We start from the raw sequence: 230,686 nt of genomic DNA, 5'->3' as shown, positions 1-230,686 counted from the left end.
CATGTGACGTTCGCTTCGAGGTTGCTGATGTCCTGAACGAAACCGAAGTTGTTATCGGTATACGCAAACTCGTCGCGATACTGATAGTTCACACGGGTCAGGATTTCGCTGTTGTCGAACAGGATTTCGTGAAGGAAACCAACGCCCCAGGTGACTTCCGGAACGCGCGGCAGACGCAGCGCGAGGTCGGTATCGTCGATGACGCCGTCACCCGAAATGTCGAACAGGATCTCGTCATACTCATCGTCGATCAGGCCGATATTGGCCGTCACGATCAGCGAGTCCGAAACGCGCATGGTCGCTTCAGCTTCAAGACCATAGATGCTGGCATCTGCGGTGTTGAAGATCGACTGAGCCACACCGGCGGTAGCCGATGACTGGTTCACTTCGCGCTGCATGTCGGCGATGTCGGTGTAGTAGGCCGCGACGTTGATGGTAAAGGCACCATCAGCGGTCTGGAATTTACCACCGATCTCGTAGTTATCGACCTGCTCTTCACCGAAGAAGAAGTTGCCGGTGGTCGCGACAACCTGCTCAAACGCGTTCGCGTTGGTGATGCGGAAGTTGTAACCGCCCGAACGGAAACCACGGGTCCAGTGCGCGTAGATCTGGCTATCGCCAAATTCGTACTGAAGGCCGAGTTTCGGCGAGAGGTTTTCAAACGTCACTTCGTCGGTGAAGCCGTTATTTTCGGTCGGGATGAACGGGTTGGTGCCGGTGGTCGGGCAAGTGCCGTCAACAACCGAACACAGCGGACGCGGGCGCACATAGGTGACGGCCGCGTTCTTCGTTTCCTGGCTCCAGCGCAGACCAGCGATCACAGAGAATGTGTCGGTGAGGTAGAACTGGCCATTGGCAAACAGGCCGAGCACTTCGTGATCCTGATCACCGCCACCATAGAAAGTCAGCGGGGTAGAGACCGGGATATCGCGCACTTCGGTGTAGCGAAGGTTCTGGTCGAAGTAGAAACCGCCAACGGTCAGGTCGAAATTGTCGCCCGACACCGCGTAACGGATTTCGTTCGAAATCTGTTCCTGCTCGGTTTCCGTGCTCGAGTGGAACAAGAAGAGCTGGGTCGCGTCGATGTCAGCATCGGTCTGGCCGCTATAGGTGCGGTAGCCGAAGATGTTTGTCAGCGTACCAGGGCCGATGTCGACATCTGCAGTCAGCGATGCGGTGACGATTTCGTTGCTGTAGCTGCCGCGATTGTCGATCGCGAAGTCAAAGCTGTCGCGCTCGAAGATGCCGCGGTTCTGTGCCGCTGGTCCGTCGCCTTCGCTTTCGAAGTAGTCGACTTTACCCAGAAGGGTCAGGCCGCCAAGACGCGCTTCGAGTGCGCCGCGAAGGATGTAGGTTTCTGCTGCACCGTGGTTCGAACCATCGAACAGGTTGGTGAAGTAGCCTTCATCGTTGTTGTAATACGCGCCGAGTTTGAACAGCAGCGTGTCTTCAACAATCGGGCCAGAGACCACACCGCTGACGGTGTAGTTGGCGCCGCCACGGCCAGAATCGATCGGGCCGTCCACGGCTGCGCGGAACTTGCCTTCGAAATCGTTGGTCGGGTTACCGGTGTTGATCAGAACAGCACCGCCGGTCACGTTACGACCGAACAGAACGCCCTGCGGACCGCGCAGAATTTCAACGCTTTCAAGGTCGAAAAGGTCGAACACGACGCCGGCATTGTTGCCGAGGTAAACGCCATCGACGAACACGCCGACGGTCGGGTCAATCGACGGGATCGAGGAGTTGATGCCCAGACCACGGATCGAGAAGTTTGCCGTACCACGGCTGGTGCCGATCTGGTCGAGCGAAACGTTTGGCGCCTGGAAGGTCAGGCCCTGAACATCGCGAACCTTGAAGGCTTCAAGCGTGTCAGAGTTGAAGGCGGTGACAGCAAGCGGAACGTCCTGAACGTTCTCGGGGTCCTGCGTCTTGGTGCCAGTGACGATGATGTTGCCGAATGTGTTGAGCGAGCCACGCTCTTCATCGGTGCCGTCTTCCGCGACAGTGTCATCAGCGTCTTGAGCGTAGGCCGCCATGGGGGTTGCGGCTACGGACGAAAGCAACAGAGCGCCGAGAATTCGGGGGGCGCGCTGCGTTGCATTACGAAGTTTCATTTAAGGTTCTCCCTAACGTAAGGGAGACGCCCATTACCGATTGGTTCACGAATTGCAACCTATTATGAAACAACTGTCGATGACCGTCATACAGCGGTCGATCAGGCGTCTTCGAGCTCTTCCTGACGTGCGTCACTGGCCGCGTCTAACAGTGCCGCTTCGATCTCTTTAAGGCGCTCGGGAGCGGTCACTTTGCCGCCCATTAGGTCCGTGACGTAGAACGTATCCGCCGCGCTTTCGCCATAGGCGGTGACATGCGCCGACTGCACAATCAGGTTGGCGCGGTAGAGTTCGTGGGCCAGCCGGTTGAGCAGCGCCGGACGGTCGCGCGCAGTCACTTCGATCACGGTGAAGTGGTTGGATGCGGTGTTGTCGAAGTTCACCGACTGCTCGACATCGAAGGTACGCGCGCGGGAATGCTGCAACGGGCGTGCGGCGAGCTTCGGCACCAACTGCGCCTGCCCCAATAGCGCGTCGCGAATGCCTTTCTTGAGCCGCTCAAGCTGGCGTTCTTCGCGGAACGGCTTGCCGAGCATGTCCTGCACCAGGAAGTTGTCGATGGCATATCCGTTGTGTGCGGTGTGGATGCGTGCATCGATGATGTTTGCACCGGCCAGATGGATCCCGCCAGCGATGCGATAGAACAGGCCGGGGTGATCCGATGCGATGATGCTGACCAGCGTTGCGCCGCGTTCTTCATCCACTTCACAATGGATCGAAAGGTGTTCTTCGATCCGCTGCGCTTCTTCGTATTGGATCAGGTTCTTGGCGATGATGTCTTCGGGCTCTGCGATCCAATAGGCATCGCTCATCATCTCGCCGACTTCATCGACCAGATAGGCTTTGTCGCCGAGCACGGTGCTGGTGGACTCTTTCTTGGCGGCTACCCGTTCCTTGCGCCCATGGCGCATATGGCCAAGGCGCAGGCGTTCCTGCGCGGCGTCATAAAGCTCGCCGATCAACTGCGCTTTCCAGCTATTCCATGTGCCAGGGCCGACCGCGCGAATATCGACAATGGTCAGAATAGCGAGACTGCGCAGGCGTTCGTTGGTTTTGACCTCGCCAACAAAATCCTCGATCGTCTTCGGATCGGTCAGATCGCGTTTCTGCGCCGTGGCGCTCATCAATAGGTGTTGCAAAACCAGCCATGCGACCAGCTCGGTTTCCTGCTGATCCAGTCCGAAACGGGGGCACAATTCATGCGCGACTTCGGCGCCCAGAACAGAGTGATCGCCGCCGCGCCCCTTGGCAATGTCATGCAACAGCACCGCGACATAGATTGCGCGGCGCGAGGAGACCTTATGGATCTGCTTCGTGGCGCGCGGGTGGTCTTCTTTCAGCAAGCCACGCTCGATCTGGCTGAGCAGGCCGATGGCGCGGATCGTGTGCTCATCGACAGTGTAATGGTGGTACATGTCGAACTGCATTTGCGCGTTCACCCGGCCAAAGTCGGGAACGAAGCGCCCGAACACGCCTGCTTCATTCATCCACCGCAGCACCATTTCCGGATCGTTGCGACCGGACAGCAGATCGACGAACAGAGCATTGGCGCGCTTGTCATTGCGCACATCTGCTTTGATCAGCTTCGCATCACGGTCTGCCTGCCGCATCGTTTCCGGGTGGATTTCCAACCCTTGGGCTTCGGCGATCTGGAATATCTCGATCAGGCGAACCGGGTCCTTCTCGAACCAGTCATCGCCGGGTGCCTTGATCCGCCCGCCTTCGACGACATAGCCTTTGAGATTGCGCGGTTTGGGGTTCCAGCCCGCGAAAAACCCGCCGCGGGTGCGTTTCTTGGCGAACTCATCGTCAAGGTGGGCGAGGAACACGCCAGTCAGATTGCCGACGCGTTTGGCTTGCAGGAAATAGAACTGCATGAACCGTTCGACCGCGCTTTTGCCAGGGCGGTCGGCGTAGTTCATACGCTCTGCGACTTCGCGCTGCAGGTCAAATGTCAGGCGGTCTTCCGCGCGATCGGTGATCGTGTGCATGTGGCAACGCACCGCCAGCAGGAACCCTTCGGCGCGGCGGAAGCTGCGATATTCGGTCGGGGTCAGCAGGCCAACGCCGACCAGTTCGGATGCTGTTTCTGCGCGGTGGATAAACTTGCCGATCCAGTAGAGCGTTTGAAGATCGCGCAGGCCGCCTTTGCCGTCCTTTATGTTGGGCTCGACGACATAGCGGCTGTCACCCATCCGTTTGTGCCGACCGTTACGCTCGTCTAGCTTCTGGGCGAGGAAATCACGCTCGTTGCCTTTGACCACTTCACTCCAGAATCGGCCGCGCAGCTCCTCGTATAGCTCCTGATCACCCCAGATCATCCGCGCCTCAAGCAGCGCGGTGCGGATGGTCAGGTCTTCCTTCGCCATCTTCATGGTGTCGGCGATGGTGCGGCTGGACTGCCCGACTTTGAGGCCCAGATCCCAAAGCAGATACAGCATCGCTTCGATCACCTGCTCGCACCAGGGCGCGCGTTTCATCGGGGTGATAAAGGCGATGTCGACATCGGAATGCGGCGCCATTTCCGCGCGGCCATATCCGCCCACTGCAAGCACGGCGAGGCGTTCGGCTGCTGTGCGGTTATGCGCGGGGTGGACGTGCTCGGTAACGTAATCATGGATCAGCCGGATCAGCTGATCCATCAGGAAGGCGTGGCCATGCACGCATTCATAGCCTCCGCCGGGCTTCTCGCTAAGTCGCCGGGCAAGCTCTTCGCGCCCTTCGTCCAGAGCGGTGCGCAGCGTTTCGAGCACATGGAGGCGCGCATTCGTGCCATGCTCTTCGACCAATTCGGCAATGGTCTCAGCCAGCGCACGGCGATTGATAATCGCCCGCTGGTTGGGGACGCGCGGCGCACTCATGGTTGGAGCCTTTCCTGCGCCGCGCGCGCCATCATGTGGCTGCGAGCTTCTCGGAGTATTCCTCGCGCAGCGATTTCTTGTCGATCTTCTGCGTGCCGAGGCGCGGCAGAACTTCGGTCACAACGATGATATGCTCTTCCAGCGGGACCTTGAACGGCGCAATCCGGCTCAGCAGGAACTCGCGCAGCTGCGCAGGTGCCATTGCATCGCGGCCATTCTTCACGCGGAACACAGCTGCAGGGACTTCGCCCATACGCTCGTCCGGAATGCCGAACACCGAACATTCGGCGATGTCGTCATGCGCGTATATCGCATCTTCAACCTCGATGCAGGTGATGTTCTCACCGCCGCGGATGATGATGTCCTTCTTACGATCGACGATGAAGAGATATTCGTCTTCGTCGAGATAGCCGAGGTCACCTGTGCGGAAATACTGGTCCTTGGTGAAGGCTGCTGAGGTTGCTTCGTCGTTGTTCCAGTAACCACGGAAGTTAGCGATAGAACGGATGCAAACTTCGCCGACCTTGCCTTGCTCCAGCTTGTTGCCGTCATCATCAAGGATGGCGAGATCGACCATCGGAACACTGGCCTTACCGGTCGAACCGGGCTTGGCGAGGTAGTTCTCGTTGAAGTTGCCACAGCCGACCGCGTTGGTTTCGGTGAGGCCATAACCGAGCAGCGGGAAGCCCTTAGGAAACGCTTCTTTGATCTTGGTGACGTGCTCCACAGGACGCGGTGCACCGCCAGCCGCAAAGCTGCGGCACTCGGAAATGTCATACTTTTCGCGCGCCGGGTGGTTGGCGATTTCATAGCTCATCAGCGGCACGCCGACGAAGTATGTCACTTTCTCTTCTGCCATCAGGCGTAGCGCCTCTTCGGCGTTCCATTTCGGCATAAGCACCAGCTTGCGCGCAATCGCATAGCTTTGCAGGAACAGCGGCACTTCGCCGGTCACGTGAAACAGCGGCACGGCGACCAGCGCACATGGCTGTGCCGACACGTCTTCGCCCTGACCTTCGAGCAGGATTTTCGCCATCGCGCTTTGGCTGACATAGCTCATGACGCCGTGAACGACGCCGCGATGATCAGACCATGCGCCTTTGGAGCGGCCGGTTGAGCCTGACGTGTAGAGGATGGTGGCGGTGTCTTCCGGACCAAGCTGGCCCAGCAATCCCATAGCGACACTGCTTTCAAGACCAGCAGGCGCCGCCCAGACATTGGCAAGACCTTGAGCCGGCGGAACATCATGTTCGAACATGACCAGTGTCGATTTGTGCGGGTTGCCTTCAAGGCGCTTCGCACGGCCTGCATCGGCCAGCACCAGCTTACATTCAGCAAGGTCGATGCCGTAGGCGAGCTCGTCACCCGACCAGAAGCCATTGAGCAGCGTTACGCAGCCGCCAGCCATTGCGATGCCCATATAGGCGACGATCCAGTTGGACGAGTTGCGCGCTGCGATCCCGACGCGATCGCCCTTTTCGATCCCGTGCTGGGTTGCGAGGCCTTCAGCTACGCAAACCGCTGCGGCATAGGCTTCGCCGAAGGTCATGCGGATGTCGCCATCCACCAGGAAAGGCACATCCTTATGCTCGTTACAGAAATGCGCGAAGTAATGTGCGAGCGTCGGCGGTGCGACGGCAAAGGCAGGCATGGAGACGCCTTCGCGCTCAAAAGGCACGGTCATGAAAGGCTGACCCTCTTTGGTCAGTTCGCCGATGATGTGCTCAAGCGCAGTGTCCAACTGTGTGGGCATGCGAATTCTCTCCTTCAATTGCTCTTGCGAGCGTGACCCAAATCTATGCAATGCGCCGCGTCCAAGTCGCGACGATTCGCTTTGGGGTAGCCAAGCCCTTTTTCAGAGTCCATTGGTGTTCCAAGAGCGTCACGGCAGAACAGCCGTTATTGCATTTCATTTGCTATTAAGAGGTTGTGTTAGTGCTGTCACTACTTGCTGCAAGCGGCGAGGCTGCCAATGTGATTTATTGGTCCGATCTGGGCCTAAAGCCGGGTATTCCGCTGTTTGGCGGATTTGTTCTTCGTTTCTACTCGCTGGCTTACCTGATCGGCGTGATCTTCGCTTATTGGCATCTGTCAAAGATGCTCAAGCAGCCCGGCGCTCCAATGGCGCAGCGGCATGCGGACGACCTTTTCTTCTATTGCACGCTGGGCGTGATCCTTGGCGGGCGACTCGGTTACGCGACGTTTTACGATCAAAGCCTGTTCACCAGCTTTGACGGTGATGGCTTCATATCGTGGAAGCTGCTGCGCCTTTGGGATGGCGGTATGAGCTTCCACGGCGGCCTGCTGGGCGTGCTGGCGGCAATCGGTTGGGTCTCCATGCGCGACAAGCTCAGCTTCATGCGGGTGTGCGACTACATAGCGGTCAATGTGCCAATGGGCATGATGCTGGGACGGTTTGCCAACTTCAACAATGGCGAACTGTATGGCCGGGCAACGGATGTTTCGTGGGCAATGATCTTCCCGACCGATGCGGACCAGCTGCCACGCCACCCAAGCCAACTGTATCAAGCAGGCTTGGAGGGGCTCGCACTGCTGGTTATCCTGATGGTGCTGTTCTGGAAGACGAAGGCGCGCTATCGACCCGGCCTGCTGGTGGGCGTCTTCACCCTTGGTATGGGCTTGGCTCGCTTTGTTAACGAATTCTTCCGTGAACCCGACGCACAACTGGCTCAGTTCGCGGCAGACACCGGACTATCGATGGGGCAATGGCTGACAATTCCGCTGATTCTGACTGGATTGATTGTAATCGCTTACGCAGCGACGCGGCAGCCCGTGGGGACGGGCAGCTCTCAGCCAGCCTAAGCAAGTTCGACAGCGGCGACGCGTCTAAAGACAGTGTTTGGCGCAGCCGCCTGAAGCTAATCGAGCCGGACGGCACCGAGACACTTGTCCTGTCTGAAGAGGAAGCGCGTGCGCAAGCAGCCGCCGCTGCCGCAGAAGAAGCAGAGGCCAAGCGAGTAGCCGCGGCCAAGGCCAAGAAAGCAGCTGAGGCAAAAGCGCGGAAGACTGCCGAAGAAAAGGCAAAGCGCGAAGAAGAAATGCGCCTGAAAGCCGAGGCAAAGGCAAAAGCTGACGCCGAGAAGAAGGCTAGGGCTGAGGCCGAGAAGAAGGCAAAAACCGCGGCGGCCGCCAAAGCAAAGGCTGAAGAAAAGGCCCGCGAAGAAGCGGAAGCCAAGGCCGCTGAAGAAGCGCGCAAGGCTGCCGAAGCACTCGCGGCCAAAGAGGCCAAAGCCAAAGCGGAGGCGAAGAAAAAAGCCGAAGCCCAAGCCAAGAAAGAAGCAGAAGCGAAAGCCAAGGCAGACGCCGAAGCCAAAGAGCGCGAAGCTGCCGAAGCCCGCGCAAAAGCGGAAAATCTGGGCGTGACATTCCGCCGTTTGATCCGTGAAACCGGCCCGATCAGCCTCGCGCAATATATGGGCGAGTCCAACGCGCGATATTATGCAAGCCGCGACCCTCTGGGCGATGAAGGCGATTTCATCACCGCGCCCGAAGTCAGCCAGATGTTCGGTGAGCTGATCGGCCTGTGGTTTGCCGATCTCTGGGTAAAGATGGGCTCACGCAAGCGCATCCATTTTGTGGAGCTCGGGCCGGGGCGGGGCACATTGAGCAGCGATGCCCTGCGCGCGGCCAAGCGCTATGGCTTCGAGCCGCAGGTACACTTTGTCGAAGGATCACCAGCCCTGCGCAAATTGCAGTCCGAGGCGGTCCCTGGCGTCACCCATCATGATGACATGTCGACCCTGCCCGAGGATGCGCCGCTTCTTATCGTCGCCAATGAATTCTTCGACGCGCTGCCGATCCACCAATTGATCCGCTCTGCCAGCGGCTGGCATGAACGCTTGGTCGGGCTGGATGATGACCGGTTGGTGTTTGTCGCAGGTGACAAGCCGATGGATGCGGTGGTGCCCAAAAGCTGGAAGAGCGCCTCGCAAGGCACGATGATCGAAACCAGCGCTGCCGCCTCGGCGCAAATAGCCGAGATCGCTTCGCGTCTAAAGAAGCAGGGCGGGGCTGCGCTTATCATCGATTATGGCCCGTTCGAATTGCGCGCCGGTTCAACCCTTCAGGCGCTGAAAGGCCACAAGAAGGTCGATCCGTTGAATCACCCGGGCGAGGCCGATTTGACCGCCCATGTTGATTTCGAGATGCTGGGTGATGTCGCCAAAGCAAACGGTGCCAATCTAATGGGGGTGCGGATGCAGGGGGAATGGCTGGAGAACATGGGTATCGCGCTGCGCCACGAGGCATTGCTGCGCAAGTCACCCGACAAGGCCGATCAGCTGAAGCGCCAATACAACCGCCTGACCGCCGATAATCAAATGGGCACTTTGTTCAAAGTGATGGGTCTTGGTGCTCCGCGTTGGCCGGATGGCGCCGGCTTTAGCTGAGGCGCTGTAACTATTGGCCTTTCCATGTCGAATACCTGGTCAGAGACATGTCACGGAGAGACCTTTTGCGAAGCCCCCGATTGTTTGCGGCGCTGGCCGCAGTCACCGCCGCCGCTGCAACGCCTGCCGCCGCAGCCCCTTCAATCGATGGGCGCTGGGTCACGCAGGATAAGGATGCGGTTGTTGTTATCTCCAAGTGCGGAGCAACGACTTGCGGCCGGATTGCGCGCTTTCTGGTTCCCCCGCCTGACGGCCCTGACCAACGTGACATTTATAATCCGAACGCTCGGCTGAAGAAACGCAAGCTGCGAGGTCTCGCTGTTCTCACCAACTTCAAGGAAGAGAAGACGCTGTGGCGGGGGCAAATTTATGACCCCAAGAGTGGCAAGACTTATCGGTCCGTGATCCGTCGCAAGAGCGCCAATGTGCTTGAAGTGAAGGGGTGTATTGGCCCGTTCTGTCAGACACAGCTCTGGCGCAAGGCTCGCTGATCGCGCGTTCTACAGCCCGATTTTGTCGGCAAGGTTGCGCGCCGCTTCTTCTGGGCTGACCTTGCGTTCGCCCTCGCGATCGACCGAGAAGTTTGCCTCACGCATCACCTTGACATTGATCGCGCCGATCAGTGGTTTGAGCGCGTCGACGACAGCATCGTCTTGCGACAGCCGAGGTGAGAGCATCAGCATCGCATCGTAGCTGGGCAGCGCCTCTTGCGGGTCTTCGAGGATCACCAGCTTGTCTGCGGCAATGCGCCCGTCTGACGTGTAGGCGCTGATCACATCGGCTTCGCCCGATTGCAGCGCGTTGTACATGAATGTCGGCGAGAAGTTGCGGGTTTCACCCACGCGCAATCCGTATGCGTCGCGCACCGAAATCCACTCGGGCCGTTCAAAGAACTCGGGATCCCCACCAATCGTGAGACTGGGCGCAACGGGCGCGAGATCGGTAAGCGATGTTACGCCCAATTCCGAAGCTCTGTCGGCGCGCATGGCGAAGCCGTATGCGTTCTCGAAACCAAGACGACCAAGCACCAACGTGCCCGAATTTTCGCGCTCCCACTCGACTATGGTGTTGAACATCGCCTCGCGCCCGGGATTGTCGGTGCGCTTCAACTCATTGGTCCATACTGTGCCAGTGTAGTCGACCGAGATGTCGATGCTCGACGATGCGACCGCACCGTGCAGCACCGCTGAACCAAGGCCGGTGCGGTATTCAACCGAATAGCCCGCTGCTTCGAGCCGCTGACCGATCAGGTTCGCAAGGATGATGCTTTCAGAGAACTGCTTGGAGCCTATGACGATGGTGTCTTCGTCGCTTCCCTTCATTTGCGAGAACAGCGCTCCGCCGAGCAACAGCGCGACCGCTGCCATCCCTGCGCCCCATTGCAAGCGCGAACGGTTGGCGAGACCCCTCTCCACCAGCCCCAGCAGCATATCGACTGTGAGAGCGAGCGCAGCGCTGGCAAAGCATCCGGCGAGTACCAGTGCCCAGTTCTGTGTTTGCAATCCGGCGAAGATCGGATCGCCAAGGCTTGGCTGACCAATTGTGGTTGAGAGCGTCGCCGCGCCAATCGTCCACACGCTCGCGGTGCGGATACCGGCCATGATGAAAGGCGCAGAGAGCGGTGCTTCGACCAGACGCAGCTTCTGCCAACCGGTCATGCCCACGCCATCAGCAGCCTCGAGCACGCCGGGATCGAGATTGGCCTGCGCTGTCACGGCGTTTCGCAGGATCGGAAGCAGCGCGTAGAGCGCGAGTGCGAGCAGGGCCGGCAAGAAGCCCAGCGTTGGCAATCCTTCGCCAAACACGGCGCGTAAACTGAGCAAGATCGGGAAGAACAGCGCAAGGAGCGCGAGCGCCGGAATGGTCTGCACAAGGCTGGCAAACCCGAGCGCAATGCGTGCGACGGTGGGCGAACGGCTGGCCCAAACGGCGAGGGGCAGCGCGACAAGAATCCCAAGCCCGATGGCGCTGGCTGCCAGCACGATATGGGCCGCGAGCTTATCGCCCAGCCCGAAGAGGATTTCCCAGAAACCCTCCATCAGGCTTTTCCTTCCATCGCCGCCAGCTTTTCTGCCTGCTGGCGCGGTACAGAAACGAGGCCCTGCGCAATTTCTCCGCCTTCGCCCGCGAGCAATTGCGCTGGCGTGCAGTCCGCAACAATCTGGCCTGCATCCATCACTAGGACACGGTCCGCAAGCAGCAGTGCCTCGGCCATGTCATGGGTGACCATCACAGTGGTGAGGCCCAGCTTGTCGTGCAATTCACGCACTTTTTCGCCCAGCGCATCGCGGGTGATCGGATCAAGCGCGCCAAACGGTTCGTCCATCAGCAGCAGCTCGGGTTTGTTCGCAAGCGCCCTCGCGACACCGACACGCTGACGCTGACCGCCCGAAAGCTCATCGGGCATGCGGCTGGCCATATCGGGTTCCAGCTCGACCAATTCGAGCAGTTCCGCGATCCGGCTTTCGGGGAGTGTTTCTCCGCCCAAGCGCGGGCCGATGGCGATGTTCTCTCCAACACGGAAATGAGGGAACAGACCGATGCCCTGAAAAACATATCCGATCCGCCGCCTCAGTTGCGCGGGGTCCTGTTCGGTCACATCCTCGCCGCCAAACATCACGCGCCCGCTGCTGGGCACGGAAAGCGTGTTGACCATTTTCAGGAGGGTTGATTTGCCCGAACCTGATGCGCCGACAAGCGCCACGAAGCTGCGCTCTGCAATCTGGCAATCGACACCGCCAAGCGCGACGACTTCGCCATAATGGCGGGTCACCGCCTCGAAATTGAGAATGGGGTCTGCGGCTGGCATTGATCCGGGGTCTATTGCGCGAGCCGCTCCGATGGAAGGGTGATTGTCACTCGAAGCCCGGCGCCACCCCAATCCTGCTCCATTGATCCGCCAAGCTGGTTGTTGATCGACATAGTCATCAACCGTGAACCGAAGCCTTCTTCGGTGGGCGCGACAGGCTTTGGTCCGCCGCTTTCAGACCATGAGACGACGACTTGTTCTCCGGCGTGTTCAACGGTGATTTCCACCTTGCCACCGGCATCGCTTAGCGCGCCGTATTTGGCCGAGTTGGTCGCAAGCTCATGGAAGACGAGCGCAAGAGGCGTTGCGGCTTTCTTGCCGACCGGAACTGTGTCGCCGGTGATCGCAATCGTGTCGGAATTGTTCGCGCCATAAGGCTGGGTAAGGGTCGCCAAGAGGCTCTTCAGATCCTCTATTGCGCCGCCATCCGCGCGCAATGCGAAGTCCTGCGCCCGCGAAAGCGCCATCACACTTTGGCTCAATTCGGTGGCGTACTCCTGCACGTCGGTCTTGTCGCGTGCATGCAGCGTGACGAGCCCGTTGATCACGGCGAAGACATTCTTGATCCGGTGCGCCAACTCACCGGTTAGCAACTCGCGTTCCTGCGCCAGACGGTATCTGTCATCAATATCAGTCAGGGTGCCGAACCAGCGCGCGGTTTCGGGATCATCGGTCGACGGCACAGCGCGGGAAAGCATCCAGATATAGCTGCCATCCTTGGTCCGGATGCGGACCGTATCCTCGAACATCTCGGCGCGCTGCAGCGCTGCGAGAAACCGTTCGAGCGAGGCGTCGTAATCGTCTGGATGGATGAAGTCGCGCCAATCGCTCACATGCCGGGGCGGCGATTTGCCGGTCACAACCCGCCAGCGTGCGTTGAACTGGTCAAAGATACCACCGGGAGCAGCAGACCATGCAATGTCCGGCACACTGTCGAGCATGAAACGCACGCGTTCAGCGCTGGCCGAGATGTCGGCGGTTGCGCGGCGTGAGGCGCGGTGCGTCTCGATCCGACGGCGAACCGATTCAGCCAGAACCTTCAGCCCTTCGATCTGGAGATCACTCAACCCGTCGGGATGCGGGACCGTATCGGTCACGCACAAAGCGCCCATCGGCGCGCCTTCGGATGAAACAAGCGGTGCACCGGCGTAGAAACGCAGATGCCGATCGCTGGTCACTGCTTTGAACGCGGCGAAGCGCTCGTCCTGCGCCGCATTCTTGACGACCAGCACTTCCGATCCGAGCATGGCGTGCGAGCAAATGCTGGTGGAGCGCGGCGTTTCGTCGACTGTGAGCCCCTCGCCTACAACGAACACCTGCCGTTCGGCTTCGACCAAGCTGACTGCTGCCGAGGGGGTGCCACACAAATGCGCCGCAAAGCGCGCGATCCGGGCCAACTCTTCATCTCCGCGCAGGGATTCTGAGCTCAAAACTCGCCATGACGGACAGCCGCTCTTCCTCCTCGCAAAAATCTTGCGAAGGGGCATCGCCGGTTGGCCAAATCTCTGGCTCGTTATACATCAGTTTAGGCCTCTTCAGGCTGGGATCGACTGCGGCCATACAGCATGGCAGCGCCCCGTCAAAACTCCGACAGCAATTGACAGACATTGGCCTTTGAAAGCCACATTGCTAAAGCAGCGCGCAATCAAAGAACAAACCGCAGGCCTCAGGTCGGCACTGCGACAATCAGCAGGATAATCACAGCATGCGTGCCACCCCCGACTTCGATTTCCAGCTTGGCGAAAGTGCCGAGATGATCCGCGACAGCGTCGCCCGCTTTGCCGACGAACAGATCGCGCCGATGGCGGAGAAGATCGACCGCGAGGACTATTTCCCGCAGGCGGAGCTTTGGGTGCAAATGGGCGAGCTGGGCCTGCATGGCATCACAGTTGGCGAAGAAGACGGCGGGCTGGGCCTCGGCTATCTCGAACATGTCATCGCGGTGGAGGAAGTGAGCCGCGCATCGGCCTCGCTCGGCCTGTCTTACGGCGCGCACTCCAACCTTTGCATCAACCAGATCCGCCGTTGGGGCAATGAAGAGCAGAAGGCGAAATATCTGCCCGGCCTGATCTCGGGCGAGCATGTCGGTTCGCTGGCCATGTCCGAAGCTTCGGCTGGCTCGGACGTGGTTTCGATGAAGCTGAAAGCCGAAGCGGTGCAGGGTGGTTACATCCTCAATGGTACCAAGTTTTGGATCACCAACGCGACCTATGCAGACACTCTGGTTGTTTATGCCAAGACCGACGGCAACGCCGGTTCGCGCGGGATTACGGCCTTCCTGATCGAGAAGGGCGATGCGGGCTTCTCTATCGGCCAGAAGATCGAGAAAGTCGGCATGCGCGGCTCGCCCACGGCGGAGCTAGTGTTCGATGATTGCCATATTCCCGAAGACCGCGTGATGGGCCCGGTCAATGGCGGTGTCGGCGTTCTCATGAGCGGTCTGGATTACGAGCGCGTGGTGCTGGCAGGCCTTCAACTCGGCATTATGCAGGCGTGCCTCGACACGGTCATTCCATATCTTCGCGAGCGTAAGCAGTTTGGAAAGCCTATCGGCAGCTTTCAGCTGATGCAGGCCAAAGTCGCCGACATGTATGTCGCGCTGCAATCGGCGCGGGCCTACACCTATGCGGTGGCGAAGGCGTGCGATGCGGACCAAACCACGCGCTTTGATGCGGCGGGCGTAATCCTGCTGGCGTCAGAGAATGCCTTTAAGGTCGCCGCCGAAAGCGTTCAGGCGCTGGGCGGTGCGGGCTACACGCTCGATTGGCCGGTCGAACGCTATATGCGCGATGCCAAGCTGCTCGATATCGGCGCGGGTACGAACGAAATTCGTCGGATGCTGATCGGGCGCGAACTCATTGGGGCGGCGGGATAATGCCAGTCGTTCCCGGAGAAGAAGAGCCCAAGAAGTCGAAGCGTTCGGTTCGCGACAGAGCGAACGCGATCAAACCGTTCATTTGTAAGAACCTCATCGCTGTGATCGAGGAGCCTGCCGACATCAAGAATATCGGGACGGTCATTCGCAACGTAAACGCGCTTGGCGTTGAGAAGGTTTATGTAGTCGACCCGAATCACTCATTGCCCGACGATTGGCAGGAAATGCGGGAGCGCAAGTCGCTTTCCAAGACATCTGTCTCGGCAGTAAAGTGGAGCTTCGTGAAGCGGTTTGACAGCACCGATGACTGCTTTGATCATCTGGAAAAGAACGGTTTTCGTTCGGTTGTGACTTCTCCGCACGTGAAGGGCCAAAAGAACGTCTATCTTCACGAGGAAGACTTCACTGAGCCAGTGAAGCTGGCCGTCTGGTTTGGCAGCGAAGGTCGTGGGATCAGCGATCGCGCCGTTGAGCGCAGCGAAGCGTGCATCGCCATCCCGATGTTCGGTATGATTGAGAGTCTCAATCTCGGCACCTCGTCTGGAATAGTTCTCTATGAGGTAACGAAGCAGAGGCGTGCCTATCAAAGCGCCTACAGCCGAGGAAAAAAGCGAGCCAAGCGGGCTGAGCCTTTACCGACCGTAATGATGAGGGATGATCCCTAGCAATGACTGCACCCGTTCTCACATCGAAACTCGACCGCGAAGCGCCTGATGCGAAAGCGCGTTTCGAGCACAACCGGACCTTGGCGCAAGAGCTTCGCTCGACCGTTGCTGAGGCTGCGCTTGGCGGGCCCGAGCGTTCACGTGAGCGGCATGTGTCGCGTGGCAAATTGTTGCCGCGTGAGCGGGTCGAGCGACTTCTTGATCCGGGATCGCCGTTTCTGGAAGTCGGCCAGCTGGCTGCGAATGGTATGTATGAAGGCGACATCAATGCCGCCTCGATCATTTGCGGTATCGGGCGCGTGTCGGGCCGCCAGGTGATGATCGTGTGCAACGATGCCACCGTGAAAGGCGGCACCTATTACCCGATGACGGTGAAGAAGCACCTGCGCGCTCAGGAAATCGCGCAGGAGAACCGGCTGCCGTGCATCTATCTGGTCGATAGCGGCGGCGCAAACCTGCCGCATCAGGCCGAGGTCTTTCCTGACCGCGATCACTTTGGCCGCATCTTCTTCAACCAAGCGAACATGTCCGCACTCGGCATCCCGCAGATTGCTTGCGTCATGGGCAGCTGCACGGCTGGCGGTGCCTATGTGCCTGCCATGTCGGACGAGACTGTGATCGTGCGCAACCAAGGCACGATCTTCCTGGCCGGACCTCCGCTGGTGAAGGCCGCGACGGGTGAAGAGATTTCAGCCGAGGACCTTGGCGGCGGTGATCTTCACGCCAAGAAATCGGGGGTGGTCGATCACCTTGCGGAGAATGACGAGCACGCGCTCACCATTGTGCGCGATATCGTCTCACAGCTTGGCGCAAACACCGGCGCGGCGACCGACATCGCGCTTAAAGACCCGCGCCCACCGAAGTTTGATGCCGATGATCTTTACTCGATCATCCCCGATGATGTGCGCGCGCCCTATGACGTCAAAGAGGTGATCGCGCGGCTGGTCGATGGCAGCGAGTTCCACGAGTTCAAGCAGCACTATGGCTCCACGTTGGTGTGCGGCTTTGCGCATATCTGGGGGATGCCGGTGGCGATCCTTGCCAACAATGGCGTGCTGTTCTCTGAGAGCGCGCAGAAGGGCGCGCATTTCATCGAGCTCGCTTGCCAACGGCGCATCCCGCTGCTGTTTCTGCAAAACATTTCCGGCTTTATGGTCGGCGGGAAGTACGAAGCGGAGGGCATCGCCAAGCACGGAGCAAAGCTTGTCACCGCTGTCGCGACCGCGACTGTGCCCAAGATCACCGTGGTGATCGGTGGCAGCTTCGGCGCGGGCAATTACGGAATGGCCGGCCGCGCCTACTCACCGCGCTTCCTGTTCACATGGCCCAATGCCCGCATCAGCGTGATGGGCGGTGAGCAAGCGGCTTCAGTGCTGGCAACCGTCCACCGCGACGCCGACACTTGGACGGAAGAAGAGGCCGAAGCGTTCAAGGCCCCGATCTCGCCAGAAATACGAGGACGAAGGCAACCCCTATTACGCTACCGCGCGGCTGTGGGACGATGGCGTGATCGACCCAGTGCAGACGCGCGATGTGCTGGGGCTGGCCTTTGCGGCCACGCTGGAGGCCCCGATTGCCGAGCGACCGCAGTTTGGTGTGTTCAGGATGTGACCGTGAACGGTTGGCTTAACGACATTAAGTCTGGTGCAATTTGGCTAGGTGGACTGGTTTCGGCTGCCGCTATACTCAGAACGCTTAATGGCTCGCTCAATCTTGGGTTTTCGGGGCTGATCCAATTCTGGGTTGAGGCCTATGAAAAACTGTTCCACGATACGATCATTGACAACACGATTGGCATCATTCTCGCATTCTTCGGTTTTGAGCTTTGGGATGTTTCAAAAGATGTGATTGTTTTTTATTCCGCATTTGCGGGCGCCTATATCAGAATGCTGTCCAAAGAGGGCTCGATAACGGGTGGTTTTGACTATCTTATCATGTTCCTATCTTGGCCTTTGATGCTGTTTACGAATTCCATCGCAGCTTGGCGCATCTCGAAGGGTGTCTATCCGGAATACCTCATGAACTTGCCAATTGGCAGTGGCTTCACGGCGAAGTCACAAAAGGCATCACAGCGTGTGCGCGGCTTTGTTGTTCAAGTATTTTTTGTGTCGGCGATTGTAATCGGAGCTTTGTGGGCCGACGCTTCTGGGCTTTTTGGGTAGCGCGGCCGTTACTAATCAGACGTGCCGTATCGCTTCTGCATTTGAGCAAATCCCCCTCGCATTCCGCTACGTAACTGCTAGTCAGTCATAAGGGCGCGAGAGAGGGACCACGCTTGAAACACAATGAAACCCGCAACGTGACGCTTCTGTCGCGGATCGTGAACCGCATCATCCTGTTCTTCTATTGGCTCAAGGGCTGGCGGATCGAAGAGCGCTTTCCAAAGGACGTAAAGAAGTGCGTCATCGCGGGCGCGCCGCATACATCCAACTGGGACTTCGTGTTCTTCGCCGGTGCGACAAAGCAGGAGCAGGTGCAGCCCAACTTCATGGGTAAGCACACGCTGTTTCAGGGGATCATGAAGAATTTCATGCTGGATATGGGCGGCATAGGCGTTGATCGCGGTGCGCCGGGCGGCGTGGTCGAGCAGATGAAAGCCGAATATGAAAGCCGCGAAGAACTGAACATCGTCATTGCCTGCGAAGGCACGCGTAAAAGCGATGGCAAATGGAAGTCCGGTTTCTATCGCATCGCACAGGCGGCGGGCGTGCCCATTGTTCTCGCTTATGCCGACAATGCCAAACGCACGATTGGCTTCAGCCAGCCGATGATGCCGACCGGCAATTACGGCGAAGACCTGCTCAAAATCGCCGAATGGTTCCGCTCCAAAATTCCCGATCTGGATCGTTACAAGGTGCTGGAGCAGCAGGCGAAAGACATCATTGCGGGCAAGAACGATATGTAATCTGCGCGGGCAAATTGCCGCGTCGCACAAAAAACCCGCGCTTTGGCCTTTAAGGTGCGCCTGACCTTCCCTATCTTGCCGTGAAGTCAGGAGGGTGTGCGCATAATGCCACTGAGCGAAGAGACACGCGAAGCCGAGCGCGAACGGATCGCCAAGCTGGTTCTCGACCTTGTGAAAGAGACCGGGGCCGAGGTGACCTATTCGCAGGCCTTGAACGAAAGCGGCGTGACCCGTGCTCGCTTTGAACAGCTCTTCGAAGACTATGACGATCTGTTTGACATGATCGCAAAGACTTGGCTTGCACCGCATTTTGTCGCGATGGAAGAGGTTTTGGCGAGCGATCTGCCACCTAATCGCCGACTCTATGAATTTGTCAGCCGACGCTTCCAGATTAACCGCGAGCGCTGGCGCGAGGACCCGGAGATATTCAAGATCATCTGCGAGATGGGTGCGGCCAATTTCGAACGGGTTCGTTCTTACGTTGACCTTGCCGATCACTATCTGTGCGAAGTGATTGTTCAGGCGCAGGCTGACGGGTTCTTTGCTGGTCTCGAGATCGATGAGACGCTGTCGCTGATCAACCAGATGATCTCGAACTACACGTTGCCTGACAGCCTGATCTATCTGGGTGACAAGCTGACAGAGCAGAAGCTGGCGCGGATTGTCGACACGATCTTTATCGGATTGTCTGCCGAGGCGGGCGATGATGCGGGCGGCGTGAACACTCTGCGCGTGGCTTCTTAGGGCTTCCTAAACTCTACTTCCGTTTGAATTGCAGCACATTCGCTGGCCGCTTTGGTCGGGGCGGACCCCTGCGCGCATCCGACAAAGCGTATTTCAAACTCGCTCCGATCATAATCGTTGAAACCAAAATGATCGCCGCGGCCCAGAACCAGTGCGGCAAGAAGAGGTTTGCCTCGATCTGACCGGTGTCAGACAGCATCGGTTGCCCGCCAACAAAGGCCTGCTCGCTGAACAGATAGTCCCAGTCTTGAAGCATGCTCATGGCGGCAAGAATGCCTAGAAATTGCAGGCTGAATCGGACGATGCCGTCGCTTGCGCGCCATGCGACAAGGACCATTAGTGCGCCCATAAGAGGCAGCACAGCCCAACCAATTGTACTGCGAACATAGATCGCGACCGAGACAACAATCGCGACGGCCAGTGCGAACAGCGTTGGACGCCAATACTTCTCATGCGCGCTGGCAAGGATCAGGAGCGAGCCGATGATGCTCGGGGCCAATGGTCCGCCAGCCGCGATGGACGCCCGAGTGAATGGCGATGCATCGGTATCGACATAGCTTTCGGCGACGCCCGAACCATCGGCATAGATCATCAATTGCCGGAAATCCTGCCCGACCAGTTCTGCTGTCATGCCGTGACCCATTTCATGGAACCACGTGGTGAGCAGGTAGAACGGATAGATGACGTAATTGCCGAACGGGAATGCGGGCAGGGCGATGACCAGAAATCCTGCGAGGATCAGACGACCGACTTGCTCCGCCTGACTACCCGGTTGCACGCCGTTCCACATCGGCTCAGCCTTCCGATGTCGTGTCGGCGTTCAGCCGCGCGACCATATCGGTGTCACGCGCCTTGCCGTCGATGTCGACTTTGGTGCGGTACTTCTCGGCAGCTTCTTCGTCCTCGGCGCGTTGTTCTTGCAGGATTGACCAACTGGCGAGGAACAGGCCGGCGACCAGCGGGCCGAGCACGATGCCAGAGAAACCGGCAAGGGCGATGCCGCCCAATGTCGTCACCAGAATGATCCAGTCGGGAATGCCGGTGTCGCGGCCGACCAGAATGGGGCGCAGTACATTGTCGACCGAGCTGATCACGATGAGACCGAAGGCGAGGACAAAGACTCCCGAACCAACCGAGCCCGAGACGATCAGCCAGATGCCGACCGGTGCCCAGACCAGCGCCGTGCCAACCGCCGGGATCAAAGCTAGGATTGCCATAAGCACTCCGAGCAGCAGCGCAGAAGGCACGCCAACAACGGCTAGTGTAATGCCGCCCAAGGTTCCCTGCACGAGACCCACGACGCCTGACCCTTTGATCACCGCGCGGACAATGCCGAGGAAACGCTCTGAAAGACGGTCAGCAATGTCGCGCTCAACCGGAGCCGAATGCAGAATGGTCTCTCCAATGCGCGAACCGTCCCGCAGTAAGAAGTAAAGGACATAGAGCCCAAGGCCGAAGCTCAGGAAGAAGCTGAGCGCGCCGCTGCCGATAGAGAAAGCCTGACTGGCGATGAGGCCGGAGCTTTCGCCCAGCAATTCTTGCAGTTTGGCCTGCGCTTCGGACATATCGGTCCAGCCGCTTTCGTCGATCATGTCCTGCAATGCAGAGGGCAGAGCAGCGTAAGTCTGGCTCGCCCAAGCCGCCAAATCGATGGGATTTTCCTGCAGCTCATTGAACAGTTGCAGCGCCTCTTGCACCACCAATGTCCCGATCCAGAGCGCCGGGATGATAACCGCCAGGAGGATGATTGTGAGTGTGAGGAATGCTGCCGGATTGCGCATCCCGCGACACATTCTAAGCGACCACTTATACAGCGGGTGGAACATGATTGCGGCAAGGACCGACCACAACAAGGCTGTCGCGAACGGCCATGCAATCCAGAAGAATGTCAGCGTGACGACTGCAAGGATGACCAGAAAGCTGATCTGGTGCAACTCGCTTGTATGATGTGGTTCGCTGCTCATGCCGCTCCCTTAACAGTCAGTCTGTCCCTATCAGGACAATGTTTGGGCGATCTCCCGCATAAATTCTAAACGTCGAGATTTGCGACGTTTAGAGCGTTATCCTGGATGAACTCCCGACGTGGCTCAACGATGTCGCCCATCAAGCGAGTGAAGATCTCGTCAGTGACGTCGGCGTCTTCGACTTTCACTTGGAGAAGAACGCGATGTTCGGGATCGAGCGTGGTCTCCCACAGCTGCTCCGCGTTCATTTCGCCTAGGCCCTTATAGCGGGCGATCGACAGGCCTTTGCGCCCAGCTGCGAGGACCGCATCGAGCAATTGGGTCGGACGCGAAATCGCATCTTCGCCAGCAATCGCCGTGTCTTCGCCATCCTCATCGCCCGTGGCCTCGTCCTCGGCGTCGCTCGCCTTCACGAGACGCACCGGTGAGGTGTAAGCATCGGCTTGTGGACCGGCGAGAGTGTGCAGTTTGTGCGCCTCCGCACTGGTGAGGAAGCGCGGCTCAATCGCGTGGACATCGGTGACGCCGCGCCACAGTCGTTCGAACCGCACACCGCCATCTTCGAGCATCAGCGCGGACCACTTGGCCTCCGGATCACCAAGTTGCATGCGCGCCGCCGTCTGCTCAAGAGCCTTGGCGCGGGCGTCGGTTGAAATCGAAGGATCGAGCGCGCCCGACAATGCCATCTGTTCGACAATTGCCGGATCATACCGGCGCGGGACGAAGGCGATGAGGTTCTTGAGGCGAAGCGCGTGATCGACAAGCGCACGCAAATCGTCGCCCGAACGCGCCCCGCCGGCAGTTTCAAGCACGCGTCCCTGAAGTCCGGCATCGACCAGATAGCGGTCCAGCGCAGCCTGGTCCTTCAGATAAACCTCGCTGCGGCCCTTGCTCACTTTGAACAAAGGCGGCTGCGCGATGAACAGGTGACCTGCTTTCACAATCTCCGGCATCTGGCGATGGAAGAATGTGAGCAGCAGCGTACGGATGTGCGCACCGTCGACGTCCGCGTCGGTCATGATCACAATCTTGTGATAGCGCAGTTTCTCGATATCGAATTCGTCGCGAATGCCGGTGCCCATCGCTTGGATCAGCGTGCCGACTTCCTTGGACGAGATGATGCGGTCAAACCGCGCGCGCTCGACATTGAGGATCTTGCCTTTGAGCGGCAGGATCGCTTGCGTTTTGCGATCGCGGCCCTGCTTGGCTGAACCACCTGCGGAATCACCCTCGACCAGGAAAAGTTCGGCCTTGGTTGCATCGCGTTCCTGACAATCGGCGAGCTTGCCTGGCAGCGAAGCCACGGACATCGCGCCCTTGCGGCTCATCTCGCGCGCACGGCGTGCGGCTTCGCGCGCAGCGGCAGCGTCGATGATCTTCTGGATGATCGCCTTGGCTTCGTTGGGGTTTTCTTCCAGCCATTCACCCATCTTCTCGCCCATAAGGCTTTCGAGCGGGGAGCGGACTTCGGATGAAACCAACTTGTCCTTGGTCTGCGAAGAGAATTTTGGATCGGGCAGTTTGACGCTGACGATGGCGGTCAGACCTTCGCGCATGTCTTCACCCGAAAGCGAGACCTTTTCCTTCTTTAGCAGTCCCTCACGGTCGGCATAAGCGTTCAGAGTGCGGGTCAGCGCCGCGCGGAACGCCGCCAAGTGCGTGCCGCCGTCGCGCTGAGGGATGTTGTTGGTGAAGGTGAGGACGTTCTCGTAATAGCTGTCGTTCCATTGCAGGGCGACGTCGATCCCGATGCCGTCCTTTTCCGCCGAAACGGCAATGGGCTCGCCAATCAGCGCCTGCTTGTTACGATCAAGCCACTTCACAAATGCTGCGATGCCGCCTTCGTAGAACAGGTCGTGTTCCACCACGTCCTCGTGGCGTTTGTCGCGGATCAGGATGCGCACACCCGAGTTGAGGAACGCAAGCTCACGATAGCGGTGTTCAAGCTTGTCGAAATCGAACTCGGTGACGTTCTTGAACGTCTCGGTCGAGGCTTTGAAAGTGACTCGCGTGCCCTTTTTGAAACCGTTTTCATCCGGGTTCCGGTCAACTCTCGGCGCATCGCCTTTGACTTCGAGGCTGTCCACTGCATCGCCGTGCTCGAAACGCATCCAGTGCTCTTTGCCGTCACGCCAAATGACCAGCTCGAGCCATTCGGACAGTGCGTTCACCACAGACACGCCCACGCCGTGCAGGCCGCCGGAGACCTTGTAAGCGTTGTCGTCAGAGGTGTTTTCGAACTTACCGCCCGCGTGCAGCTGGGTCATAATGACCTCCGCCGCTGACACGCCCTCTTCCTTGTGCATGCCCACCGGAATGCCGCGGCCGTTGTCTTCGACGCTGACACTGCCATCCGGGTTGAGTTCGATCAGAACAAGGTCGCAATGACCGGCCAACGCCTCGTCAATTGCGTTGTCCGATACCTCGAACACCATGTGATGCAGGCCCGATCCGTCATCGGTGTCGCCGATATACATGCCAGGGCGTTTTCGCACCGCATCAAGGCCTTTGAGAACCTTGATCGAATCCGCGCCATATTCGCCCTGCTGGGGCTGTTTTTCAGGGGTGTTCTGAGAGTTTTCGTCCATGCGGATTATATAGTCACGCCAAGCGTGATTCCCAAACACTGGCAGCTTCAAATCAGCTCTTTTTCACCAGCCGCTTGCGTCTTGGCTTCAATCAAGATAGTTAGCCAACTAATAAGATGATCGGAGGTAACGATGGTTGGCGTATCGAGGCGTGGGATCCTGGCTGCAGGAATGGGTGGAATGGCGCTTGTTGCAGTTGGCGGGACATGGCGGGTGACGCGCCGCCCTTCGACTGCGTGTGCGCCCTGGCAGCTCGACTCCACACCGCCCGAAGACGTGCGACTAGACGCATTTCGTCACGCCATTCTCGCGCCCAACCCCCACAATCGTCAGCCTTGGCAGATCGAACTGTCAGGCGACGATGAGGCTTTGATTACTTGCGATCCCGAAAGAAAACTCCCGATTACCGATCCCTTTGACCGGCAGATCGCCATCGGCTTTGGAACGTTTCTCGAAACAGCACGAATTGCCGCCGCAGAGCGCGGAGTGGTGATGGAGATCGACGCGTTTCCGGACGGTGAGGACGCCGAGACGATCGAACGCAAGCCCGTCGCCCGGCTGCGCTTCGTCCCGAACACTAGCACGCCGCGCGATCCGCTCTTCTCTCAGATCACCAAACGACGGTCCAACAAAGAGGAGTATGATCTTAGCCGCCGGGTCGAAAAAACGGATTTGGAAAAGGTCACTTCCTCAGGCGGCACCTTCACCGCTGACCCAGCCGAGGTTCGCGCGTTGCGCAAGGAAATTGTCTCCTCAATCGAGACAGAAATGTTGACGCATGTAGCGAACATGGAAAGCGTCGATCTGATGCGGATCGGCCATACGGAGGTGGATGCCAATCCCGACGGTATCGAACTGCACGGCACTATGATCGAAGCGGGCATCTTGGCCGGAATAATTAGCCGGGAAGACCTTGCCGACCCTACTAGCACGGGCTTTCAGCAGGGGCTGGAGATGATGCGTCAAACCTATGGATCTATCCCTGCGTTAGTCTGGATCACCACGCCCGGAAATTCTCGATCGGATCAGCTCGAAGCAGGGCGCCAATATGCACGAGCCAACCTTGAGGCGACGGCAATCGGGCTTGGAATGCACCCGATGAGCCAAAGTCTGCAGGAATATGACGAAGTTCAGCCGATGTTTTCTCGGGTCCACAAACTGCTTGGGGCGAGCGGCAATGAGCGGGTTCAGATGCTGGCGCGTATCGGCTATGGTCCTCCAGTAGGCCCCACACCGCGTTGGCCGCTGAAAACTCGGATTGTATGAACCCAGATGACCCGCTGATATTTAAGGTCTTTAACGAGATCGGAATAATCGATCAGTTGACGACTCATGCATTCACGCAGGTTTTGCCCCGCGGGATGAGTATCGCGCAGTTTTCAGTGCTCAACCACTTTGTCCGACTGGGTCATGACTTTCGATCACCAGCGCAACTTGCCGAAGCCTTCCAAGTGGCGCGTCCGACCATGTCCAACACGCTTGCTCGAATGGAGCGGGCCGGCCTGATTGCGATTGAACCAGATCCCGATGATGGCCGTGCGAAGAGAGTTAGCCTGACGGCACGCGGAAAGACTGTGCGTGAAGATTGCCTACAGAGGCTTCACGCTCCCTTGAAAGAGGTCGAGCAAAAGATCCCGGGTGAGCTCTTTAGTCAGCTTGATCCGCTGCTCACCAAAATGCGCGAAATCCTAGATCAGATGCGCGACAAACCGACTAACTAACGATTTGCCCTCAACATGTTTCAGTTCGGGACTTCGCTTTTGAAAGCTGGTTAACCGCATTGCGCTAAAGTCCCTCTTGATCGAATTCGCGAAGGACGAATTTGGCTCGGACGCTTCTTCGATCCGGCCAATGCATGACAACGTTTCAGCCATATTCGGCTCTGAGAGGTAATGAGGTATTTTATGCGCAAGGCATTAACGGCAGCAGCTCTGCCAGCGACTGCACTAATGTTGGCCGCGGCCCCCGCGTCAGCTTCGATCATCGAGTACGACGTAACCGATTTCAACGCTGGTAGCGGCGGCAGCTGTACTCACGGCCTTTGGACCAACACGCGCAACAGCGGGTGTGAGCGCTATTTCTCATTCCAGGATGGCTCTGTCTTCTCGATCGACACTGACAACGGCACCGGCACATTCACCGGTACCGCGATCAACAATATCGGTGAAGTCGCAACGCTCGATTTCTCACTCGGCGGATTTGCCGATGAACTGCCAGCCGGCAACACCTACAAAGCAGGCGGCCTTGGTTACGATCCGGCGCGTATCGACTTTTTCACCAGCGCAACCGGCTCAATCACCATTGACGGCACAGTTTACGATCTGGCTTCGGACCCGTTCGCTGGAAACACCCTGTTCCAGTTTGGCGAAGGCGCGAATGATAAGAACAGCGCGTTCGGTGGCTCTTCGTGGCTCAACCTGCTGAACCCGAACGGTTCGGACTATATTGATCGCACTCACTGGGACATCAACTTCAACCTGAACCGCCGTGTCGACGTGCCGGCGCCGGGTATGCTGGTCCTGTTCGGTCTGGGCGCACTGGCTGTGTTCGGTCGCCGCCGGCGTAGGGCTGCTGCTCTGGCCGCCTAATCCGTTAAGAGGATTTTTGCCGCTGTGCATTACGGTGCACAGCTATGGCTAACCGACTGAAATCATCGATTCTGGCAGCTTTGCTGCTGAGTGGCTGCAATGCGCTTGAAGGCGACCCGCGAGAGCAGGCCGATCAAGCGATTGCAGCCAATGATTTTCAGACTGCACGCGTGCATCTGGTTGCCGCCCTGCAGGAAGCACCGGGCGACGCTGCACTGCGTCTGAAATTGGCTCAGGTGCTTGCCGACATGGGTGACGGCGCGGGCGCGAGCGGCGCCATCGAGCAGCTGCCTGAAGCAGAACGCGCGAAGCCCGAAGCGCAGAGCCTCCTCGCTCACGCGATGCTCCTTACCGGCAAAACCGAAGATGCGCTCAAAATCGCAAGCAATGTGAGCGAGATATCGCCCCGCGCGGCTTGGGTCGAAGTGGGTGCTTTGCTCGCATCAGACCGTGCGGACGATGCCTATAAGGCTGCGGACAGCGCGCTGGAGCGCTTCAGCAAGGACTCGCGCCTGCTTGCCCTTCGCGGTGAGATGGCGCTTGGCCGTGGCCGTATCGCTGCTGCGCGTGACTATGCGGACCGCGCGATGAAGGCCGATGACAAGAGCCTTCACGGTATGCTCCTGCTGGGCCGTCTCGCGCTGCTGGACGAGGACCACGCCAAGGCCCGCGACCAGTTTGCTTCGGCTGCCAATGCCCATCCCACGGTCATCGGTCCGCTTCTTTATCTGGTCGCAACGCAAGCCGATCTGGGCGAACGCGATGCCGCGCTCAAGAACCTTGAGCAGCTTGATCTGCTTGCCCCTGATCACCCGATGGGCGTGTTCCTGCGCGCGAAGATCGCGTTCCATGACAGCGATCTGGATACCGCGAACAGCTTGATGCAGAGCGTCGAGACGCAGCTTCGCGGGATGGATCAGGCATCACTTCTGCTGGGCGAGATCGCTTATCTGCGCGGCAATCAGCAGACAGCGATTGGCCATCTGCGGCGCTTCATCGAAAACAACCCGGGCCATATGCACGCCTCGCTCGTACTGGCTCAGGCGCATATCGCCGAGGGCGCGGAGAATGATGCTTGGAATGTGATCAAGGGGCCGGCCAAACGCGCTGCGGCCTCTCCGCAATTGATCGAACTGGCAGCCCGTTTGGCCAAGAAGAACGGACAGACTGACACCTTCTCCGACCGATTGCCCAAGTCCGAACAGGCCAGCGACGCGCACGTCCAATTGCGCGCTGCAGACCGAGCCTTGGGCAAAGGTGAATGGGCCGAAGCCGCGAAAATCTATGCGGAACTGCGCAAGAGCGGCTTTGGCAACAATGCCTTGGTGCTCAACAATGCGGCGGTGGCCGAAATGCGTGCTGGCAAACCGGCTGAGGCTGTGAAACTGGCGCGGGCCGCCCATGCGCTCACGCCCGACGATCCGCAGGTGCAGGATACGCTCGCATCGACCTTGCTGCGCATCAATGGCGACAAGAGCGAAGCTTTGCGACTGACGACCAAGGCGCTGGCGGCGCGTCCGACCGATTTCACGATCCGCTGGAACCACGCGCAAGCCTTGGCTGCGACAGGTCGCAAGGCGGAGGCGAAGCGAGTGGCGTCGGCATTGCTACCCTTCGCACCGAAGGATCAAGCGCAGCAGGTTAGCGCGCTTCTGGATCGGCTGTAAGTCGACCCCCCTAAAATGCGGGGCGGAAGCTGACTTTGCCCCTCCAGACCAGGCTGTCGAACACCGGCACGATTTGCGCGCGCGTTGCGTCGTCAAACTGCGTTTTGTGGCACTGCGCCGCAGCGTTGGCTGCTGCAAGATCGTCCGCATTATAGCTGTACTCGACGCTCGCCAGATCGGGAGCGGTCAAAGTCCAGCCCTGTTTTGCGAGAGGCTCTGGCAATGGCCCATTGACCAGTGCGGGATAGAGCAATTGTGGGCGGTCTGCATAAGGCAGTGATTGCACATATTGCGTCACCACCGAGCTGACCATGCGGTGATCCGAATGGCCATAGCCACCCTCAGGGCCCCATGTGATCACGGTTCTTGCCCCATCGATATAATCGCCGATTTCGGCACGGAGCTGGTTGGCCGGACTGCCTTCCTTGCGCGCCTGCGTCCCGAGTGTTCCGTCACCGAGCCCCAGCCGATACATCTGTTTGGCATCGAGCGCTCTCATGGAGCAAAACGCCTCGACAATCCGGGCTGTCGCCACCGCGTCTCCCGGCTCCAATCCGGAAACGCCCGGACCTTGATCGCCATCTGTGACGAACAGCAGTGTGACGTTGTGTCCAGCATTGGCCAGACCATGTAGCGCCGGTGCGAAAACCAGCTCGTCATCGGGATGCGCCAGCACAACCACGATTGTGCGTGGCTTTTCTTCCTTGGGCGCGGAATGGCTGGGGTGTGCGGCCAAAGGGCCGGCCAGCATTGCAGAAGCGGCGAGGGTTAGAGCTAGGCGTGCGTTTGTCATCGCTCGCACTCTGCCAAATGCTCCGTGCTTACGCCACCACTTCCAACGCGCGCTCCATGACCGGGTCACGACCCGCCGCAATGTCGGCGGCACTCTGCGTGACAGTTTCGTCCGGCTCCAACCCGGCATCGGGTTTCTCACCCTCGGGATAAAAACCGATCAGCGGGATATCGAATTCGATCCCGCTTTCGGGCAGGCGCGTAAAGAAATAGGCGCCGCCATTGATCCCGCGCTGATTGCCGCCAGTGGTCTCTCCGATCAGCGTCGCGACACCGGCTGCGCGCAATTGCTCGGCAAAGAAGAACGTCGCGGAGGAATTGTCCGCATTGATCAAAACCGCGACCTTGCCTTTGAATGTCTGATCCATCGGCTTGAGTGTCTGCTCTTTCGCAGGATTGATCTCGATAAAGCCATCATCGATCGGCTTCCCGTCTTTCCCGATTGAGTAAAAGTTCTTGTCCCAGGTGTTGAAGATAGGCCGCAGGTTCTCGGGCGCTTCACGGAACCGCACGCGTTCTTGCGGGCGTGGGAAGGTTATCGGCTCGCGAATGAAGTAGGGCAGCATGCCTTCACCAATACTCTGCCCACCTTCATTGCCGCGCAGATCGAAGACCAGACCAGTCGTCCCGTCGCTGATCATCTCTTTCAATTGATCCTGAAGCCAGCCGAGCCAGTTCCACTTGGTCTTGTAGATCGCCCATGTGGGCATGGTGATGACCTTGGTTTTCTCTCCGTTGGCGCGCGAAGCTGACCAGATTGGCGCGGCGGGATCGGCTTTGACCGTTTTGTTGCCTGCCGCAAGACGCACTTCCTGTGAAATGGTCTGCAAGGTCAGGCGGCTGCGATAACCGCTTGGATCAGTGGCCTCGACCGCGACGCTCGGCCCCGGATTGAAAACAAGGTCGTAGTAGAGATCGAACATGGGCCAGCGATCGGTGCCGGTGACGTTCATCAGCGCGCGGCGCTTCCCATCATTGCCACCATCCGCACGGCCATAGGGCAGCAACGCGGAAATGATATCTGCCACCGGTCGTCCATCAATGGTCTCAATCCGTGTGCCAGCGGGCAGCGGGACGCCATAGGCGCTCTGGGTCAGCACCATGGAATTCCCGATCCACCGGAACAGAAATGGTAAGGCTCGGCGCGAGCCGTACATCTTGGCGCGCACGTCCTTTGTCTGGTTGGACGGGTTCACATAGGTGTGCCCGCATCGCACCGCGCACAGCAGTTTTTGCAGCGCGAGCACCTTCGTATCGAAGTCCCCGCGCGCATAGTCTTCGGCAAAAGCCTTGTGTCGCAGCACGAATTCGCCGGGTGTCTGGTAACGGTAAAGCCCCGGATGGATCGCTTCCAGCGCCATGCGCACGAAGTCCGTGTCGCGCGTTGTAGTCTGCGCGCTCAGGATCGAAGGCGCAGCAAAACTGGCGCCGACGGCAGCGGCAGCCTGGATCAAGGATCGGCGGGAGAGGTGTGGCATAGGTCAAGCATCCTGTTCTGGTCCCGATCCCATTCGGACCCAGTTACGGCGTTGATCCCACATCGGATGCCTAGGCGTGATTGCATGGGCAGGTCAATTCCCCGCTTGAGCAAGCCGCATTGACCGCTACACCTGATCAGCATGACACGTGATGACATGGCCGCCCGACTTGCCGAACCATACGGCTCCTTCACCGATATCCTGACCGATTGGTCCCGCATTCAGCCTGATGCAATTGCGCTGGTGGACGAGACCAAGGACATCGCCTGGGCCGAACTGATCGGCATGGTCGAGCGGCTGGCGGCGCGCATGATCGACACCGGATTGAAACGCGGGCAATCGGTCGCAATCCTGGGTTATTCGAGCGTCGAATATGCGTTGGTCTTCCTTGCGGCGGTGCGTGCTGGCGGGGTGGCCGCGCCGCTGACAACCAGCGCCAGCCCGGAACAACTTGCTGGCATGGCGACGGATTCGGGTGCTATCCACCTTTTCATCGATGCGGCCAAATCGGCGGAGCTGGGTCCCGATTTCATGGCCGAGATGCAGCGCATCCCGCTGGAAGAAATCGAGCAATGGATGGCGCCTCCGGGCTCTCGCGCACCTGTATTTACGCCGGAGCCGAAGGACTCGTTTAACATCATCTATTCCAGCGGCACGACTGGCATTCCCAAGGGCATTGTCCATTCGCACCAGATGCGCTGGCGACAATTTGCGGCGACCGCACTGTCATATCTGGGCAGTGGCTTGAAGGTGCGCTCGCTCGCTTCCACACCGCTCTATTCGAACACCACGATGGTTGCTTTCCTTGCGCCTCTGCTCGCGGGCGGGATGGTGCGGATCATGGGCAAGTTTGACTGCGCGCGCTGGCTCAAACATGCGCAATCCGACCGCACGACAATCACAATGCTGGTGCCGGTGCAATATCAGCGGCTGATGGATTTTGACGGGTTCGACAGCTTCGATCTGTCCAGCCTTGCGATGAAATATTGCACCTCGGCCCCGTTCTCTGCCGATCTCAAACGCGAGGTTCTTGGTCGGATGCCCGGCGGCTTGATCGAGATTTATTCGATGACCGAAGGCGGCGTGGTTTGTTTGCTCGCCTGCCACGAATTTCCGGACAAACTGCACACGGTCGGCCGGCCTGCGCCGGGCAGCGAAATGATGGTGCTTGATGATAACGACAAGCCTGTTCGCGCCGGTACGCCGGGCAATCTCATCGGACGCTCGCACACCATGATGAGCGGCTATAAGAACCGGCCCGACAAAACTTCCGAGGCGCAATATGTCGATCCCGAGGGCGGCGTGTGGATGCGCATGGGCGATATCGGGCGAGTGGATGAAGAAGGGTTCGTCGAACTGGTCGGCCGGGCCAAGGACATGATCATCTCGGGCGGCTTCAATATCTACCCCAGCGACCTTGAGGCCGAGTTGGAGCGTGAAGAGGACGTGGTGGAAGCCGCTGTGGTGGGCATCGCGTCCAAACAATGGGGTGAAACGCCAGTAGGGTTCGCAGTGCTGGGCGAAGGCGCGCGCGAACCAGACGCCATTATGGCCGCTGTTAATGCCCGCTTGGGTAAGACTCAGCGCCTATCGGCTCTCTATATCATCGATGAAATGCCGCGCAGCCATATCGGTAAGCTGCTCAAGACTGAGCTTCGCGAACAGGCCGAGGCATTAGCGAGCTAATCAGTCAGGATCGGTGAGATCCTCGATCGCATCGACGCCATCTGCGATAACGGCTACGCTCAGAATGGCCAACACGCCCACGCCGATTGCGACGGCGCCAAGCGTGCTGATACCGTCCTGCGTATCGGTTTCGGGAACGGGCTGACCGTTCAACATCAGTGTTTGTTTGCCATCGAGAGTGAGGCCCACGCGCCGCTCGTTCCAGCCAGCCTGAAAATCGCGCTCAAACGGCGTCAGACCAGCGTCCTCTTGGCGCGACCGTCCGATGATTTCGAGGCGTGGAGCGGTCCGGCTCCGATCGCGTGATTGGCCAAGGGGTATCGTTACAGCGGCAACGATCTGCGTTTCGCCTTGGGATTGGTCGAGCGCAGGGTTGATCGATTGCGCACTCGCGCCGCTAACCAGCGTGCCCGCCATGAGCAGAGACCCTGCGAATTTCAGCCCAATAGGTTTCATGTCTCGACCCTCTTCCACCTGAATTACAGGGGGAGGATGTGTCGACCCGACATGCAAGTCAATCAAGCGATTGAATAATTGCGAGGTGTCTGCCCGATAAATCGCCAGCCGCACCCTGTTCGGGCACGGCTGGCGCGATGATTGTCAGACGATAATCGTATTCAGCGTGGTGCTGCTGATCGCGACAGCCATAAAGAACGCGATCGTCTTTTCAGTGATGAGACGCATGATGCGGACCTCCTATATTCAGGCGCTGATTGCGCGCTGCCCGGACCGGGGAATGCCGCGGGCTTCTGACTATAGATACGAACGCATAAGCAATAATGTTACCATTCACTTTCGCGAAGTTTCACATCACAGCAATCGAAGAAGTCGATCAGTTTGGAGAGTGTGGGAGACGCGGCCACCATTTCAGAGGGGGAGGGGGAGAGTGGTGGCCGCGTCTCGCGCGTCGCTTGCCCCACAAAGCAGCCGCAGCAGGGGGTGCTGCAAAGGTTCGAGCCGGGTCAGAAAGCGCAGATCCCGATGCGCCGTGTCGGCTCGAATGGCTGCTTGCGGGGGCAAGCGTGGACGTCAGGCCAAAATGTTGAGGACCAGGCCTATCCGTCGCTGGGCATCATTTGGTATCCGAACGCGGCGAACACCAATGCCATTACCGTCACTAATGTTGATATTTTTGCAATCTACGCGTTGCATGATGTGCATCAAATCTGACCCGATGGTTTGGCGGGGCGTGAAAGCCGCTCAAAACACCTCAAAACAGACACCGATACGCTGGACAGCGTGCGAGGGCCTCCGTAACTCCCGGCCATGCAAGCAGATCACCTTCCTGATTCCATCCTCATTGTCGACTTTGGCAGCCAGGTAACCCAGCTGATTGCCCGCCGCGTGCGCGAAGCCGGGGTCTATTCTGAAATCGCGCCGTTCAGTCTTGCCCAAGAGGCGTTCCGGCGGATGCAGCCCAAGGGCATCATCCTTTCCGGCTCCCCTGCAAGTGTGCCAGACGAAGGTTCGCCCAGAGCCCCGCAAGCGTTCTTCGAAGCGGGCGTCCCGATCCTTGGCATTTGTTATGGTCAGCAGGTGATGAGCCAACAGTTGGGCGGCGAAGTGCGCCCCGGCCACGAAACGGGTGAGGGCGGCGAGTTTGGTCGCGCCTATCTGACCGTGACAAAGGATTGCGCGCTGTTCGAGGGCCTCTGGAAAGAAGGCGAACGGCATCAGGTCTGGATGAGCCACGGCGACAAGGTGACGCAATTTGCACCCGGCTTTGAAATCGTAGCCACCAGCGACGGTGCGCCCTTTGCTGTGATCGCCGATGAAGAGCGCAAGTTTTACGGCACGCAGTTCCACCCTGAAGTCGTCCACACTCCCGATGGCGGAAAGCTTCTCGCCAACTTCGTGCACAATGTCTGCGGGCTTGCCGGTGACTGGACCATGGCCGCCTATCGCGAAACGAAAGTGCGCGAGATCCGTGAGCAGGTGGGCGACGGCAAAGTCATTTGCGGGCTTTCCGGCGGGGTCGATAGTTCGGTCGCTGCCATCCTAATCCACGAAGCCATTGGCGATCAACTCACCTGTGTGTTCGTCGACCATGGCTTGCTGCGCCTAAATGAGCGCGAGCAGGTCGAGACGATGTTCCGCGACCACTACAACATCCCGCTGGTCGTGGTGGATGCCGAGGAACGCTTTATGGCGGGGCTTGCGGGCCAGACCGACCCCGAGAAAAAACGTAAATTCATCGGCGGCGAATTCATCAATGTGTTCGAGGCCGAGGCGGAGAAGATCGGGGGCGCGGATTTCCTCGCGCAGGGTACGCTTTATCCCGACGTGATCGAAAGTGTCAGCTTCACCGGCGGGCCCTCTGTCACGATCAAGAGCCACCACAATGTTGGCGGCTTGCCCGAGCGCATGAACATGGAGCTGGTCGAGCCGCTGCGTGAATTGTTCAAGGATGAAGTGCGCGAGCTGGGCCGGGAATTGGGCTTGCCCGACATGTTTGTTGGCCGCCATCCGTTCCCAGGCCCCGGCCTCGCGATCCGCATTCCCGGCGAAGTCACCAAGGAGCGCTGCGATGTATTGCGCAAGGCGGATGCGATCTATCTAGAAGAAATCCGCAATGCCGGATTGTACGATGCGATCTGGCAGGCCTTTGCCGTGCTGCTGCCGGTGAAAACCGTCGGCGTGATGGGGGACGGACGCACTTATGACAGCGTTTGCGGCCTGCGCGCCGTAACCAGCACCGACGGCATGACCGCCGATGTCTATCCATTTGACGCGGCGTTCCTGACCGGCGTCGCCACGCGCATCGTCAACGAAGTGCAAGGCATAAACCGCGTGGTCTATGACTACACCAGCAAGCCGCCCGGCACGATTGAGTGGGAGTAATTGGCGCTGATCGAAGCAACCAATTGCGCCGCGCGCGCGTATAACAGGAAAGCCAAACTCGTTTCGACTTGAGGTCTGACCCATGATCAAATTCGCCAGAACCGCCACAATCGCCGCCGCCACAATTGCGCTTGCCGCCTGCGGACCAACCGAACCCGCTCCAGTGGATGAAGGTGCATGGACGCTCGATGGCGACGCCTCACGGCTTTCGTACGTCAGCATCAAATCGGGCGAGATTGCTGAAACGAACGAATTCAAAGCGCTTACAGGCAGCGTATCGGCCGAGGGCGAAGCAAGCGTTGAAGTCGACCTTGCCTCGCTCGAAACCGGTGTCGACATTCGCAATGAACGCATGCGCGATATCTTCTTCGAAGTCGCCGATCACCCCAAGGCCACAATCAACGCAACGCTTGATCCGCGTGGATATGAGTTCCTGAAGGTTGGCGACAGCACAATCGAAGTGGTCAAAGGCACACTGAACGTCAAAGGCGTCGAGACCGCCGTTGAAGCTGAAGTGGATGTCACCCGCACAGGTCCAGATCGCATGATGGTTGTGACCACCAAGCCGGTGATCATCATGGCCGATGCGCTGGAACTGACCGAGGGACTTGGCAAACTTCAAGAGCTGGCCGGATTGCCTTCCATCACGCCCGCCGTTCCAGTGACCTTCACGCTCGAATTCCAGCGCCAGTAAGAGCGCCGCGCTTGCCCACTGTTTTCACCCATGCGGTGGTGCCGCTGGCAATAGCCGCTGCGGCTGGGCGGACGCGGATCTCGCCAAAACTCGCCATTGCGGGCGCGGTGTTCGCCGTTCTGCCTGATGCGGATGTGATCGGCTTCCGGTTCGGCGTCGAATACGCGGATGCGTGGGGACATCGCGGTGCGACCCATTCACTTGCTTTCGCCGCCTTGTGTGCGGCTGCAGCCTGCGCGGTGTGGAAAGAAGAGAGGCGGTTGGCGGCCTTCGCGTTTCTCACACTGGCGATGTTCAGTCATGGATTGCTCGACACGCTGACCAATGGCGGATTGGGCGCGGCCCTGTGGTGGCCGATTGATGACGCGCGCATTTTCGCTCCCGTCACCCCCGTGCGCGTGTCACCCATCGGCATGGGCTTTTTCTCGTCGCGGGGCCTCGCCACCATCGCCTCGGAATTGGTCTGGATCTGGCTGCCTTGCGCAGCCATTGCGCTAACGGGTTGGACCATGCGACGCGCGGGCCCTACTCCATCATAGACTGGTCACGGGAAGCACATGGACCAGAAGAGACTGGCAAATTGAACTGAGATGCGCCACAATTGACAACGATGACAACACGCATTCCATTCATAGCGATTTTCGCGACTCCGCTGTTTCTTGCCTCCTGTCAGAGCGCCCCGGAAGAATCCAGGCCCGAGGAAAAGCTGATATGTGACAGCGCATCGAAGATCGGCCGGTTTGATCCCAAGGTCGATCTGCTGGTCGCCAATTACGACAGCAAGCCCGACGTGGACGATCTGCATGCGGTCGCATCTCTCGGGACGATTTTGCGCGATCCGGCCTATGATTGCGTGGACTACATTGCGACGCACGGCGCTTACGGAAATCAGACCGGCAAAATGCTTCCGGCAAAGGATCTGTTCGACCTGGCCTTTCCGGAAAACTGGGTCGACGCGGATGCGGACCGCGAGGCTGCGGTAGCGAAACTGACCGATCGGGCCAAAGAGGCTCTGGCGCGGGGAGGGCAGATATGGGTCGCGGAAGCGGGGCAATCTGATGTCACCGCTGCAATTGTCGGCAACCTCCCCGAAAAGGATTGGCGGCGCGTCAATGTTGTCCAGCACAGCTACTGGAACGAAACGCAGACCAGCGAAGATGCGATGAACCTCCTTGTCTACAACACCCGCTATCACCGGGTTCAGGACGGCAATTTCTCAGGCAACAGTTCGCCGAACTTCAACACGAAAGAGGCCAAGCATTGGGACGTATTGCTCGCGGACTCCGTGATCGCGCCGATCTGGTCAGAGGCGAAAGCGCTCGGCGATAAGCACAATCCTGTCGCGGAATACGTCAATCCGGCAGTGGCTGAGGGTGGGTTAGACTTCTCTGACACAGCTGAGATTGCCTACATCCTAGGCTTTGAGGACATGGCGGATGTGGGCGAGTTTGCGGAGCGGTTTGCGCGCAAGCAGTGATCGTGCAATCGATCAGGGATGGAGCTTCCGCTTGGCCCTGACCCAAGAACCGCCATTCTTCGCCGCGCGCAACCTGCGTTGATCGAGGCTTTCGGACGCATCATCCGTCCGCCAGACAAGCGCCGCGATCCGGTATGGGTGCTGGTCCACGGCGTGATCGGCGCGCAGACCAAGACCGCTGCTTCCAATGCTTCGACCCATGCACTGCTTGCTGAATATGGATCGTGGGAAGCGGTCGCGGCGGTACCCACCGAAGCGCTTGAAGAGCGGTTGCAACGGCAGACTTTTCCGACTGTCGCGGCCAAGCGGCTCAAGGACTGCCTCAACTTTATCATCGCCGAACGGGGCGCAGTCGACCTGCGGCACCTGTCAAACTACGAAACGGCTGAAGCGATGGCCTGGTTGGAGACGCTACCGGGGGTTGCGCGCAAGAATTCTGCGGGCGTGATGAATGCCAGTACCTTCAACCGACAAGCCATGGTGATCGATGGACACCATCGCCGGATCATGCAGCGCATGGGCATAGTGGCTGCCAAGGCTGACACGGCAAAGACGTATGACGCGTTGATGCCAATCCTCCCGCCCGAATGGAGCGCAGAGGATATGGACGAACATCATCTGTTGCTGAAAAAGCTGGGCCAGACCCATTGTCGCCCGCGCAAGACATTGTGCGATGGCTGTCCCCTGCGCGCCGATTGCGAAACGGGTAAGCCGCCAGCGTAAGTGACGCGCCATTTAGAGAACCGGGTTCATCAAACAGCAAGACGCGTTCCTGTGTATCACCCAACTGACGATCAGGTGGGAGGATAACGTCGTGATATTCAAGCGCTCATTGGGGCTCGCATTCGGAGCATTGCTGGCCAGCCAATCCGCTCCTGCTTTGGCGCAAGAGCCCGCACCACAGCCAACCATCGACGTTGAACAGGCCGCTCCTGCCATTAGCCGGTTGATCGAGGTTTGGGGCTTTGTGAAATTCCATCACCCCGATGCGCAGGCAGGCCGTCTCGCAATGGATCAGGCATTCTTCGCGCTCTATCCCAAGATCGCTCAGGCGCGCTCAGCGAAGGAAGCGGACGGCATCCTTTTGGCGTGGCTGGACTCGATTGGCATCGGTGCGCCGTGCAATCCGTGCGGGTATGAAACCATGCCAGATGCCGACAGCATCGCGATCATTCAGCCGACTAACGGCTGGATCGCCAGCCTGCCTGAACCTCTTGCTCTCAGAATAAAGGCCATCTTCGAAAACCGCCCGGCTGCGTCAGCCACTTTTTACATCGAAGCGAACCGGAATACGGGCAATGCGGTCCATCTGAATGAGGCCGATTACACCGCCACCGGCCGCGATGATGCGGAGCTGAGAATGCTGGCTACCGCGCGGATTTGGAACACGCTGCGATACTGGTTTCCGTACCGCGATGTGATGGACGCCGACGTTGGGTCCATCTTAAAGCCAGCAGTTGCGGATACGCTCAGGGCCCGATCCCGCGCAGAGCACAAACGCGCAATCACACGCCTTGTGGTCAAAAGCGACGATGGCCACGGCAACATTCTGGCCTATCGCAACGCTGTCAGGCCGTCGGGCCAATGCTCGCTCCCTTATTCATGGCGGATGGTGGACGGGGCGTTGATTGTGGATGGCCTACAGGCTCATCCCGAAGGCAAGCTGAAGCGTGGTGACGTGATCCGTGCGATCAATGGCGAGAGCATCGCTGACCTTGATAAGAGATATTCTCCCATGATCTCGGCCTCGAACGAGCCGTACCGTGACAGCGTATTGGCGTTCTGGCTGAGCATGGGAGAATGCGGTGCGCACACACTCTCTTTGGAGCGGGGCGGGTCGACGATTGACGTGACGGTCGACTGGCTGAGCGAGAAGGAAGCTGGGCTTGACCGCACTCTTGGCCGCAATCGCAAGGGGCCAACGATCCAGTCGCTCGATAATGGCGTGACCTATGTCCGCTTCTCGCAGTTGAAGAAGGAGGACATGCCCGCACTGCTCGAAACGGCGAATGCGGGCAGCGGGGTGGTGATCGATATGCGCGGATATATGCGCGACTATCTGATCTATCATCTTGGGCCGCTGCTGGTGGACCAGCCGGTTGAGTTTGCGCGCTTCACGCAACCTTCGATCTCTACACCTGGACTGTTCACATGGGGAGCCGCTGTTTCCATTGCTCCTGATCCGGAGGGTCGGCGCATCACCGTTCCGGTCGTGGCTTTGATCGATGAGAGCGCGGCCAGCTCGCCGGAATATCATGCGATGGCCTGGCGGGCCGCAGGGGTGACCATGATCGGCAGCGCCACAGCCGGGGCCGACGGCAATGTTTCTACTCAGCCTTTGCCGCGCGATGGTGCGGGGATGCGCTATTCAGGGATCGGTGTGTTCTATCCCGATCGCAGCCCGACCCAGCGTATCGGCATCCAACCCGATATCGAGGTGAAGCCGACCATTGCGGGGATTACAGCTGGCCGCGACGAGGTTCTGGAACGCGCGCTCGAAGTGCTGCGTTCTAGAAAGGATGAGCCAATCACGAGGCCTTGAGCCGTCCCAAATGGAAGAAGTCTATCGACGCCTTTCAGAGGCGATGCCGGGACGAACAAAAAATGCGAAGGGGCCGAAGGGACAGCCCGACGCATTCCGCTCCTGCATCTCCTGCATGCTCTCCGCCCAGTCGCTCGATCGCAACACGGCGGCAGCGACGAGGGCTCTATTCAAGCTGGCGAAGACGCCTGAGGCTATGCTGGCGCTTGACGACGCCGAAATCGCCACCGCGATCAAGCCGTGCGGGCTCTACAACAACAAGACCAAGAACATCCGCAAGTTCTGCACCGCGCTGATCAAGGAGCATGGCGGGGTCGTGCCCGATACGCGTGAAGGGCTGATGAGCTTGCCCGGCATTGGCCGCAAATGCGCCGATATCGTGATGAGCTTCACTTTCGGGAAAGACGTGATCGCGGTCGATACGCACGTGCACCGTGTTTGCAATCGCATCGGTCTGACGGACGCAAAGACGGCGGAGAAAACCGCGCAGCAATTGGAGGAGCGTTCTCCGGATTGGGCGATGGCAGACGGTCACTTCTGGCTGATCCAGTTCGGCAAACGCGTATGCCGCGCGCGCGTGCCGAAATGCGAGATCTGTGTGGTGAGTGATCTTTGCCAGACGGGACCGATCGAGCGGGATCAAGACTGACGCTACGGCGAAGCGCTTCGCGCAATCGGGGCTTGCACCGCGCTGCGATCTCGGCTTGTTTCCTGCCCAAACAGATACCGAGAGAGGAACACTTGCCATGAAAACCGCCATCACCGAAATGTTCGGCATTCAGCATCCCATCATTCAGGGCGGCATGCACTATGTCGGTTTTGCCGAAATGGCAGCGGCGGTTTCCAATGCGGGGGGTCTGGGCATCATCACCGGCCTGACGCAGGGCACGCCGGAAAAGCTCGCGAACGAGATCGCGCGTTGCCACGACATGACCGACAAACCCTTCGGCGTGAACCTGACCATTCTGCCCACGCTGACGCCGCCCGATTATCCTGGTCTGGTGAAAGCTGTCATCGATGGCGGCGTGAAAGTGGTCGAGACAGCCGGGCGCAACCCGGTCGAGCTGCTTCCGCCGCTGAAGGACGCAGGCATCAAGGTGATCCACAAATGCACCAGTGTGCGGCACTCCTTGAAAGCGCAGGACATTGGCTGTGACGCAGTGTCTGTCGATGGCTTCGAGTGTGGCGGTCACCCGGGTGAAGATGACATTCCGAACTTCATTCTCCTGCCGCGTGCAGCCGATGAACTGGATATCCCGTTTGTTTCCAGCGGCGGCATGGCTGACGGGCGCAGCCTTGTCGCATCACTCGCGATGGGAGCGCAGGGCATGAATATGGGCACACGCTTCATCGCCACCAAAGAAGCGCCGGTGCACGAAAATGTGAAGCGTGCCATTGTCGAAGCCAGCGAGCTCGACACGCGCCTCGTTATGCGTCCGCTGTGCAACACCGAGCGGGTGATGAACAACGCCGCGGTTGAACGCCTGATCGAGAAGGAAAAAGAGCTCGGCGACGCGATTACGATTCAGGACATCCTGCCCGAAGTCGCCGGTGTCTATCCCAAGATCATGATGGAAGGTGCGATGGATGAAGGCGCATGGAGTTGCGGCATGGTGGCCGGCCTGATCAACGACATCCCGACCTGTCAGGAATTGATCGACGGTATCATGGGTGAGGCCGAAGCCATCCTTGCGCGCATGAACGGCATGGCCTCTGCGTAATCACTGGCGCTAAATTACTGCCAATTGCAGCTGATGCGCTCTTTTCGAAGCGCATCAGCCGATTGGATCAACCTTCGTCTTTCTTGACGCGGGTGTACGGCACAAAGTCGGTAAAGAAGACCGCTCCGGTGAACATGCCAATGAACGGATCGATCGTGTGCGTCACGTCCATCCGGCAGATCTGCGACGAGTTGAAACGGCGCGAGACAAGCGCGTCGGTGCGATCAATGTCTTCCGGATTGCGTGTTCGCTGAACGTAGATCGTATTGCCGCTGCCATAGACGTACGCGGTTTTGTCGATCGTTTGCATGCGGTCGTTTGGAAAAGAGCGGATGCAACGCTGCGGCTCACCGGCGACGCGGCCTTTCAGCAGCTTGGCAAGACGCTTTTCGCCCTTCGTCATTTCAGCAGCCGGCTCTTCGGCGTGATCCTCCGCAAATGCGGGCTGTGTAAAGGTGAGCGCGAGGCCTGCCGCAGCGGCCAGCGCGATCGGGCGAGCGATAATTGGTGCGCGTTTCATGGATTAAGACTCCTCAAACCGACGACCCCCCAAGGTCTTAAGAGATACAATATCTCTCTGAACCTGCGATGACCAGAGCCCGCGTTCGCCCTGTTGGGATGATAAAGTCATCGATACCGGGAAATGTTGAGATTCATGCGCAGCCGACCAGTATCTTTCGTTTGTGAAAGATTGAAACTGACGGTTACCTCGTTGCCGTTTTCTAGCTCGATGTCGGCACTGTGATCGCGAAGGCGTTGAGTGTTCTTGATATAATGGACAAAATCGGGACCGTATTTCTCGCCGAGTTCCGCCAGCTTCTCCTGCGAATAGGTCACTGGCTGATCTTGCTCCAGCGCTGCAGGCAGACACCGTTCCAGACGCCCCAGAAGCTGGTCGTAGCTACGCTCAGCCTCCTTCTGTTGTTCATTTTCGAAGCGCCAGTTGCAATCAAGGTCGAAGTCGGTAGCGGGAGAATCGATCTGGCAAGATTCGGCATCGCGGATGACGCCGGGCAGTCCGCCCTTCGTTACGCTCAACAACCCCTTATTATTGACTGCCACCGCGATCCCCTCGAGGCTCTTTGGATCGTCAGCGATAATGCTGCTGATGACCGGGCATTTCACCTGCGCTGTCGCAACACTTGGTACAATAAGCGCGGCTGATGCGAGAATAGCTCTCGCAGGCCAGCCAAAGGGTTCTGCCTTAGCGATGGCCGGGGTCCGCGCCTTCGGAAATGTCGGGCAGCGTCGTCTGGTCTACACCATCGGCTGGCCCACCGCGCAGAACAAAGCGCCGGTCGCAATAGCCGCAATCGACATAGCCGTGCTCGTCAATCTCAAGATAGATGCGCGGGTGGCCGAGCGCTGCAGGACGGTAATTGTCGCCGCCGCGAATGCCGCTGGCGCCGTCACAGCTCACGCGCTTGGTGTCGACAAGGAGGATTTCGGGTGGACCAATATTCATGACCGGTTCCATATTCTCCCCGCCATCCGATTTCAATTGCTGTTTGCGTGTACTCCTCCTGCGAATTAGGGACCTGACCCATGTCCAATGCACCCGCCATTCGCATCGATAATCTGGTCAAACGCTATGCCCCGTCCAAAGGGGAGGCCGGTGACGGCAAACTGGCGCTCAACGGTGTCAGCTTCGATGTCCCGCAGGGCTCTATCTTTGGGCTGCTTGGCCCCAATGGCGCGGGCAAATCGACGCTCATTAACACGCTCGCCGGTCTGGTGAACAAGACCAGCGGCTCGGTCGAAATCTGGGGCTTCGATATCGATCAACAGCGCCGCAATGCCAGCCGCGCGATTGGCATTGTCCCGCAGGAAATCGTGTTTGACCCGTTCTTCACCCCGTTCGAGGTGCTCGAGAATGTTGGCGGCTTTTACGGCATTCCCAAGGCGGAGCGCCGCAGCGAGGAATTGCTCGAAGCAGTGCGACTGGCTGACAAACGCAACGCCTACGCGCGGACACTGTCAGGCGGGATGAAGCGCCGCCTGCTGGTTGCAAAAGCCATGGTCCATTCGCCGCCCATTCTCGTGCTCGACGAGCCGACGGCGGGCGTTGATGTGGAGCTGCGCCGTCAACTGTGGGATTTGGTGACCGAACTCAACCGCGAAGGTGTGACGGTAGTGCTGACCACGCACTACCTTGAAGAGGCCGAGGAGCTTTGCGACGAAATCGCGATCATCAACCATGGCGAATTGATCGCACACAAGCCGACCCGTGAGCTGATCAATATGGCGCGCGAGAAGATCGTGGCGGTAACGGTGGCAAAAGACCTCACTTCAGCGCCGTCCCATGAGGCTTTCAGCAAGGTCGAGTTGTCTGGCGAGCGCGGTGTCGAAGTAACCTATGACAAGGACAAGATGAGCGCCGGGCAAGTTCTCGCCATATTGCAGGGGCAAGGTTTGACGGTCGAAGACGTCACCACGCGCGAAGCGGATCTGGAAGATGTCTTCGTGCAGCTTACGGGAACAGGCGCCTAGGGCTAATACGGGGAGACTGCGCGTGCGGTTAGTTGGTCAGATACTGGGGGCGACCGCCATTTTGGGCATTGCAGCGGCATGTTCTGATGCAGAGGTCCGCGCCAATGCAAGCGACCTTGCCGCTGATCTGCCCCGCGCCGAACAACCTGCCGAATGCCCGGCGGAAGGTCCTGCATTGCAAGTGCTCGGCAGCGGCGGGCCGATCGCAGAGGCTGATCGCGCGGGCACATCCTATCTGCTCTGGATCGATGGTGAGCCGCGTCTGCTGATCGATGCGGGGGCGGGCAGTTTCCTGCGCTTTGCGCAAGCAGGTGGAAAGATCGATACGCTTGATGCGATCCTGCTTACGCATCTGCATGCGGACCACGTGGGCGACTTGCCCGGCATCCTCAACACGGGCGGATTTGAAGGCCGCGAAGAGCCTTTGCCAGTGATTGGCCCTGACGAAGCGCCGCGCTTTCCTGGAACCGCCGAATTCCTGTCCCGCCTGCTGTCAAAGGAAGGAGGCGCGTTTGCCTACAATGGCGGGTATCTCGACGGCACCGAGAACAAGGCGAAGCTGGAGCCGCGCGATGTTGTTACGGCGCAAGGCACAGCTGGTCGGACAGGGTTGGATGTGTCGAATGACTATTCGGTGATGGCGCATCCGGTGCATCATGGCCCTGTTCCCGCGTTGGGCTATCATATCGAGGTGGACGGCAAGAGTTTTGTCATCACAGGAGACCAAAGTTTCCAGAGCGAGCGGTTCTTAAGCGATCTAACCGACAGCAAGCCCACCATCCTGTTCGCGCATCATGTGATCAACGGCGAAGCGGGGCAGCCTATCGGCCTGCACCGGACGCCATCGCAGATCGGCGAGTTGGCGCGCGCGCTGAAGCCACAGCGTCTGGTTCTCACTCACAACATGAACCGGTCTTTGAAGCCGCTGTCGAACAGCCTCGCAGCGATAAAGGCGGGCTATGATGGCGAAGTCAGCGTCGCGATGGATCTGGATTGCTACGCGCTGTGAGGTTCAGGCCTCCCGCTTTTTCCAGTTTTTGTGCGAGATCCGCTCAATATCCTTTTGGCAATGGCGGCATTTGGTGACGTAAGTCGAGCCGGTCCATTCGATATCGCGGCGGTGCGGGCGGTGACGCCCGAAAACACAAAGCATGGGTGAAAGCGCAGACACGGTAAGGCGGAGTCCTGTTGGTTGGCCAACGTTGCGGCCGGTTGTCGATTCCTGCGGACCCTAAAAGCTTCGCGTAAGCCACGTGCCTTCGTGCTATGTAACATGAGCTAACACACTCTGTTACATTTGCCCAACCATTTCTGCTGCAGTGCAACAAAATTCCAAGCGTCGCGCCTGCGGTGTAGCCCCTTGCCCCGCGCGCATTTGCGGGCCATGTCGCGAGCCATGGGTGAGACAGCGCATAACGCATACGCATATGATGTGATTATCATCGGCTCTGGCGCCGCGGGGCTTACAGCTGCGCTGGAGCTGGCCGAGTCGAAAAAGGTGCTGGTTCTGGCCAAGGGTTCGCTTACCGGTGGGTCGACCGCATGGGCGCAGGGCGGCATCGCGGCTGTGCTCGACGCTGGTGATACGTTTGAAAACCATGTCCGCGATACGATGGTCGCGGGCGCTGGATTGAACGATCGCGATGCGGTGGAGTTCGTGATTGAACGCGCGCCAGAGAGCATTGACCGGCTGATCGAACTGGGCGTGCCCTTCAATAAGGAGTCGGGCGACCTTCACCTCACTCGCGAGGGCGGGCACTCGCACCGCAGGATCGTGCATGTTGATGACGCGACCGGGTGGGCGGTGCAGAGCGCGCTGCTGAAAGCTGCCGAGGCGAGCCCGAACATCACCATGCTCGCCGGGCGCACCTGTATCGATTTTATCACCGATCGCCACCGCGAGAAGTTCTCTGCCGCTGGCCGAGTGTGGGGCGTTTATGCGCTCAATGAAGAAACCGGCCGTGTCGAGCGCCACGTTGCACGCGCCACTATCCTTGCGGCAGGCGGGGCGGGGCGTGTCTACCAATTCTCGACTGCCCCGCGCGGCGCGACGGGTGACGGGATTGCGATGGCTTGGCGGGCTGGTGCGCGTGTCTCCAATATGGAGATGATGCAGTTCCACCCGACCTGCCTCTACAATCTTGAAGTCAAAAACTTCCTCATCACAGAGGCCGTGCGCGGTGAGGGCGGGCGGCTGTATCACCCCGAAACCGGCCACCGTTTCATGGCGGATTATGACCCGGAGCGAATGGAATTGGCCCCGCGCGATGTCGTGGCGCGCGCCATCGATGACCAGATCAAACGCTTCGGTCTTGATTACGTGCATCTCGATATCAGTCACGAAAGCCCGGACTTCATTCGCAGCCACTTCCCTACGATCCACGAAAAGCTGACTGGCCTCGGCATCGATATGACAACAGGCCCGATTCCCGTCGTGCCTGCGCAGCATTACACTTGCGGCGGCGTGGTGGTGGACCTTCACGCGCGCACCGATCTACCCGGCCTATGGGCGGCGGGCGAATGCACCGAAAGCGGGCTCCACGGCGCCAACCGCTTGGCTTCGAACAGCCTGCTTGAGTGCTTTGTCTATGGCGAAGCGGCAGCGAGCGATATTCTGGAGCGCTGGGATGATTTGGAAGCCCCGCCAGAGGTCAAACGCTGGGACGGAAGCCGGGTTTCGGATTCGGACGAGCAGGTCGTGATCAAACAGAACTGGACCGAAATCCGCCGCTTCATGTGGAACTATGTCGGCATCGTCCGCACCACAAAGCGACTGGAGCGTGCCGCCAACCGCATCGCTCTACTGCGACAAGAGGTGGAGGAATATTACGGCAGCTTCGTTGTCACCACCGATCTCATCGAACTGCGCAACCTGCTGCAAGCGGCAGAGCTGATCGTGACGTCAGCGCTAAAGCGGCACGAAAGCCGCGGCCTTCACTACACGCTGGATTATCCGGAGACCTCGGACGCAGTGCAGGATACGGTGTTAGTCCCCTAAATCGAAGGCACGTTTGGGGCGCTTCAAGTTGGGTGCGTAGGCGCTCCAGCCGTGAAACTTCTCAAAAGTATCTTCGAGAGCGTCGTAGAATTTTGTTCCCTCGGGTGTCCAGCACTCCAAGCCATCGCGCGCCTCGACGGTGCGTCCTTCCGCTCGCAATGTAATTTGTTTGAGTCCTCCATTTGAGACAACAATGACCTCACGTTCATGCCGGGGCTTTGCAAGGCATTCTGGGTCATGCAGGCCAACCTTCGCTGCCTTCTCTGCCATCTCGCGCAGTTCCGTGAGTTGAGGATTATTCAGCGTTCCGAATTGGCGGCTTAATCGTGGCTCGCCTGCCGCATATCCGCTTGTACGAATGCCGGGAGTGATTGAATATCGTCCGGTGTTGAGATCCAATGACAGTCGATTGGCCGTCGCCCATTCGCTTCGATTGATTGTGGCGTTGACATGATGCGCCCCGGCGAGGTCTGCTGTCATGCAGGCTGAAAGCGACGCAAAGAGCGGTATGACCATCCAACGCATCATCATGTTTTGCCATGATGCGCATTCTTTGCAAAGAGTGCGGTCTGCCCTTTCGCGGTACTGACTATCAAAGGACAAACATGCCCACCATCACCACGCCCAACACCGGCCTTGAGCTGTTTTACGAATCCCATGGCGATCCGTCGAACGAGACGATGTTCCTTGTTATGGGGCTGGGTGCGCAGCTGACGCTTTGGCCGGACGAGTTTGTCGAGGCACTGGTGACGCGCGGCTATCATGTGATCCGATATGACAACCGCGATATTGGCCTAAGCCACAAGTTTGACGGCCAGACGGCGCCGGGCATCCGCTGGCAGCTGTTCCGCAAGATCATCGGCTGGCCCGCGGCCGTGCCTTATACGCTCAGCGATATGGCCGATGACGGTGCGGGCCTGATGGAGGCTTTGGGGATTGAGAAAGCCCACGTCGTCGGCGCGAGCATGGGCGGGATGATCGCGCAGCTGATGGCGGTGAACCATGCCGACAAGCTGCACTCGCTCACCAGCGTGATGTCCACCAGCGGCAACCCCCGCGTGCCTCAGGCAGACAAGAATGCGATTGAAGCGCTGACCGCGCCGATCACCTCGATGGAAGAGGAGAATCTGGTCGCCCACGGTATCAACATCGCGCGCAATATCGGCAGCCCCGATTACCAGCTTGAGGAAGATCGTCTGCGCGAGAAGGTTCTGCGCAGCGTGCGCCGCAGCGTCTACCCGCCCGGCCTTCCGCGTCAGCTCGCGGCGATTATCGACGATGGAGACCGCCGTGCGCGTCTCGGCCATGTGACGACGCCAACACTGGTGCTGCACGGTGAGGCTGATCCGCTGGTGAAGCTTGAAGGTGGCAAAGACACCGCCAAGCACATCCCCGGAGCGAAGCTTGTGACGCTGCCGGGCTGGGGCCATGACCTGCCCATGGAGCTAATCAACCCGCTTGCGGACCACATCCACGAACACGCACGCGGCGTGATGGGCACGAAGGAAAGCGTGGCGGCTTAGGGCTTCAATTTTCGATTAAGTGCACCACACTTTTCCGGAAAGAGGCTCCTGCGGTGGCGGTGGTTGGTTTGGCGACGTGTCGTCCGAAGGTGCGCTTCGGTTTTCGCAGAAGCCTGATTGCCGAGAATATCCGGGCTCGGCAGGTGATGGGGCCTCGCCTTCGCGGCACATCATCATGGCTCCGGATGGGTCGCGAAAGGCCACAATACGAATTTCATCACCGTATTCGTCGAACCTGACTGGCCTTGAAACAGCTCCTTTGAAAACGCGTACGGCCTCGTTGCGATCAAATCTGCAAATGCCCGCTGCCCCTAGGCTGGCGAGCGCATCGGCTGTTTCCGCCAAGGAGGCGTCAGGGTTCATTTGGACGTGGGTGTAGCCATAGAATTCCGGATACTCAGTCTCGGCACGCTCGCTTAAGTCTATCTTTGAGCCGTTTTTATCGCGCCAGACCTTTTCTTCCGGGTCGTACTTGATTGGGCTGCCAAAGCGCTCGACATACTCACCGCAGTCGCATGGCGGCGGTGTGGTGATCGACAGCAAGACCAGCAACTCCGGATCGACAAACGGCTCCTCAGCCGTTTCAGCGCAGCCCGAAGCGAGAATCGCCGCGCCCAACGCAAGCGACGCTCTCATCCGCTTCGCCGCATCTAAAATCGCGTTCATCAACAGGCTCCGTTTGCGATGGACGCAACAATCTTGCCGCATCTCATGCGAAAGATTCACAGATTGATTCACATGATTCAATCACCAAATTTTTCTTCACAGATTCAATTTGGGGGTTGCGCAACTCACGACTCAAGCTTTCTCCACGCGTCGCTGCGCTGCAACATAGAATTGTAACATGCGAAAGTGCGTTTTTATGGTTAATCATGTGTTGACCGGAGTCCGCTGCTGATTCATCATCTAGTGGTTCGGTCATGGCTGACACCCCAAAACCTAGACTTCTTGTCCCGAGCCCATCGGGGGCGCGGCAGGGGAAGGAGTCTCTTCGAAAAGGGTGCAATCGCGGCTGATTGTTGAGGAACTGCGGGATCAAATGGGCATATCTTGTGGCCATCCTGTGGAGATAGCGGTATAGAACAGAATCGGAACATCGGCTCTTGCGCGGCGTTGTGATTCCGGGGACTAAACGGGGCCAAAATGGAATTTAAAGCGAGTGAAGGCGTGCCACAGGACGTGCTGACCGAAGGTGATGCGAACGAGACCACAGAAGGTCAAAACGCAGCCTCGAAAAAAGAAAAGACAACGGCGATCATCATGGAAACGAAAGATAAGGGCAGCGAAGAGCTGATCGCGGAGAAAGCTGGCGAGGCGCTGGCTGGTGCCGTTGCCGAATCCATGAAGGCCGCTGCGCAACCGGACAGCAAGACGGTCAATCCGCGTCGCTTTGACGTGCAGATCGACGAATCACGCGATGCGAACCTGACCGAGTTCGGCAAAGAAACGCTGACCGATCGCTATCTCCTGCCCGGTGAGAAGTATCAGGATCTGTTTGCCCGCGTTGCTGATGCCTACGCGGATGATGCCGAGCATGCTCAGCGTCTTTACGATTACATCTCGAACCTGTGGTTCATGCCGGCAACGCCGGTCCTCTCCAACGGCGGCACGGGCCGTGGTCTGCCGATCTCTTGCTATCTCAACAGCGTGAATGACAGCCTTGATGGCATTGTTGGCACCTGGAACGAGAATGTCTGGCTTGCCTCCAAGGGTGGCGGCATCGGCACCTATTGGGGCAATGTTCGCGGCATTGGTGAGCCGGTGGGTCTCAACGGCAAAACCAGCGGCATCATTCCGTTCGTGCGGGTGATGGACTCGCTGACGCTGGCGATTTCGCAAGGCTCTCTGCGTCGCGGTTCGGCGGCGTGTTATCTCGACGTGTCGCACCCGGAGATCGAGGAGTTCCTTGAAATCCGTAAGCCGTCGGGTGACTTCAACCGCAAGGCATTAAACCTGCACCACGGCGTGCTGCTGACCGATGACTTTATGGAAGCGGTTCGTGATGGCGCCGAGTTCGAGTTGAAATCACCCAAGACCGGTGAAGTGCGCGGCTCTGTTGATGCCCGCTCGCTGTTCCAGAAGCTGGTCGAGACCCGTCTCGCCACCGGTGAGCCTTACATCGTGTTCGGCGACACCGTGAACCGCATGATGCCCAAGCACCACCGTGATCTGGGTCTCAAGGTTTCGACTTCGAATCTGTGCTCGGAAATTACACTGCCAACCGGCATTGACCACCTTGGCAATGATCGTACGGCGGTGTGCTGCCTGTCCTCGCTCAACCTAGAGAAGTGGGACGAATGGAACGGTGACAAGCAGTTTATCGAAGACGTCATGCGCTTCCTCGACAACGTCCTGCAAGACTATATCGATCGTGCACCCGACGAGATGGCGCGCGCCAAATACTCCGCCGATCGCGAGCGTTCGGTTGGTCTGGGCGTCATGGGCTTCCACTCCTTCCTTCAGCAGAAGGGTCTCGGTTTCGAGTCGGCGACGGCCAAGGCGATGAACCTGAAGATGTTCAAGCATATTCAGGCCAAGGCGTCCGAAGCTTCGATGCTGCTTGCTCAAGAGCGCGGCCCGTGTCCTGATGCGGCAGAAATGGGCGCGATGGAGCGTTTCAGCTGCAAAATGGCGATCGCGCCGACCGCATCGATCAGCATCATTTGCGGCGGCACCAGCGCGTGCATCGAGCCGATCCCGGCCAATATCTACACGCACAAGACGCTGTCGGGCTCGTTCATCGTCAAGAACCCGTATCTTGAGAAACTGCTCGATAAGAAGAGCAAAAACTCGAACAATGTCTGGAACTCGATCCTCGAGCGCGGTGGTTCGGTTCAGCATCTCGATTTCCTTACCGAAGAGGAAAAGGCGAGCTTCAAGACCAGCTTCGAAATCGATCAGCGCTGGCTGCTTGAATTCGCCGCCGACCGCGCGCCTTACATCGATCAGGCCCAGTCGCTGAACCTGTTCATCCCCGCTGACGTCGATAAGTGGGATCTGATGATGCTGCACTTCCAGGCATGGGAAAAAGGCATCAAGTCGCTTTACTATCTCCGCTCGAAATCGGTGCAGCGCGCAGGCTTTGCTGGGGGTGTTGAGGCCGACAATACAGCTGATGCTCCAGAGATCGCGCTGAAAGCCGAATTGGGCGAACAGCAAACAGATTACGAAGAATGCCTGAGCTGCCAGTAAGGATATGGAATAATCATACGATTTAGTTTAAGGCTAAACCATAAGGCGGGGCTGGAACCCAAAAAGGGCAACAGCGTATAAAATACAGTGAGGAATGCCTGAGCTGTCAGTATTCCCGCCAGAGCACTGACAGCCAATAGCCCCCGCAAGCCATGGCTTGGCGGGGGCCTTTTTTTGATCTCGCTGATTTTACCGCGTCTTAAGCTTGATGCGATTAGTCTTGATGCCATGCAGACGCGTCAAACGCCCCGTCGGAGAATCAACTTGCCCGGCCGTTTTTCCACCGGTCAGGGTGAACCAATAGCTGTGGTCCTCTCCGACGTTTCCGATGGCGGCTGCCGTTTTCCAGCTGGCCCCGTATCGCTCGAAATCGGATCGCAAATTCAGGTCTATGTCGGTCCATCAGGCCCGCATCGTGCTGCGGTCCGCTGGTTTCATGAAGGCGATTACGGCGTCACCTTCTTGCGCAAGCTTCCCAAAAGCACGGTTGAACAGTTTCAATCGAGCCACGTTCCTGATGGCGGCGTCGATGTTGCCGAACATGAATTCGAAGCCATGGCTGAGGGAAAACCGCGCCGATTCTGCTGACACTCGCGCCTGACGCTTGAATATGTCATAAATGCCTGTCGCTGCATTCCCACTCGGGTGCAGCAGGGAGGAATTGGCTATGTCACCACAACTCTGGATCGGGATTGTCGGCAGCGCTGTGCTGCTGGGCTTCATTTTGAACGCTGTGCGTAAGGCGCGCGGACCAAAAGGTCATACTTACAACGCCGCAATGCTGCAGGCCGGGATCAGCGTATTGATCCTGCCGGTTATGTGGATGATCGTATTCGTGGCTGCGTCATGACCATTTCTTATTCACGTATCGCCACCATTGCGGCTTGCACCCTGATCCTTTCCGCCTGCGCCAGCCAGATTGACGCCGGCGTCAGTCAAGAGGCTGGCGCACCGGGTTTCTGGTGGGGCCTGCTTCACGGCTTCATCTTCCCATGGGCTTGGATCGGCTCGTTGTTCGATCCCAACATCGCGGTTTACTCCGTCCCTAACTCGGGCGGATGGTACGATTTCGGCTTTTTCCTTGGGATCACCGTTCTGGGTGGGGGCAGCTTTTTCGGGTCAAAGAAGAAGGGATAGCGCGCTGGTCCGTCGGCTTATTCAGCCGCTTCCACCACCGTCTCTTCGCTGGTCTCGCCAATCTCGACCGCTCTGACCTGATCCCGCCCACTTCGTTTGGCTTCATAGAGCGCGGCGTCCGCATGGGCGATCAAGTCTTCGCGCGTCGCACACTCACCTGTTGGCGCAATAGCGGCACCGATTGATGCGGTGATGACCGATTTGCCCGAGGGCCAGACCGGCACCAGCAAAGCGCCAATTCCCGCTCTGATTTCTTCGGCAATGCGTTCGGCTTCTTCGCGCGATGGCACGCACACGGATGCGACGAATTCCTCTCCGCCAAAGCGCGCAGCAATGCCGTCTATCCTCTGCATCCGCGCAGCCAATTCATGCCCGACAATCCGCAATGCCTCATCACCTGTGACGTGACCGTGCGTGTCATTGAATGCCTTGAAGTGATCGATATCGATCATCAGCATCGCCGGACGATGCAAGGGCCCAACCCAGTCATCGGACGGGCAAGCCTGCTCCTCAAGCATTTCGGTAAAAAGGCGCTTGAAGAAACGGCGGTTGGGGAGTCCGGTCAGCGGATCGCGGTAAGACAAATCGCTAAGCTGGGAATTGGCTTCCATCAGCTCGAGCGACGTCGTGCGCGCCTGCAAAGTGAGGAGGAAGTTGTTCTGTCGAAGCCGCTCTAACCGGAAGGCCAGCAACATGGTCGCCCCTCCGATGATAGCCAGCAAAACGAGAAAGTCGAGCTTGTCGCCAAGCTGATGCTGACCGCCGACCAGAACTGTCAGATAGGCCGTGGTGGTGTAGGCAAAATTGAATAAAACCAATCCGCGGATGGAGAATGGCAATGTGATATTGGCAAAACCCATCAACAACGCCGCCGCCGCAAGATACCGCGCCGAGCTTTCCGGGGGCAGATGCAATGAAAGGTGCACCACAACCGCAGCAAAGGCGATAAGCGACGCGCCCACACAGAACGAAGCGACTTGGTTCCACTTCTTGCTGGATGCGATCAGGCCCAGAAATGTGATCGGCGCAACAGCTAAAACGCGCAGCAAGGCGCCTTCGTGAACCATGGCCGGATTAACAACCAAATCGATAAGCAAGGTCGCCAAACAGACCAGTAAGCCCAGCAACAACAAAAAGCCTTGTTCGCGTTCAGAGCGCTGGCTCACTTCAGCGCTGTAGCGTTCTTTGATCGCATCGGGCCAATCGCGCGGATGCCGATCTTCGCGCAACAGAGCATCGACCTGTGCAGCGTCGACCCGGGCGCCATCTTGCACAGGATCCACTGGCGCACCCGCAAGGGGCGCGGCACCTGCCGTTTCGGGAGCAATGGTCTCAACAATCCCCATCCAGCGACGTCTACACGCGGAAGCTTAAAGCCGTGTTATTGACGTCCCTCGGTCACCCCGCGCGAAAGATCGCCTTGCGCGTCAGGCGGGGCGCGCGGATAAGGTACTGAAATGTTTGATTGGCTCACCTACGATCTCGTACGGCTGATGGCGATTGGTGCCTTGCTGGGCGCCGCGATCAAGCTTGGTTTCTTCTGCGCACGTGATTGGAAGCACCAGATTCGCCGCTTCCAGAACTGCAACCGAATCGCGCGGGGGCAGGCCACATACGTCGAAGAGGAGCATCATCCGGAGGGCTATCGGCCCCATGCTGTTACACTAGAAGAGCGCGAAAGGCTGGCCAGTGACGTCGCGATCTTCGCGGGTCTTGGCGCCATCATGGGTGCCTCGTTCTATGCGCCGGAAGCCGAGCCCTATCACATTCTCTTCATCCTGATGGCGTTCGAAATGTGCCGCATCCTTTGGATATTGGTGATGAAGCCGCCGCTCGTTGTGCCGCATGACGGGGATCCGCCGCTCACACGATGGCAAGAGATCAAGCCGATCCTTTGGGATTTGGCGACCTTCGCAATCTTTGCCTTTCTGCTCGGCGACATCGCTGTGGAGGTGGTGCGCGCGAAGTGGTTTGGCGGGACGGTCTTCAACATCACGGTGCTGATCTTCGCTGTCTCTGTGACCGCGCTCTGCCTGTACCGGCTGCATCGCGGACCGCTCGATGATATCGATCCGATCGCGCTTTCGAAGTGGGAAGCCACCAACGGAATGATGGCCGCATGCGCCCCGCTCGCGATCATTTTCTTCGGCGCTTTGGTGTTGTTCTGAACCAGCTGTTGCAGGCCTTGCATTCAACCGCGTGAGTCACTTGCAAGTGTGATAAACTGCGACTCGGTTCGACTCAGAAAATGCACGGTTTATCCCCGCCGAATCATCGGTCCTTGCCTTCGATTCCGTACCATGATCACCTATATAGGTAAGCCAACACGAAAACAGGGAACCACAAGATGTCGTTGCTCGAAGCCCGTAACACCTACAAGCCGTTCGAATATCCATGGGCATACGACTTCTGGAAACGTCAGCAACAGATCCACTGGATGCCCGAAGAGGTGCCGCTGGGCGAGGATTGCCGCGACTGGGCGCAAAACCTCACCGAGAGCGAGCGCAATCTGCTCACCCAGATCTTCCGTTTCTTCACCCAGGCCGATGTCGAGGTGCAGGATTGCTACCACGACAAATATGGCCGCGTGTTCAAGCCGACCGAGATCAAGATGATGCTCGCCGCCTTCTCCAATATGGAGACGGTGCACATCGCGGCTTACTCCCACCTGCTCGACACGATCGGCATGCCTGAAAGCGAATACAGCGCCTTCCTCGATTACGAGGAAATGGCCGACAAGCACAATTACATGCACCAGTTCAGCGTCGACACCGACGAGGACATCGCCCGCACGCTCGCCATGTTCGGTGGCTTTACCGAAGGGCTGCAGCTGTTCGCGAGCTTTGCGATGCTGATGAACTTCCCGCGCCACAATAAGATGAAGGGCATGGGCCAGATCGTCAGCTGGTCGGTGCGCGACGAATCGCTCCACTGCGAAGGCATCATCAAGATGTTCCACACGTTCTGTGAAGAGCGTGACTGCCTGACCAAGGCGGTAAAGGAAGACATCATCGATATCTGTCAGAAGACGGTGCGCCTCGAAGATTCCTTCATCGACCTCGCATTCGAAATGGGCCCGGTCGAAGGGATGACGGCGAAGGATATCAAGAAATACATCCGCTACATCGCCGATTGGCGTCTGGGTCAGCTGAACCTTCAGCCGATCTACATGGTCGATGAGCACCCGCTGCCGTGGCTCACGCCGCTGCTCAACGGTGTCGAGCACGCCAACTTCTTCGAAACCCGCGCGACCGAATATTCAAAAGGCGCGACCAAGGGCAACTGGAACGACGTGTGGTCGAGCTTCGACAACCGCCAGAAAGCCAAAGCCGTCAACGAAGACGAAGGCGAGGCTGGCGAAGGCGCCGATATGTTCGGAGCTGTTGAAGCGGCGGAGTGATGTTAAGCTGCAATTTGATGCCAAGTTCGGTGCCAGGATAAGTATCTTGGATCGGGCTTGGCCCTCTCATCTTGAGGAAGATAAGCCATACCATGATCAGGAATCAGCTTTTTTAAGCTGTCCAAATCATTGACCTTCCTCGAGATCAGGATCTTTCCTTCGTCCGATAATGACAACAGTCCTCTGTCAAACATCCAATGCATTGTCCCTGAGAGGGCAATTCCGTTTGTGACGCGGTCATCACCTCCTTCGGCAACGCTCCATATGTGAGCAGCCTGAACCTCAGCACGGCCGCCGCCATTTATGAATTGTAGGCCTGTAAAAGCGCAACGACGATCGTAAGCGTCCAATACTCTCTTTCGAAACTGCCGGTCGCGGACCTTTCTCTCCGTCAGCATAGTTTGACGTTCAATCGGCCCAGTCCACGCCAATTGCCGCTCCTTAAACCTATCGTCGCTTTTGGGTGGATCATCGCGCGGCAATAAGCTCTCATCTCCAACAAGGCCGGCCTCGATAATCTGGTTGAAATCGACAAGACTGATTGGCCTAATTGATTGAATCGCTACCCCGCCATTCGTGCGCCCATCTGGAAGCGTCAGGCCGCTCTCAATTAGCTTTCCATTGACACGCAGGGGCACTCTTGAGCCAAACTCAAGGTAGGACTGTGGCTTCATTAGCGCGAGGTACATTTCAGGATCGACAGGATCGCGTACAATTTGTTCAACCTGCGCAACCGCGAAGTAGTCAGGGCCGCCTGCGCGCTTTGGTCGCAAATAGACAATCCATTCACCGACCGAACGCTGTGCAATTCTCAACCAGCGCCGTGGCAGGCGATAATATCGTTCAGGAACGTCGCCATAGATCGAATGATCACCGCTTTGGAAAACACATTTTGTTGGGAGGTCAGACGTAGGAGAGATTAGCTCCGAATTTACATTGTAAACGCCTCGCCCATCGAAGTTGAGGTAGCCTTCGTCGCGGAGGTCCTGCAGCACACGGCTCAGGGTCATGTCTGGAGTTTTTCCTCTCGACGCTGTTTCCTGAACGACTCGATCGAGCTCTTCATCGATGAGCAACGCTCGTGTGAAGGTAGTTGAACCCGTCCGGTGTACAAGCCTTTGCACTGCCAAGGAAACTGCTTCTGACCAAACCGCTTTGTTCATAGTGAGTTGCTACTTTGAACTTTGTTTGCTGCCAATGACTACTTATCGCTTGAATCTAATATTCTGAAGAGGGGAATTGGAGGTCCACCAATGCTCACCGCACTTGCCCTAACGCTCGCGCAAGCCGCTGAGGCTCCCGAACCTGCGCCTATTCCCACGCTCGAAAAAGCCACACAGCGCATCATCACGCGGGACCGCGATATGTTCTGGTACGCTTTTGAAGGGTGCGATGCAGACAAGGTGCGGGTGCATATCACGGATGATTTCCGCATGGTGCATGATCTGAACGGGATTGTGACCGAGAGCGGCGATGAATTTGCGGGGATGCTGAAAGAGCAATGCACCGCGCGGGCGGAGGGCGGCAATATGGCGGGTTACAAGAACCGCCGCCTGCTTGTGCCCGGATCGGACAGCGTCACGCCGCTGGGCAATTGGGGCGTGCTCCATCGCGGGTGGCACACGTTCTACGAGTGGCGCGGTGATGATTTAGGCTGGGTGCAAGTCGGAGGCGCCCGTTTCCTCAATCTGTGGCAATGGATGCCGGAAGAGGGCGTTTTCCGGATGCAGGAAACGCTTTCAATCGATCACGGCGCGGCGGCGGAACACCGCCCCTAAACCGAGCCCAGCAACAGCTTCGAATACCAGACATGGGCGTTCAACATGACGCGCCATCCGGAATCCTCGATCCCGCGCACCCATGAGCCGAAGTAGAGTCTTGTCTGTCCTACCGCTTCGCTGCTTGAGGACGAGCGGGTGCTATCTCCGCGCGGTTCGACCGCGAACCAGCTGGCGGTGTTGGTGCGGCCTGCCTCTAACAGCGCCTCGGTTTCACGCCGCTCGACCACTTTCCAAAGCGCGATGCCATCGGCTTCCCCGCGGGCGAGTGCCTTGGCGTCGGCGTTCGAGGCTCCGTGCCCGACCAAGCCCAGCGCCAATCGCTCGGGCCTAAACGCCGCGCTGCAATAAAAGCGTTCGAGATAATCGCTCAGCGACACCGCGCGACCGTCAATATTGGGCACGTCGCGATAGAAGCAGTCGCGGTAATCATCCGGCCCGCCAAATCCGGCGAGCAGGCTGCCTTCGGGCACATCGCAAGGCGTGACTTTGGCCATGCGGGCGCCATACACGAAGCGGCTCGCTCCTGCTACTGGCGTGCTATTCGCCTACCACTTGTCCCTATAGTAGACGTCCGCATCCCTTGTAGAGGTAGCCGTCATAAGTAACGCGCACGATGTCTTTCCCGTCGAAGTAGCCATCGCCGCATGGGCTTCCAGGTAAATGCTCAATCAGGACATGTATGTCTTTGCCAGCGCTCGTTTGTCCTTCGAACAGCCAACCGTGACCAATCAGCGCATCGAACTTTGTTTGCTTGCTTATCGTGCCGGTAACAGTGACCTGTCCGCCATTGCTGTCAGGGTGGCGCATGGTGAAGCCCGCACCGAGATTAGTTAGGCTGAACCCCCAAAACGGTCCGCCGCCGCCTGCTTCGTACTGAACGTAAGATGCTGCAGAAGCGGTTGCTGAGGCATTTTGTCCAGCCTGGCTAGCTGATGTAGAGAACGGCGTGTTGTGATGGCACCCGCTAAGGGCCAAAAAACCAATGCTCACGAAAGAAATATACTTCATATGCGTACCCCCGTTTTTGCACCTCTTATCGGTGCAAGAACAGGGTAACGACAAATGAAAAAAACTCCAAATTTAGGGACTTAGCTGTCCTTGGTGCCTTACGCCTGAGCTCACTCATGGCCCCAAGGCGCGGGTGGCGGGTCGATCGGTTTGGTAAGGTCGAACTCGACGCGGAAGAAGCGGTCTTCGGGTGCGCCGTTCTCCTTGGTGCGTTGCAGCTGGTATGCGAACTGCGCGTCATCGGTGCCCGCGCGGTCGATCTCGACGGTCCAGACATTGGTGATCGAAGCGTCGAGCCCCTCGCGTTTGAACATCGCGATGCTGAAGTTATCGACGGGGAAGGACTGCTTGTTGGCCCAGCCTTTGCCCTCGTCGCCCGGGATAGTGTCGCCGCCATACATGGTGACCGCGTCGGGCTCGCCATCCTTGTGGCGATGGTCATGCTTGAGACGCAGGCCGGTGTCTGTGCGGGTGATGAGCCATGTGCGGGAGCGGTCCCACTCCTCGCCCGTCTTCACATGGAACGGCACCGCGATGCGATCGGGCTCGCACTCGCGCACATGCATGACCATGTCGGCCCCCGCAAAGTCGGCATCGGCTTCGTCTTCGCTGACTAGCTCGCCCGCAAACGCCTTGCCGCAATGGCTCGCGAGCGCGCTCATAAACGAGTCCTGCGGGGCGGATGGATCGCCCGGATCGGGCTTGCAGGCGCAGGTCGGCTCGGCGCAGCTGGCGACCAGGGCGATGGGCAAAGCAAGCGCGGCGGCGCGGCGGATTGATTGGGTGGTGATCATGGGAGGAGCCTAGCGGTTGGTGTGCGGCGTGTCGCCCCCTGTTGGCGGTCTGGGCCCGGTTTGACTCACATCAAAGACCCGTGCCGCCCCGCGCTCTAGGCATGGGTTAACACAAGAGGAGATACGCATGTCCGCACACACGCCGCACGAACTGCACGATGAGTTCCCGCATGACGCCGAGACGCTGCATCGGCTGAAATTAGGCAACGCGCATTTCTGCAACCTCGCAGAGCGCTACCACGCGGTGAACCGCACGATCCACCGGATTGAGGCGGAGATCGAGCCGTGTTCGGATGCACATGCGGCACGGTTGAAACGGCAGCGTTTGAGCTTGCTAGATGAGATTTCGGCTATCCTCGAGAAAGCGGAAAGGACGGTGGTCCATGCGTAGAAGCATCCTCCTTCCCAAGCGCATGCCGCTTACCCCTTTCGCCCAGATGCGCCGTCGCCAGCGCCGCAGAAATTCCGCGCTGGCCATCCTCGGCGCGGCAGCAGCGGCCCGGCGCGCTGCCAGAATGGCGCAGACCGCAATGCGGTGACTTTTGCGATCCACCCTGCCGCCTCCATGCTGCAGGGGCTTGGTCCGCTCTGCTGGATGAGGGATTGGTGGCGCGGATCTATGAGAGTGGGGCAAGAGGCGATGCGCCACTCTCACCATGATGATCAAGGGCTCGCTCTTGAATAAGAGCCGTCGCCCCTTAGACTGCGGAGTTCGTGCAGGAGAAGGGGATCAGGATGCGGATCGTAATGGCTTTCGCGCTGGCATTGGGCAGCATGGGAAATGTCGTCATGGCGCAAGACGGCGCGGCTCAGGAAGGTGCAGCGCAAGCTTCATCGGACAGCGATGATCTGGATAAGGCGCTGGCGCTGATGATGGCCGGTCGCTCGCAAGTCGAAGGCGAAGCGCTGGAGAAGAAGCTGAAGGAAGCCTCCGCCTTCCCGCTGGGAACCAAAGAAAACCCCGTCCGCGCGCAGGGCCCTGCAGGTCAACGCGCTTACCTCGCCCGATTGCGGTGCGAGAACCTCAAACGCCCCGAGTTCTACCGCGCGGGCAGCGCAGGCGTTTCTCCCTATGGCAACATCGTCGATGTCTATGTCGTCACATGTGACGGCAGCGCGCCAGCCAAAAGCGATATCTACATCGATATGTACCACCGCGGTCATATCGAAGACGCGGCTGTGCCCGGCTTCGGTATAGTGGGTGGGCGCGCGGAATGACGCTGCCCGGCCGCGCGCGTTCGCTTGAAGAATACGGACCGATGATGGGGCTGGCTTTGGCGGGCGAGCGACCCAACCATCGTCCCTATGAACCACAAGCTGGGGATGTCTTCATCACCAGCTGGGCGAAGAGCGGGACTACGCTGATGCAGCAGATGTTCCACCAGCTGCGCATGGGCGCTGCTACAGGCGCGGGGCATATGGACTTTGACGATATCAGCCGCGTTGTTCCGTGGGATGACACCGCCTTCATGTGCGATTTCGACATGACCGCGCCTCAACCCGCCTCCCCGCGCGGCTTGAAGTCTCACCGCGAGTATGAGCGTCTCCCAGCGGGCATGCGTTATGTGGTTTCCTTGCGGGATCCGAAGGAGACCTTTGTCTCGTTCTATCGGTTCATGAATGGCTGGCATTTCGAGCGAGATGCCGTGCCGATGGAGCAGTTCCTCGACTTCTGGATGGGCGGCGGGCCGGGTGGTACGGACTACTTCACCCATCTGCTAAGCTGGTATGCGCGGCGCGACGAAGCAGACACGCTACTGCTCAATTATCGCAGCGTGGCCAAGGATCGCGCGACAGCTATCCGTCAGCTCGGTGCATTTCTCGGGATCGAAGTAACATCCAAAATTGAGGCGATGGTTTTGGAGTACACCAGCCGCGAGTTTATGGTCGAGCACAAGGATCGCTTTGACGACGCGATGGTCTGCGCCGTGCTGGAGGATCGCTGCGGCGTCCCGGCGGCGAGCGATTCCACCAAGGTGCAAGCCAGCGCAAGTTCGGTCGAGGTCATACCCGCATCCATTGCCGAGACGATCGACACAATGTGGGCGGAGCGGGTCGAGCCTGTTACCGGCCATGCCGACTATGCGGCGCTCGCAGCGAGTCTTTAGCCGCACCAGTCCTTTGGCACCGTGCCCCAACCGTTTTCGGAGGCAAGCCCGCGTGCGATCATCGCTTCGGCCAGAAACTCGCGCTCGCCATCGGACCCAACGCGGCTGACTTCGCGCAATTCGCGGCCATATTGGTCGAACGGTGGCGCATCGCCACCATCCCATTCGAACGGACCCATGGAAAGCCATGCCGCCAAAGCAGCGCGTGATTTGATGGCTGCCTCGCTCTCCGCTTCGCAGGCCCCTTCGAGCTCTGGCGCGTCATAACCGGTTAGCCGTATGCGGCGGCGGTCCTTGCCAAAGCCGACAATCAGCGTGTCACCGTCCACCACACATCCCGCGGAACGCCCGCTGCTCTTGCCGCACACGGCGAAGCTCTGGCTCACGTTGGTCCACGCGCGGTCCGCATATTGAGGACGGACGAAAAACCACCATGCCGACACCGCGACAAGCAGGACCATAGGCAGCCAGCGCCGGAAAGCTCCCGAGCTGCCGTGCTTCGGACGGCGGAAACGCGGTGTGTCGGTGGGTTTGCGGCGATTGAACATGCTGGTCGGTTCCATAGCAGGTCGCCCGCGCATCGCACCCTGCGCACACACGTTGCGCACAACAGAAAAGGGCCGCCGGAATTGTCCCGGCGGCCCTCTGGGGGTCATTCTGAAGAGCTTACGCCGCTTTCACGTCAGCGGTTTCTTCGAGCGAACCTTTGGTGCCGTCCGGACGCTCAATGGTTTCGCAGGTGCCTGCGTCGACATAGGACCAGGCGTTGCCCTGATAATCTGTGGTGCTGGTGCCGGCGCAGCTGGTGCCCGGGCCTGCCGCACAGCCGTTCTTACCGGCCAATGCAACGCCATAGCACTTCTCTTTTTCGCCGCCGCCTGCTGCTGCCAGCGCGTCTGCTTCGGTGCCGCCTTCTGGTGCGCCCGACGAACAAGCAGCTGCGAGACCTGCAAGAGCTGCCAGAGCGATCGAACCTTTAACGCGAGTAGTCATAATAAATTCCTCCTGAGTAAACTGTCATCTGGGGGCGCGTGCCTGGCGCCATCATCGGGTTTTTCGCGAGCACAATGCGAACGGTTACAGGGATTTCTGATTTTTTTCGATTTTCTTTTGAACCCAAGTGGAGCCTGCGCCTTTGCAGCGGCTCCCATTGCCGCTAACGCGCGAGGCCACACGCCTTTTGATTGGGGAAACACTGGCCATGGCCGACACCAACGATCAGACCATGCTCGCAAAAGCCGAAGTGCTGATCGAGGCGCTGCCCTATTTTCAGCGCTACGCCGGGCGCACCTTTGTGGTGAAGTATGGCGGGCACGCAATGGGTGATCCGCAGGCCGCGCGTGATTTCGCCGAAGACATCGTGCTGCTCAAAACCGTCGGCATCAATCCGGTGGTGGTGCATGGCGGCGGTCCGCAAATCGGCGCGATGCTGGAAAAGCTGGGCGTTGAAAGCACCTTTGTCGATGGCTTGCGCGTTACCGATGAAGCCACCGCTAAGGTCGCTGAAATGGTGCTGTCGGGTGCAATCAACAAAGAGATTGTCGGCTGGCTGGGCGCGGCAGGAGGCAAGGCGATTGGCCTGTCGGGCAAGGATGGCGGGCTGGTCACCGCGAAGAAGGTGGAGCGCACGACGCGTGACCCCGAAAGCCTGATCGAAAAGGCAATTGACCTGGGCTTTGTCGGGGAGCCTGCTCAGGTTGATACGACCGTGATCGACACCGCAGTGGCGGCTGGCATGATTCCGGTTATCGCGCCGATTGCGGGCGGCGCAGACGGCGCGACTTACAACATCAATGCAGACACAATGGCGGGCGCGATTGCCTCCGCCTTGGGCGCGGCTCGGCTGTTCCTTCTTACCGATGTGAAAGGCGTTCTGGATGGCAATGGAGAGCACCTGCCTGAGCTGACCCCTGCCGACATCGCCAAATTGCGCGAAGACGGCGTGATCAAGGGCGGCATGGTGCCCAAGCTGGAAACCTGCGTAGCGACTGTAGAATCGGGTTGCGAAGCCGCCGTTGTGCTCGATGGCCGAGTGGCGCACGCTATGCTGCTCGAATTCTTTACCGCTCGCGGCGCCGGTACGCTGGTGAGGGGTGGATAAAGCCGTATTAGTCGGGTAACACGGCTTCCAAGGGACTGTCACATGCCCCCGCCAACGAGCGGGTCGCACTGAAAAGAGAGAATACAAGCGATATGCAAGGATTGTTGGCCGTTTATGAGATCGTAGAGCTGCTGGTGCGGGTCTTCGTGATGCTCATCATCATCCAGTTCGTGATCGGTCTGTTGTTTGCGTTCAACGTGATCAGCCCCACGAACGATTTCCTGCGTCAGGTTTACGACTCGATCAACAAACTGGTTGAGCCGGTTTTGAGGCCGATCCGCAAGGTTATGCCGCAGACTGGGGCGCTTGATTTGTCACCTCTTGTGGTGATCATCGGAGCGCAGATCGTCCTCATTGTCCTCAAGAATATTATCCTAGCCACCGCATGACCGCGACACGGATTGACGGGAAAGCCTTTGCCGGACGCCTGCGGGAGCGGGTGGGCGAAAGCGCGCTGAAATTCACCGAGGCCTCTGGCCGAAAGCCGGGCTTGGCCGTGGTGCTTGTCGGCGATGATCCGGCGAGCCAGGTCTATGTCGGCTCCAAGGGCAAGGCGACGATTGCCGCCAATATGAACAGCTTCGAGCATCGCCTGCCAGACGATGCGAGCGAGGCGGAATTGCTCGCTCTGGTCGATCAGCTGAACAATGACGATGCGGTCGACGGTATTCTGGTTCAGCTGCCGCTGCCGGGTCACCTGGACGAGCAATCAATTATCGCTTCGATCAGCCCGGACAAGGATGTCGATGGCTTCCATGTCATCAATGCCGGTCGCCTGAGTGTGGGCCAATCCGGCTTCGTCCCATGCACTCCACTGGGTTGCATGATGCTGCTGGCGGATCGTTTGGGTGATCTCTCCGGCCTTGAAGCGGTCGTGATTGGCCGCTCGAACATCGTCGGCAAGCCGATGGCGCAGCTGCTGCTCGACGCCAACGCCACTGTCACCATCGCGCACAGCCGTACGAAGGATTTGCCCGGCGTGGTGAAGCGCGCAGATATTGTTGTCGCTGCGGTTGGTCGACCCGAAATGATCTCGCAGGGATTGGCTGAAAGACGGCGCAACCGTGATCGACGTTGGCATCAACCGCCTGCCTCCCGAACCGGGCAAGGACAAGGGCAAGCTCGTTGGCGATGTCGCTTTTGGTGAAGCCAGCGAGGTCGCCGCTGCGATCACCCCTGTGCCGGGCGGTGTGGGGCCGATGACCATTGCTGTCTTGCTACGCAACACTCTGGTCGCAGCCTATCGCAATGCGGGTTTGGATGTGCCGGAAGGGCTCTAGTCAGCCTGCGTAAATCTGCCGGAGTGAATGCGGAGAGATCATGAAAACGACTTCAAAACTCGTCGCAGCGGCTACTTTCGCATTGGTGCTGACTTCCTGCGCAGGCGGCCAGAGAGGGCCGCGTTTCAAGCCGGGCGTTATCAACCGTGTGCTGGCCACTGCGCCGGGCGAAGCGCAGCCAAGCGCTGTGGTGGCGACAGAGGTTGCCATGGCGCAGGCGGAGAAAGACGAAGGCGTCTGGAAAGCGCGTGCCCGTTTCGCAACGCCGACGGCTACTTCCCATCTGCAAAGCGGCCCGGTGCAGGCCATTCCAATTCTCTCAGGTCTGAAAGAACTGGACGGCACAGCAGAATGGTCCACACGGACTGTCGTTATGAGCTGCGACGGCGCGCTCGCCGTCGCTCAAGGCAGATTTCGCGATATCGAAGGCAAATTCGGCAGCTATGTCACGACATGGGCGCGGCAGGCTGATAATACCTACAAATGGACTTACAATGTCGATTGGATCGACAATCCGCAGCCGCCCCCACGCCGCCAGATCGAAGATGGCGAGATCGTTGTGACGTCTATCGACGCGGTTCGGGGCCTCGTTGCCAGCTGTCCGACGCCCGAAATCCCCGTCTCACCTCCGCCGCTTTCACTGACTGATAGCGATCCTGGTGCGACACAACTGTCCAAAGACCGCACCCTCCAATGGCGTTGGGAGCACCGGCCTGATGGGACCAAATTCGTCTCGGTCGATTATTTCTACGAAGGCGAATGGGTAAGGGCGCTCGAAGAAGGGCTTGCATCGCCGCCAGAAGAGTGATGAGGGGCCATTATGGTCTTCACCGAACTCTTCGTCTCTGCATTCATCACGCTGTTCGTGGTTATTGACCCGCCGGGCTGCGCGCCGATCTATGCAGGTCTGACCAAGCAGGCGAGCCCCGCGCAGGCGCGCAATATGGCGCTGCGCGCGGTGGCGATTGCTTCGGTCATTCTGGTCATCTTCGCCTTCTTTGGCGAAGACCTGCTTGGCGCGCTGCATATCGAGCTCGACAGTTTCCGCATCGCAGGCGGTTTGATGCTGTTCTGGATTGCGTTTGAGATGGTCTTTGAAAAGCGCACCCAACGCCGCACCGAACGCGCCGACAAGGTGAGCGCTGACCCCGAGATTGAAGATGTTTCGGTCTTCCCGATGGCTATGCCGATGCTCGCCGGCCCAGGCGCCATTGCAGCGATCATGCTGCTGATGAACGAGGCCGAAGGAACCGCTGAAACGATCGAAGTGTTCGCCGCGCTGGGCGCCGTGCTGCTCATCACCGCAGCTGCTCTGGTCGCCGCTGGTCCACTGATCCGTTTGCTCGGCGACAAGGTCGAAGCGGTGATCACGCGGTTGCTTGGTGTGCTGCTCGCCGCATTGGCGACCCAATATGTGATCGACGGAATTTCCGGCGCGTTCGATCTGAGCTGAATCGGCCGACAGGTTTCGGCTGTGTTCAGGCAGGATGCGGCAACAGCGCCACTCCGCATGAGGGAGAGCGCTTGGTGTCAATGGGTATTCGCGTAGCAGCTATCACCTGTCTGATGACCTTCGCCGCGCCGGTGATGGCGCAGCCGATACCCGATCTCACAATCGCCGAAGTCGAAGCCCGAATTGCCGAGGGCGAGTTCGGTAAGATCCGTGCTGTCGCCGTCGAACAAGGCGGGCAAACGGTTTACCGCAAACGCTTCGATAAGCGGCCTCTGGGCGACCGTGTCGACATCAAGTCTGCGGGCAAATCGATCACCGCGCTCGCGGTTGTCGCGGCCATTGCCGACGGAAAGCTGTCAGGCCCCGATGTCAAAGTTTGGCCTTTTCTCGGCTCTTCCCGTGGTGCGCCGTTTGACGCGATCACTGTCGGGGATCTGCTCAACATGTCTTCCGCGCTCGACTGCAACGATTGGGATCGACGTTCGCCGGGGCAAGAGGAGAAGATGTACCGTACCCGTCTATGGCGGGAGTTTGCCCTAGCTTTGCCCGCGAGGGACTACGTACGGGACAGCGGCGGTAACGGTCCATTCTCCTACTGCACAGCTGGTGTGTTCTTACTTGGCCAAGTGGTCGAAACTGCGGTCGGAGAGCGCTTCGATCTCTATGTGCAAAGGCGTCTGTTCGATCCGCTCGGCATCGGTGGGGCCGATTGGCGCCGGTCTCGCAGTGGTGAAGTGCAATCGGGCGGACAGCTCGGCATTTCCGATGAAGCTTTGCTCAAGATCGGGCGCTTGATCATGCAAGGGGGCAATTGGAACGGCGCGCAAATTATTCCCGAAGAAGGTCTACGCGCCATGCTGAAACCGACGCACCGGCTCGGCACGCATGTTCAATATGGCAATCTATGGTGGTTCACCGGCTTGCGCTCTGCGCGCGGATTTGAGGGCGCCGTGATGATGAAAGGCAATGGCGGGAACATCGTAGCGCTGGTCCCGACGATGGACGCAGTGCTTGTCGTCCAAACCGGGAATTACAACCGCAAGGAAGCCGAACGAAACGCCTTTGTGGTCCTGACCACTATGCTGCGCGATCTGCCAGTTCCGGTGGCCGAAGCAAGCGATAGGCAGAGCGAATAGTCGCTCTTACTGCAGCGTCATTATCTCCTCGCCGGGATCTCCGCGGCCGAAGAACTGCATCAGCTGGACCAGCAATTCGCACCGGGCGGATAGGTTCTGCGCTTCGAGCAGAGCCTGCTTTGACGCCGGATCGAACGGTGCGATCTGCGATACGCCGTTGATCAGCGACATATCGTCCAACCGCTCAACCGAGTCCCAATCCACACTGTAGCCCTGATTGTAGGCGAACTTGCGTGCCTCTGCCTCGAACCCGCCGCGCTGGGCGTAGCTGAGCGTTTCCTCCTCATCGTCCTCGATCAGCTCGGCTTCGATCTGGCGGAACGCCGTGGCGACATCTAGCTCGCGGATCATCCGGAACCGGCTCTCGCCTTCGAGGATGAGGTTATAGCGGCCATCATCCATCGCCTCGATTTCACCGATATGGCCGACGCAGCCCACCGAATACAGCGGCGCATCATCAGCCGAGCGTTGAGGCTGGATCATCGCAATCTTGCGGTCCCGCACCAGCGCATCACCGACAAGAGCGCGGTAGCGCGGCTCAAAGATGTGCAGCGGCAATTGCAGTCCCGGAAACAGGACCGCACCGGGCAGGGGGAAGATGGAAAGACGTGTGACCACTGGGTAGATTATCCGAATAGGATCTTTGAAAGACGACGACGGGTGGCAACAACCCATTCGTCTTCAAGACCAACCGCTTCGAAGATCTGCAGCAGCTTGGTCCGCGCTGCGCCTTCGTTCCATTCACGGTCTTCTTCCACCATTTTGAGCAGGGTGTCAGCAGCAGCGTCGCGCTCACCAGCGGCAAAAGCGGCTTCGGCATAGGCCAGCTGCGCGTCCATATTGTCCGGCGCGGCCTCGGCGGCCGATTTTAGGCCTGCGAGTTCGCCATCGTCGACTTTCTCACCCGCTAATTCCAGCGCGCTCTTGGCGGCGGCAATGGCAGGATCAGCGGCAAGCTTGCCGTCTTCTTCGATTGCGGCGAGCACTTGGCCCGCTTCGTCGGTTTGACCCATCGCAATCAGAGCTTTGACCAGCCCTGCATGTGCGGGCGGGTTGTCTCCGGCGAATTCGGTCACCTGCGCAAAGATACCGGCAGCGCGCTGCGGATCGCCTTCGCTCAGTGCCTGTTCGCCCATGGCGACAAACTGCTCGATCTCTTCGGGCGAAGGGCCTTGCGGCGCAGCGCCGCCATCTGCACCCGCCTGAAGCGGCAGTTTCTCGAGCAATTGGTCAATCGCACCCTTCAGCTGTGATTCGGTGCGCGCAGTGCTGAGGTCAGCGACAGGCTGGCCCTGGAACATGGCATAGACAGTCGGGATTGACTGGATCTGGAACTGGCCCGCGATGAACTTGTCTTCATCGACATTGATCTTCACCAGCATCACGCCTTTGTCGGCGTAGTCGGCGGCAACCTTCTCGATCACCGGGGTCAGCGCCTTACAAGGCCCGCACCATTCGGCCCAGAAATCGATGATGACGAGCTTCGACTGCGAGGGTTCGACAACCTCGGTGCGGAATTTCTCGACCGCTTTTTGCTCTTCGATATTGAGGCCCATGCTCGCCAAGGGACGTGCTCCTGTCATGTGTGCGTGTGTTTTCGTGTCACCGCTATGTGGGGGGATTGGCGGCGATTTGAAGCGTGAAGTTGCGCTGAAGCCTGTGACGGCGGCGATCAAGCGAAAATTACCGCAAAAAGAGGCTTGCAGGGTTTGAAGCGCGCTGTTAATTGCGCGCCTCCCTGACACGGACATGCGGTATCCCGCGAATCTGTGCAGCGTTCAGTGAGCGGGCGTAGCTCAGGGGTAGAGCACAACCTTGCCAAGGTTGGGGTCGGGCGTTCGAATCGCCTCGCCCGCTCCATTTTCTCCAAGACCGATAGATTTTGCCCTTCGGGGCGGTGCTGTGCCTATTGTCCGGTCATGTACGGGCGCGGGTCAACTGCCCTGCCGCCGATGCGCACTTCGTAATGCAGATGCGGTCCGGTGGAGCGCCCGGTGGAGCCGACATAGCCGATCAATTGACCCGGCTCGACGATCTGACCTGGTTGCACCGCAAGGCGCGACAGGTGGCCGTAGCGGGTCTGATGGCTGTTGGCGTGATCGAGCTGCACCAGCAATCCGTATGATCCGCGCCAACCCGCATTGGTCACCACGCCCATTGCAGTCGCGTAGACTGGCGTCCCGGTCGCGGCGGCAAGATCGATGCCTTTGTGCATCCGGCGGCCGCCGAGAATGGGATGCGTTCGGACACCAAAATTGCTGGTCACCCGCCCATTCGAAAGCGGTGAGAAAGTCGGGACGACGCCAACGCCCTCTTTAGGCAGAGCGGCAATCAATTGCGCCATGCTGGCAATCGCCACGTCTGGCCCGCCGATGGGCATTTGGGGGTTAGGCGCTTGTGGAGCCGGGGCAGGGCCACCAGCGACCCAGCGCGCGCCCTTGGGGCCAAGTTCAAGGACATCGGCGTGCGCAGGTGTGAACGCGAGCAATCCCAATGCGAGGATCGCAGTCATTCGCAACAGAAAGGCACGCGCGGCAACCATGCAAGCTCCGATAGCACAGGAGTATTAGAGCGCAGAGCGGTTACGATTGCGTGACTCAGTCCGCAGGTGGCGGCGGCACATCGTCCGAGGCCGTGTCATCCTCACCAAAGGTCGCGTCCTTGGCGTCGCGCCACAAGCCACGCCCCGTCTCAAGTGGAACATCAAGGCCAAAGCCCTGCATCGTCCCGTGCCAGCGTGCGGCCGCATCCTTGATCGGGCCGGTAGTGGCGGTGGTCTCCAACTGACGTGCCCATTTGTCGATGGCGAAGCTGTTGAACGCGGCCAGCAGGATCGAGGATACGAGGATGATCACCAGCATATAGCCAAGGCCGCCCTGTTCGCCGTCGGGGTCTTCCACCAGATCAATCGGCGACAAACCGAATTCGAGGCCGATCACGTCGTGGTCGGTTGTTTCAGGCATGGTGTCTTGTGTGCTCATGGCTGCGTCTCCTCCCACTTAGAACTGATAATAGATAAACGGCGCGACGCCTTCGGGCGCCATGGCTTCGATGGCGACCAGCGCGACCACGCCAAAAACAGCCACGCCCCATGCAGGCACGCGGCGTAGGACCACGGCGCTGCGCTCAATCCCGTCGCGTGGCATGAAGTGCAGCAACATTCCAAAGCCGATCAGGAACAGCGCCAGCGGCGTCAGCAGCAGTGTCTCGCCACCGCGCATCGCGAACAGACCGGCGAGGTATTCGACGCTGGTCGAGAATTCGTTCGAGCGGAAGAACAGCCATGCCAGCGTGACGATGTGGAACGTCAGGATGATGTTCAGCGCCTTATAAACGACTGACATGTCGTCGATTTTGGTTTTGCGGATGATCCGCTCACCGGCGAGCACAAAGCCGTGGATCGCGCCCCAGATAACGAAGTTCCAGCTCGCGCCGTGCCACAAGCCGCCCAGCAGCATTGTCGTGATCAGCGCGAAATAGAGCCGCTTGGGCCCGTGCCGCGAACCGCCGAGGCTGATGTATAGATAATCGCGCAGCCATTGCGACAAGCTCATGTGCCAGCGGCGCCAGAAATCCTGAAGCGTTGCCGAGCGATACGGCTGGTTGAAGTTCCACGGGAAGCGATACCCCAGCAGCGCGGCAAGGCCGATCGCCATGTCGGAATAGGCCGAGAAATCGCAGTAAATCTGCACTGCATAGCCATAGAGGCCGAACAGCAAATCGACGCTGCTGTAAGCGGTCGGATCGAAGAAGATCGGATCAACGTAATCGGTCGCCAATTGCGAGGCGATGACGACTTTTTTGAACAAGCCCCAAAGGATCAGCGCAAGGCCTGCTGCCACCATCGAGCGGGTGAGGGTTGGGGCCTTCTGGAATTGCGGCACAAGGTGGCTGGCGCGCACAATCGGGCCGGCGACGAGGTGCGGGAAAAAGCTCATCAGCAAAGTGATGTCGAGCAGCGACGCTGGCTTTGTGTGCTTGCGGTAGATGTCGATCTGGTAGCTCATCCCCTGGAAGGTGAAGAACGACACACCCACTGGCAGGATAACCGACATGATCGTCAGGTCGCGCTCCCACCCGAGCGAGTAGAGCACTTCGCCCACCTGCTCGAGGAAGAAGCCGTAGTATTTGAAGAAGCCGAGGATCACCAAGTTGGCGATGATCCCGAGTATGAAGACGGGCTTGCCCAGCCCCTGTCGCCCTTCCGGCGCGCGTTCTTCACGGGTCCAAAGGATGATGCGTGCCGCGCCCCAGTTCAGGATGCCGCTGGCGATCAGAAGCGCGACAAAGCGCCAGTCCCATGCGCCGTAAAAGATCCACGAAAACAGCAGCAGCGCGATCTTGCGCCATTCATTGTCACGCAGCCATTTGTCGCAAACGATCCATACGAAAAAGAATACGAATATGAAGAAGATATGGAAAGTGAGCGTCGGGAACAGCATGGCGCGGCGGTCTTACCTGATGTTACCGGATGATCTGGACGCCGGTTTCATTGACCGGTTCGTTGCTCACGGCTTGAGCCGGAGCGGGAACGCGCTGGAATACACCGCGCAGGTCTGAGGCGAGGATCGCACCGAGACGTGCGCCGCCTTCCTTCTTGATATGGATCGCATCACGATGCGCCAGCCCTGCGGCTCTCCATTGATACATTGCGCATGGTCCCCCCATGGCCATCCCCCAGTCCCAGAACACAAGGCCCATATCCTGCGCCACCCGGCGCTGAATGGCGTTCACATGCCTCAAATTGCCCGGTACCAGCAATCCCGTTTCGCAGCCAACGGGGGATACTTCGCCTGCATAGGCGATTTTACCGTTGCGCGTCATCGCGTTGGGCGGACCGATCAGCATGATCGGGACGTTGGCGGGCGTTTGCAATTGCAGGCTGCGGATGTGGCTGCGCAGGTTTGCTTCATAGCTGCCAGCGCGAAGCGTGCTGTTAAAACCTTCATTGGTGCCAAAGGCTACGACCACCATGTCCGGATTGTACGCTTGCAGCTCGGCGAAGACGGTCTGCGCGTTTTTGCGGTTGGTATGCGACAATTGCGATCCCGGTACACCCAGATTGCTGACAGTAACGCCGCCGCCATTGGAGCGGAAGGTGCCCATCGAGTTGATCGTCGTCAGCTTGTCTTCAAGCGTGGTGACGGTGACCGAGCTGACCGGCTGTGCAGAGCGCACTTCGCGGCAGGTTGGGCCGAAAGTCTCGGAATAGAACGGGATGATGGAGTTCTGATACCCCATCGAGACAGAGACGGAGCCAGAATAGGGGCCAGCCTGCCCGCAGATCACGAAGCGATCAAAGGTGTAGCGCGCATCCTCGGCCTCGAGCGTTAGCCACTCGCCTGCGCCCGTCGTGCTTTTGGTGTAACCCGACAGGCCAACCGGAGGGCTGCCGACGCCTTGCCAGTGCTTTCCGAAAATGCCGTTGAATCGCCAACCGTCGCTGTTTTGTGCATCGATGCCCCAGGTAAGGTAACCGTTATAGGGACGCGCGCCGTCAACCACGCCGCGCCCTGCGCTTCCATAAACGCTATCGAGTGCTTGGCGCCAACCATGCGAAATTGCGTCGCCCGCGGTCAGGCTGTCGCCGATCATCATGATGTGTACGGGCTGACCCGACGACACTTTTTGCGCCACCGGCGCAAGGAACTGGGGCTGGCACAGGCGGTCGACACAACCACCCGATGCCATCTGCACGGAAGTGGCCAGCGTGGCGGATGCCATTATGGACAATAGGGACATTGCAAAGCTCTCTTTCGGGGATGGGAGGGCTGCCTGTCACAGGCGAAGGGAAGTAGGAAAGCGGTTACGCTTCCTCGTCGGTTGCGGGTTTGTCGGCTTCCGGCTCCGGTTCGGGTGCCGGGATCGCATCGCGGATCATCTTGGTCATGTCTTCGGTCAGGATGCGGTATCCTGTCATGGTCATATGGATGCCATCCTCGGCACGGGCGCGGATTGGCGCGCCTTCGCCGTTTCTTTGAAGCATCTCGGTGTAATTGCCATCATCGTCCAGCGACTTTGGCAGAGTGTCGATGAACGGGACCTTGAGCTCGCACATGAGCTTCTGGTTGAAATCGTTCATCTGCTTGACCTGATCGTTGAAGGTCGGCTTGCGCATGCTCGGCAAGCCAACCCAAACGACATCTGCGCCGCTGTCTTCGAGCTGCTCGATATAGGCGCGCACCCGCTCACCGATGATGCGCTGCCATTCCTCGCCCATATAGGGCATCAGTTGCCCTTCTTCCCAGATGTCCCAAGTGTCATTGGCACCGAAGGAAACCACGGCGAGGTCCACCGGCTGACTTGAAAGCTGGCTGCGTGCTTCGTTGAAAAGGTTCAGGCTCTTGTAGCGGGTGAAGCCGGTTGACTGCTTGGTGAAGCGATGCACTTTGAACGTGTCGACATCGCGGAACTCGTTGTAGAGGCCCGCCCAGATGCCATCGCCAAAGCTGTCACCGAACACGCCGATGTTGATGCGATCGCCACCTTCCAGCGCGCGCTCAAGATCACGCGAAAGCTCGAATGCATCGTCGCAGCTCGCCGCTTGCACAGGCGCATCACCCTCTGCATTAACCGGTACCGTGACCGTCGTGACGTCGTCTGAGCCACCTTCACCATCGAGGAAGGCGTAACCGATAGCCGCACCAGCAGCTATGCCAACGAAAAGGACCGCAGTGCGGTCCAGGAGCAGATGCAATGGTTTCATGAATGCCGCTTGTCGGTGAATGGAACTCTTTCAGAAACGTGTGTTTCTCGCTCCAGATCGAATGACACAATGGTTTACGCGATGCAAGCAAGCGCGGTTCTGGGGCCGATTCGATGCGGTAAACGGAGAAAATTCGAGAAATTGCGTTAGGGATAAACGACAAAATTCGATTCATAATGTCAAATTGGGGGTGGCGACATCATCAATGCTCGGCACTCAAATTACTGTTATATAATTTCACGCATACGTAATTCATTGCCGAGGCGTTAACGTTTTATATCGCAAAAATGGGCTCCACTCACCCCGTTCTGGGCGCAACTCACCTCGGATCAGTTGCGTTACAAGACGATTACAACCACGTGCCGCGACCACATTAAGCACGAGAAGCAAAAATGGAGGACTACGCTTCTTTAGTCCCGGGAACGGGTCTGGGTGAAGCGTGCATCTTTGATTATGACGATCGCACGTAAACACGCTCCGAAACTGGCGCTGCCAATGGCGGCTGCTCTTCTGGCCACCACCGTTATTGGCGGTTCGGCTATCGGCGCGAATGATGAAGCCGCGACCGCTCCTGTTCAGCAGGAAGCACCGGTTGAAATCGAAATCGTCCCTGAAGTGGCACCGGAGCAGGACATTGAGTTTGTCTCCAAGCCTGTCGTTCAGGAAGTTCCGGAAGAGCCGGAGCCCGCTCCTGCCCTCGGCAGCGCTGGATACTCGGCTGAAGACATGATGTGTCTCGCCAAGATCATTCACCACGAGTCTGCTAACCAGCGCGAGAACGTACAGCTGGCAGTGGCCGGCGTTGTTCTCAACCGTGTTGAATCGCCGCGTTTCCCGTCGACGATCTGCGCCGTTGCAATGCAGCCGAAGCAGTTCTTCAACGTCTATCGTTATGACCCGTCGAGCGATCCGCGTTGGGCGACTTCGCAGCGCCTCGCTCGTGAAGCGGTAAACGGTAAGGGCCGCAACAACGCGCCAGGTGCCTTCTTCTTCCGCACCGCCGGTTTCCAGTCGAAGTTCTTCCGCTCGCGTCCTTACATCGGTCGCTTGGGTGGTCTCGACTTCCACCGCTAAGAATCATATGGGATTAAGCACTAACGGCCTCCTTGCTGCGGCAAGGGGGCCGTTTTGCGTGTGCAGGTTCTTGCCGCGCTGATGATACATTGTGTCATATCTGCCGCACTCGGCGAACGATCATCGGTTAAAGAGCGTATTTCATCGAAGATGACCGCATGCGTCTTGCGATTTGAATTCATGGCGCTAACGAATGATACATTATTACATTAAATGGAATGGATCGATGAAACACATCCCGTCACGTCTTGCTGTTGCGACCGTGCTCTCATTCGCGGTTGTTGCAAACCCTGCCTTCGCTGAAACTTCTGCGGAGGGGGAATCCGATCGAAATGATCCGCATGACCGCGGAGAGATCATTGTCGCTGCCGACGCGCTTGAAAATCTCGACTTCATCGCTGGTCAGGACGTCATCGAACTTGACGAGATTCAACGCGACCTGAGCGGTCAGCTCGGCGACTTGCTGATCAAGGTGCCCGGCGTTTCTGCAACCAGCTTCACGCCAGGTGCTTCGCGCCCGATTTTGCGAGGCCTTGATGGTGAGCGTGTTCGTGTTCTGGTCGATGGGCTAGGCACTGCGGATGTTGGCAACACGTCGGCCGACCACGCGACCACTATTGACCCGCTCACCACCGAGCGTGTTGAAGTTCTGCGCGGCCCTGCTGCTCTGCTGTTCGGCAGTCAGGCAATCGGCGGCGTTGTTAACGTGATTGATCGTCGCATCCCTGTTGCTGTTCCTTCTGATGGTATCCGTGTCGAAGGCCTGACCGCGTTCGACACTGCCAGCAATCTGCGCAGCGGTGGTGCCACAATCGATGCCGCTCTGGGTGAAAGCGTTGTTTTCACGGCTGGCGCATCGTTCCGTGAAACCGACGATCTTGAAATTCCGGGCTTCCAGCTTTCCGACGATCTACGCGCCGACCTGCTTGGCGATGCGGATGAAGAGGAAGAAGAAGGCGAATTCGAAGAAGCTGAAGAGCTTCGTGAAGCTGCCAATCAGGAAGGCTTCATCCCGAACAGCGCAACCCGCAGCTGGACGGCGCATGGCGGTGTTGGCTTCTTCTTCGGAGAGTCCACTTTCGGCGCATCGATCTCCTACTTCGACACCGACTATGGTCTTGTCGGCAATCCGGAAGGCGGCCACCACGGCGAAGAAGAAGGTGGTGAAGGTGGCGAGCCAGAGGAAGAGGAAGAAGAGGAAATCGTCACCATCGGTCTCGAGCAGCTGCGCATCGACTTCCGCGGTGATATCGCTCTTGGCGACGGCTTCCTTTCGCGCCTCAAAATCCGCGGTGGTTACTCCGACTACACCCACACCGAATTCGAAGGCCCCGAAGTTGGCACTGTTTTCGACACTGAAACCTTTGAGCTGCGCGCCGAGCTGGTGCAGGCCGGTGGTGGTGTCATCGGTGCCCAATTCACCCAGCGCGACTTTTCGGCCGTTGGTGAAGAGGCTTTTGTCGCTCCAAACGAAACAACTCAATTCGCAGTCTTCACAGCCCAAGAATTTGACCTTGGCGACAATCTCGAACTCGAAGCGGCTGGCCGCTACGAACGTGTCGATGTGGACTCGGCTCCGCTAAGCCTCGAGCGTGACTTCGATCTCTTCTCCGGTTCGCTTTCGGTCATCATTGCGCCGAGCGATGGCATCCGCGCGGGTTTGACTGGCGCCTACACCGAACGCGCTCCGGCTGGTGAGGAGCTGTTCGCCAACGGCCCGCACATTGCCACGCAGCAATTCGAAATCGGTGACCCGAACCTGACCGAAGAATCATCATACGGTGTCGAAGCGTTCCTGCGCGGTGATATCGGCGACAGCAGCTTTGGCGTCACAGTCTTCCATCAGGATTTCGACAACTTCATCTTCCTGAGCGAGACTGGTCTCGAAGAAGACGAACTGCCTGTGTTCGAATTCCTTCAGCGCGATGCGACCTTCTTCGGTTTTGAAGCCGATCTGAATGTGCCCGTCATCGACAATGACAGCTTCAAGCTGACCACCGATCTGCGCGCATCTTATGTCTCTGCAGACTTCAACAATCTCAGCGATGCGGTTCCGCGTATTCCGCCGGTCAGCCTGTTGGGTGCCCTTGAAGGGGAGTACAAGAGCTTCAACCTGCGCGGTGAGGTACAGTGGTTTGGTGAGCAGAACGAGGTGGCGGACTTTGAATCTGCGACCGACGACTTTGCTTTCGTGAACACCTACCTTTCGTGGCGTCCGATTGCGAGCAACAACAGCGTTGTGGTTCAGCTCGCGGGTGAGAACCTGTTCAACGTTACGGGTCGTCGCCACTCAAGCTATACTAAGGACTTTGTTCCGCTTGCCGGTCGCAATGTCCGCGCCAGCATCCGGTTCGGCTTCTAACTGCCGAAATTCGAGTGGGAAAACAAAAGGGCGGCCGAGACAATCGGCCGCCCTTTCTGCTTGTATATATGCCTAAGCTCAGTTTTCTGCTGCGAAGCTCAGCTCGGCGTGTTCCTGCAGACGGTCGACCAGATCTTCGCCAAGAAAGTATCCTGGCGTTCCGATCCCGCCCGGCTTGTCACAGCTCAGCAACGCGATGCCCGTTTCGGAAAGCATCCGGCTGGTCGAACCATAGCCCGGATCGTATTTGCCTTTCACTCCGAACTGCACTGCTTCCCCGCCATCGGGATTGTCAGCGACAAACAGCACATCATAAAAGCCGTTCTCGCGCTCTTCTTTTGATGGGCCTTCACCCGGCTTGGGCGGTTTCGCGCCAAACGGGTTCTTCATCATCTGTGTTGCGGCTTCGGCCATCTTCTTGCCCGCATCGCCCGCGCTGGTCAGCATCATCTCGTCATACTTGAAGTCATCGCCATAGGGCGAGCCGAGAAGGAAGTTGGTGCGGTGTACGTTTTTTGTGTTGATCGGAGCCATCACAAATGGCGCAGCCCATTTGCCCAGATCATCTTCGTATTGCGGGACCATGCCGGTCGGCTGGCTCGCACCCGTAAAGCCGGGGGTGAGTGCAAACGGATTGGTCAGCTTGGCGATGATTGAAGGGTTTTTAGCCGCCGCTTTCATCGTCGCGCCAAGGCTCGCCGCAGTGCCGCCCGAGAAGGTGCCAGCCATCGCGCGGACACGGCCACGGATGCGGGGGCTAGGCTTGCCGAAGCGTTCGGTCGCGACCTTCTGCGTCATCAACACGCCAAGATCGAACGGGATGGAATCGAACCCGCTGGAGAAACAGATCCGCGCGCCTGTCTTTTTCGCCTCGTCCTCGAATTGCTCGATCTTCTCCGCCATCCAGGCGGGTTCGCCGCACAGATCGGCATAGTCGGTGCCGGTCTTCACACAGGCTTCGACCAGCTTGTCGCCGTAAAGCTGATAAGGGCCGACCGTAGTCAGCACGACTTTGGTGCGGCCACACATTGCTTCAAGGTCAGCCGCATCATCGGCATTGGCCACGACCAGCGGCGTATCGGCAGGCGCACCAATCTCGTCACGCACCGCCTCAAGCTTCTCCTGAGAACGGCCAGCCATCGCCCATTTGGGGCCATCGTCGCGTGAACCGTAGTGATTGCTCAGATATTCAGCCACAAGCCGACCGGTGTAACCAGTGGCGCCATAAACGATGATGTCGAATTCGGGGGTGCTCATATATGTCTCCTTTGCCGCGCGTGATGCGCGCATGGTGCCTGAGAGTCAAAGTCGCTGGGCGGACGCTTTGTTCCTACGTAGAATATGGGTGACATACTTCCCGACATGTCACCAGCCCGAGCCCAAGTGATCTGGAGCGCAAATGAAAAAGGCGCCCGGTATTCGCGGGCGCCTTTTCGTTTCGGGAGAATGAAGCTCTTAGAGCTTCAGGCTGCGTGCCTTACTGTCGTGGCGTTCGCGGGCCTTGTTGTGCACGGCAGCCAGTTCTGTCTTGCCGCGCTTTTCCAGGATGGCTGTCGCGGTCGCATGAAAGTCGCGGAACAAAGGATTGGTGTTAGCCAATTCCTGTCCTTCGAAAGCCTTGGAGATCAGCTCTTCAGCTTCCGCCAATTTGCTCTGGGACAGTGCAATCTGCGCCTGCACACCATAAACAAACGGTTTCCACGTCTTGGCGTGTTCTTCGGCGAGAGCCATGGCTTCCTTAGTGGTCGCCTCTGCCTCGGCCGGCTTGCCTGCTTGGTTCTGCGTCGCCGCGAGGTTCGTCAGGATGCGCGCTTTCAGGTGCGGGCTTTGCATCTTCTCGGCAATGGCCAGCGCCCTGCCGATGCTTTGCTCAGCCTCGTCGTAACGGCCCATTTTCATCAGCGCGAAACCGACATTGTTGTGCGACGACAGTGAAAGGATCGCATCGTCGGAGTATGTCTCTGCGGCTTTCGAGTAGTGATTGAACACTTCGTCAAAGTTCCGCGCACGCGAATAGAGCGAGCCGATATTTTGCAGGACAATGGCTTGGCTGCGCTTGTCACCCAGCTCGGCATAACGGGCCTGAGCCATGTTGAAGTGTTCAAGCGCCTCGCGCGGGTCACCGCCCCGTGCCTTCAGCGATGCGGATGAACGCAGCAGATCCGCGTAGATTTTCTCGTCTTTATGGTTTTGCGACGCTTCGAACAGTGCGAAGCCGATAACGCCAGCTGCCTCATTGGCGCGGTTGAGACGCATCAAGGCCTCACCTTCGAGCCAGTTGGCGACAAGACGATCCTTGGTCATCGGCTCTTTTGTATCGGCTGCAATCACTTTGGCGTTGCGGGCCAGATCGAGAGCTCTGGCCGGATTGGCGACCATGTTCTTTTTGGCGTCCGTGATCGCCGCATCATAAGCGCGCGGCTCAATCTCTGTGTTTGCTGCCGCTGGAGTAGCGATCGCCACACAAAGGGCCGATGCGATTGCTGCTGCCTGAAAATTTTTGCTGAAAAACATAACTTTAACCCCTGAAACCTTTGAACCCTGACTTGCGCGTTAGAAACGCAATCCAAAGTTGGCCCCAACCATAAAGCTCTCTTCCTGACCTATCTCCCCGGCACTGATATAGCGCCCGATAAGACCGAATTCGGCATCGCTAGCAACCGGCGTTGCGTAGACTACCTCGCTGGTGAAGCGGCGTTTTGTGTCAATGCCGATCACCTGCGTCACTGCAGCGGTTGCACCGGTTTCACGGTCAACAACCTGGTCACTGGTGAACTCCAGCTCACCGCGCTCAACCGTAAGTGGCTGGCCGACGGAGACACGCAGAATGTCACGAGAATTCATCACGCCGCGTTTGTTCACTGCGAACTGCCCTGCGCTGCTCAGAGCCCGCTGCGATGTTGCCAGGAATTGGCCGTCATCAGTGCGCGTTGCGCCGCCGGTGACCGAAAGGTCGAACGACAGGCCATTGCCAGCGTTGAAGCTTGCCGAGGCCGTCATCGCATCGGTGCGCGAACCGTCGCCCAGCAACGCATCGTTACCGGTCTGCATACCCAGCAACGCATCCTCTTCATTAAGGTGCGTGAACTGAACACCAACCGAAAGACGATCCGTGATATTCTGATCGATCGCAACGGTCAGAGCCTGCGCTTCACGTGCGCCGAGCTGGCGCTGAAGCTGACGTTGCATTTCGTTACCGGTGTCGAGGTCTTCCCAGTCTTCGCGCTCTGCAGAGAAGCCGACCGAAACCTTGGTACCATCGGCGATGTTGTAACTTGCGCCGCCAAACATCTCACCAGAAGCGAGACCCAATACCGGGTTCACACCGCCCGTTTCAGCATCGTGATCGCTCATGATGCCAAACTGGCCGCCCGAAAGGGCAAGTGCACCCTGGCCATGGCCGAGAGTAAACGAAGCTTTGCCATCGGGCGTGCTCAGCGTTGCAGCGTTGTGCACCGGACGCACAGCACCATCCTGAGTAAAGCGCGGGGCCATTGCGTCGTAACGCATGGTCCACTGACCGCTGGTTTCCGCCTGATTCGAACGGACCTGCGTTACCCCCAGATTGCCGTCGCCATCCTTGTCTGCGCCATTGCTGAGCAGCCAATTGGCAAACCGATCGGAGATGAAGTCCTGCATGTACTGCTGGCCATGGCCCAGCACACTGCTTTGCTGACCCTGTTGCAGCGATGACATCGGGATCAGGAAGTCACGATACGTGTCGCCGATATATTCGAAGGCGGTAAAGAACACGCCGTCCGTGTCCCAGCTGAGCGGAACACCGCCGCTAAGGAGAGAGTCCACGGTCACTGCTTTTTTCAGCGCGCCGCTGCCCTTGTAGAGGTTGAACGTCATCGTGTTGAAATCAAGCGGTGACTGCGATGCAGCGACATCGAGCAGGCCGTGGCCGTAGACGGCATCAACACCCGGGGCGCCAAGATCACGCGCCGAACGGAAGATAATCTCCGTCGTTTCATCAGGGTTTTTGACGAGCCAGCGCCAGCGGTCGTGCAAGAGCGAGACGGCGCCTGAAACCAACGGTGCTGCGAAGGACGTGCCTGAAGCGCGGTGTACACCGCCCTGACCATCGGAAACGAGCAGCATCGTGCCCGGCGCAACGATGAAACGATCCATCAAACGGTCGCCTTCGCCGCACACGCCGTTGGTCAAGAGGCAAGCATTGCCCGGACGGTTCGAGAAGCTCGAGATCTGACCATTGGGATCAATCGATCCAACCAGAATGAAGTTTGTGTCCTGCTGCCCGTTCCAATTGACATTGTTGGACTGGGTAATGCCATCATTGCCCGCCGCGATGACATAGGTCGTCTCGTGGCTCCACGCATTGATGGTGGGACGGTTCAGCACATCAGCCATGCCCTGCGAGAAGACATGCCCGCTTTCGCCCAGCGACAAGTTGATGACGCTGACATAACCGGTGTCATTGCCACCGACATATTTGAACAGCAGTGACTGGATACCATTGGCAACCGAGTCCCACGATGCTTTGTGGTTTGCATCAAACGGGTTGTAAGCAGCGATTTTCGCCTTCGGTGCGATGCCCATGATGCCTTCGCCATCGTGCGCGCCTGCTATAAGGCTGGCAACACCAGCGCCATGACCATTGACCGTGGTGGTTCCGCCACCGGCCCATACGACATTGTCGGCAAGGTCCGCATCCGCAGCAAAGCTACCATCGATAATACCGACGATGGCTTGCTTACCTTCACCCTGAATCTGGGTGATGGACGGGGTCCAGTTGACCGCAGCCATCCAGTGATCGACCTGGTCGATACCTGAGAACTGCATCAGGCTGTCGTTCCAATCGAGGAAGAACGCAGCGCGTTGACCTTCGCTCTTAGCCAGCGTTAGTTTCGCCGCGGTGGTGTTGTCGAGATTAAGGCCGTGCTTGGCCAGAATTTCGGCAACAAAGCCGTCGCGGAAGCTCTTGCCGGTCTTGGCCGTATAAGCTGCACCAAACTGCGCTTCTGCTTGTTGAATCAGCGTTTCAAGCGAGTTTCGGATTCGGTCTGGGATACCGTCAAACGTGATGTTGACTGCGCCAAACGCGTTAGTGGAGTGTTTCAGGCTAGACCAATTGGTCTCGATCGTCGCGATCTGTTGCTTGGTTGCTTTGCCCCATGCACCGATTGATTCAACATGCGTGGTGAACGCACCAATGTCGCCATAAAACGCGCCGATATCGCCGTAGAACGCGTCAATATCGCCCCAGAACGCGCCGATATCACCGTAGAACGGATTAATGTCGCCCCAGAACGCGCCGATGTCGCCATAGAATGCGTCAATGTCGCCGTAGAATGGGTTGATGTCGCCCCAGAACGCATCAATGTCACCGTAGAACGCTACGATGTCGCCATAGAAAGCGTCGATGTCGCCGTAGAAGGGGTCAAGGCCGCGTGCGGTGACGACGCGGTCGTGGTAGTTTGCAGCGATAGGCCCCTGAACAGAAACTAGATTAGCGGCGTCGGCGGCGAAGTTTACGTCGAAGATCGCTTGCTGTGTTTCACCTTCGATTGCGGCAGGTGCGGAAAGAAGAGCGACGTCGGTTTGCAGCGGTGCGCTGATTGGATCGCGGGCGACTACCAGCTCTCCGCGCGCATCTTCGGTAAACTCGACACTATATATAGCCTGCTGAAGATCCGCCTCGATCACAATCGGCGCAGCCAGCTGCGGGATTTGAAATTCAATCGGCGCAAACGCATCCGCGATTGTGATGGCCCCCTGATTGAGCGCACTGATCTGAGCCCCAGCGGCGGTCGGACGGTCCGGGTCCGCTTCCGCAATCACAACGTCCAGCGTCGGCAGCACTGACAATGCCGGGGTGCTCTCCTGTGCCTGCACCGAAGTGCTGGCAAGGGACACAGCGATTGCAACGCTCGCAGTCCGAAGGTTCAAAGTGGTCTTCATAATCTAAATTCCAAAATCGTGGGGCACGGTTTTCGCGCCTTGTTGACGAGCTTGGAATAGCGGAGCGGCTCATGAGATTTGGTTCGCCAAGGAGGTTAAAATCTTCATAATTTCAGATGCCACCTTGGGCCGGTGAAGTTAGCGGCGTCAGCCAACACATTGGCAAAAAGCTGCGCCTTGCGAAGATTAACTCTGAGTAAATGGCTCTGGATCGGCCCGTCCGACCAAGGTCTTAACACGAGACTTTTGTGACCCAGCGTTAGAGAAATGATCCCGGCAAAACGGCGATTGCGAATCGCACATATTGCTTTGCCGGGATCAGAATCCGATGCGGCCTGAAGCTTGCGGTTTAGCTTTGGCTTCCCACGCAAGACGGGCCACAATTTCCTCTGCCGTTTGTCGCTTTGCATATCGCAACTGCTTGGCCACCAGCGCCAGATCTCCAGGCGTAAGGTTTGCAAGACGGTGCAGGCTAGACGGCGCGCTTGAGCCGAAGAACCGTTCGAACGCCCCCTCTAGCCGCGCGCCTGTCAAAGGCCGCAGCTTCAGCTTGAACACAAATCGCCGCGCCGTTGCCGGGTCTAGGTTTCGGGCAAAGTTGGTCGCCGCGATGATCGGCAAGGGGTGACGATCAAGCCATGTCAGCAGCTCATTCACCTGACTCACCTCCCACGTCGCTTTCGCAGTCGAACGATCAAACAGCAGCGAGTCCACCTCATCAAGCAGCAGCACGCTGCCCTTCGCCCGCGCATCGGCGAACATATGGGCTATGCGCTCTTCGGTCTCGCCCACCCATTTGGACAGCAAGTCCGACGTGCGTCTCACCAACAGCGGGCGATCCATCGCGCGCGCCACGTGGTGGGCGAGGGCGGTCTTGCCCGTACCCGGAGGGCCAGTAAGCAGTAGAGACACGTCGCTGAATTCGCTTGAGGCGATGCTTTCGACCAATGGCGCGATGGCCTGATCGCTTTCATAGAGCGATAGGTCGATTTCACCGGGGCCCGCGAGGGGTAGATCCGATCCGCGCATTGCCTTGGCGAGAGATCGTGCCGCCACGGTTCCGCCGCTTGATTCACCTGCCAGACGCGCTGCCCGCGCAGAAACACGCAGAACGGCGGCGGTTTCAGGCGCACTTTCGATAAGACCCTGCCATTCTTCGGAAGGGGAGATACCTTCTTCCTCGGCCACGCGGTCCAGCATCTGCATCGCCACATTGCGCGACGGCAGGTCGAGCTTCAGCACATAACTCATGCGCCGCAGGATCGCGGGATCGACATTGCCGATCGCGTTGGTGGTCCAGATCACCGGCACGCGGTTAGTCTCGAGCAAGCGGTTAACGAACACCTTGCTGCCCTCGCGCCCGCGCATCCAATCGCCGGCAGCGGGCTGTGCATCGCCGATGAAGTCTTCCATCTCATCGAACAGCAAAGCATCGCTGTCGCTCGCTGCGAGCAGACGTTGTCCCATCTGGAATGCGCTGATGCGATCGAACCGATCCGGCTCCTCGCCATCGTCCTGCGCCTCGCCAACGGCATGCAGGCGCGCGCCTGCTTCGGTGGCCAGAGCGCGAGCGAATTCGGTCTTACCGGTGCCGGGCGGGCCATGGATGAGGATGTTCACACCCTCCGCCTGTTCATGCAGAGCCCCCTTCAGAAGACTCAGCAGGAAATCCGCATCCCCCACATGCGCAAAGGCATCGAAAGGGAGAGGCGAGGGCTGGCGCGGACCGACCATCAGATCGAGGATCGCTGCGGCGTCCTCTGGCTGACGGTCCAGAACACGCTCAAACGTCCAGCGTATCCTCATCTCGATCTTGCCCTGAAAGTTCGCGTTGAACTGCACAAAGCCGAGCCGCACAAGCAGGTGCTTACGTACGCTGCGTTCAGCATCGTCGGCGCTCAGACTCGCTACTTCGCCGATTAGCAAGGGTAGCGGCTTGCCGCGATCAGCCAGCAACTCGCTCAGTTCCGCCACGCGCGGCACACGGTCAAACGCCAAGATCGTGCGCAGGATTGCGGTGTCGTCGCTATCCATGCCCAATAGGTGCGCGAGCTCATGCCCGAATTCGAGCACCCCGTGGCTTGTCCGCGTGTGCGTTTCTCCTTCGCGCAGCGCCTTTTTGAAGCTGGTCCAAGTCAGCTTGGCCGCCTTGCCGGATTGAAACCCGAACAGCCAATCCGCGTGCTTTCGGCCATAGTCGAGCACGTCTTTTGCCAGCGGATGTGATGCGAGGAGACCTCGCGATGCCCGCAGCAACATGCCGCGAACGATATCAAATTCGGTAGTCATAAAAATCGCCTGCAAGCCGCAGGTCGCATGCACGAAAAGCATGCCCTGTCGGCATTAAGTGTCTTTGATTTTCGGGAGTGCTGCGCGCGTTGAGCCCGGCCCGTCGCGCAGCGTGCAAAGACGCCTAGGCGAAGGGCTGGAACGCGGCGCAGCGAGCGCCCGAGATTGTGATCTGTTCCAGCAACGGTTTTCTCCAAAATGCTCCCGACACCACATCGGGAGGCGCGCTGTTAGACGCGAGTTTCCGTTGCGTCAAGCGATGATGCTCGCCCAATCCAGCCCAAACTTCGCAAGGTATTTGCGCAGGCGGTCGGCGTCGTTGGTGGATTTTCGCGCCTCCCGCGAGCGGGCAAAAAGCACCTCGTCGAGGTCAAACGGTAGAGCTTCGGCGGGCGTTTAGTCGGTAATCCGGCAGAACCGTCCGCCGAAAAAGCCAAGCGGGTCGACGCCATCGACGGTGTTGATGCCGGTAACCTCGCCAAAGATCATCGTGTGATCGCCTGCTGGATAAGCAGACCAGCGGCGGCATTCGATCGTGCCCACGGCCCCGGCAATCACTGGATGTCCGCGCTCGCTCAGCTCGAAATCATCCGCTTGCGTTTGTGTGTCGCCACGCGCGGCATAGCGCAGGGCGAGCTCGCGTTGCTCGACATTGAGGATGCTGATCGCGAAGTGCTCGGCATCGGCATACAGATCGAACAGGCTCGATCCGTTCTGGATGCTCCAGCTTACCAGCATCGGTTCCAACGACACCGAGACAATCGAATTGGCGGTGATCCCGCTGGGCGCGCCGTCAGGTTTTGTCACAGACACAATCCCGACGCCCGTCGCGAATAGGCCCATGGCCTGACGGAACGCCATCGGATCGACCAAATCTGTCGATGCTGTGTCTCGCAAGAAAGTCTCCGCCCTTCGCGTTGCTGGGTGCCAGCCTGTCCGTAGGCGTGGCCAGCGCTTCAATCAAACGGACAAATCCGCTTTCTGTGCCCAAGTTTGGGGCTATCGCGAAATCTGCAACCGTTCGGCCGATTTTCGGGCACTCTTGCGCGCTTTGCACGTTGGAGAGACAACATCACATTCAACGGCAAATTGCCCTGTATCAAGTGGGGGCCGCGCCAAAGGACACTGACGCATGATCGACCGGGTTGGAAACGCACTTCGGGACTTCCTGAAACAAGAAAGCGCGGGCGGCATATTGCTGATTATCGCGGCCGCCCTCGCGCTTGTCATCGCTAACTCGCCGCTGGCCGATGCCTATTTCGGGACGCTCAACACCAAGCTGAAAGTGTCTTTCGGCGATTTCGAGATCAACAAGGGCCTGATCCTGTGGATCAATGACGGGTTGATGGCGGTGTTCTTCTTTCTCATCGGGCTGGAGGTGAAGCGCGAGGTTCTGGAGGGTCAGCTTTCGAGCTGGGACAAGGCGTCATTGCCGCTGGTTGCCGCGGTTGGCGGCATGGCGATACCGGCGCTGGTCTTCGTCGCGTTCAACTACAATTCGCCCGAAAGCATCAATGGTTGGGCCATTCCTGCCGCGACGGATATCGCTTTTGCGCTCGGCATCCTCTCGCTTCTCGGCCCGCGTGTACCGGTGGCGCTCAAAGCTCTGCTGCTCGCCATTGCCGTGATCGACGATATCGGTGCGATCACCATCATTGCGCTGTTCTATTCGGGCACACTCGATACGCAGATGCTGCTGGGTGCAGGCATCACCTTTGCCGCGCTGCTGGTCACCGGACGGCTCAAGATTGGCCAACCTTTGCCCTATGTGGTGATGACAGTCATTATGTGGGTGTTTGTGCTCAAATCGGGAGTCCACGCGACGCTCGCTGGAGTGGCTGCGGCGACGACTGTGCCGATGGTAGCGCGCAATGGCCGACGTCTGCTGGAGGAAATGGAGCACGGCCTTCACTATTGGGTCGCCTTCCTGATCATCCCGATATTCGGATTTGCCAATGCGGGCGTGACGCTCATTGGACTCTCGCCGTCTGACCTTCTCGAGCCGCTGCCTCTGGGCATCGCACTGGGCCTGCTGATCGGCAAACAGGTCGGCATTGTCGGCTTTGCTTGGATCGGGGTTAAGGCGGGCTTTGCCAAGCTCCCCGAGAATGTCGGCTGGCGCAAAATTCATGGGCTTTCCATGCTTGCCGCGATTGGCTTCACCATGAGCCTGTTTATCGGCAACCTTGCCTTCACCGATCCGGCACTGGTCGATGCGGTGAAATTGGGAGTGCTATCCGGTTCATTGATCGCGGCGGTTGCGGGCTTCCTGATGCTCAAGGCCGCTTTGCCAGATGAAGCGCCAGACGCAGAGGCCGAAGCGCAGGCCGCCTGAACGCAGACCTCTATGACACCGACCCAGCACAGCGCCCGCGTCAACGGGATTGATCTTGCCTATTTCGAATGGGCAGGAGCGGCGAAAAATGACGCGCCACCGATGATCTTTGCCCACGCCACAGGCTTTCACGCGCGGGTGTTCGACGCGGTGATCGAGCACTTTCCCGAGCGCCGAGTGCTGTCATTGGACCTGCGCGGCCATGGCCGCTCAAGCGGCGGACCGATCAAACATTGGGGCGACATTGCGCAGGATGTGTGTGAGTTGATCGACCATCTCGGAATTGCCGGTGCGGTTGGTGTGGGCCATTCGATGGGCGCGCATACGCTGCTTCAGGCTGCGCATGATCGCGAAGGCGCATTCAGCCAATTGGTGCTGTTCGATCCGGTGATCTTCAACGCGGATTATTACGTCTCTGATGCAGCATCCCCGCTGATGGAGGAAGCCCATCCCACCGCCCGCCGCAAGCGCGATTTTGCTTCGGTGCAAGAGATGATGGAGCGTTTCGAGACCCGCGATCCCTATCAATTGTTCGACCGCCGCGTGTTCGAAGATTACTGTCGGTTCGGCCTGCTGCTGAGCGAGAGCGGTGAGGGCTACGAGCTAGCCTGCCCGCCCGAAGTCGAAGCCAGCGTCTACATGTCGAGCCGCAGCAATTCCGGCATTCTGGACACGGCGCGCGCAGTCGAAATCCCGGTCACTGTGGTCCGTGCCAAGCAGCTCAATGTGATGGACTTCAAAGGTTCACCGACTTGGCCGGGCCTTGCGGGCATCATGTCGAACGGCAGCGACATCCACCGGCCCGACATGACGCATTTTCACCCGTTTCAGGACCCCGTAGACGCCGCGCGCATCCTCACCGAAGCGATGGCACGCTGACGCCAAGCGGGTCGCGGCGAGCAGCGTTACTGCGTGCTCGCATCCTCATGCGCATGGCCGGCATGGGTCGCCGCTTCTGAACCACCCGCGCGGCTCGCATTGGCGCCTTCCCACCAATAGGCGCGGCGTTTGGCTGTGCCGGTGCCGACCTCGTTCATGGTCTTGGCATCGTACAGCCGCCCGCCCAGCATCACTTGCGCGATCTTATCGCTGTTGCGGATGTTCGCGGTGGGGTCTGCATCCATCACCAGCAAGTCAGCCAGCTTGCCGACTTCCAGACTGCCGACATCCTTGTCCATGCCGAGAGATTGGGCAGGCGCAATGGTCGCGGCTTTCAGTGCCTGAACGTTGCTCATGCCGCCGCGTGCGAAGGTCCAGATTTCCCAGTGGGCATCGACACCTGCCTGCTGACCATGCGCGCCGATCGAGACTTTGACGCCACGATCCGCCAGCTTCTTGGCTTCACGTGCCGCGTTGTCATCAACAAAGGCCCAATCGGGTGCCGTGGTCCGGCGCCCGCTTTGCGCGAGCAGGATTTTGGGCGGTGTGTGGATCATCAGCGGGTTCTTCCAGACGTCGGTCGCCTGACGCCAATAGGGGTCACCCGCCAGCCCGCCATAGGTGACGTTCAAGGTAGGCGTGTAGTTGGAGTTCGACTGGCTAAAGAATTGCAGCACGTCCTCGTAGAGCACATCACCCGGGATGTTGTGCTCGATGGTCGAATTGCCATCCGCGATCAGGTTCATGTCCATCCCGAACAGCGAACCACCCTCGGCAACGTTGAGCATGCCTTCTTCAGCAGCGGCACGCGCCACCATCTGGCGCTGCTCGCGGCGCGGCTGGTTGTAGTTCTTGACCGAGATGCCGCCCTGCGCCTTGATCCGGCGCACGTGAGCCAACGCATCGTCATAGGAGTCGATGCGCGCGTAGACACTCGGAGCCTTCGCGCCGTAGATGATCTCGCCGGTCGAGAAGAGACGCGGGGCAAGCAGCATACCCGCCTTCTGCCGCTCGGCAGCTGCGAAGAACTGGCTCGCATCGTTTGACGGATCGTGGATCGTCGTCGTGCCCATCGCCAGCGCCTGCGTCATGCGCCAGTTTTGCTGCGGGATGAAATCGCCGGTGCCTTGCGGCCCGTGGGCATGGGCATCGACAAGGCCGGGCATGATAACTTTGCCGCTGGCGTCGATGGTGGTTGCACCACTCGGCACGCGCACATCGCCCTCCGCGCCAATGGCTTTGATCCGGTCGCCTTCGATCACGATGACGCCGTTCTCGATCACGCCTGCATCCTCGGTGTCGAGGTCAGCGGCCATGGTCAGGATCTTCGCACCCGTTATGACGACAGTCCCGCTTGGCTTGGCCGCCTCAACGGTCATCGCCATCGAAATGCCGGTTTCGGGCGGGGTGAAGCCCTTGGACTTGTCGTCCTTGCCCTTCGGCGCATCGCGGAACAGGTCAGAAATCGAAACGCTCTTTAGCTGCGTCCCGATGGACCAGAACAGCGTGTCGCCGCCGCGCGCAAAGCCCATATACTCCGCGCCGCCTGACGAGACTTTGGTCACCGGAAGCGGACCACCGCGTTCGGTCACATTCACAGGCTTGCCGCCCGGAAGGAGCGGCATGGCGAACACTTCGTAGTTCTGGCGGAAGGCGATGGTCTTGCCATTGGGCGAAACGCGGAAATCGTTGGCGAGATCGCCGGTCGCGTGCACGCGCTTGCTCTCACCATTCAGATCGGTCGAGATCAGCGCCAGTTTGCCCCCTTCAAAACTGGTCATGAAGATGCGCTTGCCATCGGCGGCAAATTGCGGGTTTGAGCCGCTGCGCGTCACACGCTTGGGTGATCCGCCGCTTACGGGCGCGATGTAAATACCGGTGTTCTCGGAATAATTCGGTGAGGTCAAATAGCCGCCCGCACGCCGCTCATACGCAATCATCGTTCCATCGGGCGAAAAGACCGGTTTCGCATAATGCCCCGCTCCCAGCATCACCTGCCGCTTGTTCGCGCCATTTGCGTCAGCGACAATGATCTGGCCCAAGCTATTGTCAGTCCAATCGACATAGGCGATCTTGCGCCCATCTCGCGAGAATGTCGGCCAAGCCTGGATTGTGTTCGGGTTCAGGCCGCTGAGTGGACGCGGCGCATCGCGGCCACGCGCGGATTTGGTGTGCAGGCGGCCCAGGCTTTCAAACACCACGCGGGTGCCATCAGGTGAAAGGACCGCGAATTTGGGCATGGTGGTGACGAAGCGATCGGGCGCAACGTCAATCACCGGATGCGGCGCATCGGCGACGCCGCGCGTGTCATCAATGCGGAACGGGATATTCGCAAAGCCGGTTCCGTCGCGGTTGATGCGGTTGATCTTGCCGCCCGACCAGAACACGATGGATTGGCTGTCGGGCGTCCAGTCCATGTTCGGATAGACCCCGTGCACTGCCCATGTTTCTTGCAGATCGAGATCGAGCGCATCGTAAATCTTGCGCTCCAGACCGGTGGCGATGTCTTTCACCCACAACTGGCTTGTGTCCTTGTCGCGGCGGACAAAGGCGAGCTCCTTGCCGTCGGGCGAAGGCGTCGGACGCACCGCGCCGCCGTAGCCGCTGGCCGCTGTGGTCACTTCACCGGTTGCAAGGTCATGTTTTTCAATTGCGAAGATGCCGGTCTGGCTGTCCTGCGCATAGATAAAGGTGTTCCCCGGTGTCGTGTTGCGGGTGTAGTAAATCGCGCTGCCATCGGCGGAGAAAACCGGTTCGCCCAGCTCTTTCTGCAAGGCCGGATTGGCGCGCTTCACGACTTGCACACCGCCACCACCGCTGACGTGGTACATCCAGATTTCGCCGGTGCCCGCGCTGCGCTGCGTGGTGAAGTGCTTCTTCGCCGCGATATACTCGCCATCAGGCGACCACGCGGCTTGGTTGAGCAGGCGGAACTTCTCTTTGGTCACCTGACGTTTGTCAGAGCCATCGGCGTTCATCACCCAGATATTGTCGCCGCCGCCACGGTCAGAGGTGTAGGCAATGCGCTTGCCATCGGGAGAGAAGCGCGGCTGCACTTCCCACGAAAGCCCCTCGGCAATGCGCCTCGGCGTCCCGCCGGTGATCGGCATGGTGTAGATGTCGCCAAGCACGTTGAAGGCGAGCGAGCGGCCATCAGGAGAAACATCGACGTCCATCCAGGTGCCTTCGTCGGTCTTGATCGGCACCTGCTCGATCGTCGCCCCGCGCGGCGCCTCAACGTCCCAGCCTTCGTCCTTCTTGTCGTCATCCTGAGCAAAAGCAGTAGACGGAACAGCCAGCATGGATCCTGCCAGCAAGGCGGCGGTGAACGAGCGCATTTGGTATCTCCCCTTTGTTGCGGGAGACCCTAACGGCGAGGAAGCGAATTGCTAGGGGCGGGCGAAGTTGTTGGTCGAATTGGCGAGCCTAGAGCTTGCCCTTCTTCGGTCCCAGATACCCGAACAGATACGCCGCCACTTTCCGCATCTGAATCTCTTCTGCGCCTTCGGTGATGCGGTAGCGGCGGTGGTGACGATAGATATGCTCGAACGGTTTGTGCCGCGAATAGCCGATGCCGCCATGCACTTGCATCGCGCGGTCGGCGGCCTCGCAGACCAGCCGGTTCGCCCAGTAATTGCACATGCTGACCTTGTCGGAGATCGTCCGCTCAATCTCTTCGTGCGGCATATTGTCCATCTCCCACGCCGTCTTGAAGATCAGCAGCCGCAGCATCTCGGCCTGCGTCGCCAGCTCGACGAGCGGGAACTGGATGCCCTGATTGCGCGATAGCTCCTGACCGAACGGCTTGCGCTCGCGCGCGTATTTCACGCTTTCATCAATGCAGAACATCGCCGCGCCGCAGCTTGATGCGGCCTGACGGATGCGGTTCTGGTGGACGAAGCTCTGCGCCAGCGACAGACCGCGACCTTCGACGCCGAGGATCGCGCTTTCGGGCACCCAGACATTGTTGACTGACAGGCGCGGGTGGTCCGTGGGCATATTGAACGTCCACATCCACTCCTCGATTTCGAGGCCCGAGGTGGGGTTAGGGACAAGGAAGCAAGTGATCCCTGATGCATCGCCATCCTCGCCGGAGGTGCGCGCAAACATCGCGCAGTGCGTGGCGACGTGCATGCCCGTGATCCACATCTTCTCGCCATTGATCAGCCAGCCGTCCACGCCATCGCGGGTCTCTCGCACGGCGCGCGTATCCATGTGGGTGGCGTCAGAACCGTGATCAGGCTCGGTCAGGCCAAAGGCGACGCGGCGCTCTCGATCGAATCCGCCAGTGATGAATTCTGCCTTTTGCTCCTCGGTGCCCCACTGATCGAACATGGCGACGAAGGGGAAGTTGCCGACGATCGAGTGTTCGTTCTGGAGATCGTTGTGGAGGCCAAGGCCTTGCCGCGCAAAGTGCTCGCGGATCACCGCCATCCAGAGGTTCGATCCGTCCTTGCCGCCATATTTCTTGGGCGTGGAGAAGCGCCAGTGGCCCGCTCTATCTGCGCGGTCCGTCGCCTCGCGCAGCAGCGCCTCCCACTCCTCGCGAGGCAATCCCCCCGCCTCGAAATCCGTGCGCGCCCATTCGCGGCGATGATCGAAGAAACGGATGTGGTCGTCGGCCTGCTCAAGCGGCTTGATCTCGGCCTCAATAAAAGCGTCGAGTTCGTCGAGATAGGCCTGAAGATCGGCGGGAATTGCGAAGTCCATTTAGTCTTCCTCGCTTCTTTTAAAACGGTGCAAAGCGCCCACCATGGGGTGGGGGCGCGGGCTTACTGATTTCGCAGCAAGCCGGATCACAGCCACTTCTCGCGTGCTACGGCGAGGGCAGGGTACTTGGGTGAGTCGGCTCTGACGCATTCGAGAGCCGAGAACCTGAGGTCATCCAAGAGATACTTGTCACTCAGGTCGCTCGCCCCAGCGAGAATCTCGTGTGAGAGCTCTTGCGGGTCATCAGTGAACCGATTCAGATACGCTGAAGAGGTTTCTCGCTCGATTATTCCCAAAGCATTGCGAGCAACGGCAAGTTGGAAGCGATCATGGCCTTTAATCTGCCCCTTGATCGTCGCGAGCCATTCGGAGATCGCGATTGCGATTTCGGCGGCAGTCGCCTCACCCATTGGTTGATGCAACTGATCCGTGAGGCTGCCTGGGACTTTCATTCGGCGCCTTGCGCGCGGCGCATCCTCCTCGAGCAGCATCAGCAGGTCCAGTTCCTGCTCGCTGGTCCGGCGCGAGATCACCACGCGCTCCAGCATCCGGTCTTCGCCGCTGCGCCAGATCTGCGCCATCTTCAGGCAACCCAGCGCCCACCAGACTGTGCGGTGGATTAGCCAGTAGCGAAAGCGCTCGCGGTCGACACTGGCCCCCGCCTCGGATTCGTAGGCGGCGAAGTAGTCTTCGAGGCTCCCCAGCCCAAGCGCGGGGCGGTCGTAGCGGTGGAAGCGCCACACCGCCATGCAGCCGAATGCCAGATCCTCGTGCCGGTCGCCGAAATGGGCAAGCTCCCAGTCGAGCACGCCAGTCAGCTTACCCGGCTCGGCGAGGAGATTGCCCATGCGATAATCGCCATGGATCAGCACCGGCTCAGGGGCCTGTGGCGGGCAATTGTCCTCCATCCATTTGAGCCCCAACGCGATGATCGGACGGTCGCCGCCCGCCTCGATAAACTGCGCCTTAAGATCGGCAATCGCCGCTTGGTAGTCCATCACCGGCACGGCTTCGGGTACATCGCCGGGCCTAATCGAGTGGATGCGTGCCAAGTCGCGCGCCGCCTGATTCAGCAGCGCGTCGGCGTCATCGAACTCGAGAATCTCCTTGGGGTTTGGTGTCCCTTGCAAGGCCCGCATCACAAAGCCACTGCCGATGCCGTCTGCATCCTCCAGCACTTCGACAACCTCGGGCGCGGTTACCCCGCGAGCATGGGCAGCGCGAATGACCGCCGCTTCCGTCTCGTGCCCGAACGGCCGACCTTCCATAAACGCCAGAGACGGCGCGCGTCGCAGGACGAAGGCTTCGTTTCCGCACTCGAAACGCCAGCTTTCCATGGTCGCCCCGCCGGTGAGACGCGTCAAAGCGGGGGGCGAAGAAAGGCCGGCGCGACGGCAAACGCGCGCCAGCCCTTCGATCAGTTGGTCAGGTGTCGCGTCACCCATCAGGTCTTACGCGACAACATTGTCCTTCTTCACGGTGATCACCTGCGGATAGGTGAACTCCTTGAGGCCTTCTTTGCCGTACTCGGCGCCAAAGCCGGACTGCTTGTGCCCGCCAAACGGCGCAAACGGAGACAGGTGCATGAACTCGTTGATCCACACCGTGCCTGTTTCAAGTTGCTCCGCGATTTCGACGCCCTTGTCTGGGTTGCCAGTCCAAACCGCTCCAGCAAGGCCATATTCGGAGTTGTTGGCACGCTCGATCACTTCGTCTTCGCTCGAGAACTTCATTAGCGGCATGACCGGACCGAACTGCTCCTCTGCCACGATCCGCGCGTCCTCGGGCGGGTTGTCGAGGATCGTAATCGGCACATAGTAACCGGTGCCCGACGGGTCTTTGTCGCCGCCGGTCAGGAACTTGTAGCCGTTGTCTTTGGCATCCTGAATCAGCTCAAGCACGCGGTCATACTGCTTTTTGTTCTGAATGGGGCCGACGCCGGTGCCTTGCTCGCTCCCGTCACCGACCACGACATTCGCCGCATATTCGGCAATCGCCGCGGACAGCTCGTCATAGATATCTTCGTGGATGTAGACGCGCTTGGCGGCGATGCAGACCTGCCCTGCGTTCTGGAAGCTTGACCAGAACAGCTGCTCGGCGACCTTCTTGGGATCGGCATCCGGCAGGACGATCGAGGCGTCGTTTCCGCCCAGCTCCAGCGTGATGCGCTTGAGGTCGGCGCTTGCGCCTTCCATGATCTTCTTGCCGGTCGCGGTCGAGCCGGTGAAGGTGATCTTGTCGATGTCCGGATGGCCGGTGATCATCGGGCCAAGAGCGTCTTCGCCGGTGATGATGTTGACCGTGCCCGCCGGCACCTTGTCCGCGATCAGCTCGGCGACGCGCAGAGTGGTGAGCGGGGTGAAGGGCGAAGGCTTAAGCACAATCGTGCAGCCGCTCATCAATGCAGGCACGATCTTCTGGATCGCCATCATTACCGGGAAGTTCCACGGCACGATGCCGCCGACCACGCCAACCGGCACACGGCGGTGGCGGTGCAGGCGGGTGTCGTCGTCCTGAATAATCTCTTCTTCAAGCTGCAGCGTCGATTGCGCGGCCGAGATGCCAGCGGCGCCGAAAATCTCGCCTTTGGCTTGCGCGTGCGGCTTGCCCTGCTCGCTGGTCAGCAGGCGGTAGAGTTCGTCAGCGTTTTCCTTGATCGCACCAGAGATCGCCATGCAGGCGGCCTGACGCTCTTCAAAGCTTGAGTTGCGCCATGTCTTGAACGCGGCGCGCGCGGCGGCGACGGCCGAGTCCAGCTCGCCCTTACCGCAAGCCGGGACCTGCCCGATCACTTCTTCATTGGCGGGGTTCACCACGTCGAGCCAGTCGCCGGTGTCGACCATCTCGCCATTGATGAGGTTCTTGTATTGGGTGACCATGATTGTTCCTCTCACTTGCGGAGCCACCGCGGGGCGCGCGACTCCAAGTATCTCTCACGGCAATATAGGTGGCGTGTTGCCACTTAAAACGCAATCACTGTCTGATGCCACGGTGTGGTCTTGCCGGACCGCTTTAACCTAACCTAAGGCATCCCCTGCAAGAGATTGACCCTCAAGCAGCGCGCGAGAAGGAACACGCACACACATGGCCAAAGAATGGTGCATAGGGATCATCGGCGGATCGGGCCTGTATGCCATGGACGGCATAGAGGACGCTCAGTGGATCTCGATTGATACGCCGTGGGGCGAACCGTCTGACGAAGTGCTTTGCGGCACCCTGGGCGGGGTGAAAGTGCGCTTCCTGCCGCGCCATGGCCGCGGGCATCCGGTTTCGCCAGGCGAGCTGAACAGCCGCGCAAACATTGATGCGCTCAAGCGCGCCGGCTGCACCGATGTTGTGGCGATTTCGGCGGTGGGTTCCTTGCGCGAAGAGATCGAACCGGGGCGCTTCGCCGTCGTCGAGCAGTTCATCGACAACACTAAGGGCCGCCCTTCGACCTTTTACGAAAGCGGCTTTGTCACGCACGTTTCGATGGCCGATCCGGTATGCCCGCGGCTGTCCGAAATGGCGGCCAAGGCAATTTCAAAGGCCAAAGGGAAAGTGGCCGTGGGCGCGACCTATCTGGCGATGGAAGGCCCGCAATTCTCGACCCGCGCCGAAAGCCGGATGTATCGCCAATGGGGCGCCGATGTGATCGGCATGACCGCGATGCCCGAAGCCAAACTCGCGCGCGAGGCGGAGCTGCCCTACGCGCTCATCGGCATGGTCACAGACTATGATTGCTGGCGAGACGGCGAAGCCGTCGATGTCGCGCAGGTGGTCGAGCAGATGAAAGCCAATGGCGAATTGGCGAAGGTAGCGGTGCTGAATTTCATCCAAGCCCTACCCAAGACACGCAAAGCCTGTCCGATCGACACCGCGCTGGATGATGCAGTCATCACAGCGCCCGACGAACACGATCCGGACGTGATGGCAAAGCTCGACGCAGTGGCCGGGCGGTTGTTTGAGTAGTGCAATCGTCTAGTGATGGCGCTGGTGCACATGGGAGATTGGCAATGCAGACAAGCGCGTATCACATCATTCTTGGCATCAGCGCGCTCGGCCTGAACACCCTCGCTCCAATTTCCTACCTGAGTGCACAGCCGGATCAGAAGCCTGGGCAAGCAGAGCCGTCTGACGTTCCGTACTTCCATACGAACGAGACCCGGCCATGCGAGATCGGCACGCCGGGATGGAGCTGGCCAGTCACCTATGACGGGCAGACTTTCCTGATCGTCGCGAATGCGGGGGAGAAGAGTCATACCGTGCTGTTCGAATACCCAATCCCGAAAACAGACGGCGTAACCGGCCGTTTCGGAGGTGTTCTGTGGGACGCGCCTGTCAACCTTAGGAAAATGGTGCTCTTCGGTGATTTTGACGGAACGGGAAGGCCAAATTTTGCGAAGTTCGGCCTTAATCAAACAATGAAAAGCTACACCGATTTCCCAAGCTCTACCTTACTCGATTCCCGGAAATTCCACGATCGCAATTTGCGCGAGCTAGGAACCGACCTCAGCCCGTGGAATTATGTGTGGGCCGATGATTTCGATGGCGATGGAGTCACCGATATCGCGACGGGCAATGGCGCTGCTGTGACCGTCCATATCAGTGATGGTGACCAGGAACATGATAATGCGGATTGGGCTGGCGCGGTTTGGCCGGTCGCGGGCAATTGGGGGCAATCCGGTTACACCTTTACCGGCGATTTCGACGGCAATGGCAAAGCGGACATCGCCTCGGCGCTTGGTTCGAATGTCTTTATGAGCCTTTCTTCAGGCACTGAATTCTCAAGCGTCACATGGCCAGCCTCCATGAGTTGGGGAGCGGCAGAATACACCTGGGCAGGTGATTTCAATGGCGATGGGCGCGATGATATCCTGTCTGTTACCGCAGGCACCACATCGGTGGCGTTCTCGACCGGTTCAGGGTTTGACGTTCGATTAGGAAAGGTCTCGAATTCGTGGGGAGCCGGGGCCTACACCTGGGCGCACGACTTCAACCAGGATGGCAAAACGGACATCGCCACCGCCGTTGGATGCAACATCACAGTGAAGCTATCCGATGGTCAGGCCAATTTCGTTGATCAGCCAACCTTTCAGCTAGACCTTCCCGGCGCGCACCCGAAATGCAGGTGGTTGACCCATCCGGAAATCGCTTCCGATGCAGAATGGGCTAAGTCTACTGTAGCGATAACGACTGATGATCAGGACACAATTTCAAAATACAAACGGTTCATAGAAGCGCAGGGCCGCGACGCAGCAGTTTGTACCTGATCTTGCTCTTATAACGGTGATTGCCTCGCGCCCTATTTCCACCGCCCCTTGACCGGCTCGAAGCGGTCAACGCGGATGGATTGCCACACTCCGCCGACGAGGTAGGGATCATCATTGACCGTTGCGCGCGCGGCGGCTTCGTCTTCGGCTTCGATAATCAGCAGCGAGCCGACAAATTCGCCGTCCTTGTTGGTCAGCGGCCCCGCCACGCGGTAATTCTCGGCATGCTCGGCCATCCATTCGCGCTGCTTTTCCAGATGGATCGCACGCAGCTTTTCATTGTTCTCCCCATCGCGGCAATAAAAGCAGAACAACGGCATTGGCTCAGGCTCCTGTAAGAATTGCAGACGTAGACGCCGCACCCGAACCGTTCAAGCGAATGCTTGAAAGCCCACGATAACCCGCGCTAGTGAGCCAAGTGATGAAACGCCTCCTTCTCCATTTCTTCGCCCTGTTTGCGCTCGTCTGGAGCGGGCCTGCTCTGGCCGATGTGAAGATCCACTTCCATTCCTTCAACGGATCGCTGTTTGTCGGTCGCTATCCGCACACATTCATCGTTCTGGAAGGGACACTGCAAAGCAACGGACGGCGCGTGAACGAGAATTATGGTTTCTCTGCCCGCGAGGTTACTCCCGCGATCCTCAACGGGCCGGTCGAGCATATGGTGCTGAAAGAGACAGCGCGGAACATCAAGAAGACCAACCGCCACTTCACCATGACGATCAGTGATGCGCAATATTACCGGATCGTGCGCGAAGTGCGCAAATGGCAGAAGATGCCGGGCAAATATTATGACTTGGAAAAGCGCAACTGCATCCACTTTGTCGGCAAAATGGCGCAGATCCTCGGGCTGAAGGTGGGTTACCCCAGCAGCATGCTGCGCCGTCCCAAACAGTGGCTGAACTACGTCGTCAAACTCAACCCAAGGCTTGGTGCAAAGGCGATCTGATTGCCGGTCTAATTGAGCCGGTTTAGTACAGACTCCCACAGCTTACCTGTCCGCCGTGCTTGCCCCGCGCGTGTGCATGTTCAATCACTGCGGACATGGCCATTCTTTCAGACAAGTGGATTCGCGCGCAGGCTCAGGAAAACGGCATGATCGAGCCGTTTGTCGAGGCGCAGCGGCGCGACGGTGTGATCTCTTACGGAATCAGCTCTTACGGGTATGACGCCCGCGTCGCGCCGGAATTCAAGATCTTCACCAATGTCGACAGCTCGACCGTCGATCCCAAACAGTTTGACCCGAAGAACTTCGTCGACCGGGAAACCGATGTCTGCATCATTCCGCCCAATTCCTTCGCATTGGCGCGTACGGTCGAATATTTCCGTGTGCCCGAGGACGTGTTGGTCATTTGTCTCGGCAAAAGCACCTATGCGCGCTGCGGGATTATTGTGAATGTCACCCCGCTTGAGCCGGGTTGGGAAGGGCACGTGACGCTGGAGTTTTCAAACACCACGCCGCTACCTGCGAAAATCTACGCCAATGAAGGCGCATGCCAGTTCCTGTTCCTCAAGGGGAATGAACGCTGCGAGACGAGCTACAAGGACCGCGCAGGCAAATATATGGGCCAGCGCGGCGTCACACTGCCTCGCCTGTGAAGTTGTAATTCTGGGATATTGGTGCGGTCGAGAAGACTCGAACTTCCACGGGCGTTAGCCCACAACGACCTCAACGTTGCGCGTCTACCAGTTCCGCCACGACCGCACTCAATGAAAACAGGATGCACGCGGCATCCCGGGTAGGCGCGGGCCATTAGCAAGCGGCCTTGCTGCACGCAAGAGCCAAAGCTTGCGAAAATTCAGTTGGGGGACCAGCCGATCTCTGCGGCGTTTGCCGTGGCGGGAATATCGGCAATCGCTTCTGTGACGTTCAGCGTTTCGCCTGGAGCAAGTTCTGTCTTTGATGGCGCCACCAGCCAATTGCCGACGGGCTTGTCGCGCGCATCGCGGAACACAATCAGAAGGCTAGGGATGGAGACTGTCTCGCGCCCGCTATTTGTGATCGACCCGCTGACCCGGAAGATCTCTTCACCCGTTTCCAGCGTTTCGGTGCGCTGCTGGGATGCCGGGAAATCCAGCTCAAGCTCGGGCTGACCAATGCCGAATGTCGGGCGCTGGATAGGCAACCAATCCGGTAGGCCATAATAGTTGACCGCGACCACAGTCCCCGTTGCTAGCAATGCAAAGATCGCCGCAGCGGCGGTCCACATTCTTAGCGGGTTGCGCCGCGCGGTGAAGGGCGGGCTGTAGTCGAACTGAGAAACATCATCGTCCTCATATTCGCCATCCGCTGATTGATCTTGCGCCGCGCCATAGCCCTCATCGTCATAGAGATGATCCGCATCACCCGAAAAATCATCGCTCGTTTCGGAGGCGAGGGGATCGCTCTCCGGGGCAATGGGCGCTGTTGGTGCGTCATCGGCCTCGGTGAGGTCCGGTGCTTGATCCCGTGCGGCGGATTCTGGCGTCGGCGCCGGCTTGTCCGTCTTGGCCAGTTCTTCCCTGACACCGCGAGAGCCAACTCCATGCCCTTCGTAATCGCTCGACTTCCAATGATTGATTGAAGGGCCATCAACGGTTTCGGAGGATTCCTCCGATGCAGGAGCGCTTTTGCTCTTTTCCTTAGCCCCTAGCGCAGCCTTTTCGCGCTTCACCGAAAGCGGCGTGTCGAGGTCGAGCGGCGGCGGATCTTGAAACCAGCTGTGCTTGCATTTGGCGCAGCGCACGGTCCGTCCCTCGGCTCCGATGGCGGAATCGGGCACGGCATAGCGCGTGTCGCAAGCGGGGCAGGCGATGATCATTGCTCTATTGGCTTTACGTAAGCCCTTGTCCCGCACAAGAGTCTCCTCTCTCCACAGGGGCAAATCGCGCCTTTTTTCCACATTGCAGCGGCCTTATGGTGATGTTTGACATGTTAGCCTTCCACCCTGCCAAGGCCTGCGATAGAGGCGCGCCATGACTGACCGCGCGAGCGAAATCGTCAAATTCGACAATGTCGGGCTGCGTTACGGCACCGATCCAGAGGTGCTGAGCGATTTAAGTTTCACGCTTTTTCCCGGCAGTTTCTACTTTCTGACTGGAGCGAGCGGGGCAGGGAAGACCAGCCTGCTCAAGCTGCTTTATCTGGCGCAGCGCCCTTCGCGTGGGGCTATCCGTATGTTCGGCAATGACATGATCACCCTGCCGCGGACGCGCTTGCCCTCATTCCGGCGGCGTCTCGGCGTTGTGTTTCAGGACTTCCGGCTGGTTCAGCATCTTTCCGCGTTCGACAATGTCGCACTGCCTTTGCGCCTTGGCGGCGCAAAAGAGGCCGATATCGAAAAGCCGGTTTCCGATATGCTCGAATGGGTGGGACTGACCCACCGTTCGCATGCACAACCGGCGAGCATGTCAGGCGGGGAGCAGCAACGCGTTGCCATTGCGCGGGCTGTGATCGCGCGTCCTAAATTGCTGATCGCTGACGAACCCACTGGTAACGTGGATCCGGAGATGGCGTTGAAGCTGCTGCGCTTGTTCGAAGCGCTCAACAATCGCGTCGGCACCACCGTGGTGGTCGCGACCCACGATGTGCATTTGCTGAAGAAAGTGCCGGAATCGCTGATCATGCGCCTGAATAAAGGGCGCCTTTCCGACCCGACGGGCGCGCTCAAATTCCCGCCACGGGCGAGCAGCGCTTCCAACTCCAAATCGGGCGAGGGGGCAAGCCAATGACCGATGCGCCCCCGCCAAAAAAGCCGCCGCAGAAACCGATAAAGTCCGCTGCGCGAAAAGAATCGCCCCGGCTGAAGGGAAGCGTCGCGGCTGGCCTGCTGCCGCAGACCCGCTTTGGTGGGCCGATCCCATGGGTCATTGCCATCTTGATAGCACTTGTCGTGGTCGCAGCGGCGGGCGGGCTTTCGCTGCGAAATTTGGCCGAGAATGCGCGCGCTGACTTGTCCGGCGCGGTAACGATTCAAGTTGTCGAGGCCGATGAGAACCAACGCGCCACGCAGGCGCAGGCGGTTGCCGACGCGCTAACAGGGAATGCCATGGTAAATTCGGTCCGCATTGTGCCGGATGACGAGTTGACCGAATTGCTTGAGCCATGGCTCGGCGCAAGTGCGGCCAGTCAGGATGTGCCGATCCCTGCTCTGATCGATGTCGAGCTGACGCGCGAAGTCTCTGAAGGAGAGTTGGAAACCTTGCGCGGCTTGGTTGAGGCGGCGGCGCCCAATGCGCGGGTGGATGCGCAATCCGATTGGCTGGCACCTGTTTATGATGCTCTGTCTGCGTTGCAGTATCTGTCGCTGGCCCTGATCGCTTTGGTGGCTTTTGCGACAGCCGCGGCGGTGTGGATGGCGGCGCGCAGTGCGCTAGCTAATCATGGCGAAACGGTTGAGATCATCCATCTGCTGGGTGGCACTGATGCGCAGGTTACCAGCATTTTTCAGCGTTCAGTCATCCGCGATGCCGCATTTGGTGGTCTGGTCGGGCTGGCGCTTGGCGCGGCGGCCGTGTGGCTGCTGGGGCAGCAATTCGCCGTTTTGGACAGCGGTATGGTGAGCGGAGGAGGCCTCGATTGGAACGATTGGCTGATCATTACTGCCATTCCGATAGGAGGGGTTCTGCTCGCGCTTGTCACTGGTCGAATTACAATTGCTTTCGCGCTCCGGTCGATGCTGTGAGCCGCGCATGACGTTGAAACAGAATCTTTGCAGCCTCGGTGCTGGTCTGGGTGCTCGGCTTCCTGTGGTTCACGGTGTCACTGCCCAACCCTGCGGGTGAGGAAAAGACCGATGCGGTGATCGTGCCCACCGGCGGCGCGGGGCGCATTGCCCAGGGGCTCGCCGTGCTGGAGCAAGGCTTTGCCGAAAGGATGCTGGTCAGCGGCGTAGACCGCGAAGTGACTGAAGAAGAATTCGCTATCGAGTTTGAAGTTGGGCCGGAAACGATGGAGTGCTGTGTCATTCTGGGCTTTGCGGCGGTCGACACCCGTTCGAACGCGGCTGAAACCGCTCAGTGGGTTGAAGACAACAAGGTCACATCTTTGCGGTTGGTGACGACCGATTGGCATATGCGCCGTGCCGCGTCGGAGCTGAATCGCACGCTGCCGGACAGTGTCACAGTGATCCGCGATGCGGTGCCTTCACAGGCGAGCTTCGCCAGCCTGTTCCTTGAATATCACAAGCTGCTCGCAAGCTGGGCGGCTGGCTTGATCGACTATTGAGCGCAATCGTGAGCTTGCTCCGAAGCCTTCTCTTTTACGTCCTCTTTTACGGCGTGAGCACGGTGCTGACGATCCTGTCGGTGCTGGTCATTCCGTTTGGACGCGAAGCATTGCGTGCCGTGGTTCGGGCATGGGGGTCTTGGCACCGCTGGTGCGTGCGGTACCTGCTCGGCATCACAATCGTGGTCGAAGGCAGCATCCCTGACGAGCCCATTCTGGTGGCGATCAAGCATGAGAGTTATTTCGAAGCGATCGACATGCCGCGCATGTTCGAATTCCCCGCAGTCTTCGCCAAGCGCGAGCTGTTTCTCATCCCGGGATGGGGGCTGTCGGCGTCAATCTATGGCCTAGTTCCAGTCGCCCGTGATCAAGGCGCGACGGCGCTGCGCGCCATGATTGCGGAGGCAAAGGAGCGCGTGGCTGAAGGGCGCCCATTGGTGATTTTCCCGGAAGGGACCCGCGCGGTTCATGGGGCTACGCCCGCGCTTCGCTCCGGCTTCGCAGGTCTGTACAAGCTTCTGAAACTGCCGGTTGTTCCGGTCGCGGTAGACAGCGGCCCGACCTATCATCGCTGGGCTAAGCAAAGCGGCACGATTAGGTATAAGGTCGGTGAGAAGATCCCCGCTGGTCTTCCGCGCGAAGAGATGGAAGCACGGGTGCACAAGGCGATCAATGCTTTGAACTAGTGATCCCGGCCAAAGTCCGGCGCGGCGTCGTCTTGGCCTTCTTCGATGATCGAGCGACGGATCGCGCGGGTTCGGCTGAACAGGTCGTGCAAAGCATCCCCGTCGCCCGACCGAATCGCGCGTTGCAGTGCAGTCAGATCTTCGGTGAAGCGCCCCAGCATTTCCAGCACAGCGGCCTTGTTCGAGAGGAAGACATCGCGCCACATTACCGGATCGGACGCGGCGATACGCGTGAAATCCCGGAAACCACCAGCGGAATACTTGATCACCTCGCTCCGGGTCACATCCTCAAGATCGCTCGCAGTGCCGACGATGGTGAAGGCGATAAGGTGAGGGATGTGGCTGGTGACCGCGAGAACGAGGTCGTGGTGCTCGGCATCCATAATCTCGATCCGCGCACCCAATGCGGTCCAGAACGCGGACAACGCATCAAGCGCTTCTTGCGAAGCGTCTTCGGGCGGCGTCAGGATGCACCAGCGATTTGCGAACAGGCTGGCAAAACCCGCTTTGGGCCCACTCTGCTCGGTGCCTGCGACGGGGTGAGCAGGGATTATCCTGCGCCCAGGAAGCGCCTTGCCCAGCACTTCGGCAAGGCCCGTCTTGGATGAACCGACATCGCTGATAATCGCGGTTTCGGGCACAGAATCAGCAATCGAGAGCGCGGCATCTTCCATCGCACCTACGGGCACGCAAAGGATCACAAGATCGGCGTCCGTCACCGCTTCGGCGGGGCTTTCGCACACGGTGTCCACCAAACCGCGATCCTGCGCCGTCGCGCGCACATGCGGATTGGCATCAAATCCCGTTGTGGTGATATTTGGCGCCCGCTCGCGCACGGCAAGACCAATCGAACCGCCCAGCAGGCCCAGCCCGATAATCGCGACTTTGCGGATGGTCATCCTGCTTCTCCGCACAGTTCGCGCAAGGTCGCTATCACGCGGTCCATATCTTCGGTCTTGCCGATGGTGATGCGCAGCGCGTGCTTCAGTCCCGGCTCGGAGATTTGCCGCACCGCATAACCGGCCTCGGCCAATGCGGCGAGCGCATTCTCTGCGCTCACATCGCCTTTGAATTCTACCAGCAAAAAGTTGGCTTCGCTCGGCACGGCGGACAGGCCGTGATTGCCCAGTGATCCGATCACGTCGGCAAACCGCGCGCGTTCCTTCGCGTTGTGATCGCGGCTCGCCTCGACAAAAGCCTGATCGCCTAATGCGGCGCAGGCGGCCTTTTGGCCGCTCACAGTCACATTGAAGGGCCCTCGAATGCGGTTGAGCACATCGATCAACCCCGGAGCACCTGTCGCCCAGCCTATCCGTTCGGCGGCAAGGCCATAGATCTTGGAGAATGTGCGGGTGACAAGCACATTTTCATGTTCAGCCGCCAGATCAAAGCCGACCCGTTGGACCGCCGGATCGCAATATTCGGCGTAGGCTTCGTCGATCACCAACAGGATATCATCGCGCAGACCCGCATGCAGACGCTCGACCTCCGACGGTGTGATCCATGTACCGGTCGGGTTGTTCGGATTGGCGAGAAAGACCACGCGCGTCCGCTCGGTCACCGCGCCAAGAAGCGCGTCGACATCGGCGGTGAAATCAGTGTCATCCGCCTCGACGGGCGTCGCTCCACAGCGCCGCGCGGCAATGTCGTAGACGGCGAAAGAGTGACGGCTGAACAACACTTCATCGCCCGGTCCGGCGAAGCCCTGCGCCGCGAGATTGAGCAATTCGTCTGAACCCGTACCGCACACGATCTTGTCCGCATCCAATCCGTGCAGCGCCGCGATGTCCGCGCGCAATGCATTTGCGCCGGGATCGGGATAGGTCGCCGCTTCTTCGCGCGCCTCGGCAATCACCGCCAAAGCTGCGTTAGACGTGCCCAACGGGTTCTCGTTCGCCGACAGCTTTACCAAAGCGCGGCCATCGCTCGCGGTCGATTTGCCAGGCTTGTAGGCGTGGATGCCGAGGATCCAGGGTTTGGGTTCGGGTTTCGATGTCATTGCACCGCGCGCGATAACGGCTTTGCTTGCCGAGTAACAGTGCAATTGACACTTGACGGCCGCTCCCCCAATTCGCGCGGGGTATGAATGCCGCCGCCGCCTCGAAAAGCTATGCGATTCCGCATGACCTGCCGCTCGACAGCGGGCAAGTGCTGACGGGCGCGCAGATTGCATATGAGACCTATGGCGAGCTCAATGCAGACAAGTCGAACGCGATCCTGATTTGTCACGCTCTGACTGGCGATCAATATGTCGCCAGCGACCATCCGGTGACTGGTAAGCCGGGTTGGTGGGTGCGTATGGTTGGCCCCGGCAAGCCGATCGACACAGACCGGTACCACGTTATCTGCGCCAATGTCATTGGCAGTTGCATGGGCTCAACCGGTCCGGCCAGCGATGCGCCTGATGGCAAGCCTTATGCGATGCGTTTCCCGGTTATCACAGTGCGCGATATGGTGCGTGGGCTGGTGGCTTTGCTCGACGGGTTGGAGATCGGGCGGCTGCATGCGGTCGTCGGCGGGTCGATGGGCGGGATGCAAACGCTGAGCCTTGCGGCGAACTGGCCAGAGCGTGCCGAACGCGTCCTCGTCATTGCATCCACTGCGCGGCATTCAGCCCAGAACATCGCCTTTCACGAAGTCGGGCGGCAAGCGATTATGGCCGATCCGGCATGGGGAGAGGGTGACTACTATGCCACCGATGCTTCGCCCGCTAACGGCCTCGCCGTGGCGCGCATGGCAGCGCACATCACCTATTTGTCCGAAGAAGGTCTGACCGAAAAGTTCGGGCGCAGGCTGCAGAACCGAGACGAAAAGAGCTTTGGCTTTGATGCCGATTTTCAGGTGGAAAGCTATCTGCGGTATCAAGGCAGCGGGTTCACGCAGCGGTTTGATGCGAACAGCTACCTCTACATCACTCGCGCGATGGATTACTTCGATCTCGCCGAAGAGCATGGCGGCAAACTGGCCGATGCTTTTGCCGGAACCGACGCGCGCTTCTGCCTCGTGAGCTTCGACACCGATTGGCTCTACCCCACCTCGGAAAGTCGCCACATCGTCCATGCTTTGAATGCCGCGGGTGCAAAGGTCAGCTTCGTCGAGCTGTCCGCGCCCCATGGGCATGACAGCTTCTTGCTTGAGCACGACCAGTTGGACCGTGTGGTGAAGGGATTTGTGCAATGAGCGAGTTGCGTCCCGATCTTGCGATTATTGCGCGGCATATTGATGCGGGCGCGCGCGTGCTCGATATCGGGTGCGGTGACGGCGCGCTTTTGGCTGAGCTTGAAGCGAAGAAGCAGGTCGATGCACGCGGGTTGGAGCTCAACCCGGCCAAAGTGGAGCGCTGCGTGGCGCGCGGACTTTCAGTGGTTCAGGGAGACGCCAACCATGATCTGGCTGACTATCCGGATAGGGCGTTTGACTACACAGTTCTGAGTCAGACTCTGCAAACTTCAAACCGGCCAGATCTGATGCTGGATGAACTACTGCGCGTGGGGCAACGGGCCTTCGTTTCGTTCCCGAATTTCGCGCATTGGCGCACGCGCTCGGCGCTGTTGTTTGGTGGGCGGATGCCGATCACACGCGCGCTTCCGGTCAGCTGGTACGAAACCGAAAACATCCACCACGTGACCATTCAGGATTTTCGCGAGCTGGTGAAAGCCAAAGGCGCGACGATCGAAGATTGCTGGTTTTTGGCGGACGAAAAAGAAATCGGCGCACCAGGATCAAACTGGCGCGCCGAATTCGCTGTGTTTCAGTTGTCGCGTTGAGCGATCAGCTTGGCCGGTGGATGCCACAGATTTTGTGGCCGTCCGGATCAGTGAAGTAGCACAGGTTCATCACACCCATGCTGCCTTCGCGCGGGCCGGGAGGGTCTTCGATGCTGGTGCCACCATTGGCGACGGCGACATCGTGAAGCTCCTGAATCTGCTCCATTGAGTCGCATTTGAAGCCGATGGTGAAGCCATTGGCGGTGTTGGCTGATTCACCATTGATTGGCTCACTGATCGAAAAGGTGTCGCCATTGTGATTGTAGAATAGACGCGTCTGACCAGTGTCATTGACGTGCGCGAACGGCTCGCCTGCTCCGAGCACGCCCAGAACGGCGTTGTAGAACTTCTTGGATCGTTCGATATCGTTCGAACCGATCATGATATGATTGAGCATTGTGTGGGACTCCTCTCTTTGAGTTGGGGCTTACCTAGGGTGCCGATCTCGCTGCGACAACACTTGTCGTGCAAGGTTCATCCGGAGCGGCTAAAGAGCCTGTATGTCATTTTTCATCACCGCCGCCGCTTTGGCTCTTGCAATACAAGGTGCCAAACCCGCGCCTCCACCGGTCGTATTCACCGATCTGTCTCAGCTTCCGGTTGAAGAGGCTGCGGCTCCGCGATGCGGGATCGTGTTCGCCTTCGTCGACGGCGCGCAAAAGGTGGGTGATCCACGGGCCAAGGAATGGCCCAATATCGAAAAGACCAACGGCAAAGAGTTCTTCGTGCGCGCGATGGCCAAACTGATGGAAGATCGCAATCTTAACCGCGAGCAGCTTTCCACGATCGTTTCAAACGAGATCAACAGGTTGGCGGCGGACGAGTTCGTTGTCGTCAATCAGCTGAAACAGCCATGCATGATGATGAAGAAGGCCGCCGGGCTTTAGGCCACCGTTTGCGCACAATAAAGCGCACAATTGACCGCATAACTGCCCGCTCCCGCTGGATTCGGCCCCCGCAATAAGGCAAATGATAAGCCGCTATGTGGCAACTCTATCAATTCCCTCTTTGTCCGTTCAGCCGCAAGGTTCGCTTGCTGATGAGCGAGAAGAACATCGCCTATGATCTCGTGCGCGAAGATCCGTGGGCGGCATCGGATATGTTTTTCAACCTGAACCCGGCGGGTCGCACGCCGGTTCTGGTGCATGCGGAAAAAGAGATCGTGATCGCTGATAGCCGCGCGATTGGCGAGTATTTCGAGGAAACCGTTGATCGCTCACCTATGATCAACGGCACGGCGACAGGCCGCGCGGAAATTCGCCGGTTGACTGCGCTGTTTGACGAGAATTTCTACGCCGATGTCACAGCCCCGTTGTTGTCCGAGCGGATGAAGAAGCGCATCATTTTGCGCCAGCCGCCTGACAGCAAAATCCTGCGCCAAGCGATGAAGATGGCGCACGGGCACCTCGATTATATGGATTGGCTGATCGACAACCGACCTTGGTTGGCGGGCAGCACCATGAGCATGGCTGACCTCGCAGCGGCTGCGCAAATCAGTGTTGCGGATTATCTCGGCGGGATCGATTGGACCGGGCACGAACAGACGCGCGGCTGGTACTCTGTGTTTAAGAGCCGTCCCAGTTTCCGGCCACTTTTGTCGGAGCGGATGGACGTGATCAAACCGCCCGCGCACTATGCGCAGGTGGACGGGTAAGAAGGTTGCAGATCACTCGGTCCAACCCGATATAACGCCTTGAAAGCGAGGTTGCTCCATGACCGATGATCCCAAATCGCTGACCGAAGCCGAATGGCGTGAGCGCCTGAGCGCCGAGCAGTTTCACATCCTGCGCGAGGCCGGGACGGAACGCGCCTTCACCGGCGAGTACGACAAGTTCTATGAAAACGGCGAATATATGTGCGCGGGCTGCGGTACGCGGCTGTTTATCAGCGCCGCCAAGTACAACAGCGGCTGCGGCTGGCCGGCTTTCACCAAGCCTGCGGATGATGGCACGATCGACGAACATCGTGACACGTCGCACGGCATGATCCGCACCGAAGTCACCTGCGGCAAATGCGGCGGACACTTGGGCCATGTCTTCCCTGATGGACCGCCCGAAGAGGGTGGCTTGCGTTATTGCATCAATTCAGGCGCGCTCGAGTTTGTGCCGGAGGATTGAGGGAAACCACGGATTGCTTCACACGGTTCCGGACAACCCAGCTTCCTGTGTTCACGCAGGGTTAGAACTTGCCTATGCACAGCACTGGCTGGGTGGAATGATGCAGTGGGCCAATTGATCGCACATGTCGAAACGCGGTGATCGTCTTCAGAAAAAGGGCGAGCGTGGCAGCCGGAAGGCTGCTGCGGAGCGCAACGCGTCCAAGCGCGGTGGCAGCGGCTCGGGCTCTTCCAAGAAACGCGTGAAGCGCGGCGGCGAGAAGAAGCCGGACAAGTGGTGGTGGCGCTGGACCAAACGGCTGATGATCGGCGGCACGGCGTTGGCGCTGCTCGCTCTGGTCTTTTTGGGTTTCGCGGTTGGCTTTGCGGCGCAGTCCATTCCGACTTTTCAGGACCTGAAAGCGACCCAAAACGCGCAGACTATTCTGGTCCGTGCGCGTGACGGTAGCGAGATCGTCAATCTTGGCCCAAGCTTCGGCGAATGGCTCGACCATGATGACATTCCCGACAACATGAAAAACGCCATGATCGCGGTTGAGGACAAGCGTTTCTACGATCACTTTGGTGTTGATCCGATCCGGCTCGTCGGCGCGATGGTCGAAGGCGTGACCGGAGCGCGGTCCCGCGTTGGCGGCACATCGACGATTTCACAGCAATTGGCGCGCAACGTCTTCCTCAACAACAATCGCACAATCGACCGCAAAGCGCGCGAGGCGGTGCTGGCTATGGCGCTTGAATGGAAGTTCACCAAAGAAGAGATACTCGAGCTGTATCTCAACAAGGTGTATTTCGGCGGCGGATCCTACGGGATCGACAGCGCCAGCCGCAATTTCTTCAGCCACCCTGCAACCGAGCTCAGTGTCGCTGAAGCTTCTATCATTGCCGGACTGGTAAAAGCGCCGAGCCGCTATTCTCCCACCGCCGATGTGCAGGCCGCTGTTGACCGTGCGCAGGTCGTGCTGCGCTTGATGCGCGAACAGGGCTTCATCACGGCGGAGCAAGCATCGGTCGATGTGGACTCCGTGAAGTTGAAAGAGCAGAGCGGGCAGAACTCCGCTCGGTATTTCACCGACTGGGCTTTGCCACAGCTTGATGTGCTGCTGCCCGAAACCATCGAACCGATTGAAGTTTGGACGACATTGGATGTCGGGATGCAGCGAGCAGCCACGACGTCAATCGCGTCCAACACCCCCAATGGCGCACAGGGTGCCTTGGTCAGCATGGACCGTGACGGAGCTGTGCTCGCACTGGTCGGTGGTACGGATTACGTGAAGTCCAATTACAATCGCGCAACCAATGCGCTTCGCCAGCCCGGCTCTTCATGGAAGTTATTTGTGTACCTCGCCGCGCTTGAGTCCGGATATCGGCCCGAATCCGATGTCGTCGATGCACCGGTCAAGATTGGCAATTGGTCACCGCGCAATGCCAATGGCCGCAACATTGGCGAGACCAATCTGCGCACGGCCTTCGCCTATTCGATCAACACAGTTGCTGCTCAGCTTGGTAATGAAGTGGGCTTTGGCACTGTCGCGTCAACAGCCCGCAAATTCGGGATCACCACACCGGTTCAGAACTTCCCGTCCATGGTGCTCGGCACTTCGGAAGTGCGGCTGATCGATATGACCCGCGCATTTGCCGCCGTATCGGCCAAGGGCAAATCGATTGAGCCATACGGGATCACCAGAGTAGTGACCGCAAGCGGCGAAGAACTCTACCGCCATGAGAAGGCGCGGGAAACGACGTTGGTTCCAGATTATGTGGCCGCCGATGTGACCGATTTGCTGGTTGCGGCGGTTCAGACCGGAACCGGGAAGGCGGCCCAGATCGGGCGTCCGGTCGCAGGCAAGACCGGTACGACCAGCTCTAACAAAGACGGATACTTCGTCGGCTTCTCTTCCGGCATCACCACCGGTGTGTGGATGGGGCGCGATGACAACAAACGTGTGCCCGGATTGCAGGGCGGACGCGCGCCCGCCCGCGCGTTCTCTGCCTATATGCGATACGCGGTGAAAGATCGTCCGAAAGAAGATTTCGATTTCAAAGCGGACCGGCCCGAATGGCAGTTGGAGCCGGATGAAGAGATGATGTTCGGCGATCCGGACGATTACTTCTTCATCGATGAGAACGGCAATCTGATCGAGCCGGGGCTGCGCGATCCGGAGGGGATTGAGAACATCGATCCACAGCGGCCGGAAGGTAATGATGCGCCGCCTGCAGTCAGCGAAGATTTTCTCGATGAAGCGCTCGGAGGGTCTTCATCAGATCTCGCGTCCGAATGGTGACAATCGGCCAACTCCGCCGCCTCCACCGCGCCGGGAACAGCCTGTGCCGGTTCCACCGCGTGAGCAGACACAGGTAGAGAACGCTGACGGCTTATTCCCTTAGACCCTCAGAGCCATTCGTGTTGAGGTCATAAGAAAAGGGCGCCGGATCAATTCCGACGCCCTTTGGATTTCTGATTGGTTTGCCGACTTAGCGCAGGCGTACCGGCAAGAGCCGGGGCGGCTGTCCGCGGCGTAGAATTCGCAGCAGCATCGCATCGCGGTCTTCCGCCGCAGCCTTGTCGACTTGCTCGCGCAGCGCCTCAATCGTGCCAACAGCACGGTAGTTTGCTGACAGGATGATATCACCCCGACGCAGGCCTTTGCGGCGGGCATCCGAGTTCGGATCGACTGCGTTGATGACCACGCCAACCGTGTCTGGTGAGGCGCTGAGCTGACGCGCAATTTGCGGGGTCAGCTCGATCACCGAAAGACCAAGCTTCTCTTCGATGGTCCCATCGGTTTCCTCGGTTTCCATCGGTTCTTCGGAATCCGGATCAAACACTTGCGAACGCGCTTGCAGCTCAGCCTCGGTCGGGCGTTTGCCCAGAACGGCTGTAACCGAAACACGCTCGCTGCCATCGCGCAGAATCTCAATCGGGACGCGAGTGCCCGGCTCAAGGTTGGCAACAAGGAAAGAAACAGTCTGCTCTGACGTCACATCCTGGCCGTTGATCTTGGTCACGATGTCGCCCGGCTTTAGACCTGCTCTGGCAGCGGCGCTGTCGTCCTGAACCGACTGGATCAGTTCACCACGATTGCGTGCCACACCCAGCGAGTCCGCCAGATCATCGGTCATCGGTTCAAGGCCAACGCCTAGGAAGCCGCGCTCAATCGAGCGGCCTGCTTTGAGCTGCTCGACAATCGGTGCAGCAATATCTGCAGGAATGGCAAAGCCGATCCCGACGCTGCCACCCGAAGGCGAAAAGATCGCGTTGTTGATGCCGATCACATTGCCCTGCATGTCGAACAGCGGCCCACCCGAGTTGCCTCGGTTGATGCTAGCATCGGTCTGAATGTAGCGGTCATAGGCGCCGCCCTGACCGGTGTTCCGGTATACGGCTGAAACAATCCCGCTGGTGACTGTACCGCCAAGACCGAACGGGTTGCCGATGGCGACCACCCATTCGCCCACGCGGGTGCGACTGGAGTCGCCAAACTTCACAAACGGAAAGGTATTTTCCGATTTGATTTTCAGCACGGCAAGGTCGGATTGCGCATCGGCACCGACTAACTCCGCTTCGTATTCGGTCCCGTCAGGCATGGTGACGGTGATTTCTTCGAGCGTCGCGCGGTTGTTCGGCGTCACAACGTGATTGTTGGTCACCACGAAACCGTCCGCGGAAATGATGAAGCCCGAACCCAGCGATTGCGCCTCACGCGTTTGCGGCTGGTTGTTTCCGCCACGACGACGGTTGAATAGCTCGCCCAGAGGCGTGCCGGCAAACGGGTTGTTCGTGTTGACTTGAACACGCTGCTTGGTCGCGATGTTCACGACCGCAGGCTGAAGCTGTTCGGTCAGGTCTGCGAAGCTTTCAGGAGCGCCTGCACGCGGAACCACACGGTCCATCACGGTGCTCTCGTTCTGCGCAACCTGTGCGCCTGCCGGTTGACCGGTGATCAGCGAAACCGCTGCACCGCCCACCAAAAGTGCGCTGGAAAGTCCATAAACGTATCGCACGTTTTTCACGTCCTCTCGTTCCTTATTCCTGTGCGGGCCACGCCAGTGGCGGCCCGGTTCATGGGTCAATTACCGCCACACAATGCACCAAATGGCGCTGAACGGTGATTGAACGCCTCGCCCAGTCCCAAGCCGCTTGCCGTGGCATATCAACCGTTCGTCGGTCTTGTGCCCAAAGCGACTTGAGTAGCGCGAAGTATTAACGTGTCAGATCAGGGTTGGCTCCGGAACTGACGGAAAAAGTCATTGTCCTCGGACAGGATCATGCTGCTCTCACCGGAATTCTCACTCTGGTCGAGGAATGTCTGGCGATAGCTCTGCATAGCCCGGTAAAAGTCATAAAATCCGGGGTCCTTCCCGTAAGCATCAGCATAAATCTTCGCAGTTTCGGCTTGCGCTTCAGCACGGATGATCTGTGCGTCGCGGCGGCCACCGGCACGGATCGTAGCTGCTTCCTCTTCACGATCGGAACGCATCCGATTGAATGCTGCCTGTAGAGGAGTGCCTTCCGGAAGATCAGCTCGCTTGATACGAACGTCGTAAACTTGCGCGCCATATTGACGTGCCTGCCGGTCAAGCGCTTCGCGAATATTATCCATGGCCGTGCCTCGTTCGGGCGTGAGCAGGCTGGCGAAGGTCCGCCGACCGAGCTCCTGCCTCAAGACAGAAGTCAGAATCGGCGCTAGCTGACTGCGCAATCTATCTTCTGATCCTGCACTCTCCACAAACTTGACCGGATCGAAAATACGGAAGCGTGCATAGGCATTCACTTCAAGACGCTGCTGATCGTTTGAAAGAACGGTTTCGCCTTCCATGTCGAGCGCGAGGATGCGCCGGTCAACATATTGGATCGTTTCAACGAACGGGATGCGGTACCAGATACCTGCCCCGGTTTGCCCATACAGATCTTCTGGATTGAACCGATTGATAACCTCAACCGGCTTACCAGTCCGGATCTTGACGCCCTGATGCGATTCAGGGACGATAACGATCGTACTCAATGCCGCGGCAACAAGAACCAGCGTGGCGATGATCCAAACGCGGTAGGTCTGCCAAATAGTGTCCATGGCTTATTGTCCTCCCTGCTGGGCGGGCTGAGCAGGCTGCGTGCGCCGCTGTGCTTCGTTAAGCGGCAAATATGGCGTTACACCATCAGCACCGACGACCGTCTTATTCGTCTTCGAAAGCACTTGCTCCATTGTCTCGTAATACAGACGGCGCCGCGTCACGTCGGGCGCGAGCTTGTACTGCTCATAAATGTTGTTGAATTCTGCAGCTTCACCTTGGGCCGTAGCCAAAATTTGCTGCTCGAACCGGCGGGCATCGTTTAGAAGCTTCTCCCTGTCCTGACGCGCGGCGAGAACATCGTTAAATGCCTCGATGACCTGTTGGGGGGCTTCTGTCTTTGCAATCTCGACACCTTGAACGGCAATGCCTGTGTCATAGTAGTCGAGGATCTGTTGCATTCGCCCGCGCACGCGGCTCTCAACCTGCTCACGTCCCGCGCCCGACAAAACTGTATCAAGGTCGGTTTCGGCGATGGCTGCGCGCATAGCCGCTTCGGCCACTTCCGTCAGTGTCTCTTGCGGTTGCGCCAGCTCGAAGCGGTACTGCACCAGATCTTTGATATTCCAACGCACGATGTAGCTTAGATCCACGAGGTTCTGGTCACCCGTGAGGATCAGGTTTTCGCCGCCATCGCCGATACTCTCTGTCCGAATCTCGCTGACATCCTCGATATCGACCGATTGGAAGGGCCAGGGCAATGAGAAGTTGGTGCCCGGCTCCATGGTGTCAGAGTATTTACTGTCGAACCATGTCACGACGCCGCGTTCACGCGGCTGGATGAAGTGGATGCTTGTTAGCCCAATCCAGACAAGGATCGCACCGACGATCAGGATTGGCAGCCAGCTTTTGCCACCTGGGCGCTCGGGAATGCGGAAGGTGGGGCCACCGCCGCCACGACGCGGGCCTTCAGGGCCACGGCGTTTGAAGAGGTCTTCGACATTGGCAGAGCGGCGTCCGCCCTTTTCGCCATCCGAACCACCGCCCGGAAGCCACGGATTGCGCGGGCCATCACTGCCGCCGCTGCTGTCTCCGCCGCTTTCGCCACCATCGGAGCCGCCTCCTTTCGAGCCGCCACCCCAAGGGTTTTTCTTGCCCGCCATAGCGAGCGCGCCAAATCGTTGTTTCAAGCCGTCCAAAATTTGCATGTCTTCCTTATAGGTACGCAATTCTGCGAAAAACAGGGGGTGAGGTTTCAAAAAGAGAGTTGCCTCGGCAATTTTGATGTTAGAGGCCCTTTTCGATGACCACTCCCGACCAACCTACGCACGACGAAGCGACCCTGCGCGCCGCTTTGCCTTCGCCGATAGATACGCGCGTGCGTTCTGCAAAGATGACGGGCAATCGCGCAATTGTGGTCGCCGATGCGTCGGATATCGGTGCCAAAGCGCGGGAAGAACTGGAATCGCGGATCGAGGAAGCGCTGCTTTCGCTCGACGGAGTGGACGAGGTGCGCGTCGCTTTAATGGCGGACCGGGTCAAGCGCCGGATGATCGCTGTGGGTTCTGGCAAAGGCGGGGTGGGCAAATCCACGCTGACCGCTAATCTTGCAATCGCTCTGGCCAAGCTGGGCCACAAAGTCGGCGTGATCGACGCCGATATCTACGGCCCCTCGCAACCGCGCCTGCTCGGAAACGAGAAAGACCGCCCGGTGGCTGAGGACGAGCAACTTATCCCTATCGACACACCCCATGGGTTGAAGCTGTTGTCGATGGGCAGCCTCGTCAACCCTGGCAAAGCTTTGGCGTGGCGCGGTCCAATGGCGGGCAGCGCGCTTGGCCAGTTGGTGGACGCGCGTTGGGGTGATACTGAATTGCTGTTGGTCGATTTGCCGCCCGGCACCGGCGATGTTCAGCTTTCAATGATGCAGAAGCATAAGCCCGATGGCGCAGTGCTGGTATCGACGCCGCAGGACCTTGCTCTAATCGATGCGGCGCGGGCAGGACAATTGTTCGAACAGGGCGAGATTCCGATCATCGGTCTGGTCGAGAATATGGCGGGTTATGCCTGCCCGCATTGCGGCGAAGTGAGCGACCCGTTCGGGCAGGGCGGTGTGGAGAAATTTGCCAGCGCGCTCGAAATTCCGTTTCTTGGCCGTATCCCCTTGAGCATGGATATTCGTGTGAAGAGCGATGCAGGTACGCCGCCTGCGTTGGATGAGGATGACAACGCCGCTTCATACTCGGCCATTGCTCAGCAATTGTCCGATTGGCTTGAGGCAGAGGCGGCTTAGAAGATGCAAGTCACCCGCAGAGGATTGGTTACAGGCGCTGCGGTAGGCGGCGGACTGCTGGTCGCGTGGTGGCTGTTCCCGCGTTCTTATCCCAACCTGCTCGAACCGGCTGAAGGTGAGCACGCTTTTGATGCGTGGCTGAAGATTGCCGAGGACGGCGTGGTCACGGTCGCCGTTCCGCAGCTTGAAATGGGGCAGGGGATCACGACACTCCTGCCGCAGATTATCGCGCAAGAATTGGGTGCGGATTGGCGTCAGATCGCGGTTGAACCAGCGGCGATTTCGGGAGCTTATCCCAACTTGCCGCTCGCCCGGCGCTGGCAGCATTTGTGGGACCCGACGACGAGCGGGCTCACCGATACAACCGATGAAATGATGGCCAAACGCTTCGCGACGCGTGGGCGTTTCAACGCGACGGCGGATGGCATGTCGCTTGATGCTTATGAAACACCATGCCGCGCAGCGGCTGCGGCGGCGCGCGCTATGTTGGCGCAAGAGGCCGCGTCACGTTGGGGGGCGTCATGGGAAGAATGCGAGGTCGAAGGCGGTCTGGTGAAGCTGGGCGAACGCTCGGCGACATTCGGAGAGCTCGCCGCAGGCGCCGCCGAGCGCACGCCAATGGATCCGCCGCCGCTTCGCCCCGAACCGCCGCGCGAAGAGGTCACGCCCGGGGAGTCCTCTTCCGACCTGAGCTTTCCGCGGATTGACTTGCCCTCCAAAGTGGACGGCACGTTCCAATTTGCGGGTGATATTCGCCTGCCCGGCATGGTCTATGCCGCGATCCGCCATGGCCCCGCTGATGGTGCGACCCTCGAAGGGTTTGACCGAAAAGCCGCCGAGGATGTGCTTGGCCTGAAGACTGTTGTGAAGAGCAAACGCTGGCTTGCCGTCGTTGCCACCACATGGTGGAGCGCAGACCGCGCGCTGGAGTTGATGGACCCGCAATTCAAGGTGGCTGCACCGGCGGACAGTGATGACATTGCGGGCAAGCTCGATACGCTGGTCCGTTCGGGGCCCTCCTTCAAGATTGCCGAGAACGGTTTTGGCGAAGGTGGGCTGACCCGCGTCGATATTGCGCGCCGCTATGACATTGAGGCCGGGATTGCCGCGCCAGTTGAGACGGCCACCGCCACGGCGCGATTTGCCAACGGACGGCTTGAATTGTGGATGGCGAGCCAGGCGCCCGAACAGGCGCGCAAAGCCGCAGCGCGCGCGATCGGCCTAAGCGTTGAGAATGTTGCCCTTTTCCCCATGCCCGCAGGCGGCAGTTTTGATGCGCGGCTGGAACATGACCACGCCATTGAAATCGCGCTGATTGCGAGCAAGCTGGATGTGCCGGTGCAACTGGTCTGGCCGCGGAGCGACGAGATGCGGCGCACGCGTCCAAGGGCCCCCGCCAGCGTTATCGTTAGCGCGCAGATTTCTGAAGCCGGAAGAGGTGCGGTCGACGGCATGCGCGTGCGGATTGCGACGCCATCCTCAACAATCGAGTTTGGACGCAGGCTGTTTGGCGACCTTACCAGCGAGGCAGCGCGGCGCGAGGCAAATGGCAGGCGCGATGACATTGCCTGCGAAGGGGCGGTTCCGCCATACAAACTGCCTGCTGTGGTGGTTGACCATGTGCCTGCGGACATCAGCCTGCCGGTTGGGCGGGTGCGCGGCAATGCGCACACCTACACGTGTTTCGCCATTGAGAGCTTCATTGACGAGATTGTGAGCGAGAATGGCCGTGAACCGCTCTCCTACCGCATGGGACTGCTTGGCGACGACATCCGGCTCGCCGCTTGCTTGCAGCGCGCCGCGCAGCTTGCCGGTTGGGATGGCGGTGTTGACCAGAGCGGGCAGGGGCTCGCCTGCCACCGCATCGGCGACCCAACCAATGGCGCGCGGATTGCCTGTGTGGCCACAGCCCGACCGGGCGAGGGCGGCGTGCGCGTGATCAGGCTGAGCGCCGCCGTCGATATTGGGCGGATCATCAATGCGGATATCGCGCGCCAGCAGATCGAAGGTGGTCTGGTGTTTGGCATTGGAACCGCGCTCGGCAATGCGGTGCGATACAGCGCGGGCCTGCCCACGGCGACCGAATATGCGCAGCTCGGCCTGCCCACATTGGCCGAATGCCCTGAGATTGCGGTTGAGTTTATGCCCAGCGAAGCGCCGCCCGCCGATCCCGGAGAACTGGGCGCTGCAGTGGCACCTCCGGCCATCGCCAACGCGCTTTATTCCGCCACCGGCTTGCGCCTGCGCCAACTGCCCCTACTTTCCGGCGGGTTATGATCTGTCTTACTTGCCACTTTTCGCTCCGCCAAATGTGTGAGAGCAGGAAACTTGCGCGCTCTGACGCGTTCTTCGTGGCATGACCTGGCAACCGCAACATCTTCCCAACGATCACCCGCCGGTCAACAGCGGGTCTATCGGCGTTCTGCTGGTCAATCTGGGAACACCTGATGCGCCCGATCCCGGCTCGGTGAAGAAGTATCTCAAGCAGTTTCTTTCCGACCGCCGCGTGATCGAGATCCCTGCCATCGCGTGGCAGCCGATCTTGCGCGGGATCATCCTCAACACGCGGCCTCAGAAAAGCGCCCAGGCCTATTCTAAAATCTGGACCGATCGCGGTTCACCGCTTGCCGACATCACCTCGCGGCAAGCCGAAGCGATTGCCGAGGAATTGGGCGCCGATATCGTGGTCGATTACGCGATGCGATACGGCAAGCCTTCGATTGAGGATCAGCTGACCAAGCTGACATCAAAGGGATGCGATCGGATCCTGATCGCGCCGCTTTACCCGCAATATTGCGCCGCTACGACCGCGACCGTGTTTGACGAGGTCGCCCGCGTGCTTGGCGAAATGCGCTGGCAGCCAGCCTTGCGCTTCCTCCCGCCCTATCACGATAACGCGTCCTATCTCGACGCCCTTGCCGCTGACTTGACGCGGCAAGTGCAGGGGCTCGACTTCAAACCTGAAACTATGTTGCTCAGCTTTCACGGGATGCCACAGCGCACTCTGGAGCGGGGCGATCCGTATCACTGCCATTGCCACAAGACCGCGCGATTGCTGCGAGAGCGTTTGGCAGAGCAGCCGGAGTTTGAAGGCGTCCGGTTTGAAACGACGTTCCAGTCGCGTTTTGGTCCGGCGCAATGGCTCGAGCCAGCGACGGATGACACATTGATTGCCGAGGGAGAGAAGGGCACAAAGCGCCTTGTCGTCGCCGCACCTGGCTTTGCCGCAGACTGCGTCGAAACCCTCGAAGAGCTTGCTCTCGAGGGACGCGACGAATTCATTGAAGCGGGCGGCGAGCATTACGCCGTGCTCGACTGTCTCAACACCAGCAAAAATGGTATGGTCATGCTGGAAACGTTGTTGAGGCAGGAATTGTCTGGATGGGTTTAGAGCGGGTCTTTGCCAGCGCTGCGATGGCGGCATGCACCTTCGCATGGTCAGCCCCTGCCGCCGCATCGACCTGTGACATTATTCCTGAGAATGTAGAGCAATCGAGTTCCTATTCAGGCTTTGCTGAAAGCCGCATGTGCGAAGCGAGCCTGCCCGCTTTGTGGAAGGGACTGCCTGACAACACGGCCAGCGTCATGCGTTTTACTTTCACATCGGGCCATTCGATGTTCTTCCGCACCGTGACGATCACAGAGTTTATAAGCGGCAAGGTGCGCATCGAAACGGTCGGTGGAGGCTTCAAAAGAAGGGACGTTCGCACGCCTTGGAATTACATCAGCCCCATCCGTCGAAGGCTTTCGACCAAAAAGCTCACTCAGATTCGTGCGCTCGTTGAAGAGACTGGTGTGTTCAAATTCAAAGTGGGCACATGGGACAAGAGCGACGAGGATGAGGGCAGGATATTCATGCACTGCCAGCTGCTGGAAATGGAGCGGATGGACGCATCGGGCTATCGCTTCTCCTCGGTCAATATCGGCTGCAACCGCCCTAACCGTCTAATGCCTCTAGTCGATGAGATCATTGCGCGCGGACGCATCGCAATGGTGCGCGACAACTGGGCAGGATACCGCTGATAGGTTCTGCTTAACCCGCCATGATTAGAGGCTGGATTCAATCGACGCCCTCATTTACATTGCTGTAAGCAACTCAAATTAGAGACACCCCATGGCCACACTTGCTCCTGAATCCGAAAACGCCCCAAGCTTTGATCATTGGAGCGACGGTGTCCCCACAAATGCTGATATCGCGCACATTCCGGGCGAGGGTGGATGGCCAATTTTTGGCAACACATTCAAGATGCTGGCCGATCCACATGGTTTCACAAACCGGATGGTTGAGACCTATGGCAAGGTTTACAAGAGCTTTGGTTTCGGTGGCTGGAACGTCGCGCTAGTAGGCGCTGAAGCGAACGAACTCGTTCTGTTCAACAAGAACAAGCTGTTCTCCAGCGAACAAGGTTGGGGGCCAGTTCTGGATCAGCTCTTCCCGCGCGGACTGATGCTGCAGGATTTCGATCATCACCGGATCGATCGGCGCGCACTTTCGATCGCCTTCAAACCGGGGCCGATGCGGCACTATTCGGGCGCATTGAACAGCGGTATTGCACGCGAAGTCTCCGGCTGGGCCGGAGACATGGAGTTTCAGCCAGCGATCAAGCAGCTCACGCTTGATCTCGCAGCGGACAGCTTTCTCGGCATCCCATGGGGGCCGGAAGCGGACAAGATCAATCAGGCCTTTGTCGACATGGTGCAGGCTTCGGTTGCGCCCATTCGACGCCCGTTGCCCTTCACCAAGATGAAGAAGGGTGTCGATGGCCGCGCCTATATGGTCGACTATCTGACCCGAGAGACGAACCGTCGCCGTGCTGAAGGCGGTGGGCAAGACATGTTCAGCCAGTTTGCGACGGCGACCCGTGAAGACGGCTCTCTGCTCCCGGTCGATGAAGTCGTGGATCACATGAGCTTCCTGATGATGGCGGCGCACGATACAATCACCTCATCGGGCACTTCGCTGCTGTATCAACTCGCGATCCGCCCCGAGTGGCAGGAGAAAATGCGCGAGGAGATTTTCGCAGTGACGGGCGGTCCGGACGGCGACGGAAATCCACGCCCGCTCGAATACGATGACATGGGCAAGCTTGAACTGACTGAGATGGTGTTCAAGGAAACGCTGCGCGTTATCCCGCCTGTCCCGTCCATGCCCCGCCGTGCTCTGCGTGAATTCGAGTTTGGCGGATATCGAATTCCGGCGGGCCAAATGGTGGGGATCAACATCCATTGGACTCACCACTCAGACGAATACTGGGATGATCCGATGGCGTTCGACCCGATGCGCTTCACGCCCGAGAAGGTGAAGGCACGCCACAAATATGCTTGGGTGCCCTTCGGCGGCGGCGCGCATATGTGTCTGGGCCTGCACTTCGCTTATATGCAGATCAAGGTGCTGATGGCGCAGCTGCTTCAGCGTTATCGCATTGAACCGACTAGTGGCGGTGCGGATTACAAGCCAGATTGGCAGCCATGGCCGATCCCGCAGCCCAAAGACGGGCTGAAAGTGACGTTCAAGCCGCTCTAAAAATCCCAGGCGATGCCGTCTTTTTCCCAGTCGCCATAGCGGGTGGGGGAGACCTCGCGCGGCTCATCCTTCAGCGGGTCGACCGCTTTGGGCTTGGGCGGCGGATCATTGGTCCAGTGTGCGGGCTTCTTGAACTCTTTTGCCGCTTTCGACTTCTCTTTCGTCATACCAATAGAATGCGCGCGCTGGCGCTTGGTTTCAAGCGCGGGTAGGGGAAATGCCGATGGCTCAACCACCCGGAATTCACGCTCGGCGCGCTGCGCTTAAGATGCTCGATGCTGTTTTGCGCCGTGGCGAGACGCTGGAACAGGCGGCACCGCCAGCCTTGCGCGACGTTCGCGCTCCCGCCGACAAAGCTCTGGCACGCGCAATTGCGGGTGAGGCTCTGCGGTGGCTGACCGATCTCGATGCGCTAATCGACAGCGCGACAAAGAAACCGCTTCCCGATGATGCCAAACCGCGCACTGTTTTGCGCTTGATGCTGGCCCAAGCGCTCCGCCTCGACACTCCGCCGCATGCGGTTATCGCCACATGTCTGCCGCTGCTTTCTGGTGGTCCAAGGCGGCTGGCCCATGGCGTGTTCTCGACCCTGATGAAGCGGGAGCCGAAGTTCCCCGATGCGCCAACTTTGCCCGAGCGGGTGCGGGAACGGTGGGGAGAACGCGTACCGGAAATCGCTGCGGGTCTCGCCGAGCCTCCTGAGCTCGACCTTGCGCTGAAAGATGCAGGCGAGACCGAAACCCGTGCAGTTGCAATGGGCGGCGTCAGCCTGATGCCCGGCCATATCCGCCTGCCGCGCGGGACGCCGGTTGAAAAGCTGGCTGGATACGATGAAGGCGCATGGTGGGTGCAGGATCTCGCCGCACAACTGCCTCCACAGTTGCTGGGGGCGGGTGAGGGCAAACATGCGCTTGATCTGTGCGCTGCGCCCGGCGGAAAGACATTGGCGCTTTCGGCTGCGGGATGGAAAGTGACTGCGCTCGACATCTCCAAGCGGCGGCTCGATGTGCTCAAGGGCAATCTCAAGCGCACCGGCCTCAAGGCCTCGCCAGTCCGCGCCGATGCGCTTGTCTGGGAGCCAAAGCATCACTTTGACGCGATCCTGCTTGACGCGCCGTGCACAGCAACGGGCACCTGTCGCCGTCACCCCGATGTGCTCCACCGCATCGGTCCGCGCCAAATCGCAGAAATGGTCGACATTCAACGCGCCCTGGTTGAGCGCGCGGTCGGCTGGCTCAAACCCGGCGGCATATTGATTTACGCGGTGTGCTCACTCGAGCATGATGAAGGCGAGGGCCAAGCGGCGTGGATCGATGAGAATTTCGATCTAGCACCCGCCGCGATCAGCGCCGCAGAGCTGCCCAAGGGCATTGCGCCAACCAAGCAGGGCTGGCTGCGCACCCATCCGGGAATGCTGGCCCGGGAAGGCGGACTCGACGGGTTCTTTGTTGCGCGATGGACGCGCTGAAGATCACCAGCGCAGCGTGATCTGGGCGCACGGGCGCTCAAGCTGTTCCAGTTCCAACTTGAGCGCGTTGTTCTTGCGATCTTTAATGTTTAGCCGGAACGGCGTCCCCAGTTCGACATAACGAGTCAGCGACATTTCTCCGCCGGTAGTCGCGACGTCGGGGTTGCCCGAGATCAGACACGCCGCCTGACGCGCGGCTTCGGCAAAGTGCGTGGTATTCACGTGGTCGCCCGAGCCGCTGAGATAGGGGTTGTGCGGGGGTAGGCCATTCTCGCGTGTCACCAGCGCTTCAACAGACGTTGAGTCGGGGCTTTCGAGCGGGGCGAGGAAAGGGAATTCCCTTTTTGACAGTCCCAACGCCATGCGGCTCGCATAGCGGAATTCTGAATGATCGCTATGCGCCCGGGCCGCCGATTTTGACTCCTCGCGCCACTCTTCGAAATTACGGTTACGGAACACCACACCGCGTCCCCGCATGCGCACGATCTCGGTGTCGTTGGCGTCGAAGAATGCCATCGCAAACGAAGGACCCCCCTCGGCTTCAATCCGCTCGTAAACCCCTCGCACCGCGCGCCCGACTTCGCCGTCTCCGCACTTCCACTCGGTCCAAGTCAGCGCCGACCATTTGGTGGCCTCTTCCCCTTCGAGAGTGATGAGCGCGCCGACACTGCCCCAGAAATTCTGGGTCTGGATCACCGCCGGATGGCGAGGCGGCAGCGCGAGCCATCGGAAGCGTTCGACATTATCCGAGCATTCGAACGCCAGCTTGCCGTCAGCCTGCGGCTGATATCCGAAGCAATAGGGATCGGGATACTGCGGCATGGCTTTTCGCAATCAGCTCTTGGCGTATCTCTGGAAACTCTTGCGCAGCTTCATGATCTTGGGCGGGATCACGGCAAGGCAATAGGGGTTCCGCTGGCCTTCGCCATCCCAATACTCCTGATGGTAATCCTCTGCCGCATACCATGCCTTGCTCTGCGCTCCGTCAGCCAAGCCTTCGACAGTGGTCACGGCGGTTTTGCCATTCTCATCATTCCACCGGACAATTGCTGCTTTGGCCTCTTCGCCCTGTGCATCGGATAGCGGGAAGATAGCGGAGCGGTATTGTGTGCCGATATCACCGCCCTGTCGGTTCAGCTGGGTCGGATCGTGCGTGCCAAGAAACACGTCGTAAATCTCTGGCAGGGAGATCACTGCGGGGTCGAACGTCACACGGATCCCTTCGGCATGACCGGTTTTGCCGGTACAAACCTGCTTGTAGGTCGGGTCAGCGACATCGCCGCCGATATATCCGCTTTCGACTTCACTGACGCCGATGACATCGCGAAACACCGCTTCGGTGCACCAGAAGCATCCGCCTGCAATAATCGCCTGTTCCATGAAATGACTTCTCCTGCTTTCGATGAGGGACATAGGAGCATCGACGGGTATTGCCAGCCCCTGACGCCAAACCTTGTCATCGCTGCCTCAAAGCGTAAGACGATGCGCATTGTTTTCGACTTCAAGAGAGGATCCCCCTGATGAAACTTGCTCTGCTTGCTCCTGTGGCCGCATTCGCGCTGGCTGCACCCGCGATCGCTGACGATCATGCGCCAACTCTGGCCGAGGTTCTTGCCGATGATCGCCGTGGCAATGACGGTGCGCGCGATCAGTATCGTCGCCCGACAGAAACGCTGGAATTCTTCCAAGTCGAGCCGACCATGACTGTGGCCGAATATGGCCCGGGCGGTGGTTGGTACACCCGCGTGCTTGCGCCGTATCTGATGCCCGCTGGCAAATACATCGCGTTCAACCAGGACAGTGATGGCCGCACCTATCGCAACCGTGCGCAGGAAGCGCGTTCGAAAGCATGGACAGAGCGGTTCAAATCGGGCCTCGCCGAGGCCATGGGCGTGGAGGCCGATAATGTGACCGCGTTTGAAACCGACGAAATGCCTGAGGATGTTGCCGGCACCGTCGACCGCGTGTTGATCTTCCGTTCGATGCACGGACTTAACATCGGCAATCGTGCGGATGATGTTCTGAAGGCCGCGCGCATGATGCTGAAAGATGATGGCATGGTCGGCGTGGTTCAGCACCGCGCGCCCGAAGGTGCGAGCTACAATGATTACGGCGCACGCCAACGCGGCTATATGCGCAAGGCCGATGTGATCGCGATCTTCGAGGCCAATGGTTTCGAATTGGCAGCTGAAAGCGAGATCAACGCAAACCCGAAAGACCCAGCCAACTGGACGGGTGGTGTTTGGACATTGCCACCTGTGCTGGCGACCGGCGCGGACGATCCCAAGCGCAGCGAATATCTCGCCATTGGTGAGAGTGACCGCATGACGTTGCTTTTCAAGAAGGCTGACTAAGCGTATCGGCGGCGGCATGAGCACGCTCACTGTCGCCGCCCTTCAACTCGCGCTTGGCCGCGAGGATGAAGCCGAGAACATCGCTGCTGTCTCTGCGTTGGTGGAGGAAGCGGCGGCCAATGGCGCGCAAGTGATACTGCCGCCCGAGCTTTTTCAGGTCCCTACTTTTGTCGCGAGGAAGATGAGGCGCTGTTCGCGCTCGCTCGTCCGACCGCCGAACATCACAGCGTTGTCGCGATGCAGGCCTTGGCGGCCAAGCTGAATGTCGCGATCCCGACCAGCTTCTTCGAACGCGACGGGCATCACTACTACAACACCCTCGCCATGATCGGCCCTGATGGCGCGATCATGGGCACATACCGCAAAAGCCACATTCCCGATGGGCCGGGTTACGAAGAGAAGTTCTATTTCCGTCCCGGCAATGACGGGTTCAAGGTCTGGAACATCTTTGGTGCATGCATCGGCGTCGGGATTTGCTGGGACCAATGGTATCCTGAATGCGCTCGGGCCATGGCGCTGAAGGGCGCAGAGGTTCTGCTCTATCCCACGGCAATCGGGGCCGAGCCCTATGACGCGGATCTCGATACCAGCCGCATGTGGCGCCGGGCGATGATCGGCCACGCAGTGTCGAATTGCATGCCCGTCGTCGCGTCCAATCGCATTGGCGCAGAAGGACCGGAGGGCGAGCAAGACTTCTACGGCCACTCCTTCATCTCGGACGAATGGGGCGATCTGGTGGAGAGCTTTGGAGCCGAAGAAACGGGCGTACTTGTTTCGGCTCTGGACTTGTCTCGTGCTGCCAAACACCGCGCCGGCATGGGCTTTTTCCGCGATCGCCGTCCGCAGCTTTATGGCCGGATCGTCGAGGACATTTGACGCACACCTATCTCATTGCGCTTGGTTCAAACATGCGGGTGCCGGGCCTCGGCGGACCGCGCATGGTGATCGAAGCCGCGTTCGCGGCCCTTGAAGCGCAGGCTGGCGAAGTTGTTGCGACGTCGCCGATTGTCGACAGCGCTCCCATCGGACCCTCGTTGCGTCAGTATGCAAACGCTGTGGCGGTGACTGAAAGCCCGCTCGACCCTCCCGCCCTCCTACACCGGTTGCATCAGCTTGAGGCTGCGTTCGGGCGTGGACGCAATCAACGCCGCGGAAGTCGTTGGCGCGCGCGTGCGCTCGATCTCGACATTGTTCTTTGGAGCGGGGGCATTTGGGAAAGCGCCGGTCTGATCGTCCCCCATATGGAATTCCGAAGCCGCAATTTCGTCCTCGAACCTGCCCAAACAATCGCGCCCCATTGGCGTGATCCAATCACCGGCCACTCCATGGCCCAACTGGCGGCGCGCAACAAAAAGGGCGCCTGACCGCATTGGTCAGACGCCCGATTTGATTGGAGGATGCGTTGCTTAGGCTGCGGCAGCCCTCCGACGGCGGCGACGGCCCACGCCGATGGCAGCCAATGAGAGAGCGAACAGCGCGAGCATGCCCGGTGCCGGAACGTCGACCACACGATAGCTGGCGATAGTCTTCACGTAGTCACCGGCGATCACAGGATCGCCCCACCAAGACCACAGGTTGATGCTGCCCGCACCAGCGTCCTTGATAACCCAAGGGTGGTAGCGCGTACCGTTCACACGTGTCGGGGTGTAGTCGACCCGGCGAATGGTGCGGGTGCCAGTCATACTGGTGAGGATGTGCGAGAAGCGCGGTGTTGCACCGCCCGGGAAGTTCGCGAGATCATCGCCCGCAAATTGCACATCGATGCGGCGGCCTTTCCAGGTGCCTGATTTGGATTCGGTGTCGATGGTGAGGATGTCACCATTCGTCATCTCGTATTCGAAGATCGTCGCCGAAGCAGGCGCGGCAACAGCCATTGTGCTCGCAGCGATAGCTAGAGCGGCTGTCTTGTGAAGTTTACGCATTCTCATTTCCCCAAAACCAGAAGCCTGTCGCTGCGGTTACCCCCACACAGGCGCGATAAAATGGTAAATGATTGGAAAGCAAACCATGTGCCAAGGAGTACAAAGGTAGGGTTCACGGGCGTTTCGATGGTTAACGCAATTTCCCGCAAACGCGGATTGTCAGAAATCTCGACAGTTTGGATGGCAAACGGCTCATTAAGTATCTTGCGCTAAGGCGGCACGCATGACGCTGAATACCCGGATCAAACCTGTCTGCGCAGCATTGGTGCTCGCAATTTCGCCGCTTGTTGCAGCCTGTGACAGCGTGCCTGATGATCCCTATGCCGCGGCCCAGACTGCATTTGCGGAAGGCAGCGTGCGAACCGCGCTGGAATACGCCTCCGCCGCGGTCGATCGAGATCCGGGCAATGCCGAGTATCGACTTCTCGCTGGCGATATTGCCCTAGCCCTGAACCTGCCCGACAGGGCTGTGACCGAATACTCCGCTGTGCCAGATGGCGCGGCCGAGTACTCACTCGCGCGTGCCAAACGAGCCGAAGCTCAGGTCGCCAGCAACGCATTGGCAGCAGCTGAAGAGAGCATTGGTAAGCTGGCGATGGACAACCCACACGCTTATGTCGCGGCGGTTGCGTTTCATATGGCCAAAGGTGATCCCGACAAGGCCTTCGAGCAGCTGGATGAAGGGCTTAAGACCTATCCCGATCATTCTCGCCTCGCGACCATTGATGCAGAGCGCCTCTGGATGACTGGTATGCGCGAGGCGGCAATGGATCGGCTTGAACCGGTTCTCGCAGCCAAACCCATCGTCCCACAAGCGCACCAATTGGCAGGGCAGATTTTTTGGGTGAACGCGCTCCCGACAGAGCAAAAATCGCCTTCGAGAATGTGTTGAAAGCCAACCCGAATAGCCAGACTGCGATGCTCGCATTGTCCGCGATTGCGCGCGACGCAGGCGATGCGAAGGCGGCAGGCGAGTGGATTGATAGGGCGAATGATGCGGGCTCACCGCATCCAGTCGGCTTACTTTTTGCGGCTCAAATGGCGTTTGACGCCGGTGAAGTGAACCGTGCGTTCGAGCTTATCGAGCGCGCTCCTCCGGTCTTTTCCGAACAGCCTGAATTTGCCCGATTGCGGGGTATGATTGACGCCGCGCGCGGTGAGTTTGCGATGGCCGCGCACGCGCTGGAGGATTATGTCGCGGATACGGGCGGCGACCCGATTGCGCGCCGCGCGCTAGCCAACAGTCTTGCCGAGCAGGGGGAATACAAGAAGGCATGGGCGGCGATTGAGCCGGTGATTGATCACCCGCTGGCAGACGGTCCGTCGCTCGCGGTTGCGTTGGAGCTAGCCGACCGTGTTTCCAAATCCGATGTTGCGCGCATCCGCGAAGTGATCGGCAAGAAAACCGCCGCGTCATCTTTGGCAAAACCAATGCGTGAAGCGGGCAAAGCGATCCGCGCGGGTGACTGGGCCAAAGCGGACAGTATCTACGCCCCTCATATTGATGGCAAAGGTGCCAATGATCCGGCTCTGCTTAACAACGCGGCTGCCGTGAAAACCAAACTGGGCCAGCATGCACAGGCTGTGCGTCTCGCCCGCCGCGCTCTGAATACAGCTCCAAACAGTCCGGAAATCATGGACACGCTCGGCTGGGCCCTCTGGCAGGAAGGCAAATCGCTTGGCGAAGCTCGAAGCCTTTTGACAAAGGCCCGCAACGCCGCCCCATCCAACCGGCAGATCAGCGAACACTGGGGCATTGCCCACGCAAATTGATGCGGGCGCTTGTGCGGGACGGCCAAGTTTTTGAAATCAAGGCCACGCATCTCTTGACCAATCGGCGCGCCCTGCCTAGGTGGGCGCTCCGCTGCTGATACCGATGATTCAGCAGACCCGTATGGGGGCCCTTAGCTCAGTCGGTAGAGCAACTGACTTTTAATCAGTAGGTCGCAGGTTCGACCCCTGCAGGGCTCACCATCACCTTCTCATCTTTGACAAGTCTTTGCAGTCCCAGATTCCTCTGGCATGACCTTGCCGTATGGCAACGAAGACTGATCTGATCGAGATCCCGCAGCCGCCCGGCGCACCCGTTTTGGGCAACGCCTTCACCGTCGATGCGACGCAGCTGATCCAAGAACTGATGGCTCTGTCCGACGAATACGGCCCTATCTTCAAGCTCGAGGTGATGGGCAACACTCTGGTGTTTGTCTCGGGCGCTGATCTTGTCGCTGAGGTCTGTGATGAGAAACGCTTCGACAAGACCGTTCGTGGGCCGCTCAAGCGTCTCCGTTTGATCGCGGGCGACGGACTGTTCACCGGCGATACCGACGATCCCAACTGGTCAAAAGCGCACCACATCCTGCTGCCTTCTTTCAGTCAGAAGGCGATGGGCAGCTATTTGCCGATGATGCAGGATATCGCCAGCCAGCTGATGTTGAAGTGGGAACGACTGAACCCCGATGACGAGATCGACGTTCCCAATGATATGATCCGCCTGACGCTGGATACGATCGGCGTGTGTGGCTTCGGGTACCGGTTCAATTCGTTTTACCGCAAAGACTTTCACCCCTTCATCGAAGCGCTCAACCGCACGCTGAGCACGACGCAGAAGATGCGCGGGCTTCCGGGTGAAAAACTGCTCAAGCGCGAGCAGATCCGGCAATTGCACCTCGACGCCGATTACATGAACAATCTGGTCGACGAGATCATCCGGCAACGGCGCGGGCAGGGCGGAGATGAGCCCAAGGATTTGCTCGACTTCATGCTTTCGGGGCGTGACGCGCGGACCGGCGAACAGCTGTCTGACGAGAACATTCGGTATCAGATCAACACATTCCTGATCGCTGGCCACGAAACGACATCTGGCCTGCTGTCTTTCACGCTCTACTATCTGCTCAAGAACCGTGACGTGCTCGAGCGTGCCTATGCCGAGGTGGACGCCGTTCTCGGCCGCAATATCGACCAACCGCCCAACCTCCACCAGATCGGGCAGATGCCCTATATCCGGGCGATCCTGCTCGAAGCGCTGCGACTGTGGCCCACGGCCCCCGCTTTCGGCCTCGCTCCGTTTGAGGATGAGGTTCTGGCGGGCAAATATCGCATTCCCAAAGGCACATTCACGACGGTGGTGATTCCGTCGTTGCACCGCGACACATCGGTGTGGGGTGACAATCCTGACGCGTTCAACCCCGAAAACTTCATGGGCGATGCCGAGGCGAAGCGCGATCCAGCGGCCTACAAACCGTTCGGCAATGGTCAGCGCGCCTGCATCGGGCGGCAGTTTGCCATTCAGGAGTCGATCCTTGTCCTGGCCATGATCCTGCAGCGTTTCGAACTGTTCGATCACCAAAACTACCAGCTCGACATCAAGGAAACGCTGTCCATCAAGCCGGAAGACTTCCGGATCAGGGTGAGCCTGCGCGACGATGTTGAGCGGCGTGGTACCGATACGGACAGCGATGCTGAGGGAGCTTCGCAGCCCGAAGCGGCGCGCATTGCTAAGCATGGCACGAAGCTGACGGTGCTGTTCGGGTCAAATCTTGGTTCGAGCGAGAGCTTTGCCCGCGAACTGGCCCAGCGGGCGGAATTCACCGGTTTCGATGTGACGCTGGCCTCACTCGATGCCTTCGCCGGCAAGCTGCCGACAGAGGGCGCGGTCGCGATTGCCTGCGCTTCGTACAACGGCATGCCGCCGGATAACGCGGCAAAGTTTGTCGATTGGCTGGAAGCCGATGACACCAAGCCTGATGCGCTCAACGGCGTGTCCTATTTCGTGCTCGGCTGCGGCAACAGCGATTGGGCGGCGACGTTTCAGGAGGTCCCGCGCAAGATTGATGCACGGCTGGAGGCTTTGGGCGCAGCGCGGATCATCGCCAATGAAGAGTTGGACGCTCGGGCCGATATCGACACCCAGTTTCATAGCTGGCTCGACGCCCTGTTCCCGCAGTTAGGCGAGCACTTCGGGCTGGATCTGGATGCCGAAAGCGGGGGTATTTCCGAGCCGCTCTATTCGGTTGAGATCACCCAAAGCATCACCGCGAACACCGTGGCCGAACGGGTGGGCACGCGAGAGGTCACGTTGCTCAGCAGCCGCGAGCTGAAGGATGTGAGCGCGCCCGATGGCCGCTCTACGCGGCATATCGAAGTCGAACTGCCCGTTGATGTTCAATACGAACCCGGCGATCATCTGTGTGTCGTGCCGGTTAATGATGATGCGTTGGTTGATCGGCTGCTCAAGCGCTTCGGCCTGCCCCGCGACACCTATGTGCGAATTGAATCGCGCAGCGAAATGCGCGGACCGTTCCCCAGCGGCAGCACCTTCTCGGTCCTGAATCTCGCCAAGACAGCGGGCGAATTGCAGGCCGTGGCCACGCGCAAAGACATCGCCACGCTGGCGCGCTTTGTCGAATGCCCCAATTCCAAATCGGGTCTCGAAGCGTTGGCTGCAAAACCGGATGATGGCGGACCTGATCTTTACACCACCGAAGTGCTGGAAAAGCGCAAATCGGTTTTGGACATTCTCGAGGATTTTCCAGCCTGCGATTTGCCGCTGGCGGTGTTCCTCGAAATGATCCCATTCCTTTCCCCGCGTTACTATTCGATCTCGTCCTCGCCGACTGGCGCGCCAAATCGCTGTTCGATTACGGTCGGAGTGGTGAAGGGACCAGCGCTGTCAGGCAAAGGCGAGTTCAAGGGAACATGCTCGAACTATCTCGCGGGCCTCGCCCCCGGCGATACGTTTCAGGCGATGGTGCGTAAGCCAACCGCCAACTTCCGCCTGCCGGAAGACGCTTCGACGCCGATCATCATGGTCGGACCCGGCACCGGCATCGCGCCGTTCAGAGGCTTCCTGCAACAGCGCGACCATCTGCAAAAACAGGGCGCGAGATTGGGCGAGGCGCTGCTCTTCTTCGGCTGCCGCGATCCGGAAATCGACTACCTCTACCGCGATGAACTGGCTGATTATGACGCCCGTGGGATTGCGAGCGTCCACACCGCTTTTTCACGGCACAAGGGCGAAAAGCGCTACGTTCAGCATCTGATCGCTGAGCAAGCCGATGCGATCTGGACCATGATCGAGGGCGGCGCGCGGGTCTATATCTGCGGCGATGGTGCCCGGATGGAGCCTGATGTCCGCCGCGCGCTGATGGCAATGTATCGCGAAAAGACGGGCAAAGATGATGCGCAAACCGAGGCCTGGATCGACACCATGATGGATGACGAGCGTTACCTGCTCGATGTCTGGGTCGGGTAAAGACTGAGAGCTCAGTCACCCCGTATCGCTATCTCTTCGCGTCGAGCCACTGCGCGGCTTTGACACCGCCAGTGATCAGGAACGGCACCAGCACAATGCTCAGCACGACTTTCGCGAGCACCTGCCCGATCATCAGGTCCATGATCGGGAACAGGCCATAAAACGCGAGGAAGATGAAGATCACAGAATCCAGCGCCTGGCTCAGCGCCGATGCGATTGCGCCGCGGATCATCAGACCCATCGTCGTTGCCTCACCTTCGCCGCGCAGCTTGTCGAAGATCCAGACGTTGAGCAGCAGAGACACGATATAAGCAGCCGGACCAGCGGCCCAGACCCGCCAAACGGTGTTGTGGACCCGCTCGAAGGCGGCGAGATCATCCGCGCGCCCTTCTAGCATCTCGACCGAGGCAGGCAGGTTGAGGACCAGCTGCATCAAAACCGAGGCAATCAGCAGCGGCAAAAAGCCCCACCAGACGATGCGTGTAGCCATGCTGCGCCCGTAAAGCTGGGCAAGGGTGCTGGAGATCACCACCAGCAACAGAAATGCGAAGATGCCCGATTCAACTGCCAGGTCGGTGGGCCACAATTGCACCTGTTTGTAAGCGAGCACGCCCGCAAGCACCGTCATCCCGCCATAGAGAAGCGTGAAGACAAACAGTCCCAAAGGCATAGAAACTGTGGTGGGCCCGTTTTCGATTGGTGCAGTGGTGGTATCGGTCATGGTGCAAGCGGTAAGCGAGCGCTTCCGAAAAGAAAAGATGGCGCGCCCGGCCTGTCACCCACCGGGGCAAATCGGGCGTTCCCAGTTGCGTTGCTGCGCCCAACGTGCAACTTCCATGACCACGCAGCCGATCCGGCTGGCATGGGATAACTCCAGATAACAGGGCAGGGGCCGCCACGTGAGCGCAAGTGTTACTTCCACTCTAATGAGCATCGGTGGGATCGCCGCCATTCTTTTGATCGCGTTTTTGCTGTCCAATGGGAAGAAGCGGATCAATCTGCGAGTGGTCGGCGCAGCTTTTGCGTTGCAGGCATTGATGGCCGTGCTGGTGCTGCGTACCGATATTGGTGTGCGGATTATCGGCGGGCTGTCCGATGGTGTGATCGCGCTGCTCGGCTACTCCGTTCAAGGCATTGAGACCTTGTTCGGGCCGATGGGCGAAAACCCATTTGCGAATACCTTCCTGATCGCGGCGCTGCCTGTGATCGTTTTCTTCGCTGCGCTGGTTTCGATACTCTACTACCTCGGCATTATGCAGCGGCTGGTGCGCTGGCTGGGCGGTGCGATTGGCTGGGTCACCGGAATCAGTAAGGTCGAGGCGCTGGGCAGCGCGGCCAATATCTTTGTCGGCCAGTCGGAAAGCCCGCTGGTGGTCCGCCCATATCTCGCCTCGCTCCCGCCTTCGCGCCTGTTCACGCTGATGTGCGTCGGCATGGCGGGTGTCGCGGGCACTATTCTGGCTGCCTATGCGGCGTTCTTGGGTGACGATGCGGTGCCATATCTGTTGGCGGCGGCGTTCATGTCCGCGCCGGGCGGAATCCTGATGGCGAAGATCCTGATGCCGGACGATCCCGAAGAAGCGGCAAAGCATGATGAGGAAATGGCGAACGTCACTGTTTCCGAAACCTTCGAGGAAGGTGAGAAGCCCGCCAACGTTATCGAAGCCGCCGCACAGGGAACGCAGACGGGCGTGAAGCTCGCCGTTGCCGTTGGTGCGATGGTGATGGTGTTTGTCGCTCTTGTGGCTTTGGCTAATGGCATGCTTGGCGGTGTAGGCGGCTGGTTCGGCTATCCCGATGTCACTTTCCAGCAATTGCTCGGCTACGTCTTCGCTCCCGTCATGTTCCTGATCGGCATTCCGGATTGGAACCAGGCGCAGATCGCGGGCGGTCTCTTCGGCACCAAAATCGTGCTCAACGAATTTGTCGCCTTCATCGAGTTGGGCGCCATCGAAGGCCTGACCGAACGCAGCCGGGGTATCCTTACCTTTGCGCTGTGTGGATTTGCCAATTTCTCGTCGATCGCGATCCAGATGGCCGTGACAGGTGGTCTTGCACCAAACCAGCGTCCGGTGATTGCGCGGCTGGGTCTGCGGGCGCTCGCAGCAGGCAGTCTTGCCAACCTGATGAGCGCAGCTTTGGCGAGCCTGTTCCTGCCACTTTGATCCGGCTCAATTACTGAACCAACCATGCCGCTTTAGGCGTGCGAGGGCATTCTCAAGCATGAATGCCTTGGCACAAACCGGAGCGCGCCTATAAATGACCCTTATGACTGACATTCAATCCGCAGACGGCATTGCGACCGTATCCCTTGCCCAGCCGCTCGAAGATATCGCCGATGAGCTGGGCCGTAGCTTCGCCGAATATGGCTTCGCGGTTGTACGCGATCACGGCATTCCGCAAGAATTGATCGATCAGGCCGAGGCGCATTCCAAAGAGTTCTTCGCGCTGCCTGACGACGCGAAGCGCGCCTACGCTATCGAAGGCGGCGGCGGAGCGCGTGGATACACCCCTTTCGGGACCGAGAAGGCCAAAGACGCGGAGATCTTTGACCTCAAAGAATTCTGGCATGTCGGCCGTTCACTACCATCGGATCATCCGCTCGCCGAATATATGGCTCCCAATGTCTGGCCCAAAGAGGTTGGCGGTTTCGAGAACACCTTCTCCGAGCTTTACGCCGCATTCGAAAGCACTGGCCTGCGTGTGCTCGAAGCGATTGCGTTGCACCTTGGTCTTGAGCGCCAGTTCTTCACGCCGACGGTCGAGGACGGAAATTCCGTCATGCGCCTGTTGCATTATCCGCCGCTTGGTCCGGATGCTCCAGAGGGCGCGATCCGTGCTGCTGCGCATGGCGACATCAACACCATAACCTTGCTGCTCGGCGCTGAAGAAGCGGGTCTGGAACTGCTTACCAAGTCAGGTGAGTGGCACGCCGTTGACGTTCCTGAAGGCGCGGTGGTCATCAATGTGGGCGATATGCTGGATCGCCTGACGTGCGGACGATTGGTTTCGACTACGCACCGTGTCGTCAACCCGCGCGGCCCAGCGGCACTGCGGTCGCGTTACTCGATGCCCTTCTTCCTGCACTTCCGCCCGGACTATGTGATCGAGCCGCTGGAAAGCTGCATCACTGACGAGAATCGGGACAAAGTGCCCGAGCCGATTTCGTCACATGAGTTCCTTTTGCAGCGTCTGCGCGAGATAAATCTGGCCTAAAAACCCGCGAATCGGGCCTGTGTGAAAAGAGTCCTGTTTCGTTGCTCCAATGCAACAGATGGGCGCAGGCCCTTGGATTCCGTGGCGTCACGGTGTGGATAACATATTTGGCGCGCGCCGCCCGCGTTCATGCGCGGGCAAGTTTCATCAAATTGTCACAAAACAGTAGCTTTGCCGCAGTGCAGCGAACCTAAAGGGGCGCGCAGGACATACCTCTCCTAACTCCTTTCTCAGTGATCAGGGGCCTACTAATGAAACTCAAATATCTCTTGGCAGCGAGCGTCGTCAGTCTCTCTGCTGCAGCGGTTGTGGCTACTCCGGCCGCCGCGCAAACCATTACGTCGGGTGTCGAAGGCACCGTGACCGACGCCAGCGGCAACGCGCTGCCGGGTGCAACCGTGACCGTTACCGACACGCGTACTGGTTCGACCCGCACCGTCAGCACGGGCGGCGAAGGCAACTTCCGTATCCAGTCGCTTCAGCCGGGCGGTCCGTACACCGTTACCGTCGAAGCTGATGGTTTCGAAGGCCAGACGGTTGAAGACGTGTTCACCAACATCTCGGGTAACACCGGCTTCACCTTCGCGCTGACTGCAGGCGCAGGCGACACCATCATCGTGACCGGCACGCGTGCTCGCGTAACCCAGGTTGCCGTTGGACCGGGTACTGCATTCGACACCCAGACGCTTGAAGCGTTCCCGTCGATCACCCGCGACGTTCGCGACATCATCCGTATTGACCCGCGCGTCAGCCTTGAGCAGAGCAACGACGTTGATCGTATCTCGTGCCTTGGCGGTAATGACCGTACCAACACCTTCACGGTTGACGGCATCGTTCAGTCGGACGCTTTCGGTCTGAACGGTACGCCGTTCGCAGCGCGTAACTCGCTGCCGCTTCCGTTCGACGTGATCGACCAGATCTCGGTAGAATTCGCTCCGTTCGATGTTGAGTATTCGGAATTTACCGGCTGTCTCATCAACACCGTCACCAAGGCGGGTTCGAACGAATTCAGCGGCTCGGCTTTCATCACCTACTTCGATGACGGTCTGTTCGCCAGCGAGATCGACGGCAGCCCGCTTACCGCCAGCGAAGAAAAGCGCTGGGGTGTCACCTTGAGCGGTCCGATCATTCCTGACCGTCTGTTCTTCTCGTTCGGTTACGAAGAAGCTGACCTGTCGCAGGGCAACAACTTCGGCCCAGCGGGCGGCGGCTTCACCAACGAAGCCAACTTTGTCAGCCAGGCCCAGTTCGATCGCTTCGCTCAGATCGCACGCGACGTATACGGCCAGGACATCGGCGGTTACCCGACCACGCTGCCTGAAGGTAACGTGCGTTACTTCGGTCGTCTGGACGCTGTGATCAACGAAGATCACCGCCTTGAAGCGACCTACCAGCGTCTCGAAGAAACCAACGTTGAGAGCGATGGCGGCGGCACTGGCCCGCTGATCACCGGTCTTAACTCGTTCGAAGACGAAGGCACGATCTCGGACTACTACTCGGTTCGTCTCTACTCGCAGTGGAGCGACTCGGTCTCGACCGAACTGCGTGTCAGCCGCGCAGAAGTTGGCGACGTTCAGGGCCCTGTCGGCTTTGGCGAAGCACAGTCTGGCAACCCGACCCCGCGTCTGGTTGTTGGTGTTGCGCCTGACGGCAGCGGCACGACCCAGAACGGTGTGCTCGCAACCGGTCCTCAGATCTTCCGTTCGGCCAACCAGCTCGACACCAAGATCGACCAATTCCGCGCTCAGTTGAACTACGAAGCTGGCAATGGCCACTTCCTGAAGTTCGGCGCGGAAGTGAACGACCTTGAAGTGTTCAACCTGTTTGCCATCAACGCAACTGGTACGCTCTTCTTCGATGGCCTCGACGCTTTCGAAAACGGCGACGTAGCACCTGGCTTCTTCTCCAGCGTCTTTGGCGATGTAGATGACCTTGTTGGCGGTGGTGCTCTGGGCGGTGCGACGATCGCATCGAGCCTCAACGGCGACATCAACAACGCCGCTGCACGCTTCAGCCGTCGTATCTACTCGGTTTACGCTCAGGATGAGTGGCAGGCCAACGATCAACTGGCGGTGAACGCTGGTATTCGTGTTCAGATGTACGACGGTGACACGCCGCGTGCGAACCCGAACTTCTTTGATCGCTACGGCTTCACCAATGCCAACTCGTTCGGTCGCCTCGATCCGGTATTCCTGCCGCGTATCTCGGCAACCTACGAGTTCGACAATGCAGGGTTCTTCTCGAACACCCGCGTAACTGGTGGTGTCGGCATCTTCTCAGGCGGTGACCCGGTTGTGTACTACTCGAACGCCTTCTCGAACGATGGCTTCGCAAGTGCCAACGGCGACACTTTCGACGCAGAATGTGCGGGCCTCACCAACACAGACGGTTCGTTCAACGTGCTGCAAAACGGTCAGTTCGCTGGCTTCCCGCAGTGTGCTGTGCTCGCCGCGTCTAACGTTGCAGCAAACGGCGGAAACGACGTCCAGTCGACCGACCCGGACTTCAACGTTCCGACCGTGACCCGTGCAAGCCTCCTCTTCGCCACCACCTTCGGTGCGGAAAGCGGCTTCTTCAGCAACTGGAACCTGCAGCTCGACTACATCTATTCGCGTTTCAACAACGCGCTGAACTTTGTCGACCTGTCGCAGACCCCTGACATCCGTGAAGGCCTGAACGGCTTCACCGTTGACGGTCGCCCGATCTACGCGGCAATCGACTCGACTGTTGCGGGCTGTAACGCTGTGCTTCAGGGCAATGGCGGCACGCCGCCGGTTTACACCGGTGTCACCGCTGACTGCTTCAACACCCGTCGTGACGACAACATTCAGTTGACCAACGACGGTGGTTCCGAAGCGCACACGGCATCGATCATCCTGAGCAAGACGTTTGAAAGCGGCCTGTTCACTCAAGGTGGTTCGACCCGCGTCCAGTTCGGTTACGCTTACACGGACTCAAACAACGCACGTAACAACCAGTCTTCAACGGCAACCTCGTCGTTCGACGTTACTGCAGCGTTTGACCGTCAGAACCCGGCTGTCTCGACAGCGACCACGGAAACTCGCCACAACTTCACCGCGGCGATCAACTTCCGTGAGCAGTTCCTCGACGGTTACGACACGAGCTTCGGTTTCTTCTTCCGCGCTCGTGAAGGTCGTCCGTACAGCTTGACCTTCGATGGTGGCGGCGTCTTCGCTGACTCCTCGTCGGGCAGCGACAACGCTCTGCTTTACGTCCCAACCGGCGTAAACGATCCGAACGTGTCGCCGCTGTCGGATGCAGCTGCTGTTCAGAGCACGATCGATTATGTTGCTAACTCGGGCTGTGACTTCACCCCGGGCGCCACGATCGCTCGTAACACCTGCCGCAACGACTGGCACTTTGACCTCGATCTGCGCTTCAGCCAGGAATTCCCGTTCCTCGGCAAGCTGACCGGCGTCAAAGAAGACCGCATCGAGCTGTTTGCTGACTTCGCAAACTTCCTCAACTTCATCGACGATGAGTGGAACATCCTGCGTTCACGCGGTGGCTTCAACGGTCTCGTCGACGTAGTTGACGGCGGTGTCGACAGCGACGGTCGTTACATCCTCTCGGGCTTCAACCCGGACGATCAGAACAACATCGCCATTGGCCCGTCGGCATGGCGTATCCAGATCGGTGCCCGCTACGAATTCTAATTCGTAAGCATCGATTACCAAACACGAACGGCGGGGCCTTAACAGGCTCCGCCGTTTGCGTTTGTGTTTTCATTTTCGGCGCAGCGCGCTTCACTCCGGATACATCGCAATTGATCCAGATCTAGCTATAAAGACCGTCGCGGAATCAATGGGCGCCGTTGCGCCTGTTTGGTTCGATTGGGAGCGGACGCATCATGGCCAAGGCGAAGATACCTTTCTGGAGGAGGCGCAAGAAGCTGAACTGGAAGCTTCTGGTTGCTCTGCTGCTGTTTCACCTCCTTGTGCTCTATCTGCTCGCGCGCGCGTTTGCGCCTGACTTTACACGATCAGTCGAGCAAGAGGTGCTGTCCACCATCACCGTCACCGTGACGACGCCCGATCCGCCGGAGCCGCCTGAAGCCCCTCCCGCGCCGGATGAAGGTGCACAGGGTGATCCGGGTGAAAAGGCTGTTTCGCGCGAGGTCACGGCGCCCAAGCCCAAACTGCCGCCACCCACGCCAACTCCCGCACCGCGCGCGTCTTCCACTGGCGACGCCAACCGTTCGGGTGCCAACACCAGCGGGGACGGTACCGGCGCTGCTGGCCAAGGCGATGGAACGGGCAGCGGACGAGAAGGCAGCGGTGCAGGCAATGGCCTTGCCATGGCCAAGGGGCCAAGCATCCGATCTGGCAGCATCAACGAGGCGCGCGATTTCCCCGTTCCCGAGGGTGGCCGGGCATCCCGTTTCGGTAAGTCAGTGACCGTGCATTTCACCGTGACAACAGATGGCCGTGCGAAGAATTGCTCGGTCGCGCGAACCAGTGTCGATGCGCAGACAACCGGGCTAGTCTGTGGGCTGGTGATACGGAAGATCCGTTTCAATCCGGCGGTGGCACGCAACGGTCAGCCGATTGAGGCGCGCTACGGATACCGCGTCGATTTCCGCGCGCGTTGAGAAAGTAAACACGCTGGCATCGGGTTGCGGCGCTGGTATAGGCGGTGGCCATGAATGCACCGGCATCAATCCATCCCGTCATCCTGTGCGGCGGCAGCGGTACGCGGCTTTGGCCAGTCAGTCGAAAGGCTAAGCCCAAGCCTTTCCTGCCACTGGTCGGTGAAACGACATTATTTGAAGAGGCGATTGGCCGGGTCGCGGGTGATGATCGCTTTGCGCCGCCCATGGTTGTCGCCGGAACGCAGCATATCGACCTGATCGAAGCGCAGATGGGAACGGGCAAGGGGCAACGTCTGGTTGTTGAGCCGATGGGCCGTAACACCGCGCCTGCGATTGCTCTGGCGGCAGCGTTGTTGCCGCCAGACGACATCATGCTGGTCTGCCCTAGTGATCACCACATCGCCGATGAAGCTGCCTTCCGCGCTGCTGCGCTCGCGGCGGCGGAATTAGCGAGCGATGACTGGCTCGTCTCGTTCGGAATTGCTCCTACGCATCCTGAAACCGGCTATGGCTACCTCCACCGCGGTGAAGAACTGCCGCGCGGGTTCAAGATCGCGGAGTTCGTTGAAAAGCCCGACCTCGAGCGGGCCAAGGCCTATCTCGCATCCGGCGAATACAGCTGGAATGGTGGCATCTTTGCGTTTCGCGCGGGAGCGTTGCTCGCAGAATTGGCCACCCACCGCCCGGCCATGGCGCAGCAGGTCGCCGACGCGGTTGCCAATGGCCAATGGGACGATGCGCGTTTCCATCCCGATGCCAAGAGATTTGCGGCCATCGAGGGCGATTCCATCGACTATGCCGTTATGGAAAACACCGCTCGCGCGGCCATGGTTCCGGCGGATATGGGCTGGTCCGACATCGGCAACTGGGCCGCTTTGCAGGACGCGCTTTCTAGTGATGGTGAAAACCAGAACGTCACCAAAGGGGCGGTGGACGTGGTCGATTGCTCCAATGTCATGGCGACAACCGATGGGCCGCGCGTGTCAGTGATCGGTCTTGAAGATGTGTGCGTCGTCGTTTCCGATGGCGAGGTGCTGGTCACCACACGTGAAGGCGCGCAGAAAGTGGGCAAATTGCCCGGAGCCACCAATCAATGAGCGGCGCGCGCCAGCTTCCCACGCGCCTGGTCGAGAAGGTCTGGGGCCGTGATGCGCTGCCAGCGCCATTCACAGCGCCAGAGGGTAAGCGGATCGGCGAGATCTGGTTCGAACCACCGCCTGAACACCCCGATCTGCTGGTCAAGTATCTCTTCACCAGTGAGAAGCTCTCGGTGCAGGTCCATCCGTCTGATGCCAATGCGCGCGCCGGCGAAGAGGGTAAAGAAGAATGCTGGCTGGTCTTGGATGCCGAGCCGGGCGCGACGCTGGCCATCGGCTTTGACGAAGACATAACATCTGACGCCATGGCGGCGGCTGCGCGTGATGGATCAATCGAGGACTTGCTGACTTGGCATCCAGTTGAGGCGGGTGATCTGTTCTACCTGCCTGCGGGAACTGTGCACGCGATTGGGCCAGGCCTTTCGCTCGTCGAAGTCCAGCAGACCAGTGACACCACTTTCCGCCTGTTCGATTATGGACGTCCGCGCGAATTGCATCTGGAGCGGGCGATCGAGGTGGCGCATGGCACGCCCTATCCGGCCGCGCATCGTGGTACGGTGGCGGAGCGCTGCGCCACGCTGATCGACGGCCCCCATTTCCGGTTGGACCGGATCGAGGGGGCGCCGGATGCCGCGATGAAGGCAGTTTATGTCGACGGCGTGCTCGTTCTGCCTCTGAATGGCCAAGTCCGGACGAAGTCTGGCGATGCGCAGGCTGGTGCAGGCGAATGCCTCTATGCGCCTTCTATCGACGCGCTCGACTTTGCCGAAGCTGAAATCTCACTGCTAACGCGCGCTAAGTAAGCGCAGCGGTTCAGCTCTTTTCGAGCAGCCTGCCGCCATGCTTTTTCACGGCACGCTCCAATGTGCCGCGCAGGAATCCAAGGATCGGGGGCAGGTCCATGTCGATGACCACCGCGCTTTCCTCGATCTCGATCCCGCCTTCGATGCGTTGACCGGCGGCGGTGATGACCAGTGCCATGAAGTCTTCATTGGGCCAGTCGGTCTCGACCTCGGCCATGCCGGCAGGGAAATAGCTGCCGATTTCATGCCCATGCTTGTGCATGCGCGAACGCACTTCTTCCTTGCCGAGATTGTGAGGGAGGGTGACGCGCATAGTGCTGCCCCTTAGTCGTCCTTGCTCAAAGGCGCGGTTTGATCAGCCAGCAGCGTGTCCTCGCCATAGCGATATTCAAGGTATCGGTCCTTGATTGCCAGATCATCCAGCGCACCTTCGGCCAGTTTGCGGGTCACGCGATCGATCTCGCCGGACAATTTGCCGAGGCTATCAGTCAGGCGTTCGTCAGCGGTCTTGCCGGTGTGCTTCTCATTGCGCAGATGCTCGGGCACCTTGCGGTAATTGTCGATGGTCTCGGGAATATACTCGCCGACAAGCTCGCGCACTTCGCCCATCGCTGGATGCGCTGCGTCGACTGTCTCAAGCTGCAAGCCGAGCGCATCAAGCTGCACACCCAGCTGCTCAACCACTTTGACGGCGGGAGGCGGAAGGGCAGGGGCCTGTGCTTCGAGCCACAGCTCGGTGTTGGCGACCATACGTTTCGGATCGCCCTGACCCAGTTCAGTGCGCTTGGGCGGTTTGGGTTTCGGTGCCATAGCGAACACCCCGAACGCGATTATCGTTGTGAGGGCCAGCGCCATAACACCCCAGAACCCTATGCCGCCGAGCACGAAACCTGCGACACCGGTTGCGACATAAATCGCAACCAGAGCGGCCGCCAGATAAGCACCGCGCCGGATCAAATGCTGCATTTTTGCCTGGGCGCTGCCTTTGCCGATGCTTTCGCCTGGACGGTGCGTGCCGCCGGCGCGCTGCGTCACCAGCGACTGTCTTGCCGCTGTCAGGATCTGATCAGATTCTCGGGTGCTGTCGACCATCGTCGTCCTTTAGCTATCCAGCGCCAGCAGCGACGGGTTCGTGGCAACCTTTGCCTGCGCCTGCGCCTGACCTTCCGCACGGGCGATGTAGCCTTTCGACTTCTCAACCTCGTCGGTCAGCACATTCACCGTCTGCTTCATGCTTTCGAGCGCCTGGACCTTGAAATTGTCGACTTCGTCCATCGTGTCATAGATGTTTTGGAACGCGCGTTGCAGCGTCTCCAGCGGGATCGTGGATGATGCCGCCTGCTCGTGAATCTGCGCGGTGTTTTCGCGCAGCAGCGTGCTGGTGGAATCGATGATGTTGGTGGTCGTCTCGTTCAGCGAAGTGATCTGGTTGAGGACCATCTTCTGGTTGGTCATCGCCTGCGCCACGGTCACGGCGGTGCGCAGCGCGCCCACGGTCGTGGTGCTGGCGCGGTCGACGCCTTTAACCAGCTCGACATTGTTCTTCTTGACCAAATCGAGCGCCAGATAACCCTGCACGCTGACCGCCATCTGGGTCAGCAGGTCCTGCGTGCGCTGCCGCACATAGAACAGCGCGCTCTCACGCAAAGCCTTGGCCTTTTCCGGGTCAGAGCTGTCGAGTTCGATGGCTTTCGCTTCCAGCCGCTCGTCGAGCGTCTTGGCGATATGGATCATCTGCTCCAGCTCGCCCATCGCTTCCCAAAGCTTGGCGCGCTCATTGTCGATCTCGCTGTTATCGAGGATCAGCTCCTTCTTGCCGCTTTCGAGGCTTTTCAGGATCGACTGGATGTGTCCTTGCGATGATGTGTAGCTGTCGAAATAGTTCTTCAGCTTGTTGCCGAAGGGGATGATGCCGAACAGCTTGCGTGGCTCGAGCAAGCGGCTCTTGCGGCCCGGATCAAGGTCTTCGACCGTGCGACGCAGTTCGGCGAGGTCTTTGCCAACGCCGCTATCCGCATCCATCGCGCGGACCGGACGGTCGAGGAAACGGTTGGAATGGGAGGCCGCGGCACGGATCTGTTCCTGACCCATCCGCGTAATCTGATCGACCTTCTCACCAAATTCCGGCGAATTGGCATCAGTCGAGACCAGCTCGGTGACGAAGCTGTCGACCTTCTTGTCCAGTTTGCTTTTCTCTTCGGTGGAGACAGGGACCAGACCTGCGGCTTTCTCGGGCGCAACATCAGGCACCGGCGCGGGCGGCGTCAGTTCGAAGTCTGTCGCGGTCTTGGTGGTGGTTTCGAGTTTTGTCTCGGTGCTCATGCGCTTGGTCTGCTCCCTTATCCTGCGGCGGCAAAATCTGTCCGCCGCGCGGACATTCATACTCTAGTGTATTAGTGATCTAAAACACACCTTTCAAGATTGCCCGTTTCAAGGGCTCACGTCCATGCTTTTGCGCTTTGAACCCGTCAGAATGCTTTTGTTCCTCTGCGAATGCGCCTAAATCATTGGTTCCAAGGGGACTCAAGTGAGCGAATTGAACGACAATAACACGCCGGGTGGTGCCGAATTGCAGGCTGCGCACAAGGCGGCTGAACAGCACGCGTCTGAAAGCTCTTTCAGTCGGGTGGTCCATTCTATTCAGGATTGGTGGGCCGATGAGGTCACAGGCGAGGTCGACCAGGCTGCTGTGATTGAAAAGCGCCGTGAAGATTGCGCTTTGTCCGAACGCTATCTTTTCATGACTGCGATGAGTGCCGGCATTGCGGTGATTGGCTTGCTGCAATCCTCTACTGCTGTTGTCATTGGCGCGATGCTTCTTTCGCCGCTTATGGGTCCGATTATGGGGCTCGGCTTTGCCTTGGCGATTGGCGATTTTTCCTGGCTCAAGCAATCGGTGAAGTCGCTGGCGTGGGGCAGCCTTCTGGCGATTGTGTTCTGCGGATTGTTGGTGTTCTTCTCACCAATAAAGACGATCACGCCCGAGATAGCGGCGCGCACGCAGCCAAACCTGTTTGACCTGTTTGTCGCGTTGTTTTCGGGCATGGCGGGTGCCTATGCGATGATCCGCGGCAGGGCGGATGCGATTGTTGGTGTGGCGATTGCCACCGCCTTGATGCCGCCGCTCGCCGTGGTCGGCTTTGGTCTTGCGTCGTGGAACTGGACGGTCTTTTCCGGCGCCAGTCTTCTCTACATCACCAACCTCGTGACCATCGCGCTTACGGCCTTTGTGATGGCGAAGCTTTATGGCTTCCGCAGTTCTCTGAGCGCGCGCCAGACACAGGCGCAGAATTTCGTGATCATCATCGTGTTCTTCGCGCTCGTGGTGCCGCTCGCCCTTTCTCTGAACAAGATCGTCTGGGAATCAAACGCGCAGCGGATTGTGCGCGAGGAGATCACCGAGGAATTCCAAGGCGTCGGTCGCCTTAGCGAGCTTGAGATTGCTTTCGCGTCAAAGCCCATGGCGGTGGCGGCGACAATGCTGACACCGAACCTGCGAACGGATGCCGAGTCCGAAATTCTCATGGCGCTTGAGAGTCGGTTGGGACGCGATGTGGAATTGACGCTGACCCAGTATCAGGTTGGTACCAGCACAACAGCCGCAGAACAGCTGGAATTGTCCAAAGCCAAGGCTAACGAAGAGGCGGCTGCTTCCCAGCGCGCGCAGATGCTCGCTAGCCGTCTCGCGCTTGTCGCCGGTGTCGAGGATAAGGACGTCACGGTGGATCAGCAGCGCAAGCGTGCCACAGTGCGTGCGCGGCGGCTGGATGGCGCCAGCATGGCGGCCTATCGCGCGTTGGAAAGCCGGATCGCTGCGACAGAGCCGGAATGGACCATCGAACTGATCCCGCCGACTGCTGCGCTGCCAGACGCAATTCCATTCGCTGAAGATGGTCCGACGTCAAATGGCGCCCGCGCGCTCAGCACAATCGAATGGGCGGCGAAACGCATTGATCGTGACGTGGAGCTGATCGGTCCTGCGGAGCAGGCGTCAGCCGCGGCCGAAATCCTCGGCAAACGCGGTGTAGACGTGTCAACGCGACCTGGTGTTGGCCCGCTGCGTGCTGATTGGAGTGACGAAGACTAAGCTTAGGCTGCGAGGTCCAGCGGGACGATCTCGCCCGACAGATACAGCTTCTTCGCTTTCGCACGGCTGAGTTTGCCCGAGCTGGTGCGCGGCAGTGTGCGCGGCGGGACCAGTTCGACGACGCAGCTCATGCCCGTCACCGAACGAACCTTGTCCGAAATTTGCTCGCGAAGGCGCACGCGCTCTTCCGGATCGGACACGCGGCAATGGACCAGCACTGCTGGCGCTTCTTCGCCATTCTCCGTCTCGACCGCGAATGCGGCGATATCGCCGTGGTTGAAGCCAGGCAGCTGTTCCACCGCCCATTCAATGTCCTGCGGCCAGTGGTTCTTGCCGTTGATGATGATCATGTCCTTGGCGCGGCCAACGATGAACAGATATCCATCGGCGGTGTAGCCCATGTCTCCGGTGTCGAGCCAACCATCGACGAGGCAGTCTGCGGTTGCGTCTTCATTGCGGAAATATGAGTGCATGACGCTGGGGCCACGGCACCAGACCTTGCCGATCTGGTGATCGCCACGTGCCTTGCCGTCTTCGCCCTGAATCTCGACTTCCATGTCAGGGAGCGGCTTCCCGCAATTGACGATGGCGCGGTAACGGGCCGGACGCGACAGATCGCGCGGGGTGCCCGAAAGGCGCTCTTCTTCGACCAGCTCGACACGTATGCCCTCGCCCGGCGGCATAACGGTGACGGCGAGAACTGCCTCGGCCAAGCCATAAGACGGGGTGAAGGCGCTCGCCTGAAAACCGGCATCGGCAAACGCGTTGACGAAGCTCTGCATCACGTCCGGGCGGATCATGTCCGCGCCGTTGCCCGCGATGCGCCAGCGTGACAGATCGAAACGTTCGGCGACGTTGCTCTGGCTCGAGATACGGCGCGCGCAGATGTCGTAACCGAAGGTCGGCGAATAGGAGAGCGTGTTGCCCTTGTTGCGGCTGATCATGTCGAGCCATGCCAGCGGGCGGCGGGCAAAGGCATCAGGCTTCAGGTAATCGGCCGAAACCTGGTTCGCGATCAGCGACAGGAAGCAGCCGACCAGACCCATATCGTGATACCACGGCAGCCAGCTGATGCAGCGATCATTCTCGCCCAGATGCATCGTGGTGGAGTGGCCATAAAGATTGTGCAGCAGCGCGCGGTGGGTAACGGCAACGCCGGTCGGGAAGCGGGTCGATCCGCTCGAATACTGCAAATAGCAGATGTCTTCCGGGTCAGCCTCTGGGAACTCGCATTCCGGCGCCTCGCGTGTAGCGAAATCTTCGTAACTTTCGCCAGCACACCCTTGCCGTCCGGCGGCAGCACCTGCCATCTCGGCGATCTCCGCCGGATAGATCAGCACTTTGGGATCAGAGCTGTTCAGCTGAACCGTCAACTGATCGATGAAGCTCTCTTTGCCGCCAAAAGTGGTGGGCAGAGGAAGCGGCACCGGCCATGCGCCGACATAGACGCAGGCGCAGAACAAAGCCGCGAATTCCGGTCCGGTTTCCGCGATCAGGGCAACGCGGTCTTCTTTCTGAATTCCGTAACCGATCAGGCGGCGAGCCATGACAAGCGCGTCTTCACGCATCTCAGAGAAGGGATAAACCCGCTCCAATTGTCCCCGCATATCGTGAAAGTTGAGGCCTTTCTCGCTGCGCGCAGCGTAATCAATGGCCTCGTTAAAGGTCGCGAATTCGGCGCGAATGCGTGGCAAATCGCAATCATTCGGCGTCGGCGTCAGTACGGCGTCGGTCATATTTTCCTGCGATACCCGTAAGTTGCGGCGCAATGACATGCACCCTATCGTGTCCCAAAGTTTAGCACCACTTTCGCGACGCCCTCTCCCTCAGATTTCCCATTTGATAAGGAGTGTGGCACGAATATGGCAATATGGTTTCAGCGCATATGAATTCGTCATCGGATCGACACGAAACCGACCGGCCCAAAGGACGCCGGAAACCGCGCATTCGCAAGCCATTGGACGAGACTTCCCTCCGCGATCTGGCGTTGGCCTATGCCGCCCGTTTTGCGACTACCGGTGCCAAGGTTGAGGCGTATCTGGCGCGCAAAATCAGGGAGCGCGGCGTGGCCGAGGACGCCGATGGCCGAACGCTGCAGCTGGATGTGCCTGCTCTGGTCACGCGCCTGATCGAATTGGGTTACGTTGATGATGATGCCTATGCCCGGATGAAATCGCGCGATTTGACCGCGCGCGGCTATGGCAAAAGGCGGGTGGAGCAGGCGCTGTACGTTGCTGGCGTTGATGAGCAGGTGCGCGTGGCCAATGCACCGGGCGAAGCGCGCAGCCGTGAAGCGGCGGCTCTATTGGCGCGCAAGCGCCGTTTCGGACCGTATGGTGCCCCGCGTGACGGGTTCGAGGACTACGATACCGATGAGGCGGATCGTGCCGAAGCGCACAAAAAGCGCGAGAAACAGATTGCAGCCATGCTGCGCGCGGGCCATTTGATGGATCACGTCCGGTTCATTCTCGAAGCCACAAATGTGGACGATATCGAGGCGTGGATCGAGGAAGCGCGAGAGGAAGACGAGGATTATGGCGGCCTTTGACTGGAACCCTGAATTTTGCCTGCGCGCGATACCAGCAGCTGTTCTCGTGGCGGCCTGTTCGCCCATAGGTGCCGCCGAAGAACCTGCGCCTGCGCCGACCGTGCAAGCGGATCCATCGCGCCATCCGGTTTCGGGTCTGGAGATTATCGATGTGACGGTGACGACGGCTAAGGGTCCGATTGTCTTCAAGACCGAATTGGCTGCAACTGGTCCCGAGCAGAACAAAGGCCTGATGTTCCGCACCGAATTGGCCGATGATGAGGGCATGATCTTCCCGTCCAAAGTGCCCGCACCGCGCAGTTTCTGGATGAAGAATACGCCACTACCGCTCGACCTGATTTTCATCGGGGCCGATGGCCGCATCACTAACATCGAGCAGGGTGAGCCTTATTCGCTCGATTCGATCCCGTCCGAGGGCTTTTCCATCGCCGTCTTCGAAATTCGTGGCGGTCTTTCTGAGAAGCTCGGCATCGCGCCCGGCGACAAGGTGGATTACACGCTTCCCGATTGATGTTCACGCTTGGCGCTGCCGAGCCAATCCGCTAGAGGCGCGTGCATGGGAATCTTTGGAAAAATCTTCACTTGGTGGGATGGCGCCACGCTGGGCACGCACTGGTGGGCCATGCGCACCGGCGGCGAACATGTCGGCACCGATGCCGAGGGTAACAAATATTACCGCAAGGCCGCCAAGGCCGAGGCAAACACCGGCTCTTACACCCAGAATGAAAAGCGCTGGGTAATCTATAACGGCGCCAACGACGCAAGCCGCGTACCGAGCGAATGGCACGGCTGGCTCCATGGCGCGTTCGACGATGTGCCGGAAAGCAATCTGCCGCCAGCAAAGGTCTGGGAGGCCGATTACACGCCCAATGCGACCGGCACCGCGCAAGCCTATCGTCCGCAAGGCGCTTTGGAACGCGGCGGTAAGCGCGCCAAGGCTGTTGGCGATTATGAGGCTTGGTCGCCCGAGGGCTGATCATCCCGACCATGCGCCGTCTTTTTTCTATCGCGATCCTGCCTTCCACTCTGCTGCTTTCGGCGTGCGGAGACGGTGCGGAAGAGCCGGAAACGGTTGAGGTCGCGATTGGCAAGGATGGTCAGGCCACCGGCACAACCGATGAAGACGCCGCCGAATTCGCCAATGCCGAGGGCGTCACGCCGATGGCCGAGCGTGTGGCGATCCTGGGCCTGCTGAACAAGCGCAACAACAACAGTCAGGATCTGCTGCTCAAACCCGGAGAGTCGGAAGAAGTCGGCCGCGTCATCGTGCGTATGTCAGCATGCGAGCGCACCGCGCCGCAGGAATTCCCGCAAGAAACCGGTGCCTTTGTTCAAGTTGATGTGCTGGAGCGCGGGCAGAGCGAACACAGCCGCGTGTTCTCAGGCTGGTTGTTCAAAGAGTCGCCCAGCCGCAATGTCGTGGAGCACCCAGTTTACGACGTCTGGGTCAAAGACTGTAGAATGCGCTTCCCGGGTGAGCCTGAGCTTGAACCGCTCGAAGGCGAGGAAGAGGAAGCAGAAGAAGCATCCGAGGGCGAATCCGAAGAAACCTGACCCGTTAGTGCTTCGAGCGCTTCGTGAATGCCACAGCGCGTTTCTCCGCGCGCCTGATCCAGCAGTTGCAGGTATGTCTTTTGTGGCATCTCCACCGCGCCCAGAGTGGCAAGGTGATCGGTCATGAACTGGCAGTCGAGCAGCATGAAGCCAGCCTTGCGCAGCAGCGCCACCAGCCAGACCAGCGCCACCTTGCTGGCATTGTCCGCGCGGCTGAACATGCTTTCCCCGCAGAATGTGCGAGCGAAAGAAACGCCGTAAAGTCCGCCTACCAACTCATCGCCGTCCCAGCATTCGAGCGAATGGGCGTGCCCCGCGCGGTGCAGTGCGACATAGCTGGCGACGATCCGGTCGCTGATCCAGCTTTCGGGATGGCCCGGGCGCGGTGCCGCGCAGGCGCGGATGACGTCTTTGAAGGCACGGTCAATCGTTACGGTGTAGCGATCCTGCTTGATGACTTTCCTGAGGCTTTTGGAAATGTGCAGGCCATCCAGCGGGATGATCGCCCGATCACGCGGTTCGACCCAGAAGACCTCTTGATCTTCACGCGCATCGGCCATTGGGAAAATCCCGCTGCGATAAGCGAGCAGCAGGGTTTCAACCGGAATAGGGGCGCGGCGAGGCGAATGCATGGGCCAAGTGTATGCGCGCGAAGACGGTCGCGCCAGCGTGTTCTGTTGCGCGGCGCATATAGTCTGTTGCCTAATGCTAAAGCCTCGGATAAAGCGCGCGCTCTCCTGCAGGGGTGTAGCTCAGTTGGTAGAGCATCGGTCTCCAAAACCGAGGGCCACGGGTTCGAATCCTGTCACCCCTGCCATTTTCTTTCAGAACAGACATGACGCGGCGCGCATTTGCGCGCGAGCACCGTTGTGCGTTTGCTCTAGCGATTAATGTTGGCGCGCTCTTACATTAACAAAGAATAACAGGTCCGGTCAGAATCGCGTCAGACGAACCGTGGCATTTCATCGACCAGTTGAGCGACTCGGCTCACAAGAGAAGGAGGATGAAGATGTCTCAGTACCGGTTCAGCAGTTCGAAACCTGACCATTGGGTCAGCCCACGCCCCACCTCAGATCCGTGCATTCGCGCGATGGCCTATGGCCGCGTGCAGCCGATGTACGAGCCGAGTTTCTTGGAGCGACTTTTCGGCGCCAGATAACAACTAACAATGGATGGGGGGACGGAGCGCCACGGGGGGTGGCGCTCCAACCCATCGTTTCTCTTAGTACTCTTCGGGCTCTTCCGGTGTCTCCGCCGTATGATCTTCACCCGCATCCTTCTGACCTTGAGCGAGCTTGAAGACTACGCCTGAAAGCAGCGCCAGTGCCAGCAGGTTTGGTAGCGCCATCGCGGCGTTGGAGATGTCGCCAAGACGCCAGACGAGCTGCGAAGGCTGCGTTGCACCGACAAAGATCGCGACACACCAGATCACCCGCCACACGATGTGCAGGATTTTCTCACCACCACGCGTTGAGCCGGGCACACGGTCATAAATGAAGGTGATCGCCCGCTCGCCGTAGTAGCTCCATGTGAGGAGCGTGGTGAAGACGAAGAGGATCAGCGCAACACTAACCACCAGCGTACCTAACGGAATACCACCAATCAGTGTCGGGAACGCTGAAGCATAGGCCGCGATGGTGGTCGCCACACCTGCTGTTTCCACGGTGCTCAAGTCCGATTGCCAGACGTGGTCGACCGCTTGGCCAGCACCCTGGAAGTCACCTTGAACTGTCAGGATCACCAGCGCGGTCATCGTGCAGATCACAAGCGTGTCGATAAACGTACCGAGCATCGCCATGCGGCCCTGTTGCTCGGGGTCATCGGTTTGCGCCACTGCGTGGGCAATCGGCGTCGAACCTTGTCCTGCTTCATTGGAGAACAGGCCGCGCGCAACACCGGCGCGGATCGCAATGATGATCGCCGCGCCAGCAAAGCCGCCTTCAGCCGCTTGATTGTTAAACGCGCCCGAGAAGATCAGGCCGAAAGTTTCCGGAAGGTCACCGGCATTGAGGATCAGCGCGATAATCGCGAGGACGATGTAGGCGCCCGCCATGAATGGCACGACCTTTTCGGCCACGTTCCCGATCGATTTGATGCCGCCGATGATCACCACAAACACCGCCAGTGCGACGACTAGGCCACCGACCCAGCGTTCGATACCGAACAATTCATTGAGGCCGGTTGCGACTTCGTTTGATTGGATGGAGTTGCCTGTCACCAGCGCCGAGAACAGCGTGCCGATGCAGAAGATGATGGCAAGCCATGTGTATTTCGGCCCCAGTCCCATCATAATGTAGCTCATCGGACCGCCGCGTTTGACCCCGTCCGACGTCGTTTCGCGATAACGGATGGCGAGCGAGCCTTCTGCAAACGCAAGCGCCATACCGATCAGCGCGGTGACCCACATCCAGAACACAGCGCCCGGGCCACCCCAAGCGATGGCAAAGGCGACACCAGCGAGGTTGCCGGTTCCGACTTGGCCGGACAGCGCGGTCGAAAGCGCGGCGAAGGGAGAAATTTCTCCAGAACCTTCGCCCTTGCGTCCTGCAAACAGGCCTTTCACTGCGGAGCCGAACTTGCGGATCGGGTAGAATTTCAGTCCGATCATCATCCATAGGCCGATACCCAGCAGAATGATTGTCATCGGGGGTACCGGAATGCCGGCGATTTCGAGCAATTGCTCGCCGCGCCATTCACCACCCCAAATAAAGTCCGATACGTTGACGACCTCGTCCACGATGGTCGACGAACCAGCTTCTGTTGCAGCCATGTGTGGCTATCCCCTTTGTTGTCCCCGAAGGCAGGGTCGGACGCGCCGACCCGTCAAGAAGCCGCGCACGCTAAAGCGCTGGTGCCCGCATGGCTAGCCCCCTTAACCATCGGCTAGGAAATTGAGCGGTCAGGATCGCCTTAGAGGCTTGCTTTTGCCCCGTCCGCATCATAAACGGATGCCACTTCCGACATTGGTAGTGACTGCAGCCCATCCCCAACACTTGTTCGGGACGGCGCGGCCCCCTACCTGAAAGCCGGAACACAACATTACTCACGCGAAGGCGAGAACGCAGATCATGGCTGACGAACAAAAGGCAGCACCGAAGAAACAAAGCACCTCACTCCCTGAATTTGTGAATCAGGTGCGCAGCGAAACACGCAAGGTCGTGTGGCTAACCCGCGAAGAGACGGTCCGCACCGCCATCTTCGTGTTTATCTTCATGGTGATCTTGTCGCTGTTCTTCTTCGCGATCGACAGCGGGTTCAACGCAGTCGTCACCTTCCTTCTGTCGCTCTATTGATCCGCGGCACCTGCTAACAACTGTTCTTTCAAGGATAATCCATGGCTCGTTGGTACATCATCCACGCCTATTCCGGTTTCGAAAACAAGGTGAAGGAAGCGATTCTCGCTGAAGCAGACCGTCTGGGTCTGTCTGAAGGTGTTGAGGAAATCGAAGTCCCGACTGAAACCGTGACCGAAGTAAAGCGCGGCAAGAAGGTTCAGGTCGAGCGCAAGTTTATGCCGGGCTACGTTCTCGCCAAGCTGCGCATGAACGATGACATCTATCACCTCGTCAAAAATACGCCGAAAGTGACCGGCTTCCTCGGCAACAACAACAAGCCGCAGCCGATCAGCGAAAAAGACGCTGCACGTTACTTCGGCGGTGTTGAAGAAGCCAAGGCCGCACCGAAGCAAGACATCAGCGTCGATTATGAAATTGGCGACCAGGTCAAAGTGCTCGACGGTCCGTTCGCGAGCTTCAACGGCGTGGTGGAAGAGCTCGATTTCGACAAGGCGAAGGTCAAGGTTTCGGTGTCAATCTTTGGCCGTGCAACCCCGGTTGAGCTCGACTTCGAACAGGTCGAACTGGTCAAGTGATCTCGGTGGCGCGTTCGTGAAAACGCGCCCCGGCATTTGCAATCGCAAAACGCGCTATGCCTCGCGTGAGGATGCCGAGATGGTGGCCGTCCGCGCGCCGTTCAAGCTGCGCGCCTATCGCTGCGAATTGTGCCGCCAGTTTCATCTCACAAGCCGCACAAAGGGTATGAAGACGCCCCGGCACGAGCTCGACGGTTAGACTGGCCAGAATGGCTGATTGGCTGTTGGCCGATCGGCGCGGTTTTTCTATCGGCGAGCCGTCTATGGGTTATGTCGACGGGATGCATCCCAAGCGGGTGTTGGCAGACGCCAAGGCGCCAAGTCGATAAGCATCTGCTTCCGGCTCAGCGGCTTGTTGCCGGGAGGTATCTTCCCGCTCCGAAAACGAACGGACCTTTCACCCCAAATCGTCAAAGCACGGCCGCTCCAATGTAACATGCACACCAAAGTGGACATCGACATTGTTTCGCCAGTGTTCAGTTTCGCACTTCTAAGTCTGCGCTCGCGTCTGTATGAGCGTCGAGAGATCTGGGGGGTGAAAGTGCAGAGGCTTTTCCGACTATTGAGCATGGCTAGGTTTTTGGGGTTGCTCGCCCTCGTTGCATTTATAATGCCGGCAGCGGTGCAAGGGGATTCTGGGCAAGCCGGTGCAGATAAACAACGTAAGGCTTCGGCGGCCCGCTACGATCTGACCGCCAACATCGCACGATTGGCTGAAGGTCAGAGAATAACCGCTACGGCACTGTCAGGTGACGGTCTGTTGGCGGCAGTAGGAACGTCAGGAGGCATTGTAAAAGTCTACAACACTGTGACGGGCGATCTGCTCTTTGCGCGCGGTTCTGCTTACCGAAATCCGATCACACGGCTAATCGTGTCTCCCGATGGCCGCTTCGTCCTCAATCGTGCCAACCGAAGTCCGACAGAAGGCATATTGGACCTTTGGGATATTACCAAACAGGAGCTAGTCTGGTCGACCCGTCAAGTGCATCCCTATGATGGAGAAGACGATCTCAAATTCTCCCCCAAGGGGACCTATTTTGCTTATCGAGACCTCGATCTTGTGAGTCATGTGGTGACAACCAAAACGGGTCAGTCGGCTTCCAGGGATGACCCCAAGGATTTTAAGAGTGGGCTATCGCGCGCTCGCTATTTCGTCGTCCATTTTTCGGGTGATGAGCGCTATTTGTATTATGAGCTGGGCGACTCATTGGCCGGGAGCAACGGCTTTTTGATAATCGATCTCACCAAGCGCAGGTTCGTGGATGCAATCACGTCTGATTTTGTAAGCGACATGGCGGTTCCACTGGCAAGTGATCGCCTCGCAACAGTGAGTTTTGGCACGTTCAATAACGGCTATATCTATGTAAAGAAGGTAAAAAACGGCAAGGGTGTCAAAAGTTTCGCGAGCAATGTGGGGCGTCGTCAATCGCTTGCTTTCTCTCCCGATGGTTCGAAGCTTCTCGTCTACAACTCCAAGAAGTCAGGAGCCAAAGTTTTTCAGATGCCCAACGGTCGTCTGCTGGCTACCGTCGAAGCTGTGTCGGGACGTTCGCCCAATCGCTTTACGCATGACGGTCGCTTCTTGGTTAGCGAATGGACGCGTCCAACGACCTACGTTGATGATCCCTATGCCAATCCAACGTTTTTCTGGGATGCCAAGACTGGACGCGCGATCGGCACAGTGGATTGGTACAAAGGCGTTGTGCTTTCAGGCGACGGACGGCGCTTCATTTCCGATGTAAACGGCGGTCGCGGTTTTTTGACTGGAGAGACGATCCCTGCCTTCGGATTGGACCGTCAATTGACCAGAGCCGAGCACCAGGAAGCAGTCAGAGCAGCAAAGGCTCGCAACGATGCCACTCTCGCAGGCATTAAGGCGCAAAAGGATGGTTTTCGTCAGTGGCAGAAAGGGGTTTCGGATCGCTTCGCGGAGGCGGAAAGGCGGCGATCGGCCAATCAGCCTTCAGTATTTGAAGAATTTCTCAAAGGAGCGTCTGCTGGGCTTAACAACTACAACGAGCAGGAGCGCGCGAAACGCGAGGCCGCACAGCGCCGCGCTGCTTTGAATAGTCGTTTGAGATACGGTGCTGGTTCCACCTCGAACGAATCAACCCCGCCGATGTCAAGCAGTCAGTCGAATTCGAGCAATACTCAGGAAGAAGGCGGTTCATGCGATTGGGGGGCGTTTCTTGCGAGTATCGGTGGTTCTTATGGGAACGCTGTTCCCGAGACCTGTCCCGCAGGTTTTGAAAGAAAATAGCGCGCATCTTAAATCAGTAAGCAAAGCTCAGCCAATCCGTACTCGGTTATGACCGATACGGCCGAGCCCTAAGTGCTTTCCTACTCGGAAGTGGACGGCTAAATGCGAGTGCATGATCCATTAGCTCATGCTGCCAAATCGAAAGGTCACAGATGCTGCTTGTGACTGCGCCATTTTGCCCTGGGTGAAGAGCGAGAAGTCACGCTTTCCAATACTCCGGTTTGTGGTCCAATGGGCTTCCCGGAATTGCTTGCAAATCGCCGCAGACTCGCTATGTGCCCCGCTTCTCATTCAATTGATGAGAAATCCGCGCGGGAGGTCCGAATGTTCGAACCGCTAGACCGCTTAACATGAGTGTCGTTCGAAAGAGTGGCACAACAGTGAGAAAAGGAGGCCAGTTATGGCCAAGAAGATTGAGGGCTATATCAAGCTCCAAGTGCCTGCCGGCACTGCCAACCCGTCGCCGCCGATCGGCCCGGCACTGGGTCAGCGCGGCGTCAACATCATGGAATTCTGTAAGGCGTTCAACGCCGCGACGCAGGACCTTGAAAAGAACGCGCCTATCCCGACCACGATCACCGTTTACGCGGACCGTTCGTTCACCTTCACCTACAAGAGCCCGCCGGCAAGCTATCTGATCAAGAAAGCTGCCAAGCTCAAAAAGGGCTCGAGCGAACCGGGGAAGGTTTCGGGCGGCTCGATCAAGCAGAGCCAGATCAAGGAAATCGCTGAGTCCAAAATGAAGGACCTCAACGCGAACGACATCGAGAACGCAATGAAGATCATCGAAGGCTCCGCGCGTTCGATGGGCCTCGACGTGGTGGAGGGCTGAACCCATGGCTAAACTGACCAAGAAGCAAAAAGCCGTCGCTGAGCTCGATAGCGAAAAGCTCTACACCGTCGACGAAGCGATCAAGACTCTGCGCGAGCACAAGGCGAAGTTTGACGAAACTGTCGAACTGTCGATGAACCTTGGCGTTGACCCGCGTCACGCAGACCAGATGGTTCGCGGCATGATCTCTCTTCCGGCCGGCACCGGCAAGGACGTGAAGGTTGCTGTGTTTGCCAAAGGCGACAACGCTGAAAAGGCAACCGCTGCTGGCGCTGACAAGGTTGGCGCGGAAGACCTGATGGAAGACATGCAGGCTGGTAACCTCGATTATGACCGCGTGATCGCCACGCCGGACATGATGGGCGTTGTCGGTCGCCTTGGTAAGGTGTTGGGTCCGAAAGGCCTGATGCCGAACCCGAAGCTGGGCACCGTTACTCCGAACGTGGAACAGGCTGTTAAGGACGCCAAGGGCGGCCAGGTCGAATTCCGCGTCGAGAAGATGGGCATTATCCACTCGGGCATCGGCAAGCTGTCGTTCAAAGACGCCGATCTCAAAGCGAACTTCGAAGCGCTGACTCAGGCCGTGGTGAAAGCCAAGCCGTCGGGTGCCAAAGGCAAATACGTCAAGAAGATCTCGCTGACCTCGACCATGGGTCCGGGCCTGAAGATCGACATGGGCGAAGTCGAAGGCGCATAAGCCGCACACTTCGCAACCAAGAGACATGAGGGGGCTGGAAGCGTATCGCTTCCGGTCCCTTTTTGCATTTGCCGCGCGGATAACGCATCACGCCCCGCATGGAGACGAGATTTCGGGATCGTGAGATTGTGTTCGCCAACGGAGCCGTGGGTGAGACGATCGAGTTTGAAAGCGCCAATCCGGCCAACTTTCATGACATCATTTCGGGCGGTGAGTATCCGCCGATCACGATAGACGGCAAACTCTTCCTGCCTCCCGATTACGATGGTTCTCCACTTCCGTGCGTGATCGTGGTGCCGGGCAGCGTCGGCGTGGCGGAGAGTCACCTGATGCACACGGAGACCTTGTGCGCGGCAGGCTATGCAGCGTTTATCGTTGACCCGTTCGGCGCGCGCTCGGTTTCGGTCACCTATGATAACCAGACGCAGTTCTCCTTCGCGGCCAGCGCCTATGATGTGCTCGCCGCAGTAAAGGCGATGGCCGCGCGGCCCGAAGTGGATGCCTCCCGCATCGGCGTTCAGGGACACAGCCGGGGCGGCGCTGCGGTGATTCAGGCCACTATGCAAAGCATGAGCGGAGCTGTGCTCTCTGATGGTGAGGCGATCAAAGCTGTCTACGGCGTCTACCCATGGGCAGGGCAGCAATTCCTAAACCCCGATATCGGCGAGACCACTATGCGGATTGTGATCGGCGAACAGGACAATTGGTGTTCACCGCAACAAGCGCAGGGCTATGCGCAGGCCATACGGCAGGCGAGCAGCGGCGATGTGACCTTCCGCATGTTTGCGGGCGCGCATCATTCATTTGACCGCCGACAGGGGATGGAGGAGTTCCCTACCGCCACCGTCGCTCCGCATGCGCCGACGGTCTATATCGAAGATGGCGGGGTGTTCATTGATCCGATCAGCGGTGATGCTGACCCTGCAGGAACGGACCACGATTTCATGGTCTATGCGGCAAGGGCTGGCTTCATGGTCACTGGCGCCTCGCTCGGCTCCAGCGGCGATCTGGCTGACCAGTTCCGCGAGGACATGCTGCAATTCTGGACCAAGGCTCTTTAGCCCCAAAGCGTAACCTTCCGAGCGTTCTCGACGAAGTGACACCTGAAATCGGTGAGCGGCACGATGCCGGCACCTGTCACAAGGAACGCTATGATCATGTCGAACGTTGTTTCCCCAATACGCGGCCCTCTCTTGGCTGTGTTTCACCCGGATGGAGACACAATGATCAACCCGAAATGGTTTGTGATTGGCGTTGCGCTGATCTCGCTGTCTCTCTTGTTCAACTACGATCTGCGCTTTGGCCTTGCGGCCGGTGCGCTGATGGCATTGGTTGGCGCGGTCTATCTTTGGATCAGTATCCGTCTGGCTCCTGAACATGGCGATCCTGAAAGCGAGCGCGAAGCTTTGTTCCGCCGCTTTTCCGCACTCGCTCGCAATCGCGCACGCGCGCGCGCCAAGGAGCTAGGTTCTAAGGGCGGACCGGAAGCGGGCTAGAACACCGGTTCTTGCGGCCAGGGATTTCCCACCCGCAATGGCCGCATCAAACGCGCCGCGTGCGCCCAAGAGGGTGCGGTTGGCCAATGTCGGTTCGAGCAATACGAAGCTGGAGCATTCCACGCTGTCGGTACCGAACATCGCCTTGTGGGCGCCTTCGCCTTCGGTGAAGTCGAAATTCGTGAAACGCTCTTCAGCAAACAGTCGCTCAAGCGCTTCAAGCTGCAGCACCGTTCCAGGTGACAGCCGCGCCCATTCGGGGTCATAGCCGAGATGCGCGTAGATCAGCGTGCTGCCAGAGACAGGCAGCGACAGATAGGCAATTGGCGCATCATCCACGCTGAGCAGGAAGCACCGCATCGCATCGCGCTCTGCCGCTTCGAGCATGGCAAGGCGTGCGCCGACCGTGTCGGGCAACCCTGCATCCAGCAAGCGCGCCTGATAGGTTTTGGCCGAAAGCGGCAGGGCGGCATCTAGGAACGCTTTAACCTCATCGGGCGTGCGATGTTCGGTGATGCGGTACCCGCCCGTTTCCTTGTCTAGCTTGCGCGCTTTGCGCCGCAGGGTTGAGCGGGTCTTGCCGGAGAAGCGCGCGAGGTAATCCTCGTAGCTGCTGCCCTGCATCGCGATGTAATGACGCCGATAATCCTGTCGCCCGCCGATCAGGTGGCCGGGGAATGCTTCGGTAATCGTCTCAATCCGGTCCGATGGTGCGGACAACACCCGCAGCCCGTCTTGTCCTGACATAGGCGGAGTGAAATCGGTCTCTGGATCAAGGATGTCTTCCAGCGTGAATGACCACGGTGCGAGGTCGCGCGCGACCGAAAGCAGCCTGCGTGATCCCACGGTGAAATCAATGCTCGCCCTTGCCACAGCCGCCATCTCAAGCCGCTCCGTAGAGTGAATTGGAAACGAGCTGCTCGGCGTAGCGATATCCTGTTCTGACGATGTTGGCGGGCAGGGGGGCTGGCGATGGGCCGGGCGGCAGGACCACTGGCGGCGCATCGCGATAGTTAGCCGATGTCACTCCTTCGATATTGGAAAGAGCGCGGCAGAGCCCTTCAAACCGGCGTTGCACGACAGGGTTTGCCGTGAGTTTGTATCGGTTGAATAATTCGAATGAATGCGTGACCAATGTGAAGCTTGGACAGCCAAGACCCTGCGCGTGGCGGATCGCGGCGAGCATTTCATTGAGAGATATGGCTGTGATCTGCGCGTGGCGAAGGCCGCCGCTCATTGTCCCGATGCACCCGGTTGGCACTTCGATGATGCCTTCGAACTCGATCGGGCAGCGGTTTTCCTGTGAGAGGCTGATCCGGCAGGCATCGGGCAGGCCCGGCGTGTGGCTCGAATCGTATTTGATCCCGAGCTCCCTTAGAGCCCGGAGTGTGTTGTCATCTGCTCCGTAATTCCCCGCGCGAAACGCCACCGGCTTGGGTGCGCCCGCCGCCACCAGCGTATCGCGTGCATATTCGAGCAGGATCTGCTGCTCTTCCAGCGCAAATTCGAACAGGTTCACGCCCGTCCGCTTTGACGGCAGCGGATTGGCATCACCGGCCAGGGCAAGCCACTCCGTGTGGCAATGCAACTGAACGTCTTGCCCTGCATCAAGGATCGGCCCGACGACATCTTCAATCGCTGCCACGCCCCAAACCAGAGCTGGCATTGGATCAACGAAGAAAACCGCCTTGATGCCGTGCTGTTCAAACAGGTCGAGCTTGTGCGTAATCCCCGCAGGCCCGCTGGCTGTCATGCAGGCAATTGAGCGCGCGAAATTGTCCTCTCGCGAGGCAGGCGAGAGGTCTTTGACCAATCCCGAGGAATACTCGGTGTCGATGGTAAGGTAGACGGACGTCTCCATAACGCGCGATACATTAGTTTACATTGGTTAAGACAGCGTTGTCTCGCCCTCTGTTGCTTGGCTGTCTGGAACACGATTCCTGAGTTGCCGTGAATAGACCCAACCAATGCCAATCAGGCTGAAGCCCAATGCCATGAAGCTGGCGATGCGCAGGAGGCCCGAAAGTCCCGCCGCATCGATCAAGAACACCTTGAGCACCGCGCCAAGCATCAGGACAAGTGAGCCAATGCGCCAGACGCGCTCTTGACGCAGCGATCCCCACCACAGGAAACCCAGCGCCAGAGCGATACCCAGGAGGGAGAGCAACAGGCTTTCGGTTGCTCCGATCGAACCGCTGGTGAGGACCGATCCCCCGAAAATCTGTCGCAACAGCGAAACCGCGAGCAGTGTGATGAGCACCATCACCGCCACATCCACCGCCTGACGCGCGCGTAGGTGAAGCGCGGCAAGATCGTCCCGCAAGAGGACTAGGGCGGCAATCGCAAGCCCGTAGGCTGCAGGCAGCCAGTTTGCGAACGGTGTCGGCCCAACATGTTGAACAGCGTGGAGCGGGTTGTGCAGGATCAGCGTGAACCAGGTGAAATGCAACAAACTCGCTCCGATAAGTGCAAGCCGAATTGGCTTGGCCATCCCGGATTTGACCACCCGGTCGATTGCAATGGCCGCGCCGAGAAGTCCGGCCTGCCAGATCGTTCGCTCTGCCATACCGTACCATTCGAAGCGCAGCACAGAGTCAATCTGCCACGCTTGCTTGTAGAGACTGTGCAGCGCTACCACTCCAAAGCCCGAAGCGGCTGCAATCATTCCCATGGGAACCAGCGATGGCAGCGCCTTTGCACGCATGGAGATAGCGAGAGCGACCAGCGCAAATGGCGCTATCCGCAATGCGAGATCCATCGGCGTGATCGCATCGCTGGCGAAGAACGGCTGACCGGCGAAAGCCGCGACACCCGATGAGATCCATAGCCCGATGGGCAGCATCGCCCATGCACCCGCAATGGCCAGTGATGTCCCCCAAGCGCCCCAGCATTCCTCACGCAAAGTCGAAATGGCCAAAGCGACGAGCGCTGCGATCCATGCAAGCGGCTGCCACGGTGCCAGTTGAGCCACCGCACCATAGATCAAGGCTGCGGCTAGCCCATCGGCAAGTGCACGCGGCGAGACCGCAAGTCGAAAGGCTCCGATTGCAAGCAATGGAAGGCTCGCCGCGACCCAGCGCAGCGCGGCAAGGATGTCGGGAGCGGTGTTGCCCTCTCCCCCAAGACGCGGTGCCTCGGTCTGAAAGCAGGGCGTCGCCATCAAGGCTATGAGTGTGACCGCGATCGCGCTTCTTCCAGCGATCGCCAGCACGGCGTCTTCGCGCTGCCAGAACAGGCTCAGCATTGCCAAGGCCAGCGCGGCGGCAATGAGTGGGGCAGTCCATAGGGGTACGACCATCAGCGCAGCAAAGAACAGCAAAGCATGACCGCTTCCCAGCAACGCCAGATCATCGCGCGGTTCGAATGCCTTTGTCTGGCGCCAGCGCGCAGCGAAAGCGGCGAGGGGCAGTATCGCAAGCGATCCGATCGCACCCGCGAGAGGCAACGGCCCGCTGATCGCTTCCCAGCTGCCGATCTGGAGATAGGATGTTGCGCTGATGCCCACAGCGACCGCGGCAATTTGTGCACGTTCGAGCAGGCTCGCCTTGCCAAGCCACTGAAGCGCCAGAGGCACTCCGGCAAAGATCGCCGCCATGGCTGTGGCGATCAGCGCGTAGAATTCGGGCGATGGTTCAGGCCACAGCCCTAGCAGCCACAGGCCAATGAACGCCGCGATTCCAGAGCCTGCGCGCAGCCGCTCAAACCGCCATCCAAGCGTGGCGAGTGCGGCCCCGATCAGCAGGTAAAGCCCCAGCGTCAAAGGTGCAAAACCGGCATTGGAGACCAGCACACCCATTTGCAGTGTGGCAATTCCGGCGGCTGCAATCTGCAAAGCGTTCGGACCACCACGCGTTGCAAGGAACGCCGGAAGCGCGCTGCCGAGCATCACCAGATAAATGCCCATCGCGGCCAAATCGCTGGTCGATCCCAGACCCAGCACTTGCAGCAAAACGCCCCAGCCTAGGCCCACACCAAGCGCGATATAGCCAAGCCACCGGTGGCCTTGTTTCTCGCCTGTCCAAGCCAGGCCACCGGTCACCAGCGCAAGATACAGCGCGAGCAGCGGCACATTGGAGGTGTCGCTATCGACCATCAACGGCGCAGCAAACCCGCCGACCAGCCCCAGCACAGCGCAAGGCAGGCCAAAACGGAAGGACAGCGCGATGGCTCCCGCCGCCACGGCCGCAAGACCGACAAAGGCCGCCGTCGCACCGATCAGGCCGTAGCTCGTGCCCGCCAGATAGAACGCGCCAAACAACGTCGCGATGCCAGCGCCGGCCAGCGCTTGTCGCACGCGTTCGTCCTCAATCTTATGCTCAAACCTGAAGGCCGCTTCCGCCGCTCCAATCAGGCCAAGGCCAAAGGCGAAGCTCAGGATCACGCGGATCATCGGCGTGATCAGCCCGGCTTCGATCGAGTAGCGGACAAGGAATATGCCGCCGATGGCCAGCGCGATGCCGCCCGCCCAAATGGGGAGCCTGCGTCCGAATATGTCTTCGAAATCGAATTGGAACCGTGAGGAATTCTCCGTTTCGAACTCCACGTCTTCGGGCGCTTCTGGACCCATCGTCGCCGTTTCAGGCTCGCTGTCCGAGGCGGCAGAGTAGGGCACGGAAACCGGCTCAATGCGCTTTGCCGGGATGATCGCAGGTTCGGGTTCGGGTTCGGCGGCTGGCTCTGGCTCAGGCTCGAGCTCACTCTCGGCTTCTGGCTCTGTTTCCGGTTCAGGCGCGGGCGCGAACACCTCCGGCTTCGCCGTCTGAGCCTGACTGTTCGCGAGGCTGTTGGCCCACTCCTGTGTTCGCTCAAGCCGGTCTTCGAGCCTGCCAATGCGGCCCCAAAGCATCGCGATCAGCACATAGGGCAGACCAAAAATCAGCAATGCTAAGAGTAGAATACCGCCCACTATGTCGACCCCCTAAACGCTTATCTATATCCCGCCGGGCGTGAAATCATAGCCGTTGGTGGCGAGCCCGTCGGTCAGGGTGTCGACGCAGGATTTGAGGTCTTCGGCGTTGGTCGAGCGGATCACGAAATTCGCACCGACTTTGCCTTCGCGGAAGAAGGGGTAGGAGCCGATCTGGCAGCCTTCATGCGCTCCCTCGACCTCGCGCAGCAGATGCGCGACTTCGCTTTCGGCGATCCAGCACCCGATCGTCTCGGAGATCAACGGCGCGCCGCCTTCCAGTTTACCCGTCAGCGCGTCCAGCATACCCGCCGCGATATGCGGCACGCCCGCCATCAGGATCACGTTTCCCCGACGGATGCCAGGCGCGCCAGACATGCGGTTGGGGATGAGGTCAGCTCCATCGGGCACGCGCGCCATGCGCAAACGCCCTTCATTCAGGCCGCCTTTGTCGGCATAATACCGCTCCAGCAAAGCGCGCGCTTCAGGGTGGATGATCACATCCACACCCAACGCCTTTGAAACCGCATCAACGGTGATGTCATCATGCGTCGGGCCGATCCCGCCGGTGGTGAAGAGATAGTCATTGGCTTCGCGCAGCGCGTTCACTGCCTCGATAATCCGGTCTTCATCATCTGCGACAACCCGCACTTCGGCCAGCCGAATGCCTTGCACCTGAAGCCACGAGGCAACCTGTGCGATATTCTTGTCATGCGTGCGTCCGGAGAGGATTTCGTCGCCAATGACGACAAGCCCAGCGGTCCAGATCTTTTCGGAAGAGGTCATAGGCAGCGGTCTAAATGAAGGCCGCTGCCTTGGCCATATCGAACAGTGCTAATTTATTCAGCGGCTTCCAACTGCTCGTCCGCCGCTTGGGCGTTCGCACCGGCGCGGGTGAAGGTCAGGAAGCTATCCACCACTGGATCCTCGGCCATCTGCTTGCGGTCGAGCACGTATTCCTGATTAAGGCGCCACGGGAACGTCATCGCGTTGCGTGGCATGATGTCTTTCCCGCGCTGGATATAACCGCTGGAGAAATCGAACACGTCGTCTTCTTCGATGCTGGCTTCGAACTCGGGCGTCATTACCGGCTTTGCGATAGTGCTGCCGGTGGCGCGCATGTGGTTGAGCACGCGACACACATAGTCCGAGTTCACATCCGCGCGCAGCGTCCAACTGGCGTTGAGATATCCGAACACCACCGCGAGGTTTGGCAGGTTGGAGAACATGCAGCCCTTGTAATAGAAGCGCTCGTTGAACTGCACCGCCTCGCTATTGTGGCTCACCGCGATCTTGCCCGCGACGGCAAGCTTCAATCCGGTGGCGGTGATGATGATGTCGGCTTCGAGCAGTTCGCCAGACTTCAGACGAACGCCGCCCGCTTCAAATTTGTCGATATGGCCCGTGACCACCTCGGCCTTGCCCGCATTCATAGCTTCGAACAGGTCATCATCGGGCACGAGGCATAGGCGCTGGTCCCACGGATCATAAGGCGCGGTGAAGCTTGCCTTGTCATAGTCGGGGCCTAGGCTCTTGCCGATCCGCTTGTGCAGCGCGTCTTTCACCTTTTGCGGGTTCTTGCGTGCCGTTTTGAAGGCGTAATCCTGAAGCCGGATATTTTTGAAGCGGGTGATCTTGTAGGCGAGCTTTTCTGGCAGGATCTTGCGTAGGAAGTTCGCGAGGCCATCTTTTGCGGGGCGTGCGAACATCCATGTCGGCGTGCGCTGGAGCATGGTGACCTTCGCCGCCTTGTCCGCCATCGACGGCACAATGGTGACCGCCGTTGCACCGGAGCCAACCACAACGACCTTCTTGCCCGTGTAGTCCAGGTCTTCCGGCCAGAATTGCGGGTGGATCACCTGGCCTTCGTACTCCGAGAAATCGAAGCCGGCGTCATAGGGATCGTCGTAATCGTAATAGCCCGATCCGAGGTAGAGGAAGTTGGCCGTGAGCGTAGTGCGCGAACCGTCATCCTTTTCCATCTCTACATGCCAGCGCGCTTCATCGTCGCGAAAGTCAGCCGAGATAACCTTGTGGCCGAAACGGATGTGTTTCTTGATGTCGCGATCATCGGCGATCTTGTGAAGATATTCGAGGATCGAAGGCGCATCAGCGATGCTCTTTTCATGCCGCCACGGTTCGAAATCGAAGCCGAGCGTGTGCATGTCGCTGTCAGACCGGATGCCGGGATAACGGAACAGGTCCCATGTTCCGCCCAAGTTTTCGCGCCGCTCGACGATGGCGTAGGAGTGACCGGGGGTCTTCATCTCCATATGCGCGGCCATGCCGATACCGGAAATGCCTGCACCAACGATCAGGACGTCGAAATCGGGGGGTGTCGCTAACATCAGGTCTCTCTCTTCCCTTATTGACACTCATGTAATCATAGACGCCGCGCAAAAGCGAGTCATGATTGCATTTTGAAACTGACTTTGCTCGCGCAAGCCGCTACGCGCCCAATTTATGAAGATCCCCCAGCCTCAAAAGTTCCGCCTCGCCGTCTCCGCTTTGGCAATCTGCACCACCGCTCCAGCCTTCGCCCAAGACGAAGGGCCAGAGTTTGAAACCTTCACGGACGAGATCATCGTCACAGGGCAGGGGCTGGAAACTCCGGCTTCGGTGGGTGCCTATTCGACCAACCAGATCGAGCGCGAGGCGATCGTCACCACCGGCTCGGGGCGGCTGGAAGATGTGCTGCGCAATGTCGCAGGCTTTCAGCAGTTCCGTCGATCTGACAGCCGTTCCTCCAACCCAAGCGCGCAAGGGGCGACTTTGCGCGCGCTGGGCGGCAACGCGACTAGCCGCGCATTGGTGCTGCTCGACGGTGTGCCGATAGCTGACCCGTTCTTCGGCTACATCCCATTTAATGCCATCGCGCCCGAGACCCTTTCCACGATCAACGTCACGCGCGGAGGTGGGTCGGGCCCATTCGGCTCGGGCGCATTGGCGGGAACGATTGAGCTTGAAAGCGCTGGTCCATCGACACTGATCAATCCATTCAACGCCAGCGTTCTAGTCAATGATCGCGGAGAAACCGAGGCCAGCGGCACTTTGGCTCAGGAACTCGGCAGTGGTTTCGCGGTCGTCACTGGACGCTGGGATCGTGGGCAAGGCTTCTTCACCACTCCCGAAGCGCAGCGCGTCCCTGCCACAGCTCGCGCGGGCTTTGACAGCTGGAATGTCGGCGTGCGCGCAGTCGCTCCGCTGAATGATTCGGTCGAACTTCAGGCCCGCGTCGGCTTGTTTGAAGACGCCCGAACGCTGCGTTTTGAAGGCGCGGATTCGACCAGCGAAGGTCAGGATGCGAGCATCCGATTTGTCGGGCGCGGGGAGTGGGAATTTGATGCGCTCGCCTATGTTCAGGCGCGCAACTTTTCCAACGTGGTAATCAGCTCAACGCGGTTTGTCCGCGTGCTCGATCAGCGCAACACGCCTTCGACCGGGATTGGTGGGAAGTTCGAAATTCGTCCGCCCATCGGTGAAGGGCACACGCTGCGCCTTGGTGTCGATTATCGCCGCGCCGACGGAGAGTTGCAGGAAGAGGCCTACAGCGCCTTTACGGGCAATCTGCGCGAACGCCGCCGTGCAGGGGGCAACACCAGCAATCTTGGCCTGTTTGTCGAGGATGACTGGCAGATCGGCCCTCTTCTGGTGACCGCAGGCCTGCGCGCCGATCGCACCAGCATCAATGACGGTTTCTTCCGCGCGGTTGATGCGGGTGGCAATCTGGTAAGCGAAACCATCGCCGCGGACCGCTCTGACTGGGCGGTCAATTGGCGGGCGGGCGGGCGCATCTATGCTTCGCGCCGGCTCGAGCTGCGCGCGGCAGCTTACACCGGCATTCGGTTGCCGACCTTGAACGAGCTTTACCGTCCCTTCGTGGTGTTCCCCGTGGTCACACAGGCGAACGCCGCGTTGGAGAACGAGCGGCTCGAAGGATACGAAGTCGGGCTCGATTGGTATCCGGTGCGCGATGTGTGGTTCCGGGTGACGGCGTTCGACAACCGCGTCGAGAACGCGATCGCCAATGTCACGCTTCAGCCCAATCTGCGCCAGCGTCAGAACCTGCCCGCGATCGAAGCGCAGGGGATCGAAAGCTCACTCAACATCAATATCGGTCAGATCCGCTTTGATGCGACCATGGCCTACACTGATGCGACGATTGCAGGTGAGGGCGCATCTTTGGCGCTGGATGGCAATCGTCCGCCGCAAACGCCCGAGTTCGCCGCTTCGGCCACGCTCGCTTGGCAACCCGCGCCACGTTGGCTCCTCGCTGGCACTCTGCGTCACACCTCGGATCAATTTGAGGATGATCAGGAAACCGACCGATTGGGGGCTGCGACGACATTCGACGTGTTTGCCGAGGCACCGCTGTTCGACCGCTTGAACCTGGTTGTTCGCGGGGAGAACCTGTTCGACGAGGACATCGTGACCCGCAATTCACGCGGCGCCATCGACCTTGGCGTGCCGCGCACACTGTGGGTTGGATTGCGGCTCGGCTACTAAGCTCGCTAACGGCACAGTAAGAAAATTAGCTATTCCTCTTGCCCCACGCAGTGAAAGTTCGCTGCAGCGCACCATGTTGCATTTTTGCTACGACAAGTAAAAGAAGCGCTTACGACTCTTGTTAGGGGCGAACGCGCTGATAGTCTGCGCGACCGGAGAGGTCAGTCAGATCAAGAGGTCGGCTGGCAAAGTGGAGAGGAAATTTATGACACGTAAGCTTGCAGCCTACGCTGCCGGCCTGATGGCCTGCAGTTCGTTTACCGCACCTGCCTTTGCTCAAGACACTGAGGAACTTGCAGCGCCGGAAGAAAGCGGCAACACGATCCTTGTTACGGCAACCCGCCGCGCCGAGGATATCCAGGATGTTCCCATCGCTGTGACCGCTGTTGGTCAGGAAGCGCTCGACAAGCAGGGCGTCGTCGATGTCCAAAATATCACCCAGGTTTCACCAAGCTTCTCGACATCGAGCGCGCAGATCGCGTCCGGCTCCGTCGTGCTGCGTATTCGCGGTGTCGGCACCACCTCGAACAACATCGGCTTTGAAAGCGCGGTCGGTATCTTCATCGATGGCGCGTATCAGTCGCGCCCCGGCGTTGCACTGAGCGAGTTTGTCGACATTGAGCGGGTCGAGGTTCTGCGTGGTCCGCAGGGCACTCTCTTCGGTCGTAACACGTCTGCTGGTGCTCTGAACATCACCACAAACCGTCCGGACGTGACCGAGTTTGGCGGCTTCGCCAACGCGACTTACGGCAATTATGACCTCTTGAACGTTCAGGGCGCGATCAACGTGCCGCTTGTTCAAGACACGCTCGCCGCGCGCTTCACCGGTGCTTACCGCCAGCGTGATGGTTTCATCGACATTCTTGATCCGACAGGCACGAAGATCGGCGAGTCGAACACGATTGATCAGTATCTGCTGCGTGGTCAGCTGGGGTATGAAGGCGAGAGCGGCCTCAAAGTCCGTCTGATCTTCGACTACTCGGCGAACGAGAACCAGTGCTGCTCACCTATCGAGCTGCTTGCATCACCGTCGGAAATCAACGGTGTATTCGGCGCACTTTCAGGTGATCCACGTGGCGGAAACCGCCATCCAATTGTTGCCAGCAACCCAGTAGATGCGACAACGGCTCGCGCCGCGCTCGCGGATCTGACCACCACGGCCAACCGTGTGCCGATGGCGGATGTCGATCAGTGGGGTATCTCTGGCGAGATCTCGATCCCGCTCGGCGACAATGCTGACCTTATCTATATCGGTTCGTATCGCGACTTTGAATCGGCTGAGAACTACGACACCGATTTCAGCGGTCTCGACTTCTTCGATGTCGACAACCTCGTGACCGAAATCACCACTATGACGCACGAACTGCGCATTCAGGGTGAGGCCATGGACGGCAAGCTGCAATGGCTTATCGGCGGTTACTATTCTGATGAGGACATTCGGGCGACGACCGACTTCTCGCTCGGTGCGGACACTGATTTGCTCTACGGCGCTTTTGCTGGCGGGGCTCTTGGTCCTGCACCAATTACTCTGCTTACGGGTATTAATCCCGCGGGCACGACCGCAACCAACCAATACAATCAAGAAGCGGAAAGCTGGTCTATCTTCACGCACAATGTGCTTGAAGTCACAGATGGGCTGAAGCTGACCCTTGGCCTGCGGTACTCGGATGAAACCAAGACGGGTGGTTACACCCAGCTGGCCTCAAATAACCCAGCTTGTCTTCAAGGTTTGGCGAACCTGAATGCCGGCTTGGTGCCGCCGACCGCTGTGCCAGTGGTCGTTGGCTTGGGCTGCTTTGGTTTTACGGCCCCTGCGGTCGGTACGGCAACCCTGCCATTGCCACAGCAATATCAGGCGACATTCGCAGACAACGAGCTCATCTACACCGGCAAGATATCTTACGAGTTTGCCGATCCGGTCTCGATGTATGCGAGCTTCACGCACGGTTATAAGGCGGGTGGTATCAACCTTGATGTCACCGCGGCCATCGGCGGCGCTGACCCGACCTTCCTTTCGGAAACAGTTGATGCGTACGAAGTTGGTGTGAAGGCGCAGTTCCTCGATGATGCGATCACCGCGAACCTCGCTGTGTTTGTTGAGGAGTTCCAGAACCTGCAGATCCTCGAGTTTACCGGGGCTGCGTTCCAGACCTTCAACGTACCTGAAGCGATCAGCTCGGGATTCGAACTGGAATCGTTCGTTCGTCCGGACGACAACCTGACCTTCCAATTCGGCCTTACCTACACCGACGCACGCTATCCGGATGATTGTGCCGGAACGATTACGGCGGCGCAGGTGACGGAGCTGTGTGGCAACACGCTGACCAACGCACCGCAAATCGTCGCGATCGTTGGCGCAAACTACGAGCGTGATCTCGGCACCTATCTGACCGGCTTCCTCAATGGTCAGATCCGCACCGAGAGCGACCGTCGTACGTCGACACAGGCTTCGAACCCGGGCAGCGGTGGCACCATCCTGCTTCCGTTTGATGTTCAGGACGGCAACACCAAGATCAACCTGCGTGCCGGTATCGGTGCTCAGGATAAGAGCTGGACGCTTGAGGTCTGGGGCAACAACATCACTGATGAAGTGACCCGCGGTGTGACCTTCAACACCACGCTGCGTGGCAGCCCGGGCTTCCTGGCACGCTCTGCCTTCGCGCAGCAGCCAGCAACCTACGGCGTCACACTCCGTACGGAGTTCTAAGAACCTTTCGCTCTTTGGGGAGAGGGCTAAAGGAAGGCCGGCTCGCGACATCCGCGAGCCGGCCTTTTTTGTTTTGAGATCGCCCATCCAGACGATCATCCTCGGTGCTACTGTTCGCTGCGCTCACGCATCTGCGGGGCGGACGCGTGGCCTTGCGACGCCTGCGGCGTCGAACCGGTCCAATATCGCTTCCAGGTCGCAGAGCACGGGCCACAGGCCCGCAAGCGCGACTGCGCGCCCGCGGCGGGTCCGTAGCGAAGCGGAGGACGTCTAGCGAGGACGAAGGCGCGGATGCGCCTTCGAAACTACATACTTCTAGCGATCAGCATCTTCATGACTTCGTTCGAGCCACCGAAGATCCGCGTGATGCGGCTGTCGCGGTACATTTTCGCGATCGGGTATTCGTTGATGTAGCCCGCACCGCCATGCAGTTGCAGGCACTTGTCGACGACTTCACCTTGCAGCTCGGTTACCCAATACTTCGCCATCGCAGCGGTCGCCACGTCAAGCTCGCCTTTGAGCAGCTTACCGATGCAATCGTTGACAAACACCCGCGCCGCCGTGCCGCGCGCCTTGAGATCTGCGAGGACGAATTGCGTGTTCTGGAAGTCCCAGATCGTCTGACCGAATGCTTTGCGCGACTTCACATACTCGATCGTGGTCTCCAGCGCCTTCTCGATGCCGGTGGCCGCACCCATGGCGATCACCAGACGTTCCTGCGCCAGTTCACCCATCAACTGGTAGAAGCCTTGGCCTTCTTTGCCGCCCAGCACATTCTCTGCGGGCACGAACACATTGTCAAAGAACAGCTCTGACGTGTCGGCTGCATCCAGCCCGATCTTGTCGAGCTTCTTGCCACGCTGGAACCCATCTGCGCCCTCAGTCTCCAGCAGCATCAGCGAGATGCCTTTGGCGCGCTCATTCGGGTCGGTCTTGGCGACGACGACGATGAAGTCTGCGGTCTGACCATTGGAGATATAGGTTTTGGCTCCGTTGATGCGGTAGCCGTTCCCATCCTTCAGCGCGGTCGTTGTGATCGACTGAAGGTCGGAGCCGACGCCCGGCTCGGTCATGGCAATCGCGCTGACCAGCTCGCCGGTCACCAGTTTGGGCAGATACTTCTTCTTCTGCTCTTCGGTGCCGTGGCGCACGAGGTAGGGCAGAATAATCGTGTTGTGCAGGCTGGCTGCAAAACCATCAACGCCGTGCTTGGCCTGCTGGTCGATCACGACGATGTCGTGACGGAAGTCGCCGCCATGGCCGCCATATTCCTCTGGCACCGATACGCCGAGCAGACCCGCAGCGCCCGCCTCGTTCCAGAATTCGCGCTCTACCTGGCCTTCTTCACGCCACTTCTCCACACGCTTTTCCGGTGCGTGTTGCTGATAGAATTTGCCAACCGCGTCCGCAAAGATCGAGATCTCTTCATCCTGCATGAATTCGGGTTCTGGCACGTCAATGACGGGCATATTGCGTTCCTCTCTTCTCTAATCCCAAAGCTACGGTCGCGCCCCGCATTCGGAGGCACGGGATTCGTAGGTTATTTGCCCTTCCAATTCGGAGCGCGCTTCTCAGCAAAGGCGGCGGCGCCTTCGCGGGCATCTTCCGAAATGAAGACTGGCGCGATCAGCTTGCCTTGGTTGGTGTAGCGATCTTCCAGAGCCCAGCCGCGCGATTCTTTGACGATCTGCTTTGAAACCTTGACCGCGAGCGGGCCATTGGCCGCAATTTTCGCCGCCAGCGCCATCGCGCCTTCGAGCGCCGAGCCGTCAGCCACGGTGTTGATCAGACCAAGCTGATAGGCCCGGTCGGCGCCGATGAAGTCACCCGTAAGCGCCAGCTCCATCGCAACACGCTCGGGGATCTGGTCGGGCAGCATCATCACGCCGCCAGCCGCAGCAACAAGGCCGCGTTTCACTTCGGGGATGCCGAACTTGGCGTCTTTGTTGGCGACCACGAGGTCGCATGCGATCATCAGTTCAAGACCACCGGCCAGAGCATAGCCTTCCACCGCTGCGATAAGCGGCTTGGCTGGCGGAGCCTGCACCACACCGCCAAAACCGCGGCCTTCAACCGACGGGCTTTCACCGCGCAGGAAACCTTTGAGATCCATGCCGGAGCAGAACGTGCCGCCCGCCCCAGTCAGAATGCCGACACGCAGTTCGTCTTCGCTGTCGAGACGATCCATGGCAGCCGCGATTGCTTCAGACGCAGCCTTGGTCATGGCGTTCTTGGCCTCAGGACGGTTGATCGTGACGATCAGGACACCGTCCTTAACTTCAGTCAGGACTTCTTGTGTTTCTGGGGGGTATCGGTCACATCTCTCTCCATATGTGAATACCGTTTCGGAACGAAACTGATTGTTGTGCCAGTGGTGCAGTCGGTTTACGGATGCGTCAACCGCATTTTCGCGGAGTCGAGAAAGAATCGGCTGGCAAACAGGAGAGAGAACCATGGGCGAGGCATATATTATCGACGCGGTGCGCACCCCGCGCGGCATTGGCAAGAAGGGCAAAGGCTCCCTGGCGGAGCAGCACCCGCAGCACCTTGCCGCGACAGTTATGAAGGCCATCGCGGAACGCAATGGTCTCGATACCAGCACTGTGGATGACGTGATCTGGTCTGTTTCGACGCAGGACGGCATGCAGGCCGGTGACTTGGGCCGTATGGCTGCGCTGGATGCGGGCTATGACATCACCTCGTCCGGTACCACGCTTGATCGTTTCTGCGGTGGCGGGATCACTTCGGTGAACCTCGCCGCAGCGCAAGTGATGAGCGGCATGGAAGATTGTGTCGTTGCCGGCGGCACCGAGATGATGAGCCTCACCGCGCAAATGGCCAAAGAGAAGATGCAGGCAGGCCTCAAGCCGCCGATGATGGGCAGCTTCAACGAGCGTCTGCAGAAGGTGCACCCCCAATCACACCAGGGCATTTGTGGCGACGCAATTGCCACCATCGAAGGCTTCACCCGCGAGGAGCTCGACGAAGTCGGCTATCGTTCGCAGCAGCGCGCCGCCGCGGCGATGCAAGAGGGGCGCTTTGATGTATCGGTTGTTCCGGTGAAGCTGGATGATGGCACAGTGGTGCTCGACAAGGACGAGTATCCGCGCCCGCAGACCACACTGGAAGGACTTGGTCAGTTGGAGCCAGCCTTCACCAAAATCGCCGATGTTCCGCTTGATGCGAACGGCACAACTTTCCGTGGGCTGATCAATCAGAAGTATCCTGACGTCGAGATCCAGCACTTCCACCATGCGGGCAATTCGTCCGGCGTGGTCGATGGCGCGGCAGCGGTGCTGGTTACGTCGAAAGACTACGCCAAGAAGCACGGCCTAACTCCGCGTGCGCGCATCGTCGCGACGGCCAATATGGGCGATGACCCCACACTGATGCTAAACGCGCCGGTGCCTGCCGCGAAGAAGGTGCTCGAAAAGGCTGGCCTGACCCTCGACGATATCGACCTGTTCGAAATCAACGAAGCTTTTGCCGTGGTCGCCGCGAAGTTCGTGCGCGACCTTGGGCTCGATTGGGACAAGGTCAACGTCAATGGCGGCTCGATCGCATTGGGCCACCCGATTGGCGCGACTGGTTCCATTCTGATCGGCACCATTGTGGATGAGCTGGAGCGCCGTGACCTAAAGCGCGGCCTTGTCACGATGTGCGCAGCAGGGGGCATGGCCCCAGCAATCATCGTTGAACGTGTGGACGGTTTTGACGACTGATCCCCATGAGCATCGCTGACAATACGCCCGTCATCATCGGTGTCGGGCAATATGCCGAGCGCGTGGGCGAGCCGGGCTATGAGGCCCTGTCCTACATGGACCTGGCTGGCCGCGCACTCGCCTCGGCGGTTGCCGACGCGGATGCATCCGGCGATCTGCCGAGCGCAATCGATACAATCTGTGCCATCCGGCAGTTCGAAATCTCGTATCCCAATGCGATGGCGCCATTTGGCAAGTCCGACAATCCACCGCGCTCAATTGGCAATCGTGTGGGTGCAGACCCGCGTCGCGCTATCCTTGAGGTGACCGGAGGGCAGGGCAGTCAAAAAATGGTCGGCGAGCTGGCCAACGACATCGCACTGGGTGAAAGCGACGTGATTGTGGTGGCCGGATCAGAGGCGATCTCTACCGTTCGGGCTTTGGCGGGACAGGATGACACGCCGGACTGGACAGAAGAAGTCGGTGGGCAACTTGAGGATCGCGGTTACGGTCTTGAACGATATGCCGAGCCGGGTGTGTTGGAGCATTTCGGTCTGCGCCCCATCGAAGGCTATGCCATTAATGAGAACGCACGCCGTTCACGGACAGGCCAGTCGCTTGAGGACTATCGACGGGAAGTCGGTGAGCTGTTCGCGCCGTTCACCAAAGTCGCGGCAAAGAACCCGCATGCCGCTGCGCCGATTGAGCGCACGCCGGAAGAGCTTGCGCAGGTAACAGAGCGCAACCGGATTATCGCAGAGCCATACACCCGGATGACGGTTGCCCGCGATCAGGTGAACCAAGGCGCGGCAATTATCATCGCAAGCGTTGCGAAGGCGAAAGAGTTGGGGGTGCCGGAAAACAAATGGGTGCACATCCATTCCGTTTCGGCTGCTCAAGAGCTGCCGACGATGCAGCGTCCCCATCTAGACCGCAGCGAAGCGGCGGAACGGTCGCTGGACATCGCGCTGGGCCGATCTGGAAAATTCGCCGACGACATACAATTTTTCGATTTTTATAGCTGCTTTGCAATCCCGGTGTTCAACGTGATCGAACATCTGTTGATCGAGCCTGATGACCCGCGCGGATTGACGCTGACAGGTGGATTGCCATTTTTCGGCGGGCCCGGAAATAACTACTCCACCCATGCTATTTGTGAGGCTGTGCAGCGCGTCCGCGGTGAACGCGGCTCATTTGCGCTTGTGGGTGCCAACGGCGGCGTCATGGGCAAATATGCGACTGGCATCTATTCAACAATGCCAGCGGATTGGTCGGCGAACGACCGATATATGGTTGTGCCGATGTCCCGAAAGCGGGTGCCGTACTCAACCGAGCCTTTCGACGCCTGCACCGTCGAAACATACACGATTTCTATGTCGAAGCGTGGAGCACGGATTATGTTTGTGGGCCGCAACGACAAAGGCGAACGCGTGGTTGGGAACGCAGACAGCACGCATGATGAAACGCGCGAACTGTTCGAAGGCGGTGAACCGTTTGGCGTTACTCTGAGCATCACGCGCGACGAGCGTGGGCTGAATATCGGGCGCGTTTCCAACTAGGCTTCAAGTGCAGCGGCCCCGTGACGGGCCTTCCCTACACGCGCTTTTCTATGCCATCGCAAGCTCGCGATCAGACATAGAGCGCGGCGGCGAAGGCAACTTGGTTGGACAAGTGACACCAACATTCACCCGCTTTGCGTCGCGCGAAGAGCCCTACTTTGACAGAATGGGCATTTCCGCGTATTTAGTTTCAAACGAAACCAGTTTGACAATTGTGAGACAAACCTAATGACCATCCACCCCGGTGACCTTTTCGAAAATCCCGCGGGCCTCGACGGCTTTGAGTTCGTCGAGTTCTGCGCGCCGGAAAAGGGCGTGCTGGAGCCGGTGTTTGAATCAATGGGCTTCACTCTGGTGGCAAAGCACCGTTCCAAAGACGTGCATCTTTGGCGTCAGGGCGGGATCAATCTGATCGCGAATTACGAACCGCGCAGCGCCGCTTGGTACTTCGCCCGCGAACATGGTCCCTCGGCCTGCGGTATGGCGTTCCGCGTGCGTGACGCGGCAAAGGCATACGACCACCTGATGGAGCAAGGCGCAGAGCCGGTCACCAATGAGCCTGGCCCGATGGAACTGCGCATCCCTGCGATCCGCGGTATCGGGGGCGCGATCATCTATCTGGTGGATCGCTATGCGGGTGATGAAGGCAAGGGCCTAACGATCTACGATATTGATTTCGAATATCTGCCGGATGTTGATCCCTATCCCGAAGGTGTCGGCTTCCAGATGATCGATCACCTTACGCACAATGTCTATGGCGGGCGGATGGCCTATTGGGCCGACTTCTACGAGAAGCTCTTCAACTTTCAGGAAATCCGTTACTTCGATATCAAGGGTGAATATACCGGCCTGACCTCGAAGGCGCTGACCGCACCCGATGGCAAAATCCGCATTCCGCTGAATGAAGAGGGCGAGAACGGCAAGGGCCAGATCGAGGAGTATCTCCGCGAATACAATGGAGAAGGCATCCAGCATATTGCGCTAATCTGCGATGATCTTGTCGCGTGCTGGGATCGCCTCAAGGCGCTCAACGTGCCGTTTATGACTGCGCCTCCCGAAACCTACTATCAGATGTTGTCGGAGCGCTTGCCCGGCCACGGTCAGGACGAGGAGGCGCTCAAGACGCGCGGTATCCTTCTTGATGGTACGACCGAAGGCGGATCGCCGCGTCTGCTGCTCCAGATTTTCGCTGAACCGCGCGTTGGCCCGGTCTTCTTCGAGTTTATTCAGCGTGTCGGCGATTACAAAGACGGCTTTGGTGAAGGCAACTTCAAGGCGCTGTTCGAGAGCATCGAGCGTGACCAGATCGCGCGCGGTGTTCTGGATGCCGAGCCTGCCCAATGACGAACGCTCCGAACCTGGCCGGCGTCCACCATGCCGCCTATCGCTGCAAGGATGCGAAGGAAACGATCGAGTGGTACGGCCGCGTGCTCGGCATGGAATACACCACCGCCTTTGCCGAGGATCACGTGCCCTCAACAGGCGCCTATGATCCGTATATGCATGTCTTCCTCGATGCAGGGAACGGTAACATTCTCGCCTTCTTTGAACTGCCCAACCAGCCAGACATGGGCCGCGATGAAAACACCCCGCAATGGGTGCAGCATCTCGCGTTCCGCGTTTCCTCGGAAGAAGAACTGCTGAGCGCGAAGGAGCATATCGAAGGGCTCGGCATCGACGTGCTCGGCCCAACGCATCACGGCATTTTCAAATCGATCTATTTCTTCGACCCCAACGGTCACCGCGTCGAGCTCGCAGCCGATATCGGCACAGACGAGCAATATGCGGAACTCAAGCGCGTTGCACCGATGATGCTGGATGAATGGAGCGAGACCAAAAAAGCTCCGCGTCACGCTGATTGGCTGCACGAAATCGCCCGCAAGGAACACGGTAACTGACACCGGCCAATTCTGTGCTACTCTTGGCTAAGGCGGGGAGGTGGCATGTCAGAACGGACCGAAGGAAAGAACATCGTCATCCTGATGGATGGCACGTCGAGATCAAATTTCCGAGAAACGCACAAATGTGCTGCGGCTTTACGGAGTGCTGAAGAAAAGCAAGCCGGAAAAGCAGCTTGTATATTACGAACCCGGTGTGGGTACTTTCTCGCCCGAACGCTGGTTTTCGAAACAGGCGTCCAAGATTGGCGAACTCTACGGCCTCGCCACGGGGTGGGGCTTAGATCGGAATGTGACGGACGCCTACCGCTTTCTGGTCGAGAATTACGAGGTCACCTATCGCGAAGATCCTGTGACCAAAGAGGAAATCAAGGTCCGCGATAAGATATACATCTTCGGGTTCAGTCGGGGTGCCTACTCCGCCCGTGTGCTGGCGGGTTTCATCAATGCTCTTGGTCTGGTCGAACCGCGCAACCTCAATCTCGTCGACTACGCCTACCGCGCCTACAAACGGATCGGCGAGCATGCCGGCGCGAGCAAGGATGATTATGCGGAGATGCGGCTGTTCGAGCGCAGTCTGAGACCCGAGCGCCCGGCAATCCGCATGCTTGGCCTGTTCGACACTGTATCGTCAGTGATCGAGAAGGCAGAAATTGGCTGGAGGTTGCGAAAGCATGCCTACACCTCAACCAATCCGAGCGTTGAAACCGTGATGCAGGCCGCGTCCATCGAAGAACTTCGGCGCGGCTTTCCGCTGATGCCTTGGCCCAAGGGTCAGGACTATCACGCCAACCCGTTCGACAACGGCAATGGCGTGCCGCAACAGGTCGAGGAAGTGTGGTTCGCAGGTGTTCACGCCGATGTCGGTGGCGGCCATACCGAGGCGGGCAGTGCACTGTGCAAAGTGCCGCTGGTGTGGATGATCAACCGCGCTAAGGAATGCGGGCTCGACTTCAGCACGCAGAGCATTAATTCGCTCGTCTATGGCAGGCGCAAGGGAAGCCGCTACATCGCTCCTGATGCGCTCGGCGACAAGACAGAATCCTATCGCGGGTTGTGGCGATTGATGGGATCTCGAAAACGGGTGATTGAAGAGGGCGCGACGGTGCACGAAAGCGTGTTGACTCGGCGCGATGCGGGAATCTCACTGCCAGCCGTCATCCCATCGACCTACAGCGTCTGGAAAGACGAGACTGAGTACGACGATGAGGACTAAGCGTTAGAAGTTCACTCCGGCCCGCACGTTCACCTGTGGGCTGCTGCCTTCGGTTCGTTCACCCGAGCCGCCGAGCGGGAATGCACCTTCGAGTTCGAAGTCGAGAATGCCAACGCGGCCACGGACCCCGCTGCCTGCCGAAAACAGCGAGCCTTCGCCGCCCGTCTGGTCGATGTCAGAGACATAGCCGCCATCCACGAATGAGTAGAACTGCAAGAAGTTGATGGCCGAGTCAGACGTATCGACGCGGTAGCGCAGTTCGGCGAGGCCATAGACGCCTTCATCGCCCAGAACTTCGGCAAAGTTATAGCCGCGCACGCGATATGGGCCGCCGAGCCCCAGCTCTTCGCTGGCAAGCAACGGACGGTCCGCCAGCTGTCCAGCGAGTGCGAAGTAAGCATCAAACTGGTCGGCAACCGGAATGCGGCCGTCCATGTTGAAGCGGAATTTGGTGAACACGCCATCGCCATCGCTGCGTGATGCAGCAGGATCGCCCAGACGGGTGGCTCCGAGAATACCGAGGCCGCGTTCAAGCGAAGTTCCGGTGCGGATGTAGCCCCCACCAGCCAGGGCGAAGCGAGTGCGAATGCCGATTGAGGCAGTCGCGACCGTGTCATCGCGCAAAAGAGCTCCAAGGTCGTCCTGCTTGATCTCGATATAGGCCGCATCGACATCGGCCCAAACGCTGGCCTTCCTGGTGCGGAGCAGCGGAGATGAAAGGCTGAGCGCCGCTCGGGCTGTCTCCCCCGTGATATCGCCGCCTTCGACCTCACCCGGGGCCGTGCTGCCCAGAGAGCCGGAAACCTGCAACGAGGTTCCGTTGTCTAATAGGACAGTCCGGTATGATACGGAGGAGAACAGTAGCTCGTCGGGCTCAATCGGGTTGATGCGAACAGCTGTACGAATTTCATCAGCCGAGCTCAACCTTTCGCTGAACCGGGTGGACATACGCATGCGTACTGGCCCGAAGTTTTCGGTCCCGTAATTGTCAGCGGACAGGCGCCCGCTTTGGTGATCTTCCGTCAGCCGCACCACCAGAATGCGGTTGGCATCCTCGCGCACCAAACGTGCGCTGCGCAGTTTCAGACCGGGAATGTCAGAGACCTTGAGCAGCACTGTTTCGAGCTGCTGCTTTTTGACCGGCCCACCCACAAGACGCTCAAGCATCCGCCGGGCCATGGCGTTGTCGCTGCCTTCAATTCGGATGCCGTCGACGATGCCTTCGTCAATGCTGACAGATAGGATACCGCGCTCGGCCGCGGTCGTATCGATCTGCGCGCGAGCATATTCGTACCCTTCTTCGCGAGCGAGTTGCACTAGCTCATCGGTTAGCTGTTCCAGCACATCCTCGGTTAGCGGTTCACCGAAGAAGTTCTCTACAATCGCTTGATAGCGGGAGTCCTCGATTGCCTCGTTGCCTCGGACGGATACAGCTCCGATCTGTTGCTCAGCGACCTGGCCTTCATCAACCTGCAGGCCGTTTGGCTGAATGGTCAGCATGCTCGCCACATCGATGCGGGTACCCGCATTGCCGTCCTCTGCCGCTGCCGCGTGCATAGGTACAACAGTGGCCGCGGCCAGCACGGCCTTCGCGGTCAGGGGTGAAATATGGGTGCCCAACGTATTCATTGCGGGCGAGGCGGTAACCTCTTGTGCCTAAGAAATCCTTACGCAATTCCGAGGTTTAACCTTCTGTAAAGCAGTCGCATTCACCATTCATTGAGCGGGGCATGTCAGTAAGAGCGAGTCAAAAAAAGGCTCACTTTTCTGGATTTGCTTATGTTCAAGCTTGCAAAACTATGGCTGGCCATTGCGGCATTGTTTGCAGGCAGTGCCGCGCTTGCGGCTGCACCTGAATGGAAGGTGTCAGAGGTAAGCGGGGTCGTCACGGTTGAACGGGGCGGGAAGACGCTCAAGGCGCGCCAGAACACACGGCTGCGCGTGGGTGATATCATCACGACAGGTCGTAAGGGCCGCGCCGTTCTGGTGCGGGGCAAAGAGTTCGTCGTAATCTCACCCAAGGCCAAACTGCAGGTCGCAAATCCGAAGAAGACCGGCCCGGTCACGCAGTTCTTCCATTATATTGGTAACGCGCTTTTCAAGATTGAGAAGAAGTCCACGCCGCACTTTGGCGTGAAGACGCCATATCTTGCCGCTGTGGTCAAAGGGACAACATTCAATGTGTCCGTATCCGCCAGCGATACCAGTGTTCAGGTCACCGAGGGCGCGGTTGAGGTCGCCACCGGCGACGACATGGAAGCAGCGCTTCTGACGCCTGGCTTGATTGGAGTGGTTGATGCGGACGATGCCGAGAACCTGTTGGTGATCGTGGCGGAGAAGAACAGTGATTTCTCGAATTCTGCCGTTCGCGGTGCCCCTCAGTTTGTGACCTCACTGCCTCGTGGTGCTGCCGCACCCTCTGCAGTGTCTGTTGAGACGATCTCATCTGGATTGGATGAGGGCGCGAACGGCAATACGTCAGGTAGAGCCAATCGCCGGGAGAGCGGTGGCAAATCTGGCGAACTTGCGGAAGTCGACAACGGATCGGAAAGTATCCGCTCTTTGGACAACCTGATTGGCGACCTTGATGAGGGCGTTTCTGGCGGAGCCAGCGACGCTATCGAAGTCTCAGACGGTGACGACGGCAAGGCTGACGGCTTTGTGAACTCGGACGCTCTATTTGAAGATGAAGAGAGAAGTGAAGGTCGCGGCGAAGGCGAAGAGCGCGAAGGCGACGCCCGTGAAGACGAAGCCCGCGAAGAAGAGGTTGAATTGGGCGATGACGATTCCTCGGATGACGATGCCGATGAAAAGGGTGACGTAGAGGACGGGAATCGCGACGATGATGCAGATGAAGACAGCGATGATGGCTCTGACGGAGACGGGCTGGCCGTGGACGCGGTCAGTTCGGGTGATGCCGATGAAGGCGACGCCGTAGCAGATGGCAGCAGCCAGTCAGGTGATCGCAGCGGCAACAGCGATGCAGATTCGGGCAATGACAGTGATAACGACACGGCTACCGGCAATGATGAACTGGACGGCAGCGGCGTTGATGTCGACATCGATGCAGGCGACAGTGACGCTTCCATCGATGTGAGTCCATCGGCAGGCGATGGTGATGCCAATGGAGAAGCTGGCGAAGACAGCGCATCAAATGATGGTTTTTGTATCGGCAAGCTGTGCTTTGATAAGCGCAATGGTGGCGATAGCGATGAAGACCCGTTCAAAGGTGACACCAACGGTGATGGTCGGGCTTGTGGCTTCTTTATCTGCGTCGAAGGTCGCGACAACGGCTCGAACGATGATGACGACGATGACGACGATGGAGGCGAGGGCGACGAGGCCAACGGGGAAGATCTCGGCATGGGCTCGGACGATGACGATGACGTCGCTGGCGGCAATGACGAGCTAGATGGCAGCGGGGTGGAAGTTGGCCTGGACGCTGGCGGTTCAGGCGATGCGGCAGAGTTCGGATTTGGTCCTGGCGGCGACGACATTGATGTCTTCGGGAGGGATGATGAGGCCAATGACCGTGGTCGCGACTTCGGTGCCGACGACGAAGACGAAGACGAAGACGAAGACGACGAAGACGAAGACGAAGACGAAGATGAAGAAGACGGCGACGACGACTAAATCCTCGCCGTCCGCATCTCTTCTACTCACTCCTTAAAGAATCTGCTCCAGCGCAAAGGCAAACCTGACGGTAACCCTTTTCGGTCATAAGGCATTCTCCTGCGGCATTGCGTCCGCATTTTCGGGGAGATGGCTTATGTGGCTGATGCGCAAGTCGCAAGAACGCCGCGATGTACAGATCGGGTGGGCGGCTTTTGCTGCTGCGCTGCTCGTCGCCATCTGCTTTTTGATTTCTGGCATCGGTGAACGGGTCGAAGGTGCATCCGGTGATGCCCGGGATAGCTTCCGTCTCGCTCCGACTTCGGGCGACATCGTTGTGGTCGAGATCGACGGCCGATCACTGCAAGCTCTCGACACATTTCCATGGCCGCGTAGCCATCATGCTTCAGCCGTAAAAGAATTGGAGCGATTGGGAGCGACCCAGATTGCGTTTGATATCGATTTTTCGGCGCACTCCACTCCGGAGGAAGATGCCGAGTTGGCCAAGGCCTTCGCTGCACTTGAGCAACCGGCAATTCTCGCAACCTTCCGGCAATACAATATAGTAGGTGGCGAAAGTCAGATCAGTGAAGCTGTGCCGATCCCTGACTTTCGTGAACAGACCTTCATGGCGTCGGTGAATGTGCATCCGTCTGCCGATGGCAAGGTCATCGAGTATCCTTATGGCGTGGCCACCCATGAAACTGCCCGCCCGTCATTGGCCAATATGCTGGCCAAATCGGGCGGCGAGATCGATGCATCCTTCCACATCGACCAAGCCATCGATGTCAGATCAATACCAAGGGTCTCTTTTATTGACTTGATCGAAGGGCGTGTTCCGCGTGAGATGGTGGCAGGCAAGCAGGTTGTTATTGGCGCAACAGCCATTGAGCTGGGTGATCGATACCCCACGAGCTTGTTCGGGATTCAGCCCGGCGTCCTTGTCCATATTCAGGCTGCTGAGACACTGATCCAAGGTCGTGATCGCAATCATACCTCACCTTGGCTCTCCTTGATCGGATCTGCTCTTGCTGTTGGTCTTTTTCTGTTGCTGCGTATGCGGGGCAGGAATGGCGGGACATACTCGTCTGTGTTTGCCGGGGCAGTCGCCAGTGTCATAATTGTCGTTCCGCTCGCCCTCGACCAGTTTGCTGGGCCCTATGTTACCAACTCAGCGGCTCTTGTGTTCCTTATGGCTTATGCGGCGTTACGCAGGGCTCTGGTGGCCTCGGACAGCCTGTCTGCAGCGCGGATGACAAATGCGACGTCGGGGCTGCCGAACCGGGCTGCCATGCAGAAAGCCTCAGCGCGCCGTTCAGGACGCCATCTTGCTGTTGCCCGGATTGCTGACATCAACGAGTATGCTGCTGTCCTTGATGAAAAGCACTGGGGCGAATTCAGTCAGGCAATTGCCCGCCGCCTCCGGCTCATGGCAGGCGTGAACCAGGTCTATCATTTGGGCAGCGGCCTCTATGGCTGGTATCTGCCAACGGCCCACGCGGATGACCAAGAAAGTGCGTTCGCTTCGGCGCGCGCGCTGTTCAATGCGCCTTTCGAAATCGCCAAAGAGCGCTTTCGGCTCGTAGTGCATTTCGGTACGTCCATGGCTTCCTTGGCCGACGCAGAGGACGCATCTGAATTGGCGCGCAAACGCGGGATTACCTGGTCTTCGAACGCTGATGCACTCTACGAAGAAACGCATTTCCGCCAGCGTCTGTTGAGCGAGCTCGACGAGGCGCTGACGGACGGATCGATAACGGTCGTTTTCCAGCCCAAAATCCGGCTTGCCGATGGCGCATACTGCGCCGGAGAATGCCTAATTCGTTGGCACAGTGAAGAACTGGGACAGATCCCGCCATCCGACTTCATTCCTATTCTGGAAGAGAAAGGGCGGATCGATGATCTAACCTTGTTCGTGCTCAAGGAAGCGATCAGACGCCGCGACGAGGCCTGCCGTGATGGAAAGGCCCTCAGCCTTGCGGTCAATCTCTCAGCGCAGTTGCTCTCCGACAACCGCTTTGTTGACACCGCCTGCGCGCTATTGAAGAGCAACGGTGTCAAGGCATTGGGTGGCATCACTCTCGAAATCACAGAGAGCGCTCCGATGTCTGATTCCGAAACCGCGCGATGCGCTCTGGAGCGGCTGTCTACAGTAGGGGCGCGGATCTCCATCGATGACTATGGCACGGGGCAAGCATCGCTAAACTATCTTCAGGATTTCCCGGCCCAGGAGATCAAACTGGACCAGAGTTTTGTCCGCAATCTGCTGGCTGAGACGAAGGACCGCATCATGGTCCAGTCGACCATTGATCTTGCTCACGCGCTTGGCTTTGAAATAGTGGCGGAAGGGATCGAAGACGCCCCAACTCTGGCCGTGCTCACCGATCTAGGATGCGATTATGGTCAGGGTTGGGAAGTGGGGCGCCCGATGGATTGGGACAGCTTCTACAATGTGATTGGGCAAAAGCGCGAGCTTGAGCAGGCCGCGTAGCCCATGGCCCGGTTCATCGTCAGCCGGTGACTTCGGCAATCGCTTCGACAAACTTCTCGATGTTGTTTGCGGTCAATCCGGCGATGTTGATGCGACCCGAACCAGCCATGTAGATACCGTGATCTTCGCGCAGCTGCGCAACCTGCTCTTTGCTCACAGGAAGGACCGAGAAGAGACCGTTCTGGCCGCCGAGAGGGGTAAGATCCACGCTACCTGCCTTACCTGCATCGGCGAGCGTCTTACGCACCATCCGCATCCGCTCGCGCATTTGGTCGAGCTCGTCTTTCCAGACTTGCGTCAGCTTCGGATCGCGCAGGATCAGGCGCACAGCCGCGGCGCCGTGATCGGGCGGCATAGACCAGCTCGCGCGGGCCAAAGCGTTGGCGTTTGAAAATGCTGTTTCCAGCGTGTTCTGATTGTCAGCGAGAATGTAGAACGCGCCCACGCGGTCGCGATACATGCCGAAATTCTTGTCGCAGCTATACGCGACGAAAGCTTCGGGGACTTTGGCAAGCACGCTGCGCAGGCCGGCTGCGTCTTCGTCCAGACCATGGCCAAGCCCCTGATAGGCGGTGTCGATGATCGGGAAGATACCGGTCTCGGCAATCGCATCGCCAATCGCTTCCCACTCGTCAGCGGTGTAATCAATGCCGGTCGGGTTGTGACAGCAACCATGCAACAGAACGCCATCATCCGGGCCTGCGCTACGGATAGCTTCAAGCACGGCGTCGATATTGGCTGTGCCATCGGCGTTGGCATGGTCAAACGGGACCATTTCCAGATCGATATCGTTGAAGATCTGCGCGTGGTTCGGCCAGCTTGGCGTGCCCATGTGAAGACGCGTCATGCCCGCTTGGGCGGCAAGCGCAGCAGCCAATCGGACAGCGCCGGTGCCGCCCGGCGTCTGCATGCCAGAAATACGCCCACCCATCGTCGCATCCGCACCAAAGATGTACGGCATCAGAGCATTTACAAAGCCCATATCGCCTTCCGGCCCCAGATAGCTCTTGGAATCCTGCTCATTGACCAGCTGCTGCTCAGCGGCCTTGATCGCACCGAACACCGGTGTGTCGCCTTGACCGGTGCGATACACGCCGACGCCAAGGTCAATCTTGTCATGCCGGTCATCAGCGGCGTGGAGCTTGATCAGCGCGAGCAGCGCATCGGGAGCCTGAGCTTCGAGTCGGTTCAACATGGCGCGGGGAATGCCGCGCCTTAGCCCGGCACGCAACTGCGTTTTCGTATGCGGATCAGGATATCAGCTTAGAACGGCAGCCAGCGCTGTTTCTTGGAGAACTTCATGTAGCCCGCATTGACGCCCAGACGCAGGCCCGCACCAACCCGGATCGGGATGAGCACAATGTCTCCGCGGCGCATATAGCTGACATGCAATCCGCCCACGAGATACGCCTGACCTTCGCCTGCGGGGAAGCGTTTGAACAGGTCTTCGGTGTCGTAGAGGTTGTAGACCAGCACAAAGGAATTGCCCGCATTGGCGCCCGCGTCGAGGCCAATCGATGGGCCTGTCCAATAGACTTTGCGCGTTCCCTCAATCTTGTGATGCAAGGTGCCTGAGCCATAGCGTGCGCCAACAACAAAGGCGCCGCCTGCCTCACGGCCCACGATATAACCGTTCGGCTCGCCCTGCTTGCGGAGAAGGTCTTCAATGGCTTTCGCAAGGCCTTTTGCGCCTTTGCCGAATACACCCTCGGCGGCGCCCATCAGGTCATCCTGGCCATAGGTGTTGTAGCCAGCGGGAGCAGCAGGCACCTCGGCGGCTGCTTGTTCACTTGCCGTTGCAGCTGGATTCGCCGCCGTGTTGTTGGCCTGATCGAGCATCCAGTCATTCGACGGCGCAGCATTCTCTGCGGCTTCTGTCGAGTAGGTAGAGAATTCGTCGTCAAATGCGGGTCCGCCATCTTGCGATGCAGGAGGGGCGGGCAAGTCCGTTGGCGCTTCCCATTGATCCACCGGTGTTGGCACACCTGGCTGCGCGGTTGTCGCCGGCGCTGATGGGAGGCTGGGCGTCGTCAGATCTGCATCAATTTCGCTGCTATTGGCTCCAGCTGACTGTGCGCTGGTATAGGCTTCATCGGGGTCAAAGGACTCCACCTGTGCGGACAAAGGTGTCGCCGCCAGCCCAACAGTTGCCGCAAGTGCAATTCCGGCGCGCTTCCATGTGCGGCCTTGTGTAATCTGGCTCAGTCCAAGCATAATCCTTACCTCGCAGCCATCCGTGCCCAAAGTTCACACCCCTGCACGCGTAAGCAGAGTCCTCGCGTTCCGCTTCGACAATCGCTTGGCGATGAACCGAATCCAAAACACGATGAAATGACGGTTAGGCGCCCTTGGCTGAACAGATGGCGAACTGGAACGCTGGAATGTGGGTCTCAGAGGCAATTTTCTTCGGATCGCATCTTGCCGCTGCGAAATCGCCAGACTATAGCGCGCGGCTCACAGCCAAACGGTCGGAAACGGTCGCCATGCGGAGACGTGGGTGAGTGGCTGAAACCAGTCCCCTGCTAAGGGACCATACAGTTTATAGCTGTATCGAGGGTTCGAATCCCTCCGTCTCCGCCACTTTCTTCTTTGACATTCACTCCGCTGCCAGTCTCGGCACGGAGAAGCGCCTCTTGGCAGAACTTTCAGCTTGCCATTCTTCGGGACTGCTACCCGGGGGAAATGTCTGTCCGAAACGCAGGCTCACACCCTACCAAATATTGCTCAAGTGGTTTGGAGCGGTTACGAAATTTGCATGCATGGGGCGGGAGCAATCTACCGGTTCGAGGACTTTCAGTTCAACACGAACACGCGTGAATTGCATTGCGCCGGTGAGCCGCGACCGGTCGAAAGACAAGTACTCGACCTACTTGAACTGCTGCTCACGCATTCCGATCGCATGGTCAGCAAAGATGAAATTGCCGAAGCGATTTGGGGCGGGCGTGCAATTTCGGATGGCTCAATCAACGGGCGCATCAAACTTTTGCGCAAGGCATTGGATGATGATGGAAGACAGCAGCGCCTGATCAAAACCTATCACGGACAAGGCTTTCGCTTTGTTGGCACGGTAAGAATGGGCGATGATGAGCCAGCGACGTCGCGCGATACACCGCCGCCCCTTCCTGATCGTCCGTCGATTGCGGTGCTGCCTTTCGACAACATGTCGGCTGATCCGGATCAGGAATTTCTGGCGGACGGGATTTGCGAGGATCTCCTCACCGCGCTTTCTAAAATACCCGAGCTGTTTGTTATCGCCCGGAACTCCACCTTCCAATACAAGGGACGCGCAGTGGATGTGCGCGCGGTTGGGCACGAGTTGGGTGTCGCCTATGTGCTTGAAGGCAGCGTGCGGCGGAGCGGCGACCGACTGCGTATCACGGCCCAGCTGATCGATGCGAAGACAGGCGATCACGTTTGGGCCGAGCGTTATGATCGGAACCAGACTGAGATATTCGCTCTTCAGGACGAGATTACTCGCCAGATTGCCTCCGCCATGATGGGCAAGCTTGTCACTACCTCCGAACAGGCGAACATCTGGATTGGCGGGACGACCAATTTTGAAGCGTGGCAAAAGGTGGTTCGGGCGACAGGCCTAAATGCAACCATGCAACCCGCGAGCATGGCCGAAGCGATCGCCTTGCTAGAGCAAGCCGTCGAAATAGATCCGGACTTCGCGTCGGCTCATGTCGTATTGGCCAACGCAAATTTCCATTTCATAATCAACGGTTGGGCCGATGACACCACGCCTTATCTGATGGCTGTGCTTAAACATGCGAGTGCAGCAAGAGCCATCAATCCTAGAGAGCCACTCGCCGCATCACTCCTGTCCTTCTCCGCGCTGGCGATGAATGATCTTGAGAACGCCAATCGGCTTGCCGATGAGTCCATAGAATACGGCCCCAACATCATCGCTAGCCTTACGCTAACCGCAATGGTCTTGGGATATCTCAACCGCCTGCCCGAGGCGGCAAAGGTGATCACGCAATGCCTGCGCCTGAGCCCGGTTTCGCGGACGACAATCGCCACCACCGCCGCCTTCATTTATTCAGCGATGGGTGATTATGAGACCGCACACGTGCATGGCGACTGGCTGATCGAGGACGATCCGGCGAGCGTGAACGGGTGGACAACACGGATCATCGCGCACCACCAGATGGGCAATATGTCGAGCGCACGCGAAGCCGCCGCGGCTTTGGTCGAGAGGGTCCCGGACTTCTCGACCGAACGCTTCCTCATTTCGCGTATGCTTGCCAAACATCCTATCGGCGAACGGCCACGCGCGTCGCTTATGGCGGTCAATCTACCCGACTGACCTTCCGCTCACATGCCATTTTGCATGAAAAAAGCATGATTGCGTCAAGCTTCGCGCGCGAAGCAGTGCGATCCGGTCTCCAGTTTACTTGTTCTGGAGACTGTTCCCATGAAACGCACTTTCAAGACCGCAACCGCGCTTGTCCTCTCGCTAGGCTGCATTCTGGCGCTAACGCCCGCACCGGTAGAGGCAGACGATTGTCTGCTTGATCGTGATGATGACGGAAACGTTGATACCGGTCCCACCGACAATGATGGCGGAGCGGATTCGAACGGCACAGATTCTGCGCTTGCTTGCGGTGTAGGGGCAGAAGCTACATCGGGCTCAGCGACAGCCGTCGGCTCGGCAGCCAAGGCAACCGGTGCAAACGGCGCGACAGCCGTCGGGCAAAATTCGAACGCATCGGGCGAAGCATCGACATCCGTTGGCGAAGACTCAGTTGCGGCAGGATCAGAGGCAGCGGCATTCGGTGAACAAGCCAGCGCAGGAGGTACAGGAGCTGTGGCGGTGGGCAGCGGTGCAAATGCCTCGGGCGACCGGGCCATTGCCATAGGCGGAGATCGACTGACGGGCGGTTCGACCGGTGCAGCGCGAGCAATAGCCGATGGTGCTATCGCGGTGGGCTCATCCGCCAATTCCGGTGGGTCAGGCTCTATCGCCATCGGGGATGAGTCCGACGCATCGATCACTGGCGCAGTCGCTATTGGCAACCTGAGTCTCAGCGGATGGGCGGGGTTCTGTCGCGCTAGGCGAAGCAACTCGTGCTGCTGGCCTCATCTCAACCGCATTGGGCACTGCTGCAAATAGCTCCGCGGAAGGCAGCGTCGCAATCGGCGCAAATTCGGCGGCCGGTGGGACCGACTCTGTCGCGCTTGGCAGACGAGCCAAAGCAATTGGAGGCGACTCCATTGCAATAGGAGACAACTCACAAAGCAATTCCGCCGCCAGCGTTGCGATTGGGGCTGGAAGTGAGACATTTGGCTCTTTTTCCGTGGGCATCGGTACGGGCACGTTGGCCGGCGGAGAAAGAGCTGCGGCAGTAGGGGCAGGAGCTTTGACGGATGGCACAAGGGCGAGCGCATTTGGTGCAGGTGCCGCTGCGGAGGCGGCGTCGGCCACTGCAATCGGTGATACTGCAACAGCCAGTGGCGTAGACAGCATTGCATTGGGTGCCCGTTCAGATGCGACGCTAAGAGGTGCCATCGCGATTGGCGGTGATTTCGCAGACAGCGATACGCTGGGAGCACAAGCGACCGGCGTTAGTGCGGTGGCTATCGGCGCAGATTCTCAAGCCACGGCAGACCGGACCGTTGCCATCGGCGAAGCAAGCCTTGCGAGTGGATTGTGGGCGACGGCCATAGGGACTGAAACTGAGGCATCAGGGTCTCTCTCATTCGCTGCGGGACATTTCGCAACCGCAAGTGAGACAGGAAGCGTTGCAATCGGCCGATCTAGTCTCGCCTCCGGCTCTCAGACTATTGCTATCGGTATAGGATCGGACGCAACGTCACAGGACGCTGTAGCGCTCGGAGCGGGAGCCGAGGCAACCCAGCTCCGGGCTGTTGCGCTTGGAGCTACCGCACGGGCTGTCGGCTCTGACGCTATCGCTCTTGGCGGTTTAGCCCGCGCAGAAGCTTCGGAATCGATTGCAGTGGGTTCGCAGTCTCTTTCTTCCGCATTGGGTTCCATTGCCTTGGGCGGAGATGGTGCTGATGCCGACTTCAATGGGGCTCAAGCCACGGCCGAAAGCGCCGTTGCCCTCGGCACAGACACCAATGCCACTGGCATCCGCTCGGTCGCGATTGGTGATGGCTCAAGTGCTGAAGAGCAAGACGCGGTGGCCTTTGGTGTGAACGCATCGTCCACTGCCACAAACGGCATGGCCATCGGGCGTAACGCGAATGTGCAGGCCAATAACGGCTTTGCCGCAGGCGTGAACGCAAGGGTGCTCAACCAGAACGGATCGGCCTTCGGCTCCAGCGCACGTGTGACCGGTAACTCGGGTACAGCGGTGGGCGCCAATGCTCTAACGACTGGCACGCGCGGGACCTCTGTGGGCTCACAGGCTGAAGCGGGTGCCTTTGCCACTTCGGTGGGGAATGGTGCACAGGCCACGGGATCGCAGTCAACCTCGGTCGGGTTTGGAGCGGTTGCCGCACAAACGGATCTCGACAGCCATTGGTGCAGGTGCAACCACAACGGCTGCAAACCAGGTCACCATCGGCGGTTCAGGCAGCTCAGTGCGGATCGGTGATGTTGCGGCTTCTACCGCAGCGCAAGTTGGCCCTGTTGAAGCGGTGACCGTCGATGGCAACGGCGTGCTTGGCACTACCTCCGTTGCAACTGCTGCCTCGGTGGCCAATGTCCGCGTCTCAATGAATGCGCTGGCGCAGGTGTCTGAGGCGCAGTTCAACTCGCTGTCGAACAACGTCATGGCCTTGGACAGCCGCCTGTCGAACCTCGAGTTCGATCTGCAGAATGTTGATGAGCGCCTGACCGGAGGCATCGCAGCAGCAGCCGCGTTGGGCAGTGCCATTGCCATGCCGGACAAAAGCTTCGTGATCGCGGGCAATGTTGCCACCTATGGCGGCGAGCAAGGCTACGCGATCACATTCACCGGCCGGGCGACAGACAACCTCGCCTTCACCGCAGGTGTCGCCGGAAACAGCGGCGATGGCGATGTGGTGGCCCAAGCAGGCTTTGCTCTGGGCTTCTGATCAGAGGAAGGGGCGGCGTCGAAGGTGTCGCCCTTTCTGCTTCCTTATCGCATTCCCAACTTGCGCAGGTGGTATGTGTGATCACCAAACTGCGCATCATAGGCGAGCAGGCGTTTGTGATAATGGCTCACGCTAAGCTCGTCGGTCATGCCCACGCCGCCATGTGTCTGAATCGCAGCCTCTCCGATGGCGCGGCCGAGCTTGCCCAATTGGCCTTTCAGCACATGGATATCCCGCTGGGTGACGGCTCCTGAATCAGCGAGCGCGGCGGTGTAGGTGAGCGTTGACAGCGCCTTGCTGTAGTTGATCTTCATGTCGGCCAACCGGTGTGCGATGGATTGGAACATCGCGATAGGTTGGCCGAACTGCTTGCGGGTCATCGCGTATTCGGTGGTGATCGAAAGGAGCGCTTTCATCGCGCCCACAGCCTCTGCCGATTGCACGATGATCGCGTTGGTCAGAACGCTGTGGATCGTGGCCTCGGCGTCATCCGACAAAACTGCATCTGCGCTAACCACGACGTTGTCGAAACGAACATTGGCGGCGCTGCGCCCATCGATGGTCGTGTACTCGCTTAGAGTTATGCCAGGAGCGTCCTTCGCAACCAGATAAAGGCCGATCGTTTCATTCTCCGTCACTGCGGCCAGCACGAATACATCCGCTTGAGACCCCGCAATCACGAGGCGCTTTTCACCATTGAGCGTCGTGCTTTGACCGCTTGTCTTGGCGGTCATGCAGATGAGCGAGGGATCGGCCGTTCCGGCGCCTTCCTCGTAGGCAAATGCGGCGATGGCTTCACCAGAGGCGAGCCTTTCAACCCAATCCGCTGCAGCCTCGGCATTGCCCGCGATAGCGGCGCCGGCGAGCATGATTGAGGCCACATAAGGTTCGACAACAAGATGTTTGCCGAAGCTTTCGGCGAAAGCGACACAGTCTGAAAGGGAGCCGCCAAGTCCGCCGTTTTCCTCGCTGAAGGGCAGGGCAAGCAGACCGAGCTCGGCGAATTGCTGCCACACATCGGGAGACCAAGGCGCATCCGAGGACACCAGAGCCTGCCGCGTGTCGAAATCGTAGTTCTTTTCCAGATAGCGCCCGACACTGTCGCGGAGCATTTCCTGTTCTTGCGAGAATGAGAAGTCCATTAGCGCGCTCCCGCAGCGAGGCCGCGCGCGATCAGGTCACGTTGAACCTCATTCGAACCAGCATAGATCGTGGTCGCGCGGCTGTTGAGATAGAGCGGCATCGAGATGAGGTCGAATTCGCTGCCGAGCGGTTCGACATTGGATCCCACGCGCAAAGCCTCCAATTGTCGCGCAAGACCGTCCACGCCTGACACCTGCATCATCAACGTGGAAGCGCGCTGCACCAGCTCGGAATTCATCGTCTTGTTCATGGAAGGAAACGCCGGATCGCGTGCAATTTCGTGACCGCTGATCGCGAGTTTCTCGAAATGGCCGAGAGAGGCGATGTCCGCCTCCAACGCCCCGATCTCTTGCTGGAAAACCGGATCATCGGCGAGCACCCCGCCGAAGGGGAGGGTGTTTCACCCGCTGCCTCACGTGCTCGCTCGCAGTACCGCATCAGCGTGGGACTGGCCGCGTTGCCTCCGCCACGCTCGTGTTTGAGCAAGTGCTTGGCCACGCTCCACCCGTCATTCTCTTCGCCCACGCGGCCCGATTGCGGCACGCGAACATTGTCGAAGAAAACCTCGCATTGTTCGGGGAAGCCATCGAGTCCGACGATCGGCCTGATTTCCATGCCGGGGTAATCGATCCGGTCGAGCAAAAGGAAGGTGATGCCCTGCTGCTTCTTACCCTCATTGCTGGTGCGCACGAGCATGAACATGCGATTGGCGTGATGCGCGTAGGTGGTCCAAATCTTCGACCCATTGATGATGTAGTCATCGCCATCCGGTTCCGCGCGGCAACTGAGAGAGGCGAGATCGGAACCGGAATTGGGTTCGGAGTACCCTTGCGCCCAAAAGTCAGATCCATCGAGGATCGGCGGGAGATACTTTGCTTTCTGCTCTTCGGTGCCGAGATCGATCAGCAGCGGGCCAACCATTCCGAGGCTTTGCGGCAACAGCGGTGGAAGGTCAGCCTTGCGGTATTCCTCGGCAAAAATGAAACGCTGCTCCACGCTCCACCCGGTGCCTCCGTATTCCTTCGGCCAATGCGGCGCAGCCCAGCCCTTCTTGAAGAGGATGTTGTGCCACTCCATGCACTCCTTGAACGGAGCAAAGACGCTGGTGGTTTTGCGCCCCGCCTCGCGGATTGCAGGGGTTGGTGCCGTAGCGAAGAACTCGGCCACTTCGGCACGAAACGCTTCCAGTTCAGGGGCAAAATCAACATTCATCGCGCGGCTCTCTCCATGTCGCTTTCGATTAATGGGTGTAGAGTTCCAATCGCCTGCCGGGCAAGTGGGTGAGGCCGCAAAGCGCCGCATTCACACGGGCCATCCGCCAACTCTTTGGGAAGTTTGCCTTTTGCTTGCCTATTCGAGGCTCGCGGCTACCATGATGTGCTCTGCCAAGGGTTTGATGGGACCGCGATGCTGCAAATCTCGACATTGGGCCCGCTTGGCGTGAAGCGCGATGGCAAGGTCATTGAACTGCCGGCATCGCGCAAAACACGGGCCTTGCTCGGTTATCTAGCCATTACGGGGAAGCGGCACACGAGGCAGGCGCTGTGCGAATTGCTCTGGGATATTCCGGATGACCCAAGGGCTGCATTGCGCTGGTCGCTGACGAAATTGCGCCCTCTGGTGAATGCCGAAGGCGAGGAGCGGCTCAAGACGGACAGGGATGCGGTCGAGCTAGTTCTCTCCTCGCACGAAACGGATTGGCAGGCCTTCTCGAGCGCTGTGGAGGCGGACGACATTGCACCTGCCGAGGCCGAAGCGCTTTGGCGCGTATCCGAAGCGACGCTGCTTGAAGATTGCGAGATGCCCAATCAGCAAGGGTATTCATCATGGCTTGAATACCAGCGCGAGACATTGCTCGCTTCACGAATCCATCTGGCCCGCAAGATGGCGCAAAGCGCGGGTATAGGCGCGTCTGCACGCGGGCAGTGGGCGGCGCGTTGGCTCTCGCTTGTCCCCTATGACCCCACGGCTGCGCTGGCATGCGTTGAAGCAAAACGTGAGGGCGGTGACCCGGAAGGAGCAAATGCGCTCGCTGCGTCGATTGAGGCGCGTTTTCGTGATGCAGGGTTAACTCCGCCGGATTTTGCAGGCGCTTCCGATACGACGGTTAGTCTGGACATTGATCTCTCCGCTCCCGCGCCTGAACAGCAAATCCAGTTCGCGCAATCGGCCGATGGATACTCCATTGCGCTAGCCAGTGTCGGTGATCCGACCAACCCGCCTCTTGTAAAAGCTGCCAATTGGCTCAGCCATCTTGAGCTCGACTGGGAGGCCCCGATCTGGAGCCCGCTGTTTCGTGAGTTCGCGCAGACCCATCACTTCATCCGTTATGATGAGCGCGGCTGCGGGCTTTCGGATCGCAAAGTCGATACGCTGGACCAGGAGAGCTTTGTCGCCGATCTTGAAGTGGTCGTGGATGCGTGCGGGCTGGAGCGGTTTCCTCTGATGGGGATCAGTCAGGGGGCGGCGGTGTGCATCGAGTACGCTGCGCGCCATCCGGAGCGTGTCAGTCATCTTGTCCTGTTCGGCGGGTATGATTGCGGCTGGCGGCACACGGCAAGCGACGAAGAGGCCCGTGAACGCGAAGCAGTGATGGTGCTGACCGAAACGGGCTGGGGCCGCGACAATCCCGTCTACCGCCATATGTTCAGCCAGACCTTCATGCCTGATGCGTCGCCCGGGGAATTGGAGTGGTTTGACGAATTCCAGCGCCAGACAACATCGCCGCAGAACGCGGTGCGCTTCCTTGAGGCGTTCTCGCAGATTGACGTGCGCGGGCGCCTTAGAGAAATTCAGTGCCCCACTCTGGTGGTGCACAGCCGCGAGGACCAGCGCATCCCGTTTGCGTCAGCCCGGTCGATGGCGAGCCGGATCAGGGGCGCGCGACTGGTCGGTATCGAGAGCCGCAACCACCTTCTTCTGGGCCGCGAACCTGCAGCGGCAGAGTTTGTTCGCGTGGTCACAGACTTCCTCAAAAGCTGAAATCTCAGCGCTTTCGGCCAATTCCAACGCTTTTTGGCGGCGATTCCAACGGTAATTCAAACGCTGGCTCCAACGATGCGTACGTAGCGACCATCGCCGCAGGGTTGGTGTCTTGCCGGTACGGCGCGGCCTGACCTCTCCTCGAAGCGGCGGGTCGCGCCTACTGTTCCCGACCCCCCATGTCGGCGGCTCCAACCCTGCACGAGACACCAATCTTGTACGGGGAACAAATGTGAAAAAACTGATCCTTCTCGGCGGCGCTGCGACATGCGTATTTCTTGCCATGCAGCCTGCTCCGGCTGTCGCCACCGAATGCGCCAACGATCCTGATGGCGTTGAGCCTCTCACCCCGCCTGATGACGGCGGCAGCGACAGCGAAAATACGGCTTGCGGTGAGGGAGCAGACGCATCGGGCACCAATTCGGCGAATACGGCCTACGGCGCGCAGGCCAATGCCAGCGGCAGCGGAGATGCTAACACCGCAGTTGGATTTCAAGCCAATGCGAGCGAGGGTTTAGGTTCGACGGCTGTAGGATCGCGTGCGAATGCCACAGGCCTCGATGCGGCTGCCTTTGGGAGAGACTCTCTCGCCACCGGTCCAGACGCAACAGCTGTTGGCTCCTTCGCTGAGGCAACGGGAGCCAGCTCCGTCGCAATTGGCGGTGACAACTCTGATTCTGGTAGTGAAGGCGCACAAGCCGCTGGTGAATTGGCCGTGGCAATTGGCGCCGACTCGCTCGCAAACAAGTCCAGCACAACCGCTGTAGGAGCCCGTTCTAGCGCCACCGGCATCAACGCAACCACATTCGGCGCGGAAGCGACTGCATCAGGCATCAATTCTACCGCTGTCGGCTTTGACTCCAGTGCTACCGGCGGAGACTCCGTCGCGCTGGGTCGCGATGCAGTTGCCAATGGAGAGGGTGCAAGTGCGCTCAGCGCTCTAAGCCAAGCGACCGCCGATGGTGCAACCGCCGTGGGTGAGCGAGCTCTCGCAACGGCCCTACGGACCATCGCCATCGGCGTTGATGGCGCGGATGACGACTCATCGGGTCAATTCGGTGCTGTTGCGAATGGGGCTCAGGCAATTGCCGTTGGTGTTGATACGCAGGCAAGTGGGACCGATGCTATTGCTATTGGTTCGAATGCATCTGCCACGAAGGACTCGGCAATTGCGATTGGTTTGAACGCAAGCGGTGGAGATGGCCGCACTGTGATTATTGGGCCAAACGCAAAGGGAGGAAATTCGTCTTCTGGTGTGGCGATTGGTGATCGGGCGAACATTCGGCAGAATGGTTCGGTTGCAATCGGCGTCTTTACCAATGCGACTGGACCGCGCTCTGTTGCTGTCGGCGAGCTAGCAAGAGCAACCGCATCGGGTGCAGCAGCTTTCGGACGCAGTGCGGAAGCCACGGGCACGACGTCGGTCGCAGTCGGAGACGATGCGCAAGCAAGCGCCACAAACGCAGCCGCTCTCGGAAAGAACGCGCGAGCCACCGGTGAAGACACAATCGCCGTGGGCGCGGATTCGGTGTCATCGGGAACATCCACCATCGCTATCGGCAATGATGCGCAAGCCACCCGCCAAGGCTCTATTGCCATTGGCTCAACCAATCCCGGTCTTCGCGATGATCTTGAGCAAGGCGCGCGTGCCACGGGCGCCCTTTCGATCGCACTGGGTACGCAAACGGTGGCTTCTGAGACCACAGCAATTGCTATCGGCTTTTCCGCGGATGGATTGGGTGATGGTGCAACAGCCATCGGAAGCAACGCAAGAGCTGAGGCAGTCGAGGCGATCGCAATCGGGGATGTGGCACGAGCGACGGCTGCAAACTCGATCGCTTTTGGTGCCGACACCCGAGCGGAAGGCTTGCGCGCTGTCGCCATTGGCGATGAAGCAATGGCCACAGTAGAAAACGCCACGGCTTTTGGCGTGAATTCGGTTGCCACCGGCGTCAACAGCATGGCCTTGGGCCGCAACGCCAATGTCCAGTCGAGCAACGGCCTGGCAGCGGGCGCCAACGCCCGCGTCCTCGAACAGAATGGTTCGGCATTTGGTGCGACGGCCCGGGTCGAAGGCCGGTCGGGTACCGCTGTTGGGGCAAACGCTCTAGTTGGCGGTACGCGCGGAACTGCCGTCGGCAGTCAGGCGCAGGCGACCGGTAACTTCTCGACCGCAGTGGGCAATGGAGCCAATGCTAGCGGCGCTCAGTCGACCTCGGTCGGGTTTGGAGCCTTAGCGGCGCAGACCAACTCCACGGCAGTGGGTGCGGGTGCGACCACGACAGCAGCCAATCAGGTGACGTTGGGCGGTGCTGGCAGCGCGGTGCGGATTGGCGATATCGACGCCAGCACAGTTGCACAGTCCGGACCGGTTGATGCGGTGACGGTTGATGCCAATGGCGTGCTGGGCCGTCAGGCTGTCGCAACAGCCGCTTCAGTCGCGAATATCCGTGTCTCGATGGATGCCATGTCAGCGATTACGGACGCGCAGTTTAACGCGCTGGAGAATAGCGTCTTCGCACTCGATAGCCGTGTGACGGGGCTGGAGTTCCAACTGCAAGACCTTGATGACCGTCTGACCGGCGGCATCGCGGCCAGCATGGCTCTTGGTGGTCAGATGGTGGTGCCCGACAGCACGGTCTCGTTCAGCCTCAACGCTTCGACCTATCAGGGCGAGCAAGGCTTTGCCGGCTCCATCTCGGCCCGCGTGGCAGAGAAGGTCTACATCTCGGCAGGCATTGCAGGCTCTACTGCACCGGAAAGCACAGGTGGCCGCGTCGGCGTTGCCTTCGGTTTCTAAAGCCCAAAAGAAAAGAGCGGGCGCGAGGTTTGCAAACCTCGCGCCCGCTCCTTCGATAAGGGCTCTGTCTCTTGCCCGTTAGAAACCGAAAGAGATGGACGCATGCACGCCCGTGCTCTCGAAATTGTCCGCGCCGATACCATCATGGAATGCGCCAATGCTGGCCCGCATTCCGCCTGATGAGAGGATATCCAGACCACCTTCGACCCGGGCACGCAGCCCGTTGTCTAGGATCGAATTGGCGTTGGTGCCGAACGTATAGATCCCCTCGGTCTCAATGAAGGGCCGCAGCGTCCAACCGCTATCGAGGGCGATCACCTGCTGGAACCGCGGGCGGAAGCTGATGTCGCCTTGCCCCACGTCTTGCTCGGGAATGATCACGCCGAGGCTATCGGTGTATTCCTGCTGCGTTTCATCGAGGTAGCGGACCGTGAATTCAGGGCGAACCTGAGTGCGCTTGCCGATATCGAACTGTCCAACCAGCGACCCGCTGTACAGCGCGCGGCTCGTTTCAAACGCATCGGTGTAGGTGCCAAGCGGATTGACCACATTGTCCGAGCTTCCCCACGCGGCGCGCACTTCGGCGAAGAGCTGAGGTGCGAGACGGGCCATGACATAGGGTCCGACAAGGAAGCCATTCCCTTCGGCCTCACCGGCCTCGAGAGTGCCACGATCAGCGAACAGATCGAACTCCGCCAGTGCTCCGACAAGCAGGTTCTCGCTCAGCACATAATCCGCACCGACATGAGCAATGCGGAAGGTCGCTTGCTGAGAGCCAAGCTGCGCATCGGAGATGAAGACTTCGCCCCAGATATCGAAGGGTTTGACCGGGCGATCAGCGCCGCTGATGGCTGATTGCATCATGGCCAAGCTGGTTGATGCGCTGGCGCTGTTCTTTGACCAATTCATGGCAAAGGGCAGCTTTCCCGAACCGGGAACCGGTAGGCCGAACGCCGTTGCGCCGCCTCCTTGTGCGCCAATCCCGTCCAGACGGTCCAACCGGCGTTGCAGATCTGGCTGATGCGAAAGGATCAGCGCGTTTCGTCCTGTCAGGAAGTCCGCAATCGCTGCCTGCGCCGCACCGCGCGAGTTGGTGCTTGTGAAGGTGCAAACCAGATCCTCGCCCGCCGAAAGCTCCAGATCGACCGAGCGGCTGGCGACATTCGCGACTGAATCGCCATCGTTGCAGGTGATATCTGTCAGCGCGAAACCGGCGGTGCGGATGTCGTTGACCGATACTGTGTATGAACCCGCAATCACCTCCGTGGCGCTCACTTGAGCCGAGCCGCTGGTGGTTGTGAGGCTCGAATTAAGCGCAGCGATATCCGAGGTGAAGGTCACAGATGTGTCGCCGCCGATGAGCCTCTGTATAATGGTCACAGACCCGACTGCGCGCACGCTGATAGTCACGGTGTCGGCGGTTGATTGGAGTTGGCCATCATCCACGACCAGCGCGAAGACGAGGTCTTCATTCCCATTGACCACCGGGGCAACAAAGGTTGGGGTTGCACTGTTGCCACCGGTGATCGTGACGGGCGTGCCCGACACCTGCGTCCATGTATAACTCAGGGCATCGCCTTCAGGATCGCTCGATCCGGTGCCATCCAGCGTGACAGTCTGGCCCGCATCGATTGGCCCTTGATCCACGCCGGCATCGGCGACGGGCGGTGCATTGGCGAGAATGGTGATCTCGACGCTGTCCTGTTGGGGAGAATTGATTGGACCGACCAGGTTTCCGGTTCGCGCCCCCGATCCAGTGCCGCCTGATGTAACGCTATCGTCAACGGTGAGGTCGAATGTCAGAACCTGATCGACAGATGTTGCGGCTGGTGCGGTGAAAGTCGGATTGGCTGTGTTTGCGCCGTTTAACACTACAAGCGGTCCCCCACTTTGCACCCACGTGTAGTTGATTGCATCCCCGTCAGGATCAGTGGATCCGCTGCCATCAAGTGTAATTGTGCTGCCGCCCACTTGAGACTGGTCTGCGCCGGCATCCGCAATCGGAAGGCCGTTGGCGAGAACCACAACAGTGGTAGCATCGGCGCCGAATGCATCGAACGGGTCGGTCACTTGCAGCCTAAATTCAATGGGCTGAGCTTGGTTTGTCCGTGGGGGTGCTGTGAATGTCGCCGTGGGTGTGTTGGCTCCTGTCAGAGTTACTGTTGGACCTGATATTTGGGTCCAAGAATAGACAAGACTATCGCCTTCCGGATCAGATGAAGCGGTGCCATCCAGCGTTACGACTGAACCGCCAGCGACGTTTTGAGCAGTGCCAGGCTGGCCGGCAACGGCCGTAGGTGCCTGGTTGCCCGCCACAGTGATACTGACAAAATCCGATGGGCCAGCGCTGTTGCCGTCATTCCCGACCACTTCGAATGTGAGCACCTGATCGTTTGCCGTACGCGGTGGCGCGGTGAAGTTAGGGCTCGCCGTATTGCCTCCGGTCAGAGTGACAGAAGGTCCGCCCGTTTGCAGCCACTGATAAGTGATTGGATCGTTCTCTGGATCGGTGCCTGTGGCATTCAGAGTGACAGCATCGCCGCCCGACACATTTTGGTCAGGTCCGGCGTCCACGGTCGGTGGAGCGTTGGGACTGATCGTCACGCGCACGGTGCTAAGATTGCTAATCAGTCCATCTGAAACGGAGACTTGAAAGTCAATGATCTGGGGGCTTGTGAGGTTCGGAGCTACAAACGAAGGCTGAGCAGTGTTCGCGTTGATCAACGTCACTGGTGCACCCGAAGTCAACTGAGACCAGGAAAACGTAAGTGGATCGCCATCCGGGTCAGTTGAACCCGTCGCGTCTAACGTTACGGTCTGACCAATTGTAACATTCTGGTCTGGTCCCGCGTCCGGTTGAGGAATCTGATTGGCAGCAACGAAAACGTCGACCGTGTCAGTGCCATCTGCAATGCCATCATTCGCTGTCAGCTGGAATGTAAGCGTCTGGAGAGCATTTGTTTTTGCCGGCGCTATAAAGCTTGGCGTCAAGGATGTCGGATTTGAAAGAGATGCAGCAGCGCCCGCGATTTGCGCCCATTGAACGGTCACAGGATCATTTTCGGCATCTGAGAAGCTTCCCGAAAGCGTGACGTTCTCCCCCTCGACCACATTTTGATCGACACCCGCATCCGCAACAGGCGGCGTATTGGGGATCAATCGACTGCAACTTGGGCCGCCGCTGACGAGCAGTGAATTCGGAATCTGAGTTGTGGCGATTATACTCCCGGTTTGGGGCTGAGAGCTGCTCACGGTCGTGTCGATTACAGAAGCCATGAAACTGTTAGTGGTGGGGGTTACATTGCCGATCTGGACCAAACGCGTGAAAGTGTTTGGGCCGCCAACAATGGCTTCCGTGGTTGCCGGATTTGTTCCCCCCAAGAAATTTGCATTGCCGTCGAGGATCTGAATCTGGGTGTAATCGATGGCAAGACCAAAATCCGGTACGGTACCGGTTATATCCGTCGTAACCCTCAGATCACAGGTTGCAGTCTGGCTGTTGTTTGCATCCAGTGTCACGGTCGGAGTTGTCGCCGTGGCCGCATGCGCGCTGGCTCCAGCGAAGCCAGAGGCCGCAATCGCCACACCAATCGCCGTGCAACGCAAAAGTCCTGCTTTGTCTGACACCAACATAACATATTCCCCTGTTCAAAATCGAAGTTCTGGGAATCGGTATGCTCGGGGAGTGGTATCATGCGAAAACCACATTGTTGGTGAGATGATCGCACGATGTACCATGAGTGTGGTACAATTCGGCTATGCGTTAATCAGATCTTCAACTGACCTGTCTTGAGCGCTTCAAACACCGCTTCACTGCGCGAATGGACGGCGAGTTTGCTGTAGATCGACTTGACGTAATTGTTGATCGTCAGCGGTGCGATGCCCATTGCGCTCGCGGCTTCCTTGTAAGTCAGGCCACGGGCGAAGAGATTGAGCAGTTCGATCTCGCGCTCCTTCAACTGCACATCCTCATCGGTCTCGGCTGGCTCGACCAGCTCGTCGCTGTTGCGCAGCCGTTCGAGCAAGTAGACCGCTGCCGTCGCGCTGACCGGCGCACCACCGGCGAGGGTAACTTCAATCCCTTCGGTGATTTCCTCGGGGCTAGAGTCTTTAAGGAGATATCCGTCCGCTCCGGCGCGGATCGCGCTGACCACTGTCTGGCGGTCGCCAAACGATGTCACGATGAGCACTTTGGCATCGGCGGCGTCTTTGATCTCTGGCACTAGGTCCAAGCCACTGCCATCGGGCAGACCAATATCGACCAGAAACAGATCGGGATTTAACCGCATCAGCTTTCGCGCATCGGCCACCGAAGATGCGACCCCGGCGAGGTCCAGATCGACTTGTTCGCTGACGATCCCGATAAAGTGATCGAGCAGGTTCGGATCATCCTCGATGATCGCCACACGGTGCGTGCGCCCGGCATTATCGGCCATGTCGTTCATCCTGTAGCAAGAATGATTGCCCTCTCTCGCAAGTGCACCTGCCTGCGCCAGCCACGAATGTGGTCAATTTTGGTTTCGGCTTGGTCATACGCGTTTCGCCACCAAAAGAGTGACCGTTATGCCTTCCTTCGTCGACTCAGTAGAAAGCGTTGCGCCAATGCCGGTGGCGCGCGCGTGCATATTCTTGAGCCCACGGCCTCCGACACGTGTGTTCTCGCCGGCAGCGGCATCCATACCTTTGCCATTATCCGCAATCGCTATCGAGAATGCGTTTCGCTCCTCCGCCGATGATTGGATGTCGACCGTGATTGTATCGCCGCCCGAATGTTTCAGCGCGTTCGTGAATGCCTCCTGCAAGATCCGGAACACCTGTAAGACCTCGCGCGGACTATAGTCGGGGTAAGTGATTTCAGGATCGTCGGTCCATTGCACTTCAAATCCGGCTTCACGAGCGCGGGGCACGATCCGTTTCTTGAAGACAGTCAGCGCCGATCGCAGGGACTCACCGACTGAATCCATGGAATCGATCATCAGCCGCATCTCATCAATCACCGATTGCAGGCCGTCCGCATAGTCGGTGTGCTTGCCCGCGCCGCGCTTGGCCATCATCATCATCGACATCAGATGGCTCCCTAACCCGTCGTGCATATCGCGCATGATGCGCTGGCGCTCTTCGTCGAGCGCTTGCTGGCGAACCAGCCTTTTTTCGCGGTCATGGGCAACAGCCAACTCGGCCGTGCGCTCGTCTAATTCGGTCTGAAGCAGATCGTTGATCTGGGACGAGGAACGGAACAGCCGCACGCGCCGCGCGAAGAAGGCTATTGCAATGCCCACAATCAGGAATGGCTGAGTTCGGGTTACATAACCCATGTTCAGCGCTTGGGTGAGTTCGGTGATCGCTTGCAATGCGAACAGAGAAACGAGCAAAAGCGCGATCGCCGCTTCGACGTATCTGTCTTCTTCAAGAGTTCGGAAATTCCAAAGCAAGCGAGCCGCAGTGGCAATCGCAAATCCAATGCCGCTGTAGATCACTATCTCGCCCGCGCGATCATATCCCAGGCCATAGGGTAAAGCGTAAAGGCAAATGATTGCTGCGAGTGTGGCTCCGACAAATACAGCGACTGCCGCGGGAAGTATCCAGCCATACTCGTCTCGCGACCAAGCGTTGGCCCATCCGAACCAAGCGAATTGCACCAGCATGGTTGTGGCAAAGTAATAGGCGATCCGGGTGTGACCATCGAACGGAGGGTCAAGCCAGAGATAATAGTGTGTCGAAGCAGCGAGCGCACTGGCGAGAACAAAAACCCAGAATGCATCTCGATCCCGACCCGAAATAAGGAAGAAGATAAGCGCAAACAGCGCAACCATGCCCACTGCAGCGAGCACAAGGTAAGAATAGCCATCCGACAACCAGTTGGTCGGCGCCATCTTGTCCTCAATGAACCCGTATTCACCAAGGAGCGGCGTGAAGTAATCAAAGTACGGAATGCCCTCGCGCACCAAAATGAAGGTAACTTCGTTCTGGCCAGCCTTCAGAGTGTCGCTGGGCACGTGATATGTCTTACGGATCAGGCTGTCATAGGTGTGATCCGGAAGCTCCATCCGCCCGGTTCCCGCGACGAAGCTGTTGTTCACGTAGATCATGAAGTTGTCCGCCCGCACATGCGGGGCGATTCCCAAGCCTGTCTCGGGAACAGCATCTAGGTCGAATTGATATCTGAAGGCGCGATAACCGCTCCCGCAACAATGCCAGCCGGGCATTTCAGCGATGGGGTCGAATGTGGCTTTGCCAACAGCTTCCAAAGTTGGAGCTTCCAGACGCGCCTCGGCGTAGTCATAGCCCTCGATCCGATCAAAGCCCGGATTGGGGGATCCGATCACTAACGGCTTAATCACCAGCCAGAACAGCAACTGGATCAGAACCACGGCAATGGCCAACCGTGCGAGGTGCGGCACCCGCTTAAAACCGTCCATGAGAGTAGGGCCGTCCATCCCCATTCCTTCCGAAGTCCATCCGCCTTGATCGGCGAACCACACCTATGGTGGGCAAGTCAAAGCGTAACACCATATTTCTGGTGCGGCGCTGGCGCATGCCGGAGGCGTCATGGCTGCAGATTGATGTCCGTGCAGCCCATATCCATGGGCATGACTGAAGCCTCTCGCTCCTCTCAAAAGCCTCGTGTGAGTGCGTGGCTCACATGGGTGTCCAAGGAGGAAGAGATGAAGCGAGTTTTGTTGCCAGTTGCCGCGCTGGTTGGGCTTGGCGCTTGTGGTCAAGGTGTTGCTGATGACGAGTTGAAGCCGGGCAATTGGAAGATGACCGGCGGCATGTCGAAGTTTGAAGTTCCCGGTGCGACCGAAGAGCAAGCCAAGCTGTTTCAGGACGCGGCGGGCAAAATGATCTCGCAAGAGCAGTGCATTCCAGCGGGCGAGAACAAGTTCAATCCGGACATTATTGCTGACGCCATGCGGCAGAGCGGCGAATGCACAATCAAGGACTTCGATCTGACCGATGGCGTTATCAAAGGTAATATGACCTGCGACGTCGGTGGCGGGAAGACGACCGACGTCGATATTGACGGCACGATCTCGTCCGAAGCCTTTGCTATGGCGGTCGAAACGGAAATGCTGGAAGAGGCACTTCCCGGAGGCAAAGCCAGCGTAACCGTTGAAATGAAGGGTGAATGGATCGGGGACTGCTAAACCGCCAATTGCCTGACACAAGAAAGAAGGGGGCAGCCGATTGGCCGCCCCCTTTAGTTTTGGGTGACCTCTCTCGCGGGTCACTTCGGGTCAGATCATTTGGGAATATTCTCGCACGCAATCCGCTTCGTGGAATGGGAAGATCTGCGCACCGTAGACCCTTCTTTTATCATCGTAAAATCATACAGATAGCACTTACCCGACGCTGGGTCTTTTGCCGCAATCGCTGCGTCGCGCACTTGGCCGATGACAATCCCAAGTGAGTTGCGTTTGGGAGCCCAGCTGCTGCGGATATGAATTCTCTTGATCGTGTATGGAATTCCACTTGTGCCCCAGGCTTGGCGGAATTGATTTTCAACAGCCGCGCTGCGCTGGATCGCTGGTGGCATCTTAACCGCACGAGCCTTTGCCAACTCCTCCGCATCTTTGCGTTTCTTGGCGTTTTCGCGCGAGCCGCCATATCTGGCCATAACACTATCGACTTTGGCCTTTGCCGCCGCATATTGTGGATTGTCTGGAAAGAGCTTAACGGCGCCGTATAGCATCACCTCCAGTACTAGCAGGTCATTGTAAGTGCGGTCGCCAGCGCCGACCCCCCGATTGCCCTCGGCAAAAGTGATCTGACGTCCGATCCATCTTTCGGTTGAGCGATTGTCGTAGTGCAAACGCATCACTCGAATGAAATCGTCCATGCGAGATTCCCTCAATGGGGCATATTGGCCGCTTGCAACCGCAGCGACGTGTGCGTCCACCACAGCGCGATATTCAGCGGCTCCTTGGTCCACTTGTGCATTGTCACTGGGCGCCGTCCAGTTGAAGCTGAAGTCTTGAAGGAGGCGGTTCTTTGTATTGTTTAGCTGTTCTTCGATGCCCCGGTTGTTCTCGCGCTCTTCCTTGGTCTCTGCGTTAGGATCATTGGAGGAATCGGCCGCATCTCTAATTGTTCTCAGCGGCTTTTCGATCTTGGGCAGCTTTGGAAAACTCTGCAGCGATGACACTGTATTGAGCCCATGATTTGCTTGGACCGTCGCGGGTGTTGCGCCCGCAATCATTGCGGCGCTTATGACTGCGCCACCGAATAGTGCTCGAAAAGCCATGATTGTTCCTTCCCTATATTCCGTGCGGAAAGGGTAGGATCGCGGCTTGGCATGCTCGACCCATAGATATGGGCCGCGAGTTTCGGCGCTAGGATTTGGGAGCCGGCTCGGGTTCAGGAGCGCATACCGGCTTGCTGGCTGTGTTCCAGAACTTGGCCGGGTCTGCCGCGATCTTGTTCTTCGGATCGAAGGTTTTGAGCAGATGTGCGGCATATGGCGCGGCAGCGCCCTCGGGCAGGCGGTCTAGCGCATCGATCGACTTATTCGGGCCGGTGTCCATGCGCGCCGGGATCCACCCGGTCAGCGTCGCGTCCAGCTTGCCATCGGTATTAGGCGTAAAGCCGAGCATATAGATCACCGTCGCAAGGCGCGGCAGGCCGATCTGGCGGGATACGAAGTTGCCGAGTGAATAGACGACCGGCACCGAGCGGCCATCCTTCGTCTCAAGCATCTCTTCGGGCTGAACCACATGCGGATGGGTGCCGATAATTGCGCTGGCTCCTGCATCGGCCATATCCTGCGCCAATTCGACTTCCTGCTGTGCGGGGCGCGGTTGATATTCGATTCCCCAATGCGGCAGGACGATCACTGCATCAACATCATCATCGCTCGCCAGCGCTTTGATCTGTCCCAGCATCTCCTCGCGATTTTCGTAGCACATCAGCACCTGATCATCGGGATCCGGCAGGCCATTGGTGCTGAAAGTGCAGGAAATGGCGGCGAACTGGAACGCCTGATCTCCGCGTTTGACGGTGTAGCGGGCGGACCAGTCGAAGCCCTCTTTCTTGGCTTCGGCAAGCCGTGTTCCAGTGAGTGGCAGGTCCTCGGCCTTGATCGAGGCAATCGTGCCATCAACCCCCGGTCCGCCGCGATCCGCCGAGTGGTTGTTGGCGGTCTGGATCACGTCAAACCCGACCGCTTTCAGGTCGCCGATCACGCTGGGATGATAGTTGAACATCGGGTAGCTTGAATATGCGCGCCCGTCATAGGTTCCCGCCGGTGTCGGGATGGTGCGACCGCTCAGGCCCACCATGTCCTTCGCCGCAGCTCCTTCGAGATTGACGATGGCAAGGTCCGCACCAGATATCAGGTCTTTGACCGGCTCCATGATCGCCTGCGTGCCGTTTTCTTGCGCTGCGGCGAAGCGCTGGATTGGACCGTGCAGCAGGAAATCGCCCACGGCAGCGACGGTGATTGGCTCAATGCAAACGGGTGCGGCTTCGGCGGTTTCGTCTGTTCCCGTGCCGTTGCACGCCGTCAGAAGACCCAGCGCACTGACCAGAGCGGCCCGTTTTCCAAACTTTGATGCGACCACCTTAATCCCCCACGGTCCAGTTTTATTGCTCGATAGAACAGGCCTTCGGTGCGTTGTTCCAATATGCCCCCGGATTAGCAGGCAGGCGTTTGTCTGCCGAATAGGTTTCCAGCAGGTGCGATAGGTACGACGCGCCTTCGCTGGTGGGGATGCGGTCCAGTGCATCAAGCGACATCCCACCTTCGGTGCGCATGCGCAGCGGCACCCAACCGGATTTCGTCACCGCCAATTTTCCTGCGCGATCGGGCTCAAAGCCGAGCAGATAGATGATCGTCGTCAGGCGCGGCAGGCCAATCTGGCGGCTGACAAAGTTACCAAGCGAGTAGAGTACTGGAACCGTTCGGCCGTCTGACGCGCGTACCATTCTTTCCGGCTGAACCACATGAGGGTGGCTGCCAATGATCGCCGTGGCGCCTGCATTGGCCATATCCTGAGCGAGACCGATCTGTTTGCTCTCGGGCAGAGGTTCGTACTCTTTGCCCCAATGCGGCAGAACGATCACCGCCGACACACTGTCGTCCGCGCTGAGCTTGCGGATTTGCGACAGCACCTCTTGGCGCTGGTCGTAGCAGTGCAGTACCTGCCCCTTTTTATCGGCCACGCCATTGGTGCCATAGGTGCAGGCGAGAAAGGCGAAGGTGTAATCTTTACCGCCGCGCTCAACCGTGTAGCGCGCGGACCAATCGAAATCGCGGCTCCATTCCGATGCCTTGCGGGTGCCCGTGCGGCCAAGCCCCGCCGCATCAATCGCCTCCAGTGTGCGATCCGCACCCAGTGATCCGCGATCAAGCGAGTGGTTGTTCGCCGTTTGCAGCACATCGACGCCCAGCCGCTTCAAATCGGTAACAAGCGAGGGGTGATAGTTGAACAGCGGATAGCCCTTGTAAGCGACGCCATCATAGATCGTCGCAGGCGTTTTCACCTCCGTGCGGCCCAGCCCGGTCAGGTTCCGCGCCGTTGGTCCTTCGAGATTGGCGACCGTCACATCGGTGCCGCGCATCAAGTCCTCGACCGGTTTTATCGCCGCGTAATAGCCTTCAGATTGCTCTGCGGCCCATTTCTGAAACGTGTCGTGCAACAGCACATCACCCACCGCCGCCAGGGTGATGGGCGGCTCCTCACACTCGGTCACAGTTTCTTCCTCGGGCATTGTCTCTGTTTGGACGGGGGCGGCGGGAGCAGTCTGCATCGCCATCGCGGTACCGAAGCAACCTACCGCAGCACATGTTGCCCCAAACCACTTTGCGTATCGCACTGCCAACCGTCCTTTTCAGCGTCTGGGCGAGGGCTAACAGGCTGAAAGTTGCAATGCAATCAGGCCTCGCGCGGCATTCTCCTTGACGCTTTCGGGAACTTGCTCAACACCCGTGGTTTGATCCTGAAAGACATGACGGCGAAGGGGCCATTGATGCCGACCAACTTCCTCAAGCGATTGATCCTTGGTTTTGCTCTGGCGATGGGGCTTTCCTCAGCCGTCAGCGCGCAGTCTTTCCTTGATGGCGATTTCGACCCAGCGGTCCCGACTTTGGCCGAAACGGTTGGACATGAGGCGGGCACGAAGATCACTTCGCCTGCCGAGATGGTCACTTACATCAAAGCGCTCGCCAAGGCCGCGCCGGACCGTGTGCAGCTGGTGCAATATGCGACGACGTGGGAAGGGCGCCCGCTTTACTACATGGTCATCACCGCGCCAGGGAACATGGCGCGCATTGATGCCATTCAGGCGGACCTTGCGAATATCGCCGCCGGTCGAGCCAGCAATGGCAATGCGCTGCCCGTAACATGGCTTGCCTACTCGGTGCACGGGAACGAGATCACCTCGACCGATGCAGCGCTGATGATGGCTTATCACATGCTCGCCTCGCGCAGGGATGATCGGGTGAGCAAAATCCTGAACGACACCATCGTGGTGATTGACCCGCTGCAAAACCCCGATGGGCGCGCGCGTTTCGTAAACCACTTCCGCACCGCGACGGGCATCGTCCCTGCTGCCGACCGTCAGGCCGCAGAGCATGACGAGACATGGCCAAGTGGGCGCGTGAATCACTACATGTTTGACCTCAACCGTGACTGGTTCACTCTGAGCCAGCCCGAGACGCGCGGCAAGGTAGCTGCCATCCGCCAGTGGAGCCCGGTTGTTGTCGCCGATATTCACGAAATGAGCGGGGACGACACCTATTTCTTCAGCCCCGCCGCCGATCCGATCAATCCAAACATCACCGCCGCGCAGCGCCGCGCTTACGAGATTATCGGGCGCAACACCGCCGGTTGGTTTGACCGCATGCGGGAACCGTATTTCACCCGCGAAGTCTATGACCTGTTCTACCCTGGCTATGGCGACACATGGAACACGCATCAGGGCGCGATTGGCAGCACTTATGAGCAGGGAAGCCCGCGCGGCATGGTGTGGGAACGGCGAGATGGCACCAAGCTCACCTATGCTGACGGCGTCCGCAACCACTTCATTGCCAGTCTCTCGACCGCAGAGGCAGTCTCTAACAACGCCTCGCGTTTCTTGAGCGACTACGCCGCCTATCGCAGCGCCAACGCAAATGGCGCAGCGGGGCGGGGCACCTATGTCATCGACCTTGGCAATCGCCGCTGGAACGCCGAGGCGCTTGGCCGTCGCCTTGTCGCGCAAGGCATCACCGTCCGCCGTAGCGATGGCGCGGCGACAGTATGCGGGCGCGGCTATCCCAAGGGGTATCTTGCCGTGCCGCAGGCCCAGCCCGCCGCGCGGCTCGTGCGCAGCTTGCTAGACAAGAACACGCAGCTTCCGCGCGATTTCGTGATCAAGCAGGAAGAGCGCCGCTCCGAAGACTTGCCGCATGAACTCTACGACGTCACCGCATGGTCGGTCGGCTTCATGTCGGGCGTTGATGTGCAGCTTTGCGCGGGCGCGGCGGGCGGCAATGCGCTTGCTGCCGAGACCCCGATCACGCCGGTCAATGAAGGTGCGCGCAGTTTCGCAGTCGCAGTTCCTTGGACTGACAGCGGTCAGGCACGACTGGTAACCCGCGCAATCCGTGCTGGTCTCGAAGCGCGCGTGACCGACAAAGCCTTCACCAAGGATGGCCGCACATTCCCGCGCGGTACGGTGATCTTCCCGACCGGCCCGAATGATGAAGCCGCGATGGCCAAGCTGTCCGATATGGCGCGTGAAGTGGGCGCGCACACGATCGGTCTGGATTCAAGCTGGGTCGAAGACGGCCCGAACCTTGGCAGCGAGAGCTTTGTGCGTCTGACGGTGCCCAAGGTCGCGATTGCATGGGACGATGGTATGTCACAGCTGAGCGCGGGGGCGATGCGTTACGTGCTTGAACAGCGTCTGGGCTTGCCCGTCGTGCCGATCCGCACGCAACGTCTCACACGCGCTGACTTGTCCGATTACGACGTGGTTTTGTTCCCCGATGGCCGCCCGCAGGGTGTGCTTGGCACCGGCGGTGTCGCCAACATCAGAGCTTTCGTTCAGCGCGGGGGAGTGCTGGTGGCGGTTGGTAACAGCCTTGGTGCGTTCTCAAGTGGAGACAATCCGCTCCTTGCTGTGACCCGCGAAGCCGCGCTGGGCCGTATCCCCGATGGTGAAGAGGGTGGGGACGACGGTTCGCCAGTCGAAGCGCAGGAAATCACCAGCGAGGAAGAGTACCGCGAGGTCATCCGCGATCAGGACGCTTTGCCCGATACTTTGCCTGGTGCGCTGCTGAATACCGTCGCAGACCGGCAGCATTATCTATCTGCAGGGTATGATAATGGCGCGGTCGTGCTGGCACGAGGTTCGCAGATTTTCACACCACTAGATCGGTCCAAAGGCATCAATGTGATGCGCTTCGCTGACGCGGATAATCTCGTGGCCAGTGGCTATGTCTGGGCCGAGAACCAGCGCCAGCTTGCGTTTAAGCCATACTTGATGGCGCAGCGCAGCGGCGCCGGGCTGACCATTGGTTTTGCGCATGACCCGGCGGAGCGGGCTTATCTCGACGGGCTCGATCTGCTGATTGCCAATGCGGTACTGGTTGCGCCATCGCGCGAACGTTGATCCTTCCGGAAAACATCAAGAAGTAAATTCCTGTAACGAAAAGCCGCTTATTCATAGAACGGTTTACAGGTGGATGGCAGGAGACGTAGAAATCCCTTGGAGGGCTCTATGTTTTTGAAGACACCGTTCCGCGTACTCTGCGCGCTCCTGTTGGCTCTGGCGCTGCCCCACGGGCAAGCGCTCGCCAGCAATGATGATGCGGTCATCTATGAAGTGAAGAAGGGCGATACGCTCTACACGCTCGCGCAAAAGTACATGCGCTCTTACCGCTCGGCTCTAACCGTTCAGCGGCTGAACAGAATTCGCCACCCGCGTCGAATTCCCGTCGGCAAGAAAATCCGTATCCCTCGCAGCGCGCTGCGCTACACCCCGCTGCGATTAAATGTCGCCCACCATTCCGGCAGTGTAGCGATCCCAAACAAGACGGTGACGCGCGGAACGACCTTGAGCGAAGGTGATGTGGTCACCACGCAAGGTAACGGCTTTATCGCTTTTCGGACCGATTCCGGCAAACGCTTCACTATGCCGTCGAACTCGGTCATGTTTCTCAAGACCGCGCGTCGGTACGTGTTGAACGGCATCGAGGACATCGACTTTGTGGTCCGCAAAGGGCGTGGCACAACCAAATCGCGCCCGCTCAAGCCCAATGACAGACTGCGTGTGGGCACTCCGGTCGCGACGACGGCGGTTCGCGGGACAGAATTTCGTACGGCCTATTCATCCGAAGCTGGCAGCAGCATCACCGAAGTGCTGGAAGGCAGCGTGAATGTTGCAGTGGGCGAAGAAGAAGGCATAGCAGATGCTGGTTTTGGTCTGGCGAGCACTACCGAGGGGCTGGGTAGTCCCGAAGCGCTGCTTCCCCCCGCCGTACTAATTGACGGAACGCGGCCTCAGACGGGCGAGACATTGGAGTTTGCGATCAAGCCGCAAGAGGGCGCGGCCAAGTTTCGCGTGCAGATCGCCACCGACCAGTCAGGCAAAGATGTGATTGAAGAGAAGGTGGTGTCCGGGTCCACGGTCAGTTTTGATAGTGTTGATGAACAGCGGTACGTTGTCATTGCCCGCGCGATTTCGGGAAGTGGCGTCGAAGGGCGCAACTCGGACGCCAACTCCTTCATTCGCAAACGACTTGGCGTGAAAGGTAATGCTGGGAAGTCTGCCCTACTCGACGGGTTTCTGTTCAAGTGGGGTGACGAAGGTGAAAACAAAAACAAGAGCATCTATGCCTTTCAGCTGTGGCGCGAGGACCGACCGCAAGAATTGCTGATCGACGAAACCGGTCTTTCGCAATCGTCGCTCCTGCTGACCAATCTACCCAATGCAAAGTACAAATGGCGCGTCGCAGAGATGCAGACTGACGAGATCGACGGTCTGATTAAGGTCTGGAGTGATGCAACCGGCTTGCTTGTTCAAGACTAGGAAAGCGGCAACACGCATATGAAGTCAGCGCGCCTCATGGTGGAATGGGCGGTGCTACTCGCTTTGGCGATTGGCGGCGCTGTGTTCTTGCATGCCAGCGGCTCGGCCCAGCGCATAGACAACCAGTTGCTCGACACAGCCACCGCGTTGACGCGGCCTGCGCCCAGCGAAGACATCGTGGTGGTCGCCATAGACGATCGCAGCGTTGGTGAGAAAGGCAATTGGCCGTGGTCACGCGCGCTCCATGCTGAACTGATTGACCGTCTGACAGACGCTGGATCGAAGCTTGTCATATTCGACGTTCTGTTTCTTGAACCGACTGAACCAGATGCGGATGAGGCATTCGCGCAAGCTCTGGCAGAGAACGGCAAGGTCATCTTGCCGCATACTTTTGGCCCGCGTCCCAATACTGAATTCGGGCAAGATCCCGTCCTTCCATTGCCGGCATTAAGAGACGCGGCGGCGGCGGTTGGGCATGTGGCTGTCGAGACTGACCCTGACGGTGTGTTGCGTCGGTTTGAGATGGACTACGCGGTTGATGGCCAGTCCTATCCGCATCTCTCACTGGTGGCGATGGACCAGTTGGGCCTTGCGGTTGACGATGATCTGCGAAGCGGCGCGCCGGTCGTTCCGTTCTATGACCGGGACCTTTTCCCAACGACGCAATCCGCGAGCAGCGTTCTCGACGGATCGGCCCCGCCAGATGTGCTCAAGGACAAGATCGTCCTGATCGGTGCCACTGCCCAAGGGATGGGGGACCGTTATTCTGTGGCGACAGGTGATGTCGGCTTGATGCCGGGTGTCGAAGCGCAGGCAAACCTCATCAGCGCACTAATGCAGGATGCGATGATCTCGCCGATCGGCAACGTCTGGCACAATGCTCTGGCGGCCGCGGTTCTGCTGCTGCTGTTTCTGGCCTTCTGGTATCTTTCCCCGCGCTACGTCTTAGCTTGCGCCATTGCACTGATCGTTGCCGTCATCGCTATCTCGACAGGTCTGATCGGTGCAGGCCGATTGTGGTTGGCTCCCGCGTCCATCGTGATCGTCATCATGCTCGCTTACCCGCTGTGGAGCTGGCGCCGGCTTAGCCATGCGAGCCGTTATCTCGAACGTGAAGCAGCCCGCCTGACCGGTTCGGCCAGCGTCGCATCGGACCCGGGCGGTTTGGACTATGTCTCGCAGCAGATCGAGCAATTGCGCGGATTGGTTCGCACCGTGCACGATTCACTTAGCTTCCTGCGTCGGGTGATCGAGACGGCACCCGATGCCATCGTCGTTCTGGACCGGCAGGAAGCCGTGCAAATGCTCAACGCCAAGGCCAGCACACTCTTTCCTGATTGGCCGGAGCTGGAAAATGCGACCTTTGGGGAGTTTCTGCGCTATTCCGAGGCGGAGCTCACGCAGGATGGGAGTGAGCTAACAACGCGTGATGAACGAACATTCCTCATTGCGCGGGCTGAGTTGGGTGACACTAAGGGCGATGAAGAACAGGTTTCGGGAAGCATTATCGCTCTGCGCGAAGTAACGGAGCTTCGCCGTCTTGATGACGAACGCCGCCAAATGCTCGAGTTTCTCTCGCACGATATGCGCACGCCGCAGGTCGCGATCGTAGGATTGTCGCAAAAGAAACCCCCGGATCCCTCGGCGCATGCAGATACAATGCGGCGTATCCGGTCGCAAGCAGAGCGCACGCTCAAACTGGCCGATGATTTTGTGCAATTGGCGCGCTTGGATAGCCCCAATCTGCAGACTTATGAGGCGGATATCGGTGCGTTGGTCGAAGAGGCGTGTGACCGAGCATACACGCTGGCGGAGAAGAAACGCATTCGCCTTGAACAAGAGGTGCCAGAAGACCCGTGTTTCGCCGTGGTCGATCCATCGCTCATCGCTCGCATGCTCGACAACTTGATCGGCAATGCGATCAAGTATTCCGATGAGGAAGGCTGCGTGGATGTCTCATTTGCCCAGTCGGCTGACGGCGAGAGAATGGTATTCACCGTTGCCGATGATGGCCCTGGGCTAAGCGGAGACAGGCGCGCTGATCCGTTTGCGAGGTTCGGCGCCCATTCCACGCATGCAGGCCCAAGCTCTGGCTTGGGGTTGGCGTTGGTCAAGAAAGTGGTCGACGCGCATCATGGCACGATCGCCGTTGAGTCCGAGCCGGGCCAGGGCACACGATTCGCGATCACAATGCCGATTTTGGCAGATTAGTTGGCGGCGTCGTTCGCCAAAGCTTCTGCCAGCTTTTCGATATCCCGGTCATTGAAGTCGCATTCAATCCGAGAGGCGCGTCCAGCGTAAACTGGTGTGCTGCTCGCTCGATCAATCACGACAAGAGAGCCACTGAGCCGTTTCGGCTCGCATTTATCGAAGCGGCGCGACTTACGCGGTTCGGCAATCCAATTGCTTTCCGCTCCGTCCTCTGCCGGCTGTTGTTCGCCAGCGAGAATGCCAGAAGAAGCATCACCGATAGACACCGCGAAATCGATCAAAAGGGCGCCCTTATCGCTGCCTCGTATCGAATTTTCGGCGAAGGCTTTGATCAAGGCGCCGCCGAAGACTGCGCGGGCTGGTGTCGCATCTTCGGTTGAGACACTCATGACGATGCTCTGGCTTGTGCCGCGCAGGCTGCCGGTGGATTCGATGGATAAGGGCGCGGAGACCGCACAGGCAGACAATCCTGCGACCGCAGTGCAAGCTACAGCGAAAGAGGCAATTTTTCTCACACGGCCCACAGTGCCAGGCTGCCTTTCAGACGAAATTGTTACTCGTCTGTATCCGATGTCCGATCCATCCGATAGCCAAAACCGAATACCGTCTGGATGGCGAACCCGTTCTGCGGGCGCAGGTTGAGCTTTGAACGAATGCGGGAAATATGGATGTCGAGCGTGCGACTTTCGACGTCCAGTACGCCTCCCCATACTTGTCCAAAGATGTAAGAGCGCGAAAGCGGACGATTGAGATTGTCGAAGAACAGGGTCGCCAGCTCGGTCTCTTTTGCCGTCAGCTTCACCTCTTCGCCCCGCCAAGTGATTTGGCGCAGCAAACGATCGATCTTGTAATCACCGAAGGTCGCGTGACGATCTATCTCGGGCGGCTTGATCCGGCGGCTCGCCGCATCAATTCTGGCAAAGATAACTTCCTTGCTCTCAGGCTTCACCACATAATCGACTGCGCCTGCCTCCAGTCCCCGGACGATGTCGGCCTTTTCAGAGCGGCTGGTCAGAAGGATGAATGCTGGCGGGTTCTCGAGTGTATCGGTAGCCCATTCGATCACTTCCACACCGGTTTTGCCCGGCATGTTCCAATCGACCAGAACCACGTCATATGTCTCGCGTTTGAGCGATGTTAGCAGTTCGTGACCAGCACGGAATCTCTCATATTGATGAGGGGTTTCATCGAGCGCATTGCTCAACTGGTCCAGCAGCTCTGGATCATCATCTGCAATTGCAATTCTCATTGCTGGTTCCCCGACTCAAGTTTGCCGTCAAAGCATGTTGTGGCCCATGCGTTCCTAGGTCAGATAGTGGCTTGCAAAAAATGTAACAGACAATCTGTAACATAAGTTACAAGATTTTACGTAATTGCTTCAGCACATTACTCCGGTCCAGCGTCAAAAGGCCAACAAAAAAGCGGGGCAGACCCAAAGGCCGCCCCGCTTCAATTGTATCTTGCTGCTCTCCGTGATCGCTTACATGGAAGCGCGAACACCAAGGAAGAACAGAGTCCCTACTGGGCTAACCGGATAAGCCTGCTCGGTCACGAACGGGTTCGTGTTGAACACGTTGTTCACACCGCCATACAGACGGAACTGGTCATTCACGTCATAGCTGAATGTTATGTCGTGAATGAAGGTTTCGTCGGTCAGGCCGTTTTCAGGCGTGTAAGTGTCCGAACCGGTGTTGCCGACCGTTTCGATCTCAACGGCGCGAAGGCCCATGCTATCAAGGAAGGTCGTGCCCCAGGTCACGCTCAGGCTGTTCCAGTCCCAGGTGAAGAAGCCGCGACCGGCCCACTCAGGACGCTGAAGCTCGCCAAGCTCCGGATCGACCAGCGTCGGGTCAGCCGGATCGAAGAAGTTGTTGAGCTTCTCGACATAGGTTCCGCTCGCGCCAAGGGTGAAGTTGTGATCACCAAAGCCGAAGCGATACTGGCCCGAAAATTCGACACCAGAGGTCTCCTGACGGGCAAAGTTCAGCGAGCTTTGACGCAGGAAGGTGAAGCCACCGGTGGCCGGGTTACGATCCTGCAGGGTGCAGAATGCGTTGTTGATCGTAGCCGAGTCGACGCAGTTATCGACGATGTCCTGCGCGCTAACCGCGTTGATCGCGTCTTCGATCTCGATGTTGTAGTAATCGACACTGAGAACGAGGCCCGGGATCCAGCGCGGGGTGATCTGTGCGCCCACGGTCCACGTGGTTGCCGTTTCTTCCTGCAGGTCCGGGTTACCACTGATCGAGCCCGAGAAACGCGCAGTCAGCGGATCGACATAGGTGTATGTGCCACCGCCGAAGGTCGGATCAAAACCGATCGAGTTAAAGAACGCGGTACAGTTCGCCTGACGCAGCGCCGGATCGGCTGCTGTGACGAGGTTACCTGCATCGCATGGATCGTCCGGACGGAAGAACGCACCCTGAGCCGGGTTGAACAGCTCGTTGATGTTCGGTGCGCGGACCGCCTGTGCGTAGGTGGCACGGAACAAGATGTCCTCGGTCGGAGCATACAGACCGCTGACGTTCCAGGTGAAGGTGCTGCCAACAGTCGAGTAGTTGGCGTAACGGCCTGCAGCGCTCAGCTCGAGCGTCTCGGCCAGCGGAACACCTGCGAGGATCGGCAAACGAACTTCGCCGAACAGCTCGTACACGGTGAACTCACCGCCAGCGTTGTTGATCACCGATGCCGGGTCAAACACGAGTGAGTTTTGCGCGTTCGGAAGATCGCGCAGAAGGTCACCAGCGTTTGCGTCCGGCGTCGTCACCGGAACGATACCAAGTACGAGCGGATCGAAGGTTGACGTCGACTGCTCTTCACGCAGTTCAAAACCACCAGCAAAGCCGATCGGGCCGCCTGGCAGCTCAAACATGGCGCCGGTGTCACCGGTGAAGATCGCGCTCACCACAAACTGCTCAAGCGAGAACTCGTTGACGGTGGTCGTGGTGATGAAGTCAATCGCTTCCTGACTGATAGAACCGATGCCGCCAAGGATGTTGGCCGGACGGCAAGAGCCATCACCCGGATTGAAGGTGAAGAAGCCAGGATCGCCTGCCGGAATGCCGAATGGCGTGGTGGCAGGTGCGGTTGGGTCGATGTCCGAACGGCAAATGGGGGTGCCATTCACGTCGGTCGTCACGTCGATGGCCGCGTAGAAGCGGTCCATGATCACGCGGTTGCGGTTCAGCGACGTCTGCGTCGACTTACCGTAGTTCACGGCAAATTCGTAGGCGAGGTGATTGGTGATGTCGCCGCGAACACCGCCGACGAAACGCCACGTTTCGAACTCGTTGCGGTCACGGTTTGGACCAAGGTCAGCCGGGTCACGCGTGATGTAGAAACCTTCATCGGTGCCGTTGCCGAAGAACAGCGGAGCAACATAGTCTTGCTGTGCTGCGGTGATGAATGGGTTATCCGCGCGGATCGTCAGAAGGTCGTAGAACGTGTTCGGCTGGGCCTGGAATTCGGCCGAGTTGGACACATACTTACCTTCGAAGAACAGCGTGGCAGCTGGCGAAATCTCGTAAGTGAGGTTCGCGTTGACCGACCAGCGTTCCGTTTCCGGGATAAGCGAGTTGACGTTGAAGTTGTTCGGGATGCCGTCGCCACCGAACTGGTTAAACAGACCGGCAATGGCGCCATCCTGGTAAAGTGACAGCGAACCGTCCGCGTTGATGACGGCACAGCCACCAGCAAGGCCGAAGGCGCCGGGTTCAAAAGTCGAGTTGAAACCAACCGATGACTCAAGACAGTCTGCAATGCCGTTGTTGTTCTGGTCAGGGCCGTTGCTGAGTCCGATGTCGCCTGGCGCGATGATGCCACCCGCCGATGAAAGCGAGAAGCGCGGGTCACCAGCGATAAAACGGCGAGGCGCGTTGACTGAGCGGTCGATCAGGGCTTGTTCTGCGGCGGTTGGCGTAAAGCCGGTTGCGCTAGTCGGGATCAGACCACCGATGACAGAGCCGTTAGCAATGAAGTTTGGCGTATCAGTCGCGTTGAGCTCTCCGGTCTGGAAGCGCAACGCCGGGTTTGCCTGGTCATCAAAGATGCCGTTGTCGCGTGAGAATGCCCGGTCGCCAAACTGGAGTTCTTCGCCATAGGCATATTCGCCGGAGATCACGAAGTTACCGCGGCCATCGGCGAAGTTGGTGCCCCAGGTAAGGTCACCGTTGATGCGCCAGCTGTCTCCTTCCGAGGAGATACCCGATTGGATGTTAGCCTCGATGCCTTCGAAATCGTCACGCAGGACGAAGTTGACAACACCAGTCACAGCGTCCGCACCGTAAATCGAAGATGCGCCGCCAGTCAGCGTTTCAACGCGTTCGATCAGAGCAGTTGGGATCGAGTTGACGTCGACAACCTGAGCACCGGCCACGCCCGAGACGTGGCGGCGACCATTGACCAGCACCAGCGTACGGCCAGCGCCAAGACCGCGAAGGTTCAGTGTTGCCTGACCCACAGCAAATGAGAAGACGCCGTCAATCGAGCCTTCGGTCGAAGTTGAGGTTGAGAGTGATGGAATGTCACGCAGTGAATCAACCACGTCGGCCGTACCCGCCTGTTGCAGAGTCTCACCTGTCACCGACAAGATCGGAGCGGGTGAGCCGATGTTCGGATCACGAGCAATGCGCGAACCGGTCACAACGATGTTGTCACCTTCTTCGGCGGCTTCGGCGTCCTGATCGGGTGCATCCTGCGCTTGGGCCGCAAAGGGAAGAGCGCTAGCCGCCGCGAGAAGCAGCGTCTGGGTCGAGAATTTGAGGCGTTTCATTGACTGACCTTTTTTTGTTGCGATGCAACACGGTCGCCATGTGACAGAAAAGTGTCAAGCAACAGGGCTTGGATTGTTAGCCAATCGGGTCTGTTGGAATCAGAATGTTGCAAAAATACCATGGCAGGCGACACCTGATAATGTCGCCTGCCTGATAATTGGGCGCTGCGTGCTTATTTGGCAGGCAAGGGCCTAGCAGTCAGTTTGTCCGGAAAACGTAGACTGGTCCGAGGTCGACCACCTGCTGATTCCCGCCGAAATACAGCTCAAGCTCCGCTTCGCCTGCGTTGTAGGCGCGCGGGGCTTTGGTCTGGATTTTGATGAGTTGCCACTTATCGCCAAGGGTGAAACGGTTTGAGGCAAAGCTCTCAAACGGGGGTTCGGTGCCCTGAATGCGCGATGCGGCAACAGCACGGCCGTCTTCCTTCGCCGAACTGATCGTGCGCGCGACGATTGTGATGTTCAGATCGTCGCCCTTTTCGATCCGTTGATTGATCGGCACGGTGGCTTTCAGATCGGTCAGATTGGTGCCGTCTTCAGTCACTTCGAACCGTGTGGCCCTCATCATCCAGATCTCGCGTTCATCGCGGTTGGTGTAGGCCCCTGCCGAACCGCCAAATTTCCAGACGCCTTGCGCGGGGTTGTTGATCAGTGTTCCGGTGTCTTTCAGACCGTCGGGCATTTCTAACTCAGGCAAGCTCAGCGTCGCCGCTGCGACCTGTACGGGACCTGCTTCATTGATCTTCGACGCGCCTGATACCACTATGGCTTGGCCTATCTGGATGGTCTGCCGCGCGCTACCAAATTGCAATGCAATGATCCCATCACGTGTACCGAGAGTTCGCTCCGCCTCGGCAGTGACTTCATACCATTCCCAATCGTTGCCGATCGTCAGTGTCTTCTCACCAAAACCGGGATAAGGCTCGATATTCTGCTGAAAACGGACGCGGATCACACCTCTGCCGTCGCTATTGTCAGATTCGAGAGTACGGGCATAAAAGCCGATTGTGATCTGCTCACCGCGACTGACTTTTTTCACCAGTGGAACGTTGGTGCCAGCCGTGTAGATAAATTCCGCTGCGCGAGTGATCACGAATTGTCGCGCGGCCCCGCCGCCCGGGATACTCTCGTCAACGACGGCGCTTGCATCCATATCGGCGCCATAGCTTTCCCAATCGATACGCGATGGATCATTCACCAGCGTACCCGGCAGTTGCGCGTCGAGTTCTTTGAGTGCTGCACTGTTCTGAGCGGACGATGGCGCTGTGGCCAGCATCCCTGTCGCCAAGAGACAGGCTGCGCCAAAAGTCTTGAGCTGTTTGATCATGGTTTACCCCCTCTTTGCCGTTTGATCGGCTTGTTATGTCGTATGGTAATGAGAACGTTATCAGAATTCATATGAACCAGAGCTGTGGAGATCCAGATCGGCTACTTGCCCGACCTTGGTGCGCCGATTGAACCCCCTGAGCTCCCTTTTGAACGCCTTATGCGGCCTGTGCCGGGCAGTACTTCGCGAGATACTCGCCGTGCCCAGGCATGTTCTGAACGAGGAAACGGATCGACTGCTCCATCTCATCAATTTCCTTGCGTGTGCGCGCCAGATCGAGCGAGTCCGCCATGGGGTTGTGACCATTCATGGGGATACCTTGCCCCATCATCACGGCAGCCCAGCTTGTTTCGGTAAACAGCTCGTCTTCCTCGCGGAAAATCTGGCCGTTGGCTTTGAAGAGCTCGACTTTCTGGCTCAGCGTTTCAGGAACTTCCATCGTACGGACATGGTTCCAGAAATCTGAATCCGTACGCGAGGTCGCGTTGTAATGCAGGATCAGGAAGTCGCGGATACGGATGTATTCTTTCTCCGTCAGGCGGTTGAACGTCTTAGCCTGCATCTCGGTAACACCATCCAACGACAGCAAAGAAAGCAGCTTGTCGATTCCGGTGTTGATCAAGTGAATTGAGGTCGATTCCAACGGCTCCATAAAGCCTGCAGCCAAGCCGAGTGCCACCACGTTCTTGTTCCAGAATTTCTTTCGCTTTCCCGTGACAAAGCGAAGGAAATTCGGGTCTGCCTGCGGCTTTCCGGCGATGTTGCCGACGAGGATGTCGTGCGCTTCCTCGTCTTCCATATAGCTGCTGCAATAGACGTGACCGTTGCCATTGCGGTGCTGCAGCGGGACCTGCCATTGCCAGCCTGCCTTGTGCGCCGTTGCTTTGGTGAAGGGCGGTGGCGGGCTGCCATCGTCGCGGCCACAGGGCAGGGCGACAGCACGGTCGCATGGCAGCCACTTGGTCCACTCTTCGTAACCGGTTTCCAGCGTCTGCTCGATCAGCAAGCCGCGGAAGCCTGAGCAATCAATGAAAAGATCGCCCGAAATCTCGGTGCCGTCATCAGTCTTTACCGAAGTGACATACCCGCTTTCATTGTCCTGCTCGACGTCGACGATCTTACCTTCCTTGCGCACCACGCCGCGCCCCTCTGCAACAGAGCGGAGGAAAGCCGCATATTTGCCGGCGTCCAAGTGATAGGCGTAATTGACAGGCGGAAGGTCATCGCGCTGTTGTTGATAGTCTTCGCTGCGCATGAATTTGCCGAAATAGGCGGCCATGGTTTCAAGGTTGAAGACCTGAATCGGGCGGTTGTCTCCGTCCTTCGCGAATTTGTGCCAGACATGGTGGAAAGAGATCCCGTCGAGAGCGTAGCCATAGGCGCCGAATGGGTGGATGTAACTGTCCCCGACTTGACCCCAGTTTTCGAATTGGATGCCCAGTTTGAACGTTCCGCCGACCGCAGCGAGCATTTCGTTTTCGCGCACGCCGATCAGTTGGTTGAATCCTACGAATGGGGGAATCGTAGCTTCGCCGACACCAACCGTGCCGATCGCTTCTGATTCGATAAGGGTAATCCCCAGGTTGCGCCCCTGCTTCAACCGTGACAGCGCCGCAGCCGCCATCCAACCAGCGGTGCCGCCACCTACGATCACAATATTTTGAATTGCCATGACTTCCTTCGTCCCAAACGGCACCAATCAGCGCAGGTCCCGACCCGCAAGTGTATGATCAATGCCACACCTCATAGCATGCAATAAGACAAAAATTTTGCAAGGGTTGAGAACGCTAACATTTTCGAGTAGGTGCTTTGGCCAAGGGTGAACAAATGTGTCGCCTATGGGGTTACTGGGGAGGAAAATCAGTCTCATGAAAACCGCTCGCTTTGCGCCTGCGCGCCGTCTATCCGCGCTCGGAACGGCTTCAGGCCTCGCAATTTCGATGATGATCGCTGGACCAGCAATGGCGCAGGATCAGGAATCAGATGAAGACGCCGAACAGGTCGACGATGCGATCGAAGGCAATGTCATCATTGTGGATGGCTTCCGTCGCTCGCTTGAGAACGCTCAAAACATCAAGCGTGACTCGGATACGTTCGTTGATGCCGTAACGGCGGAAGATATCGGCGCACTGCCGGATCGTTCGGTCGCGGAAACGCTACAGCGTATTCCCGGTGTTAATATCGGCCGTTTCGAGAAGACCACTGACCCGGACCGTTTCTCGGTTGAGGGTACCGGCGTCATTATCCGTGGCCTTCCGTTTGTTCGTTCGGAACTCAATGGCCGTGACATTTTCTCGGCCACTGGTGGCCGGGTCCTTAGCTTTAACGACGTGTCGCCAGAGCTTTTGGGCCGTGTCGAGGTTTTCAAGAACGTCACTGCGGACATGGTTGATGGCGGCATCGCCGGTACCGTCAACCTCGTAACCCGCAAGCCGCTCGACACCGATGGCTTCCGCCTTTCTGGCACAATCGAAGGCAACGTAGGTGATCTCGCAGAAGAGTGGTCGCCTGGCTTCTCCGTACTTGGTTCGGGTAACATCGAAACTACGCGCGGTAACATTGGTATCCAGTTCGGCTATGCTCGCTCGGAACTCGTCAGTCGCACCGATGCGTCGCAGGTGAGTGACCCTTGCTATCGCGATGCCAGCCTGACGGCCGGTTGTATCCGTGCTCTTGAAGTTGTTGATGGCGGTTTCACCGGCGATCCAATCTTTGATGCGTCGAATTTCCCGCCGGCCAACTCGGTTCTTGTGCCGAAGGGCGCTGGCGTCCGTACCACTACACTGGAACGTGATCGCGAAGCTTACTCTGCAGTTCTGCAATATGAGAGCCCGGCCAAAGACTTCCTGTTCACCTTTGAGTGGTTGAAGGCTGACACGCAGTTCCTGACTGACGAAGCGGCGATCCTCGCGCAGATCAACGACGACGCTTTGTTCCCGGAGCCTGCTCCGGGCAGCACTTGGCAGTTTGACGCGAATGGCGTGTTCCAGTCGGGCGTTTTGAGCCAGCGTGTCGGTGACGCATATGCGAACCCCTTTGGCCGCGGCGGTATTCCGATGGAAACGCTCCGCTTCCAACGCGGATCAGATGCGTCGACTGAGGATGTCTCATTTGACGTCGATTGGTCGATCACGGATCGCCTGCGCTTGAACGTTGAGTATCAAGCAATTGACTCCACGCTGGAGCAGGATTCGGTCATTGGTGCGATGAACTCGTGGGCGGATATCGCTCTCGATATCACGGGCAAGACGCCACAAGTAGAATTCCGCGCACCAACCGGTGCCGAGGCTGACTACTTCGCGAACGGCCTGAACAGCTATTACTGGTTCCTGCTGGACAGCAAGGCCCAGAATGACGGCAATCTGGAGAGCTTCCGCGCTGACCTCGAATACGACATCAGCGACACCGGCTTTTTCAAGAGCGCGCGTTTCGGCGCACGCTGGGCAGAGCGCGACCGCGTCACTCGTGACACCAACTTCAGCACATGGGGCAACCTCTCGGCTGTTTGGGCTGGTCGTGCGGGCTGTGCACCATGGGGCCAAGGGCCTGGCTGTTTCCAGGGTTCGGGTCCATTCGTACCATCATGGGCAGGTTTCACCCCTGGTCGATACTACACCGGTCTTCCGGGTCAGGAAAACGCGATCTCAGGTGGTGTGTTCACCGATGAATTCCCGGGTGCTTCGCAGCTTCGCAGCCCGTTTGGTGACGGCTTCCAGCGCGGCAACGCGCCAACGCCGATCCCGGGCGGAGCCGCTTGGTTCTTTGGTGGGGACGACCTGCTTGGTGAATACCTTGCTGGAACCTCGAAAGAGCAGGCTCAGGCGATCAACCAGCTTTCGCAAACGCCGAACCCATTCTTTGGCGTTCTCGGCCGTAACTTCGTGAACTCGGTAACCGGCGAAACAACGGCTTGTGATCCATTCTGTCCACCGGAAATCTCCGACGTTACAGAAATCACCAACGCGGCATACGCTCGCATCGATTTCGGTCACGATTTCGACAATGGCTGGAACCTCGAAGGTAACTTCGGTCTCCGCTACGTGGAAACCACGGTTCGGACTTCTGGCATCATCGGCTTCCCCAACGGGGCGTTCTTCGATGATCCGGGTGCAGGCGGCAACGGCGACGGTGTCGTGCAGGTATCCGAAGTGCAGCAAGCATGTTTGACTGCGCCTCCGGGGCAGGGAACGCCGGGCTATTGTTCGCTTTCAGCGAACCGACTGGCCGAATTTGCCGCGGCGCACACTGGTGAAGTGGTGGTCGAAGATCGCGACATTACTTTCGATCACTGGCTGCCAAGCTTCAACGCGCGACTTGATGTCGGTGATGGCTTGTTCTTCCGTGCCGCGGTGTCGAAAGGCATTTCGCGCCCGGATCTCGGCCAGTTCCGTTCTGGTGGCGGCATCGGTGACAACACCGCTGACCTGCTTGCAGCAGGCACCCTCGAAAGCGGGCCACTGTTCCAGATATTCACCGGAAACCGGAATATCCGTCCGGTCGAAAGCTGGAACTATGACCTTTCGGTCGAATGGTACTTCGACGCGGTTGGCTCGCTTACGCTCTCCGGATTCATCAAGGACATTGATGGTCTGGTGAACAGCGGTGTGAGTTTGGTGAATTTCGTCAGCCCAAGCGGTTCTTCGCTTGATGTCGAAGTCAACGGACCGGTCAACGTCGATGGCGGGACGCTCAAAGGCGTCGAGATCGGCTACCAGCAGACCTACGACTTCTTGCCAGGTCCGCTAGACGGTCTCGGTTTGGCTGCGACCTACACCTACATTGACGGTGG

At 58.8% G+C, this 230,686-nt stretch carries 192 protein-coding genes, 5 tRNA genes and 5 pseudogenes (2 of these 202 running past the window's edge); 118 read left to right on the top strand and 84 right to left on the bottom strand.

Going from position 1 to position 230,686, the window contains the following annotated elements; translation table 11 throughout:
- The 3 genes from AC0V6K_RS05720 to AC0V6K_RS05710 form a co-directional block, all read right to left on the bottom strand.
- Positions 1-2,117, bottom strand: the 5' portion of a protein-coding gene (locus AC0V6K_RS05720) for a TonB-dependent receptor (RefSeq protein ID WP_472625472.1). The gene continues 208 nt to the left of window position 1, outside the view; 2,117 of the gene's 2,325 nt are visible here — the first part of the coding sequence; the start codon lies at positions 2,115-2,117; the stop codon falls past the left edge of the window.
- Between the two features lie 101 nt (positions 2,118-2,218).
- Positions 2,219-4,978, bottom strand: a complete 2,760-nt coding sequence (locus AC0V6K_RS05715) for a [protein-PII] uridylyltransferase (RefSeq protein ID WP_472625471.1) — start codon at positions 4,976-4,978, stop codon at positions 2,219-2,221.
- A gap of 31 nt (positions 4,979-5,009) precedes the next feature.
- Positions 5,010-6,731 (bottom strand): class I adenylate-forming enzyme family protein, encoded by a 1,722-nt coding sequence (locus AC0V6K_RS05710; protein ID WP_472625469.1) that lies wholly within the window; start codon positions 6,729-6,731, stop codon positions 5,010-5,012.
- A gap of 182 nt (positions 6,732-6,913) precedes the next feature.
- Here AC0V6K_RS05710 and lgt point away from each other — a divergent pair, with 182 nt between their 5' ends.
- The 3 genes from lgt (at position 6,914) to AC0V6K_RS05695 (ending at position 9,878) form a co-directional block, all read left to right on the top strand.
- The gene (lgt, locus tag AC0V6K_RS05705) at positions 6,914-7,801 is read left to right on the top strand and encodes a prolipoprotein diacylglyceryl transferase (protein ID WP_472625467.1); all 888 of its coding nucleotides are present in this window, start codon (positions 6,914-6,916) and stop codon (positions 7,799-7,801) included.
- Entirely contained in the window at positions 7,705-9,387 is a 1,683-nt protein-coding gene (locus tag AC0V6K_RS05700) for a class I SAM-dependent methyltransferase (RefSeq protein WP_472625465.1), read from the top strand. The genes lgt and AC0V6K_RS05700 overlap by 97 nt, the downstream gene beginning before the upstream one ends.
- 65 nt (positions 9,388-9,452) lie before the next feature.
- Positions 9,453-9,878, top strand: a complete 426-nt coding sequence (locus AC0V6K_RS05695; protein WP_472625463.1) for a DUF2147 domain-containing protein — start codon at positions 9,453-9,455, stop codon at positions 9,876-9,878.
- A gap of 9 nt (positions 9,879-9,887) precedes the next feature.
- Here AC0V6K_RS05695 and AC0V6K_RS05690 read toward each other — a convergent pair whose 3' ends face one another.
- The 3 genes from AC0V6K_RS05690 to AC0V6K_RS05680 are packed head-to-tail and all read right to left on the bottom strand — an operon-like array spanning position 9,888 to position 13,626.
- The gene (locus AC0V6K_RS05690; protein ID WP_472625461.1) at positions 9,888-11,426 is read right to left on the bottom strand and encodes an ABC transporter permease/substrate-binding protein; all 1,539 of its coding nucleotides are present in this window, start codon (positions 11,424-11,426) and stop codon (positions 9,888-9,890) included.
- Positions 11,426-12,196 (bottom strand): ATP-binding cassette domain-containing protein, encoded by a 771-nt coding sequence (locus AC0V6K_RS05685; protein ID WP_472625459.1) that lies wholly within the window; start codon positions 12,194-12,196, stop codon positions 11,426-11,428. The genes AC0V6K_RS05690 and AC0V6K_RS05685 overlap by 1 nt, the downstream gene beginning before the upstream one ends.
- Positions 12,197-12,207: 11 nt before the next feature.
- Positions 12,208-13,626 (bottom strand): sensor histidine kinase, encoded by a 1,419-nt coding sequence (locus AC0V6K_RS05680; protein ID WP_472625457.1) that lies wholly within the window; start codon positions 13,624-13,626, stop codon positions 12,208-12,210.
- 275 nt (positions 13,627-13,901) lie between these two features.
- Between AC0V6K_RS05680 and AC0V6K_RS05675 the strand changes: the two genes are divergently transcribed.
- The 6 genes and pseudogenes from AC0V6K_RS05675 (at position 13,902) to AC0V6K_RS05650 (ending at position 19,385) form a co-directional block, all read left to right on the top strand.
- A complete protein-coding gene (locus AC0V6K_RS05675; RefSeq protein ID WP_472625455.1) occupies positions 13,902-15,071 on the top strand; it encodes an acyl-CoA dehydrogenase family protein in 1,170 nt (389 codons plus the stop codon).
- The gene (locus tag AC0V6K_RS05670) at positions 15,071-15,736 is read left to right on the top strand and encodes a TrmH family RNA methyltransferase (RefSeq protein WP_472625454.1); all 666 of its coding nucleotides are present in this window, start codon (positions 15,071-15,073) and stop codon (positions 15,734-15,736) included. Before AC0V6K_RS05675 ends, AC0V6K_RS05670 begins: the two co-directional genes overlap by 1 nt.
- A gap of 2 nt (positions 15,737-15,738) precedes the next feature.
- A pseudogene (locus tag AC0V6K_RS05665) lies at positions 15,739-17,347 on the top strand (carboxyl transferase domain-containing protein).
- A gap of 2 nt (positions 17,348-17,349) precedes the next feature.
- Positions 17,350-17,898, top strand: coding sequence for a hypothetical protein (locus tag AC0V6K_RS05660; protein WP_472625453.1), 549 nt, complete (start codon positions 17,350-17,352; stop codon positions 17,896-17,898).
- Positions 17,899-18,011: 113 nt separating this feature from the next.
- Complete coding sequence (locus AC0V6K_RS05655; RefSeq protein WP_472625451.1) at positions 18,012-18,641, top strand: lysophospholipid acyltransferase family protein; 630 nt, start codon at positions 18,012-18,014, stop codon at positions 18,639-18,641.
- A gap of 105 nt (positions 18,642-18,746) precedes the next feature.
- A complete protein-coding gene (locus AC0V6K_RS05650; protein WP_472625450.1) occupies positions 18,747-19,385 on the top strand; it encodes a hypothetical protein in 639 nt (212 codons plus the stop codon).
- Positions 19,386-19,398: 13 nt separating this feature from the next.
- Here the strand turns inward: AC0V6K_RS05650 and AC0V6K_RS05645 are convergent, their stop codons facing one another.
- The 3 genes from AC0V6K_RS05645 to gyrB form a co-directional block, all read right to left on the bottom strand.
- Entirely contained in the window at positions 19,399-20,175 is a 777-nt protein-coding gene (locus tag AC0V6K_RS05645) for a M50 family metallopeptidase (RefSeq protein WP_472625449.1), read from the bottom strand.
- Positions 20,176-20,179: 4 nt separating this feature from the next.
- Complete coding sequence (locus tag AC0V6K_RS05640; RefSeq protein WP_472625447.1) at positions 20,180-21,349, bottom strand: AI-2E family transporter; 1,170 nt, start codon at positions 21,347-21,349, stop codon at positions 20,180-20,182.
- A gap of 65 nt (positions 21,350-21,414) precedes the next feature.
- Complete coding sequence (gyrB, locus tag AC0V6K_RS05635; RefSeq protein ID WP_472625445.1) at positions 21,415-23,937, bottom strand: DNA topoisomerase (ATP-hydrolyzing) subunit B; 2,523 nt, start codon at positions 23,935-23,937, stop codon at positions 21,415-21,417.
- Between the two features lie 180 nt (positions 23,938-24,117).
- Here gyrB and AC0V6K_RS05630 point away from each other — a divergent pair, with 180 nt between their 5' ends.
- From AC0V6K_RS05630 to AC0V6K_RS05615, 4 genes are all read left to right on the top strand, one after another.
- The gene (locus tag AC0V6K_RS05630; RefSeq protein WP_472625443.1) at positions 24,118-25,203 is read left to right on the top strand and encodes an Acg family FMN-binding oxidoreductase; all 1,086 of its coding nucleotides are present in this window, start codon (positions 24,118-24,120) and stop codon (positions 25,201-25,203) included.
- 95 nt (positions 25,204-25,298) lie between these two features.
- On the top strand, positions 25,299-25,658 hold the full coding sequence (locus AC0V6K_RS05625) for a MarR family winged helix-turn-helix transcriptional regulator (protein WP_472625441.1): 360 nt from the start codon (positions 25,299-25,301) through the stop codon (positions 25,656-25,658).
- A gap of 183 nt (positions 25,659-25,841) precedes the next feature.
- Positions 25,842-26,525: a PEP-CTERM sorting domain-containing protein gene (locus AC0V6K_RS05620; protein ID WP_472625439.1), complete on the top strand. Its 684-nt coding sequence runs from the start codon at positions 25,842-25,844 to the stop codon at positions 26,523-26,525.
- Positions 26,526-26,569: 44 nt separating this feature from the next.
- A complete protein-coding gene (locus AC0V6K_RS05615; RefSeq protein ID WP_472625437.1) occupies positions 26,570-28,192 on the top strand; it encodes a tetratricopeptide repeat protein in 1,623 nt (540 codons plus the stop codon).
- A gap of 10 nt (positions 28,193-28,202) precedes the next feature.
- Here AC0V6K_RS05615 and AC0V6K_RS05610 read toward each other — a convergent pair whose 3' ends face one another.
- Entirely contained in the window at positions 28,203-28,985 is a 783-nt protein-coding gene (locus AC0V6K_RS05610; protein ID WP_472625435.1) for a PIG-L family deacetylase, read from the bottom strand.
- A 28-nt stretch (positions 28,986-29,013) separates the two neighbouring features.
- Complete coding sequence (locus AC0V6K_RS05605) at positions 29,014-30,462, bottom strand: S41 family peptidase (RefSeq protein WP_472625433.1); 1,449 nt, start codon at positions 30,460-30,462, stop codon at positions 29,014-29,016.
- 141 nt (positions 30,463-30,603) lie between these two features.
- Between AC0V6K_RS05605 and AC0V6K_RS05600 the strand changes: the two genes are divergently transcribed.
- Positions 30,604-32,148 (top strand): class I adenylate-forming enzyme family protein, encoded by a 1,545-nt coding sequence (locus AC0V6K_RS05600; protein WP_472625431.1) that lies wholly within the window; start codon positions 30,604-30,606, stop codon positions 32,146-32,148.
- Here AC0V6K_RS05600 and AC0V6K_RS05595 read toward each other — a convergent pair whose 3' ends face one another.
- Complete coding sequence (locus tag AC0V6K_RS05595; RefSeq protein WP_472625429.1) at positions 32,149-32,604, bottom strand: hypothetical protein; 456 nt, start codon at positions 32,602-32,604, stop codon at positions 32,149-32,151. It abuts the gene before it with no gap.
- A gap of 390 nt (positions 32,605-32,994) precedes the next feature.
- Between AC0V6K_RS05595 and AC0V6K_RS05590 the strand changes: the two genes are divergently transcribed.
- From AC0V6K_RS05590 to AC0V6K_RS05550, 9 genes are all read left to right on the top strand, one after another.
- Positions 32,995-33,318, top strand: coding sequence for a hypothetical protein (locus AC0V6K_RS05590; protein WP_472625427.1), 324 nt, complete (start codon positions 32,995-32,997; stop codon positions 33,316-33,318).
- Between the two features lie 96 nt (positions 33,319-33,414).
- On the top strand, positions 33,415-34,989 hold the full coding sequence (guaA, locus tag AC0V6K_RS05585) for a glutamine-hydrolyzing GMP synthase (protein WP_472625425.1): 1,575 nt from the start codon (positions 33,415-33,417) through the stop codon (positions 34,987-34,989).
- A gap of 82 nt (positions 34,990-35,071) precedes the next feature.
- Positions 35,072-35,683 (top strand): YceI family protein, encoded by a 612-nt coding sequence (locus tag AC0V6K_RS05580; RefSeq protein ID WP_472625423.1) that lies wholly within the window; start codon positions 35,072-35,074, stop codon positions 35,681-35,683.
- Between the two features lie 11 nt (positions 35,684-35,694).
- Positions 35,695-36,222 carry a metal-dependent hydrolase gene (locus tag AC0V6K_RS05575; protein ID WP_472625421.1) on the top strand — a complete coding sequence of 176 codons (528 nt, stop codon included), beginning with the start codon at positions 35,695-35,697 and terminating at the stop codon, positions 36,220-36,222.
- A 71-nt stretch (positions 36,223-36,293) separates the two neighbouring features.
- Positions 36,294-37,160 (top strand): hypothetical protein, encoded by an 867-nt coding sequence (locus AC0V6K_RS05570; protein WP_472625419.1) that lies wholly within the window; start codon positions 36,294-36,296, stop codon positions 37,158-37,160.
- Positions 37,161-37,178: 18 nt separating this feature from the next.
- Positions 37,179-37,883 carry an endonuclease III domain-containing protein gene (locus AC0V6K_RS05565; protein ID WP_472625417.1) on the top strand — a complete coding sequence of 235 codons (705 nt, stop codon included), beginning with the start codon at positions 37,179-37,181 and terminating at the stop codon, positions 37,881-37,883.
- A gap of 91 nt (positions 37,884-37,974) precedes the next feature.
- Complete coding sequence (locus AC0V6K_RS05560) at positions 37,975-39,702, top strand: S41 family peptidase (protein WP_472625415.1); 1,728 nt, start codon at positions 37,975-37,977, stop codon at positions 39,700-39,702.
- Positions 39,680-40,351 carry an endonuclease III domain-containing protein gene (locus tag AC0V6K_RS05555; RefSeq protein WP_472625413.1) on the top strand — a complete coding sequence of 224 codons (672 nt, stop codon included), beginning with the start codon at positions 39,680-39,682 and terminating at the stop codon, positions 40,349-40,351. Before AC0V6K_RS05560 ends, AC0V6K_RS05555 begins: the two co-directional genes overlap by 23 nt.
- Before the next feature lie 55 nt (positions 40,352-40,406).
- Positions 40,407-41,423 (top strand): NAD(P)H-dependent flavin oxidoreductase, encoded by a 1,017-nt coding sequence (locus AC0V6K_RS05550; protein WP_486172688.1) that lies wholly within the window; start codon positions 40,407-40,409, stop codon positions 41,421-41,423.
- A 67-nt stretch (positions 41,424-41,490) separates the two neighbouring features.
- Here the strand turns inward: AC0V6K_RS05550 and AC0V6K_RS05545 are convergent, their stop codons facing one another.
- The 3 genes from AC0V6K_RS05545 to AC0V6K_RS05535 all read right to left on the bottom strand — a co-directional run bounded on the left by AC0V6K_RS05545 (position 41,491) and on the right by AC0V6K_RS05535 (position 42,888).
- A complete protein-coding gene (locus AC0V6K_RS05545; protein WP_472625409.1) occupies positions 41,491-41,943 on the bottom strand; it encodes a hypothetical protein in 453 nt (150 codons plus the stop codon).
- A 107-nt stretch (positions 41,944-42,050) separates the two neighbouring features.
- Positions 42,051-42,548, bottom strand: a complete 498-nt coding sequence (locus tag AC0V6K_RS05540; protein ID WP_486172578.1) for a hypothetical protein — start codon at positions 42,546-42,548, stop codon at positions 42,051-42,053.
- A 79-nt stretch (positions 42,549-42,627) separates the two neighbouring features.
- Positions 42,628-42,888, bottom strand: a complete 261-nt coding sequence (locus tag AC0V6K_RS05535; RefSeq protein WP_472625406.1) for a zinc-finger domain-containing protein — start codon at positions 42,886-42,888, stop codon at positions 42,628-42,630.
- Positions 42,889-42,968: 80 nt separating this feature from the next.
- On the opposite strand from AC0V6K_RS05535, the gene AC0V6K_RS05530 reads away from it, so the two are divergent.
- The 3 genes from AC0V6K_RS05530 (at position 42,969) to nadB (ending at position 46,911) form a co-directional block, all read left to right on the top strand.
- Positions 42,969-43,913 (top strand): ABC transporter ATP-binding protein, encoded by a 945-nt coding sequence (locus AC0V6K_RS05530; RefSeq protein WP_472625404.1) that lies wholly within the window; start codon positions 42,969-42,971, stop codon positions 43,911-43,913.
- 22 nt (positions 43,914-43,935) lie between these two features.
- Positions 43,936-44,922, top strand: coding sequence for an MBL fold metallo-hydrolase (locus AC0V6K_RS05525; protein ID WP_472625402.1), 987 nt, complete (start codon positions 43,936-43,938; stop codon positions 44,920-44,922).
- A 387-nt stretch (positions 44,923-45,309) separates the two neighbouring features.
- Positions 45,310-46,911 carry an L-aspartate oxidase gene (gene nadB, locus AC0V6K_RS05520; RefSeq protein ID WP_472625400.1) on the top strand — a complete coding sequence of 534 codons (1,602 nt, stop codon included), beginning with the start codon at positions 45,310-45,312 and terminating at the stop codon, positions 46,909-46,911.
- Here the strand turns inward: nadB and AC0V6K_RS05515 are convergent.
- The gene (locus tag AC0V6K_RS05515) at positions 46,900-47,442 is read right to left on the bottom strand and encodes a hypothetical protein (protein WP_472625398.1); all 543 of its coding nucleotides are present in this window, start codon (positions 47,440-47,442) and stop codon (positions 46,900-46,902) included. The genes nadB and AC0V6K_RS05515 overlap by 12 nt on opposite strands.
- Before the next feature lie 74 nt (positions 47,443-47,516).
- Between AC0V6K_RS05515 and AC0V6K_RS05510 the strand changes: the two genes are divergently transcribed.
- The gene (locus AC0V6K_RS05510) at positions 47,517-48,434 is read left to right on the top strand and encodes an alpha/beta fold hydrolase (RefSeq protein ID WP_472625396.1); all 918 of its coding nucleotides are present in this window, start codon (positions 47,517-47,519) and stop codon (positions 48,432-48,434) included.
- 15 nt (positions 48,435-48,449) lie between these two features.
- Here AC0V6K_RS05510 and AC0V6K_RS05505 read toward each other — a convergent pair whose 3' ends face one another.
- Complete coding sequence (locus AC0V6K_RS05505) at positions 48,450-49,100, bottom strand: hypothetical protein (protein WP_472625395.1); 651 nt, start codon at positions 49,098-49,100, stop codon at positions 48,450-48,452.
- Positions 49,101-49,577: 477 nt separating this feature from the next.
- Between AC0V6K_RS05505 and AC0V6K_RS05500 the strand changes: the two genes are divergently transcribed.
- The 4 genes from AC0V6K_RS05500 to AC0V6K_RS05485 all read left to right on the top strand — a co-directional run bounded on the left by AC0V6K_RS05500 (position 49,578) and on the right by AC0V6K_RS05485 (position 52,763).
- Positions 49,578-51,626 (top strand): ribonucleoside-diphosphate reductase subunit alpha, encoded by a 2,049-nt coding sequence (locus AC0V6K_RS05500; RefSeq protein ID WP_472625394.1) that lies wholly within the window; start codon positions 49,578-49,580, stop codon positions 51,624-51,626.
- 228 nt (positions 51,627-51,854) lie between these two features.
- Positions 51,855-52,214: a PilZ domain-containing protein gene (locus AC0V6K_RS05495; protein ID WP_486172687.1), complete on the top strand. Its 360-nt coding sequence runs from the start codon at positions 51,855-51,857 to the stop codon at positions 52,212-52,214.
- 79 nt (positions 52,215-52,293) lie between these two features.
- On the top strand, positions 52,294-52,476 hold the full coding sequence (locus AC0V6K_RS05490; protein ID WP_472625391.1) for a hypothetical protein: 183 nt from the start codon (positions 52,294-52,296) through the stop codon (positions 52,474-52,476).
- On the top strand, positions 52,473-52,763 hold the full coding sequence (locus AC0V6K_RS05485) for a hypothetical protein (RefSeq protein WP_472625390.1): 291 nt from the start codon (positions 52,473-52,475) through the stop codon (positions 52,761-52,763). Before AC0V6K_RS05490 ends, AC0V6K_RS05485 begins: the two co-directional genes overlap by 4 nt.
- A gap of 17 nt (positions 52,764-52,780) precedes the next feature.
- On the opposite strand, the gene AC0V6K_RS05480 is transcribed toward AC0V6K_RS05485, so the two are convergent.
- Complete coding sequence (locus AC0V6K_RS05480; RefSeq protein ID WP_472625389.1) at positions 52,781-54,109, bottom strand: GGDEF domain-containing protein; 1,329 nt, start codon at positions 54,107-54,109, stop codon at positions 52,781-52,783.
- Positions 54,110-54,220: 111 nt separating this feature from the next.
- Here AC0V6K_RS05480 and AC0V6K_RS05475 point away from each other — a divergent pair, with 111 nt between their 5' ends.
- Together AC0V6K_RS05475 and AC0V6K_RS05470 are read left to right on the top strand one after the other, a co-directional pair.
- Positions 54,221-54,931: a hypothetical protein gene (locus AC0V6K_RS05475; RefSeq protein ID WP_472625388.1), complete on the top strand. Its 711-nt coding sequence runs from the start codon at positions 54,221-54,223 to the stop codon at positions 54,929-54,931.
- 179 nt (positions 54,932-55,110) lie between these two features.
- Positions 55,111-56,163 (top strand): ribonucleotide-diphosphate reductase subunit beta, encoded by a 1,053-nt coding sequence (locus tag AC0V6K_RS05470; RefSeq protein WP_472625387.1) that lies wholly within the window; start codon positions 55,111-55,113, stop codon positions 56,161-56,163.
- A 2-nt stretch (positions 56,164-56,165) separates the two neighbouring features.
- On the opposite strand, the gene AC0V6K_RS05465 is transcribed toward AC0V6K_RS05470, so the two are convergent.
- The gene (locus tag AC0V6K_RS05465; RefSeq protein ID WP_472625386.1) at positions 56,166-57,326 is read right to left on the bottom strand and encodes an HNH endonuclease; all 1,161 of its coding nucleotides are present in this window, start codon (positions 57,324-57,326) and stop codon (positions 56,166-56,168) included.
- Positions 57,327-57,416: 90 nt separating this feature from the next.
- Here AC0V6K_RS05465 and AC0V6K_RS05460 point away from each other — a divergent pair, with 90 nt between their 5' ends.
- Positions 57,417-57,941: a DUF4440 domain-containing protein gene (locus tag AC0V6K_RS05460; RefSeq protein ID WP_472625385.1), complete on the top strand. Its 525-nt coding sequence runs from the start codon at positions 57,417-57,419 to the stop codon at positions 57,939-57,941.
- Here the strand turns inward: AC0V6K_RS05460 and AC0V6K_RS05455 are convergent.
- From AC0V6K_RS05455 to AC0V6K_RS05445, 3 genes are all read right to left on the bottom strand, one after another.
- On the bottom strand, positions 57,938-58,438 hold the full coding sequence (locus AC0V6K_RS05455) for a hypothetical protein (protein ID WP_472625384.1): 501 nt from the start codon (positions 58,436-58,438) through the stop codon (positions 57,938-57,940). The genes AC0V6K_RS05460 and AC0V6K_RS05455 overlap by 4 nt on opposite strands.
- Positions 58,439-58,502: 64 nt before the next feature.
- Positions 58,503-58,952 (bottom strand): hypothetical protein, encoded by a 450-nt coding sequence (locus AC0V6K_RS05450; RefSeq protein WP_472625383.1) that lies wholly within the window; start codon positions 58,950-58,952, stop codon positions 58,503-58,505.
- A gap of 110 nt (positions 58,953-59,062) precedes the next feature.
- Positions 59,063-59,746: a hypothetical protein gene (locus AC0V6K_RS05445; RefSeq protein WP_472625382.1), complete on the bottom strand. Its 684-nt coding sequence runs from the start codon at positions 59,744-59,746 to the stop codon at positions 59,063-59,065.
- Between the two features lie 127 nt (positions 59,747-59,873).
- Here AC0V6K_RS05445 and AC0V6K_RS05440 point away from each other — a divergent pair, with 127 nt between their 5' ends.
- From AC0V6K_RS05440 to AC0V6K_RS05425, 4 genes are all read left to right on the top strand, one after another.
- Positions 59,874-60,137, top strand: a complete 264-nt coding sequence (locus AC0V6K_RS05440; protein WP_472625381.1) for an HP1242/YdcH family protein — start codon at positions 59,874-59,876, stop codon at positions 60,135-60,137.
- Positions 60,130-60,285, top strand: a complete 156-nt coding sequence (locus AC0V6K_RS05435) for a hypothetical protein (RefSeq protein ID WP_486172577.1) — start codon at positions 60,130-60,132, stop codon at positions 60,283-60,285. The genes AC0V6K_RS05440 and AC0V6K_RS05435 overlap by 8 nt, the downstream gene beginning before the upstream one ends.
- Before the next feature lie 250 nt (positions 60,286-60,535).
- Complete coding sequence (locus AC0V6K_RS05430) at positions 60,536-60,964, top strand: hypothetical protein (protein ID WP_486172576.1); 429 nt, start codon at positions 60,536-60,538, stop codon at positions 60,962-60,964.
- Positions 60,961-61,854: a sulfotransferase domain-containing protein gene (locus tag AC0V6K_RS05425; RefSeq protein ID WP_472625379.1), complete on the top strand. Its 894-nt coding sequence runs from the start codon at positions 60,961-60,963 to the stop codon at positions 61,852-61,854. The genes AC0V6K_RS05430 and AC0V6K_RS05425 overlap by 4 nt, the downstream gene beginning before the upstream one ends.
- Here AC0V6K_RS05425 and AC0V6K_RS05420 read toward each other — a convergent pair.
- Both AC0V6K_RS05420 and AC0V6K_RS05415 read right to left on the bottom strand, forming a co-directional pair.
- A complete protein-coding gene (locus tag AC0V6K_RS05420; RefSeq protein WP_472625378.1) occupies positions 61,851-62,417 on the bottom strand; it encodes a thermonuclease family protein in 567 nt (188 codons plus the stop codon). The genes AC0V6K_RS05425 and AC0V6K_RS05420 overlap by 4 nt on opposite strands.
- 103 nt (positions 62,418-62,520) lie before the next feature.
- The gene (locus tag AC0V6K_RS05415; protein ID WP_472625377.1) at positions 62,521-62,847 is read right to left on the bottom strand and encodes a BufA1 family periplasmic bufferin-type metallophore; all 327 of its coding nucleotides are present in this window, start codon (positions 62,845-62,847) and stop codon (positions 62,521-62,523) included.
- Positions 62,848-63,055: 208 nt separating this feature from the next.
- Here AC0V6K_RS05415 and argB point away from each other — a divergent pair, with 208 nt between their 5' ends.
- The 6 genes and pseudogenes from argB to AC0V6K_RS05385 all read left to right on the top strand — a co-directional run bounded on the left by argB (position 63,056) and on the right by AC0V6K_RS05385 (position 67,824).
- Positions 63,056-63,955 carry an acetylglutamate kinase gene (argB, locus tag AC0V6K_RS05410; RefSeq protein ID WP_472625376.1) on the top strand — a complete coding sequence of 300 codons (900 nt, stop codon included), beginning with the start codon at positions 63,056-63,058 and terminating at the stop codon, positions 63,953-63,955.
- A gap of 92 nt (positions 63,956-64,047) precedes the next feature.
- Positions 64,048-64,344, top strand: coding sequence for a YggT family protein (locus AC0V6K_RS05405; protein ID WP_472625375.1), 297 nt, complete (start codon positions 64,048-64,050; stop codon positions 64,342-64,344).
- Positions 64,341-65,235: pseudogene (folD, locus tag AC0V6K_RS05400) on the top strand (bifunctional methylenetetrahydrofolate dehydrogenase/methenyltetrahydrofolate cyclohydrolase FolD). The gene AC0V6K_RS05405 and the pseudogene folD overlap by 4 nt, the downstream one beginning before the upstream one ends.
- Before the next feature lie 40 nt (positions 65,236-65,275).
- Complete coding sequence (locus AC0V6K_RS05395; RefSeq protein WP_472625374.1) at positions 65,276-66,043, top strand: hypothetical protein; 768 nt, start codon at positions 65,276-65,278, stop codon at positions 66,041-66,043.
- A gap of 12 nt (positions 66,044-66,055) precedes the next feature.
- Positions 66,056-66,688: a MarC family protein gene (locus AC0V6K_RS05390; RefSeq protein WP_472625373.1), complete on the top strand. Its 633-nt coding sequence runs from the start codon at positions 66,056-66,058 to the stop codon at positions 66,686-66,688.
- 80 nt (positions 66,689-66,768) lie between these two features.
- Positions 66,769-67,824: a serine hydrolase domain-containing protein gene (locus AC0V6K_RS05385; RefSeq protein WP_472625372.1), complete on the top strand. Its 1,056-nt coding sequence runs from the start codon at positions 66,769-66,771 to the stop codon at positions 67,822-67,824.
- 6 nt (positions 67,825-67,830) lie between these two features.
- Here the strand turns inward: AC0V6K_RS05385 and AC0V6K_RS05380 are convergent, their stop codons facing one another.
- A complete protein-coding gene (locus AC0V6K_RS05380) occupies positions 67,831-68,442 on the bottom strand; it encodes an LON peptidase substrate-binding domain-containing protein (RefSeq protein ID WP_472625371.1) in 612 nt (203 codons plus the stop codon).
- Positions 68,443-68,450: 8 nt separating this feature from the next.
- Positions 68,451-69,380 carry a tetratricopeptide repeat protein gene (locus tag AC0V6K_RS05375; RefSeq protein WP_472626028.1) on the bottom strand — a complete coding sequence of 310 codons (930 nt, stop codon included), beginning with the start codon at positions 69,378-69,380 and terminating at the stop codon, positions 68,451-68,453.
- A 229-nt stretch (positions 69,381-69,609) separates the two neighbouring features.
- Here AC0V6K_RS05375 and AC0V6K_RS05370 point away from each other — a divergent pair.
- Positions 69,610-69,684 (top strand) — tRNA-Gly (locus AC0V6K_RS05370).
- Positions 69,685-69,730: 46 nt separating this feature from the next.
- Here the strand turns inward: AC0V6K_RS05370 and AC0V6K_RS05365 are convergent.
- The 5 genes from AC0V6K_RS05365 to AC0V6K_RS05345 form a co-directional block, all read right to left on the bottom strand.
- The gene (locus AC0V6K_RS05365; RefSeq protein ID WP_472625370.1) at positions 69,731-70,336 is read right to left on the bottom strand and encodes a M23 family metallopeptidase; all 606 of its coding nucleotides are present in this window, start codon (positions 70,334-70,336) and stop codon (positions 69,731-69,733) included.
- An 85-nt stretch (positions 70,337-70,421) separates the two neighbouring features.
- Entirely contained in the window at positions 70,422-70,805 is a 384-nt protein-coding gene (locus AC0V6K_RS05360) for a hypothetical protein (RefSeq protein ID WP_472625369.1), read from the bottom strand.
- An 18-nt stretch (positions 70,806-70,823) separates the two neighbouring features.
- Positions 70,824-72,266: an MBOAT family O-acyltransferase gene (locus AC0V6K_RS05355; RefSeq protein ID WP_472625368.1), complete on the bottom strand. Its 1,443-nt coding sequence runs from the start codon at positions 72,264-72,266 to the stop codon at positions 70,824-70,826.
- Positions 72,267-72,288: 22 nt separating this feature from the next.
- Positions 72,289-73,548 carry a GDSL-type esterase/lipase family protein gene (locus tag AC0V6K_RS05350; RefSeq protein WP_486172575.1) on the bottom strand — a complete coding sequence of 420 codons (1,260 nt, stop codon included), beginning with the start codon at positions 73,546-73,548 and terminating at the stop codon, positions 72,289-72,291.
- Positions 73,549-73,630: 82 nt separating this feature from the next.
- On the bottom strand, positions 73,631-74,530 hold the full coding sequence (locus AC0V6K_RS05345) for an SGNH/GDSL hydrolase family protein (protein WP_472625366.1): 900 nt from the start codon (positions 74,528-74,530) through the stop codon (positions 73,631-73,633).
- 453 nt (positions 74,531-74,983) lie between these two features.
- Here AC0V6K_RS05345 and AC0V6K_RS05340 point away from each other — a divergent pair, with 453 nt between their 5' ends.
- Positions 74,984-75,604 carry a cell wall hydrolase gene (locus tag AC0V6K_RS05340; protein WP_472625365.1) on the top strand — a complete coding sequence of 207 codons (621 nt, stop codon included), beginning with the start codon at positions 74,984-74,986 and terminating at the stop codon, positions 75,602-75,604.
- A 226-nt stretch (positions 75,605-75,830) separates the two neighbouring features.
- Positions 75,831-77,966 carry a TonB-dependent receptor gene (locus AC0V6K_RS05335; RefSeq protein ID WP_472625364.1) on the top strand — a complete coding sequence of 712 codons (2,136 nt, stop codon included), beginning with the start codon at positions 75,831-75,833 and terminating at the stop codon, positions 77,964-77,966.
- Between the two features lie 78 nt (positions 77,967-78,044).
- On the opposite strand, the gene AC0V6K_RS05330 is transcribed toward AC0V6K_RS05335, so the two are convergent.
- The 5 genes from AC0V6K_RS05330 to AC0V6K_RS05310 all read right to left on the bottom strand — a co-directional run bounded on the left by AC0V6K_RS05330 (position 78,045) and on the right by AC0V6K_RS05310 (position 87,041).
- Positions 78,045-79,223: a saccharopine dehydrogenase family protein gene (locus AC0V6K_RS05330; protein ID WP_472625363.1), complete on the bottom strand. Its 1,179-nt coding sequence runs from the start codon at positions 79,221-79,223 to the stop codon at positions 78,045-78,047.
- Between the two features lie 198 nt (positions 79,224-79,421).
- Positions 79,422-80,480, bottom strand: a complete 1,059-nt coding sequence (locus AC0V6K_RS05325; RefSeq protein ID WP_472625362.1) for a tetratricopeptide repeat protein — start codon at positions 80,478-80,480, stop codon at positions 79,422-79,424.
- A gap of 39 nt (positions 80,481-80,519) precedes the next feature.
- Entirely contained in the window at positions 80,520-83,891 is a 3,372-nt protein-coding gene (locus tag AC0V6K_RS05320) for a S8 family peptidase (protein WP_472625361.1), read from the bottom strand.
- Positions 83,892-84,209: 318 nt separating this feature from the next.
- The gene (locus tag AC0V6K_RS05315) at positions 84,210-86,180 is read right to left on the bottom strand and encodes an AAA family ATPase (RefSeq protein ID WP_472625360.1); all 1,971 of its coding nucleotides are present in this window, start codon (positions 86,178-86,180) and stop codon (positions 84,210-84,212) included.
- 396 nt (positions 86,181-86,576) lie between these two features.
- Positions 86,577-87,041 carry a flavin reductase family protein gene (locus AC0V6K_RS05310; RefSeq protein WP_486172574.1) on the bottom strand — a complete coding sequence of 155 codons (465 nt, stop codon included), beginning with the start codon at positions 87,039-87,041 and terminating at the stop codon, positions 86,577-86,579.
- A 271-nt stretch (positions 87,042-87,312) separates the two neighbouring features.
- Here AC0V6K_RS05310 and nhaA point away from each other — a divergent pair, with 271 nt between their 5' ends.
- Together nhaA and AC0V6K_RS05300 are read left to right on the top strand one after the other, a co-directional pair.
- The gene (nhaA, locus tag AC0V6K_RS05305; protein WP_472625358.1) at positions 87,313-88,515 is read left to right on the top strand and encodes a Na+/H+ antiporter NhaA; all 1,203 of its coding nucleotides are present in this window, start codon (positions 87,313-87,315) and stop codon (positions 88,513-88,515) included.
- Between the two features lie 12 nt (positions 88,516-88,527).
- The gene (locus tag AC0V6K_RS05300; RefSeq protein ID WP_472625357.1) at positions 88,528-89,394 is read left to right on the top strand and encodes an alpha/beta fold hydrolase; all 867 of its coding nucleotides are present in this window, start codon (positions 88,528-88,530) and stop codon (positions 89,392-89,394) included.
- Positions 89,395-89,420: 26 nt separating this feature from the next.
- On the opposite strand, the gene AC0V6K_RS05295 is transcribed toward AC0V6K_RS05300, so the two are convergent.
- From AC0V6K_RS05295 to AC0V6K_RS05280, 4 genes are all read right to left on the bottom strand, one after another.
- Positions 89,421-92,732 carry an amidohydrolase family protein gene (locus tag AC0V6K_RS05295; protein ID WP_472625356.1) on the bottom strand — a complete coding sequence of 1,104 codons (3,312 nt, stop codon included), beginning with the start codon at positions 92,730-92,732 and terminating at the stop codon, positions 89,421-89,423.
- An 88-nt stretch (positions 92,733-92,820) separates the two neighbouring features.
- Positions 92,821-94,104: an acyl-CoA dehydrogenase family protein gene (locus AC0V6K_RS05290; protein ID WP_472625355.1), complete on the bottom strand. Its 1,284-nt coding sequence runs from the start codon at positions 94,102-94,104 to the stop codon at positions 92,821-92,823.
- An 86-nt stretch (positions 94,105-94,190) separates the two neighbouring features.
- A complete protein-coding gene (locus tag AC0V6K_RS05285) occupies positions 94,191-95,549 on the bottom strand; it encodes a phosphotransferase (RefSeq protein WP_472625354.1) in 1,359 nt (452 codons plus the stop codon).
- Between the two features lie 6 nt (positions 95,550-95,555).
- Complete coding sequence (locus AC0V6K_RS05280) at positions 95,556-96,983, bottom strand: aldehyde dehydrogenase family protein (RefSeq protein ID WP_472625353.1); 1,428 nt, start codon at positions 96,981-96,983, stop codon at positions 95,556-95,558.
- Positions 96,984-97,188: 205 nt separating this feature from the next.
- On the opposite strand from AC0V6K_RS05280, the gene mtnP reads away from it, so the two are divergent.
- Both mtnP and AC0V6K_RS05270 read left to right on the top strand, forming a co-directional pair.
- Entirely contained in the window at positions 97,189-98,055 is an 867-nt protein-coding gene (mtnP, locus tag AC0V6K_RS05275) for an S-methyl-5'-thioadenosine phosphorylase (RefSeq protein WP_472625352.1), read from the top strand.
- A 44-nt stretch (positions 98,056-98,099) separates the two neighbouring features.
- The gene (locus AC0V6K_RS05270) at positions 98,100-99,356 is read left to right on the top strand and encodes an FG-GAP repeat domain-containing protein (RefSeq protein ID WP_472625351.1); all 1,257 of its coding nucleotides are present in this window, start codon (positions 98,100-98,102) and stop codon (positions 99,354-99,356) included.
- Between the two features lie 32 nt (positions 99,357-99,388).
- On the opposite strand, the gene AC0V6K_RS05265 is transcribed toward AC0V6K_RS05270, so the two are convergent.
- Positions 99,389-99,676: a YciI family protein gene (locus AC0V6K_RS05265; protein WP_472625350.1), complete on the bottom strand. Its 288-nt coding sequence runs from the start codon at positions 99,674-99,676 to the stop codon at positions 99,389-99,391.
- A gap of 101 nt (positions 99,677-99,777) precedes the next feature.
- Between AC0V6K_RS05265 and AC0V6K_RS05260 the strand changes: the two genes are divergently transcribed.
- Complete coding sequence (locus AC0V6K_RS05260) at positions 99,778-100,305, top strand: hypothetical protein (protein ID WP_472625349.1); 528 nt, start codon at positions 99,778-99,780, stop codon at positions 100,303-100,305.
- Positions 100,306-100,400: 95 nt separating this feature from the next.
- A complete protein-coding gene (dcd, locus tag AC0V6K_RS05255; protein ID WP_472625348.1) occupies positions 100,401-100,955 on the top strand; it encodes a dCTP deaminase in 555 nt (184 codons plus the stop codon).
- A gap of 19 nt (positions 100,956-100,974) precedes the next feature.
- Here dcd and AC0V6K_RS05250 read toward each other — a convergent pair.
- Positions 100,975-101,061: transfer RNA gene (locus tag AC0V6K_RS05250), tRNA-Leu, on the bottom strand.
- Between the two features lie 94 nt (positions 101,062-101,155).
- Positions 101,156-102,157, bottom strand: a complete 1,002-nt coding sequence (locus tag AC0V6K_RS05245) for an MJ0042-type zinc finger domain-containing protein (RefSeq protein WP_472625347.1) — start codon at positions 102,155-102,157, stop codon at positions 101,156-101,158.
- 154 nt (positions 102,158-102,311) lie between these two features.
- Between AC0V6K_RS05245 and ftsE the strand changes: the two genes are divergently transcribed.
- From ftsE to AC0V6K_RS05225, 4 genes are read left to right on the top strand one after another with little or no spacing between them, the layout of a single operon-like run.
- Positions 102,312-103,067 (top strand): cell division ATP-binding protein FtsE, encoded by a 756-nt coding sequence (gene ftsE, locus AC0V6K_RS05240; RefSeq protein WP_472625346.1) that lies wholly within the window; start codon positions 102,312-102,314, stop codon positions 103,065-103,067.
- Complete coding sequence (locus AC0V6K_RS05235) at positions 103,064-104,020, top strand: cell division protein FtsX (RefSeq protein ID WP_472625345.1); 957 nt, start codon at positions 103,064-103,066, stop codon at positions 104,018-104,020. Before ftsE ends, AC0V6K_RS05235 begins: the two co-directional genes overlap by 4 nt.
- 38 nt (positions 104,021-104,058) lie before the next feature.
- Positions 104,059-104,562 (top strand): YdcF family protein, encoded by a 504-nt coding sequence (locus tag AC0V6K_RS05230; RefSeq protein WP_472625344.1) that lies wholly within the window; start codon positions 104,059-104,061, stop codon positions 104,560-104,562.
- Between the two features lie 53 nt (positions 104,563-104,615).
- Positions 104,616-105,248 (top strand): lysophospholipid acyltransferase family protein, encoded by a 633-nt coding sequence (locus AC0V6K_RS05225; protein WP_486172573.1) that lies wholly within the window; start codon positions 104,616-104,618, stop codon positions 105,246-105,248.
- On the opposite strand, the gene AC0V6K_RS05220 is transcribed toward AC0V6K_RS05225, so the two are convergent.
- Together AC0V6K_RS05220 and hisC are read right to left on the bottom strand one after the other, a co-directional pair.
- Positions 105,245-106,147 (bottom strand): prephenate/arogenate dehydrogenase family protein, encoded by a 903-nt coding sequence (locus AC0V6K_RS05220; protein WP_472625342.1) that lies wholly within the window; start codon positions 106,145-106,147, stop codon positions 105,245-105,247. The genes AC0V6K_RS05225 and AC0V6K_RS05220 overlap by 4 nt on opposite strands.
- Positions 106,144-107,247, bottom strand: a complete 1,104-nt coding sequence (gene hisC, locus AC0V6K_RS05215) for a histidinol-phosphate transaminase (protein ID WP_472625341.1) — start codon at positions 107,245-107,247, stop codon at positions 106,144-106,146. Before hisC ends, AC0V6K_RS05220 begins: the two co-directional genes overlap by 4 nt.
- 83 nt (positions 107,248-107,330) lie before the next feature.
- Here hisC and metX point away from each other — a divergent pair, with 83 nt between their 5' ends.
- The gene (gene metX / locus AC0V6K_RS05210; RefSeq protein ID WP_472625340.1) at positions 107,331-108,428 is read left to right on the top strand and encodes a homoserine O-acetyltransferase MetX; all 1,098 of its coding nucleotides are present in this window, start codon (positions 107,331-107,333) and stop codon (positions 108,426-108,428) included.
- Positions 108,425-109,015: a methionine biosynthesis protein MetW gene (gene metW, locus AC0V6K_RS05205; RefSeq protein ID WP_472625339.1), complete on the top strand. Its 591-nt coding sequence runs from the start codon at positions 108,425-108,427 to the stop codon at positions 109,013-109,015. The genes metX and metW overlap by 4 nt, the downstream gene beginning before the upstream one ends.
- Before the next feature lie 4 nt (positions 109,016-109,019).
- On the opposite strand, the gene AC0V6K_RS05200 is transcribed toward metW, so the two are convergent.
- Complete coding sequence (locus AC0V6K_RS05200) at positions 109,020-109,412, bottom strand: VOC family protein (RefSeq protein WP_472625338.1); 393 nt, start codon at positions 109,410-109,412, stop codon at positions 109,020-109,022.
- Positions 109,413-109,515: 103 nt separating this feature from the next.
- Here AC0V6K_RS05200 and AC0V6K_RS05195 point away from each other — a divergent pair, with 103 nt between their 5' ends.
- The 4 genes from AC0V6K_RS05195 (at position 109,516) to AC0V6K_RS05180 (ending at position 113,413) form a co-directional block, all read left to right on the top strand.
- Positions 109,516-109,902, top strand: coding sequence for a hypothetical protein (locus AC0V6K_RS05195; protein WP_472625337.1), 387 nt, complete (start codon positions 109,516-109,518; stop codon positions 109,900-109,902).
- Between the two features lie 95 nt (positions 109,903-109,997).
- A complete protein-coding gene (locus AC0V6K_RS05190) occupies positions 109,998-110,669 on the top strand; it encodes a glutathione S-transferase family protein (protein WP_472625336.1) in 672 nt (223 codons plus the stop codon).
- Between the two features lie 58 nt (positions 110,670-110,727).
- Complete coding sequence (gene msrB, locus AC0V6K_RS05185) at positions 110,728-111,132, top strand: peptide-methionine (R)-S-oxide reductase MsrB (protein WP_472625335.1); 405 nt, start codon at positions 110,728-110,730, stop codon at positions 111,130-111,132.
- Positions 111,133-111,256: 124 nt separating this feature from the next.
- Complete coding sequence (locus tag AC0V6K_RS05180) at positions 111,257-113,413, top strand: transglycosylase domain-containing protein (RefSeq protein WP_472625334.1); 2,157 nt, start codon at positions 111,257-111,259, stop codon at positions 113,411-113,413.
- Positions 113,414-113,603: 190 nt separating this feature from the next.
- Here the strand turns inward: AC0V6K_RS05180 and AC0V6K_RS05175 are convergent, their stop codons facing one another.
- The 3 genes from AC0V6K_RS05175 to hflK all read right to left on the bottom strand — a co-directional run bounded on the left by AC0V6K_RS05175 (position 113,604) and on the right by hflK (position 117,328).
- Entirely contained in the window at positions 113,604-115,142 is a 1,539-nt protein-coding gene (locus AC0V6K_RS05175; RefSeq protein WP_472625333.1) for a Do family serine endopeptidase, read from the bottom strand.
- Positions 115,143-115,345: 203 nt separating this feature from the next.
- Positions 115,346-116,200, bottom strand: a complete 855-nt coding sequence (gene hflC / locus AC0V6K_RS05170; RefSeq protein ID WP_472625332.1) for a protease modulator HflC — start codon at positions 116,198-116,200, stop codon at positions 115,346-115,348.
- Between the two features lie 3 nt (positions 116,201-116,203).
- The gene (hflK, locus tag AC0V6K_RS05165) at positions 116,204-117,328 is read right to left on the bottom strand and encodes a protease modulator HflK (RefSeq protein ID WP_472625331.1); all 1,125 of its coding nucleotides are present in this window, start codon (positions 117,326-117,328) and stop codon (positions 116,204-116,206) included.
- Between the two features lie 113 nt (positions 117,329-117,441).
- Here hflK and AC0V6K_RS05160 point away from each other — a divergent pair, with 113 nt between their 5' ends.
- The 5 genes from AC0V6K_RS05160 to AC0V6K_RS05140 all read left to right on the top strand — a co-directional run bounded on the left by AC0V6K_RS05160 (position 117,442) and on the right by AC0V6K_RS05140 (position 123,955).
- On the top strand, positions 117,442-118,431 hold the full coding sequence (locus AC0V6K_RS05160; RefSeq protein WP_472625330.1) for an Mrp/NBP35 family ATP-binding protein: 990 nt from the start codon (positions 117,442-117,444) through the stop codon (positions 118,429-118,431).
- A gap of 3 nt (positions 118,432-118,434) precedes the next feature.
- Entirely contained in the window at positions 118,435-120,708 is a 2,274-nt protein-coding gene (locus tag AC0V6K_RS05155) for a xanthine dehydrogenase family protein molybdopterin-binding subunit (RefSeq protein WP_472625329.1), read from the top strand.
- Between the two features lie 79 nt (positions 120,709-120,787).
- A complete protein-coding gene (gene hemH, locus AC0V6K_RS05150; protein WP_472625328.1) occupies positions 120,788-121,822 on the top strand; it encodes a ferrochelatase in 1,035 nt (344 codons plus the stop codon).
- Positions 121,813-122,454 (top strand): hypothetical protein, encoded by a 642-nt coding sequence (locus AC0V6K_RS05145; RefSeq protein WP_472625327.1) that lies wholly within the window; start codon positions 121,813-121,815, stop codon positions 122,452-122,454. The genes hemH and AC0V6K_RS05145 overlap by 10 nt, the downstream gene beginning before the upstream one ends.
- A gap of 91 nt (positions 122,455-122,545) precedes the next feature.
- Positions 122,546-123,955: a cytochrome P450 gene (locus tag AC0V6K_RS05140; protein WP_472625326.1), complete on the top strand. Its 1,410-nt coding sequence runs from the start codon at positions 122,546-122,548 to the stop codon at positions 123,953-123,955.
- On the opposite strand, the gene AC0V6K_RS05135 is transcribed toward AC0V6K_RS05140, so the two are convergent.
- On the bottom strand, positions 123,952-124,122 hold the full coding sequence (locus tag AC0V6K_RS05135; protein ID WP_472625325.1) for a DUF1674 domain-containing protein: 171 nt from the start codon (positions 124,120-124,122) through the stop codon (positions 123,952-123,954). The genes AC0V6K_RS05140 and AC0V6K_RS05135 overlap by 4 nt on opposite strands.
- Positions 124,123-124,178: 56 nt before the next feature.
- On the opposite strand from AC0V6K_RS05135, the gene AC0V6K_RS05130 reads away from it, so the two are divergent.
- Entirely contained in the window at positions 124,179-125,423 is a 1,245-nt protein-coding gene (locus AC0V6K_RS05130) for an RsmB/NOP family class I SAM-dependent RNA methyltransferase (protein WP_472625324.1), read from the top strand.
- Between the two features lie 3 nt (positions 125,424-125,426).
- Here AC0V6K_RS05130 and AC0V6K_RS05125 read toward each other — a convergent pair whose 3' ends face one another.
- A complete protein-coding gene (locus AC0V6K_RS05125) occupies positions 125,427-126,245 on the bottom strand; it encodes a hypothetical protein (protein ID WP_472625323.1) in 819 nt (272 codons plus the stop codon).
- Between the two features lie 12 nt (positions 126,246-126,257).
- A complete protein-coding gene (gene msrA, locus AC0V6K_RS05120) occupies positions 126,258-126,803 on the bottom strand; it encodes a peptide-methionine (S)-S-oxide reductase MsrA (protein ID WP_472625322.1) in 546 nt (181 codons plus the stop codon).
- Between the two features lie 140 nt (positions 126,804-126,943).
- On the opposite strand from msrA, the gene AC0V6K_RS05115 reads away from it, so the two are divergent.
- The 3 genes and pseudogenes from AC0V6K_RS05115 to folK all read left to right on the top strand — a co-directional run bounded on the left by AC0V6K_RS05115 (position 126,944) and on the right by folK (position 129,141).
- Entirely contained in the window at positions 126,944-127,777 is an 834-nt protein-coding gene (locus AC0V6K_RS05115; protein ID WP_472625321.1) for a class I SAM-dependent methyltransferase, read from the top strand.
- A 16-nt stretch (positions 127,778-127,793) separates the two neighbouring features.
- Positions 127,794-128,653, top strand: a pseudogene (gene aguB, locus AC0V6K_RS05110) (N-carbamoylputrescine amidase).
- Positions 128,650-129,141: a 2-amino-4-hydroxy-6-hydroxymethyldihydropteridine diphosphokinase gene (gene folK, locus AC0V6K_RS05105; protein ID WP_486172572.1), complete on the top strand. Its 492-nt coding sequence runs from the start codon at positions 128,650-128,652 to the stop codon at positions 129,139-129,141. The pseudogene aguB and the gene folK overlap by 4 nt, the downstream one beginning before the upstream one ends.
- Positions 129,142-129,183: 42 nt before the next feature.
- Here folK and AC0V6K_RS05100 read toward each other — a convergent pair whose 3' ends face one another.
- Positions 129,184-129,699: a PEP-CTERM sorting domain-containing protein gene (locus AC0V6K_RS05100; RefSeq protein WP_472625319.1), complete on the bottom strand. Its 516-nt coding sequence runs from the start codon at positions 129,697-129,699 to the stop codon at positions 129,184-129,186.
- A gap of 223 nt (positions 129,700-129,922) precedes the next feature.
- Here AC0V6K_RS05100 and AC0V6K_RS05095 point away from each other — a divergent pair, with 223 nt between their 5' ends.
- The 4 genes from AC0V6K_RS05095 to AC0V6K_RS05080 all read left to right on the top strand — a co-directional run bounded on the left by AC0V6K_RS05095 (position 129,923) and on the right by AC0V6K_RS05080 (position 134,950).
- On the top strand, positions 129,923-130,591 hold the full coding sequence (locus AC0V6K_RS05095; RefSeq protein WP_472625318.1) for a tetratricopeptide repeat protein: 669 nt from the start codon (positions 129,923-129,925) through the stop codon (positions 130,589-130,591).
- On the top strand, positions 130,540-131,472 hold the full coding sequence (locus AC0V6K_RS05090; RefSeq protein ID WP_486172571.1) for a tetratricopeptide repeat protein: 933 nt from the start codon (positions 130,540-130,542) through the stop codon (positions 131,470-131,472). Before AC0V6K_RS05095 ends, AC0V6K_RS05090 begins: the two co-directional genes overlap by 52 nt.
- 125 nt (positions 131,473-131,597) lie before the next feature.
- A tRNA-Lys gene (locus AC0V6K_RS05085) sits at positions 131,598-131,673 on the top strand.
- 61 nt (positions 131,674-131,734) lie between these two features.
- Positions 131,735-134,950, top strand: a complete 3,216-nt coding sequence (locus AC0V6K_RS05080) for a bifunctional cytochrome P450/NADPH--P450 reductase (RefSeq protein WP_472625316.1) — start codon at positions 131,735-131,737, stop codon at positions 134,948-134,950.
- Between the two features lie 28 nt (positions 134,951-134,978).
- On the opposite strand, the gene AC0V6K_RS05075 is transcribed toward AC0V6K_RS05080, so the two are convergent.
- Complete coding sequence (locus AC0V6K_RS05075; RefSeq protein ID WP_472625315.1) at positions 134,979-135,671, bottom strand: queuosine precursor transporter; 693 nt, start codon at positions 135,669-135,671, stop codon at positions 134,979-134,981.
- Positions 135,672-135,876: 205 nt separating this feature from the next.
- On the opposite strand from AC0V6K_RS05075, the gene AC0V6K_RS05070 reads away from it, so the two are divergent.
- The 6 genes from AC0V6K_RS05070 to AC0V6K_RS05045 all read left to right on the top strand — a co-directional run bounded on the left by AC0V6K_RS05070 (position 135,877) and on the right by AC0V6K_RS05045 (position 144,678).
- The gene (locus AC0V6K_RS05070) at positions 135,877-137,115 is read left to right on the top strand and encodes a NupC/NupG family nucleoside CNT transporter (protein ID WP_472626026.1); all 1,239 of its coding nucleotides are present in this window, start codon (positions 135,877-135,879) and stop codon (positions 137,113-137,115) included.
- Between the two features lie 103 nt (positions 137,116-137,218).
- Entirely contained in the window at positions 137,219-138,166 is a 948-nt protein-coding gene (locus tag AC0V6K_RS05065; protein ID WP_472625314.1) for an isopenicillin N synthase family dioxygenase, read from the top strand.
- Between the two features lie 251 nt (positions 138,167-138,417).
- Entirely contained in the window at positions 138,418-141,843 is a 3,426-nt protein-coding gene (locus AC0V6K_RS05060) for a TonB-dependent receptor (protein WP_472625313.1), read from the top strand.
- A 194-nt stretch (positions 141,844-142,037) separates the two neighbouring features.
- Positions 142,038-142,778: an energy transducer TonB gene (locus AC0V6K_RS05055; RefSeq protein WP_472625312.1), complete on the top strand. Its 741-nt coding sequence runs from the start codon at positions 142,038-142,040 to the stop codon at positions 142,776-142,778.
- 50 nt (positions 142,779-142,828) lie between these two features.
- Positions 142,829-143,875, top strand: coding sequence for a mannose-1-phosphate guanylyltransferase (locus AC0V6K_RS05050; protein WP_472625311.1), 1,047 nt, complete (start codon positions 142,829-142,831; stop codon positions 143,873-143,875).
- Positions 143,872-144,678, top strand: coding sequence for a class I mannose-6-phosphate isomerase (locus tag AC0V6K_RS05045; protein ID WP_472625310.1), 807 nt, complete (start codon positions 143,872-143,874; stop codon positions 144,676-144,678). Before AC0V6K_RS05050 ends, AC0V6K_RS05045 begins: the two co-directional genes overlap by 4 nt.
- Positions 144,679-144,688: 10 nt before the next feature.
- Here the strand turns inward: AC0V6K_RS05045 and AC0V6K_RS05040 are convergent, their stop codons facing one another.
- From AC0V6K_RS05040 to AC0V6K_RS05030, 3 genes are read right to left on the bottom strand one after another with little or no spacing between them, the layout of a single operon-like run.
- Positions 144,689-144,991 (bottom strand): polyhydroxyalkanoic acid system family protein, encoded by a 303-nt coding sequence (locus AC0V6K_RS05040; RefSeq protein WP_472625309.1) that lies wholly within the window; start codon positions 144,989-144,991, stop codon positions 144,689-144,691.
- Positions 144,992-145,002: 11 nt separating this feature from the next.
- Positions 145,003-145,770, bottom strand: coding sequence for a hypothetical protein (locus AC0V6K_RS05035; RefSeq protein WP_472625308.1), 768 nt, complete (start codon positions 145,768-145,770; stop codon positions 145,003-145,005).
- A gap of 9 nt (positions 145,771-145,779) precedes the next feature.
- A complete protein-coding gene (locus tag AC0V6K_RS05030) occupies positions 145,780-147,000 on the bottom strand; it encodes a toxic anion resistance protein (protein WP_472625307.1) in 1,221 nt (406 codons plus the stop codon).
- A gap of 205 nt (positions 147,001-147,205) precedes the next feature.
- Here AC0V6K_RS05030 and AC0V6K_RS05025 point away from each other — a divergent pair, with 205 nt between their 5' ends.
- Positions 147,206-148,765, top strand: coding sequence for a TIGR00341 family protein (locus AC0V6K_RS05025; protein ID WP_472625306.1), 1,560 nt, complete (start codon positions 147,206-147,208; stop codon positions 148,763-148,765).
- Positions 148,766-148,767: 2 nt separating this feature from the next.
- Here AC0V6K_RS05025 and AC0V6K_RS05020 read toward each other — a convergent pair whose 3' ends face one another.
- Positions 148,768-150,501 carry a fatty acyl-AMP ligase gene (locus AC0V6K_RS05020; RefSeq protein WP_472625305.1) on the bottom strand — a complete coding sequence of 578 codons (1,734 nt, stop codon included), beginning with the start codon at positions 150,499-150,501 and terminating at the stop codon, positions 148,768-148,770.
- Between the two features lie 149 nt (positions 150,502-150,650).
- Here AC0V6K_RS05020 and AC0V6K_RS05015 point away from each other — a divergent pair, with 149 nt between their 5' ends.
- The 4 genes and pseudogenes from AC0V6K_RS05015 to AC0V6K_RS05000 form a co-directional block, all read left to right on the top strand.
- A complete protein-coding gene (locus AC0V6K_RS05015; RefSeq protein WP_486172570.1) occupies positions 150,651-151,313 on the top strand; it encodes a regulatory protein RecX in 663 nt (220 codons plus the stop codon).
- The gene (locus AC0V6K_RS05010) at positions 151,300-151,824 is read left to right on the top strand and encodes a DUF192 domain-containing protein (protein ID WP_472625303.1); all 525 of its coding nucleotides are present in this window, start codon (positions 151,300-151,302) and stop codon (positions 151,822-151,824) included. Before AC0V6K_RS05015 ends, AC0V6K_RS05010 begins: the two co-directional genes overlap by 14 nt.
- Before the next feature lie 45 nt (positions 151,825-151,869).
- Positions 151,870-152,289: an NADH:ubiquinone oxidoreductase subunit NDUFA12 gene (locus AC0V6K_RS05005; protein ID WP_472625302.1), complete on the top strand. Its 420-nt coding sequence runs from the start codon at positions 151,870-151,872 to the stop codon at positions 152,287-152,289.
- 11 nt (positions 152,290-152,300) lie between these two features.
- Positions 152,301-152,711: pseudogene (locus AC0V6K_RS05000) on the top strand (DUF2155 domain-containing protein); the annotation flags it as partial.
- A gap of 35 nt (positions 152,712-152,746) precedes the next feature.
- Here the strand turns inward: AC0V6K_RS05000 and aat are convergent.
- Positions 152,747-153,499 carry a leucyl/phenylalanyl-tRNA--protein transferase gene (gene aat, locus AC0V6K_RS04995; protein WP_472625301.1) on the bottom strand — a complete coding sequence of 251 codons (753 nt, stop codon included), beginning with the start codon at positions 153,497-153,499 and terminating at the stop codon, positions 152,747-152,749.
- A 109-nt stretch (positions 153,500-153,608) separates the two neighbouring features.
- Between aat and AC0V6K_RS04990 the strand changes: the two genes are divergently transcribed.
- Positions 153,609-153,684 (top strand) — tRNA-Trp (locus tag AC0V6K_RS04990).
- A 405-nt stretch (positions 153,685-154,089) separates the two neighbouring features.
- Here AC0V6K_RS04990 and AC0V6K_RS04985 read toward each other — a convergent pair.
- Positions 154,090-155,637, bottom strand: coding sequence for an alanine/glycine:cation symporter family protein (locus AC0V6K_RS04985; protein WP_472625300.1), 1,548 nt, complete (start codon positions 155,635-155,637; stop codon positions 154,090-154,092).
- 298 nt (positions 155,638-155,935) lie between these two features.
- Here AC0V6K_RS04985 and secE point away from each other — a divergent pair, with 298 nt between their 5' ends.
- The 8 genes from secE to AC0V6K_RS04945 all read left to right on the top strand — a co-directional run bounded on the left by secE (position 155,936) and on the right by AC0V6K_RS04945 (position 162,023).
- On the top strand, positions 155,936-156,160 hold the full coding sequence (secE, locus tag AC0V6K_RS04980; protein WP_472625299.1) for a preprotein translocase subunit SecE: 225 nt from the start codon (positions 155,936-155,938) through the stop codon (positions 156,158-156,160).
- A gap of 41 nt (positions 156,161-156,201) precedes the next feature.
- A complete protein-coding gene (gene nusG / locus AC0V6K_RS04975) occupies positions 156,202-156,738 on the top strand; it encodes a transcription termination/antitermination protein NusG (protein WP_472625298.1) in 537 nt (178 codons plus the stop codon).
- A gap of 16 nt (positions 156,739-156,754) precedes the next feature.
- Positions 156,755-156,937, top strand: a complete 183-nt coding sequence (locus AC0V6K_RS04970; RefSeq protein ID WP_472625297.1) for a hypothetical protein — start codon at positions 156,755-156,757, stop codon at positions 156,935-156,937.
- A gap of 249 nt (positions 156,938-157,186) precedes the next feature.
- Complete coding sequence (locus AC0V6K_RS04965; RefSeq protein ID WP_472625296.1) at positions 157,187-158,998, top strand: WD40 repeat domain-containing protein; 1,812 nt, start codon at positions 157,187-157,189, stop codon at positions 158,996-158,998.
- Between the two features lie 400 nt (positions 158,999-159,398).
- Positions 159,399-159,830 carry a 50S ribosomal protein L11 gene (gene rplK, locus AC0V6K_RS04960; RefSeq protein ID WP_472625295.1) on the top strand — a complete coding sequence of 144 codons (432 nt, stop codon included), beginning with the start codon at positions 159,399-159,401 and terminating at the stop codon, positions 159,828-159,830.
- 4 nt (positions 159,831-159,834) lie between these two features.
- On the top strand, positions 159,835-160,527 hold the full coding sequence (gene rplA, locus AC0V6K_RS04955; RefSeq protein WP_472625294.1) for a 50S ribosomal protein L1: 693 nt from the start codon (positions 159,835-159,837) through the stop codon (positions 160,525-160,527).
- A 98-nt stretch (positions 160,528-160,625) separates the two neighbouring features.
- A complete protein-coding gene (locus AC0V6K_RS04950; RefSeq protein ID WP_472625293.1) occupies positions 160,626-161,588 on the top strand; it encodes a dienelactone hydrolase family protein in 963 nt (320 codons plus the stop codon).
- A gap of 162 nt (positions 161,589-161,750) precedes the next feature.
- On the top strand, positions 161,751-162,023 hold the full coding sequence (locus AC0V6K_RS04945) for a hypothetical protein (RefSeq protein WP_472625292.1): 273 nt from the start codon (positions 161,751-161,753) through the stop codon (positions 162,021-162,023).
- On the opposite strand, the gene AC0V6K_RS04940 is transcribed toward AC0V6K_RS04945, so the two are convergent.
- The 5 genes from AC0V6K_RS04940 to AC0V6K_RS04920 are packed head-to-tail and all read right to left on the bottom strand — an operon-like array spanning position 161,991 to position 169,277.
- A complete protein-coding gene (locus AC0V6K_RS04940) occupies positions 161,991-162,905 on the bottom strand; it encodes a GNAT family N-acetyltransferase (RefSeq protein WP_486172569.1) in 915 nt (304 codons plus the stop codon). The genes AC0V6K_RS04945 and AC0V6K_RS04940 overlap by 33 nt on opposite strands.
- Before the next feature lies 1 nt (position 162,906).
- Complete coding sequence (locus AC0V6K_RS04935; RefSeq protein WP_472625290.1) at positions 162,907-163,884, bottom strand: polysaccharide deacetylase family protein; 978 nt, start codon at positions 163,882-163,884, stop codon at positions 162,907-162,909.
- A 27-nt stretch (positions 163,885-163,911) separates the two neighbouring features.
- Positions 163,912-166,929, bottom strand: a complete 3,018-nt coding sequence (locus AC0V6K_RS04930) for a DUF2339 domain-containing protein (RefSeq protein WP_486172568.1) — start codon at positions 166,927-166,929, stop codon at positions 163,912-163,914.
- A 24-nt stretch (positions 166,930-166,953) separates the two neighbouring features.
- On the bottom strand, positions 166,954-167,715 hold the full coding sequence (locus AC0V6K_RS04925) for a competence/damage-inducible protein A (protein ID WP_472625288.1): 762 nt from the start codon (positions 167,713-167,715) through the stop codon (positions 166,954-166,956).
- A gap of 53 nt (positions 167,716-167,768) precedes the next feature.
- A complete protein-coding gene (locus AC0V6K_RS04920; protein ID WP_472625287.1) occupies positions 167,769-169,277 on the bottom strand; it encodes a flavin-containing monooxygenase in 1,509 nt (502 codons plus the stop codon).
- 115 nt (positions 169,278-169,392) lie between these two features.
- Between AC0V6K_RS04920 and AC0V6K_RS04915 the strand changes: the two genes are divergently transcribed.
- Both AC0V6K_RS04915 and AC0V6K_RS04910 read left to right on the top strand, forming a co-directional pair.
- Positions 169,393-171,435, top strand: coding sequence for a TonB-dependent receptor (locus tag AC0V6K_RS04915; protein WP_472625286.1), 2,043 nt, complete (start codon positions 169,393-169,395; stop codon positions 171,433-171,435).
- A gap of 205 nt (positions 171,436-171,640) precedes the next feature.
- Positions 171,641-174,142: a TonB-dependent receptor gene (locus tag AC0V6K_RS04910; RefSeq protein WP_472625285.1), complete on the top strand. Its 2,502-nt coding sequence runs from the start codon at positions 171,641-171,643 to the stop codon at positions 174,140-174,142.
- A gap of 305 nt (positions 174,143-174,447) precedes the next feature.
- Here the strand turns inward: AC0V6K_RS04910 and AC0V6K_RS04905 are convergent, their stop codons facing one another.
- Together AC0V6K_RS04905 and AC0V6K_RS04900 are read right to left on the bottom strand one after the other, a co-directional pair.
- Positions 174,448-175,611 carry an acyl-CoA dehydrogenase family protein gene (locus AC0V6K_RS04905; protein ID WP_472625284.1) on the bottom strand — a complete coding sequence of 388 codons (1,164 nt, stop codon included), beginning with the start codon at positions 175,609-175,611 and terminating at the stop codon, positions 174,448-174,450.
- A 71-nt stretch (positions 175,612-175,682) separates the two neighbouring features.
- A complete protein-coding gene (locus tag AC0V6K_RS04900; protein ID WP_486172686.1) occupies positions 175,683-176,429 on the bottom strand; it encodes a crotonase/enoyl-CoA hydratase family protein in 747 nt (248 codons plus the stop codon).
- A 166-nt stretch (positions 176,430-176,595) separates the two neighbouring features.
- Here AC0V6K_RS04900 and AC0V6K_RS04895 point away from each other — a divergent pair, with 166 nt between their 5' ends.
- The 5 genes from AC0V6K_RS04895 to AC0V6K_RS04875 all read left to right on the top strand — a co-directional run bounded on the left by AC0V6K_RS04895 (position 176,596) and on the right by AC0V6K_RS04875 (position 182,516).
- The gene (locus AC0V6K_RS04895) at positions 176,596-177,864 is read left to right on the top strand and encodes an acetyl-CoA C-acetyltransferase (protein WP_472625282.1); all 1,269 of its coding nucleotides are present in this window, start codon (positions 176,596-176,598) and stop codon (positions 177,862-177,864) included.
- A gap of 5 nt (positions 177,865-177,869) precedes the next feature.
- A complete protein-coding gene (locus tag AC0V6K_RS04890) occupies positions 177,870-179,402 on the top strand; it encodes an acetyl-CoA acetyltransferase (protein ID WP_472625281.1) in 1,533 nt (510 codons plus the stop codon).
- A 228-nt stretch (positions 179,403-179,630) separates the two neighbouring features.
- Positions 179,631-180,746, top strand: a complete 1,116-nt coding sequence (gene hppD, locus AC0V6K_RS04885) for a 4-hydroxyphenylpyruvate dioxygenase (protein ID WP_472625280.1) — start codon at positions 179,631-179,633, stop codon at positions 180,744-180,746.
- Positions 180,743-181,300, top strand: a complete 558-nt coding sequence (locus AC0V6K_RS04880) for a VOC family protein (RefSeq protein ID WP_472625279.1) — start codon at positions 180,743-180,745, stop codon at positions 181,298-181,300. Before hppD ends, AC0V6K_RS04880 begins: the two co-directional genes overlap by 4 nt.
- An 88-nt stretch (positions 181,301-181,388) precedes the next feature.
- On the top strand, positions 181,389-182,516 hold the full coding sequence (locus AC0V6K_RS04875) for a DUF2235 domain-containing protein (RefSeq protein ID WP_472625278.1): 1,128 nt from the start codon (positions 181,389-181,391) through the stop codon (positions 182,514-182,516).
- A gap of 3 nt (positions 182,517-182,519) precedes the next feature.
- Here AC0V6K_RS04875 and AC0V6K_RS04870 read toward each other — a convergent pair whose 3' ends face one another.
- The gene (locus tag AC0V6K_RS04870; protein WP_472625277.1) at positions 182,520-184,145 is read right to left on the bottom strand and encodes a ShlB/FhaC/HecB family hemolysin secretion/activation protein; all 1,626 of its coding nucleotides are present in this window, start codon (positions 184,143-184,145) and stop codon (positions 182,520-182,522) included.
- Between the two features lie 150 nt (positions 184,146-184,295).
- Here AC0V6K_RS04870 and AC0V6K_RS04865 point away from each other — a divergent pair, with 150 nt between their 5' ends.
- Together AC0V6K_RS04865 and AC0V6K_RS04860 are read left to right on the top strand one after the other, a co-directional pair.
- Complete coding sequence (locus AC0V6K_RS04865) at positions 184,296-186,149, top strand: FecR domain-containing protein (protein ID WP_472625276.1); 1,854 nt, start codon at positions 184,296-184,298, stop codon at positions 186,147-186,149.
- A 145-nt stretch (positions 186,150-186,294) separates the two neighbouring features.
- Entirely contained in the window at positions 186,295-188,619 is a 2,325-nt protein-coding gene (locus AC0V6K_RS04860) for an EAL domain-containing protein (protein ID WP_472625275.1), read from the top strand.
- 19 nt (positions 188,620-188,638) lie between these two features.
- Here AC0V6K_RS04860 and AC0V6K_RS04855 read toward each other — a convergent pair whose 3' ends face one another.
- Positions 188,639-189,814 carry an amino acid aminotransferase gene (locus tag AC0V6K_RS04855; RefSeq protein ID WP_472625274.1) on the bottom strand — a complete coding sequence of 392 codons (1,176 nt, stop codon included), beginning with the start codon at positions 189,812-189,814 and terminating at the stop codon, positions 188,639-188,641.
- A gap of 68 nt (positions 189,815-189,882) precedes the next feature.
- Entirely contained in the window at positions 189,883-190,833 is a 951-nt protein-coding gene (locus AC0V6K_RS04850; protein ID WP_472625273.1) for a DUF1134 domain-containing protein, read from the bottom strand.
- A 273-nt stretch (positions 190,834-191,106) separates the two neighbouring features.
- On the opposite strand from AC0V6K_RS04850, the gene AC0V6K_RS04845 reads away from it, so the two are divergent.
- The 6 genes and pseudogenes from AC0V6K_RS04845 to AC0V6K_RS04820 all read left to right on the top strand — a co-directional run bounded on the left by AC0V6K_RS04845 (position 191,107) and on the right by AC0V6K_RS04820 (position 195,648).
- A tRNA-Ser gene (locus tag AC0V6K_RS04845) sits at positions 191,107-191,199 on the top strand.
- Between the two features lie 175 nt (positions 191,200-191,374).
- Positions 191,375-192,931 carry a winged helix-turn-helix domain-containing protein gene (locus AC0V6K_RS04840; protein WP_472625272.1) on the top strand — a complete coding sequence of 519 codons (1,557 nt, stop codon included), beginning with the start codon at positions 191,375-191,377 and terminating at the stop codon, positions 192,929-192,931.
- Between the two features lie 108 nt (positions 192,932-193,039).
- Positions 193,040-193,738 carry a hypothetical protein gene (locus AC0V6K_RS04835; protein ID WP_472625271.1) on the top strand — a complete coding sequence of 233 codons (699 nt, stop codon included), beginning with the start codon at positions 193,040-193,042 and terminating at the stop codon, positions 193,736-193,738.
- A pseudogene (locus tag AC0V6K_RS04830) lies at positions 193,719-193,889 on the top strand (hypothetical protein); the annotation flags it as partial. The gene AC0V6K_RS04835 and the pseudogene AC0V6K_RS04830, both read left to right, overlap by 20 nt.
- A 96-nt stretch (positions 193,890-193,985) precedes the next feature.
- Positions 193,986-195,185, top strand: a complete 1,200-nt coding sequence (locus tag AC0V6K_RS04825) for a hypothetical protein (RefSeq protein ID WP_472626024.1) — start codon at positions 193,986-193,988, stop codon at positions 195,183-195,185.
- Positions 195,172-195,648: a hypothetical protein gene (locus tag AC0V6K_RS04820; RefSeq protein ID WP_472625270.1), complete on the top strand. Its 477-nt coding sequence runs from the start codon at positions 195,172-195,174 to the stop codon at positions 195,646-195,648. The genes AC0V6K_RS04825 and AC0V6K_RS04820 overlap by 14 nt, the downstream gene beginning before the upstream one ends.
- Before the next feature lie 44 nt (positions 195,649-195,692).
- Here AC0V6K_RS04820 and AC0V6K_RS04815 read toward each other — a convergent pair whose 3' ends face one another.
- The 3 genes from AC0V6K_RS04815 to AC0V6K_RS04805 are packed head-to-tail and all read right to left on the bottom strand — an operon-like array spanning position 195,693 to position 198,003.
- Positions 195,693-196,790 (bottom strand): acyl-CoA dehydrogenase family protein, encoded by a 1,098-nt coding sequence (locus tag AC0V6K_RS04815; protein WP_472625269.1) that lies wholly within the window; start codon positions 196,788-196,790, stop codon positions 195,693-195,695.
- The gene (locus AC0V6K_RS04810; RefSeq protein ID WP_472625268.1) at positions 196,790-197,128 is read right to left on the bottom strand and encodes an acyl-CoA dehydrogenase family protein; all 339 of its coding nucleotides are present in this window, start codon (positions 197,126-197,128) and stop codon (positions 196,790-196,792) included. Before AC0V6K_RS04810 ends, AC0V6K_RS04815 begins: the two co-directional genes overlap by 1 nt.
- The gene (locus tag AC0V6K_RS04805; protein WP_472625267.1) at positions 197,038-198,003 is read right to left on the bottom strand and encodes an acyl-CoA dehydrogenase family protein; all 966 of its coding nucleotides are present in this window, start codon (positions 198,001-198,003) and stop codon (positions 197,038-197,040) included. The genes AC0V6K_RS04810 and AC0V6K_RS04805 overlap by 91 nt, the downstream gene beginning before the upstream one ends.
- A gap of 195 nt (positions 198,004-198,198) precedes the next feature.
- Between AC0V6K_RS04805 and AC0V6K_RS04800 the strand changes: the two genes are divergently transcribed.
- A complete protein-coding gene (locus AC0V6K_RS04800) occupies positions 198,199-199,773 on the top strand; it encodes a bifunctional AfsR/SARP family transcriptional regulator/alpha/beta hydrolase (RefSeq protein ID WP_472625266.1) in 1,575 nt (524 codons plus the stop codon).
- A 232-nt stretch (positions 199,774-200,005) separates the two neighbouring features.
- On the top strand, positions 200,006-202,573 hold the full coding sequence (locus tag AC0V6K_RS04795; RefSeq protein ID WP_472625265.1) for a YadA-like family protein: 2,568 nt from the start codon (positions 200,006-200,008) through the stop codon (positions 202,571-202,573).
- Between the two features lie 78 nt (positions 202,574-202,651).
- Here the strand turns inward: AC0V6K_RS04795 and AC0V6K_RS04790 are convergent, their stop codons facing one another.
- The 3 genes from AC0V6K_RS04790 to AC0V6K_RS04780 form a co-directional block, all read right to left on the bottom strand.
- Positions 202,652-206,200, bottom strand: coding sequence for a PKD domain-containing protein (locus tag AC0V6K_RS04790; RefSeq protein WP_486172567.1), 3,549 nt, complete (start codon positions 206,198-206,200; stop codon positions 202,652-202,654).
- Between the two features lie 140 nt (positions 206,201-206,340).
- A complete protein-coding gene (locus tag AC0V6K_RS04785; protein WP_472625263.1) occupies positions 206,341-207,018 on the bottom strand; it encodes a response regulator in 678 nt (225 codons plus the stop codon).
- A gap of 84 nt (positions 207,019-207,102) precedes the next feature.
- On the bottom strand, positions 207,103-209,010 hold the full coding sequence (locus AC0V6K_RS04780) for a sensor histidine kinase (protein ID WP_472625262.1): 1,908 nt from the start codon (positions 209,008-209,010) through the stop codon (positions 207,103-207,105).
- 228 nt (positions 209,011-209,238) lie between these two features.
- On the opposite strand from AC0V6K_RS04780, the gene AC0V6K_RS04775 reads away from it, so the two are divergent.
- A complete protein-coding gene (locus AC0V6K_RS04775; RefSeq protein ID WP_486172566.1) occupies positions 209,239-209,721 on the top strand; it encodes a DUF3617 domain-containing protein in 483 nt (160 codons plus the stop codon).
- A 95-nt stretch (positions 209,722-209,816) separates the two neighbouring features.
- On the opposite strand, the gene AC0V6K_RS04770 is transcribed toward AC0V6K_RS04775, so the two are convergent.
- From AC0V6K_RS04770 to AC0V6K_RS04760, 3 genes are all read right to left on the bottom strand, one after another.
- The gene (locus AC0V6K_RS04770; RefSeq protein ID WP_472625260.1) at positions 209,817-210,818 is read right to left on the bottom strand and encodes a hypothetical protein; all 1,002 of its coding nucleotides are present in this window, start codon (positions 210,816-210,818) and stop codon (positions 209,817-209,819) included.
- An 88-nt stretch (positions 210,819-210,906) separates the two neighbouring features.
- The gene (locus tag AC0V6K_RS04765; RefSeq protein ID WP_472625259.1) at positions 210,907-212,133 is read right to left on the bottom strand and encodes a CapA family protein; all 1,227 of its coding nucleotides are present in this window, start codon (positions 212,131-212,133) and stop codon (positions 210,907-210,909) included.
- A gap of 22 nt (positions 212,134-212,155) precedes the next feature.
- Positions 212,156-213,265, bottom strand: coding sequence for a CapA family protein (locus tag AC0V6K_RS04760; RefSeq protein ID WP_486172565.1), 1,110 nt, complete (start codon positions 213,263-213,265; stop codon positions 212,156-212,158).
- A 222-nt stretch (positions 213,266-213,487) separates the two neighbouring features.
- Between AC0V6K_RS04760 and AC0V6K_RS04755 the strand changes: the two genes are divergently transcribed.
- The 3 genes from AC0V6K_RS04755 (at position 213,488) to AC0V6K_RS04745 (ending at position 219,799) form a co-directional block, all read left to right on the top strand.
- Positions 213,488-216,169, top strand: coding sequence for a M14 family metallopeptidase (locus AC0V6K_RS04755; RefSeq protein ID WP_472625257.1), 2,682 nt, complete (start codon positions 213,488-213,490; stop codon positions 216,167-216,169).
- A 108-nt stretch (positions 216,170-216,277) separates the two neighbouring features.
- Positions 216,278-217,588 (top strand): FecR family protein, encoded by a 1,311-nt coding sequence (locus AC0V6K_RS04750; RefSeq protein WP_472625256.1) that lies wholly within the window; start codon positions 216,278-216,280, stop codon positions 217,586-217,588.
- A gap of 18 nt (positions 217,589-217,606) precedes the next feature.
- Positions 217,607-219,799 (top strand): CHASE2 domain-containing protein, encoded by a 2,193-nt coding sequence (locus AC0V6K_RS04745; protein ID WP_472625255.1) that lies wholly within the window; start codon positions 217,607-217,609, stop codon positions 219,797-219,799.
- On the opposite strand, the gene AC0V6K_RS04740 is transcribed toward AC0V6K_RS04745, so the two are convergent.
- From AC0V6K_RS04740 to AC0V6K_RS04720, 5 genes are all read right to left on the bottom strand, one after another.
- Positions 219,796-220,188: a hypothetical protein gene (locus AC0V6K_RS04740; protein ID WP_472625254.1), complete on the bottom strand. Its 393-nt coding sequence runs from the start codon at positions 220,186-220,188 to the stop codon at positions 219,796-219,798. The two genes, AC0V6K_RS04745 and AC0V6K_RS04740, sit on opposite strands and share 4 nt — an antisense overlap.
- 164 nt (positions 220,189-220,352) lie before the next feature.
- The gene (locus tag AC0V6K_RS04735; RefSeq protein WP_472625253.1) at positions 220,353-221,048 is read right to left on the bottom strand and encodes a response regulator transcription factor; all 696 of its coding nucleotides are present in this window, start codon (positions 221,046-221,048) and stop codon (positions 220,353-220,355) included.
- Between the two features lie 231 nt (positions 221,049-221,279).
- On the bottom strand, positions 221,280-224,570 hold the full coding sequence (locus AC0V6K_RS04730) for a TonB-dependent receptor domain-containing protein (protein WP_472625252.1): 3,291 nt from the start codon (positions 224,568-224,570) through the stop codon (positions 221,280-221,282).
- A gap of 199 nt (positions 224,571-224,769) precedes the next feature.
- Complete coding sequence (locus AC0V6K_RS04725) at positions 224,770-225,897, bottom strand: hypothetical protein (RefSeq protein WP_472625251.1); 1,128 nt, start codon at positions 225,895-225,897, stop codon at positions 224,770-224,772.
- Between the two features lie 157 nt (positions 225,898-226,054).
- The gene (locus AC0V6K_RS04720; protein WP_472625250.1) at positions 226,055-227,569 is read right to left on the bottom strand and encodes a tryptophan halogenase family protein; all 1,515 of its coding nucleotides are present in this window, start codon (positions 227,567-227,569) and stop codon (positions 226,055-226,057) included.
- Positions 227,570-227,765: 196 nt separating this feature from the next.
- Here AC0V6K_RS04720 and AC0V6K_RS04715 point away from each other — a divergent pair, with 196 nt between their 5' ends.
- Positions 227,766-230,686: the 5' portion of a TonB-dependent receptor gene (locus AC0V6K_RS04715; protein WP_472625249.1), read on the top strand. It continues 397 nt past the right edge of the window; 2,921 of the gene's 3,318 nt are visible here — the first part of the coding sequence; the start codon lies at positions 227,766-227,768; the stop codon falls past the right edge of the window.

Source organism: Erythrobacter sp. S43 (assembly GCF_057364955.1).
The sequence above is the reverse complement of the archived record's forward strand: the minus strand, read 5'-3'. Positions and strand labels throughout refer to the sequence as shown.

Excerpts from the sequence above, each read along its gene's own strand:
- AC0V6K_RS05715 (WP_472625471.1), bottom strand. The coding sequence starts at position 4,978 with ATGAGTGCGCCGCGCGTCCCCAACCAGCGGGCGATTATCAATCGCCGT.
- AC0V6K_RS05710 (WP_472625469.1), bottom strand. The coding sequence starts at position 6,731 with ATGCCCACACAGTTGGACACTGCGCTTGAGCACATCATCGGCGAACTG.
- AC0V6K_RS05700 (WP_472625465.1), top strand. The coding sequence starts at position 7,705 with ATGGCTGACAATTCCGCTGATTCTGACTGGATTGATTGTAATCGCTTA.
- AC0V6K_RS05690 (WP_472625461.1), bottom strand. The coding sequence starts at position 11,426 with ATGGAGGGTTTCTGGGAAATCCTCTTCGGGCTGGGCGATAAGCTCGCG.
- AC0V6K_RS05685 (WP_472625459.1), bottom strand. The coding sequence starts at position 12,196 with ATGCCAGCCGCAGACCCCATTCTCAATTTCGAGGCGGTGACCCGCCAT.
- AC0V6K_RS05675 (WP_472625455.1), top strand. The coding sequence starts at position 13,902 with ATGCGTGCCACCCCCGACTTCGATTTCCAGCTTGGCGAAAGTGCCGAG.
- AC0V6K_RS05670 (WP_472625454.1), top strand. The coding sequence starts at position 15,071 with ATGCCAGTCGTTCCCGGAGAAGAAGAGCCCAAGAAGTCGAAGCGTTCG.
- AC0V6K_RS05650 (WP_472625450.1), top strand. The coding sequence starts at position 18,747 with ATGCCACTGAGCGAAGAGACACGCGAAGCCGAGCGCGAACGGATCGCC.
- AC0V6K_RS05645 (WP_472625449.1), bottom strand. The coding sequence starts at position 20,175 with ATGTGGAACGGCGTGCAACCGGGTAGTCAGGCGGAGCAAGTCGGTCGT.
- AC0V6K_RS05640 (WP_472625447.1), bottom strand. The coding sequence starts at position 21,349 with ATGAGCAGCGAACCACATCATACAAGCGAGTTGCACCAGATCAGCTTT.
- gyrB (WP_472625445.1), bottom strand. The coding sequence starts at position 23,937 with ATGGACGAAAACTCTCAGAACACCCCTGAAAAACAGCCCCAGCAGGGC.
- AC0V6K_RS05630 (WP_472625443.1), top strand. The coding sequence starts at position 24,118 with ATGGCGCTTGTTGCAGTTGGCGGGACATGGCGGGTGACGCGCCGCCCT.
- AC0V6K_RS05625 (WP_472625441.1), top strand. The coding sequence starts at position 25,299 with ATGAGTATCGCGCAGTTTTCAGTGCTCAACCACTTTGTCCGACTGGGT.
- AC0V6K_RS05620 (WP_472625439.1), top strand. The coding sequence starts at position 25,842 with ATGCGCAAGGCATTAACGGCAGCAGCTCTGCCAGCGACTGCACTAATG.
- AC0V6K_RS05615 (WP_472625437.1), top strand. The coding sequence starts at position 26,570 with ATGGCTAACCGACTGAAATCATCGATTCTGGCAGCTTTGCTGCTGAGT.
- AC0V6K_RS05610 (WP_472625435.1), bottom strand. The coding sequence starts at position 28,985 with ATGACAAACGCACGCCTAGCTCTAACCCTCGCCGCTTCTGCAATGCTG.
- AC0V6K_RS05605 (WP_472625433.1), bottom strand. The coding sequence starts at position 30,462 with ATGCCACACCTCTCCCGCCGATCCTTGATCCAGGCTGCCGCTGCCGTC.
- AC0V6K_RS05600 (WP_472625431.1), top strand. The coding sequence starts at position 30,604 with ATGACACGTGATGACATGGCCGCCCGACTTGCCGAACCATACGGCTCC.
- AC0V6K_RS05595 (WP_472625429.1), bottom strand. The coding sequence starts at position 32,604 with ATGAAACCTATTGGGCTGAAATTCGCAGGGTCTCTGCTCATGGCGGGC.
- guaA (WP_472625425.1), top strand. The coding sequence starts at position 33,415 with ATGCAAGCAGATCACCTTCCTGATTCCATCCTCATTGTCGACTTTGGC.
- AC0V6K_RS05580 (WP_472625423.1), top strand. The coding sequence starts at position 35,072 with ATGATCAAATTCGCCAGAACCGCCACAATCGCCGCCGCCACAATTGCG.
- AC0V6K_RS05570 (WP_472625419.1), top strand. The coding sequence starts at position 36,294 with ATGACAACACGCATTCCATTCATAGCGATTTTCGCGACTCCGCTGTTT.
- AC0V6K_RS05565 (WP_472625417.1), top strand. The coding sequence starts at position 37,179 with ATGGAGCTTCCGCTTGGCCCTGACCCAAGAACCGCCATTCTTCGCCGC.
- AC0V6K_RS05555 (WP_472625413.1), top strand. The coding sequence starts at position 39,680 with ATGAGCCAATCACGAGGCCTTGAGCCGTCCCAAATGGAAGAAGTCTAT.
- AC0V6K_RS05545 (WP_472625409.1), bottom strand. The coding sequence starts at position 41,943 with ATGAAACGCGCACCAATTATCGCTCGCCCGATCGCGCTGGCCGCTGCG.
- AC0V6K_RS05535 (WP_472625406.1), bottom strand. The coding sequence starts at position 42,888 with ATGAATATTGGTCCACCCGAAATCCTCCTTGTCGACACCAAGCGCGTG.
- AC0V6K_RS05530 (WP_472625404.1), top strand. The coding sequence starts at position 42,969 with ATGTCCAATGCACCCGCCATTCGCATCGATAATCTGGTCAAACGCTAT.
- nadB (WP_472625400.1), top strand. The coding sequence starts at position 45,310 with ATGGGTGAGACAGCGCATAACGCATACGCATATGATGTGATTATCATC.
- AC0V6K_RS05515 (WP_472625398.1), bottom strand. The coding sequence starts at position 47,442 with ATGATGATGCGTTGGATGGTCATACCGCTCTTTGCGTCGCTTTCAGCC.
- AC0V6K_RS05510 (WP_472625396.1), top strand. The coding sequence starts at position 47,517 with ATGCCCACCATCACCACGCCCAACACCGGCCTTGAGCTGTTTTACGAA.
- AC0V6K_RS05505 (WP_472625395.1), bottom strand. The coding sequence starts at position 49,100 with ATGAACGCGATTTTAGATGCGGCGAAGCGGATGAGAGCGTCGCTTGCG.
- AC0V6K_RS05500 (WP_472625394.1), top strand. The coding sequence starts at position 49,578 with ATGGAATTTAAAGCGAGTGAAGGCGTGCCACAGGACGTGCTGACCGAA.
- AC0V6K_RS05495 (WP_486172687.1), top strand. The coding sequence starts at position 51,855 with ATGCAGACGCGTCAAACGCCCCGTCGGAGAATCAACTTGCCCGGCCGT.
- AC0V6K_RS05490 (WP_472625391.1), top strand. The coding sequence starts at position 52,294 with ATGTCACCACAACTCTGGATCGGGATTGTCGGCAGCGCTGTGCTGCTG.
- AC0V6K_RS05485 (WP_472625390.1), top strand. The coding sequence starts at position 52,473 with ATGACCATTTCTTATTCACGTATCGCCACCATTGCGGCTTGCACCCTG.
- AC0V6K_RS05480 (WP_472625389.1), bottom strand. The coding sequence starts at position 54,109 with ATGGGGATTGTTGAGACCATTGCTCCCGAAACGGCAGGTGCCGCGCCC.
- AC0V6K_RS05475 (WP_472625388.1), top strand. The coding sequence starts at position 54,221 with ATGTTTGATTGGCTCACCTACGATCTCGTACGGCTGATGGCGATTGGT.
- AC0V6K_RS05470 (WP_472625387.1), top strand. The coding sequence starts at position 55,111 with ATGTCGTTGCTCGAAGCCCGTAACACCTACAAGCCGTTCGAATATCCA.
- AC0V6K_RS05465 (WP_472625386.1), bottom strand. The coding sequence starts at position 57,326 with ATGAACAAAGCGGTTTGGTCAGAAGCAGTTTCCTTGGCAGTGCAAAGG.
- AC0V6K_RS05460 (WP_472625385.1), top strand. The coding sequence starts at position 57,417 with ATGCTCACCGCACTTGCCCTAACGCTCGCGCAAGCCGCTGAGGCTCCC.
- AC0V6K_RS05455 (WP_472625384.1), bottom strand. The coding sequence starts at position 58,438 with ATGGCCAAAGTCACGCCTTGCGATGTGCCCGAAGGCAGCCTGCTCGCC.
- AC0V6K_RS05450 (WP_472625383.1), bottom strand. The coding sequence starts at position 58,952 with ATGAAGTATATTTCTTTCGTGAGCATTGGTTTTTTGGCCCTTAGCGGG.
- AC0V6K_RS05445 (WP_472625382.1), bottom strand. The coding sequence starts at position 59,746 with ATGATCACCACCCAATCAATCCGCCGCGCCGCCGCGCTTGCTTTGCCC.
- AC0V6K_RS05440 (WP_472625381.1), top strand. The coding sequence starts at position 59,874 with ATGTCCGCACACACGCCGCACGAACTGCACGATGAGTTCCCGCATGAC.
- AC0V6K_RS05435 (WP_486172577.1), top strand. The coding sequence starts at position 60,130 with ATGCGTAGAAGCATCCTCCTTCCCAAGCGCATGCCGCTTACCCCTTTC.
- AC0V6K_RS05430 (WP_486172576.1), top strand. The coding sequence starts at position 60,536 with ATGGCGCAAGACGGCGCGGCTCAGGAAGGTGCAGCGCAAGCTTCATCG.
- AC0V6K_RS05425 (WP_472625379.1), top strand. The coding sequence starts at position 60,961 with ATGACGCTGCCCGGCCGCGCGCGTTCGCTTGAAGAATACGGACCGATG.
- AC0V6K_RS05420 (WP_472625378.1), bottom strand. The coding sequence starts at position 62,417 with ATGGAACCGACCAGCATGTTCAATCGCCGCAAACCCACCGACACACCG.
- AC0V6K_RS05415 (WP_472625377.1), bottom strand. The coding sequence starts at position 62,847 with ATGACTACTCGCGTTAAAGGTTCGATCGCTCTGGCAGCTCTTGCAGGT.
- argB (WP_472625376.1), top strand. The coding sequence starts at position 63,056 with ATGGCCGACACCAACGATCAGACCATGCTCGCAAAAGCCGAAGTGCTG.
- AC0V6K_RS05405 (WP_472625375.1), top strand. The coding sequence starts at position 64,048 with ATGCAAGGATTGTTGGCCGTTTATGAGATCGTAGAGCTGCTGGTGCGG.
- AC0V6K_RS05395 (WP_472625374.1), top strand. The coding sequence starts at position 65,276 with ATGAAAACGACTTCAAAACTCGTCGCAGCGGCTACTTTCGCATTGGTG.
- AC0V6K_RS05390 (WP_472625373.1), top strand. The coding sequence starts at position 66,056 with ATGGTCTTCACCGAACTCTTCGTCTCTGCATTCATCACGCTGTTCGTG.
- AC0V6K_RS05385 (WP_472625372.1), top strand. The coding sequence starts at position 66,769 with ATGGGTATTCGCGTAGCAGCTATCACCTGTCTGATGACCTTCGCCGCG.
- AC0V6K_RS05375 (WP_472626028.1), bottom strand. The coding sequence starts at position 69,380 with ATGGGCCTCAATATCGAAGAGCAAAAAGCGGTCGAGAAATTCCGCACC.
- AC0V6K_RS05365 (WP_472625370.1), bottom strand. The coding sequence starts at position 70,336 with ATGACTGCGATCCTCGCATTGGGATTGCTCGCGTTCACACCTGCGCAC.
- AC0V6K_RS05360 (WP_472625369.1), bottom strand. The coding sequence starts at position 70,805 with ATGAGCACACAAGACACCATGCCTGAAACAACCGACCACGACGTGATC.
- AC0V6K_RS05355 (WP_472625368.1), bottom strand. The coding sequence starts at position 72,266 with ATGCTGTTCCCGACGCTCACTTTCCATATCTTCTTCATATTCGTATTC.
- AC0V6K_RS05350 (WP_486172575.1), bottom strand. The coding sequence starts at position 73,548 with ATGGCATCCGCCACGCTGGCCACTTCCGTGCAGATGGCATCGGGTGGT.
- AC0V6K_RS05345 (WP_472625366.1), bottom strand. The coding sequence starts at position 74,530 with ATGAAACCATTGCATCTGCTCCTGGACCGCACTGCGGTCCTTTTCGTT.
- AC0V6K_RS05340 (WP_472625365.1), top strand. The coding sequence starts at position 74,984 with ATGACGATCGCACGTAAACACGCTCCGAAACTGGCGCTGCCAATGGCG.
- AC0V6K_RS05335 (WP_472625364.1), top strand. The coding sequence starts at position 75,831 with ATGAAACACATCCCGTCACGTCTTGCTGTTGCGACCGTGCTCTCATTC.
- AC0V6K_RS05330 (WP_472625363.1), bottom strand. The coding sequence starts at position 79,223 with ATGAGCACCCCCGAATTCGACATCATCGTTTATGGCGCCACTGGTTAC.
- AC0V6K_RS05325 (WP_472625362.1), bottom strand. The coding sequence starts at position 80,480 with ATGTTTTTCAGCAAAAATTTTCAGGCAGCAGCAATCGCATCGGCCCTT.
- AC0V6K_RS05320 (WP_472625361.1), bottom strand. The coding sequence starts at position 83,891 with ATGAAGACCACTTTGAACCTTCGGACTGCGAGCGTTGCAATCGCTGTG.
- AC0V6K_RS05315 (WP_472625360.1), bottom strand. The coding sequence starts at position 86,180 with ATGACTACCGAATTTGATATCGTTCGCGGCATGTTGCTGCGGGCATCG.
- AC0V6K_RS05310 (WP_486172574.1), bottom strand. The coding sequence starts at position 87,041 with ATGGCGTTCCGTCAGGCCATGGGCCTATTCGCGACGGGCGTCGGGATT.
- nhaA (WP_472625358.1), top strand. The coding sequence starts at position 87,313 with ATGATCGACCGGGTTGGAAACGCACTTCGGGACTTCCTGAAACAAGAA.
- AC0V6K_RS05300 (WP_472625357.1), top strand. The coding sequence starts at position 88,528 with ATGACACCGACCCAGCACAGCGCCCGCGTCAACGGGATTGATCTTGCC.
- AC0V6K_RS05295 (WP_472625356.1), bottom strand. The coding sequence starts at position 92,732 with ATGCGCTCGTTCACCGCCGCCTTGCTGGCAGGATCCATGCTGGCTGTT.
- AC0V6K_RS05290 (WP_472625355.1), bottom strand. The coding sequence starts at position 94,104 with ATGGACTTCGCAATTCCCGCCGATCTTCAGGCCTATCTCGACGAACTC.
- AC0V6K_RS05285 (WP_472625354.1), bottom strand. The coding sequence starts at position 95,549 with ATGGGTGACGCGACACCTGACCAACTGATCGAAGGGCTGGCGCGCGTT.
- AC0V6K_RS05280 (WP_472625353.1), bottom strand. The coding sequence starts at position 96,983 with ATGGTCACCCAATACAAGAACCTCATCAATGGCGAGATGGTCGACACC.
- mtnP (WP_472625352.1), top strand. The coding sequence starts at position 97,189 with ATGGCCAAAGAATGGTGCATAGGGATCATCGGCGGATCGGGCCTGTAT.
- AC0V6K_RS05270 (WP_472625351.1), top strand. The coding sequence starts at position 98,100 with ATGCAGACAAGCGCGTATCACATCATTCTTGGCATCAGCGCGCTCGGC.
- AC0V6K_RS05265 (WP_472625350.1), bottom strand. The coding sequence starts at position 99,676 with ATGCCGTTGTTCTGCTTTTATTGCCGCGATGGGGAGAACAATGAAAAG.
- AC0V6K_RS05260 (WP_472625349.1), top strand. The coding sequence starts at position 99,778 with ATGAAACGCCTCCTTCTCCATTTCTTCGCCCTGTTTGCGCTCGTCTGG.
- dcd (WP_472625348.1), top strand. The coding sequence starts at position 100,401 with ATGGCCATTCTTTCAGACAAGTGGATTCGCGCGCAGGCTCAGGAAAAC.
- AC0V6K_RS05245 (WP_472625347.1), bottom strand. The coding sequence starts at position 102,157 with ATGATCATCGCCTGCCCCGCTTGCGACACGCGCTATGCCGTGCCCGAT.
- ftsE (WP_472625346.1), top strand. The coding sequence starts at position 102,312 with ATGACTGACCGCGCGAGCGAAATCGTCAAATTCGACAATGTCGGGCTG.
- AC0V6K_RS05235 (WP_472625345.1), top strand. The coding sequence starts at position 103,064 with ATGACCGATGCGCCCCCGCCAAAAAAGCCGCCGCAGAAACCGATAAAG.
- AC0V6K_RS05220 (WP_472625342.1), bottom strand. The coding sequence starts at position 106,147 with ATGACCATCCGCAAAGTCGCGATTATCGGGCTGGGCCTGCTGGGCGGT.
- hisC (WP_472625341.1), bottom strand. The coding sequence starts at position 107,247 with ATGACATCGAAACCCGAACCCAAACCCTGGATCCTCGGCATCCACGCC.
- metX (WP_472625340.1), top strand. The coding sequence starts at position 107,331 with ATGAATGCCGCCGCCGCCTCGAAAAGCTATGCGATTCCGCATGACCTG.
- metW (WP_472625339.1), top strand. The coding sequence starts at position 108,425 with ATGAGCGAGTTGCGTCCCGATCTTGCGATTATTGCGCGGCATATTGAT.
- AC0V6K_RS05200 (WP_472625338.1), bottom strand. The coding sequence starts at position 109,412 with ATGCTCAATCATATCATGATCGGTTCGAACGATATCGAACGATCCAAG.
- AC0V6K_RS05195 (WP_472625337.1), top strand. The coding sequence starts at position 109,516 with ATGTCATTTTTCATCACCGCCGCCGCTTTGGCTCTTGCAATACAAGGT.
- AC0V6K_RS05190 (WP_472625336.1), top strand. The coding sequence starts at position 109,998 with ATGTGGCAACTCTATCAATTCCCTCTTTGTCCGTTCAGCCGCAAGGTT.
- msrB (WP_472625335.1), top strand. The coding sequence starts at position 110,728 with ATGACCGATGATCCCAAATCGCTGACCGAAGCCGAATGGCGTGAGCGC.
- AC0V6K_RS05180 (WP_472625334.1), top strand. The coding sequence starts at position 111,257 with ATGTCGAAACGCGGTGATCGTCTTCAGAAAAAGGGCGAGCGTGGCAGC.
- hflC (WP_472625332.1), bottom strand. The coding sequence starts at position 116,200 with ATGGACACTATTTGGCAGACCTACCGCGTTTGGATCATCGCCACGCTG.
- AC0V6K_RS05160 (WP_472625330.1), top strand. The coding sequence starts at position 117,442 with ATGACCACTCCCGACCAACCTACGCACGACGAAGCGACCCTGCGCGCC.
- AC0V6K_RS05155 (WP_472625329.1), top strand. The coding sequence starts at position 118,435 with ATGCAAGTCACCCGCAGAGGATTGGTTACAGGCGCTGCGGTAGGCGGC.
- hemH (WP_472625328.1), top strand. The coding sequence starts at position 120,788 with ATGACCTGGCAACCGCAACATCTTCCCAACGATCACCCGCCGGTCAAC.
- AC0V6K_RS05145 (WP_472625327.1), top strand. The coding sequence starts at position 121,813 with ATGGGTTTAGAGCGGGTCTTTGCCAGCGCTGCGATGGCGGCATGCACC.
- AC0V6K_RS05140 (WP_472625326.1), top strand. The coding sequence starts at position 122,546 with ATGGCCACACTTGCTCCTGAATCCGAAAACGCCCCAAGCTTTGATCAT.
- AC0V6K_RS05135 (WP_472625325.1), bottom strand. The coding sequence starts at position 124,122 with ATGACGAAAGAGAAGTCGAAAGCGGCAAAAGAGTTCAAGAAGCCCGCA.
- AC0V6K_RS05130 (WP_472625324.1), top strand. The coding sequence starts at position 124,179 with ATGGCTCAACCACCCGGAATTCACGCTCGGCGCGCTGCGCTTAAGATG.
- AC0V6K_RS05125 (WP_472625323.1), bottom strand. The coding sequence starts at position 126,245 with ATGCCGCAGTATCCCGATCCCTATTGCTTCGGATATCAGCCGCAGGCT.
- msrA (WP_472625322.1), bottom strand. The coding sequence starts at position 126,803 with ATGGAACAGGCGATTATTGCAGGCGGATGCTTCTGGTGCACCGAAGCG.
- AC0V6K_RS05115 (WP_472625321.1), top strand. The coding sequence starts at position 126,944 with ATGAAACTTGCTCTGCTTGCTCCTGTGGCCGCATTCGCGCTGGCTGCA.
- AC0V6K_RS05100 (WP_472625319.1), bottom strand. The coding sequence starts at position 129,699 with ATGCGTAAACTTCACAAGACAGCCGCTCTAGCTATCGCTGCGAGCACA.
- AC0V6K_RS05095 (WP_472625318.1), top strand. The coding sequence starts at position 129,923 with ATGACGCTGAATACCCGGATCAAACCTGTCTGCGCAGCATTGGTGCTC.
- AC0V6K_RS05080 (WP_472625316.1), top strand. The coding sequence starts at position 131,735 with ATGGCAACGAAGACTGATCTGATCGAGATCCCGCAGCCGCCCGGCGCA.
- AC0V6K_RS05075 (WP_472625315.1), bottom strand. The coding sequence starts at position 135,671 with ATGACCGATACCACCACTGCACCAATCGAAAACGGGCCCACCACAGTT.
- AC0V6K_RS05070 (WP_472626026.1), top strand. The coding sequence starts at position 135,877 with ATGAGCATCGGTGGGATCGCCGCCATTCTTTTGATCGCGTTTTTGCTG.
- AC0V6K_RS05065 (WP_472625314.1), top strand. The coding sequence starts at position 137,219 with ATGACTGACATTCAATCCGCAGACGGCATTGCGACCGTATCCCTTGCC.
- AC0V6K_RS05060 (WP_472625313.1), top strand. The coding sequence starts at position 138,418 with ATGAAACTCAAATATCTCTTGGCAGCGAGCGTCGTCAGTCTCTCTGCT.
- AC0V6K_RS05055 (WP_472625312.1), top strand. The coding sequence starts at position 142,038 with ATGGCCAAGGCGAAGATACCTTTCTGGAGGAGGCGCAAGAAGCTGAAC.
- AC0V6K_RS05050 (WP_472625311.1), top strand. The coding sequence starts at position 142,829 with ATGAATGCACCGGCATCAATCCATCCCGTCATCCTGTGCGGCGGCAGC.
- AC0V6K_RS05045 (WP_472625310.1), top strand. The coding sequence starts at position 143,872 with ATGAGCGGCGCGCGCCAGCTTCCCACGCGCCTGGTCGAGAAGGTCTGG.
- AC0V6K_RS05040 (WP_472625309.1), bottom strand. The coding sequence starts at position 144,991 with ATGCGCGTCACCCTCCCTCACAATCTCGGCAAGGAAGAAGTGCGTTCG.
- AC0V6K_RS05035 (WP_472625308.1), bottom strand. The coding sequence starts at position 145,770 with ATGGTCGACAGCACCCGAGAATCTGATCAGATCCTGACAGCGGCAAGA.
- AC0V6K_RS05030 (WP_472625307.1), bottom strand. The coding sequence starts at position 147,000 with ATGAGCACCGAGACAAAACTCGAAACCACCACCAAGACCGCGACAGAC.
- AC0V6K_RS05020 (WP_472625305.1), bottom strand. The coding sequence starts at position 150,501 with ATGACCGACGCCGTACTGACGCCGACGCCGAATGATTGCGATTTGCCA.
- AC0V6K_RS05015 (WP_486172570.1), top strand. The coding sequence starts at position 150,651 with ATGAATTCGTCATCGGATCGACACGAAACCGACCGGCCCAAAGGACGC.
- AC0V6K_RS05010 (WP_472625303.1), top strand. The coding sequence starts at position 151,300 with ATGGCGGCCTTTGACTGGAACCCTGAATTTTGCCTGCGCGCGATACCA.
- AC0V6K_RS05005 (WP_472625302.1), top strand. The coding sequence starts at position 151,870 with ATGGGAATCTTTGGAAAAATCTTCACTTGGTGGGATGGCGCCACGCTG.
- aat (WP_472625301.1), bottom strand. The coding sequence starts at position 153,499 with ATGCATTCGCCTCGCCGCGCCCCTATTCCGGTTGAAACCCTGCTGCTC.
- AC0V6K_RS04985 (WP_472625300.1), bottom strand. The coding sequence starts at position 155,637 with ATGGCTGCAACAGAAGCTGGTTCGTCGACCATCGTGGACGAGGTCGTC.
- secE (WP_472625299.1), top strand. The coding sequence starts at position 155,936 with ATGGCTGACGAACAAAAGGCAGCACCGAAGAAACAAAGCACCTCACTC.
- nusG (WP_472625298.1), top strand. The coding sequence starts at position 156,202 with ATGGCTCGTTGGTACATCATCCACGCCTATTCCGGTTTCGAAAACAAG.
- rplK (WP_472625295.1), top strand. The coding sequence starts at position 159,399 with ATGGCCAAGAAGATTGAGGGCTATATCAAGCTCCAAGTGCCTGCCGGC.
- rplA (WP_472625294.1), top strand. The coding sequence starts at position 159,835 with ATGGCTAAACTGACCAAGAAGCAAAAAGCCGTCGCTGAGCTCGATAGC.
- AC0V6K_RS04950 (WP_472625293.1), top strand. The coding sequence starts at position 160,626 with ATGGAGACGAGATTTCGGGATCGTGAGATTGTGTTCGCCAACGGAGCC.
- AC0V6K_RS04945 (WP_472625292.1), top strand. The coding sequence starts at position 161,751 with ATGATCAACCCGAAATGGTTTGTGATTGGCGTTGCGCTGATCTCGCTG.
- AC0V6K_RS04940 (WP_486172569.1), bottom strand. The coding sequence starts at position 162,905 with ATGGCGGCTGTGGCAAGGGCGAGCATTGATTTCACCGTGGGATCACGC.
- AC0V6K_RS04935 (WP_472625290.1), bottom strand. The coding sequence starts at position 163,884 with ATGGAGACGTCCGTCTACCTTACCATCGACACCGAGTATTCCTCGGGA.
- AC0V6K_RS04925 (WP_472625288.1), bottom strand. The coding sequence starts at position 167,715 with ATGACCTCTTCCGAAAAGATCTGGACCGCTGGGCTTGTCGTCATTGGC.
- AC0V6K_RS04920 (WP_472625287.1), bottom strand. The coding sequence starts at position 169,277 with ATGTTAGCGACACCCCCCGATTTCGACGTCCTGATCGTTGGTGCAGGC.
- AC0V6K_RS04915 (WP_472625286.1), top strand. The coding sequence starts at position 169,393 with ATGAAGATCCCCCAGCCTCAAAAGTTCCGCCTCGCCGTCTCCGCTTTG.
- AC0V6K_RS04910 (WP_472625285.1), top strand. The coding sequence starts at position 171,641 with ATGACACGTAAGCTTGCAGCCTACGCTGCCGGCCTGATGGCCTGCAGT.
- AC0V6K_RS04905 (WP_472625284.1), bottom strand. The coding sequence starts at position 175,611 with ATGCCCGTCATTGACGTGCCAGAACCCGAATTCATGCAGGATGAAGAG.
- AC0V6K_RS04895 (WP_472625282.1), top strand. The coding sequence starts at position 176,596 with ATGGGCGAGGCATATATTATCGACGCGGTGCGCACCCCGCGCGGCATT.
- AC0V6K_RS04890 (WP_472625281.1), top strand. The coding sequence starts at position 177,870 with ATGAGCATCGCTGACAATACGCCCGTCATCATCGGTGTCGGGCAATAT.
- hppD (WP_472625280.1), top strand. The coding sequence starts at position 179,631 with ATGACCATCCACCCCGGTGACCTTTTCGAAAATCCCGCGGGCCTCGAC.
- AC0V6K_RS04880 (WP_472625279.1), top strand. The coding sequence starts at position 180,743 with ATGACGAACGCTCCGAACCTGGCCGGCGTCCACCATGCCGCCTATCGC.
- AC0V6K_RS04875 (WP_472625278.1), top strand. The coding sequence starts at position 181,389 with ATGGCACGTCGAGATCAAATTTCCGAGAAACGCACAAATGTGCTGCGG.
- AC0V6K_RS04870 (WP_472625277.1), bottom strand. The coding sequence starts at position 184,145 with ATGAATACGTTGGGCACCCATATTTCACCCCTGACCGCGAAGGCCGTG.
- AC0V6K_RS04865 (WP_472625276.1), top strand. The coding sequence starts at position 184,296 with ATGTTCAAGCTTGCAAAACTATGGCTGGCCATTGCGGCATTGTTTGCA.
- AC0V6K_RS04860 (WP_472625275.1), top strand. The coding sequence starts at position 186,295 with ATGCGCAAGTCGCAAGAACGCCGCGATGTACAGATCGGGTGGGCGGCT.
- AC0V6K_RS04855 (WP_472625274.1), bottom strand. The coding sequence starts at position 189,814 with ATGTTGAACCGACTCGAAGCTCAGGCTCCCGATGCGCTGCTCGCGCTG.
- AC0V6K_RS04850 (WP_472625273.1), bottom strand. The coding sequence starts at position 190,833 with ATGCTTGGACTGAGCCAGATTACACAAGGCCGCACATGGAAGCGCGCC.
- AC0V6K_RS04840 (WP_472625272.1), top strand. The coding sequence starts at position 191,375 with ATGCATGGGGCGGGAGCAATCTACCGGTTCGAGGACTTTCAGTTCAAC.
- AC0V6K_RS04835 (WP_472625271.1), top strand. The coding sequence starts at position 193,040 with ATGAAACGCACTTTCAAGACCGCAACCGCGCTTGTCCTCTCGCTAGGC.
- AC0V6K_RS04815 (WP_472625269.1), bottom strand. The coding sequence starts at position 196,790 with ATGGACTTCTCATTCTCGCAAGAACAGGAAATGCTCCGCGACAGTGTC.
- AC0V6K_RS04805 (WP_472625267.1), bottom strand. The coding sequence starts at position 198,003 with ATGAATGTTGATTTTGCCCCTGAACTGGAAGCGTTTCGTGCCGAAGTG.
- AC0V6K_RS04800 (WP_472625266.1), top strand. The coding sequence starts at position 198,199 with ATGCTGCAAATCTCGACATTGGGCCCGCTTGGCGTGAAGCGCGATGGC.
- AC0V6K_RS04785 (WP_472625263.1), bottom strand. The coding sequence starts at position 207,018 with ATGAACGACATGGCCGATAATGCCGGGCGCACGCACCGTGTGGCGATC.
- AC0V6K_RS04780 (WP_472625262.1), bottom strand. The coding sequence starts at position 209,010 with ATGGACGGCCCTACTCTCATGGACGGTTTTAAGCGGGTGCCGCACCTC.
- AC0V6K_RS04775 (WP_486172566.1), top strand. The coding sequence starts at position 209,239 with ATGAAGCGAGTTTTGTTGCCAGTTGCCGCGCTGGTTGGGCTTGGCGCT.
- AC0V6K_RS04770 (WP_472625260.1), bottom strand. The coding sequence starts at position 210,818 with ATGGCTTTTCGAGCACTATTCGGTGGCGCAGTCATAAGCGCCGCAATG.
- AC0V6K_RS04750 (WP_472625256.1), top strand. The coding sequence starts at position 216,278 with ATGTTTTTGAAGACACCGTTCCGCGTACTCTGCGCGCTCCTGTTGGCT.
- AC0V6K_RS04745 (WP_472625255.1), top strand. The coding sequence starts at position 217,607 with ATGAAGTCAGCGCGCCTCATGGTGGAATGGGCGGTGCTACTCGCTTTG.
- AC0V6K_RS04740 (WP_472625254.1), bottom strand. The coding sequence starts at position 220,188 with ATGAGTGTCTCAACCGAAGATGCGACACCAGCCCGCGCAGTCTTCGGC.
- AC0V6K_RS04735 (WP_472625253.1), bottom strand. The coding sequence starts at position 221,048 with ATGAGAATTGCAATTGCAGATGATGATCCAGAGCTGCTGGACCAGTTG.
- AC0V6K_RS04730 (WP_472625252.1), bottom strand. The coding sequence starts at position 224,570 with ATGAAACGCCTCAAATTCTCGACCCAGACGCTGCTTCTCGCGGCGGCT.
- AC0V6K_RS04725 (WP_472625251.1), bottom strand. The coding sequence starts at position 225,897 with ATGATCAAACAGCTCAAGACTTTTGGCGCAGCCTGTCTCTTGGCGACA.
- AC0V6K_RS04720 (WP_472625250.1), bottom strand. The coding sequence starts at position 227,569 with ATGGCAATTCAAAATATTGTGATCGTAGGTGGCGGCACCGCTGGTTGG.